The sequence below is a fragment of the Desnuesiella massiliensis genome (genome assembly GCF_001403615.1).
GTDB lineage: Bacteria > Bacillota > Clostridia > Clostridiales > Clostridiaceae > Desnuesiella > Desnuesiella massiliensis.
On record NZ_LN879457.1, the window covers coordinates 1,520,581 to 1,729,511 of the forward strand.

Genomic DNA, 208,931 nt, shown 5'->3' on the forward strand with positions numbered 1-208,931 from the left:
TGCATAAAAACTTGCATTTTCTTTAGCGCTGCCATATTCATATAGCTTGTTATTTCTACCAAGCACAATAATAGTAGTAGAAACTAACAAGATTCCAATAATCAAGTATAATTTAAACTTTTTGCTCATATCTACCTCCACCCCCACCTTACTTATATTGTATAATAACCCAAATAACATTTCAATTGTGTATTTATACCCAAGCACTAATCTAGCAATACTTAAGTGTGTCTAAGCACATCTACTTATATTTACTTAAATATATTGACCAAAAACTTATAATCACTTATAATTGAATTATAAAAGATTTATACATGTGAAGAGGTGAACTTCTTTGTTTCAAGAAGAGAGAATGACTCTTATTCTAGAGCATTTAAATAAACATAAAAGAATTAATGTAGAAGATATATGCAAATTATTTTCCGTTTCTAGAGATACTGCCAGAAGAGATTTAGTAAATCTAGAAAAACAAGGTTCCATATTGCGAACCCATGGGGGCGCTATCCTTCCTCCGGAGCAAAAGGTAATAACAAATTATAATGATAGATTGAAATATGAGTATGAAACCAAAAGACATATCGGCAAATTAGCTGCTACCCTAATAAAGAATGAAGATACGATTATAATGGATACTTCCACTACAGTACAAGCCTCTGCAGAATTTATATCTGTAAATCACTGCACTGTCATAACAAATTCTATAAATGTAGCAGATATACTTACAAATAAGCAAGGTGTAGATATTCATTTGCTAGGGGGACAGTTAAACCATGAACACAGATTTCTTTATGGTGGTGCCGCCCTGTCCATGCTATCTAACTACTTTGCAGATAAGGTATTCCTAGGAGCCTTAGGTCTAACGGCTCAGGGAGTGACAGTATCTCATCCAGAGGACGCTGAGGTAATGAGAAAAATGATAGAGCAATCAAAAGAGGTCATTATATTAGCCGATCACTCAAAATTCGGTAATAATGCTGTATATAAAGTAGCAGAGCTGGAGGATGTAGATATAATCATAACAGATCAATTACCGCCTAAGCCCCTGCTCAACATATTAAATGAAAAGAATATTAACTTAATTATAGTAAATTATGATGGAGGATTTTATGAAACTGATAGCTATTGATTTAGATGGTACACTGCTTAACCATAATCATGAAATAAGCGAAGAAAATATAAAGGCTATAAAACATGCTCAAGATAAAGGCATCCAGGTAAGCATAGCTACTGGAAGAGCACAAAAGGATGTATTATCAATATTAAAAAAGGCTGGATTAAACACTCATATTATTAGCAATAATGGCTCTTCCATTCATTTAAATACAGGAGAAAAGCTAGAATCAATCTCCTTATCAAAAGAAGAAGTAAAGTCAATTTTAGGGTGGCTTGAAGACAATAAATATTTCTACGAAATATCTAATGACCACAGTATCTTTTCTTTCCATAAAGGCTTTGAGTACCTAAGTGAAGAAATTGAAAATTTAAAAGCTAGAAATGCAGCCATAGATATTGAACAAATTGAATATATGTATTCCATATTAAAAGGCCAAAAGGGTGTAATTCCTGTAGATAGCTACAAAGAAATTTTAGAGACCACTGAGGAATTCTATAACATCATGGTTATTTCTTTAGATGATGAAAAGAGACTTAGAGGCAAAGAGCACTTTATGAATAATAATAATCTATATGTTTTTTCTTCCTTCGCAAATAATTTTGAAATGGTTCATAAAAATGCCTCTAAAGGAAGTGCCCTTGAGATTCTTGCAAACACCTTAAACGTAAGTTTAAAGGACGTAATGGCCATTGGAGATAACTACAATGATATAACCATGCTAAAGAAAGCTGGTTATAGCGTGGCTATGGGCAATGCTGAAGAGGAAGTTAAAAAAATCTGCAAATTTACCACTCTAGATAACAATGATCATGGAGTAGCTTATGCAATCATGAACAAATTATCTAAAGCATGTTAATCAAAGAATATTTTTACTGGCGTAACTATAGGAGGATGTGAAAAACATAGGTGTTCTTTTTCACGGGCCGCTCGTGGGGCTCCACGCGTGGTGTAGTGAAACCTATAGAACACCTTTTTTCACAGCCTCCTACTAGGCGTAACAGTAATTATATTATAAATCCCTAAAGTCTTTTAATGACTCTAGGGATTCTTGGATTAAATCTATTATGATACTAGCATTTTATCTTCTTCTATTTGCAAATTATTATAGGGCTTCGTAAACCATTTTTATTATGTATAATTACTAAAATCTAAGTAAGATTATTTATCACTATTAAACCAACCTTTTCTTTTAAACCATAAAAACATAATAGATGATATAAGGGCCATAAAAAATAGCACAATAAAATATCCATATTCCCAATCTAACTCAGGCATATTCTTAAAGTTCATACCATAGATACCTACAATAAAGGTTAGGGGCATGAATATAGTGGATATTACCGTTAAAACCATCATATTTGCATTCATTCTATTAGAGTTTATAGATATATAACTATCTCTCATATCTGAGGTGATTTCCCTGCTAGCCTCTATCATATCTGATAGCTTAATTAAATGATCGTATATATCACTAAAGTATATCCTATTTGATTTAAACCAATGAAGTCTTTCAGATTCAATCATCCTATATAACAGATCTCTCATGGAATTTATTATTCTTCTGAGTTTTAGTAAGTCTGATCTTATAGCAAATATTTTTTCTACTAATTTATTAACGGATTCCTTTTTTTCATTATTATCAATTTGATTTAGCTTATCTTCAATTTCATATATAGCAGGAAAAAACTGATCTACTATCTCATCTAATATAGCATAAAAAACATAGGATACTCCTTTATTCCAATTCTTCTTGTCATCCTTTACTTTTCTCCAGGCTTCTTCAATTTCATTAGAGTAGGTTTTATGAACAGAAACAATATATTTTTCTCCAATAAAAACCCCTATACTGTCAGCACTAAGATCTACTTCATTTAAAGAGTTTAAAATAAAAAAGTCATGATCTTCATAATAATCTAGCTTAGGCCTGTGATAGTTTTGTAGGCTATCCTCTATAGCCAAAGAGTGAAAATTAAAAAATTCTTTAAGACAATTTTCTTCTTCAATAGTCGGATTATAAAAATCTACCCAACACCAGCTATACTCCTTATCCCTTATATTTTCTATATTGTCATAGAGCTGTATGCTATGATTTTTAGTTAAAGTCATCATGGATATCAAGGCTCTCACCCCTCACAAATTCTATTAAAATCTACATACATTTTACCATAATTTAAAAATAATATATATTTCTTAATTTTACTGTCTTATTTTATAAACAAGATTCCTTTGAAGTATCTTTCCATATATTGTAAAATTTTATTAGCACAACTTTTCTGATTATAGGAGGAAGCAATGACCATGAAAAACAAATTCAAAAGGCTCTTTTTGGTTTTGAACCTAATTCTAATTCTAACAGCCCTTAGCTGTTCAGAAGCTAACTCAACGGTTTCAGAACCAGAAAAGAATCTTCCAAAAATAACTTCTATGGATAATATCAATATATCTATATATCAAGGAGAAACTTATTCCCTTCCCGAAAAAGTAAAAGTCACCTTCGAAAATAATTCTTCAAAAGATATAACTGTAAACTGGGAAAGCAATAATATTCCCGTTTATTCCCCTGGTGTATATAAAATAAAGGGAACTCTTAAAGAGTATAGCAAAGACGTAGAAGCTAAACTAGAAATTAAAGCCTTATCAAAAGAAAATTTGAAGGAAATAGCCTTAAAGGCAGACAAAGCTTTAAGAACTCTATTTAACGGTAAAAACTTTGATGATAGATATTCAAAAGACAATTATGGATTAGTGCAAAATTATAAAGATTCCACAGAGCTATTAAATTACCTAAAGAACTATTTTACTGAAGCTGTAGCAAAAGATATAGTAAAAACCTTTTGTAAGGAAATGGACGGAAGGCTTTATGTGAAAATAGGTCAGGGAGGTATGCGAGTACTCTATGAAGAGGAATGTAGTCTAGATGTAACACAGAAAGATAATATATTATATTTACACTTTTCTAAAGATACAGGTGGAGATATTCTCACTCAAAAAAGCCAGCTTATTTATGAAAATGGAAAGTGGCTTTTTAATAACTGGTGGTATATATAACTAAAAACCCAAGGTAAATAAATACAAATTATAAATAAGCAATAACATCAAATTTAATGTAAAAAAAGAAACTGCATAGGAATTTTCTAATGCAGTTTCTTTTTTATAACAGACTCTTTATTGTCCATTAATTTTGCATTCTAGTGCTCTAATATAATCTCTTAGTTCATCAATCTGCTTTTGTAAATCTTCATTTCCCTTGCCATCCCCATTTTCTGAGCTATCCTCTTCTTCAGATATAAGAAATTCTCCTTGGGCAGCTATTAATGAGACTATATCTCCTACTACATTTATAAAAGCTCCCACTACATTCTGCTCATCGATATCTAATTTCTGTGCAATAGCAACGCCAACTACTGCTGCAAGTGCTGCAAGTTCATTGGGTGAAAGACATTTTAGGTTATCCATTTAATTCTCCAATGATAACATTGATTATAGTTTATTATATTACTAACTCTCAATAAAAGTGATTTTTTAATAATTGATGGTATAACTAAAAGTTCATTATAGAACTAAAGAGGAGATTTTTCACCAATAAAATGTGTGATGAAAAATCTCCCCTGTTAAAAAATGTGGGGAAAATAATAGATATCTAATATCCTCTTAAGAACTGTAGATATTCATTTCTCTTAATGAAATATGCCATAGAGCGCATAATTTTATAAATTAATATCTATAATTATGAAATCTTTAAAAGGAGTACTTCATAGTGCTTTTCTATATTCCTCTATTTCCGTTGGAGAACCATATACAAAATGTTTAGGTGCTATTTCGACCAAAGAAGGCTTCTCTACCTCATAATTGTGGATGCTAGCATCATAAAATATACGTTTTCTCTTTCTTTCATATAGAGGATCTGGCAATGGTATAGCAGAAAGCAAAGCCTTGGTATATGGGTGTATAGGGTTTTTATACAGATCCTCAGCTTCAGCCAGCTCTACTAATTTACCATAATACATAACCCCTATTCTATCTGAAAAATATTTAACAACAGATAAGTTATGGGCTATAAATAGTACTGTTAACCCGAATTTTTTTCTTAAATTATTTAGAAGATTTAAAACCTGTGCTTGAATAGATACATCTAAAGCGGATATTGGTTCGTCTGCTATTATGAGCTCTGGTTTTGCTACTAAAGCTCTAGCTATTCCTATACGTTGTCTTTGACCTCCAGAAAATTCATGGGGATAGCGATTAGCATGCTCCCTTGTGAGTCCTACAGTCTCCAGCATCTCATATACTAGCTCCATCATTTCCTGTTCATTTTTACAAAGCTTATTTATTTTTAGACCCTCAGCTATAATTTCCTTTACTGTCATTCTTGGATTTAAGGAAGCTATGGGGTCTTGAAATATCATCTGCATCTTACTAGTTACTTCTTTTTGAGTTTCCTTAGATATCTTTCCGGATATTAACTTGCCATTAAAATAAACTTCTCCTCCGCTGCTTTCATATAATCTTATAATAGTTCGTCCTGTAGTAGTTTTTCCGCAGCCAGATTCTCCAACTAACCCAAAAGTTTCTCCCTTATATATCTTAAAACTTATGTCATCTACAGCCTTTACAGTGATTTTATTTTTTCCACGACCGCTAGTAAAATGCTGCTTTAAATTTTTAACTTCTAGCACTAGCTCTTTATTTTCCAACATCATACTAGAACACCTTCCTTTTGTGTTTGCATATTTATACGCTTTTTAAGAATTTCTGGGATTTCAACTTTAGGTGCCTTAGGGTGAAGTAACCATGTTGCTGCGTAATGCGTATCGCTTACTTTAAACATAGGTGGCTCTTCTTCAAAGTCAATTTCCATGGCAAACCTATTTCTAGCAGCAAAAGCATCGCCTTTAGGTGGATACAACATATTAGGTGGTGTACCCGGTATAACAAATAATTCATCTTCAGAGCTGGTATTTAAATCTGGCATAGAGCTTAATAGACTCCAGGTATAAGGATGTTGAGGATTATAGAATATGTCCTCTGTGGTTCCATACTCCACAATTTTTCCTGCGTACATAACTGCTATTCTATCTGCCACATTAGCCACTACACCTAAGTCATGAGTTATAAACATTACAGATAAGTTCTTTTCCCTTTGGATATCTTTTATAAGCTCTAAAATCTGTGCTTGTATTGTAACATCTAGAGCTGTAGTTGGTTCATCACATATTAATATATCGGGGTTAGAAGCAAGAGCTGCTGCTATTACAATCCTCTGTCTCATACCACCAGAAAATTGAAAGGGATATTGATTATATCGCTTTTCTGCCTGAGGTATACCCACTGCCTTCATAAGGTCAATAGCCTTTGCTTTTGATTCTTCCTTGCTTATTTTATGCTTTATCCTTAAAACCTCAGTAATCTGCTTTCCTATTTTCATTACTGGGTCTAAAGAAGACATGGGATCTTGAAATATCATACCGATCTCTGAACCTCTAATATTCGAAAATTCCTTATCTTGTAATTTAGTTAAATCTTTATTATCATAGAGAATTTCTCCTCTTTCTATATTAGCATTTTTGCTTAGTATACCCATTATACTTTTACTGGTTACAGATTTACCAGAACCTGACTCTCCAACTATAGCCAAGGTTTCACCCTTATATAGATCAAAGCTCACTCCTCTAACTGCATGTACCTTACCTGCAAAGGTATTAAAGGTTACATATAAATTCTTTACTTCTATTATCTTATTTCTATTTTCCATATTAACTCCCACCTTCTTATTAATTTCCTCTTAAAGTCGGATTAAATGCATCTCTAAGTCCATTACCCAATAAATTAAAGGAAATCATTAATAGAGAAATAACTATTCCTGGAAATAAAGTTAGATAAGGATAAGATAATAAAACCTTTTGTCCTTCAGATAACAATACTCCAATAGAAGGTTCCGGAGCTTGAAGTCCTAATCCCAAATAAGCCAGCATAGACTCGTAAAAGATAGCTAAGGGTATGGCTAAAGAGGTTGAAGTTATAACAGGCCCTATACCATTAGGAAGAATATGCCTAAATATTAATCTCCTATCCTTAGCACCCATGGTTCTTGAGGATAGCACGTACTCTTGCCCTTTAAATCTATAAAATTGAGCTCTTATGATTATACTAGTACCTACCCATCCAGTCATAACTAAGGACATAGATAAAGGGAATATACCTGTACCAAAATAAAGAATAAATAAAATTAACACAACATACGTGGGAATACCTGTAATTATCTCAATAAATCTCTGCATAATCATATCCACCATACCACCATAGTATCCAGAGATGGAACCATATATTACCCCGATGACTACATTAATTACTGCTGCTAAAGCTGCTATAAACAAAGATACTCTTGCGCCTCTCCAAAGCCTAGTCCACATACTTCTTCCAAGATAGTCTGTTCCAAACCAAAAGTATTTACCCTCAGCTTCTAGCTGCTTATACATATTAACTTTAACTGTAGCCATTTCTACATTTCTTTCTGTATACTGATTAACAATTTTAACCATTGAATCCTTGTATTTGCTTTCTATGTTAGACTTTCTTACTTTCATTTCCCTAGTGCCATCAAAAATTCCAAGCTTCTCTAGCACAGGTATTCTAGGAGGCAGGTTTTGCCACTTAACATGCTGATCATCATATCCATATTGACTTAATGATGGTCCTATTATGGCAAAGATAACAATCACAGAAATGCAGATAGCTGCAGCTACAGAGGCTTTATTCCTCAAAAATCTAAGCATTGCATCCTTAAAGAAGCCTACCGCTTCTCCTTCAAATTTCTGATCCTTAATGTCATCCTTTAATTGCACGAATCTAAATTTAGTACTTAAATCATTTTCTGTCATTACTTTCTACCTCCTATCCGAACTCTAGGATCAATTATTCCATAGGAAAGGTCAACTATCAGCACACTTATAAGACCTATTAAAGAATACCAGAACATAATGCCTATAGTCATGGTATGATCTTGACCATTAATGGCTTCTATAGATGCATTTCCCATACCAGGTATTCCGAATATCCTTTCGATAACCATGGACCCCCCTAGTACACCCAGAAACATAGGTATGATTATATTAGCTAATGGTATAAAGGAATTTCTCATAGCATGTCTTAATGTAGCCTGAACTTGATTCAGCCCCTTTGACTTAGCTAACAGCATATAATCTGAGTTTAAAGCTTCACTTAACTCTGCCCTCATATATCTTGCTATAGTAGCTATTCCTCCAAAAGATAGGGCTAATATAGGAAGTATCATGGATATAAACTTTGACATAGTAAGGGAGCTTTCAGTACTTACCAATATAGGAACCCAACCTAATTTAAAGCCTATTAAATACTGCAGCACTGTACCAAAAATGAAGGATGGTATGGATATAAACACTATAACCTTTACCGATATTAAATGATCTATCCAAGTATTTTTTTTCAGCGCTGCTATAATCCCTAAAATAATACCTGTGGGAACTGTAAGTATAAGAGAAAATATATTAATCTGTAATGTGGTAGGTATTTTAGACAGAATTACTTCATTTACTGGCACCTTTGGCCTCACCGTTAAAGATACTCCAAAATCTAATTTAGCAAAATCCTTTAAAAAATACCCATATTGAGTTATTAATGGCTTGTCTAAATGATACTTAGCCTCTATAGCTTTTTTTACATCCTCTGTCATAAATGGATCACTTACGAAGCTACCAGGCATTAATCTTAATATAAAAAATGATGCTGAAACTATTATGAACAAAGTTAACATTAAAGCTGCCAATCTTTCAGCTATATATCTAATCATAGATTTACCCCTTTCTAAACCAACTAAATCTTAAAAACTATAGTTAATATATATTAACTGCTGCCGTATTCTATCTTATGTAAAGCTAGATAGATATTCATAGCTTTGATTCTACCTTAAAAAAAGTAACAACTACAAATATCTATCTAAGCATCTTTGCGGCTTGCTATGCTATCTGGTAAACTCAGACTGTATTATAGCAAAGCCAACTCCAGTAACATACTTTCCGTCAGTCTTTGTTTTAATCTTATCTGATATCATAACTGGTACTCTATATTCTAATATAGGTATAAATGGAACTTCATCTAATATTAACTTCTCCATTTTTACAAGAGCATCTAGCTTTTCCTTATCTTTAAACAATAAATCTCCTTTTGTGGTTCTCCTGTATAACTCATCAAATTCTTTATTCTTAAATTGATCACTTTTTGATCCATAGTCTGAAGTATATACTTGCATTTTTGACCAAGGGTTAAATGGGTTTCCGCCCCCCCATAGCATAAAGCCTAAATCATAATCTCCTTTTTTCATATTATCATTACCTACTTGCCATGGTACTGCTTTTAGCTTCAATTCAAATTTATCTTTTCCAAATAGCGATTCTAAGCTATTCTTTAGAAATTCAGATCTAAGCTTATTTTGTTCTCCCGTATCACCATATTGTAGCTCTATGGATATTTTTTTCTTTCCATTAGCTTCATAAGCTTTGCTAAAAAGCTCTAGTGCTAATTTATCATCTTTTCCATTGTCTTTAGGTATAATAGCTTTAGCTTCATCAGTACCGCGGTATGTTACACCTGCCTTTATAGTCATAGGTGAACCCATCACATAAGCTGCTGGCTTATGAGTTTTACCTATATCTTTTGCTATTTTCTGCCTATCTATTGCATAAAATAAAGCCTTTCTGAAATTAACATCTGTTAACACAGGTTGTGCTTTAGAGGTCATATTTATATTAAGCTGTAACACTCCGCCATCTTCCTCATATACTAGCCTTGGATCTTCCGCATATCTATCTAAATTAGGCTGAGGTACGTTAGCATAATCAATTTCACCTTTTTCAAACAATTGGAATACAGTGGCTGGCTCTTCTACCACCCTCATTTCAATTTTATCTGGAGTATAAACATTAACAAGCGCTGAATCTTTATTTTTTTCTACCACATAATATTGGTCAGGCACCCATTCCTTTAAAACATAAGCACCGAAGGAAGGTGTTGATTCTAGGGATGTTCCATACTTTGTTTCAGTTTTGTCTGCATTCATATATTTGTCATATAGTCCTGGATGAACTAAAGCAGAATAAGAAAGTGAGATTAGGGCATCTGTTTCTAATATAGCGTACTCTAATTCAAATTGAAGGGTATTCTTATCTATGGCTTTTATACCTACATCTTCCCATTTAGCCTTTCCTTCAAAATATTGCTTTGCATTTTTTACTGTAATAGTTGAAAAACAAGTATTAGCTCTATAATTTTTAAGCTTTGGATCTAGTAGCATCTTATAAGAATATATAAATGTATCCATGTTTATAGGTGTTCCATCACTAAATTTAAGATTATCCCTCAAGGTAAAGGTATAAGTCTTTTTATCCTCACTTATCTTAGGCATTTCCTTTGCAAGTACAGGAAAGAACTGATATCCATCTCCTTTTTCATTGCAGATTGTTGTTATAAGTCCTTCATAGATATATTGAAACATATCTGATTCTGGCCCTAATTGATAGGTATGTGGATTAAGCGTCTTTACCTTTCCATTAGTTGCTTTATATATTTTAGTTCCTGTAAATTGGTTATTTGGCTTTGTGTCGGTTGGTTTAGTATCTTTTTTGCATCCCCCAAGAGCTACCATTGAAGTCATAACTACTGCTGCTGATAGAAAGATTCCTATTAACTTTTTTTTCATTTTGCCCCCTCCTTAAAATAAAAAATAAATTTTTGATTTAAAATAGCCCCCCTTTTTTCATACGATGGTGTGTATTTTTTATAAATCAACTATCGAAATTATCATTAATTTCTGATAATTGATTGTATACATATTAAAAAAATTCGCCTTAATATAAGCTTAAGTAAACTTTTGAACTCCTCATTAAATTACTTATATATTAATAATTTATATTTTAAAATTCATACTATTTTAGGGATTTTATCTGTAGGTTTTTTAAAGATTTGTTAACTGATTACATTTCGTCCTGTTGCGGATCTTTATTACGAAGATAAGTGATTTGTTAATTTTTTGTTATGATTTTGAAAATATTATGTATATTTTTAACAAAATTGTATGTTATTATATATATAATGTCAATACTTATTATGAAATTTTTTCTATAATATTTATATTATGTAAATATATTGGAATAATACATTTTTCTATAAAAATTAAAATTGTAAAAATAATATTTATACAATTGGGTCTTTATTTGATATACTTAATTAAATCATATATAATTTCGACATAAATTTGTTAAATAAATTCACTTGATACCAAAGCAACCATATTTACCAAATATATGCTGTATAGTGTATATACGTAATTTTTTTAAAAAAGTTCTTTCAACGGGAGGTAATTTATGTGAAATTTTTATCATTTTTTTCATTAGCTTTTCTATTTTTTTATTGTGCTAAAAACCACAATTTGCCACTAACTCTTAATCTATGCAATGCTTTTTTCATAATGGGTTTGGTTTATCTATGTATTGCATTTATAACCCACATAAGAAACTCTGGACTATTTAAATCCTTTTCGTATCTTAAGTACAGAAAAGCAAAAGATTCTTTTTACAAAAATAAAATTTTAAATAATATTAAAGAAAGTCCTCAAGAGCTTAATAGCTTTTATGATTTTCAACAGAAAAAATATAATGAAAAATGGTATTCTTCATTATTCTATAAATTTTCTATACCTCTTCTACTTATTTCTGCACTTCTTACGTTCACATTATAATTAAAGGTATGAACTAACTGGACTAAATTTAATCTGTAAGTTTCTAGATTATAAAAAAGCGAGAGAATTCTCTTAAAATTCTCCCGCTTTTTAAATCTTCTTTTGAATAAGAAGATTTTCATTAATTAAGTTAATGCTGTATGCGCTTCCTCTAAATGTCTTCTAATTTCTAAATGTTGAGGACAGACTTTTTCACATTTTCCGCATTTAACACAAGAGCTGCCTTTACTCTTTTCCTCCATTTTCATATATAAATTAGAACAATTTTTTAAGTCGTTATACATATAGCCTTGGTTATACAAACCGAATATTCTAGGTATTTCAACTCCTACTGGGCAAGGTAAGCAATATCTACAGGCAGTACAGCTAACCTTTGTAAGCTCTTTATATTTATTTTTCACCTTATTCACTATATCAATATCCTCTTTTTTCATTGATCCCACAAAAGCATTAGAAGCTGTTTTTATATTTTCTGATATTTGCTCCATAGAATTCATCCCACTTAACACTACAGTTACCTCTGGCTGATTCCACAACCAACTTAATCCCCACTGCGCAGGGGTTCTTTTTATATCCGCTGTGTCCCATAGTTCTTGAACTTCTTTTGGTGGAGTGTTTGCAAGTTTACCTCCAAGTAAAGGTTCCATTATAACTACTGCCATATTTTTAGACGCTGCATAATGAAGTCCCTCCACTCCTGCTTGATTATATTCATCCATATAATTATATTGGATTTGACAAAAATCCCAATCATAAGCATCTACAATTTCCTTAAATACTTCTAGCTTATCATGGAAGGAAAATCCTGCATATCTTATCCTTCCGTCTTTTTTAGCCTCTTCGATAAAGTCAAACACTCTAAGATTTTTAATATTTTCCCAGGTATTTTTGCTTAATGCATGCATAAGATAGAAATCAATATGATCTGTTTGTAATTTATCTAACTGTTCATTTAAAAATTTATTGAAATCCTCATGTTCCTTTACTAGCCATACTGGACTTTTATCTGCTAAATATACCTTTTCTCTATACCCTTCCTTTAGAGCCTTACCTAGAAAAACTTCACTTTGTCCATTGTGATAAATATAAGCTGTGTCTATATAATTTACCCCATTGTCTATACCATATCTTACTAAATTTATTGCTTCATCCTCATTTATTTGTCCACTGTCTCCGTTTAATATTGGCAGTCTCATACAACCAAAGCCTATAGAAGAAACCTCTATATCATATCTCCCAAACTTTCTATATTGCATTATTATTCCCCCTTATAATTTTACTAATTACTTTTATTATACATTTTGGAAATCTTTATATCTATATATAAATCTTCAAAATTTCTTAAACCATAACAGAAAGAGCACTGTACTTTAAAAAATAAAATAAAAGCCTCTCTCATATTATTAAAATTTTAGAGAGAGGTTTTCCCTTTTTTTATCTTTTCTTTATTAAATAGTAGTAAACTGGGAGACCCAATAAAGTTATTACTGTTCCATATATAGCATAAAAGGGATTAGAAAATAATGTGCTTATTATTATATACAAACTTCCTATTATACCTATTAAAGGTATTATTGGATAAAGTGGCACTTTGTATGATCTTTCTATATGCTTAAACTTACTTCTTAAGATAAATATTCCCGCCACAGTCATGGTATAGAAAATCCATAATACAAACATAATTAAGTCAGTCAAAGTATCAAAGGATCCTGATAAAACGTATAAACAGGCTAATAATACTTCAAATATAAATGCATTTCTTGGTGTTCCAAGGTTACTCACCTTACCAAAGTAACCGCTAAAAGGCAATGCTTTCTCTTGAGCCATAGCAAAGGGAACTCTTACCCCTGTCATCATATAGCCATTTAATGCTCCAAAAATGGATATCAGTATTCCAGCAGAAATAAACTTGGCTCCAGATTCACCAAATAGAGCTATAGCAGCGTCTGATGCAGGCTTGTTTGAATTTATTACAGACTCCATAGGAATTATTTTTATTAATGCAAAGTTTATAAGAACATAAACTACTATGGTTATACTGAGCCCTAATATTATAGACTTTGGTAAATCCTTTCTAGGATCTTTAAGTTCACCCGCCATATTTCCTACTGCTATCCATCCATCATAGGCCCACAAAGTTCCTAAAATAGCGGCTCCAAATCCTGCTATGGTTATAGATTTGCTAGAGGTATAATTAACAGCTTCAACAGTTCCTTTGGTGAAGCCTAAGAGTATTATGACTATAATGGGCATAAGCTTTGCAACGGTTACTATACCTTGAATTTTACTACCAAGCTTTGTAGATATAATATTTAAGGTCATCACAAAAATTAAAAACGCAATAGCTAATAATTTTTGCTGGGCACTAGTAAGTGGTATAAAGGATGTGATTTGAGTTGCTAATACAATGGCCAAGGCTGCTAAGGAGCCTGGCCCATACACTAAAGTCTGAACCCATCCAAATAAAAAGGCCCACCTCTCTCCATATAACTCTTTAAGGTATATGAATACTCCACCGGTTTTAGGAATAGCTGCAGCTATTTCCGAAACTGTTAGCCCAGAAGCTATGGCAATAATTCCTCCTATCACCCAAGCCAATATTCCTAAAGTTGGAGAACCTGCATTTCTAAATACTATAGCTGGCTTAAAAAATACTCCTGAGCCTATGACCATACCTATTACTATAGTCATAGCATCAAAGAGACCTAACTGTTTTTTGAGGTTTTTTTCCATTGGTTTCTCCATAACTTGTCCTCGCTTTTTAAAAATTTTATATTATACTATTTTGTCTTTCCTTTCCCATGAAGAATATAGCTAAATTACCTGGCCCACCATGAGTTCCTACTGCCGGTCCAGTATAATTTATTATGACATCCTTTACACTGATTTCCTTCAACAGGCCTTCCTTAAGCTTTAAGGCTTCCTCCAAGCAATCTCCATGACATATTGCAATAACTTGATTTTCAGGATCTTCAATTCTTTCTTTTACCAGTTCAATTAGTTTATTTATAGAATTTTTTCTTCCTTTAACCTTTAAGAGGGGCAGTACCCTACCTTCATTGTTTATGGTCATAATAGGTTTTATATGAAGAACTATCCCTAACATAGCCGCCGCAGAAGATAATCTACCGCCCCTTTTTAGATGGTGTAGGTCATCTACTGTAATATAAGTATTAAGCCTTTGCTTATTATTCTCAATATAATCCACTATATCCTCTAAGGTCTTCCCAGCTTCTTTCATTTCTATGGACTTCATTACCATAAGTCCTTGACCAAGAGAAGCAGTGAGCACATTAACAATATATATCCTTGCATCAGGACTTTCCTCTAGTATCATTTTTTTTGCAATATTAGCACTATTTTCAGTGCCGCTTAACCCACTAGATACACATATATATACTATATCCTTATCTGCTTCTATTATAGATTTAAATTTTTTGTAGAATTCCTCTACACTCGGCTGTGATGTCATGGGTTTTGCACCATTTCTTAAATCCTCAAAAAACTGCTTATAACTCAATGTTTGTCCAAAATCATCATAATAATCTCTTCCATTATAGCTGCAGGTTAATACAGCAAATTTAATATTTTTTTCTTTAACGTATTCATGAGGCAAGTCACAGCAGGAATCAGTAAATATTTCAAAATCTCTCATTTACAATAATCAGTTCCTTTCAAACTTTTACTTTCTTTTATATTTTTTTATCTATGTTGAGGTTATGCTACCACATATTTTGATATTTTTCAACATATTATCTTATTAATCTTTAATTGAACGCGAAAAAAATACCTATAAGAATAAAATTCTTATAGGTATTTATTTAAAACAATATTATCTTCTGAATCCTCTGTTATTGTTTTGTTGTTTTCTAGCTTTTCTGCACTCTGGGCATCTTTGTGGTTCATTTTCGAAACCTTTTTCTTTGTAGAATGCTTGCTCTCCTTCTGTGAAAACAAACTCTTTTGAACAGTCTTTGCATATTAAATTCTTATCTGCCATTTAAACATTTCTCCTTTTTATTCATATTAAAGATTTAAAACTGATCTACATTATACTCCTAAAAAGGGGAATGTTTGAATCGTATTAAATCCCTATGTTGTAATTATACAACACCTATAATATATCATACTTACAAGGTATATGCAATAGTTTTTTTATGAAAATATGCAGAATTTTTTCAAAAATTACCTAATAGAATTTTACCTTTAAACATTACTGCATTTCTTTTGCTTCTCCTAGCTATAGCCTCCGCTGAACAGGAAGCTTCTAGAAGCACTATATTAGCTTCATCCCCAACTTTAGGCCAAGCTTGCTTTCCTTGTGAATCGAGAGGGACTTTGCCATCGGTTATAAAACCTAGAGCTCTAGTTAAAGAATATTCATCTATCCAGTCAAATCTTTCTGCCATCCTACTTGCTCTTTGTAATAAATCCCCTGTTCCAAAAGGACTCCAATGATCATTAATATTATCATTAATTACATGAACCTTTACACCTTTTTTATAAAGCAGAGGAATAGGAGGCGCTTGTATATTTATAGGTACTGTAGTAGCAATGCTTATGTTTAATTCAGAAAGTCTCTCTGCTATATCTTCTACCTCTTTTAAGGTGCTATCCCCCATACAGTAAGCATGACTTATGGTAACTCTGCCCTGCCACTTTGCTTCCTCCACTAGCTCCGTTAATCTTTTTATAGTATACATGCCTAGCTTTCCCCCATCATGCAGATGAATATCTACATCAGAATTATATTCTATCGCAATATCCATCATTGCATTTAGGGAAGCCTCAATATCATTATCTATGGTAGCCGGATCTAATCCACCGACTAAGTTTACCCCATTTTTCATAGCCTCTTTCATCAATGGTACAGAATTACTCCTAAGTAATCCATGCTGAGGAAAAGCAACTAATTCATAAGTAAGCTTATCTTTGTAGCTCTCTAAAGCTGCTCTAACTCTCTCTACATTTTTTAACCCGATTATAGGATCTACATTGCATTGAACCCTTGCATGGGTGACACCACTCATGGTTATTAGCTCTAAAAGGCTTTCAGCTCTTTCTGTGGTGAAATCAAGAAATTTTGGCAGGAATTCTTCTTCCTCTTTGATTCTTTCAAAAACACTTATGAAAGGAGTACTAGCCGTCCAGGGTCCACCATAAAAACCTTTATCAAGATGTATATGCTTATCAACAAAAGATGGCAATGCCAGTAGTCCTTTTGCATCAATAGCTTCAGTATCAATTTTCTCTAATTTACCTTTTTGAATATCTATTATCTTTCCACCTTCTATTAAAAGATTATAAATATCTGTATTAGTTCCATTAATACCATTATCATTGTATGAGAATCCAGTTTCAAGCAATACATTAGTTAACCAAAACCTTTTGTTCATAAGTTACACTCCTCATCTAAAAATAAATCATATCAGATTAAACTGTTTATCTATATTTATATTTAATATATCTAAAACAAGAGTTTATATGTATGTGCATTATATACAATAATACTTCAAATCCTTATAAAAAGTGCCCAATAAACAGTAAAATAAGCTGCCAGTAAATTAATTTACTAGCAGCCTATGATTATACAGCTTCTATCCCACTGTTTTTCCCAGTAAATTGGCTGTTATAAAGATCAGCATAAAATCCGCCTTTATCCAAAAGCTCATTGTGATTACCTTGCTCTATTATAGTACCATTATTCATAACAAGTATCAAATCTGCATCACGAATAGTAGATAATCTATGAGCAATTACAAAGCTTGTTCTTCCCTTCATAAGGTTAGCCATGGCTTTTTGTATTTGTAATTCTGTTCTTGTATCAACACTGCTTGTAGCTTCATCCAGTATTAATATAGCCGGATCAGCCAATATTGCCCTGGCAATAGTTAAAAGTTGCTTTTGCCCTTGTGAAATATTAGAAGCCTCTTCATTTAGTATAGTATTGTAGCCCTCGGGAAGAGTTCTAATAAAATGATCTGCATGAGCAGCTTTAGCTGCTCTTACTACATCTGCCTCTGTGGCTCCTTCTCGGCCATAGGCTATATTCTCTCTAATGCTTCCATTAAATAGCCATGTATCTTGAAGCACCATACCAAACATTTTACGTAAATCACCACGTTTTACATCTCTAATATCTACACCATCTATGGTTATCTTTCCATCCTGTATTTCATAGAAACGCATTAATAGATTTACAAGAGTAGTTTTACCTGCTCCTGTTGGCCCTACAATAGCTATAGTTTGACCTGGCTTAACATCTATATTCATATTCTCCATTAGAATAGCATCTTCCTTATAGCCAAATTTTACAGCTTCAAACTTAACTCGTCCTTTAGGTTCCTCTATAACCACAGCGCTAGCACTGTCTGCAAGCTCCTCTACTTCATCAAGAAGTTCAAAGACACGTTCTGCAGCGGCTACGGTAGATTGAAGTATATTTGCAATATTAGCTGTTTGCACTATTGGTTGCCCAAACTGTCTGGAGTATTGAATGAAAGCTTGAATATCTCCAAGTTCAATTTTCTTTTTAGTTACAAATATTCCACCTACCACACATATTATAACATAGCCTATATTATTTATAAAGTTCATAAGGGGCATTATGATACCTGATACAAACTGAGCCTTCCATCCCACCTTATAAAGTCTTTCATTAATCTCATTAAATTCATTAATAGATTTTTCTTCATGGCCAAAGACTTTTACAATTTTATGACCAGTATACATCTCTTCCACATGTCCGTTAAGTTCTCCCAACGTTTTTTGTTGTTCAGCAAAGTATTTCTGTGACTTTTTAGCTATGGTCATGGTAGCTATTACAGAAAGAGGTAAGGTCACTATAGTAACAAGAGTCAAAATAGGGCTTATAGTAAGCATCATTACAATAATTCCTACGATAGTTACTACGGATGTAATAAGCTGAGTTAAACTTTGCTGTAAGGTAGCAGCTATAGTATCTACGTCATTAGTGACACGGCTTAGTATTTCCCCATGGGTACGTGAGTCAAAGTACTTAAGGGGCAATCTTGCAAGCTTATCATTCACATTATTACGCATATCATAAACAGTCTTTTGAGCTACTCCCGCCATAATGTATTGTTGGATATATGCAAAAACTGCACTTATGATATATATACATATTAGTACAAGCACTATTTTTCCTATATAAGCAAAATCTATTTTAGGACCATGCTTACTAATAAAAGTCCAAACCTCTGGATCTATCTTAGTAATATCCATGGCTTCAGGCGCTGTTCCTTGAGCCGCCTTTGGGTTCGCCATCATTGCATTTATAGTATTTCTAATGGACGCTGGTAAATCAGGCATCTTTAAAAGATCTGGTATATTCTCAGGTTTAAATAAATTTTGAGCATACTTGCCTTTATCCATGAGACCCTCAAACAGTTTAGTGGTTGCTTTTCCTAAAATCTTAGGGCTAACTATAGTAAAAATAGTACTTAAAATAGCAAAAATAAACACTAAAATAAAGTTAAGTCTATGAGGCTTTAGATAGCCTATAAGTCTTTTCATAGTTCCTTTGAAATTCTTAGCCTTTTCTACAGGTCTTCCCATAGGTGGTCCCCCATGGCCTCCCATAGGTCCTCTACGCGCTCCCATGGTATTTTTTTGCTGTCTATTTTCACTCATGCTAATTCCTCCTCTGACAACTGTGAAGATACAATTTCACGATATACTTCACAGGTATTTAAAAGCTCTTTATGATTACCGATTCCTTCAATCCTACCTTCATCTAGAACTATAATCCTATCTGCATCCATTACTGTACTTACTCTTTGTGCTACAATAATAACTGTAGACTCCTTAGTTTCACCTTTAAGAGCTGCCCGTAGTTTTGCATCTGTTTTAAAGTCAAGAGCTGAAAAACTATCATCAAAGATATATATTTCCGGCCTTCTAACAAGAGCACGAGCTATGGATAAACGCTGCTTTTGTCCTCCAGATACATTGGTACCACCTTGAGCTATTTCTGAGTCAAAGCCATCCTTCATATCAGATATAAACTCAGTAGCTTGAGCTATTTCTGAAGCATGGGCAACCTCTTCTAAAGTGGCATTCTCTTTACCATACCTAATGTTATCTGTTATATTACCTGTAAATAATACTGCCTTTTGTGGAACGAATCCAATTTTTTCTCTAAGAACTTCTTGAGATATATGTCTAATATCTACACCATCCACTAAAATGCTTCCACTATCAATATCATAAAAACGAGGTATAAGACTTATAAGTGTAGATTTTCCTGATCCAGTACCACCTATAATGGCAGTTACTTCTCCTGGTTTAGCACTAAAGGAAATATTGCTTATAGCAGGCTGCTCAGCTCCAGGATAACTAAAGGTAACATCCTTAAATTCCACGGAACCTCTTTGATTACTGCTATTTTTAGGATTCTCAGGATCCTTTATTTCAGGAATAGTATCAAGGACCTCATTTATTCTAACTGCTGAAGCCTCTGCTTTAGGTATCATTACGAATATCATTGAAACCATAATAAAGGAGAACATTATCTGCATAGCATACTGAAGAAATGCCATCATAGAACCAACCTGCATATCTCCATTATCAATTCTGATTCCACCGAACCAAATAATTGAAACACTCGTAAAATTCATTATTATCATCATTATAGGCATTAAGACAGCCATAATTTTATTTACCTTTATGGCAGTTTCCGTTAAATCTTTGTTAGCTTTAGTAAAACGTCTTTTTTCATCATCAATACGATTAAAGGCACGAATTACTCTAATTCCTGTAAGATTCTCTCTAAGAACAAGATTTAGTTTATCAAGTCTTTTTTGATTGGTCTTAAATAGAGGCACTCCTTTTTTTGCAACTACAAGTATAATAGCAGCAAGTATAGGAATCACTACAGCAAATATCAAAGATAGCTTAGCGTCCTTTGATACCGCCATAATAATACCACCAATACACATAATAGGCGCACTAACCATCATACGCAATATCATAAAGGTGGTTTGTTGAACTTGAGTAATATCATTAGTGGTTCTTGTAACTAGCGAAGCTGTTCCTAGCTTATCAAATTCATTTAGCGAAAAGCTCTCTACTCTTGAAAAAACTTTGCTTCTAATATCTCTTCCAAAACTTGTGGAAACTCTCGCTGCTAGAAAGCTAGCTAATATAACACATACTCCACTTCCGGCAGCTACGATCAGCATGAAACCTCCAATATTCAAAATATACTTTGTATCTCCCTGCATTATGCCTTTATCAACAATATCTGACATCAATGTAGGAAGATATAGATCTGCCAAGGCTTGAAAAAATAAAAGCACCAAAATAGCAGCCACATAACTTGCATAGGGCTTTAAAAACCTAAATAGTTTAATCATAAATTATCCTCTCCAGTCAACTAAAATGATTTAATTTTTAATTTCCATATCATTAAAATATCTAAATACCTTTAATAAAAGGTCTACAAGTTCATTACTTTTATCCTCACCTAAGTATTCTACTAGCCCGTTAAAGCTATAAAGAAACTCATCAGAGACCTTATTTATTATAACTTCTCCTTTCTTTGTAAGATTAATTCTAACAGCCCTTCTATCTTCCTTATCCATACCGCGCTCTAATAATCCATCAGCTTCAAGGTTATTTATTATTTGCGTTGCAGTAGGAGTCGCAACCTTTAAAAGACGACTTATATCAGAAACTTTAATTCCTAGCTCTTTATCATTAACCTTGCCCTTAATGCATAACAATACCAGTATCTCATTAGGTCTTAAATTAGCAATGAGACTTTTGTACCAGTTTGATCTATGAAATCTAATAAATACCTCCAAAAGTTTCTGAGCGGTTGCATCCATATTATTTACCATTCTTACACCTCAAATTTAAATAGGTAAACTAATAATTTAGTTCATAAATTATTTACTTACTAAATTATTAGTTTACCTAATTATATTCTTCAATTTATTGCTTGTCAATATTATTTTTTCTTATGGATATCTAAAATTAATAATTCATAAACTGACTTTCATAAAGCTTATGGTAGGCTCCTTTTTTATCTATAAGCTCCTGATGGCTTCCCGCCTCTATTATTTCTCCACCATTAATTACCATTATAATATCAGCATCTTTAATAGTGCTCAGCCTATGAGCTATTATAAAACTTGTACGTCCTTTCATAAGCTTAAGCATAGCCTCTTGAATCTTTAATTCTGTTCTAGTATCCACATTGCTTGTAGCCTCGTCTAATATCAATATGGAGGGATTAGCTAAAATGGCTCTAGCTATAGCTAAAAGTTGCCTTTGTCCCTGGCTTAGATTTACCCCCCCATCTAGCAGCATAGTGTCATAGCCATGAGGAAGTCTATTTATAAAATGATCTGCATTAGCCATCACTGCAGCTGCTTCCACTTCTTCATCTTTAGCATCTAATCTTCCATATTTAATATTTTCCTTTATTGTACCTGAGAAAAGATAGGTATCTTGTAATACTATACCAAAGCATTTTCTTAGACTATCCCTTGTATATTCTTTTATGTTTTTTCCATCTATAAGTATCTCTCCTTGAGACACTTCATAAAATCTTGTAAGCAGATTAACAATAGTAGTTTTCCCAGCTCCTGTGGAACCTACTAAGGCAACATTTATTCCTGCATTCACATTAAAATTTATATTCTTTAAAATAGGTTTATCAGCTCTATATGAAAAATTAACTTGATTAAAGGTAACCTCTCCTCTAACATCTTCTAAGATCTTAGCTTCCTCTACATCTTTAGCTTCTTCATCTTCATCTAGGGTTTCAAATACCCTTTCAGCTCCAGCTACAGCAGATTGTAATGTATTAAATATATTGGCCAAATCATTTAAAGGTCTAGAGAATTGTCTGGAATAACTTAAAAAGCTTGCTATTATACCTACAGTAATAAGTCCTCTTAAGGCTAAAATTCCTCCCACAGAAGCAACTGCTGCGAAGCCTATATTATTAATAACATTCATCAAAGGCATAATATAACCAGACCAAACCTGTGCTTTAATACCTACATGGCATAATTTCGAGTTTACCTCTTCAAACTGTCCAATTACATTTTCCTCTCGATTAAAGGCCTTTATAACTTGAATGCCGGATATGGCTTCTTCAATATCACCATTTAGCTTTCCTAGCATTATCTGCTGCTCTTTAAATAACACTTTAGTTTTTCTTGCTATAATATTTGTCATAAAAAACACCATAGGTATAGTGATTATACTAGCAAGAGTAAGTAATGGGCTAAGAATAATCATCATTATAAAGGCACCCACAATATTTATGGAACTTGACATTAACTGAATAGTAGATTGAGATATAGTAGTACTTATATTCTCTATATCATTAGTCAATCTACTCATGACCTCACCATGAGTATGGCTATCAAAAAAAGATACAGGAAGCCTTTGAAGTTTTTGAAAAAGGGTTCCTCTCAAATTTAAAACAATCCGTTGAGATATTCCAGCCATAATCCAGCCCTGAATAAAATTCATAAAGCTATCAATAAAGTAAGTAATTATAAGTATAAAAGTGATTATCTTAAGCATATTAAAATCCACTGACATTTTGTTAGAAGACATTGAATCCACAGCTCTTCCTATTAGAAAAGGCACTAATAATCCAAGGCCTGAGCTCCCTATTATTAAAACTAAAATTGTCATTAATAACTTTCGTTCCTTACCAAAATAGGTCCATAACCTTTTAAAGGTCTCTTTAAAATTTTTCGGTTTAATCACCGGTGTCATGCCTCTATGCCCTCTAAAATTATTATTGCCGGGCATTCTTATGTTTTCAGAGGGTACATTAGACTTTTTAGTATCCACCTAACATCTCCTCCTCTCCAATTTGAGAACGGAATATATCTCTATAAACACTGCATCCATTCATCAGCTCTTCATGAGTACCTATTCCCATAACAGAGCCATTATCTATCACAACTATTCTGTCCGCCCTCATCACAGAAGTAATCCTTTGAGCAATCAATATACAAGTAGTTTTTGATGAGTATTCCTTTAAAGCTCCTCTTATTTTAGCCTCTGTGGTTACATCCACAGCACTAGTGCAATCATCGAGGATGAGTATTTTGGGCTTTTTAATCAGTGCCCTAGCAATGGAAATTCTCTGTTTCTGTCCCCCAGAAAGATTCACTCCTCCTTGACCTAATATAGTATTATATCCTTCTGGAAAAGATACTATGAATTCATGTGCCTGAGAAATTTTAGTTACTCTCTCTAACTCTTCTAAGCTTGCCTCTTCATTTCCCCATTTTATATTCTCTAAAATAGTACCCGTAAATAGCATAGTCTTCTGAGGTACCATAGCTATAATATTCCTTAAAATTTTCATATTTATATCTTTTACATCTATACCATCTATTTTTATAGAGCCTGAAATAACATCATAAAATCTTGGTATCAAATTCACTAGGCTGCTCTTTCCAGCTCCTGTAGATCCTATAATTCCTATGGTTTCTCCCGGATAACATGTAAAAGAGATATTCTTAAGTACAGGTTCTCCTTTAGCTCCACTATAAGAAAAGGTCACATTTTCAAAATCCAATCTACCTCTAAACTCTTCTAATTCCTCAGTTTTCTCCTTATCTTTTAAACTATTTTCTTGTAAAAACACCTCTCCTATACGTTCAGCAGAGGCTTTAGCTCTAATGAACATGGTAAACACATGAGATAACATCATAAGAGAAAATAGAATCTGCGTCATGTAATTAATAAAAGCGATTATCTGTCCTACCTGCATATTTCCAGTATTAACCCTTATTCCTCCAAACCATATTACGAGAACTATTCCTATATTTATGGTTAAGGTTATAGCTGGATTAAAAAATGACATCACTCTCATACCCTTAATAGATACTTGGGCTAACTCCTCATTTGCCACCTCAAAGCGGCCTACTTCATAGTTAAATCTGTTAAAGGCCTTAACCACTCTTATGCCAGCCAAATATTCCCTCATCACAGTATTTATTCTATCTAGAGCCTTTTGTATTTTAATAAAAAAGGGATAACTTACCCGCATATTAACAAAGATTATAGCAATAATTATAGGTACTACTCCAATAAGCACCAAAGACATAGGTGGATTAATGAATATAGCCATCGCAAGGCTTCCTATGCATAAAATTGGTGCCTTCACAAATATTCTCATCATTCCATGAGCAAAATTCTGTACTTGATTTATATCGCTAGTGAGCCTGGTCATAAGAGAGGCCCCTTGAAAATTATCGATATTCTCAAAAGAAAAACTTTGTATTTTTTTAAATAGATCCACACGCAGCTCACTGCCAAACCTTTGAGAAACATTGCTCGATATAATGTTCCGCGCAACTGCAGCTATAGCTCCTATGGCTGTAACAGAAAGCATTATTCCTCCCATATAGAGAACATAATCCATATTTTTAGAATTTACTCCCCTATCTATAATTCTAGACATTATGGTAGGCTGCATTAAGTCACATATAGCCTCAACAGTTAAAAACACCAAAGCAAATACATATTTTTTCCAATACATATTAATATATTTTTTTAAAAATTCCACTGCCATAACCTCCCTCTGTTACAAATTGCCTTAACTTAAATTATAGCACAAAATAATTTATTGCTTTTTAAGGTATAGCTTAAAAATATAAATAAAAATCCTATCCTACCGCAATTTATGTAGTATGAATAATAAATGCTCATTGATAATATGCTATAAAGTATAAACAATATTAGGAGTGATATTATGAATAAGACTTTAAAAACTATAATTATAATCATAGCCTTGCTGGCAATTATAATAATTCCCATTGCCAGCAGCTATAATGGCTTAGTATCTCTAGATCAAAAGGTTAAAGCCTCAGAATCAAATATAGATACTCAGCTTCAAAGGAGGTCAGATTTAATACCTAATTTAGTAGAAACCGTAAAAGGCTATGCTTCGCAGGAAAAGCAAATCTTTACAGATATAGCTAATGCCAGAAGCAAGCTAGCAGGCGCACAAAATATTCAAGATAGAGCCAATGCAGATAACGACCTTTCTTCAGCATTATCCAGGCTTCTAGTTGTAGTTGAAAGATATCCTGATTTAAAATCTAGTCAAAATTTTAAAGACTTATCCGTAGCATTGGAAGGTACAGAAAATAGAATTGCCATAGCAAGGCAGGATTATAATAAAGCAGTAGACACCTACAACACTAGGGTTAGAAGGTTTCCAACTACTATAATTGCAAGTATATTTAGGTTTGAACAAAAACCCTATTACAGGGCTGCTGAAGGAGCAAAAGAAGTTCCTAAGGTAGACTTTACAAAGTAGCTTATGAAAAAAATTAGTAGAGTCTATAAATTATTCCTTAGTGTCATAGCTCTAGTGTTATTACTTGGCTTTATCTCTGCTAAGGCCGAGGTGAAATTTCCATCACCTACTAATCTTAAATATGTAAATGATTATGTAGGCGTTTTAGATCAATCAGTAAAAGAGTATTTAGTTTCTCTAGGAAAAGAACTAGAAGATAAAACCGGAGCTCAATCCGTAGTGGTTATCATCAAATCCTTAGAAGGCAGAGATGTAGAATCCTATGCAAATGAACTTTTTAGAACTTGGGGTATAGGTCAAAAGGATAAAGATAATGGTCTTTTGATGTTGGTGGCTATAAATGATAGAAAGTGGAGAGTAGAAGTGGGAAGAGGTCTTGAAGGTGCTGTTACAGATATTTACTCTTCAAGAGTCATGAATGAAATTGCAAAACCAGCCTTTAGAAATGAAAATTACGGTGAAGGTATCAAAAATGCCTATTCCATCTTTGCAGACAGCATTGCCAAAGAATATAATGTTAACTTAGAAAAAAATATTAAAGTAAAACTTCCAAGTAACCAGAATAAAGGATATATTCAAACTATAAATCCTACTTTTTTCTTTATAATCATTGGTCTTATAGTATTAGACCTTATTTTTAATAGAGGAAGAGTTCTAAGGCTTATTATAAAAGCATTGTTTTGGAGCTCCTTCTGGGGCGGCAGAGGCGGAAGACCTGGAGGAGGCTTTGGCGGTGGTGACTCTGGTGGCAATTCTGGTGGCGGTTTTGGGGGCTTCGGCGGAGGCTCCTCTGGTGGTGGCGGGTCTTCTGGAGATTGGTAACAAATAAAAGTTGCGAAGCAACTTTTATTTAATTCACAATGCACAGAGCACAATTCACAATGATTGAAAAAAGCGACTCCCGCCGCTTTTTTCTTATTTTATATCCTATGATAGATAAATAGATGCTATAGTTGCTTTTTATAAGCATAAATAGTCTCTTTGTCTCTAAAACCCACTCTTTCATATAATCTCTGAGCGCCTAAGTTTTTTACTCTAACGCTGGTAGATATCTCTTTCACATCATCAGAAATTAAATCCTCAATAGCCCTATTAAGTAATATGCTACCATAACCCTTATCTCTTTTATCTTGTCTAACATGCAGCAGTACTAATTCACCCTTCTTTTTATCCTTAGTTTTCTCATAGTATACATAACCTACAACCTGATTTTCAGAAATGGCCAAAAGCAAGGTATGATATTCACTTATTTGATCTATCAATTCTTCTAAAGAAAAAAAGGTTTCCTTTGGGTGGACTAGACTTAGCCCTTCCTTATGCATAGAATCATAAGGTTTTAAATCAACTAATAAATCCTTGTCCTGCCGTATAAATAAATTCTTATTATAAATCATAGTTTTTTCGGCATTATATAGTTCATATCCACTACTTTCATACCAATTGCTGCATAATTTATTATCTTCAAAGAAAGCTACCCTTAGTTCCTCTATATAGGTTGGTAAATTCCTTAACATCTCTTCATAAATTTTATCTGCGTATTCATTAAAGTAATCCTCTATTATAATAGGCCCTAGAGGTCTCGCAAGCTTTTGATCCTTTGATATATAAGTACCTAAACAACCCACAATTTTTCCTTCTTCTACGCATAAGATAAAATTACTTTTATCCATTTCTTCAATTTCATTATAATTTTGTGGTATCCAAGCTATAAAATATTCCTTTCTATTATTGTAATCAAATAAAAACTTAGTTAACTCTTTTTCATATTGTTCATTCATTTTTGTAAGCATTCTCTCCATCTCCTTTTTATAAATTTTAAGCTTTTAATTATTTTTGATTAAAGTATTTTTTATTTCACCCCTTCCACGCTTGTTTATATAAATTGCATAATATTATAATTTGAATTTTAGGAAATTTCAACTATTTTATCTTATTTAATGAATACACTCTTTTCACCAGTATAATAAATAGTTAAATGATGGAGCGCTCTTGTGCAAGCTACGTATAAAAGCCTTCTGTCTATTTCACTCTTATAATTATTATCAGAAGCATTATACATAATAACTGCATCAAATTCTAATCCTTTAGCTAAATAGGAAGGCATCACTAATACTCCCTTTTTAATTTCACTATCTGTATCCTTCAGCATTTTAACCTCTACTAAGCTTCTTAATCTTTCTTCAGCACCTTTAGCTTCCTTCTTTGTCTTACATATAACTGAAATAGACTCATAGCCTTTTTTATAAAGCAGATTAATCTCTTCAGCTATACTATGATCCAAGGAATGTATGTTTTCCTTAAAGATTACCCTAGGCTCTGATTCATGCCTTTCAAAAGATATTATCTCCTGTTCATCTTTCAATAGCTTATTAGTAAAAGAATTGATTTCATAAGAAGCTCTAAAGCTTTTTTTCATAAAAAGCTTTGTGGTTTTTCTTTTATTTAAGATTCGTGCTATGCTGTCATATGCTTCAATGTTTCCTGATCTTTCAAGGCTCTGGTTAAAATCTCCCAATACAGTATACCTTGCTTCTTTAAATAAAAGTTTAAATACCTGATATTGAAGGGGATAGTAGTCCTGAGCCTCGTCTATGACCACCTGCTTAATTTCAGAAAAGCTATCATTCCCCTCTAATTTTAATTTCATATAAATAAGGGGGGCGCAATCCTCATAATTAATATTATTTTTTAAAAGGTTTATTTCTGTATAATTAATTATTTCCTCTATATTATATGGCAGCTTTAAACCTTCCACTAATTTGAAAAAGAGCCTCTTATTTTTAAATAGTAGTTTATATAATTCCATGTAATCCACCTTTGTGAATCCCCTCAAATGCTCCATAAAAACCTTAGCTTCCTTAACTGCCATAAGTCTAGCAAAAGATTTTATTTCAAGTATATGATTTCCACACCTTTCTACTACTTTTTCAATTTTTTCAAGTCTGCTGCTTCTTAAAGGATGAATTTTATTTAGTATCATGTTCTCCATTCTTTTAAGCCTTTTGGCTATAGGCATATTAATCTTATTATCAAGAAAAAAATTTCTTAAATTTTGTCTTATTTCTATAACCTTTCCATCATAATATATATCTTGAAAATCAATAATATATTTCTCATAATATTCTATTAATCTATCTAAAAGTTTAACAAATTCTAGGGAACCTTTAAATTCTATAGAATTCTTTTTAAGCATAAATCCTTCCTGTTCTTGCGATAAAATTAATTTTTCCAATTGAGTTTCTCTAGTCTCAACTATATACTCTTTTGAAATAATTTTTTCAATAATCTCATTAAAGGTTATTTGCTCTACATTTTCTTCTCCTAGCTCTGGAAGAACACTTGAAATATATTTACTAAAAATGCCATTAGGTGAAATAATTATTATATTATTTGTGCTTAACTTAGAGCTTAATCCCTCATAAAGCAAAAAGGCAATTCTATGCAAAGCTATAGAAGTTTTTCCGCTGCCCGCTACTCCTTGAACAATTAAAAGCTCATTTTCCATATCTCTAATAATTATGTCTTGCTCCTTTTGTATGGTTTCTACTATGCTCCTCATCTTTTGAGAAGAATTTTTACTTAATACTTCCTGCAAAATTTCATCATTAATTTTTATACTGCTGTCAAAGAAATATTTAAGCTTGGATTTTTCTATCTTATACTGCCTTTTAAGCAAAACCCCTCCCTCTATTATTCCTATTGGTGATTTATAGCTTCCTTTTCCTAGTTCACAACGATAAAATATACTAGAAATAGGTGCTCTCCAATCATAAATATAAATTTCATCCGTATTTTGATCTATCAAATTGTAAGTTCCTACATAAATCTTCTCAGTATCATAGCCTTTTTCTGCAAAATCAAATCGTCCAAAATAAGGGGTGTTAAGCATTTTATTATATTTCTCTAAACTCTTTATTACGCTGCTATAATTCCTAGTTTCTCTACTAACTTCAGAAAGATAATGTATTGTTTCTGGTATCCTGTCAACATCATCTGAAAAGTGAACCCCCTCTTCCCACATCTCCCTTCGTGATGCAATAAGATCTCTTGTTTTATTCTCTAAATTATCTTTCTCTTTTTCCAATTCCCTCTCAATAACTTCTAAAGTTCTTTGAAGATACAGATTCTCTTCTTTTTGATTTTGTTCAAAATTACTCATTTTAGCACTCTCCTTAAATTTTATAAAAACACTTGACAGGGCTATTAACTTTATGCTATGATAATTATGTGATTTAAGATAATATGATATACTTGCTTTAAATGTGTCTAAAATTAAATTATACTCCAAAGTAATATTGATGTAAATATTACTTTTATTAAATTTGAATTTATATTTTTGCATAATAAAAGGTCAGCATTTTGCTGACCTCTTTAAATTTATAAGCTTCTATTCATTTTTTCGGGTTTTTATCTTCTCTTCTAAAAATTCGTTATATCTGTTTAGCGCTGCGTTTAGAACTTTACTAGCAGCCACCACTTCTGGATTAATTAAATTTCCATTCTTAGTATTAATTAAATACTCTAATTTTTCTCTTAAAATTTCTACATCTTTTAATAGATCTTCTATCTCACTCATAAAAAAACCTCCATTAAACCATATTCTTAATAACTATAGTTTTCCCAATGGAGATTTTTTATTTCACTATTTAGATTTTTTTATATAATTTTTATTATATATTATTATTACTTCTAAGAGTTATTATTGTGGCTATAAAAAAAACTATTACTGCTACTATTAATATCCACTTAACCATTGAATCCTTCTCTTCATTTTTATCTTCATCCAAGTACCTCACCTCTATAGTTAGTATTCTTCAATGATTTTGGAATATACCTCTATTAAACTCATAATGAAACTTATTTATCAACAAGCATCATATTTCAAATATCTTTATTAAGATAATATTTAAAATCATAAAAATTCTTATCTTAATAGTTTATAATAAAAGATATAAGGCCTAATTAATAGTTAATACGCAAGAAAAAACTAAAATTATATGAGGTGAATCTTTATGAAAAGAAAGGATAGGGTATTTAGCTCATTAAAAGCTCTCTGCAATAATATCACTATAGAAAAAATCAAAAATGGATTCAACGGCTTTGATGCAACATGTATAGGAGACGGTATATCTGTAAGTAGAAGCAACACAAGTAAAGAGTTAAATGAACTTCTAAGAGAGGGCAAAGTAATAAAAATAACTGGAAAACCAGTGTTCTATTTTGATAAGGAAAGATTAAGCCTACTTTTAAATATTCCATGCAACAATATTAGCGCTAGTATTAGCAACCTATCAGATATACTTTCTACACCTCTCTTAAAAAATGAAGCATCTTTAGAAAATAGCAATAATGATGATAGTCCATTTGAACAAATTATAGGATATAACGATAGTTTAAAGATACCTATAAATCAAGCAAAAGCTGCTATATTATATCCTCCTAATGGGTTAAATACTCTTCTTATAGGTACTACCGGGGTTGGTAAAAGTACTTTCGCAGAAATTATGTATGAATACGCTCTTAAGTCTGGAGTAATAGATAAAAATGCTGAATTTATAGTATTTAACTGCGCTGAATATTCAGATAATCCAAATCTGCTTATAAGTCAACTATTTGGATATACAAAAGGAGCATTTACAGGAGCGGATAAAGAAAGAGAAGGACTCATAGATAAAGCTAACGGCGGGGTATTGCTTCTAGATGAGATACATAGATTACCACCTGAAGGTCAAGAAATGCTGTTTCTGGTAATGGATAAGGGTGTATATAGGAGACTAGGTGAAACAGAAAACCATAGAAAAGCATCTGTTTTATTTATATGTGCTACTACAGAAAATACAAACTCATTTTTACTGCAAACTTTTTTAAGAAGAGTACCTATGGTTATCAAATTACCAGATTTGGCAGAAAGGAGCATTGGTGAAAGAGCTGATTTAATAAAAGCCTTTTTTAATAACGAAGCAAAGACTATAGGACTGCCTATTAAAGTGCACAAGGATGTTTTAACAGCTTTTACAATGTATAAGTGTAAGAGTAATATAGGGCAATTAAAAGCGGACATTCAGCTTACCTGCGCTAAAGGATACCTTGAGTACAAAACCTTAAGTAAGCTGAATATAAATATAGGACTTTCTTGCATTCCAGAGCATATATATACCGAATTATTAAATATCAAAAAAAGAAGACTTGAGGAAATTAGCATAATTGACGAATTATATAAGCCAACCTCAATGCATGTAGAATTTTCAGGAAATGAAACCAATGACCTTAAAACCATGGATAACTATAAATTAAGTGTTAATTTATATGAAGAGATAAATAATAAATATAATAACTACTATAATTTAGGATACACCAAAGAAGAAATAAAACTTGACATAATAAAGTATGTGGATAAATATTTAAAAAATGTATTATCTGAAGTAAGTACAATAAATTCAGCTCAGCATAAAAAGGAATTATTTAAAATTATAAATCCTAAAATTTATTATGCTGTAGAGACTGCTCTCTTAGAAACTAGTAGTGAAAGGATATACGACAAGAAAATACTTATAGCTTTATCCATGCACATAAGCTCTATGTTGGAAAATATAAGAAAAAGCACTTATAAAAAGCCTTCTAATAAAAACCTCATTCCATTAGACAACAATATTGATTATGAAACCGCAGTTGAGATACATGAAATATTAGAAAGAGAGCTAGAAATAGAAATTCCAGGGGAAGAAATAGCTTTGATATGCATCTTCTTAAATACAATTAGAGAGAATATAACTGAAAATAAACCTAAAATTCCTATAATAGTGATATGCCATGGAGAATCTACAGCTACAAGTATAGCTAATGTGGTAAATGAACTTCTACAGACTAATCACTGTTATGCGATAAATATGCCATTAAATGAAAGCGTTAAAGTTGTATTAGAAGCTGCTAAAAACTTAGTAAAAAAAGTAGATGAGGGTAAGGGAGTACTACTTTTGGTAGATATGGGATCTTTAGTGACATTTTCAGATATTATAACCAAGGACACAAATATAATTACCAGGTCAATAGACATGGTATCCACACCATTGGTCTTAGAAGCTGCTAGAAAGAGTTTATTTCCAGAATACACATTAGATAATTTAACTAAAGACTTGCAATTGCTAACCCCTTATATCGGGAGAGATATTGGAAGTAGTATAGATGATAATATCGGAGATATAAACAAGAAGGTTATAATAACCACCTGTATAACAGGTGACGGAGCCGCAAAAAAAATAGCAGATATGCTTAGGCAAGCCTTTCCCTTTATAGAAAAAGTAAATATTAAAATATTACCTATGAATGTAGAGAAATTTAAAGAAGTTAAATATGAAATAGGGCATAATAACATAATTGCTGTTATAGGTACTGTGGATATCCATTTAGATAATATCCCCTTTATACCTATAGATGAATTTATAGTAGGAGATGGAAACAGAATCCTAAGAGAACTTTTAATAGGGAACTATAATTTAAGAAACATAGACATGGAAACTAATATAAGCTTAATAGTTAACACCTTAAGCGATCAACTTACATTCTTAAATCCCACAAAGACATATAATATTCTATCACAAGTGTTCGATCAGATTAAGCATTATATAAGCGAAGAAAACTATATAAGATCGAAAATAAGATTTATACTTCACTGTTCATTTATGATAGAAAGATGTTTTAGAAACGAATCCTTTGAATATAAAAATCCTGATGAATTTATATCTAAAAATCAACAAATATATAATGACATTGTGAAATCCATTGAAATTTTAAAAAAGAGTTTCAGAGTTCATATACCAAAAGACGAATTATGTTATCTTGTAGAGTTTGTAAAAAGCAATAAATTATTGATTGAAAGAGATTGCCTTTAAAAGAATGCAATCTCTTCTGTTTTAAAACACATAGAAAAAAGGTTTTTATTGTTGAAACACATAAAAACAGTTTAAAAATATAAAAATATGAGTTTGTAAGTGTTTCAAAAAAGTCCTACAAAGAGGATGATATGCTAATTAAAACTTAAAACAGTTTTTGGCATCATATTTGCTTTAATAATGTATTAAGAAAGTAAACAAAAATAAAAATGCAGAAAGGGTGAACATGGTTTGATAGAAATAATTATTTTGACTCACGGTAGCTTAGCAAATGGATTTGAAAACACTATTAAATTGTTTGTAAATACCCCCCACATAAAAACCTTTACCTTAAATCCATATGATGATTTAAATGCTTTTAGAGATAGCATTGAAACAGCTATATTCAATAGTCATACAAAGGATATATTGGTATTAGTAGACTTATTTGGTGGTACTCCTTTTAATACCGTAGTAAAGCTATGCAATGAAAAAAATCATTTAAACAAAAATATTGAAATCCTGTCAGGAGTAAATCTTCCAATGGTGTTAGAAGCCGCTCTTAACATGGAGGATAAGTCATTAGAGGAAGTAAAAAATATAGCTTTAGACTCAGGCAAAAATGGTATTAGAGATTTTTATGCAGAATTTAACCAAAAGGAAGGGATATAAAAATGAAAATAGCACTGTGTAGAGTTGATGAAAGATTAATACACGGACAAGTCATGACATCCTGGATAGGAAATACTGGCGCCCAAAGAATAGTAATAATAGATGATGATCTTTATAATGATGACTTTATGAAACAAGTGCTTATATTAGCTGCTCCACCAAACATAAAAATTCAAGTGTTAAATGTTAATAAATTTATAGAGCTTATAGGCAAGAATGAAAACGATAAAAAAACTATTATATTATTTAAACATCCGAAATACGTACTAGAAATATTAAAAAAAGGTCTAGAATTAAATGAAATTATCATTGGAAATATGGGACCTAATTCAGAAAGAGAAAAGGTTACAAAAAATGTATATATAAGTTCTAAAGAAAGAGACCTTTTGAGGGATATAGAACAATTAAAGTGTATGGTATTTCTACAAATGTTGCCTAGTGATGAAAAAGTTCTCTTTAATATATAAAAGGTTAAATAAAAAAATTTATTAATTAATAAGGAGGTATACTATGAATTTATTTATTCAAGCACTGATAGTTGCCCTTATAACATGGTATGTAGCTACAGCTCTACCTATGTTTTTAAGATGGTCATTCTACTTTGGAGCTCCTTTAGTAGCTGGTTTAGTAAATGGCATCATTTTTGGCGACATCGCTTATGGTTTAAAGGTAGGCGCTACAATACAAATGGCTTACTTAGGTATGGTAGCTGTAGGAGGCGCATTACCTTCTGAAATGGCTATCTCAGGATATTTAGGAACAGCTTTAGCCATGTCTGTAAAGCTACCACCAGAAGCTGCACTAACAGTAGCAATTCCTTTAGGGGCACTAGGACTTTTATGCCAAAACGCCAAAATGACTTTAAATGCTATTTGGGTCCATAAAGCAGATAAGTATGCAAAAGAGGGTAATATTAGAGGCGTCAAATTAATGAATCTATATGGTTCACAGGTTTTTCCATTCTTAACTTACTTCATTCCAACATTTGTAGCAATTTACATAGGATCAAAGGGTCTAGATAAATTATTAACTGTTGTACCAAATTCAGTAATACAAGCTCTTAAAGTTACTGGAGGGTTAATTCCTGCGCTAGGAATAGGTATGCTGCTTAGCTATTTATGGCAAAAGGAAGTTGTTCCATACTTCATAATAGGCTTTTTTTTAGTAGCATATTTAAAGTTAGATATTATGTTTATCGCAATCATAGGTGGATGCCTAGCAACCATATATATCTTTAATACTAGTAAAAAGGAGGAAGCTATAGATGACTGAAGAATCAGTTAAAAAACTGTCTAAAAAAGATCTGATTAAAACATGGCTTACTTGGATTTGTTGGGCTCAAAGATGTTACAACTACGAAAGACTTCAGGGTTTAGGCTTCTGTCATGCTATGAGCGTAGTAATAAAGAAACTCTATCATGATAAAGCAGAAATAAGCGAAGCCCTAACCAGATCTTAAAGTTACTGGAGGGTTAATTCCTGCGCTAGGAATAGGTATGCTGCTTAGCTATTTATGGCAAAAGGAAGTTGTTCCATACTTCATAATAGGCTTTTTTTTAGTAGCATATTTAAAGTTAGATATTATGTTTATCGCAATCATAGGTGGATGCCTAGCAACCATATATATCTTTAATACTAGTAAAAAGGAGGAAGCTATAGATGACTGAAGAATCAGTTAAAAAACTGTCTAAAAAAGATCTGATTAAAACATGGCTTACTTGGATTTGTTGGGCTCAAAGATGTTACAACTACGAAAGACTTCAGGGTTTAGGCTTCTGTCATGCTATGAGCGTAGTAATAAAGAAACTCTATCATGATAAAGCAGAAATAAGCGAAGCCCTAACCAGACATATGGCATTCTTTAATACAGAAAATACATGGGGTTCTATTATAGTAGGCGTAAGTGCTGCTTTAGAGGAAGAAAGAGCTGCCAATAGAGATGTTAATCCTGAAATAATAAATAATGTTAAAACAGCTTTAATGGGGCCCATGGCAGGTATAGGAGACTCTGTAACTCAAGGTATAGTTAGGGTAATACTACTAGGCATAGGCATAGACTTAGCTACACAGGGAAACGCATTAGGTCCAATATTATTTGTAGTGCTATTTACAGCATATACAGCGGGATTGAGCTATTTTCTATTCTTTTCGGGATATAGAATGGGTAAAAATGCTGTTGTAAAGTTGCTATCTTCTAATATAGCAAAATATTTTACTGGTGCATTAAAGATAATGAGTATGATGGTTGTAGGTGGTCTTGCTGCATCTAATATAAAGGCCACTTCTCCTGTAGTATTTTCGCTAGGTAAAACATCTATTAAATTACAACCTATATTAGATAAAATACTACCACAAATGATGCCTTTATTGATATTGCTACTTGTGTTCTATTTATTAAAAAAGAAACAAAAATCTACAACCTTTGTTTTAATTACTCTCTTTGCATTAGGATTCATTTTATCATTCTTAAATATTTTAGCATAGCAAAATAAATTGATTTAAATTAGGAGGAAATACTATTATGAACATAGATTTAATGGATAATCACATAAATACTTTTAAGACTAATAAGCCTTTCATAGGTTGCGTTCACTTAATGGCATTGCCAGGAACGCCTCATTACGATAAAAGTGTAAGTTTTAAAGAGCAAGTAGAAAGAGCTATAAGGGAAGCAAAAGCTCTACAAAATGCAGGTTTTGACGCGCTAATTTTTGCTAATGAAGGGGATAGACCTTACTTATTTAACGTAGGCCCTGAAATTATAGCCAGTTATGTACGAATTGCTACAGAGGTGTTACAACATGTTGAAATACCGTATGGATGTGGGGTATTAATAGACCCGATAGCTACAATAGCTATAGCAAAAGCTTTAGATGCAAAATTTGTAAGAACTTACGTTACTGGAACCTATGCAGATATATTTGGATTCCATGAATTCAGGCCGGGAGATATATATAGATTTAGAAAAAATATAGATGCCGAGGATGTAAACCTATATTGTTACTTTGATGCTCATGGCGGAACTTCATTAGACACTAGATCTCAATCAGATATGATTGATACAGCTTTTTCTACATTAAATCCTGCCGGAGTTTTGATCCCTGGACAAAGAGCTGGCCTAGCACCAGACTTTAATGAAGTTAGAGAAATAAAAAATAGGTACAAAGATAAACCTATAATGATAGCAAGCGGAGTTAACTCTTCAAATGTAAGGGAAGCTAGAGACATTGCTGATGGATTTGTTATAGGTACTTGTTTGAAAAAAGACGGCATCCTTTGGAATGAAATAGATGAAGAAAGAGCAAAAAAATTCATAGAGATAGCTAAAGGGAATTAAAAAAGAGGGAACATCCATAGATTTATGCAAATCTATGGATTTCCTGTAATTTTTCACAAATATTCATAAATTGTTTCTAGCAAAAAAACAGTAGATAGATTTGCCTTTACACAAATCTATCTGCTGTCCCTAATAAACAAAAACTAATAACTTATAAGTAGCGGCTGCCTAATTAACATCATTAATTACTTTTTTTCTCCTTATGAAATCCATGTCCTTTTGCCCCATGGTGCATAGGCATTACTTTTCTCATGGCATCAGCTTGATCCTTTGTAATAGTTCCTTCATCAACTAACTCCTGTAGAATATCCTTCCTATCCTTTTTATTTTGTTCCATATAGGATTTTCTTTCCTCTGGAGTCATGGCTTTTAGCTTTTCATGTAATGCTTTAGCCTCTTCGTCTTTCTTTTGCAATTTCTCAATAAGCTTGTTAACTTGATCTTGCGTTATTGTTTTATTTTCCACTAAACCACTAAGTTGCTCAGTAATTTTTTGCTTTCTTTCTGTAGCTCTCTTTTCCTGTAGTTTGCTTTTAATAGTATCTGCTTCTGTCTGTGTCAATACTCCATCTTTAACCATAGCATCAAAAGGATTTAATCTTTCTCCCTTTTTCTGACTCATATAATTCTTTCTTTCTTCTGGAGTCATAGCCTTAATCTTATCGAATTCTGCTTTTCTCTCTTCTTCTTTCTTTTGAAGGTAATTAGTTATACTATCTGCTTTTTGTTGGGTAAGTACTCCTTCATTAACAAGGCTAGTTAAATATGTTTTCATTTGTTCAGCGCCTTTTACATAAGAACCTCTTTCTTCCTTGATTTTAAAGCCTTTTTCACCAGGCATCTTGCCTTCTTTATTCTTTTTCCATTCAATAAGAGGCTTCTTATTAGCTGCATCTTCTGTAGCTGCATTGGCGCTAGCAGCATAAATAGTAGTTCCTCCTATTGCTAAAATAGTGGCTCCTATTATTAATGTTTTTAGTCTTTTACTTATAGTCATGTTATTCATTCATTATTCTCCTTTCATTTTTTCTTTTTTATTATTTCCTATAATTATTATTAGATTCTATTGTGACAGTTAGGTGTTGAATTTTTTAAAATTCTGTATATAAATTATTAAATAACTGAAAACATAAACATTATTTTGAAATATGTTATACTTAATTTAAATAACTATCCAATAATTAGTAATGGAGTGAAGGTATTGATTAAATATTTGAATGATGCTCAAAAAAGCATTTATAGCCTGCAGCAAGCTCACCCTCATAACTGTGCTTTTAATCTATGTGCTTTCTATCCCTTAGATAATGACATTGATATTGACAGCATTCAAAAAATACTCAACAAATTACTTTATGAAAATCCATTGTTGAGATTCTATACAGAAGATGGAGTAACCTTTAATGAAATTGAATATAAATATGTTTACTTTGAAACTATAGAATCTATGCAACCAATCAATATTCTTTGTGAAAACTTAGTAACTGTTCCCTTCGATTTATGCAAGGGGCCCTTATATAATTTTAAGATAGTTTTAAATAATAATAAGCCTATATATGTAATTTTGCTATTCCATCACATAATTCTAGATGGTTATAGTATGTCTCTTATTGGTAAGTATATTTATAACTGCTTAGCTCATGAAAATTATAGTTTTCAGCCAAGTTCCATACTACATCATAATAAAAAGGACGAAGAGTTTTGGACACACTTAATTCCTACTATCCCTGATACCCCCTATATAAAAACCCCTATGATTAATTCCTATAAAGCCAAAAGATTATCAAAAGAATTTAATAGTTATATTATTGATAGCGCAACTAGATTATCTACTAAAACAAAAGCTCATATTAGCTCAATCTTCCTAGCCTCCATAGGCCTTTCTATTTATTATCTCACTAGTAATAATAATCTATGCATTGGTTGCTTAACTCATGGTAGGTGGATAGAAAATAGAAATAGCCTTGGAGTATATATTAATAAACTCCCTGTAATTCTTGATTATAATACCGATATCAGTTCCTTGAACTATATAAAAGGGGTAAACAGCAAATGGAAGCTTAGTTTAAGACATAGCAAGTATAGTTATGAGCAACTTCAAAATGAAGTTAATAAGCTGCGTGGCACTTTTATACCTATTACAGATATAGTTTTTTCCTACCATCCAGCATCCTTTGAGTTAACCCCTTTAAAGCTAAGTGCCAAAACAAGCTGGATTTTTAGCGGAGAGCAGCTAAACTCCCTATCCTTCCATGTAATTGAAAGAAGCAATGAAGACCATACCACTAATTATGATCTGTTAATAGATTATAATACTGAAATGTATGATAGTTATGAAATAGAAGAATTATATGCCACTATAGTTCAAGTTATTAAGGAAATAGACTGTAATAATCCTGATACTTTACTTCATGATTTAGATTATCTAGGAAAAGTTAGATATGATAACCTTGTAAATATAAGTAGAGGCCAACCTATTCCTTTAAACAAGCCTTTGAACTTTATAGAATGGTTTAATAGCATTGTGAAGCTATATCCTGATAAAATTGCTTTAATATATAAAGATAGACAATATAGCTACAGGGAATTAGAAAATTTAAGTTCTATTGTAGCAAGTAATCTTAAAAATTTAGAAATAGTTAAAGGGCATATAATCCCTATTCTATTTACCAGAGGAGAAGAAGCCATAATTTCTATACTAGCTATATTAAAGCTAGGAGCTACTTTTCTTCCTCTAGATGAAAAGACACCTATTATAAGTTTATCTGCTATTCTAGAAGAAGTTAAAGCTCAATATCTAATCACAAATACAAATGTTACTCTAGAAAATTGGCAAGGTAGAGCACTGTATTATGAAACTCTAATCCACAATTGCATGGATTATGATTCCACATTATGCACTGATTTAACTGGGGATGATTTAGCTTACATTATATATACCTCTGGATCCACAGGCAAAGCTAAGGGTGTTATGATAAGCCATAAACAATGGTGCTCCATGGCTCATAGCTGGGGCAAAGTTTATAGTTTAAATAATGATGATGTGGTTCTTCAAGTGGCTCCCTTTTCCTTCGATGTATTTGTAAGCGACATAGCTAAAGCCTTTTTATATGGTGGAACCTTGGCTGTTGCCTCTAGTGATCACAAGCTTTCTCCTAAGCTATTATATAACTATGCCCTAAAGTGCAGGGTAACTATTATAGACACTCTGCCAGACATTATATACGCAGTAGCAAAAATTGCATTTAGGAGCAATAGCTTTGGTTCTATAAGATTATTAATCTTAGGAGCAAAGCCCCCTATAAAGTCTGAGTTTGAGGAGTTGTCAACAAAGCTTAAAGATAAAATACTGATATATAACAGCTATGGAGTAACAGAAGCTTGTGTGGATAGCTGTATATATTTAGGAAAAAATATAAAAGAAGGTCCTATTCCTATAGGCAAGCCTCTTCCCAATGTAAATTGTTATGTCTTTGGAAAATATGGTTTAATCCCTAAGGGCTATGCAGGTATGCTATATATAGGCGGCGTAGGGGTATCCTTAGGGTATATTCATGACTCTAATAGTAAATTTATAGCTCACAAGGATTTTGGATACTTATATAACACAGGAGACATGGTTAAATGGAATAATGAAGAAGAGTTGGTGTGGCTAGGTCGCTATGATAATGAAGTTAAAATTTCTGGCGTCAGAGTGAATCTAAACCTCATAGAGGAAGCCATTCTTAGCTTACCTTATATAGAAGAGGCCGTAGTTACAATAAACGACCTAAATACAAAATCGGAGTTAATCGGTTATTATGTATCAACACAAGACATACATCCTATACAGTTAAGAGAAGACTTAAAGAGTATATTGCCCTATTATATGATACCAAGGCATATTATAAAGGTAGCTGATATTCCTAGGGGAGCTAACGAAAAAGCTGACATAGCATTGCTAAGAAAAATTTATACCATACAAGCACAAACTAATAGTATTTCCTTGGAAAATGCTGGTGTAGCAGCAACAATAATAAAGGAGCTTGAAAATTTAGGTCTTGATAATATTAGCTTGAATGAAGATATTTTTAGCCAGGGTTTAGATTCCTTAATGCTCTTTTCTCTTATTTCTAACTTAGAAGACTCTGGTATAGTTATAAACCCTGAAGATCTGTTTACTTATCCTACTATTAATAAGCTTAGCAGCTATATAGCTTCCCTTAAGGATACTAAAGCTATAGTAGCAACTGACTTTGCCCCTAATAGAAATCTTAAACTACATGATAATATAATAGAAGATACCCCTAGAGATATTAGTATCATACTTCTCACAGGTGCTACAGGCTTCCTTGGCATAAATTTGCTTCATAGCCTATTACATTCAACAGATTCCACAATATACTGCATTCTGAGAGATACGTCTATAGATGAGGGCTTTAACCGCTTAGAGAAAATATATAGATGCCATCATAACGAATCTCTTAAGTGCTATAGATATAGGATTCATATTGTCCTAGGGGACTTAAGTGTTCCTGATTTAAATATATCTAAGAACTATCAGGAAAAACTTCTAAACATAATCAGCTGCGTAATTCACTGTGGCGCTTATACCAAGTATTATGGCGATCCTTCCTTGATAAATAGAATAAATGTAGATAGTAACCGTAGTCTAGCCAGGCTTTGTTCTATACATAACATTCCTATATATTATATCTCTACATTAAGTACGGGACTAAATTTAAAAGAGGGCATAAACCAGTATGTCCACAGCAAAAGGGCTGCTGAAGATATTATCTCCGGGGCTAGTCCTCATAATATGATAATAAGATTAGGAAACCTTATTCCAAGAGAAAAGAGTAAATTTATTGGGAATCCCCTTGATAATGCAATGTATCAAAGAATTAAATATATCTGTAGTATAGGTTTTGTTCCAAAAGAACTTCTTAATCTTTGTATAGACTGGACCTTTGTAGACTACGCAGCTGCATCTGTTGTTAACGCTATAAGAACCGAGAGTAAAAATGCATTAATAGAAATTGTTCAATATGGCGGCCTAACCCTTGAGAAGCTTATGAATATACTTAATGATATAAGTTATAATATATCTGAAATGCCAATGAAGCTTTGGTTAAATAACTTTAGCTCAGGTATTGGCGCTCTAATGAATTATGAGCTTCAAAAGTATTTGATTGAAGGAAATATTCAATACAGCCATGAACTAAAGAAAAATTATATGTTCACTGAACCTTTAAATTTACAAGAGATTAAAGAAGCACTTAAAAAGCTTTTATAATTAAAATTGACTAATTAATGATAAAACTCAAAGCCTGTATTTAATTTCTATACAGGCTTAATTACTTTTTGTGAAATTTTAGTTATGATCTCCTACCATATATCTGAATATTTGTATATATTATTATAATTCATATACTATTTGTAATTTTATTAGAAATAGTGTAAAGTAAGCTTTGTAAACGGGCTGTTTAAATCAGCCGCTTTTATTATAACATTTATTTTATGTTAAGGAGAGATACAAATGAAAAATAAGCAATTAGAAGAGGATAGCATTTTAAGCCTGCTTCTAAAATTTTCATTACCTGCTATTGTGGGTATGTTGGTTCAATCTACCTATAATATTGTAGATAGAATTTTTATAGGTAGATATTTAGGTGCTATTGCATTATCTGGAGTAGGTGTAGCCTATCCCGTTATGACTATCACCAATGCCTTTGGTATGTTTGTTAGTATGGGTACTGCTGCTCGTATATCAATAGCTCTGGGAAAAGGAGACAAAGCTAAAGCTGAGAAAATTCTTGGCAACGCTTTTATTTTAGTGCTTTTTTTTGCTTTTATTCTTACTATTTTAGGACTCATATTTATTAATCCAATATTAATAGCCTTTGGCGGAAATGAAGTTACCCTTCCTTATGCAAAGGATTATCTGCACATTATCCTAGTAGGTACCATAGTGCAAAATTTAAGTATAGGCTTGAACCGTTCAATTGCCGCAGAAGGCAATCCAAAGCTTTCTATGTATACCATGCTTATTGGTGCGGTGGTAAATACTATATTAGATCCTATATTTATATTCTATTTTAATATGGGTGTTAAAGGGGCAGCCTATGCTACTGTTATATCTCAGATAATAAGTACTATTTGGGTTCTATATCACTTTACAAGTTCCAGAAGTATTGTGAAGCTTAAGCCATCCAATATAAGAGTAAATATTAAAATAGTTTTAAGTATACTTTCCATTGGAATGTCTCCCTTTGCAATGAATATTGCTGCAAGCGTAGTTCAATTACTATATAATGTAAACTTATCTCAATATGGCGATTATACGTACATAGCTGCTTACAGCATCATTAATAGCATAATACTAATATTTATCACTCCCATATTCGGCATAAATCAAGGTGCGCAGCCAATCATAGGATACAACTATGGTGCTAAAAATTATGATAGAGTAAAGAAAGCTATAACCTTATCTTCTTTAGGCGCTACATTGCTTATGGTATTGGCTTTTTGTATAATTCAACTTTTCCCTCAGCAAATAATTCATATATTTGATAAGGACAACGAAAGTCTGCTCCAAATAACTACCGAGGGAATTAGGTTGGTAACCTTAACGCTTCCTATAATAGGCATCCAAATGACTATTTCAAACACCTTTCAAGCTATGGGGAAAGCATGGGTTTCCATGTTTCTTGCGCTTTTAAGACAAGTTATAATACTAATACCTTTGATTATATTTCTTCCTAAATGGTATGGAGTAAAGGGAATTTGGTTAAGCACTCCAATTTCAGATGCGGCGGCTGCTCTGATAACAGCATATTATATGATTAACTTATATAAAGACTTAAGAAAAAAAGATATAACTAAAAATTTAAAAGCTACTGAACTACAAGTTGGGTAATAAACAAGCTATGATATAAGGCATCCTTTTATTAAAATAGGATGCCTTCAACATTTATATTTTATTAGTTCTCTTTATTATCTGCTGGGAAAACTAAGCCTATCTGTTTTCTTACCTCATCCATGATCTCCATTACCCACTGAGAAATTTGGAGAGAGTTATAACTAGAATCCGTATCATCTTCCTTTATTAAGGCTATAAACTTTTCTATTTCATAGCACATATCCTCTTCAATATGAGCTTGAGACAAATCTTCTTCTCTTCCATCTCTAAATATTATCTTTGCTTTTTCAAATTTATTGATTTTCTCAATTATTATGTTTCCATCTTCTCCTTGTATTTCAGAAGATAAATTTGAATTGGTTATCTTTGAATATATAGCTATTCCATCCATGTCCTCATATTTAAACAATATGCTTCCTTCTCCATCCACCCCAGAGGCAAGCATTATGGCATTTGCTTTTATTTCCTTTGGTTTGCCAAATAAATTTACCATAGGATGAATACAATAAACCCCTATATCCATTAAAGCACCATTAGATAACTCAGGCTTAAAAGCGTTTAAAATTACGCCTTCTTTATATTTATCGTATCTTGAAGAATATTGACAATAACATCCAAAGTATCTTCTCACCTTACCTATTCTATGTAAATTTTCTTTAACTGCTTTGAAGGTAGGAGTCTCTTCCGTCTTCATAGCTTCCATCAAAATAACATTATTCTTTTTAGCGGTTTCTATCATTTTTTGAACCTCTTTTACATTGGAAGCAAAAGCCTTTTCACATAACACGTGTTTTTTATGGTTTAAGAATAAAATTGTCTGCTCCGCATGAAGAGCATTAGGAGATGCAATATAAACTGCATCAATGACATCACTTTTAGCCATCTCCTCTAAATCTGTAAAAATATTCTTTACATTATATTTCTCTGCAAAAGCTTTTCCTTTTTCTTCACTTCTTGAATAAACTGCTGTTAAAACAAACTCCTTCACATTAGCAGCACCTTGCAAAAACCATTGTGTAATATTATTTGTTCCTATAACACCAAATCTTATAACTCTATCATTCATTTCAGTTTTTCTCCTTTAATACATATATTTAGTTTTACTATGATTTTTGTACTATAAAAAAATTGTATAGTAATTTATAGATAATTACCATAGAAATTTAACTATAAATATATATCTATCTTTCATTTTATGTACAAAAAATATATTCAAAATACAAATAAAGGTATATACTACAAATTAAGAAAACTCTATTTTGTGAAGATACCTTAAGTAAAGGAGCTGGATTTGAATGAATAAGATTATAGGTATAGATATAGGCGGAAGCACTACAAAGGTGGTGGGTATTTACAATAATGAAATATTTAGTCCCTTATTAGTAAAAGCAGATGATCCTTTAGCTTCTGTATACGGAGCCTTAGGGAAATTTTTAAATATGAATAATCTCACTCTTCCTAACATAGAGAGAATAATGCTTACTGGTGTAGGTTCCTCCCATCTAAAGGATTTAATCCATGGCATTCCTGCCATTAAGGTAGATGAGTTTAAAGCTATAGGTCTGGGTGGACTTTATCTTAGCGGCTTAAAGGAAGCTATTGTTGTAAGCATGGGAACTGGTACTGCCATAGTGAAAGCTAGCGGAAATGATGTGGTTCATATAGGAGGTACAGGCATTGGAGGTGGAACACTGCTAGGTTTGTCTTATAAAATGCTAAATATCCGTAACTTCAACGACCTAGTTACCATTGCTGAACAAGGCAATCTTAGCAATGTAGATTTAACCATAGGTGATGTACATACAAACAATATAGAAGGCTTTCTACCTGAAACTACTATGGCGAACTTTGGAAAACTCAATGACCTAGCTTCAAAAGAGGATATAGCCTTGGGCATAATAAATCTTGTGCTTCAATCTATAGGAATGCTAGCGGTATTTGCTACTAATATTTGCTCAATAAAAGATATAGTTCTTACAGGAAATTTATCAAAAATACCTCAAGCTAGAAGTATTTTTAATCTATTTGAAACCATGTTCCCTGTAAAATTCCATATACCTAATCATTCAGAATTTGTAACAGCTATTGGTGCTGCTATAACAAAATAATTATTTAAAAATTGTAGAGCAGCTCCATTGGAACTGCTCTATTCTATCTTTTTAGCTCTATATAATTTCAATACCATAGTCTTTGCTTATATTAATCTTAATATTATCAGCCCAAGTACAAGCCTTGATATCCTTTAAAGTCTTTTCTAAATAGCGATTTTGATTTTCTGGTATATTTATAATGATGCTATCTAAGCTCTCTTTTAGTGAAAGATTTTTTTCTGATTTATATTTTCTCACCTCTCCTACCATATCTTTAATGGTTTCTCCAAAACATAAGATATCTTCATCCTCACATTGATGTTTTGCACTCCATTGCAGCATATGGATGGATTCTAGCTTCTCAAAGGTTATAAAATATGATTGATAGATCTCTTCTGTAATATGAGGTACATATATTGCATATAGCTTTAAAAGCTCTAAAAGTACATTATACAAAGTACATTGAGCTGACAGCCTTTCTTTAACTCCATGTATTTCTGGTTTGTACAGTCTATCCTTTACTATTTCAACATAATTATCACAGAAATCATTCCAAAAGAAATCATCTATCTCATGTTTTGCAAGACCTACTTCGTACCGGTTTAAATATTCTATTGCTTTAGCTTCTACCACTCTCAATTTTTCAAGTATCCATTTATCAATGGGCATAATTTCTTTTATTTCTTCTCCTTTATAATCCTGAAGCTGCATTATACAAAAGCTTGAGGCATTCCAAAGCTTTGTTAAAAACCTTTTTGACGTTCTTAGTTCATCTTCAGAAAACATAGTGTCCGTTCCAAGCTTTGCGGAGGCTGCCCAGTATCTTATAGCATCTGCTGAATATTTTTCTACCAATGTCTTAGGAGATAAGGATGAGTTATTCTTTGACTTGCTTATTTTTTCTCCCTTCTTAGCTAAAACAAATCCACATACCATAATATCTTTCCAAGGGATAGTTCCTGTATGAAATAAACTTCTTACAATTGTATAAAAAGCCCAGGTCCTTATAATCTCATGAGCTTGCGTTCTCATACTCATAGGAAGGATTTTCTTACACATATCCTCTTCAGTACCCCATTTCCCATTTATTAAGGGAGTTAAAGAGGAGGTTGCCCAGGTATCAAGCACAGCTGTTTCTGGAGTAAATTTTATACTACCGCAGCTGCAGCTTAATGAAGGCTTCTTCTCCATAGGATTTATGGGTAGCTCCTCCTCTTTAGCCAATATGGTACTTCCACATTCATCGCAGTACCAAACAGGAAAAGGTATTCCAAAATATCTCTGCCTTGATATGCACCAATCCCATTTAAGATTCTCTACCCAGGTTTTATATCGATTTTTCATTGAGGCTGGATACCAGTTTATTTCGTCTGCAGCTTTTAAATATTGCTCCCTATTACTCAATATATCAAAATACCATTGCTTAGAGGGCATTATTTCTACTGCCTTTCCACACCTTTCATGAACAGAAACCGTATGAGTTATTACTTCACTTTTTCTTAATAAATTACTTTCTTTTAAAAGTTCTATTATCTTTTCCCTTGCATTTAAAACCTTTAAATCTCCTATTAATGGAACCTGAGAGGCTATTTTACCATTAGCTTCAATAACTTTCCTATAAGGAAGCTTATGCTTCTCATACCACTCAACATCTGTTGTATCTCCAAAGGTTGCACACATTACAACCCCTGTGCCCTTGTCTAAGCTTACCTTTTCATCTGATAATATTGGTATTTCATAGTTATACAAAGGAACTAAGGCCTTCTTCCCTATATACCTTAAATATCTGCTATCCTCTGGGTTTATAAATAGACATACACATCCATAAAGTAGCTCTGGTCTTGTTGTAGCAACCAGCAATTCTTCCCCCTCTACTAAAAATGGCACATAATTAAAAGTCGTCTCTTTATCTATAGTTTCAAGCTTAGCCTGAGCTATAGAGGTTTGGCAGGTGGTGCACCATAAAACCGGCGATTCTTTTATATAAGCTTTATCAGCCTTTGCCATTTCTATAAAGGATTTTTGAGATACTTTTTCTATCCTTGAATTTATCGTTTCATATTGAAGCTCCCAATCTACGCTAAAACCCATAGATAGCCAAAGTTCTCTAAATTCATCTTCATATCCCTTGGTTATAGATAGACATCTCTCAATAAATTCCTCCCTTGGCATATCTACTGCTCTTATATTCTCTTCCTTTTCTACAAGTCTTTCTGTTGGTAATCCATTATCATCAAAGCCGAAGGGATAGAATACATTTTTCCCCTGCATCCTTTGAAACCTTGCTATCATTTCCGCTTGAGTATAAGAGAATATATGTCCTATATGAAGACTTCCACTTACTGTAGGCGGTGGTGTATCTATAGAAAAGGTTTCTTTTTCACTTTTAAAATCATATTTATATATATTTAAGTCTCTCCAATGCAGCTGCCATTTTTTTTCTGATTCTATTGGGTTATATTTTCTATTTAGCATAATTTATACCTCCTAATAATAAAATTAATATCTATTTCCATACCTTGGCGCCCTGGTTGCAAATAAAATATTCTTTAACAGTGTTATATAAATATTTATTATAAATAAAAAACCCTTCGTCCTAATATAATAGGACGAAGGGTGAATCTCCGTGGTACCACCTAACTTTGTACAAATGTACACTCTCTTAATAGTACGGGCATCCATGCCGATACTACCTCTCTTTTAACGGTGAGAACTCCGATAAAGCCTACTCTCTCAGAAGATTTCGGTTTATTGCTCCAAGGCTACCTTCATCACATCCATCATAGGAAATTTCCACCAACATTCCTTCTCTTTATTTCAGGGTAGTGACTACTCCTCCTCATCAACGCATTATAATTTAATTTTTCTATATAATATCAATATTATTATATGCTGTCAATAGATACTTATACTGTATTTTTAAAAGTTTTTATTTTATAATACTTTCAAATAAATTTTGTGATTCTTTTGAGGTAATCTCTACAATTTTATAAAAAAACTCTTTCTGGGTTAAATCTCCTCTCTCTATAGTCTCATCTATCTTTCCATCCCTTAAAAATAAAAGCTTTTTAGCGTAGCTTGCTATCATTGAATCATGAGTAACCATTATTATGGTTATGCCTTCTTTTTCATTAAGCTCCTTAAGTAGCTTTAATAGTTCATGAGAATTCTTTGTATCTAAATTTCCTGTAGGCTCATCTGCAACTATCATTTTAGGCTCTGTAATTAAGGCTCTTGCTGCTGCAGCTCTCTGACTTTCCCCTCCTGAGCATTCCACTGGAAATTTATCTAATATTTCAGAAATACTAAGCTTTTCCGCCATATTCTCTACTTTTTTATTTATTTCACTCTCTGCTTTATCAGCTAAGGCTAAAGGTACACCAATATTTTCTCTTATAGTTAAAGAATCTATAAGATTAAACTCTTGAAAAATAAATCCTAACCTCTCATATCTAAACCTTCCAAGATCAAATTCATTTATTTTAAGTATATTTACCTTGTCAATTTCTACTACACCTTTCGTTGGCATGTCTATGGTAGATAATACATTTAAAAGTGTTGACTTGCCGGAACCAGATGGTCCCATTATACATATATAGTCACCCTCATACACAGTTAAGCTTACACCATCTAAAGCTTTACCCTTACTTTTATAACCATAAATTTTAATTATGTCCTTTGCTAATACTATCTCTTTCATAGTAATCCCCCTTATAAAGACCCCAATATTAACTTTTTATATGCTCTATAAGTTATTATTGCTGTCACTACAAATGTAATTATAAATATACCTAGCAACACTAAAGCTGATGCTATTGAAATAATACCTATCTTTCCATAAGTAATTAGTAACACCAGTATGTGTACCAATGGAACGCCTATAGTTATACAATAAAACATTTCTATTTCTTCTCTAATTATTTTTTTAATCTGCTCCTCGCTATAGCCTAATATATTAAGTTGTTTAAAGGACTTTTTTCTATTTACTGCTTCAATTATGACTTTATATATGATAATCAATGACATAAATATCATAATAACTACATAAGAGAACATACTCATGGCTTTTAGCTGAGAAACCTTACTATAGCTTCCTATAAGGCTAATGAATAAGACACTGGATATGGCGAGGATTATTACTAAAAAATTAGTTTTTCTTAATGAATAATTTAAATTGCTAAAGGATATTAATTTCAGCTTATGACTAATATATTTTTTCTTCTTTATGTTCCCTATTTTATATGGAATATAGTATTGTATAACTCCTTGTGCTCCATATACTCCTATGGTTATCACAAGAAAAATAAAAAAAATACTATCCTCACCTAAATTTGCCGGCACTAAAAGTATTGGTATTAAATATATAATTAAGTACATAACTGCAAATTTAAAACTTTTTTTGTCAGGTGTATATAGTTGCTTCTCTACAGCAAGTAGGTCTTTAATATCCTTTTTATATGCATATCCCGCATTTACTAAAACTAGAAAGAAAACTTCCATAGCTATGACTGCTATGGTACATACGAATCCTTGCATAGAAAATATCCACACGCTATCGCTTATTCCTAATATTTTGTACATCATCAAAATAAATGTTGGCATTATACTTATACCTATTAATAACCCTAAGGGGAGAGCTATTATCATAATTATAAAGGTCTGATAAAGCAACAGCTCTATTAATCTATATATAGATATGCCACTCAAGCTTACTATAGATAGCCCTTTCGCCTTACCCATAATAAAATAAGAGTTGCAGAAAAATACAAAAAGTATGGCTATGAAAATAATCCCTAACGCCTCCATTTTATATATCATTGAATAATTACTATCAATTACGCTGAAATTACTGTTAAACATTATATTAAAAAAGTTAAATATCACTGCTGTAGAAAAAATTATTGATATTACATATAAAACACAGCGTTTTAAATCAGCTTTAAGCATCCTTAACCCAAAATTATATAATCCCATATACTATTTCTCCCATTATAACCTTATATTGTATTGTTATAATATTATATCATTATGCTGTAAATAATATGTATTTTTTCATTCTATCTCAATAAATTTTCGAGTTATATTTGCAGTCAATTGTAGCTATAAAAAATAAAGGAGATATCCTTCTAAAAGATACTCTCCTTTATTACTATTAAATTATCTCATTGTCCTACAAGAGCTTCTATATCATTACTCTATGCACAAAACCTGCATAGAGTAATGAGGTATATAAACATACTAATTTATTTTAAATCTTTATACCATCTTCTAATTTAATAATAGCCTCCTGTATACGCTTTTCTCTAGTTTCTGCTTTCTTAGCTGAGGTTATCCATTGAAAGTATTTGCGTTGGTTTGAATAAGATAGACTTTCATAAAATTCTAGTGCCGCCTTATTTTTTTCTAGTTCATTCTTAAAATCTTCTGGTAATTCTATAATGCGATCCTCTTCATCTTTTTCTATTTCCACTAGAATTGTATCCCCAGGTCCTTTACCTATTTTATTTCTTAGCTCTTTTGTTATCCCTAATATATAACAAGGCATTCCCATTTTCACTATAGATCCTCTATACTCAGCTCCATCAAAATAAGCTTTTACCTTTACTCTCTTTGCACCAAACTCCTTTTCGACATCAAAGGGAATTTCAACAAAGGTAGCATCTTTATCTCCATGGTTTTTTATTATAGCATTGAACTTATAACTCAGTGTAATCCACTCCTTACAATCTTTATGATTAATACTATCATATTTTAATAAAAAAATACTATGGTAACTATTATATCTTAATAAAGTTTACCATAGCCTGCTTACTTTTTATTTAATTAACTATTTGTTCAGTTTCAGCTTAACGTTAAAACTAATTATCTCTTTATTGCTTTCAGCCCATATCTCTCCACCATGAAGCTCAATTATCTTTTTAGAAATAGCTAATCCTAACCCAGAGCCAGGCACATTATTAGACCTGGAAATATCATTCCTATAAAATCTTTCGAACATTTTGTTTATATTATCCTTAGAAATATGATGACATTTATTAGAAAAACTTATTATAACTGCTCCATCCTTACTCTCTAAATTAACAATTACTTCAGAAGGTTTATAACTATATTTTTCTGCATTATTTAAAATATTTTCAAATACTCTAACAATTTTTTCTACATCTATTTTTATAATCAATTCATTTTCAGGTATATCAGCTACAATCTTCAGATCCTTTTCATCCAAGATTGGTGCGTATTCTCCTAAAATCTGATTTAAAATAGCGCATATATCCGCTTCTATAAGGTCTAATTTTACTTCGCTATCTGATAGTTTTGTAAATTCAAATAGTTGGTCTATAAGACTTTTTAGTTTATTAGATAGATTGTATGCTGAATTTATATATTCTTTTTCCTCTTTTTCACTTTTAAATTTTTCATTTTTTAAGAAATCCATATATCCTATTATTGAAGTAAGCGGTGTTCTTAAGTCATGAGAAACATTAGTGATAAATTCAGTTTTAATTTTTTCAATTTCTCTTTCTTTTTCAAATTTACTTTTTAACTCTCTTGACATAATATTTATATTTTCACATAATTCAGCAAGTTCATCCTTACCTCTAATCTCAATTGTAGCCCCAAAATCCTCATTTGCAATTTTTTTAACCTGCTTTGAAATATATTTGATATACTTTATCTCTCTATTTATAATCAAAACAAAAATTAAAACAAAGGAGGCAATTCCTATAATATATATTAGCAATCCTGATATGATAGATGCATGAATACTCTTGTATAAGTTAGGAAAAAAATAAAGGTTTTTTATATAAGGCTGAATCTCTGACATAATGAATATTGATGTGAAAAAGCTTACTACAACAACTAATAATAGCTTAATACTTATTTTACTGATTGATGGAACTCTTTTCATATTTTGTAACCAACTCCCCATATGGTTTTAATATACATGGGATGTTTAGGATCTTCCTCAAGCTTTTCTCTTATCTTAGTTATATGAACCATCACCGTATTATCCGATTTATAAAATTCTTCTCCCCATACCCTTTCGTAAATCTTTTCTATGCTGAAAACTATCCCCTTATTCCTTGCTAAAAGCTCTAAGATATCGAACTCTTTAGGGGTAAGCCTAACTTCTTTTCCTCCTACATATACGAGCCTAGTATCTATATTTATAGTTAAATTGCCTATTTCCATTATATTCTTAGATATACTTTGAGTATTGCTATATCTTGTGTAGCGTCTAAGTTGAGATTTAACCCTAGCTATAAGCTCCATGGCATTAAAAGGCTTGGTAATATAATCATCAGCACCAGAAGTTAATCCATGAATTTTATCTAGGTCTTCTGCCTTTGCTGATAAAAAAATGATAGGCATCAAGTTATTTTCTCTAATCTTCATGCATACCTCTATACCATCAATTCCAGGCATCATTATATCAAGAAGTACTAGGTCAACTCCACTTTCTTTAATAATCTTCAGTGCTTCATATCCATTTTCTGCCTTCAATATTTCAAAGCCTTCATTTTCTAAATATATACCTGTCACCTTTCTTATCTCTTCATCATCGTCCACTATAAGGATTTTGCTCGTCATATTAAAACTCCTTTCGGATTAAGATATTCGGCATTTTAAAACATAAGCTGGTGGTAAATTGAGCCATACCTTTTTATAATCAATACGTTTAAAGTAATTAGAAATATACTCCTTTTTTAATAGGGTATATTGAAATGTAATAAATAATCCATCTTTTCTTAATATGCTTCCGGCTTTCTTCAATATTTTATTAGAAACGTTCTTAGGTAAACTTGCAAAAGGCAATCCAGAAACTATATAATCAACTTTTTCAATATTATATCCTTCTAAATATTTATCTATATTTTCAGCAGAATCATTTATTATTAATATATTATCATAGTCAGCATATTTCTCAATTAATTGTCTGTAAAACTCTTCATTATATTCAATTAATATCAATATAGTATTCTTTTCTTTATTTTTAAGAAGCTTGTCAGTAAACACTCCTGTACCTGGTCCATATTCTACAATACACTTTGCACTTTGAAAATCTATATCATTAATCATATTTTCTGCTAATTTATCAGAACTAGGAGCTATGGCCCCAACAGTCCTTGGAGACTTAAAATACTCTATCAAAAATTTTATCCATTTCATACTAAACCCTCCTAAAGTTCAATTATAGATTCAGTATAAAGGATAAATATTAATATTCTCCTTAAAAAATTCTTAAAAAATCTTAAGATTAAATTTTATCATTCTTTACTAATGTATAGATACTATTCTCTCTTTTAAGTATATTAAAGGCCACCATCTCCCTTCTGATTGTACAAAAGTCATCGTGGAAATCAGCAATAATTATGTTAACCTCTCTTTCTGCATAGGACTTACCAGTTTCAAATTTCTTTGCAATTTCTTCAAGCACAATTTTTCTTTTCTTTTGTTGAACCGGAATGGATTTTAGCTTCCCATATTGAAAAAAGGCAGCTATAACACTATCTTTATATTGCTCTTCTCTTTCAACTTGTATATCCTTCTCCCTTTCTCCCACATTGATTAAATCCTTTAGGCTTAATGAAAGTATGTCATCATTCAGATGGTATACTACATAATACTGTTCCTTAACAGAATAAACTAATTTTACTTCTTCTAACTTTTTTAAATGAAAGGATATGGTAGAAGGTGCTAAATTCAATCTTTCCGATAATAGTTCAACATACATAGGACTTTCCATTAAGTTGTTTATAATAAGTAATCTTGATTTATCCGCAAGGCATTTAAAAATTTTTATACAATCCTTTTCCATTTATATCTCCTTATAAAATCTATGATAATATTCTATAAATAAATTTTTAAGCTTATCTGCTGTAGCTAGCTTAATTTCCTCCTTGTAATATTCCTCCATCATGTTAAACTGCTTATCTTTAACCATTTTTTCCTTCCAAGGAGCTGGTATTTTATCAAAGAAGGCAAGGTATGCTTTTGAAAGCTTATTGAGTTCCACATGATCAGCTTCAACCTTCTTACAAGAATTATTATAGCTTATATTAAACATCTTATAAAATATATCTCCCACATTTACCTTTATAGTCTCTAAAATGGCTTCGTCTTTCGCTCCTTCTTTCCCTAACCTAGAAGAATTTTCTTTCCATGTATTAATTAGCGTTGTAATCTCTTTTAGATATTCCTCTTTTAATTGTTCACAGGCTGTCATTTTTAAGTCCTCCTAATTTTAATCATTTTTAACTATCTTATATTCATTTACAATACTATTTTAGCGCCATCCATTAAAATTTCATTATCTAATTCAATTTTAATTGGTGTAAATATAAAATCCATATGAAGCTGTGAGGAATTCTTTCCTCCAAACATATTATTCATTCCTATGGCTATATGAGCAGTTCCTTTGCATTTTTCATCAATGACTGTGCAACCTATTAATCCTTTAATATTTTCATTTAATCCAATTCCAAACTCTGCAATCATATCCTTATCACCTGGAAATTGATTTATAAATTCCATAAGCTCCTTAGAGGAACAGCCTATTAACTTACCAGCTTTAAATTCTAGCAGCACATTAGTAAGCCTTCTTCTTTGAAAAATAACTTGAGGAATCGATATTTCTCCTTCTGCACTTTCTTCTACTGGAGCGATAAATACCTCTCCGCAAGGAATATCTCCTGTGCCGTCATCCTTATGCCAGGATCTATTCTCTAAATTAAAAGTAAGCACCTTATCATCCTCACTGTATATTGTAACCTTATTCTTGGACTTCAGCTTATTTATAAGGTCTGTACATTCTTCTTTGAGCTTTTTAAAATCAATGGTCAACGCATTATACATTGCTTCTTTATAAATTTCATAATCTATATCTTCCGCCATAGCATTCTCTTCTGTGGGTACCCTGACTTGAATAAATAAATCCTTTCCTTCTGTGAGCGCTCCAAATAGCTTTCTCATATATGCACCATACAACGGAAATTTATCCTTAGGAAAATCCTTATGGGGAGCTGGTCCATACATAAAGATATCAATGACAACATCTGCTAATTTAAAAACTCCAAAATATTTGTCTGGAAAATCTAAATATTCTTGTGATACCTCTGTGAAGTAGGTTTTAATTAGTTCCCTGGATTGTTGCCATCTAATTGGTACCCCACCAACCTTTGCAATTTCTAATGCAAATTTATCTAGTATAGCTAGATCTTCATTTTCCCCCAAAAAATTTAGCAGTACTATGGATCCTCCTTTGATTTCAAAGCCACTGACCATATTAGGAATAATCTCTGTAAAATTCATCTTTATACCTCCTCAAGAACCTTTTAATAATTAACAATTCAATTTAGGTCAAAAATAGAATTAATTATATAATATCTATTTTTATATTTATCTAAATAAATCTTAACAACCAAATCATATAATGTCAATATAATTCTATAAATATAAAAATATATTTTACTTTTCTATTTCAGTACATTTTTAAAATAAAAAAAGATTATGTCAAAATATAATTTCTATCTTGATATACTTTCTTTAATAAAGTTCTTTATATTAATCTTTGAATAGTTTTTACTTGTAAAAAGCTTTATAATGGTTATTATAATCTAAACTTATTGCACGGAGGGGTGTTGTAAATGAAATTTACTTTTGACCACAACAATATTAATGTCTTAGACCTTGAAAAAAGTCTTAAATTTTATAAAGAAGCCTTAGGCTTCGAGGAAGCTAAAAGATATAATCATCCAGATGGCAGTTTTATTTTAGTATATCTAAAGGATGGTGTTACCAATCACCAGCTTGAACTCACTTGGTTAAGAGACAGAAAGGAAGCTTATAATTTAGGGGATAACGAAATTCACTTAGCCCTAAGAGTAGATGATTTTGATGCGGCTTATGGGCATCATAAAAATATGGGATGCATATGTTATGAAAATAAAGAAATGGGTATATACTTTATAGCTGATCCAGATGGGTATTGGACAGAAATTCTTCCAAGGCACCTGTAATATTATTTTATAAGGATGGAACCTGTTATGAATAAAGCTAAAATTCATTATTTGTATCATGACGGCTTCATAGTGGAAACAAATTCTCATATTTTAATATTTGATTATTTTAATAACAGCAGTGACAGCAAAAGCAGAAGGCTAAGGGATGGTGTAATTCCTGAAGAAATTTTTAGCACAGAAAAATCTATTTGTGTCTTTGTTTCTCATGGTCATGAAGATCACTTTAACCCCTTTATATTTAATTGGAGAAATGTAAATCCTGATATACAATATATTTTAAGCAGTGATATAGAAATTAAGGATACTTATCCTGAACATAGGCTAATTTCAGAAGGAGATAGCATTCAATATGATCAAATCTTTATAAAAGCATATGGTTCAACAGATATAGGTATATCATTTCTTGTAAAGGTAGATGGGATAAATATCTTCCATGCTGGGGATCTAAATTGGTGGCATTGGAAGGATGAAAGCGAAGAATATAATGTTGAAATGTCTAAAGCCTTTAAAGCCCAAATACAAAGGCTTAGGGATGAAAAAATAGACATAGCCTTTTTTCCTGTAGATCATAGACTTGAAGAGTACTATTATTTAGGGGGGCAATACTTTATTGAAAATTTATTTCCCAAATTATTTATCCCCATGCATTTTGGGGATAACCCTAAGATTACACAAAGCTTTGCTGAAAGGTTAAAAAATTTTGATATTGATATAGTAATCATTAATAAACGCGGACAGGAAATATTATTTTAATTTATGAACAGAATCCATTCTTAGCCCAACATTCTAAGAATGGATTCTGTTTATTGTTTAAGGCATCTCCAAAAAAATAACTAGTCAGTCTACTCGTCTATTTTGCGTAATACTGCATCCACTATTAATGGAACCTGTGTCCTTCTCTTACGCAAAATATACGACCCATCTTTGACTAGTTATTTTTTTACCATGCCTAATTATACATTTACACAATATTTCTCTTCAAGTTTTATTGGATGATAGGACTTTTTGGCTTTTCTTAAGCCTTCAATGCCTAGATCTTGCTCTCTATTAATATATTTTACTTCGCTGAAATATCTTTCTACAAAGGTCTTATTTGTGAAGGTATATATTCCATTTATATCTCCTATACCTTTTTCAATATGAACTATAGCCATGTCATCACTGACACATTCACCAATAGTAAAAGAAGAGATTTTATTATCAACATAAACTGCCATACCTTTTAAATTCAGCTTGTCAGCATAATTTAAAATTTCTTTTATGCCTTCTAATTCATAAGTTAGATAACTATAACCAGTATTGTTTTCATCATGCCATTTTTGTGCTATTTTAATACAGTCTTTTTTTACTCCAGGCTCTGAAAAATCTTTTACAACATAATTATAATTCTTTACAAAATAATTATAATGATTTTTCTTACCGTGGAGTTTTTTACCAGATAAACTTATAAGCTTTTCACTTGAATATATATAATCAAAATTATCTATATCTTCTTTTATACAGGCCTTATCACCATATATATCCTTAAGATCCTCTATAAAGGACTTTTCTACATCCTTAAAAAGATATTCCATATCATTTTCTTTTTTATATTCTTTTAATGTTTCAATCACTTTTTTTAAGTTTTCTTTATTATATCCCACAGGCTGCATAAAGTGATATTTGCCTTTAAAATCTCTCTTTTTCATTATAAGCACATTTTCATATATAGCATATTGAATGTCACAGCCTTTTCTCCATATAAGTAAATTAGTAAAAGAATATTCGCTAGTAGCAAAGTTATAATCACATAAATACTTATCTAGCATATGTTTATCTTCAATAGTTATAGGTTTAAATGTCAGCATAAGAAAGCTCCTTATCTAAATTAAATTGTATGTATTATCCTGCCACTCTTTACGTAGAATGCCATATAGATACATATCATGTCTTTTTCCATCTCTATGAATAAATTCTCTGTAAACTCCTTCTCTTTTAAAGCCTAGTCTTTCATAAAGTGCTATGGCGGGTTTATTATAAGATAAGACATTAAGCTGAATTCTATGAAGATTTAGTTCTTGAAATCCAAATTCCATGGTAAGTGCTAAGGCTTCCCTCCCTACACCTTTTCCTCTAAAATCAGCATCGCCTATTCCTATATATACCCATGCTGTACCATTATTCCACAATATATTTTCAAACCCTGTTACCCCTATAAGCTTATCTTCTTCTATAGTCTTTACAGCAAACAAGTATTTGTCATCTGATTTTCTTGTATCTGATAACATTTCTTGAAGCTGTATTTCAGATTTAGGAAATGCGGAAACAACATCATAAAGCCTAAGAAAGCTTGTGTCATTATACCAGGCTTCAAAAGTAGTTAAGTATTCCTCTTTAAAAGAAGTTAACTTTACCCTCTCACCTACAAGCAATCTGTTTATTAACATTCCGTTATCCACTCCTTTATACCCTTTCATATAAAAACATTGCATAATCGGGTTTTTCCGATATATAAATCATATTGCTTTATCCTATAATTGTCAAGCACCTACTTTAGTTAGTAAATTGACATATTTTTAAAAAAAGATAAAATAAAAATATGGATAAGGTTAAAATTTTTAAAGCATTAGCAAACGAAACCCGATTAAATATACTACATTGGTTAAAAGAACCGGATATTAATTTCCCACAACAATCTCACTGCCTTAAAACCAATGATTTTCATAAAGGAGTGTGTGTGGGAAGCATCCGAGAGAAAGCTGGTTTATGTCAATCTACCACCTCCGAGTTTTTGTGTCTGCTTGAACAAGCTGGCCTACTTGAGTCTAAAAAAATCGGTCAGTGGACCTATTTTCGAAGGAACGAGAAAGTGATTGAAGAACTGGCAACATGGATTGGAAAGGAGTTATAAATAAAAAAGAGGCTATCTAAAGGGTAAATGAATTTATCTTTTAGATAGCCTCTTTACTTATATATTTAAAGAAGCTAGACCAGTCATCATTTAATCCTCTTGTATGAATTATTATACTTATATTTCTTTTTTAAATTATTTATTTGGCTCAGAATCCCAGGTGCTTAATTTACTATTTCCATGAAAAACAAGATTTTCATCACTTAAATAGTATACATCTTCATCTGGATAGTATGCTATGTCACCATATTCTTTAGTGCCAACGTCAAGTATCTCTAAAACATCATCTCCAGTATTTATAAATTGATGCGCTATGCCTTTTCCTGCAGGCTTAGCAACGAAGTCCCCTTTCTTTATTAGATGTTCTTCCCCATCAATTCTCAAGGTTCCATACCCACTAAGAATTATGAAAAACTCTTCTTGTTTTGTATGACTGTGATATTTAGCACTTTTAGACCCTGGTAATATTCTGTCAATATTTATATAAACTTTATCACTGCCCGCTGCCTTACCTAAATAGGATGTATTAGCTTTTCCTAAAAAATCTATGGTGTATTCATCTGGAATGTTGTTAATATTTAATATATTAACCATATTTTAAAACCTCTCCTTTGCAAACATTTGTTCTTATCAATTATATCAAATATACATTTGCATGCCAATATAAATATATAAGTACTATGTCAAGAAAAGTTTAAATTGTTGTCACAAACTTATCCTATAATATGGGCTAAAGTCTTAGCTAAGCATTTATATAGAAACTTATTCTGTCGAAGGAAGATATAATGATGCATTAAACAAATTAGTTAATGATGATGTTATTACTCAGGCACAGGCGGATGCTGTCATGCAAAAGATAAGAGGAAATTTCAATCGTCAATGATAAATCTGCTATGAAAATAGCACAGAATCCACGAAATGCATATACTATAAAATAGAAAAATATGTGGAGGAGTAAAAAGTGGAACTTTTTCAATCTTTTCATGGCACAATCATCAAAATTGATGATTTTTGGGTAAGTACTTCAGGACCAACAGGATGTAATAAAATAATGTCTGTACAAATCCAAGATGGCAGTATAGTAAATTTCGTAGTAACCCCCTTTACTTACTTTGTAGACCATGTAATGATGGCAGTAGGAGATAGGGTAACTGGATTTTATGATGCAAATGCACCAACTCCCTTAATCTTTCCGCCACAATTACAAGCAATTGTTATGGCAAGAGATACTCCAAATCAAAATGTGAAAGTAGACTATTTTAATAGGCAACTGATAAGCAGTGATGGTAGTTTAAAATTAAACATTGCTCCACGTACTCAAATAGTACTAGAAAACGGGCAAGCCTTTACTGGAAGTCTTGAAAATCGAAATTTAATTGTTATATATGGCGCTACAACAAAGAGCATACCAGCTCAAACCACACCATATAGAATTGTTGTTATGTGCTAGAAAACATTGAATTAAGGAACATCCATAGATTTACATAAATCAACTCTATGAATGTTCCCTTCTTTTAACAAAGTTTACATTTTTATAGGGAGGCCATTTAGTCATAATATATTGATTATATTTATGGTATAATATATTAGGGTGATATTTATGCAAATATTAAAGAATGACTGGCAAAATTTATTAGAGAATGAATTTAAAAAGGATTATTACTTAAAGCTTAGAAAGTTTTTAATAAATGAATATAGAACAAAAACTATATATCCAGATATGTATGATATATTTAACGCTCTACACTATACACAGTATAAGGATGTAAAAGTAGTTATATTAGGTCAGGATCCATATCATGGTCCTAATCAGGCACATGGTTTGAGTTTTTCTGTAAAGCCTGGTGTACCATCTCCACCTTCTCTTATGAATATATATAAAGAGCTCAACAGTGATTTAGGCTGTTATATTCCCAATAATGGTTACTTAAAAAAATGGGCCGATCAAGGAGTTATGCTGCTCAATACTGTATTAACCGTTAGAGCTGGCGAAGCAAATTCTCATAAAAACATAGGCTGGGAATACTTTACTGACAGCGTAATTAGCTTATTAAACTATAGGGAAGATCCTATCGTTTTTATATTATGGGGTAGCAATGCTCAATCAAAGCTTAGTATAATAAATAATTCAAAACATTACATAATAAAATCTCCTCATCCAAGCCCGCTATCTGCCCATAGAGGCTTCTTAGGAAGCAAGCCATTTTCTAAGGTTAATAAATTTCTTACATCCATAGGCAAGGAGCCTATTGATTGGCAAATTGAAAATCTTTAAACAACATAGAAACTGCTAATATTCATGCCCTTAACCAACCTAAAAATAACCGAGGAATATCTTTGGATGACCTAATAGAGAATTAAAAGAATAAGACAACTATAGATAAGCGGTATCCATAACTATTATAATACAGACTTTTTTAAAAGGAAGCACTATACAAATGCTTCCCTTAGTCATAGATATATTAAAAAATAACCAGTGAACTTCTTATCTTATAGCTGCTCATACTTTAGTGGCAAGCTGCTCTTGTGTTTATTATACTCATTCTTCAACTTAATTTTCTCATCTATTTCTTTATCACCACAGCTCCCATTTTCTATATATTCATTAATTTGTTTATAGGAAAAGCCTAGCTTTTCCTCATCAGATTGCCCACTTAACCCATCACTTGGAGTTTTATGAACCAATTCATAAGGTAATCCTAAAGCCTCTCCTACTGCCATAACCTCTTCAGTAGTTAGGTCTCCTATAGGGTTAAAGTCAAAAGCATTATCCCCCCATTTTGTTGTATATCCTACAAAGCCTTCTGACTTATTTCCCGTACCACATACTCTATAGTGCATATTAGCTCCAAGTGCATACAAGGTAGTCATTCGGAGCCTCGGAGGAATATTGATTTTAGCATCAATGGATAAACTGTTCTCTTGAATACTCTCTAATAATCCATTGTATGCTTTTTCTATATTAACTATTTTATAATCAATTCCAAGAATGTCTACAACCCTTAAGCTGTCGTCTATATCCTTCTGAATACCATTTGGCATTAAGACACCAAATACTCTTTCTTTTCCTAAGGCTTCAACTAATAACTTGGCCGCTACCGAACTATCCTTTCCACCACTAATTCCAATAATAGCGCCCTTAGCGTTAGGTTGGGCTTTAAAATATTCTCTAATCCAATTTATAATATTTTTACATACCATGTCTCCGTTGAAATCTTTTCTCATGCTCTGCACCTCCTTGAAATTTAAAAATAATTTCTTATATTATCCTAAAATGTTATTAGAAGCTACCATGCAATCTATCTCTTACTTCAGATAGCGAATAATCTTTTATAAGTTTACCATCCTTAAATACAATCTCTAACAGATTATCCTTGCATTCTGCCTGCTCCCTTAAGGTTAGTTCATCTTTATATAAAATATCCTGTCCCTCTCTATATACATAACACATTCCCTTTTGCGACTTTTTAAAGTTATCTTTATCCGTTTTAGGAGCCTTGAAGATAAACTTTTCTTCACCATCTATTACTGCATGAGTAGCCTTTAAGGCAAATCCAAAAGTATCTCTAGTATTATATTGGTAGGTGTATGAACCTATACCAAACACACAGTTATTTACTGCAAAACCCTTTTCCTCTAACCCCTTACAAATCTCTTCACATCTTTCCACGGTTATACTATCTCCGTAAATCGTTCCTATTTTACTATTTAAAACCTTATATCCTTTTGAATTGATTTCCCCGCCAAATATATCCCACAGTAATTCAACAGTCCCCTTATATTCCTCACTATCTTTTGCTGCATTCTTATCTCCACAAATTATTTTTACTGGATCTCCACTGTCGCCTCTAATAACAATCTTTCCATCTCTATTTATAATATCTTCTTTCAACCTTGGAAGTATATCTGTTATAACATTCCAATAATCATAGGTGTCAGATACTATGCTCAAAACTCCACTTGGAAATACTTCAGTGATCAATCTCTTGTAGGCTGAAAACTCATCTTCTCCATAACTGCACATTACACTGTGTTCTGTAGAAGGTGTTCCTAGTCCAACTATTTCCTCTTCTATATTGCAATTATAATATTCCTCTAAATAGCTAATTGCAGGTATAGTTGCGGTTCCTAGAAATGAAAGCAGGTGTGCTGCACCACTAAGTTCTGCACTTTCCACAGAGCTAAAACCTCTCATACTAAAATCTCCACAAGCTTTTCTTATATCCCCATTTTCTACAGTAAGATTAAAATACTTTTCTATTATTTCCCTGTACCTATATGCAATAGTAGCACTTGTCATTGGCTGCCATATATTACAGCTCATAAAGGTTTCTAAATAATTCACCAGCCAGGCAAAATCGTCCTGTGTATTAGTAATTTCAATCATTGGGGTTTTAATGTTTACTCTTGACCCCTCTGCTACAGCCTTAATTTGTATTGGCAAATATCCTAAGTGGTGCAAAGCTTCAATATGCTTTGTATCTGCTGCCATATCTCCCATAGTTTTAGAGATAATTCTTTTATACTCAGAAACCACCTTTTCCTTATCCTTTTGGAAGAAGTTTTCATTAAAGTACTGAATTAAATACTTCTTTATAAAAGGCTGTAGTCCAAACATAACAACCTTATCCATATCATCTTTTCTAGACATTCTCGGGGTCCAATAGCTTACTAATTTAGTCATTCCCGGTGCATAACACCTATGATGAATTGTTTTATAAAAATCCGTTAATAAAAATGGGTTTATCATAATAAGTTCCCCCTATTAATTACTTTTCCCTGTAAACCTTCAATTACATCTAATGCCTTTTCATGCAAAGAGTCATCAAAGCTGGCACAAAGGCTTGCATCCACTATGATATTAGCATTTCTGTATTGAGACTGAAACAATACCATGTTGCTAATTACGCATATATTTGTAACAACCCCAACTAACTCAATTTCCTTAATGTCCTCTCCTACTTCATTAGCTATTTGAAGCATATCCTCTGGAGATATACCAAAGCCCTTTTTTTCATAATGCATTGTATTTTCTAGGTTTGAAAAATCGTTTATTTTTCCATATAGCTTATGGCCATCAGTACCTTTGATACAATGTAATACTGGTAAGTTTTTACCCTCTCTAGTTTGTAAATATTCTTCATAATGAGTATCGTAAGTAAACAATACCTTATCACCATTTTTTAGATATTTATTAACCTTATCATATATACCTTGTTCTAAGGTTACTGCTTTTTCAAATCCTAGCGTTCCATCTACAAAGTCCTTTTGATAATCAATAATTACTAATAGTTTTTTCATAATAAATACCCTCCTTAAATTTCATACACCTTAATTTTTTCATGGTCTTTACTTAAAATACTATTGGTTGTATATATTCCCGTTATTAAATCACTAGTTAATAGCTCACCTTGAAAAACTGTATTCTCACAATGGGTAACTACTAGATATATTTCCATTGCCCCCATTTCCTTTAGCTTAGAAGCTGTAAGCATAAAAGTGCCGCCCTTTGAACATAAATCATCCACTATAATGGCCCTAAAGCTTTTACTTTCCACATCTCCATTAATCTCTAACTTCTTAATAAATCCTGTTTTAAAGTCTCGTTCTTTACTTGCGGTTAGAATCTTTTCATAGCCTATTTCTTTCCCATATCTCTTGGCTGCACCTGCATCGGGATAAACTAAATATACCTCTTCTTTTCCATCATCCAATTCTTTCAAGAACTTCTCAGCTAATATTTTAGACATATTCACTACCTTAACTCTATCTAATAATGCAGTTGATACCTCTGAATGTGGCTCATAGATAGTTACACTTTCGAAGTTCAAATTATTAATTAGCTTACACAAATGCTTTAATGTAAAAACAGTCATGCCCTCGGTCCTGTCCATCCTGCTGTATGGCATATAGGGAAATATTAAATTGCATTTTATCCTTAATTCATCTAAATGACTTTTCAAAAATATTAACTGAGTTATATCTTCATCATTCTCAAAATAAAGCCTAATCTCATTATCATCATTTCTTAACTTTAAATTTTCACTATAAATCAGAGATTCACCATTAGGAAATTTCTTAACCTCTACTCTCTCATTATTAAAATAAATCATTTTATCCCCTCCTGGTTTTTAAAAATTATGCTCCCAATTTTCATTAAATTTAAATACCTTAGCTGGTCTAAAGGGTTTACCCTCTATTTTTTCATCAGTTTCTATAATCATTTCTCCCATTTTTCTTCTGAAGTTTAAAATTTCTCTTCCCATTATTGCTTCATAGACATTCTGCAGTTCCTTTACAGTGAATACTCTTGGTAAAAGGTTAAAAGCAATTGGTGTATACTCTACTTTATTTCTTAATCTATCTATTCCATAATCTAATATCTTATAGTGATCAAAAGCTAATTCCTCTGTAGAGTTATTTAATAATTTATAATCCGTTTCCTTTCTTTTAAAGATGTCTCTTCCGATTTTCTCTGTTACTTCATAATTCATTATTATTGTCTCATCAATAGATTTAAGAGATAGAAGATGCTTGTTTTCTATATATTTCTCATACTTTTCAGAGCTAATAAGAGTTTTATCTATCCAAAACCATTGACTTTTCTTTTGTAAATCTACTTCTTTTAACCTTATGCTGCTCTTTTCCACCAAAGCAATATTTCCTACACTAATAACCCTTGTTCTTTTATCTCTACCAACATCTCCAAAAGTATAGAGTTGCTCTGTATAAACATTGTCTATTCCCGTTTTTTCCTTAAGTGTCCTCTTAGCAGCAGCCTCTAAGCTTTCTTCTATGCCAACAAACCCACCTGGAAGAGCCCACTTATCTATATAGGGATAGTCATCTCTTTTAATCAAAATAACCTGCATTCCTCTTTTTGGTACCTTCCGAAGACTATCTTCTTCCTTATCAGCGGTTGTAAATATTATTATGTCATTTGTAACACTTGGTCTTTTATAATCATTCTCATCATAATCTTTTAGAAACTCTTCTTCCTTATCTATAAAATGTTTATCCAAATTATTTTCCACCTCAACTTAATCTCAATTAGATAATATCAATTTGATATTATGTATTTATAATACAACCTATTCCACTATATGTCAATAAGTTTTTTTGATTTTTCTTAATCATTGCAGTGAAAGCAAAAAAAGAAGGTGATACCCATCATCGTGAGATTCTCCATTACTATTTTGAATTATGAAGCTATGATATTGTAACACCAGCACTTACATATCCTACCACAGTAGATAATATTAAAGCAGTTCCTATTAGGGAATTTATATAGAATATGTTCAGTTACTCTCCTTGTTAAACAAGGGTCGCAAAAATCTTCATAATACTTGAAATCACTGCTTAAGAAGATAAAAAACTCTACTACAATTATCTATAAGTAGCATAATTAAAAATTATGAATATATTTATATTAATAATATTGTAGAAAAATATCAATTCGGGGGAATTTTAAATGGATATTAATAATTTATTACTTTTAGGAGACGTGGTAAAACTTAGAAATGGAAGTTATAAAATATTAAATTTACTCGGTAACGGAAAATGTGGTATGACATACCTGGTAATATGTATTGAAGGAGAAAATATAGGCTGCTATTTCGCTTTGAAAATTTTTTATAGGCTAGATTTGGAGCACCGAAAGCAAAGATTTTTAAATGAAATTAACCTTCTAAAAGCACTCAAACATCCTTCTATTATTCAATATTATGATGATGGAGAACACCTTATTGCTGGTAACCTCCATCCTGTATTAATCATGAATTACATTCCAGTTACTTTGGATCATGAACTTCAAAAAGGACCTTTAAAAATGATAAAGGCTCTTATGTACACCACCCAATTACTCTCTGCAGTAAAATATTTGCAAGACAAAAATATTTTGCATAGAGATATAAAACCTACAAATATTTTTGTAAATACCAATCAACTTATATTGGGTGATTTAGGTCTTTTCAAAAATCTAAATGATTACTCTGTCAATGATGATATTAACTATATAGAAGAAAACTTTTTTAAAAATAATATTTCTAATGGAACCATGCCTAGATTTTTTAGAACACCTCAGTTAGTTAAGTATATTAATAAACAGGAATACCTCAATCTAAAGTCAGATATCTTTCAACTTGGCTTAGTACTAGCAATATTATTTACAGGTAGAAACCCGTTAAAACCTGCACAAAACTTAAACGACCCAATTGAACTTGAAAAATTAGAACCAATTCCCGGTAAATATGGTGCTGAAATAGAAGGTTTAATAAATAGAATGGTAAATACAGATGAAACTATGATTTTAGAAATAGATGAATTATGTAAAATATTTTATAATATTTTTTTAAGTTTTGTTACTGATATGCATGGTTTAGAAGGTAACATCTTTGACTGAATCAATGGTCAAATACTTTATTATATTGTGGTATTTGACCTCTTGAAGTGTTTAAGTTAATTATCACGATTAAATTTCTTGATATACATATAGAACTTAATGACAAAAAAGCTAAAGCATCCTTCTTCATAGGCCGAAATACTTCCATTTCGAATTATGTTGTCTTTAAATATTCCAGTTAAAAAGCATATATCTCTTGGATAGCTTGGAAGCAAGCTGTTATACCTTTCTTTCAGTTCCTTTAATTTCAATCATTTTATTTTCCGCCTTCCCTCCTAATGCAAAACTATTAAGTTCTATTGCCTTTTTAATTCTTCTAATCACTTCATCAACTATTCTTCGTGGCGAAAGCACCTTTACATAGGGACCTAGTGCTAGTATTTTTCTAATTATATCTTCTTCCTCAAAAGTATAATAATAGAGCTTTATCTCATATTTGTCCTTCTCTAAACACCTGGAAGATCGTTCAAGCTCGGAAAAACTCATAAAACATCTTTCCATAGCTGATTTTTTATCAGTTACTTCAAGTAAAATAGGTTCTTTAGAATACCTATTTTTATGCAGCTGCTTTAAGGCTTCCTCCCTAGTTATAACGGACCTATTAGCCTCGACAATTTCAATATTACTCATAGTGAATACATTTGCCATTATTGGCCTATGATTTTTTAAACAGTACATGGACACTCTAAATCTACTGTCCTTAAGAGAATATTCAAGTCTTACGGGAAGAGACAACATGCCACAGTATTCATTTCCTAGCCTGTCAATGTTGCAGTAGCTTATGGCCTTCTCCTCTGAAATTGCTTTTAATATTGTTCTAAAATTATTCTCATACTGCTCTAAATCTGAAATCTCAGGAAGTGTAGATTTATTAGTTACTTCAATAATCTCACTATTTATAGGACTGTCCACGTCCTTTAAAGCTTCCTTTAACTTTATAAGAATTTCTTTGCTTAGTATCATAGCTGCAGAAGGCTCCTCTACCAGTGCCTTTATCCATGACTTTTCCATATTGGTAAGCCTAACAGGAATAATACTTTTCTCATAGCCCTTTACAACTGGATAAAAAAGCTTATCTTCACAAAGAGCTTTATCAAAGAGCCTTATTATTTCATTTTCCCCAGCAGTTCTCATGGCACCACCACGGCAGAAAAAGTCCAGTAAATTGCTTCCAGTAGTGTTGTATGCCCTAGCACCATTTTCTGTATAGGCAAGGTTTGTTTGCATTTTCATTCCTTTTAAAAGCCCGCTCATTGAAAAACCCTCCTTAAAAATAAATTTGTAACTAGACGCATTATACTTATCTACAAAAATCACTAAAATTATTTTGCTGCCTGCGTCTAAAAAATTTTACCAGGGATTTATCACCCTTACATTTATAATTATAAAGCGATTGGAAACTAATTTACAGACAAAAACTTTGCAACCTTTGGAGTGATAGGGTTCTCTGTAACAGGTATAACCTAGACTTTTAAATTGTTTTTTTATATAAATATAGGCTTATTCTCATTGGAATAAGCCCTTTTACACACTTTATTTAAATTTATTATTTGCTATTTTGTTAAAACGAAGGCTTTTGCATATCAGTTGAATTATTTTCGCTGCCGCTTTCTCCGCTCATGCTTCATTTTTTATCCCCTCCAAAATTCTATGATATGCTTTTTCTTCAAGGTCTGCTATCTGGTTAATCATATATGGTAATCTATTAAGTTCTTTACCTTCTTTCAATAAGTACTCCACTATTAAATCTGTCATCTCTTGAATAATAACGCCGCTCTTTTTAAAAAGATCACCTGCCACTTTCCACTCCTGAAAGCCATATTTTTCTCCTAATTTCATTAATAATGCAGCATACTCTCTTCGAGCGGCTTGATGTTCTATTTCATATTTTTCTTCTATCATAAGTAATCTATTGGGAAGAATTGGGACAGTACCTGTAAACATAACGATGTTTCTAAGGGCTGTTTCATATTCTTCAACGGCTAATTCATCTTTCCAATTAAGAATTTCTTTGCTTAGTTTTCGCATACCAGGAATCCCGCAAAATCCCACCTTAGGATTAAGCATTTCGTTTGCTTTCTCATAAAATCCCTTTATTGCAATTTCTCTAATACCCTTAATCTCATCATCAAACTCTATGAGACAAATTGAATTTTTATCAGATAAAGATGTCTTTTCAATATTAAGAGCCTTTTCAAGAATTGCATATTTAATTTTTTGCACCTCTTCAATTCCACAATCGTATACATATGCGCACTGCTCCTCATCATCATATCCCACCATTAGTATATAATGAATTGGTATATGTTCTTTGTAATAAAACTTTGGATAATAACTTAAATAATACATATCTAAACATCCGAGAACAACTGGTCTTTCATTATCAATCTGTTCCTTTGCTCTTTTCATTACATACTCAAATTTTCTACCTTCTATATGCTTATATTTAAATCCTACAATATTACAAATTGATGCATACATTTTTTTAGTTCTTCCATCATTCCATGAAGTCATCCTTCTCATATTTCCACTGCTAAACTTCAAATATACAAATTTTCCTATTCCACTTAAACAAAAGAAAAAATAATCTGGTATATCTTCACCTAATTTTGTTTGATATAAATCTTCAATACCATTCCACATACAGGTATAATCACAAACCTTATGCCTTAGTTCAATTACCTTTTGAGACATATTTTTATCACTCCTTCTATAAAATTTTATTTTTATAGAAAAAGCATATACCCTCGCATTATGCTAGAGTCAATATACTATCTCTTTTTAATAGGAAAACATACTTCTGTAACAAATTTTTCTTCATTCGCTTCATACTCTGGAGAAATATAATAAACATTAAATACAGGTCCACAAATTTCAAACCCATTTTGTATTATCCATTTAGCTATGTAAATATTTATATCTTTAAGTCTGCTATACCCACCTTGATATACCAATGAAGCTACCTCACAAGATGGTATACTATAAAACTTCATCTTATCTGTACTTTCATAGGTATTTTCAACTAATCTTTGAACTTCAACATCAATATAATCTTTATCAAAATTTATTTCATGTTGAATAGCAATGGAATAATTTATATCTGAAAATTGAATATTTAACTTTTCACATTCGTCACCAAGCGTTTTCCATAAAACTCCTTCATCCTGAAACTCTTTAATTTTCATTCTAAAGCTAGCAACTGTTCTATCTGGTATATACTTAATTACTATAGACAATGCATGTTCATTATCGCTTGCCAAATCTTCCAGTGCATTTTCCATTTGTGTCAACTGTCTTCTAATTGCTTTTACTTCTTGTTCTTTAGCTTCAATTTTATTTTTTAATACCTCTTTCAGATTCTCCCTTTGTATGTCTTCTAGTTGTAATGCCGCTATTTCTTTTAATCCAAATCCCATCATCTTTAAAGCTACAATTTGATTTGCAATTGGCAATTGATCACTTTCATAATATCGATATCCTGTTGATTCATCAATATACTTAGGTATTAATAATCCAATTTTATCGTAGTTTCTAAGCATATGAATACTTATAGATGTAAGTACCGAAAATTCACCTATTTTAAACATTTTTTATCCTTTCTAAGTTTATTATATTGTTAAAATTATACTATATATTGAGCAAAATTTCATTTAAGCACTTCATATAATATCCCATTTTTTGCTGCTTCAATCATGAATGAAATTAATAATAAGCACGACAAACATTTACTCCTCAAGTATAATAAGCTTAAAAAAGCGTTATAAAGTCAAGTGCACTCCAACTGTTTAACAAAATAACAACACTTGGTAGTGCACTTTTTAATTTTCCACCTACCTCAATAATTTAATATTTTCTTTAATATTCTCTTGTTTTCATTGAATTTCAATTTGTATCATAAAACAAACTTAGTAAGTATTTGGAGTTATATTGAATATATAACGTTATTTTACTGGAGTTAGGTAGACAGCCCTATTAGAATTTTACTTTTTACCAATAATTTGAAGGTATTCACCGAAAAAGCTCTAATGCTGACCCTACCATATCTCCCTGAGTACACAACATTTGTGCCTCTATCATTCCTTCGTTCTGCATTTTAGAGCAGGTGCTAGCGTTAATCCTTGTATACTGGGTCATTTATGCCCTTATGGGGGTGTGAACGTGTTTAACCTTACTCTTTTTAACCGAACAATTTTTTATTGCTATATAACTTTAAATATCTTATTAAGCTGCTTGTTTATAACTATTTACTCCGTGAACTTTATCATGTGAGTACATTATCTTTTTAGTACACAAAGTATACATAACTTTGATAAGTCTAACACTTAAAGCTACTATTGCTTGTTTCCCTGTAAGTTTATTATCTTGTCTTTTTGTGAGATGTTCATAAATCTCCTTAAATGCTTGATTTTTCGCAACCATAACTATAGCTGCTTGATACAAAATATTTCTTAAATTAGATCTACCTCTTTTACTAATCTTAGTTTTTCCTTTTTTCATGCCAGAACTAGTTTCTTTCAGATTTAGTCCCGCAACTTTTTGAATTTGCTTATAGTTATCATACTTAGATATATCTCCTACCTCGGCTAAGAAAGTTGCAGCAGTCACTATTCCAACGCCTTGTATACTTAACAGAAAGTCAATATAACCAGTTTTATCTAAGTATTGCTTCATCATTTCTTCAACTGCATCTATTTCTTTTTGCAGCCAATCTAACTTCCTTAAAATTAACTCTAATCTATATTTTGCACCTTCTAACCCTACGGGTACACCTATTGACTTTTTAGCCGCCTCATATACCAATATAGACTTTTTTAAACCCACACGATTTTTAGTAGCATCTTTTAAAATCTGTGTAAGCCTTTCAATTCCAATATCTAAAATATCTTTCGGAAAAGGACAATTTTTTAAAATTGCTATTAAAGATTTACTTAATATATCTGAAAATAATCTTGTGAGTTCTGGAAAATATTCATCTAATAGCGCTATTAGTCTTACTTTTTCAGCAATTAGTTGCCTTCTTAATTCTTGTGTTTATTATACTCATTCTTCAACTTAATTTTCTCATCTATTTCTTCTTCAAACATGCATGTAAGATATTGCCCTTGATAGATTAGTTTTGATATTATTTTGGCATCCTTTTTGTCATTCTTAGTAGGACTATTATCTTCTAATTCCTTTGTTTTATTAACATGATAAGGATTAACTAAACATATATTTATGCCTTTATTTTTCAAATAGTAGGCGATATTTTTCCAATAATGGCCTGTCGGCTCCATGCCTACAAGAGTATGAATTGTTCCATATTTATTCGTTAATTCTTTTATTGTTTCTAATAGACAATCAAAAGATTCTTTGGTATTCTTTATTATGAATGGTTTTTTTATATATTCACCATTCACTACAAATTGACCATAGTGGTTTTCTTTTGCGATATCTATCCCTAGAATTAACGTATTGGGAACCATTATTATGTTATTCATTTAAGTTTACCTCCTGATATAAATTGTTTGTTGTCTTTTGCAAGTTGACACAATATATTTATATCAGGTTTTTTTATTCATCTCAAAGTCTAAAACACTTTATTACAGGAATACTTGTATTTTATAATTTAACATCTTACATTTTTACGTTTAAAACCTAGTATTCCTTTATCAACTGCATTTTGAATATATTCTGTTGCAACATTTGTTTGACAGAGGGTTTTTCCCATGAAAACATCTACCTTTCCTACTTCTTGAGCAATTTTCTTTGCTTCTTCATGAAGCGGCAAATATGAAATGGCAACTGACATGATAAAATTGTTCATGGCATATTTAGTACGGTTTGGCTGGTCGTGTATCGTGTCACGTACCCTATTAAGCATTGCTAAAAGTTTATCCTTGTCAAATTCACTGTCTTTACGAGTGCCTAATAGCCAATCGTAGCAACTCCAGCCAGCCGACATTGTTAATTCTTTTCCGCTATCTATCCAACGATCGGCAACGGTAAAGGCAATATCTGTTTCTGCAAGGGTTACTGCCACAATGTAGTCCGAAATCATATAAAAATAAGCGCCTTCTATCCATCGGTTAAAATCTTCTTCTGCCATTTTCTTTGGTTCCGCTATCATGCCAGCTAAATACATGGCATCATAATTTCCTGTTGCATAAAGCTGCTCTGCCAAAGGCTGGTTGTATTTTATTTTCTTAAAAATCGGCTTCATAGCGCTTATGGTTACGCCAAAAACAGGCTCTTTCGCACCATTGCGCATGTAATTTTTTTTCGTACGATCTGTACCAAGGGACTTTAGTTCGTCCATGATTTCCTTTAGTTCCATTTGTAACATCTCCTTAAAATTTATAGTAAAATTCGTTACTTGATAATATCAATTGCATCGCTTCTTAATGACTATTATAATGCTTTTGTAAATTTTCAACTACCAAAAAACTAAAAAATCCAGTGGAAAATTGAATCCCTAACGACTTGTTACTTATAGAAAAAATCTTAAAAAATAGTAGCACCCAATTGTAAATAGGGGCTACTATTTTTTATTATACTAAATTATAGTTATACCTGTTATCTAAATTATTATCTCGACTTCTACTTTTGTAGCTGCCTATTGAGAAGAAATACATTTTCTATTTCATTTCCCTGCTCATCATAATATTTTACATCTGCTCCTGTTATATACCCTAATGTGTCTCTATCAAGTACACTCCCTTGAATCTTTAACAATGATTCTTCATTCATGGGTAGCTCTACTTCTTTAGTTTCATAATCTCTATCGCATACTATCTTTACTTTCATGCTTATCATTCTCCTTTATAATCTAGTATGCTTCAATAAAACCTAAAATATTTTACATTGCTAATTTTTCTTGTTTTTTAGCCTACTACTAATGTAACCTTATATATTATATATTTTTCAATTATTTTTGTAATAATACTTCTCATGTCAAATTCTAGTTTTGCATTTATTTATGATATGGTTCTCCGTAACTATTCTAAATGAAGTTTTTCTATTTTTATTCTTATATATATCTTCTACTTTTGAAGCTGCCTATTCAGAGAAAATCTTTAATTAATATGAAAAAAATACTATACTTAATAATGATAATATATTAATTAATATCTACAAATAGAAAAGACTAGATTGAGGGGTTTATATATGAGAAAAAAAGATATACTCGAGTTAAAAAGACGTTTTAAAAAAGATCATTGCACCTTCACTAAAATGTGTGGTTGCTATGTTAACGGAGAAAAACATATTATTTTAAAATTTAGAGAAACCTTTCTAAATTTAGATGAGGATGAATACTTTAAGTACTTAGAAATTGCTAAAAAAGTACTGTCTGGAACTATTGGAAATAATATTTTAGAGCTTAACTTTCCAACCAATGAAGCTCTTACAAATGAAAGACAAATTTCTCTTATGCAGCTTAAAAACAGTCAATTAAAGGATGATGCTCTCCTTGATGATTTTTATGAATTGATTATAGATAGTTATGATTATACTGGTAATTTTTTAATACTTGTTTTTCATGACGCTTATGATATTATTACTAAAACCACTGATAATGGAAAGGTAGATGAATCTGAAGAAGTATATGAATATGTGTTATGTGCAATATGTCCTGTTTCACTTTCAGAGCCTGGTCTTAGGTACTTTGAAGAAGAAAACAAAATAAAAGCACGTATTAGAGATTGGGTGGTTGATGCTCCAACTAATGGATTTGTGTTTCCTGCTTTTATTGATCGTAGTTCAGATGTTAATTCTGTTATGTATTACACAAAAAATGCGAAGGATACACATCCCGAATTAATGGAAAATGCTTTAGGTTGCTATTCAAAGCAGACTGCTACTATACAAAAAGAAACATTCCAATCAATTATTAAAGATTCCTTTAGCGCTGATGAAGAAAAAGCTGATAAAATTTTTATGGAAATACAGGAAAACCTAAATACTATGATAGAGGAATACAATTCTATATATGATGATACAGATTGTGAGCCTATAACCCTAACAAAGAAGGATATACAAACCCTTCTAATAGAAAGTGGAGTTCCTGAAGAGATTACTACTAAGATTGAAAAGTCCTATATAGAAAACTTTGGTGATGATCTTCCTTTAGCAGAAAATTTAATTGACTCAAAGGCACTTAAGGCAAATGAGCAAAGAAAAAAGGAAGAAACCCTTCAGAAACAAGTAGAAATACTTCAAACTAGACTTGAGCAAGTTAAACAAGAGGCTGCTGTAGATAATGAAACTCACCTGTCTACAGAGGTTAATGATGATAATGTGGTTTTGGAAGAAGTTTCAGAAACTAATTTAGAAGAAACTCAAGATACAAATTCAGAAGATAATAAAGTTACTCCTCACTATGATGTTATACTTCAAGTAAAACCTGAAAAAATACCTCAAATAAAATCTCAAATAATTGATGGCCAAAAATGCATAGTTATTCCTATTAATGACAATGAACAAACTACAGTTAATGGCTTAGATGATTTAATTTAAGTTATATAAATTAATAAAGAAAAATAGCAAACTCAAAAATAAAGTTTGCTATTTTCTTTACTCTCTCTCATTTATTAAAATTGTAGTTATATAATGTTCTTAACTTTTGCGTATAAATTAATTCTAAATTTTAATCTCTAACAATGTAACATACTGAAATACTAGCCTATATCTCAAATATGGAATCAATTTAAAATGTACATGAATTGATTTCTTTCTGTTCAAGCGAAAGCCTCCTGGATTTAAAACTCATATGGTGGATTATATTCCAAATACTTTATTAATTCTTTTGCTGCTGCCGTAAGCGGTATGTTTTTCAGCCATGCTGCGCTCATGCTTCTGGGTGGTATTTTCTCAATGAGGTTAATCTTATAAAGTGTATTATTCTCTAAAATATCCTCAACAAAATTTTCAATTACGCAAGCAATTCCAAAATCATATTTGGAAAAATGTATTAGTAAATCAATATTAGGAAACTCGAAATCAGGTGTTACCATTATAGAGTTTTTTTCAAAATATTGATCGATGTACATCCTCGTATTGCTGGCTTTCTCTAAAAGCAGCATGGGATAACTAGCTATATCTTTAATGTGTCTTTTAGTTCCTGACAAATGTTTATACTTCTGCCCTACAATAAAGCAATCTTGAATATCCATAATATGCTTAAATTCTAATTGCTCATCTTTTAGCGGCATATTTACCAAACCAAAATCTATCTCACCAGCCTTTATGAGTCTTACAATTTCATGTGTGTTCGGACAAGTTACAACAACTTTAATTGATGGATAGTAGGTTTTAAAAAGTTTTAAGAAGGGAGCCAGATAGTACTTACATAGTGTTTCACTGGCTCCTATTTTTACTTCGCCCGTTAGAAGACTTTTGATGTCAGATACTTTTTTTTCTCCAGAAGAAATAAAGTTAAAAGCCTGCTCAATATACTGAAATAAAACTTCTCCTTCTTGAGTCAACTTCACACCCTTGGAGGTTCTGAAAAAAAGCTGACACCCCAGTTCATCCTCAAGCTGCTTAATCGCTCTGCTTACTGCAGGCTGAGTAACATAAAGCTGCTCTGAAGCCTTAGAAACATTACTAGCTTTAGCTACATGGTAAAAGAACTTATATAGTTCTAAATTCATAGCTATAACGCCTCCTTATACCAACCATGCTTATTATGCATTTCACTTATATAATCATCTCTATTATAATTAAATTGTAAAGAAAATTCAATTATTTTAGGAGGTAGTAGATATGAAAACAAAGATAGGTATAAATGGCTTTGGAAGGATAGGTATTAGTGCTTTCAGGGCGGCCTTAGATAACAATGAAGTAGAAGTTTTAGGTATTAATGAGCCCTTCGCTGATTTAGATTATATGGTTTATATGCTGACACATGATTCTGTTCACGGTAAATTCACAGGAAAGGTTTCTGTTGACAAGGAGAATAATTGTTTATTTGTTAATGGATATAAAATAAAGGTATTTGCTGAAAAAGATCCATCAAAAATTGATTGGAGTTCATCAGGTGCAGAATATATATTAGAATGCACAGGTCAATTTACAACCACCGAAAAAGCCTCTTCACATTTAATAGGCGGAGCTAAAAAGGTTATAATTTCAGCCCCTTCTCAAGATGCACCAATGTTTGTTATGGGTGTTAATAATGATAAGTACACCAAGGACTTGGAAATAATATCAAACGCTTCCTGTACTACAAATTGTGTCGCACCTTTAGCTAAGGTTATTAATGATACCTTTGGCATAGAGGAAGCATTTATGACAACAGTTCATTCAACTACAGCATCTCAAAAAACCGTTGATGGTCCTTCAAATAAGGATTGGCGCGGGGGGAGAGCTGCATCTGTAAATATAATCCCAGCTTCGACAGGTGCTGCCAAAGCTGTAGGCAAAATTATCCCAGAACTAAAAGGGAAAATAACAGGCATGTCCTTTAGAGTTCCAACCATTGATGTTTCAGTTGTGGATTTAACCGTTAAACTAGTAAATCCGGCTACTTACGAGGAGATAAAGGAAGCCGTAAAAAAAGCGTCAGCAACGAATTTGAAAGGAATTCTTGGTTATACTGAGGATGCTGTAGTTTCTACAGATTTTATAAACGAAGTACAATCCTCTGTCTTTGATGCATCTGCAGGCATACAACTAAGCCCTAAGTTTGTAAAATTAGTAGCATGGTATGACAATGAATATGGATATTCAAATAGACTCATAGATTTGGCAGTATATGTATCTAAGATTGATGCTCAATAACACCTGATTTCACTAATGCTTATTTAATGAAAAAGATATATTAAAACTATACGCATCTTAATACAAATGCGTATAGTTTTAATAAGTTTAAATATTCCTTTACTTAAACTAGCTTACAAATTGACAAGTATATTAAAGTCATGTATATTTTAAAAGTGAACGGAGGTTTTCTAATGCAATATCAAAAAGATGAAGTAAGAAATAGGATAATTGAAGAAGCTTTAAAAGAGTTTAATGAAAAGGGCTATGGAGGCACTTCTATAAGAAGTATAGCTAAAAAATCAAATACATCCGTAGGAAATATATATAAATATTTTAAATCAAAAGAAAATTTGCATGAAAATATTATAGGATCTATTTATGATAGATTCGTAGATTATATTAAGCAGTTTGACAAGGTGGAGCTTAACGACAAGGCGGAAATTATATTTTATCAGCTAGTGGACGAGATAATGGGGATTTTTAATAAAAATAGTGTTGAGATTTCCATACTTCTTAATCAAAGTAAAGGATCTAAATACGAAAACTGTAAAAGTATTTTTGCTGATTTTGTAACAAGAATTGTCACAGAAAAAATGCAGTATGAATTGTCTTTAAAAGGTAAAAGACTTAGAGATAATTTTATTATATCTCTTGTTTCCCAAAGCCTTCTTGAGAGCATTGCTATTATAGTTAAGGAACGTAGTGATGGTGCAGAAGTTAGAAGACTTATACTAAACCTAATTGATATTTTTTATACTGATATTATAAATAAATTAGATATAGAAGATATAAAATAACAATAAGCTTCTCTATATAGATACTAATTTTCAAGCTTTCAACCTATAAAATTTATGCCCAAATAGAGAAATATTTTTTTAAATTAAAAGAGAACCGTTGTTCACAACATTATTGAAGGAGGAGACCCGCAAAATGGGAAGTTATGTTGAATTTAAAAACGTAAAAAAGAGCTATGACATGGGGGAAATAGTTATTAAAGCAGTTGATGATGTTTCATTTTCCATAGATAAGGGAGAATTTGTTGTTATCCTTGGTGCCAGTGGTGCAGGAAAGTCAACAATACTCAATCTTCTAGGTGGTATGGATCATGTATCTGATGGAAATATATATGTAGATGGCAATGAAATAAGCAAATTTGATAAAAAGATGCTTACAAAATATAGGCGTGAAGATGTAGGTTTTGTATTTCAATTTTATAATTTGGTTCAAAATCTAAATGCAGTGGAAAATGTAGAGCTTGCAGTTGAAATATGCCAAGACTCCATGGAGCCAGTGGAAGTTCTAAAAAGCGTGGGGCTTCAGGATAGGCTTTATAATTTCCCTTCACAGCTTTCGGGTGGTGAACAGCAAAGGGTGTCTATAGCAAGAGCAATAGCAAAAAACCCAAAGCTGCTTCTTTGCGATGAGCCTACAGGAGCACTGGATTATAATACCGGAAAGACAATACTTAAGCTTCTGTCTGATACAGCAAAGATGTATAATATGACCGTTATAGTTATTACTCATAATTCTGCTATAGCACCAATAGCCGATAGGATAATTACTGTGAAAAGCGGAAAGATAGCAAGCGTTAAAAAGAATGAGAATCCTGTTTCCATAGAAAGTATAGAGTGGTAATTATGAAAAAGACATTTTTTAAAAATTTATTCAGGGATATAAAAAAGTCGCCCTCAAGATTTTTATCAATAGTTGTAATCATTGCAGTTGGTGTTGCTTTTTATGCAGGTATCAGAGCTACAAGTCCCTCTATGAAGATATCCGCTGATATCTATTTTAACAAAAATAATTTCATGGATTTTAAGCTAATTTCCACCTTAGGGCTTACTAAAGACGATGTTAATGAAATTCAGAAAATAAGTGAAGTAACCAAAGCAGAAGGCTCTTACTCCATAGATGCGGTAATAGAAAAGGATAAACGTCAATTAGTGCTGAACATTAACTCTCTGCCTGGGGAAAAGGATATTAACAATATTAGAATGATAAAAGGCAGAAGGCCAGAATCTGTTAATGAAGCTGTAGTGGAGGAAAAATTCTTAGAGGAGCGTAAATTAAGCATTGGAGACACTATAGTACTTAAGTCTGGGAAGGACAGCAATATAGAAGACAGTTTGAAAAACACTGAATTTAAAATAGTTGGAACAGCGGAGTCTCCCTTATATGTTTCAGAACAAAGACAGCCTAGTTCTGTAGGAAATGGTATTGTAAAAGGTTTTACATATATACTTCCTGAGGTTTTTAAAAGCGAAGTTTATACAGAGGTTTATGTAAGAACTGATAGCCCTCAATCAAAAAACAGCCTTTTATATAATGAAGATTATATTAGCTATACTGCAAATATAGAAAAGTCTCTTAAGGATATTGGAGTGTCAAGAAATGATATAAGATATGCAGAGGTTTTAAAGGCTGGAAATGATAAATTAAATGAAGCACAAGCTAAATTAGACAGCTCAAAAAAGGAAGCGGAAGAAAAGTTTGCAGATGCTCATAGTCAGCTGAATGCCGAAAAAGATAAGATAACTAAAGGCTTTGAAGAACTTAGAAAAAATGAGCTTCTTTTTAAAGAGCAGATGGAAGCTAGCCAAAAACAGATAGATGATGGGAAAAAGCAGATCACATATGGGGAAAATGAAATAAATGCTAAGAAGAAAGAGCTTGAAAACGCTAAGCTCCAGCTTGGTGAGGATAATCCACAGCTTAAAGAGAGTGAAGCCCAGCTTAATAAAGCCATAGCAGAGCTTGAGGCAAGTAAGAAAAAAATTGTTGAATCAGAAGTTCAGCTAAATAAGGGAAGACAGGAAGGACTAGCAAAGCTCAGCAGTTCAAGAAAAAAGCTTGAAGATGGGCAGAAGGAAATTAATGCAAATGTTGAAAAGTTAAAGTCAGAAGAAGAAAAGGCAAATGCAAAGATAAAGGATGGAGAAATTGAAATCCAAAAAAACAGGGATAAGCTTAATGATATTAAAAAACCTGACTGGTATGTGCTGGGGAGATCTCAAAATGCAGGGTATGAAACCTACAGGCAGGATAGCGACAGAATGGACAGTATAGGAAAAGCTTTTCCTTTAATATTTTTCCTAGTGGCATCCCTGGTAAGTCTCACTACAATGACCAGGATGGTTCAGGAAAAAAGAATAGAAGTTGGTACCTTTAAAGCTTTAGGATATTCAAGAACTGCAATAGTATCTCACTATCTTATTTATGCACTTTCAGCAAGTATTATAGGAAGCCTCATTGGAATTTTGGTTGGATTTAGGTTATTTCCATCTCTCATAATAAATGCCTATGCTGCCCGTTATGCCATAGCTGACAAGGTAGTGCCTTTTAATACAAGACTTGCACTTCAGGCAGCTATAATAGCAGTATTGTTCACAGCTGCAGCGGCAGTTGCATCAACCCTGGAGGAATTAAGAGAAGTTCCAGCTTCTTTAATGAGGCCTAAACCACCTAAATCAGGTAAAAAGATACTACTTGAAAGAGTTGGTTTTATATGGAGAAGATTCAACTTTACAAATAAGGTTACTGCAAGAAACATATTTAGATACAAGCAGAGACTCTTTATGACAGTGATAGGTATTGCCGCCTGCACAGGATTAATGATAACTGGCTTTGGATTAAAAGAAGGAATAGTTGGTGCAGTAGAAAAGCAATTTAGTAATATCTATAAATACGATATGCAGGGTAATCTTAGCAAAAATGTAAATGAAACTGATAAAAATGCTATAAAAGCCAATGCTGCGAAGGCTTCAAATGTTAAGTCAGTATTGTTTACCTATTCAAAGAATGCCACCGTTAAGCTAGAAGATAATAAAAGTCAGGATGCCTATGTAGTTGTTCCTGAAAGTAAGGATGAGTTTAACAGCTACATTAATCTGACTATGAAGGGGAAAGAATTAAAGCTTGATGATGATGGTATTATTATAACTAAGAAGTTATCTAAACTCTTAAATAAAAAGGCTGGGGAAAGCATTGAGATTACCTTGGAGGATAAGACTTTTGAAGCTAAAATCTCTGCTGTAACGGAGCATTACGTTCAACATTATATCTATGTAAGCCCAGCTTATTATGAAAAGCTAACAGGTAATAAGATAACTTTTAACAGCTTCTATGGATTGCTTAATAATTTATCCGAGGAAGCTGAAAATGACACATTGAATACCTTGAAAGACTTTGGCGGCTTCAATTCTGTTGAATTTAAAAACAACGTGCATATAAATTTTAATAAGATTACTTCCGCTATTAATTCTGTCATACCGGTGTTAATAGTATCTGCAGGCGTTTTGGCCTTTGTTGTAATATTCAATCTCACAAACATTAATATTGAGGAGAGAAAACGAGAGCTTGCAACAATAAAGCTTTTGGGATTTTATAATCATGAATTGGCAGCTTATATATACAGAGAAAACATGATATTAACTTTTCTAGGAAGCCTGGCGGGAATACCTATGGGAATAGTACTTAATAAATTTATCATGGCTACTGCAGAAACTAACGATATAATGTTTTTGCAAAAGATTAGTCTAATTAGTTATCTGCTATCGATTTTACTTACGTTATTGTTTTCTGTAATCGTAAATTTAGCTATGTATAACAGATTTGATAGAATTGATATGATAGAATCACTTAAGAGCGCCGAGTAAATTTTATATAATATGTATCAAGGACTTACTTCATCACAGTAAGTCCTTGATACTTCTGTCAAAAAACCTGATTTACTTATGATATGGTTCACCGTAATAGTATTATCGGAGGTCTTTACTATATTTTATTTACTGGTTTTGATTAAATAAATTTCTGAATGCAAACTTGTTAAATCAAGACTTATTTGAATACTAGATATATTTAGCTGTTAATGATACTTCACAGTTATACAACTGTTTTGGAGTTCCTTCGAATAATATCTCTCCACCTCTTATTCCACCCTCAGGTCCCATATCAATAATCCAGTCTGCTCTTTTAATTACATCTACATTATGTTCGATTATTATAACTGTATTCCCGCTGTCTACAATACCTTCAACTATATTTATAAACCTTTCGGTATCAGCCATATGAAGGCCTGTGGTAGGTTCATCCAATATATATACGGAGCTCTCTTTGTGCAACTCACTGGCAAGCTTTAATCTTTGACATTCTCCACCAGATAAGGTATCGAGAGTTTGACCTAGGGTTAAATATCCAATGCCCATTTGCTCAATGGACTGCAGCTTTGTTTTAATTTGCTTTAGGTTGAAAAATTCAATGGCCTCTGAAACAGACATTTCAAGAACTTCTATTATGTTTTTGTCTTGATACTTATATTCTAAAACTTCTTTCTTAAACTTTTTACCCTCACAAATCTCACAAGTGCTTTTTATATTTTCCATAAATGCAAGGTTTGTTTCTATTACTCCTGTTCCATTGCAATTCTCACAGGCCCCCTCTGAATTTGAACTAAATAATGAAGCATTAACACCGTTTTCCTTTGCAAAAGCCTTTCTTATATCATCCATAATTCCGCTGTAGGTTGCTAAACTGGACCTAGAATTAGCTGACACAGGACTTTGATCTACTAGTACTGCATTCTTATTCTGTTTTAAAAATTCCTGTTTAATTAATGTGCTTTTGCCTGATCCTGCAACTCCTGTCACTACTGTTAATACACCTTTAGGTATTGTAATAGAGATATTTTTCAAGTTATTCTTATTGCAATTTACAGCCTCTAAATACCCCTTATGCTCTCTTACCTTTTCTTTAATAGAAAGAGTTTTATTTAAGGCAGTTCCAGTTAAGGTTCCGCATTGAAGCAATTTTTCATAATTTCCCTCATATACAATTTCACCACCATACTTACCTGCACGGGGTCCTACATCTATAATATGGTCTGCAATTTTAATAACATCAGGGTCATGTTCAACAACTATTACAGTATTACCTTTATCTCTAAGCTTACTCAAAAGATTATTTAACTTATGAACATCTCTTGGGTGAAGACCTATACTAGGCTCATCAAAGATATACATTAAGTCTACAAGATTGCTGTTTAAGTATTTAACCATCTTTATACGTTGAGATTCTCCGCCGGAAAGGGAAGAAGTTTCTCTATCTAAGGTTAAATATCCAAGGCCTATATCTATAATATTATTTAGTTTTTCTATTATCCCATTGAGTAAAGGCTCTGCTTCCGGCTCATTTATCTCTTTAATTACCTTAACTAATTCATCAATTTGCATACTTGTCAAATCTGCAATGTTATAGTCATTAATTAAACATTCATATACTCTTTCATGAAGCCTTTTGCCCTTACATAGAGGACATTGATCTTCTATTAGCAGCCTGCTTAACTTCTTCTTCGTAGCTTCAGAGGCTTCTCCTTCTTTACTTAAATATAACCTGTTGAATTTAACCATTAGGCCTTCATAAGTTATATTCATTCCACCGGTCTCATCTATCTTTATTTTCTCCGGCCCGGCATATAAAAATTTATATAATTCTTCCTTTGAATAATCACATATTTTCTTATCATTATCGAAGTATCCTGACTCGGTAAATATCTTCCAATGCCAAGAACCAACTCCAAAACCGGAAAGTAAAATTGCTCCCTCATTTAAGGATTTACTCTTATCAAGGATCTCCTCCATATTAGCAACCAGTTTTTTGCCAAGGCCCTGACATTCCGGGCACATACCATTAACATCATTAAAGGAAAACATATTAGCCTTACCGATATAAGTACTTCCAAACCTTGAATATAAAGCTCTAAGGAAGGAATTTATATCTGTAATAGTGCCTAAGGTAGATCTTGAATTACCACCAAGCCTGCTTTGGTCAATAATAATCGGCGTTGATAAATTCTCTATATGATCCGCTTTAACTTCACCATACTTAGGCAAAAAATTTCTTATAAAGGCAGTGAAGGTTTCATTCAATTGACGTTGAGCTTCCTTTGCTACAGTCTCAAAAACAATTGATGACTTCCCTGAACCGGATACCCCTGTAAATATTGTTATCTTTCTTTTAGGTATTTTTAGTGAAATATCTTTTAAATTATTTTCTTTACAGCCTTTTAAAACTATAAATTCCTGCTCCATCTATATCCCTCCTTGCTAATCTTTAAGAAGCAATAACTTATTGTATTCGTTAGCTTTGATTCATATCTTATCTTTCAACTGATACAAATATCACGATTTATTAATCAATGTACTTAGATGAGAAATTAATTTCTTTATATCCTTCTCTTTTTCCTCTATAGGAGATAATAATTCATCATCTTTATTTAAGAATTCAAAGTTATTGTCTTTTATCTTTTTAATCATATTCCCTACACATTGTGTAATATAGTTTTCATCTCTTAAGATCTTTACAATCTTTAATAAAACCAATTCATCTTCAGAATAAATTCTGTAATTATTTTTATTATTTCTTGGTATATCTAACATTCCGTTTCTTTCCCAATTAATAATTATATCTATAGATACACCAAGCACTTCTGCAGCTTCGCTTCTTTTTAAGGAAATACTTCTTTTCTCGGCTATGTACTCTTTTAATATTTTTTTTATTTCTATTATAATTTCATATTCCTTAGCCTTTACTTTCTGTATCTGTGCTAGGAAACTTTGACTTAAGGATAATGCTTTTTTTAAATCTCCCTTGGCAATAGTTTTCAAAATATCTCTTACTTCAAATAGCATGTAGGCTTTAACTGCTTCACTCATTAAGGCTAACCTTGTCATTTTAATTTGTTCAATATGCTTTTCTGAATAAATCCTGTATCCATTCTCGCTTCTCGGTACAGTGCTTATATATCCCCACTTTTCATAAGCCAATACAGTATTGGGGTGTACCCCTATGATTTTAGCTACATCTGATGTTCTATAGTTCTTCATAAAATAATTACCTCCCTTCTGAAACTTACTTATCAAATTATAACACATGTGCCGAACTCTGGTGCGATAGTGTAGGGTTACGATTTTTTCTTGAAATTATTTCATAATAAAAAATACATTAACTAATTAGTCAATGTATTTTTTCGTATAGTTCGATTCTGAGAGCAAGACTTATGTTACCTCCATACCTTCATCCAATTTTAGTAAAAACCTCACTTATTTATGATACGGCTCTCCCTATCACTTACAAGTGAGGTTTTTTAAATTTACTTAGTATTTTCAGACGCTCTGTTATATGCTTTAATATTGCATACTTATATGTTTCAAATAGTTTACCTTAATAATCAGGAGTTATTAAAATTCCAGCCACATTACACTCACATTGCCGTGCGTTTCTATTTCTCTAAAACCCAGCTCACTATACATATTTAGTGTACCCCTATAAAGCCTTTCCGGCCTATCCTTAATATCTACTGGGATTGCTAAAACCGCATCAAAGCCTTGTAGTCTAAAGTCTTCAACAGCTTGTTTAAGCAAAAGTCTTGCAATACCTTGCTTTCTGTATTCTTGGTGGATTACAAAACAAATTACACAACCCACTTTCTTACCTGCTACTATATGCTTTATGTCCTGTTCGAGTCTTATGTACTGACTTACGTTGTTTGCATTGCACCATCCAATGCACTTATCTCCATCAAAAGCTAGGTAACCCTTCATATTTCCAGCCTTTATTTGTTCAATTGCCTCTAAACGGTTCTCTTCACCCGTTCTATTACGCCATTGATCAGCAGAACAATTTGTATGGTAAAACCGGCAAAAGCAAGTAGCCCAATGAGGTTCATGTCCAAAATCTAAGTTATCAAGATATTCAGTAAATATTGAGGATAACTCCGAACTTAACGGTTTAATTGTATATTTCATAATATTCCTCTCCTTTTATCGGAAGACTTTTTCACTAAGTCACTAAGAATAGTCCTTACTTGTTTATTATAGCACAAGATTCATTATGACATATACGTTGTAACTACTTAATTATAAAAACCTCATTCATTTATGATACGGTTCTCCTCAATTATTCTAAATGAGGTTCTTACATTTGATATCGTATATTTATTTTACTAGTAATCCTAAAAGAATAAATTTTTAACTTCATAAAGCCAATTTTTTCCCAAAATTAAATATGTATAATATTGACAAACGTATTATAATTTTATATAATTATATAAAATTATAATTATATTTATAGGAGATTAACTTATGGATCAGATAAAGGAATTAATAAAAAGAATTGAGAAACTTGAAAGTGCTGTTTTTGAAAAAAGCTCTATTGAAAAACAAGAAACAGCACTTCCTCTATCCAATAACTTTAACAACACAGTAAAGGAAGTAAACGAAAGCCTTAAAAAAATAAAAGCACATTATAAAGATGAAGATAGCATCATCTTCCAAGCGGTACTTCATAACAAAAACAAAGCTGGAGATTATCAATTAACTTCCCTATTCACTTTAGATGAAGAAGAACCGGATGAAGATATAGAAGCACTTTGTAATGTTTTGTCTTCAAAACAAAGGATATGCATATTAAGATATTTAACTAAAAATGAGTACAGCAGCGGTGAATTAGTTGAAATAACAAAAATGGCCGGAGGACATCTTCATCATCATTTAAAAGAATTACTATCAAATAAATTTATATGCAAAAATGAAAATGGAAAATATACTGCAACCAATCAAGGATTAAATGTATACCTTACTATAGCAGCATTAAATAGAAGGCTTAAATATGATGATAGGACGAATTTAAAATAAATAATATAAGGTGTGTATAATATGCGCCTAATTTAGGAGGTATTAATATGGAATATATTTTTCCAAATCCAAATGAAAAAATATGCATAGTAAAAGGTAAGGATGACAATGATAATATTCACAGTGGGAAGAAATTATCTATAACCTCTCCACTTTATAAGAAAATAATTAGAGAGTTAGAATTCCCATTTCATCAATCAGTTATTAAATTGAGTCAATGTACAAGAAACTTAATGAAAGATACTATAGGTCCTAATGTATTATTTCTCTCTAACACTGAAGGTGGATTTGCAAACTGTGGACTTAGATTAATAGAAGAAGATAAATCTGTTGATTATCCACATTTAAATTATGTTGATTTAGTTATTGATGAAGAAAGTTTAAATGATGGTAAACTTGATATTTTTAGCCATGAATTAGGCCATGTAATGATGGAAAATATATTAAAAAACTTTCCTCTAAGTAATTCTTCAAAGCAGCATGTCAGTATGGGAATAACTGATTATTTTATGGCTTTTAACGAAGGCTGGGCAATCCATTTTGAAAAGTTGACTCACAATTCTATTTCATATTATAAAGAATTAAATAATGTAAAGTATAGTTATGACAGAGATATATACAAACTATGGCAATGCCATGCGGATACTGAATTAAGATTAAAAGGAGTTCTAGATAATGCATATATTCATAATAAGCTACTTCCAGAAGCTTATAAATTTAATTTGAATATAGCAGATACTATAATACTTGAGCATACCTCAACTATTTTTGATAAAACAAAGCTAAAAAATTCACAACAAATGTTATCCTGCGAAGGAGTTATAGCAACTCTTTTCTATAGGATAAGCACAAATGAAACTATACAAAACAACTATCTGTCAAAAGACTTCTACAACAACTTTTTAATTTCAAATATAAATGATGAAACTGAGGTAAAAGAATTATTTACATCCTTTGAAAATGTTATGCTTAAAACTTTCTGGACATGGTATAAAATTAAAGATAGCTTAAATGAAGACTCCATTCCTTTTATTGAATTTATAAAAATGTGGTGCGAGTGTTTTCCTCAAGACAAACAAGAACTACTAATATTATTCATTTCTACAACAGTAGGAAAAACCATATCCAATGATCTTTCTGAAATTTATGAAAAGGCCGCATATGATGGAATGGTAGGAAAGCTTCACCCCTTTGTTGAAACTCTTAAGGAATACAAAAAAGCTTATAATAATTTATGCCACATGATAGAAAATGGCGACATTGCTATAGATAAAAACATAGGTAAAGAATTATGGATTGAAAACACACATGTAAAAATCCCCAAGTACTTTTGGCTTAAAGAAGAAATGATACCACTAAAGGTGAATCTTAATACAGTTTCACTCTATGATTTAATGAGTTTCCCTAAAATTACTCTAGAAAAAGCAACTGAAATTCTTAATGAAAGAACAAAAAAAGGATATTTCAAAGCTGTGGAAGAAGTTGGGCTAGAATACTTTATATAATATCATAAAACAGCCTTTCTTTATCCTATATTTTATCTTAACAATTATAATGCAGACTTTTAATGAACTATCCATAAAAGTTGTACTTTTACACTAAGCCAAGTAACTGTTACTTGGCTTAGTACAATCTATCATATTATAAAATTACTGCAAGTTGAAGTCTACCACTGTCTTTCAGGGTCACCTGCCATAGAATTAACGGTTCCACTTGGATAAAGAACATTATAATGATCCACCACAGGGTTAGGTTTATCCTTAGTAGGAGCACTAAACACCATTTCCATTTTAAAATCCCTGCCGGCTGTATATCCTATGATTTCTTGATTATTGCTCTTAGCATCATAGGCCGGGATTCCGAAAACCTCTTTTACTTTAGCTAAGGATAGGCTCTTTAGCTGAGTACTGAAAGAACGAATTTCGAAAATTTGCTCTCCCTTGTTAAAACCAAAAACAACACTATGATTTGTATAAGTTGCATAAGTTCCTTTAGCAACTGCTACATAATCAATTTTATTTGCCTGTCCCCACGCTTTTATAACAGTATCAATAGTGGTTATTTTAGTTGCAAAGTCACAATTAATAACTCTTCCCTGTTTTGCAAGCTCCATCATATTCAAAAGCATAGCTGTTTTTGAATCGCTGCTTTGAGCTATCTGGGTTGGTTGAAGAGGATGATTATTCAATATTTCTTCCACTTCTTTATATCCTGTAGGGAATGCGTAGTTGTAACGCGCTGGAAGGGCAAAAACATAAATATTGTTTCTTCCAAGTTCCCTTGGTGGAATGGGAGTAGCTCCTATATGAAATTTTTCTTTCTGAAGCAAGTTCCATTGGTCAAGTGTAAATATGAAGATAGGTATATCTTGTCTTGGATTTTTAGTAGTCCATTGAGGATGTCTAATTGAAAGCATAGGGCCTGTTTCTGTACCTTTACCAGATGCTATATCATTACTCATCCAATTTCCAGCAACAATAGAAAATCCTTGCCAGCTTTTCGGTAACGTAAAGTTAAACCTATATTGAGTATTCTTGTATATAATTGAGCTTAAGTCAGTAGTTGTTGAAGATAAAGAACTATTAGAGTTTGGATTAGTATTAGATTGAATGCCTGTGATAGACGATGTTTGATTTTTACTGCTGTTTGTAGGATTAATGAGACTGCTTATACTGGAACATCCTGCAAGAAGTGTCATTGATAGAGCCATAACAACCCATTTTATTGATGTTTTTTTACAATTTGATAGCATAATAATCTCCTTTTATTAAACTTACTGGCAAAGCCAATGGTTCCTGGAGCCCAATAAAGTTCAGAAAGCATTTGCAGCAGATTGATAATAAGGAAAGCTATAGCAACTCCAATTATCCAAGCACGGGCTAATGTTTGCCAGTTAAACCATGATACTGCAAATGAAAATGCAATATGCTCTCTCTTTAATATCATATAGATATGGTAACATAACAATTACAAATTCTTCACAAATATCATATAATAAAAAAATTTCATTTAGAACTTAATGGCAAATAGAAAAAGCACCCATCCAGCGAAGATTAGTGCTTTAGTCTCCTAAATTCAAATAAAAAATTTTATCCAATAGCCCTAAAACAAAATAAATGTTCTAAGACTTAGCTTAGTGTTACCAGCACTAAGCTTTTCTTATTTATATTATATCAAATTTTTATAAAAAATAAACCTCTATAATTTTTTCTATTTTAAAATTTTAATCTCATTAATAAGCTGAAATTTATATATCTACTTCAACCCCTAATATTCGGCACTTCTCCAAGGCTTCTAGGTGTCCGTTAATTGCAGCCTTTTTATACCATTCTTTGACTTTCTCAATGTCCTCTTCCACAACAACGCGTTCAGCATAAAATAACTCTGCAAGATTATTCTGAGCGTCTCTATCGCCATGTTTTGCAGCACGTTCTGTTCAATAGAAAGATTTTTCTAAGTCCTTATCAACACCAAGTCCATCATAATAGAAATATCCAACTTGACATTCAGCCAGTGGACAGCCCTTTTCAGCAAGTTTCAGATGACCTTCAAAGCATTTTCCATACTGTTTAGTCAAGAAGTATTTCTCAATCAGTTCATTGCACTAATCAAATTCTTTACATGGTTTGTAATAATTTTCTGACATATTATTTATCCTCTTAATTACTATTTATCTATTACTCAAATTTGTTCCTAATTTTATTATAACATATTTTGTAAATATGCTATTACTTATGATACGGTATTTTCACTTATAAAAATAGCCTTAGGCAAGCTATATCAACGCCTAAAGCTATAAACCTCATTTACTTGTGGTACGGCTCACCGTGACGGTTATAACGTAGACTTTTACAGAATAATACAAAAAAAGACTCTTACCTATTTTTATTAAGTAAGAGTTTTGGGTTTATTATATAATTATAATATATCTTTATATTTATCTTTTAGTTCTTTAAAGCGTTTTAAATATCCTTCATCTTCAAAATACTTCCTTACCATTTCTGTTTCTTCTGTCTCTTTAGCTTGGATACTTTCTGACATATAATCAATGTAATCTTCTGGATACCACGTATATCCTAGCTTTAACTTATCAATTTCTGTTTGTGGAAATACTAAACCACCAGAAATCTTATACATAGTATCTAATAACATGTCGTATGAATGAGTAAATATATTTAATCTTTCGCAGATATAAATAATAGCTTTTAATTGATACCTACTCCTCCAATAACCCCAATCCCAATTAGTTGATATAGGCATATATTTATATATAGTAGTGTTATTTATCTTCTTTATTGGATACCTTACTAAAGCTATTACATAATTTTCTCCATATTCATTTGGATTTAGCTCTCCACTTTTAATAAGAAAAACATCAAGTTCATTACCATGCAAGCTTCTTAATTCAAATATTTTTTCCATAAAACTTCTAATGCTTTTGTAGTAATTTATATGCTTATAAATCCTACTTGATTTACCATCAACCCAATCTCTTTCCACTCCAAACACACTGCATGTCCAATCAACGAACTTGTCATCAAGTATCTCTAATATGCTACTTTTATCCTTAAAGTCTGACAACTTAATATTAAAATCACTACCTACAAAAGATGGAATTTGACTTATTGATACCCCATGATTTTGATAAATTGAAATAAACCTATCAACTAATTGAAATATTTCGTTATTGACATTGTCCTCAATCTTTACACTATTAAAGTTATCATTATTTTGAACATTTACGTTATAATTAACTACATTTGTGACATATGAATCAATTGACTTTTTCTTTTTCATATTATTTAATAATGCACTACCGATAGTGTTACCTATTCCAGAAAACAACCAATCTTTATTTTCAATTATCATTTCAAAAATTTCACTTAATTTGCCCATGAATATTACCTCCATATGTTTAGTAAGAATATTATATTACTTATACTATATAAAGGTAAAATCATATTTTATTGATTAACGGTATTCATACTATAATCTTAATTACAAAAAAGTATACGTCATTTATGATACGGTCCTCCGTAACGTTAGCAAATGAGGTTTTTTTGTTTAAATTCAGTTTAAATAACTGTTATATCATATTTAGTAGAATGTGTTATGTTATAATTGTTAAATAATAAGCGTAAGGTTACTTTTCAAGTATTGCAAAGAAAGGAGTCAATACATAAGATGAATAAGCTATTAGTTGTTGATGATGATCCTAATATTCGTGAGTTGATTGTATTTTTTATGAAGAATGAAGGATTTGATGTATATGAAGCTTCTGATGGATTAGAGGCTCTAACTAAACTTGAAAGTATTAAAGTAGATATGGTTATTCTTGATGTAATGATGCCTAATATGGATGGGTGGAAATTATGCTCTGAGCTTAGAAAGTATTATGATATTCCTTTGCTTATGCTTACAGTTAATGGAGAAACAAGCCAAAAAGTCAAAGGGTTCCAATTAGGAGCAGATGATTATCTTGTAAAACCCTTTGATCCTTTAGAGCTGATTGTCAGGGTAAGAGCTCTCCTAAAGCGTTATCAAATCACCGCATCCAATACAATACAGGTTGGAGAATTGTTTATGAACCAGAAAACCTATGAAGTATTAGTAAACGGTGAAGACTTAACCCTTCCTCTCAAGGAGTTTGAGCTTCTATTTAAACTTGCTAGTTACCCTGGAAAGACCTTCTCCAGAGACCAACTCATTGAAGATATATGGGGCTATGATTTTGACGGAAATGAACGAACCTTGGATGTACATATAAATAGACTCAGAGAACACTTTTCAGACAAGGAATATTCTTTTAGAATAAAAACTATACGTGGTCTTGGGTATCGTTTGGAGGTTTACTGATGAAAAGAAAAGATATGATTCTAAATTGGCTTGGAGTAATTTTCTCGCTTATTCTGTTTATAGGATGTTTTGTATCAGCTTTTTACATTACCTCATTTGTTTACAATAAAATTGGATACAGGCCACAAAACCTGTTAGCTCAGATTATAAACTCCTTGTTAGGATTATTTTTTGCCTTAATAATACTCAAAGTCGCTTTAATGTTTGATGAACATAAGTCAGGTATATTCGATTCAGTTATTATTGCCCAAAAAAGAATTGCAAGAGGAGATTATAATGTAAATTTAAATAGCAATATTGAAGGACTAGGGCCTTATAGTGAACTCGTAGATAGTGTAAACTATATGGCTTTAGAATTAAGCAAGATGGAGAAAATGAGACAGGAATTTATTTCAAATGTATCTCATGAAATTCAATCTCCTCTAACTTCCATCCGAGGTTTTGCACAAGCTCTTCGTAATGACAACCTCAGCTCTGAAAACAGAATTCACTACTTGAACATAATCGAAGCTGAAAGCATGCGGTTATCCAAGCTTAGTGATAATATATTAAGACTTGCCTCCTTGGAATCGGATACTATTAAGGTTGAACCAAGAATCTACCGTTTAGATAAGCAGCTAAGGCGTATCATTTTATCTTGTGAACCACAGTGGGTTGATAAGAATATTATTATGGATGTTTCTTTGGAAAAAATCGAAATTAAGGCAGATGAAGATATGATGAATCAAGTCTTTATAAACTTAATTAATAACAGTATCAAATTCACACCTGAAGGCGGAAGCGTAAGGATTAATTTGTGCAACAAGAGTGATACAATAGAGTTTAAAATAGCTGATACTGGAGTAGGAATTGCTGAGGAAGACCAAAGTTATATTTTTGAGCGTTTTTTTAAAGGAGATAAATCGCGGAGACCAGCAATAAAAGGCAATGGTTTAGGTCTTTCAATTGTTAAAAAGATAGTTGATTTACATCACGGTACTATAAAAATTCAAAGTAAATTAGGAGAAGGTGCAACATTTACAGTATCATTGCCTAGTGACCTTAGTATATAAAGAAATTTTTTAGTGAATAAACAACCTTACTATGCGTAATAAGTAAGGTTGTTTTTTTAGTTTAAATTCAGTTTACAAACTGGGTGTAATATTAAAAACATAAGTTAATAAAGGAGGAAATTTAATATGGAAAACGTGATTCAGGTTAATAATTTGGTAAAACAGTATAAAAAATCTAATAAGATTTCAGTTGATAATATCAGTTTTAATGTAGAAGAAGGACAGTTTTTCGCTTTTTTAGGGCCAAATGGGGCTGGTAAGTCAACTACTATATCAATTTTGACAACAATACTCTCAAAGACAAGTGGAAATATTTCTGTTGCAGGTTATGACTTAGAGCAATACGCCAATAAAATTAGATCTAATATCGGTGTTATTTTTCAAAATCCTAGTCTTGATTTGGAATTGACTGCTGAAGAAAACATCAGAATGCATGTCAGTATTTATGGTACCTATAAGTTTCGACCATTTTACAAAATGATGCCTAAAGCATATAAACAGCGTATTGAGGAACTTGCCGAAATAGTAGGTCTTAAAGAAAATCTTTTTAAGAAACTAAAAACATTTTCAGGCGGGATGAAGCGAAAATTAGAAATTATCCGTGGATTAATGCATAATCCTAAAATACTATTTTTAGATGAACCAACACAAGGATTGGACGCTGAAAGCCGACACTCACTATGGGGATATATAAATAAGATTCGCCTAGAGCAAAACATTACCATTTTCTTGACAACTCACTATTTGGAGGAAGCAGAGTGTGCTGATAGAATTTGCATTATGAATAAAGGGAAAATTTTGATGATGGGAACACCGGAAGAAATTAAAAATAAACTACTGTTAGAAAAATATATGTACATTGACGCCTATGACAGAAACTCTCTTAAAAAGGAATTATCAACACTAGGAGCGGTCTTTACTGAGACAGAGCATGGATTAAAGGTTGAATATGAGGAGCAGACCCCTCAACAATTACTGTCCAAGCTTACAGTAACGCTTACAAAACTGCATATTAATAAACCAACCCTTGAAGAAGCATATTTGAAGTTAATAAAAGAGGAGAGTGAATTTTAATGATGTTAGTAGCTAGAGAAATTAATGCAATAACAGCTATCGCGGCAAGAGAGATTATGCGACTTGTCAAAAGTCCAGGATCTATAATTGCAAATATGATTTTTCCAATAATTTTTCTTGGTATTATGGGTGGAAGTCTTTCACAAAATTTAGCAGGCAACGTAGGATATAATTTTCTACAGTTTGTTATGATTGGGATGATTGTTTTTAACTTATATCTTGGCACAGCCAGCGGCATAACCTCCTTAGTTGCAGAAAGGGATATGAATTTGACACAGGAATTTTATGTAGCTCCTATTTCCAGATACACAATTATTTTAGGAAAGATGATTGGCACCAGCTTGGGAAGCTTAGTTTCTTTAATAGGAGTTTTAATAGTAGCTATATTTATGAAAATACCTTTTGGCGGCATGCAAATGTTGAGGTTGCTTTTGATTGCGCCCATATTTTGCTTGGTTGGTGCTTCTCTTGGTATGTTATTCATAGGTTTTGTTCAAGACGCAAAAGTTGCACAAATGGGCGCAATGCTCATAGTTATGCCACAGATGTTTTTTTCAGGTACAATTATACCATTATCTCATTCTACTGGTATTATAGCTTTCTTGGCAAAGCTTATGCCTCTCACATATCTAAATGATTTGGCAAGAGGTGTTTTCTATTGGAAAGGCTCAGTTTATGAACTATCTGTTTTACATCATCCACTCTATAATATAATAGCTATTGTGGCATTCTTTCTGGCATTCTCAATTATTGGGACTATAATGTTTACAAGATCTGAGCAGAACAGATGATAAGGTATATAATAACAAAAATAATGTATTCCAAGCAGTCTACAATAAACCTATTTTAAAAGCTTTTAATATAAAGGACTTACTATTATAAAGCAAGTCCTATTTTATTAATTCAACTCTTTTATACAAAATATCTTTTTATTTTGATGAACTTGAGATGCTGCAATACTTCTATAAAAACCTCCGTTACTTATGATACGGTTCCCCCTTCATTATCCTAAACCCTCTATACACCTGCTCTAACAGCATTACCCTAAAAAGCTGATGTGGAAAGGTCATTTTCGAAAAGCATAGTTTATAATTCGCCCTATTTAATACTTGCTGGGAAAGTCCTAGTGATCCGCCTATAGCAAAAGCTATATTACTTTCTCCCTTAACCCCTAGATCTTTTATATGCTCCGAAAATTCTTCTGAAGAAAGCATCTTACCCTTAAGATCAAGAGCTATAACATACATATTATCCTTTAAGACCTTAAGTATAGCTTCGCCTTCCTTTTCTTTTATAATTAACTCTTCTTTTTGTGAGGCATTATCTGGTGTTTTTTCGTCTGCCAGTTCTATTACTTCAAGCTTGCAGTATCTTTGTAGTCTTTTTGAGTACTCATCTATGGCATCCCTTAGGTACTTTTCTTTTATTTTTCCTACAGAAACTAATAATATATTCATTCTATGTATCTCCTCTTAATAATCATATAATAAACAAATTCATTTATCTGCAATTAAAATTTATACCAAAATAATTATATCATTATAAATAATGTATTCAATTAAATAAATTTTAAAGAAAAAATTATAATTAGCTTTTCTAAACATATAATTATTATTATTTCTTAAAGAATAAATAGGTAATATGATATAATATACTTAATCTTCTGAAAACTATTAACTTTTGGAGGTGTTTTTGTGAATAAGGCTATTTTAACTGGTAATGAAGCTATCAGTAGGGGCTTCTGGGAGGCCGGAGGGCTAATTGCATCTAGCTATCCTGGCTCTCCTACAGTATCAATTCTTGAAAGCATGAAAACCTATGATGAAATCTACGCAGAATGGGCAACTAATGAAAAAGTAGCCATGGAAGTTGCTATGGGTGGAAGTATAGCTGGAGCTAGGTCTTTAGTTTCTATGAAACATGTAGGAATTAATATAGCCTCAGATCCCTTCATGACTTTTACTCAAATTAGGACTAAAGGAGGTTTTTTGTTAGTGGTTGGCGACGACCCAGGACTTACCTCCTCACAAAACGAACAGGATAGCAGATTTTGGGGAAAGTTTGCTAATATACCTATATTAGACCCCTCCTCTCCACAAGAAGTTAAGGATTATATAAAAGATGGAATAAAAATAAGCGAAGAGTTTAATACACCTGTGCTTATAAGACTTACCAGCAGATTATGCCATAGCAGGGCAGTGGTAGAACTAGAGGAAAGAGAAGAAGTAAGCTCCGAAGGTTTTATTCCTGATCAATCTAGATATTGTATGCTTCCTCCTTACGCCAATGCGGCACAATATTTCATGAAGGAGAGAATGGAAAAGCTTAAAGCCTTCAATAATAATAACTCTAAAAACACATTAGAAATTAATAACTCTAAGGCCTTAGTTATAACCAGCAGCTTATGTTATGCAAATTTAAAAGAAATTAATGCTCCTGTAGATATATTAAAGCTTGCTATGGTTTGGCCTCTTCCTATAGAATACATTGAAAGTATTTCAGATAAATATGAGAAGATATTAATCTTAGAAGAAACTTTGGGATTTATTGAGGAAGAACTTAAAATTAATAATATAGCAGTAGAGGGCAAAAAATATTTTCCTTTCACTGGAGAGCTTTCTATAGATGCTATTAAAGTGGGTTTGAAGGAAGCAGGTATTATAGACTTTACTGCTAAAAATATAGATGCTGAAAAAGTACCTCTTAGAACTCCAATGCTTTGTTCTGGATGTCCCCATAGGCCCATATTCCACATCTTAAAAATGGCCAAGGCTACTGTTATGGGGGATATAGGCTGTTATTCTCTTGGAATATTAGAACCCTTTGAAGTTCATAAAACAAATATAAGCATGGGAGCCTCCTTAGGCATGGTGTTAGGTGTAGCAAAAGCTCATAAAAAGCTAGGAATTAAAAAGCCAATGGTTGCTACTATTGGTGATGGAACCTTCTTTCACTCAGGTATGACTGGATTCTTACAATTAGTTGGTTGTAAAGAAAATATTACTGTTATTGTTATGGATAACAGAACCACTGCCATGACTGGTGGTCAGATTACTCCTACTACCAGTGAATATTTTAAGCATATAGATTCTAATGCTGTGAGCATAGCAGGGGTTTTGAAATCCTTTGGTATAGAGGATATAACTGTGGTAGATCAATTTAAATATAAGGAAACCAAAGAAACTATTCTAAATGCTATGAAGAGGGAAGGATTATCTGTAGTTATAACCACTAGGCCTTGTGCCATAAACTTTAAAGTAAAAGAACCTCATTTTTATGTAGATGAGAATATTTGTATCAGCTGCAGAAATTGTATAAGAACTAACTGTCCTCCTATATCAATGCAGCAATATGAAGGCAAAGAAAAGAAGAATTCTTATATAGATCCTGATATGTGCGTTGGGTGCTCAGTGTGTTCTCAGGTCTGTCCTGTAGGAGCAATTAAGAGAAGCACTACTACTGATTAGGAGGGAATTAATATGGGTATTACTAATATTTTTATTAGTGGCGTAGGTGGCCAAGGATTGGTACTAGCTACTGGAATATTATCTGAAGTTATATTTAAAGAAGGTCTTGATATTAAAACCAGTGATGTAATTGGACTATCGCAAAGAGGCGGTATGATCTGGGGAAGTGTCAGATTTGGAGAAAGTGTACCTTCCTCCATGATTCCTGTAGGTGAAGCACACATACTATTAGCCATGGAAAAGCTAGAGGCCCTAAGATGGTGTCATTTGGTTGCTCCCGGTGGTAAGGTTATAATTAATGAAGAAGCGATATTCCCAAATAGGGTGTTGATTGAAAAAGAGGAATATCCTTTAGATATAAATGAACGAATTTTATCAAGAAATTTAGAGCTTATTTCCGTTAATGCTAAAGAAAAGGCTAGAGCTTTAGGAAATATTAAAGTGTCTAATATATATCTTCTAGGAGTGTTATCTAGATATTTGCCTTTTGATGAAAATACTTGGTTAGAGGTAATTAAAAATTATGTACCTAAGAAAACCTTGGATGTAAACTTAACTGCCTTTAAAGAGGGAAGAGCATAATAAACATCATCATTCTATAAAGACTTGTAGTAATATAATTTTTACTACAAGTCTTTAAATATTATGTCATATCAACTAATATCTTATCCACAAAAGAATAAGAAATATTGCTGCTGCTCCCATCATAAACATTCCCGATATGGATGTTAAAACTACTAAATGATCCTTAGGTTCCGCTTCTTCATGAAAATCAAACCTATGAGACCATTTAATAGCTCTCTCAGGATCCTTAAAGTTGAAATACCCTAAAACACCAAGGCCTATAAAAATTAAAGATCCTAATAATTTCAAGATAATTCTCATGTTTACCATCTCCATTATAAATTAATACCTTATAAACAATTATAAGGTAAATTGTACTTTATTACAAGGTTTTCTCAATCGCTTTCAAGATTTAATTATATTGTTTTTATATCTTATTTCACATAATAATTTTATATCAAAAACAAAAAACACCCATGCAAGGTGTTTTTATGTAAAAATACTATTGTCCACAGCACTTTTTATATTTTTTTCCGCTACCGCAAGGACAAGGATCGTTTCTTCCTATCTTATCATTATTTACAACCGTTTTAGAATCTCTCCATTGTTTTTGTATTTCTTTTCTCTTTTCTTTTGAGAATATAGCCTCCCATTGTGGAAGCTCATATAAATAGTCTGCTTTTGCATCTAACATATTGAAATATAATTTTTCAAAATCAACTTTAAACTCAATTTTAGTATCTGCTTCAATGCTTTCCAAATCTAATGCAGTCTCTAGACTGTCATTTATTCCATCCACAAATCCCATAATAAATTCTGGAGTAGTTTCAAATTCCTTAGCTAATTCATTTATACTTTGAACCATAACTTCATTGTGATTTGCTAATATTTTTGTATATATGCTATCTTCCATAGCGCTATATTCTTTCCAAAAAGCCTCTTCTCCTCTGTGCTTTACATATTCTATAACCATATCTGTCCATTGTTTATATAAACTCATCTTTCCTGTCTCCCTCTATATATATTTATTTTATTATAATAAAGCTCTTTAAGATTTTCAAGGCTTAAAACCTGATTACTGTTTATGCTTCATCTCTTTATGCACCACTAATAAGCATTGAGATATCTCATCACAATAATCACATTTTAAGGCTTTACTCTATTTAAAAATTGAAAGAGTGTCTATTGTTTATTTTTTATTGTGGCAATATCATCCTTTCCAAAGGGCTTTGATATATTAAAATTGCCCCCTAGAACTTCTGTGTCTTGATTTTCTATCATTATTTTAACTTTAGATATAGAAGATAGCTGACTTAAAGAAGTAACAATACTTTTTAAACAAGCTTCTTCTTTAGTGGCAGTCATTTTTACCTTAGCTTCCTTACTTAGATTTATAAAAGCTATACCATCCTTTATAGAGAAGCTTAAAAGCCTTGTATCCTTTGGCAATACAGGTTTAGACTTGCTATTTATAGCAGGTCCTTTAATAAGGCCATTAACTATAACTTCACCTATTATTTCTTCCTTTGAAATAAATATCTCCTCTTTTGCAATCTCAACTTTATTTTCTGCTGGAGAGGCATCAAAATAAATATCTAAATCTACGTATCCATCCTTTTCTTTAGGTAGTTCGATATTCTTTACCCTCTCTTTATTATTTATACTTATCTTATCTTCTTTAGCACACCCTGATGTAATCATGGAGGTAGTGCATAAAACTGCACATAAATATAAATTCACTTTTCTAATCATATCTCTTCTTCCCCTATAAAATAAAATTAATTAAGTATTTTACAACTCATGGTAACTGCTAGGTTTACCCCTATCAGCCATGGTTAAAAACACATCTCTATCTAATTTTATATTTTTATCATTTAATACATTAACTACAGTTTGATATGCTAAGTCTGGATAATTATTAGTTTTGCTTAAATGTCCGAGAACTATTTTTTTAGGATTATGATTTGTTATATCTGCTATAGCAATACCACAAGCCTCATTAGATAAATGACCTATATCACTTAATATTCTTCTCTTTAAAGGATAAGGATATGGTCCGAATTTTAACATCTCCACATCATGATTGCTTTCAAGCAGAATTAAATCAGAATCTTTTATATTAGTCTTTACCTCCTCAGTAAAACAGCCTAAATCAGTAGCTATACTAACCTTTTTACCCTTATAGTGTATAGAATACCCTACAGGACAAGCTGCATCATGAGGTATTGAATAATTAACAATATCCATATCTTTTATGGATATAACCTTTTTATCCATAATTTTTATATTGTGTTCTTTTATTTTGCCTATACTACTTCCCATGGCTATCCAAGTTCTCTCATTTGCATATACGGGTATATCATATTTTCTAGATAGTACCCCTACCCCCTTTATATGGTCACTATGCTCATGAGTTATAAAAATTCCGTCTATTTCTGAAGGACACTCAGATATTTCTTTAAGAGCAGCTTCTATACTTTTACCCGGTAAGCCCACATCAACTAGAATCTTCGCCTCTCCTGAGGAAACAAAAATACTATTTCCGCTGCTCCCACTATATAAAGAGCAAAAAATCATCTATACTTTCCCCCATTAAATACTTTCTCTTCTTATGTCTGCACCTAAAGCTTTAAACTTAATTTCTATATTAGGGTATCCTCTATCTATATGGTCAATGCCTTCTATTTCCGTAGTTCCTTCAGCGATAAGTCCAGCTATGACCATAGCTGCTCCAGCTCTTAGATCTGTAGCCTTAACTATAGCCCCCGTCATCCTATTTACTCCATCTATTATAGCAGTCCTTCCTTCTACTTTTATGTTGGCTCCCATTTTCTTTAGTTCATCTACATGTTTAAATCTGCTTTCCCATATGCTTTCGTTTATTATACTTCTACCATCCGCTACAGATAATATAGTGGACATAGGCTGTTGAACATCCGTGGGAAACCCTGGATAAGGCGATGTTTTAATATTTACGCTCTTAAGCTTTCCTGAAGATTTTACTTTTACAGAATCATCCTCTTCTATTATCTCAGCGCCCATTTCTATAAGCTTAGCAGAAATGGATTCCAGATGTTTTGGTATAACATTTGTTATAACAACCTCTCCCCCACAAGCTGCTGCAGCTATCATATATGTACCGGCTTCTATTTGATCTGGTATTACACTGTAATTACAACCTTTAAGCTTTTCTACCCCTGTTATTCTTATGACATCTGTTCCTGCACCTTTTATATTAGCTCCCATGGAGTTTAAAAAGTTAGCTACATCAACTACATGGGGTTCTCTCGCAGGATTTTCCAAAGTAGTAGTTCCTTCTGCTAAAGTTGCTGCTAACATAACATTTATAGTTGCTCCAACACTAACTACATCAAAAAATATACTAGCTCCTACTAATTTATCTGCCTTTACAATTACAGCTCCATGCTCTATTTTAACTTTAGCTCCTAAAGCCTCGAAACCTTTAATATGTTGATCAATGGGTCTTACCCCGATAGGGCACCCCCCTGGAAGCTCCACTCTTGCTTCCTTAAATCTTCCTAATAAAGCTCCTATCAAATAATAAGAAGCTCTCATTCTTCTCACATCTTCAGTGCATGCATCTAAGCTCATGATATTACTACTATCAATACTTAAACTATTATTATCAACTTTTATTTTGCATCCTAATCCTTGTAGTATTCTTTCTAAACAATGAACATCTTCTATATTTGGTATATTATCTATATTGCAAGGTCCTTCGCTAGCCATTATAGCAGCAGGGATTATTGCTACTGCCGCATTTTTTGCTCCACTTATTTCAATTTCTCCAAAAAGAGGTCTTCCGCCTTTTATAATTAATTTTTCCATTATATTTCACCCTTACTAAAATAATTCTATAAATCTATTTTCCATCTCTATATAAAATTCTAACTTAAGCTCACATATACAGTAAAATTTATAAATATACTTTCATAACTTTCATTATATCACAATTTACTAGGATATTAGCAATGTTTTTTTTATTATATACTGTCAATATAATGAAATATTAATAGCTACCTTTTTTATACATAATATTTTAAATATTAATAACTTATTTTATTATATATTAAACGGGTTTACTGTTAAATACCGTAATAATTATTGGAACAAAAATAATAGGGTCATTATTTATACGACATTGACCAATAGTTAATTTATTAATTAACTATTGGTCAAGCATATAACAATGACCCTATAATATAATGTATCCTAGTTATCTCATAGGTTCGAAGCTTCCACAATCTGTGGCTTCTACTTCTTTAGCCATAGCTGTATTCTTAACAACCTGTATTTGATTTAATGTGCAATAATTGTCATCTTTACAATGATATTTACACTCTGTAACTACACATCCTATGCTTTCATTATGTCTCATTATGTATCATCCTTTCAAATTAAACTTACATATATATTATTTGTAATTGCATTATTATTATTCAATATAATTTTAAAGATATCTTTAAGATCTATAGTATGAAAATTATCAAATAATACGTAAAATACAGATTATTATTTCTATTTGCTTTATATATAATGTACTAGTGTGTTATAATTATTTCTATATTCTTTATTTTAAAATACATATAGTGTACAAGCGGAGGTAGAAAATGAGATATTATTTAGTAGCATTATTTGATGAGGAGTCCTACAAGACCATAGAACCTATACAGCGAAATATTTGTAGAAAGTATAAATTATATAAAAATCTACCTATGCTGCATATAACTTTAGAAATAATCGAAGATGCCAATATAGAAAAACTAGATTATGTGTTATCAGATTTGCTTAAGTCATATAAGAGATTTAAGGTTGAATTAAGCGATGTAATATGCTTTGATGAACCCTATAAATCTGTTAATCTAAAAGTAGAAAGCAAAGGCTATATAAAGAGATTGGCTAGAACTATAAATGACACCCTTAAGCTTTATGGATTTAATGTAAGAGACACTATAGATGGTTGGGATTTACATGTTTCTTTAGCAAACACAAACTACGCTATTAGAGAGTGGTCAAAAAATGAATATGCCAGTGCCTGTGGCAACGCTAAAAATAATGGTTTTTATCGTATGGCAAGAATAGATAGAATAGAATTATGGAAACCTATTAATAACAAAAAAGAAATGGTAGTAAAAAGTTATCCTTTAAAAACCTTCTAAAATTTTATTTTTTGAGAATACTAAATCATATTATTATAACTTATAAATTTTAGTTATAATGATATGATTTTTATTTTTAAATGGATTTAATGTAAATTTTACTTAATAATAACTTAAATAACATAAAGAATTTTTACAAAAATATAAAAAATTCTTTTGATATCGTTTTCTGAAACTTTTCAATTTTAATATTATTAGTTACAATATATAGGTAATGAAATTGGTATATATAGAAAGGCGGCCTTATTCTATGGACTTAACAAAACTATTTAAGTTACAAAAAAATCTTAATGAACGCATAGTTAATGAACATAATTTAGACGAAAGCTCCTTATTTCCAAAAAAAATTCTTTCATTACATGTAGAGTTAGCAGAACTAGCTAATGAAACTAGATGTTTTAAATATTGGAGCAAAAAGTCCCCAGCCCCAAGAGAAAAAGTTCTAGAAGAATATGTGGATTGTTTACACTTTATATTAACTATAGGACTAGATAAAAGCTATACTGATATTACTTTAGAAATCAAACCCAATGATTATAGCTTAACAGATCAATTCCTTAACCTGTACATAGATATAAATGATTTAGTAATATCCCCTTCAAAAGATCACTACATAACTTTATTTGAAGATTTTTTAAGCTTAGGACTCAGCTTAGGATTTCCTATAGAGGATATAGAAAATGCTTACCTAGACAAAAATAACATTAATCATCAAAGACAAAATATAGGATATTGATCTCTAACATTTATGTTAGAGTCTTTTTTTTAAGATACTAGACATTGTAAATAAAATAGTTTATTTTAGGGAAAGATAGCCACTGAGGTGGTTAAAATGTTAGGAATTATTTTTTCAATTGTGGCTGGAGTAGCCATGAGCATTCAAGGAGTTTTCAATACCCGTTTAGGACAAAAAATAGGCCTATGGGAAACTAATATACTAGTTCAAGGTATTGGTTTTGTTATAGCGCTGCTACTGTTTTTTTTCTTAGGTGATGGCAATATAAAAGACATTAAATCCGTAAACAAATTTTATCTTTTAGGTGGAGTCATTGGAGTACTAATCACTTATTCTGTAATGAAAGGTATAGATCTTATGGGACCTACCTATTCTATAGCTACTATTCTTGTAGCACAACTTACTGCTGCAGCATTAATTGATGCTTTTGCACTTTTTGATACTAATAAGATACAATTTGGATTGACCAAAATACTAGGTATTGTCATAATGGTTTTAGGTATTATAATTTTTAAATGGAAAGGCTAAAAATAAGGGGGCTGCTAAAATGGAAATAGATAGGGAAGTTAAAAAATCACCCAAGTTATTTCTTGTCCTTTCAAAATTTTGGTTCAACCTAAAATTTCTTATAATACTACATAATAGGAATTTTTTATCATATTTTAAAATAACTGCAGATCCCTTAAGAGAGCCAATCTATGAAAATTCTGTTCATTGGTTGGGTCACGCTACCGCCATAATAAACTTATATGGTAAAATAATAGTTACAGATCCAGTAGTTGGCTCCCTAGGGTATTTTAAAAGGTTAGTTAAACCATCCTTAGATCTATCCAAAATTAAAATTGATTATATATTACTTTCTCATGGTCATATGGATCATATGGATTTTGCCTCCCTTTATAAATTAAATAAGGATTGTTATATTATAGCTCCTAAAGGATATAGGAGAATCTTGAAAGCCTTAGGTTTTAAGAATATCATAATATTAAATGATCATGAGGAATATAAAGACGAGCATGTACATATAAGTGCCCTGACTGCAAATCATGATGGCAGAAGATATTATTTGGGTAAAAACTATCACAGTAACTCTTATATAATAGAATCTAAGGATAAAAAGATATTTTTTGCAGGAGACACTGCCTATACTGAAGAATTTAAGGATATAGCTTGCAATCTATGCTTAATGCCTGTAGGTTGCTATAAACCTCAGAGCTTTGAAAAGATGCATTGTACTCCTGAACAAAGCTTTAAAATGTTTAAAATGATGAAAAGTTATAGAATGGTTCCTATACATTATAAAACTTTCATTCTTTCTCACGAAAATTCTGATGAAACCTTAAGCATTTTAAAAAAAATAAATGATGGTTCCATAGAAATAATTGATATAGGCCAAACTATAGGTCTGTAATATTCTAATATGACATTAATAGTTTCATAAATTGTGACTCTATTTATGAAGGGGGATCTTTATGGATTTTAAACAAATCGAAGCCTTTATTAGCGTAGCTAAATTAAAGAGCTTCTCCAAAGCTGCTAATTCAATATATCTGTCTCAACCAACTATAAGTTCTCATATATCAAGTTTAGAAAAAGAATTGAGTGTGCAATTATTTGATAGAAACTCAAAAGAAGTTAATCTTACCCCTGCAGGTAAGTGCTTTTTAGATTATGCCGTAGATATAATAAATATAAGAAACACTGCCATCAGTAATTTAAGCGATTTTAACAGTACAATATGCGGCACCCTTAACTTATCTGCCAGCACCACTCCCTGCAATACTATAGTACCTGCTTTAATAAATAAGTTTAGTTCTATGTATCCTGATATCAGTTTTAATATAATAGAACAAAGCTCTGGGAAAATAGTTGAGGATATAATAAACCTAGAATGTGAAATAGGTATAGTAGGAAGTATAACACTTAGCGATAAGATAAAAAGCTTCTGCTTAGTTGAGGACGAGATTGTATTTGTGTCAAGTCCTACCTTAAATATTCCTGAATACATTGACTTATCTTCTTTAACTAAATACAGATTTATTATGAGAGAAAAAAATTCTGCTACAAGAAGAACCTTTGAAAACGAATTAATGAATATGGACTTTAATCCTAATAAGTTAAACATCTGTTGTGAAGTTAATAACTTAGATACCCTTTTGCAGTTTGTTAAAGCTGGTACAGGCGTTTCTATAGTGTCCAAGGAGGTATGCTCTGATTACATAGCTTCTAATAAATTAAAAGTAAGTAAAATAGAAGGAATGTGCATAAAAAGGTGTATTTATCTCGTGATAAATTCAAAGAGAACTTTAACTCCTACCGCCAGAGCCTTTTTTAATCTCTGTAAAGATCAATTTCACTTAAAAGAAGACCTAGGTATATGAAGATGTCCTTCATCCAGATTGATTTAGTATCTGAGCTACTCCTTGGATGAAGGGCATTTTTCTAATAATTAATGACATCCACTGCAAGTAGAACATCCTCCACTGCAGCTTCCTCCCTTACCATAAAACTTTCCTTTGTAAACTCTATTAATTTTTTCGCTTCCACAATGTGGACACGTCACTTTATCTTCAGAGTTTTTTACTAGTTCAAAAAATTCTTTACTGCACTTTTCACATTTATAATCAATCAATGGCATAATATTACTCCTTCCATAATATTTTTAATTATATATAAAATTATAGTATCATAAGCCTTAATTTTAAATATCATTTTTTAAGTATTTACATATACTATATACTGTAATATTTTAGGGGAGTTTTATGATGTTTTCATTAAAGAATAAATTAAGTCCTGATTTAAAGATTGCTGTTGAAAATAAAATATATAAAAGCTTTAGAGTTATAATACATTGTAAAAACCTTCAAAAGAATATAGAAAGTAAAATTTCCTCCTATAAGGGAAGTTTAATTCGTTCTATTACAAAATGCTCCTTAATCTCTGCTCAATTAACTCCTCACGCTATAGAAAGACTCATAGAATTTCCTGAGGTAAACTATATTTCTTTTGATAAGTATTCCTATATCTGCGGAAATAGTATTCAAAGCTCAAATGGTATAAGATTAGCTGAAAAATACAAGCTTACTGGCAAAGGTATTGGTATAGGTATAATAGACACAGGAGTCTATCCCCACAGTGACTTAATAAATCCAGTTAATCGTATTAAGCACTTTGTAGACCTTATTAATGGGTGTAAATACCCTTATGATGATAACGGTCATGGAACCTTTGTTAGTGGATTAATAGGTGGAAATGGACTAAGCTCCAAAGGCATATATAAAGGTATAGCAGAAAACTCTTCTATTTGCTGCTATAAAGCCTTTAATTCTAAAGGAAGAGCGTATATTTCTGATGTTCTATATTCTATTCAAGGTATCATAGAGCAGAGTAAAGAACTTAACATAAGAGTACTATGCCTACCTTTTGAAATAGCCGAATATGATTTTTTGGTAAACTCATATTTTTCAATATTATTTGAGGAGGCAGCTAAAGCAAACATAATCACCATTGTTCCTAGTGGCAGCAATGATAACATAGAAGGATCAATAAGAGGTTTAGCCATACTTCCAAACTGTATAACTGTTGGAGGTATCGATACATCTAAAGACAAAACCTCCTATAAATATTCGTCTTCAGGGCCAGTAGCTAAGCTAGAAAAGCCTGATTTAGTAGCTGCCTGCGTTGATATAATAGGCTTAAATTGTAATAGTAACTATATTTCTGAACGGAAAGGCTCTAAAGTCTATCCCTATGCCTTAGAAGATCCTTATACTTCTTATAGTGGAACATCCTGTGCCGCAGCCTATATAGCTGGAATTTGCGCCTTACTTCTAGAAAATAACCCTAATCTAGGCTTTAAAGATATACTCTCCTTATTAAAGGTATCCTGTAATCTCATAGAAATACCTAAGGCTCTTCAAGGAAGTGGAGTTATTAATATAAACAAACTGCTCCCTTAAACGAAAAGACGTAGCCATTAGGAATCCTTCCTAATTGTGCATTTTAAATTCAAAAAAAGCGACGTTAGTCGCTTTTTCTTATCTTATATAGGCTGAAGGGTTTTGAGCTACTCCATTAACTCTCAGTTCAAAATGAAGATGCGGTCCTGTGCTTCTTCCTGTATTCCCTACTCTTCCAATAATATCTCCTTTTTTTATGTTCTGTCCTACCTTTACATTTATATCGCTACAATGACCATATAGGGTTTCTATACCCTTTCCATGATCTATTTTAATAACCTTCCCATATATGCTATCAAATGTGGCCATATTTACCACTCCGTCTAAAGCAGCATACACTGGGTCTCCAATTTTTCCTGCTATATCTATGCCGTGATGGGTTTCATTTCCCCAACGAGTTCCAAAATTAGAGGTTATCATACCTCTAGAGGGTGAAGATAAAAAGGCTATAGATGCACCTATAGGATTTTTAGTACCTTTTAAAATTACTCTGTCCTTAGGTTTAACTAGAATATTTGAACTAGTGACTTTTTCAGCTACTACTTTTAAATTATTAATAGTTACTAATTTATTAACCTCTTTTAAACCATCCTCACCTTTAAATTTTACTTTGCTCTCTCCCATAAACAGTTCATCACTAGCATATTGATATGTAGCTGGAACTATCTTTTCATTCTTCTTACTATTAGCATATATTTCAATGGTAATTACGGGTTTTTGTGATTTTTCGTTATAATTTAAAATGGCCTTGTATATGCTGTCACTATTATTTATATCTGACATAAGTAACTTCTTAGGTAAATATGTAATAGGTTCCTTTATACTTGTCTTAACCAAATTACTTTTGTCTATTTTATTTAGACTTATGTAATATTCTTTTATACTTTCAATTATCTTGTCACCTTGTTCTTTGTTTAACACGGTACCTACCCTTTTATCTCCAATTTTCATATCAAAGCAGTCTACTTCTACATTCATACTAGCTGTTATATTATTCTTCACTAATTCATCATTGCTTATTAAGTCCTTATGAATAAATACCTTGCTAAAAGTTATCTTAGAATCTAAACTTACTGTTCCATACTTAAGGGTTAAATCTTTGTAAAAATCTCCATACAGCTTCTCTACTCTCTCTTTGCTTTCTGAATAGGCAATACAATGGTTATTTAAAAAAGCCTCATAAGCAATGATTTTATCATCTAAATAATGTACAACTATCCAAGGAACTATAAAGGCCAGAGTAAGAAAACATAATTTTCTAATCAGCTTATACTTAGAGTCCAATTTTTTTACTTCCTTTCTTTAAAGTATCTTTTACTGTAAATGGCATATTTATCAATACTTTCTCTAATGTTCCCCATTTATTAAGAAAATATTCCTAAAATATTTAGCTTTTTTTGTTTATTGAGAGAAAGCTGCTCCTTTGATATAATTTAATATGAAAAGAACATTTATATATTTACTTTATAAACTATTTACTATACAATAGTTTAAGCAATTTAAAATCTTTATTTTAAGAAAGGTTGGGATATTATGAGCACCTTTATGCTTAAAAACTCAACTTCTAAATTTACTCCAGTTAGCAATGTATTTATTGATAATTACATGACCAAAGCCAGAGGAGAATTTGTTAAAGTTTATCTATTAATGCTTAAATATAATGTCTCTGGAGAAATGGGAGTAAGTTCTTCTATAATAGCCTCAAGCCTAAATCTTTTAGAGTCAGACATAATGAATGCCCTAAATTACTGGAATGATGAAGGAGTTATTAAACTCGTACCTATAGACAAGATGGGAAATTTTAATGTTGAATTTCTTGACTTAACGGAGGAATCCGAAGTGCAAAGCTCCAAAGTAAGCCTATTAGAAGAGTTAAATAAAAATTCTATTAAAGATATGCTCCATGAAATAGAAAGGCTTATTGGTAGGCCCCTATCCCCTAAAGAAATGGCCACTTATATTGGATGGCAGAAGGATTTAAGCTTCTCCCTTGAGATGATACTACTGCTCATACAATACTGCATTTCTAAGGGAAAAACAGATTATAGATATTTTGAAAAAGTAGCTATATCTTGGTACGATTCAAACATAAAAACCATAGAAGAAGCTCAAATGTTCATAAAACGACATGAAGATAAATGGATAAAATACAGGAAAATTCTAGCTTACCTAGGTATTAAAGATGCTGAAATAATGAAACCACAAGAAGATCTGCTAGACAAATGGGTAACCCAATATAAATTTCCTGTAGAGGTTATTCAAAAAGCTTGTGATATTTGTTTTGAACGCCTAAATAGGGCAGATTTTAAGTACATAGATGGAATTTTAAATAGTTGGGCAAAAGATAACATTAAAACTATAGAGGATATAGCCGCAAAGGACTCTAAAAAACCCGTATATAAAAAAGCAAGTAATTATGGTAATTCAAGAGATAATTTTAATAATTTTGAACAAAGAGTTTATGATTATGACTCTTTAGAAAAGAAACTTCTAGGATGGGATAGAAATGATTAAAGGATATCAATCCGATATAATGAAAATATATGAGAAAATACGTGAAGAAGAGGCAGAAACTCTGTCTAATAGAAAAAAAGAAGTTGAAGATAATGCTCCTCATATTATAGCCTTAGAAAGAAAAATAGGTAAATTATGTGTAGATTTATCCATCAGTGCTTTCAAGGAATTGGAAAATAGAGAAGAGCATTTAGCTAAGCTAAAAAAAGAAATCACAGAATTAAGAATTAAAAAAACTGAGGCCTTAGTTGAGGCTGGTTATACCATAGACTATTTAAATCTTCACTACAGATGTGCTAAGTGTAAGGATACAGGCTTTATTGGTATAGAAAAATGCATCTGCTATAAACAAAAATTGGTTCAGCTATATTATAAAAACTCAGATCTATCAGATATATTAAGAGCTAATAACTTTGATAATTTTAATATTGAATATTATTCTACACGAAAATTAGGAGATGAAAAGGAAACCCCAAGGAAAAATATTGAAAAAATATTATCCTTAACCTTAAATTTTATAAAAAATTTCTCTAATTTAGAAGATAATTTGCTGTTTTATGGTAATTCAGGTACGGGGAAGACTTTTTTATCAAATTGCATAGCAAAAGAACTATTGGATAAAGGTCATTTAGTAGTCTATAGAACTTCTGAGGAATTAATTCAAAATCTTAAAACTTTAAGATTCAACACTGATGATAATTTAGAAGATTTATTAACTAATTGCGATTTATTAATTATAGATGACCTAGGTACAGAGCAAATAAACGATTTTTCTAAGACTGAGTTGTTCAACATACTAAACAAAAGACTTCTTAGAAAAAGAAAAATGCTTATTTCCACCAATCTTACCCTAGAGCAGCTTTCAAAAACCTATTCAGAAAGAATAACCTCTAGATTATTTGGTAATTTTCAAATATGCAAATTTTATTGTGAAGATATAAGAGTAACTAAAAATTTAAAAAGAATTAGATAAAAATGTAGCTTAAGAAAATTCTTAAGCTACATTTTTGTATTAAATTTATTTTTATGACTTTAAAGCTTTATATAACTTCTCTGTAATTAATATTATAATTCAAAAAAATAAAAAAAGACTTTATAATAAGTCTTTTTGATCTGGAGCTGGCAATAGGAATCGAACCTACAACCTGCTGATTACAAGTCAGCTGCTCTACCGTTGAGCCATGCCAGCAAAATGGCGACCCAGAAGGGACTCGAACCCTCGACCTCCGGCGTGACAGGCCGGCACTCTAACCAACTGAGCCACTGGGCCATTTATGGTGGGCACAACAGGGATCGAACCTGTGACCCTCTGCTTGTAAGGCAGATGCTCTCCCAGCTGAGCTATGCGCCCATAAATATGGTGACCCCTAGGGGAATCGAACCCCTGTTACCACCGTGAAAGGGTGGTGTCTTGACCGCTTGACCAAGGGGCCATATGTGCACAAGCATACAGAATATGCTTGTTAAATGAGTATATGGCGACCCAGAAGGGACTCGAACCCTCGACCTCCGGCGTGACAGGCCGGCACTCTAACCAACTGAGCCACTGGGCCATATGTGGTGGGCACAACAGGGATCGAACCTGTGACCCTCTGCTTGTAAGGCAGATGCTCTCCCAGCTGAGCTATGCGCCCACATATTGGTGACCCCTAGGGGAATCGAACCCCTGTTACCACCGTGAAAGGGTGGTGTCTTGACCGCTTGACCAAGGGGCCATATATTTCATACTCATTCCATATGTTGTTTGTCACTCGCTGTCGCGACCTGACATAGAATATAATACATAAAATTTCTTCAAGTGTCAACATGTTTTTTTAAAATATTTTATTTTTTTATTTTTATTTTTTATTGCACGTCTAAAATAGCATCTTTTCAACGTGCAATGCATGATTAAGGTGGATTTTTTAGCGTATAATACCACCTTCCTTTTTTGATTTTTTATATTTTATATAGCTAAAAATTTCACATCAGCTTAAAAGATATGAAAATAAATTCTAGAGATTTTAGAAATACGATTTATACTACAAAAAACCGTAACTAATAATTAGCCACGGTCTAAAAATTTTCCTTCATTGTGCATTATGAATTATACATTAAATAAAATTTTTCTCTACTCCAATCTAGATAATTCCACTAAAGCGCAACCCTCTATAGCAGTTATTTCATTTTCTCTACAAAAAGATAATATATCTTCACTTTCTGCTCCTGGTTGGATTAAAACGTTCTTTATTCCTAATCCCTTAGCTTGTTTCACTATATCAATACCTTTTGAAGGATGTATGCATAAATCTAAGACTTCCACCTCAAAGGGTACTTCTTTTAGACTTTTGCAAACTGCTCCCTGATCATCTTTAGGATTCACCCCTCTAACATTATAACCAGCCTCTGTTAATCTATTAAGTATCTTATATGCATATTTGCTGCTGTTTAAAACATCACCAGCTACCGCCCAGTTTTTATATTTCATTAACTCCTTAGCTTCCATAATAACACTCTCCTAAAATATATTTAAAAACAATAGGTATATAAATCCTTATATTTATTGTTTTAAGTATATTATACCTTAAATGATAATTGCTATCCATGACTAAAGTTACATATTTAGTCATCACAAAAACAACTAGTTATTTTTTGCTAGATGTGTTAACTATCTATATATGCTAAAATTGTTATATCACTTAAAATATATTAGGGGTGTTATATATGATAATTGGTCTATGTCAAATGGATATGGAGTGGCAAGATAAAGAACTTAATAAGTTAAAATGTCATAAGTTTATTAAAGAGGCAAAGGAAAAACAGGTGGATTTGTTAATATTTCCCGAGATGACTCTCACAGGCTTTTCTATGAATGCTGAGCTTATATCCGAAGATATATCTATAGAAAGCGAAACCATCACTTGGTTTAGAAATAAAGCTTTAGAGTTTCAAATAAATATAGGCTTTGGCTTAGTTCAGAAGAAAAACTCTTTATATTATAATAATTTATGTATTGTTTCTAGTAAAGGTTCTTTGCTCAGCAGTTATTCTAAAATTCATCCTTTCTCCTATGGTGAAGAAGCTAAATATTATACTGGCGGAGAAAGTTTTGTAACAACCTCAATAGAAAATATTAATATTGGCAGCACTATATGCTATGACTTAAGATTTCCTGAGCTATTTCAAATATTATCTTATAATAGTGATGCCATCATGGTTATGGCTAACTGGCCAGAGGCCAGAAGAGAACATTGGATAACCTTATTAAAAGCAAGAGCCATAGAAAATCAATGCTATATTCTAGGTGTTAATAGAGTGGGCTTAGGCAATAATATTAAATATGCCGGGGATTCTATGATTGTTTCTCCTTTAGGTGAAGTATTGTGTCACATAAGCTCTTGTGAAGGCCTTATTTACTCAAATATTTCAAAAGAACAAGTGGAAAGTATAAGAAGCAAATTCCCATTAAAGAAGGATAGAAAAGAACACTTATATATGCAAGGTTATGAACTTAATAAAAAAGGAGATTCTGTATGATTTATCACGATATTATAATAATAGGTGGCGGGGCTTCAGGGCTCATGGCTTCTATTTTATGCAAGGATTATGGCTTAGATGTAGCCATAATTGAAGGCACCGATAGGGTTGGAAAAAAGATTTTAACTACTGGTAATGGTAGATGCAATATATCTAATAGATTTATTCAAAAACCCTTTTCAGATAGGTATCATAGTGACAATAAAGATTTTTATGATGATGTGCTAGAGGCTTTTGATATAGATTCTACAATAAACTTTTTTTCTTCCTTAGGTCTTCCTATCACCACTTTAGATGAAGGTAAGATGTATCCCTTAAGCCTTCAAGCCTCTTCCGTTTTAGATATATTTAGATTGGCTTTAGAGGATAGGGGCATCCCTATTTACTTAAACAATAAAATTGAAAATATAAACTCTAACAGCAAAGGTTTTAGACTTACTTCAAAATCTGGAGAAGTGTTTAGCTGTAAAAGGCTTATATTGGCTTGTGGAGGAAAAACTGCATCAAATACCGGCTCCGACGGCTCTGGTTATACCTTGGCTAAAAGCTTAGGCCATAGCATAGTGCCTCCCTTGCCAGCCTTAGTGCAAATAAAGCTTGACTACAAATATTTAAAGGCTTTATCCGGGGTAAAATTCGATGGATTTGCAGAAATAATCGTTGATGGAAGCAGTGAAAGAAAAGAATTTGGAGAAGTTCTCTTTACAGACTACGGAATATCTGGCCCTCCTATTCTTCAATTAAGCAGAAGAGCCTCTAAGGCATTATACCAAAATAAAGAGATTCAAATTAAGGTAGATATGCTTCCTCACTTAAAATCTGAAAGCCTCCAGGAATTTCTAGAAAATCATTGGGCTATATTCTCCTATAGAAGCATTGTAGATTCTTTTATAGGCATAATAAATAAAAAGCTAATACCCATAATTCTCAAGGAATGCAGTATTGATAATATTCACAAGCCTTGCTCAGAATTAACCTGGAAAGAAAAAAGATCTTTATTTACTTTGCTAAAGGCTTGGAGCTTTAAAGTTATTGGAACAAATTCTTTCTCTAATGCACAAGTAACTGCAGGTGGTATTGACACTAAGGAAGTATATGGTAAAACCTTAGAATCAAAAATTGCTAAAAATCTATTTTTCTGTGGAGAAATCCTTGATGTAGATGGTGACTGTGGAGGCTTTAACCTCCAATGGGCGTGGAGCTCAGCTTATGCGGTAGCTAAGGCTTGCTTAAAATAAACTCTAGGGAAACAACTTCAACTAACAACTTATACATGCACCATAATGGCCTAAAGATGCCGTTTTGGAACATGTATAAGTTAAGTTTTCGTAATGTTTCCCTATAATTATTTCCAATAGGTTTGTAGTAGAGTCAGCTCCTTACCTTCACTATTAGTAATTTTATGAAGACATATCTTTTCATCTCCATTATCCACAACCTCTGTACAAGATTTAATTATATCTCCATAGATTGTCTCTTTTTCATAAACCACTTTAATCCTTCTAATGCTATGATTAAGAACTATTTCCAAAGGAACAGTTTCTAAAGCCCAAGCTACATATTTAGAGTTATTTACATGACGATTTGTATCTATATCGCTATATCTTACATCAAAGTCCTTAGAAAAATGAATTTCCTTTATTTTATCTATAGGATCTATATCTAATTCTTCATCTTTATCCATATTTATTTTATAAGCCTTGTAAAACTCTTCATTTACCCTTACAGGTCTTCTTCTATCCCTATCTATTAAAAACCATAAGGATTTAGCCCTACCTAAAACCACACCTTTTTCATTTAATATTTCAAAGGTTCTATAAGCATAGAACTTTTTAAAGGAATAAGGTCTAGTTTTAACTGTAATCCTTTCTCCATAGCATGGATAATCCTCAATCTCTATATCCCACTTATATAATACCCAAGCAACATTTTTAGATTTTAAAAAATCCATTCCTATCCCTAACTCTTCGCTTTGATAGGTGGCTAAATCACCAAAATAATTTATTAATGTGGTTATTAACGCCTTTTTCTTATAATCTACATCATGATAATATAATTCGTAAATCTTAGATGTTTCAATTCCTGCCATTTATATCCCTCCCTTAACTCATAAAAATATTATATTACTTATATTTCTAAACTTCAAATTAGTTATATATTAACATTGACCTACTTATATGGATATTGTATTCTTATTAAAAACAAGTTTATATTAAGGTGATAATATGGATTTTAAAAAGAATTTTTGTTTGACAATGCTGATACTAACACTTTTTACTTATGGTTGCAGTAAACCTTTAGAAAAAAATCCTGCCTATAACGAGTCTCAATCCATAAATAATAATGTTAAGGAACACCCCAAGGAAATAGATACCTCTAATAGTGAGTTGAAAAAAGAGAAACCTAAGGAAATTTACGATATATTAGGAAGCTCTAACAAGCTCACTCCCTCTGAAAAGACTAGCTTGGAAAAATGGAGAATGACGATTCCAACTCTTGTAAAGGAAAATCCAAGCTCTCTTTTTATTAATGGATATGTTGAAAACAAATGGGTAGCTTTAACCTTTGATGATGGACCAGATGGTTTGTTTACTCCGAAGATTATAGATATTTTAAAGCAACATAATATAATGGCTTCCTTCTTCTTTATTGGCAAAAGCATAGATGCCTTTCCCAGTGTGGTAAAAAAAGCCTTTAACGAAAATAATTTGATTCTAAATCACAGCCTAGATCACACAGATTTATCAAAAAAAGATTTTAATGGAATAAAAAAGGAAGTAGAAGAAACTGAAAATAAAATATATAGCTTAATTAAAAAGAAGCCTGCTATTATTAGGCCTCCTTATGGAGTTGTTGATAAAAATACTCTTTATAATCTAGAACAATTAGGTTATAAGTCTGTATTATGGTCTATAGATACCTTAGATTGGTCTCAAAAGGAAAAAGACAATATTGTAAATAATGTAGTGAATAATATAAGATCGGGCGATATAATTTTAATGCATAGCAATAGCGATAGGCAAGCTACCGTAGATGCCTTACCTATCATAATATACAGCTTAAAAGCAAAAGGTTTTGATTTCGTAACCTTAGACAAATTATTAGGAGTTCAAGCTTATAAATAATACTGTAATATAGCTATGAAAATTTCTGCTATTATTCTTTAAACAAAAGCAAAGCTTTCGCTAAATATCTTTAGCCTAAAGCTTTGCTTTATAATTTTTTCGTAACTTATATAGAAAAAATCTAATTTATTGTAAATTATCAATTAAATTAAGCATTTAATGCCTCTAATAAATCATTTAATTCAAAACCATGAACCATAGCAGCTTCTTCTAAGGTTTCCATTTGTGATGCTGGACAACCTACGCAGCCCATACCAAAGCTCATAAGTATTTCAATAGATTCAGGATAGTCTCTTACGATTTCGCCTATAGTCATGTCCTTTGTAATCTTCATTTTAATCATACCTTTCTTTATATAAGATTGAGATTTCTATATTTTAATTATATTATATATAAGTATAATTTCCTTTACAAGTAAGTTATAAAACAATATTATAAGAGCTTAAAATCTTACATAAAGACTTCAAGCTCTCTTAAAATATATTATAGTTCAGCTATCTCCATAGTTTGATCTCTTCTTGGTCCTACGGAAACTATGGATACTTTTGTTCCTGTGAATTCTTCAATTCTCTTTAAATATTTCTTTGCATTCTCAGGAAGCTCTTCGTAGCTTCTAGCATTAGACACGCTTTCATCCCACCCATCAAACTCTTCGTAAATAGGCTCACACTTTGCTAAATCTTCTAAGCTAGCTGGGAAATAATCTATAACTTTTCCGTTAAAGTTATAGCCTACACAGATCTTTATTTTATCTAATCCTGCTAAAGTGTCTATTTTAGTTACTGCAAAGCTAGTAAGTCCAGACACTCTTGTAGTAGTTTTTAGGATAACTAAATCTAACCATCCGCATCTTCTTGCTCTTCCTGTATTTACTCCATATTCATGACCCTTTTCTCTTATCCATTCTCCAGTCTCATCAAAAAGCTCTGTAGGGAAGGGACCTTTTCCAACTCTTGTAGTGTATGCTTTAGCAATACCTACAGCATTAGTTATCATGTTAGGGCCTATGCCTACACCATTAGAAACTCCGCCTGCAGTAGTGTTAGAGGAAGTTACATAAGGATATGTACCATAATCTATATCAAGAAGCATACCTTGAGCACCCTCGAATAATACCTTCTTATTTGCTTTTATTTCATCATATACTCTAACAGAAACATCTTGAACAAAAGGTCTCATTCTTTCTGCATACTTTAAATATTCTTCATATATTTCTTCAAAATTTAAAGCTTCTCCGCCTAAAACCTTTGTTATATACTCATTTTTCATTTGAATATTTTGCTCTAGTTTATCCTTAAATACCTCTTTATGCATTAAGTCACATACTCTTATACCGCATCTTTCAACCTTATCGGTATAACAAGGACCTATACCTCTTCCTGTAGTTCCTATATCATTTTTTCCTCTTGCCTTTTCTTTTAAGGCATCTAAAGTTCTATGATAAGGCATTATCAAATGAGCCCTATCACTTATTATAAGTTTATTTGAATTTATCTTTACTCCTAAGTCCTCTAAATAATCTATTTCTTCAAATAAAGCTTTAGGATCTATAACTACACCATTTCCAATAGCATTTAGTTTATCCTCATGTAATATACCTGAAGGTATTAATCGGAGCTTATATTGCTTATCATCAACTTCTACTGTATGCCCTGCATTATTTCCGCCTTGATATCTTACAATTACCTCTGCACTTTCCGCAAGATAATCTGTCATCTTCCCTTTTCCTTCGTCGCCCCATTGAGCTCCTAACACTATAAATGCTGACATTTTAACTCCTCCATTTCCAATACTAAAGTTTATATTCATTCTCTAGTATTATGCTATGTATTTTTTATTTAACAATAATTAGAATTAGCTCATTAAATTAGTTTTTCTTATTTCTAATTATAGTATTACTCTGCATAAACAATTATAATCTTTCAAATTACGTACATTATTATAATAGCAAATGCATATATAAAGGTCAAGAAAATTTACGAATAATTGATTTTTAAAAACAAAAAATGTTCGTAATAAGTCAAGGATTTTTCATAGTTTATCGGAGAAAAATCCTACATAATTGTGCATTATGAATCCTGAATTGTGCATTAAAAAAGCGACCAAAGTCGCTTTTTATTTATACTTTTCTCCAAGAATTCTAGCTAAGTACACTCCACTAGCTGAAGCTTGTGATAAGGAATGAGTCACTCCTGAACCATCACCCAAAGCATATAGTCCTTCTACTTTTGTTTCTAAATTATTATTAACTTCAACCTTAGAATTGTAGAATTTTACTTCTACACCATATAGTAATGTATCTTCATTAGCTGTACCTGGTGCTATATTATTTAAAGCATATATCATCTCAATAATATCATCTAGCTGTCTTTTAGGTATCACAAGGCTTAGATCTCCAGGAGTAGCCTTCAAGGTCGGTATTGTAAAGCTCTTTTCCATTCTTCTATCATTAGTTCTTCTACCGTTAACTAAGTCACCAAATCTTTGAACTAGTACACCGCCGCCAAGCATATTGCTTAATTTAGCAATAGACTCTCCATATTCATTACTTTCTTTAAAAGGCTCGGTAAAATGGCTAGATACAAGCAATGCAAAATTTGTATTATTTGTATGAAGCTTCGGATCTGAATAACTATGTCCATTCACTGTTATTATTCCATTAGTGTTTTCACTTACCACTTCTCCATGAGGATTCATGCAGAAGGTTCTCACCATGTCATTGTATTTTTTTGTTTTGTAAACTATTTTGCTTTCATAAACCTCTTTAGTTATGTGCTCAAATACCTCTGCTGGAAGCTCCACTCTCACACCTATGTCTACTCTATTGCTTTCTGTTCTTATGCCTAATTTGTCACAGATTTTTGATATCCATTTTGAACCTGAACGGCCCGTAGCCAGAACTAAATCTTTACAGGTATAGGTTTCATTGTTGCTAACCACTTCAAAGCCATTTTCTATTTTATTTACATCAAAAACTTCTTTATCGAATAATATCTCAACTTTATCTTTTAAATATTCATATATATTCGCTAATATAACTAGATTTCTATCGGTACCTAAATGCCTCACCTTAGCATCTAATAAGTGCAAATCATATTGAAGAGCTTTGCTTTTCAAGTTAGAATTAGCTGTTGAATAAAGCTTTGCTTCTGAGCCGCCCATGGTGCATAAAACTTCATCTACATAATTCATTAAATTTATTGCTTCTTCATTACCTACATATTTAAAAAGCTCTCCTCCAAAATTATTAGTTATATTATACTTTCCATCTGACAGACTCCCTGCCCCGCCATATCCGTTCATGATATTACAAACTTTACAGTGTATACAGGCTTTTATTTTCTTTCCGTCTATTGGACATTTTCTTTTTTCAAGACTATGCCCTTTCTCTATAACTAAAACTTTTACATCAGGATTCACTTTAGTCAATTCGTAAGCAGTAAATATCCCACTGGCTCCAGCTCCAACAATAATCACATCATACATAATTCACACTTTATTATCTAAACTATTTAATCTCAATATAATGCATTTATAAATAGTTCTGATAATTTTTCCTCCTTATTTTTATTAATTATTTCCTATATCATAGTAACAAAGCAAAAGTGCATAGTCAACAAATTTTACGAATATTATTTTAAAATTCATAATTATAGTTCGTATATTTTAAGACCTAGAGTTTTTCTTTAATATATTGTAAAGATATGCTATTATATATTCATGCTTAATTTTTTTCTAAAAGGAGGTGCAGCTATATGAATTTGCCTAATATATTGACCATATTCAGGTTATTTCTTATACCAGTATTTTTAATGGTTTTCTTTTCGGGAACTCCAAATTATTTACTGTATTCTATAATAGTTTTTCTAATCGCAGGCATGACAGATATATTAGATGGTTATATAGCAAGAAAATATAATTTAGTTACTAAATGGGGTATAGTTTTAGACCCTTTAGCTGATAAATTAATGCTTTTAACAGTTTTAAGCAGCCTTTCCATAAAAAACATAATCCCTTCATGGATTTTCGTTGTAGTTGCCATGAAAGAAGTTTTAATGATAATCTCTGGATTATTCTTATATAAAAAAGATACCGTAATACCATCAAACATATTTGGTAAAGCATCAACTTTACTTTTTTATATCTCCATCTTTACCTTAGGTTTTAACCCTATGGCTGGAGATAATTTACTCTACATAGCTGTAGCTAGTGCAGTAGTTGCACTTATAAATTATGTTATCATTTATTTCAGGAATCATAAAAATAATAAAGATTAGAGCTCTAGGGCTCTTTTTTATTTTTAAAAAACTCTCAGGAAAACAGATAGGGCTAAGATTAAATTTCAGGCAATATTCAGAAATTAGCAATAATATTTTTATAATAAAATAAAAATGAGTAAATTTTTTCTACTTTGAAATTAGCTCATTTTTATTTTTTTATTTTATACAAAATGTTGATAATATAGATGCACTCTATGCCTATATCCTTTTTTTCAAATATATATTCCATATGTTAAATTTTAAGAAATTTTTCGAACTTTCACATTAAAGGCTACGTATATAAAATAAATTTCATTAACAATTAATTTATATTTATTTTACATTTTTATGGGGGGGCTTATTATGTTAAATCAAAAATCAAAAAAAACAAACCTACTAAAACACTCGAAACTAATAATCTACAGCAGTTCACTAACTTTATTGCTATCAGGCTGTAGTATGTTTCCTAAAGAGGAGCCTGTAAGCGCTCCTCCCTTAATAAAATCTTCAGAAATAAATTTAAAAACTGAAAAAGCAACTATAGGGACTATTGTCAAAACTTTAAACCTTAATGGGTATTTTGCACCTTCTAGTTCTACTCAATGCCACTTTAAAGACAGAGGAGGATTTTTAAAAAAGCTTAATTTTGAGCAGGGCCAAGAAGTTAAAGAAGGAGATATACTAGCTGAATTAGACACAGATAGTATAAAATCACAAATCCAACAAGAAGAAATTAAATTAAAAAAATTAAAATTAAGGTATGACTCTGTAGCAGGCAACGCTCAAAGCACTCAGGTAGATAAAGAAAATGCAGCCTTAGATGTAGAAATGCAAGAACTTCAAATGCAAAATTTAAAAAATGAATTATCAAAAATGACTCTTAGAGCACCTTTAAGCGGAATAATAACCTTCAAAAATAATATTAGTTTAGGAGAAATGATAAACGCCTATTATCCTCTATATATTATTTCATCAAAAGACAATATGTTAATTGAATGTTCTGGAGATGAAGTTATTGATGTAAAACTAGGTATGGAGGTAGATGCTGAGTTTTCTGAGTTCAAAGACAAAGGAAAGGTTGTATCCGTAAACATTAAAGAAGGTAGAGATGAAGATAATAGAAAGGTTATAAAAATTCCTACAGCTCAAATTAAATTAAACAATCCTCCAAAGAATATGCTGTTTGGAAATAAAGCAAAAATTAAAGTAGATTTATTTAAAAAAGAAAATACTCTTCTAATTCCAAAGTCAGCAGTTAAATATTACGATAAGACCCCCTATGTAAAAGTCATGGATAATGGTACAAAGATAGAAAAATTTGTAACTCTTGGTATTGAAAATGCTAATGTAGTTGAAATAACTGAAGGCCTAAAGGAAGGCGAAGAGGTTATCATCAACTAAAAATTTACTTATGGGGGTGATTAAATGTTTTCTTTTTTATTTAGAAAGATAGTTAAAAATAAATGGTTGATTTTAAGCATATTATTAGGATTTACTTTAGCAGTAGCTATTGTAACCTCTGTTCCTGCTTATTCTTCAGCAGTTCTTAAAAGGATGTTAATCAAGGATGTAGAGCAGTACGAAAAAGAAAATCACATATTTCCAGGAAGCTTCGCAGCTTCACGACAAATAGTACAGAAGGATTATGAGAATTTTGATAAAACATTTACAGAATTAGATGCCGAAATAAATAAAACTATTGATCATTTGGGCATGAAGCCGTACTCAAAAAAGTATAATATAGTTGGCGGCGATATGTATGTTGGCAGAATAAATGCAGATGGTAAACTTTCCAATGAAAAAGGCTCAGGTTTTAAAATCGAAGCTTTATTTGATATAGAATCAAATATAAAAATATTAGAGGGGAGAATTTTTTCGCCTGATCCACTGCCTGATGGCACCTATGAGGTAATCGTGTCTGAAAAGACTATGAATACTCTTGGCTTAAAAATCGATGAAATATACTCTATGCGCTATAGAGATTATAGCGAATCTCAATATTTTAAGGTGAAGGTAGTTGGCTTATATACATTAGATAAAGCAGATAATATTTATTGGGTGGATAAAGATTGGGAACACGTTGATGGCTTTTTAATGCATCCAAAGGCATTTATAAATCATTATTCAAAGTCTCCCAATACTTACATTAACAATATTTCATGGTTTTATGCCTTAGATTATAAATCTATAGACGTAAGAAACATAAAAAGTATTTTAAATAAGTTTGATTCCAGAAACAAGGAGCTATCTGCTTACCAGAATATAAATACAAACTTTGCTATTTCAGATGTGTTAAGTAAATATATTCAAAAACAAAATGAATTAAAAATAACATTATGGACAATTCAAATACCTGTAATATTAATAATAGTACTATACATCTTTATGATTTCAGGGCTAATTGTAGAAAGGGATGCTAATGAGATATCCTTATTAAAAAGCCGAGGTGCAAGCAGATTTCAATTGCTTAATATATATCTCTTAGAATACGGCTTAATAGGATTAGTTGGAATTTTATTAGGACCACCTATATCTTTATTTATTTGCAAATTATTAGGAGCTTCAGACGGTTTTTTAAAATTTGTTAATAGAGCTCCTTTGGATGTGTCTATAAGCTATAGAGAGTGGATATATGCAATATTTACAGGGGTATTCTTCATAATTATACTACTTATTCCTACGTTCTCAATAGCTAGCGATAGTATAGTTATTGAAAAAAGAAAAAAAGCCAGAAGTAAAAAACCCTTATGGGAAAAATTTTATATAGACTTTTTATTATTAGGAATATCATTATACTCTATATATAGCTATAAATCCTTTGAGAAGATTGTTAATGTTTCTCAAATAGATGCTGCGTCAATGCCTATATCTCCCACTTTATATATAGCTTTTACCCTATTCATAATTAGCATTGGTTTGCTTTATTTGAGATTATTTCCTTATATAGTGAAATTGATATTCACCCTAGGAAAGAATAAATGGACAGCACCAATGTATTCTTCCTTAATTAATGTTAGTAGAAATAGAGGAAGAGATGGATTTTTAATAATCTTCTTAATATTAACTCTATCTGTTGGTATTTTTAACTTAAAGTCAGCATCTACCATTAATACCTTATCTGAAAATAAAATAAAGTATCTCAACGGTGCTGATATTGTAATGAGTCCTTGGCGTCAAATAGTTGAAAATGGTGACAACTTAAAAAGCGGTTCAGATAATGGCCCAGGAACACTTTACAAAAACGTAGACTTCAAACCTTACTCAAATATAGAAGGAATTGAATCTGTTACAAAAGTAATTCCTTCTGCCTCAGGAACGGTTCTATTTAATAATAAATTCTCAACGACTAATTCTTTTATTATGGGCATAATCCCTGAAGAATTCGGTAAGACAGCTTGGTTTGATACAAAACTATTACCTCACCATTGGTATCACTATCTTAATCTGATAGCAAAAGAGCCAAAGGGAGTATTAATATCTAAATCTTTAGCAGATGAGATGAGTATTAGACTTGGGGATATTATTGATGTAAGATGGGATAAAAATCTTTATGTGGAATCTTATGTTTATGGTATTGTTGATTACTGGCCAGGCTATGACGCTAATAATGAATACACAAAGCATTTGATAGTAATGAACTATAATTATGTAGACAGTGTAGTTCCTAATCAACCCTATGATGTCTGGATGAAAAAATCACCTAATGCATCTAATGATGATATTTACAAAGATATTTCAACTAAGCATTTATCCTATGAAGCTATAAAAACTGTTCATGAAGGTTTATATAAATTAAAAAATGACCCTATAGTTCAAGGCACAAACGGCACTCTAACTTTATGTTTCTTATCATCTTTATTTATAACTTGCTTGGGCTTTATAATATACTGGTCTCTATCCATAAAAAACAGGACACTTCAATTTGGTATACTAAGAGCCATAGGATTATCTATGAAAAAAATTATTGCCATATTAATTTCTGAACAAGTTTTAATATCTGGGTTAGGTGCTATTACAGGCATAATAGTAGGATTGCTATCTAGTAACGTATTTGTGCCTTTGGTAAATCTATCCTCAGCTTCAAAAGAAAAAGTACTTCCTTTTAGGCCTATATCCTTTATAGGCAACTATATAAGCTTGGGCTTATTTATAATTGTGGTACTTACCTGCTGCCTATTTATATTAATAAGGATAGTTAAGAAAATAAAAATAGATCAAGCTTTAAAACTTGGGGAGGACTAATTATGGATACTATAATTGAAACAAAAACCTTATGTAGACAATTTAAGTCTGGTGAAGAGGCTATTTACGCCTTAAAAAATGTGAATCTAGATATTAAGAGCGGCGCATTAACTATATTAAAAGGGAGATCTGGCTCAGGAAAAACTACATTGATTAATCTTTTAGGCGCTATAGATTATCCCACCTCTGGAGAGATAGTTTTTAATGGTAAGGATATATCTAAATTGAAAGATAGTGAAAGAGATGAAATAAGAAGGGTAGATATAGGCTTTGTGTTTCAAACTGGTGCCTTAATGCAAAATATGAACGCCTTAGAAAATGTAGAATTTGCACTAAGAGTATCAAAACCTGATCTAAAAGATAAAAGGAAACGTGCTGAAGAATGTTTAAAGCTTGTAGGATTATTTAAGAGAAAAGATCACTTTCCTCAAGAACTATCTGGAGGAGAAATGCAAAGAATAGCTATTGCAAGAGCTATATGCCATGGTCCTAAAGTAATATTTGCGGATGAACCTACTTCTGCTTTAGACACAGCTACCGGCTTACAAGTAGTTAAGCTTTTTAAAGATATGGTAGAAAAACAAGGTCTAACCATTGTTATGACCACTCATGATCCTAACATGCTTGAGATTGCGGATTATGTTTATACCTTAGAGGATGGTGAGATTGTAAATGGATAATGAAAAAGATTATATAATTCAATGTGAAAATTTAATAAAAATCTATAAATCTTCCGATATTGAGGTAGTAGCTCTACAAGGCCTAGACCTATCTATAGAGCAAGGAGAGCTTACTGCTATCATAGGTAACAGCGGAAGCGGAAAATCTACCTTACTTAATATGATTGGATGCTTAGATAAACCTACAGCTGGCAAATTAGTTGTAGACGGCAAGGATTTATTTAAACTTTCTAAAAATGATATTACAAAATATAAAAGAGATACCATTGGCTTTGTATGGCAAAATAACGCTAGAAATTTAATTCCATATTTAAGTGCTCTAGAAAACATTGAACTTTCCCTTTCCATAGGGAAAAATAAAAATAAAAGAGAAAGAGCTATAGAACTCTTAGAAATGGTTGGAATGTCTCATAGAAAAAATAATATTCTAAGTGAGCTTTCTGGAGGTGAGCAGCAAAGAATTGCCATTGCAATAGCCTTAAGTAATAATCCAAAAATTCTATTAGCTGATGAACCTACTGGCTCCGTAGATACAGCAACCTCTAATCAAATATTAGGCTTATTTAGAGAATTAAATGAAAAATTCAATCTTACTGTAATCATAGTTACACATGACAGACAAATCGCTTCAAAGGTCAACCGTGTGGTAGCTATTAGAGACGGAAAAACTAGCAGCGAATTTATAAGAAAAAGAAGCTATGCTGAAGAGTTACAAAATCTAAAGGAAGGCTCAGTAAATAGCGAGGAAGAAACTCACGTGGAGTTAGCTGTATTAGATAAAGCAGGAAGGCTTCAAATACCAAGGGATTATCTATCAGCCTTAGGCTTAGAGGACAAAAATAAAATAAAAATTGAATTAGATAAGGATAGAATAGTATTATATTCCCCTGAAGCTAATACCAACGAAGAGAAGGTAGGATAAAAATCTAAAATATAAGGTAGCAGTTTAATAAAATAGTATTACTGTTGCCTTATATTCTATTGATAATTATTTATCAATAAATAAAATATTCAAATTTTCTGAAATTCATATTGACTTTTTTATACAATAGAATTAGAATAAAATTGTAAAAGTTAATAAGTGGCATAAGTAGAGGCGCAAATAAGTGGGTAATCTTTAAGTGATAAGGAAATGAACTTCCGATATTATAGATGAAGGATTTATTTGCCGAAAGATATTATAGGTTCTTATATATTATCTTGGGGATACGGAGTACTTATCTTTATCCTTGCCAAGCACATTTCTTGGAGCGCTATTTATGTAATGAATTGTAAATTTTTCATTGCATGGATAGCTGGTAACTTAATAAGTAGCATATCCAGCACTGAAAATTCAGTGCTTTTTTATTTTCTAATCTTATTTCAATTTCATCTAATTTTTCAAAGTGACCTATTATCTATAATAAAAAGGCCTGATATTGTTAAATTTTTATCAATGTTATTGTGAGGAGGTTTTTATGAAAGCTTTAATCAGAATGAGAATGAGTATGCACGATGCTCACTATGGAGGAAATTTAGTAGACGGTGCAAAAATGCTTCAACTCTTTGGCGATGTAGCTACAGAACTTTTAATTAGGAATGACGGGGATGAAGGACTATTCAGGGCTTATGATAGTATAGAATTCTTAGCCCCAGTATATGCTGGCGATTATATAGAAGCTGAGGGAGAAATTATTGAATGTGGTAATTCTTCAAGAAAGATGGTCTTTGAAGCAAGAAAAGTAATAATACCTAGGCCAGATATAAATGATTCAGCTTGTGATGTATTAGAAGAGCCTATAATAGTCTGCAGAGCCAGGGGGACTTGTGTAGTACCAAAGAATAAACAAAGAAAGTAGATTCTTTCTATGAAATAGAATTATGCTACATAAAATTTAGAGAAAGGTAGGAAAGAATTTATGGATAAACTTATAATAACTGCTGCTATATGTGGTGCTGAGGTTACTAAGGAACATAATCCTAGTGTTCCTTATACTGTAGAGGAAATTGCAAAAGAAGCCGAGGCTGCTTACAAAGCAGGAGCTAGTATTATACATCTACATGTAAGGCTAGATGACGGTACTCCCACCCAAGATAAAGAAAGATTCAGGCTTTGCATGGAAGCAATAAAAGAAAGATGTCCGGATGTGATTATCCAGCCTTCCACTGGCGGTGCTGTGGGCATGAGCAATGAAGAAAGATTACAACCTATAACCTTAAATCCTGAAATGGCTACCTTAGATTGCGGTACCTGCAACTTTGGTGGAGATGATATTTTTGTAAATACAGAAAATACTATAAAAGAATTCGGAGAAAAGATGATTGCTTTAAACATAAAACCTGAAATAGAGGTTTTTGACAAGGGCATGATTGATATGGCCATAAGATTAAATAAAAAAGGCTATATAAAATCTCCAATGCATTTTAATTTTGTGTTAGGAGTGAATGGAGGCATTTCAGCTACCCCTAGGGATTTAGTATTTATGGCAGAAAGTATTCCTCAAGGAAGCACCTTTACGGTTTCTGGAATAGGCAAAGGTCAATTCCCTATGGCATCCATGGCTATAATTATGGGTGGACATGTTAGAGTGGGCTATGAAGATAACGTTTACTTATCTAAAGGAGTATTAGCAAAGTCAAATTCAGAATTAGTAGAAAAAGTTGTAAGATTAGCAAAAGAATTAGGAAGAGACATAGCTACTCCTAAAGAAGCAAGACAAATTCTAGGTTTAAGGGAGATTCTATAGTATGAACAAATTATTTAGATTAGATGAAATTAAGCATCTTTTCAAAGACGGAATGTCCATACTATTTGGAGGATTTTTAGGTTGTGGAACTCCTCACAAGATTGTGGATCTTTTAATAGAACAAAATATAAAAGATCTTACTATCATAGGAAACGACACAAGCTATGTGAACTACGGGATAGGAAGATTAGTAGCCAATGGTCAAGTAAAAAAAGTTATAGCCTCTCATATTGGCACTAATCCTGAAACAGGAAGACTTATGAATGAAGGTAAGGTAGAGGTAGAACTTGTACCTCAAGGAACCTTAATTGAAAGAATACGTGCAGGTGGAGCTGGCCTAGGAGCTGTTATAACACCTACAGGAGTAGGCACTATAGTAGCCTCAGGAAAGCAAACATTAGTAATAAATAATAAGGAGTACTTAGTAGAACTACCCATAAAAGCTGACCTAGCCATAATAAAGGGAAGTATTGTTGATGAATTTGGCAATACCTTCTATAAGGGTACCACTAAGAACTTTAATCCAATTATTGCTACCGCTGCTGAAACCGTAATAGTTGAGGCAGAAAATATAGTTAAGGTGGGAGAATTAGATCCAGATCATGTTCACACTCCTGGAGTATTTGTAGATTATATCGTAAAGGAGGTAGAGGAAGCATGATTAAGGATAACAATCTAGCAAAAGAAATAATAGCAAAAAGAGTTGCCAAAGAACTAAAGGATGGCCAATTAGTAAACTTAGGAATTGGACTTCCCACCATGGTGGCTAATTATATTCCTTCCCACATTAATGTAATACTTCAATCAGAAAATGGTATGGTAGGAATGGGGCCCACAGCTATAGTTGGAAGCGAAGATAAATATATAACTAATGCCGGTGGACAATTTGTAACGATTTTGCCTAAAGGCTGCTTCTTTGATAGTTCCATGTCTTTTACCATAATAAGAGGAGGCCATGTGGATATTACCGTACTTGGTGCCCTAGAAGTGGATCAAGAAGGCAATCTAGCAAATTGGATTGTCCCTGGTAAAATGGTTCCTGGTATGGGTGGTGCTATGGATTTAGTTACAGGTGCTAAAAAAGTAATAATAGCTATGCAGCATACAGGAAAGGGAGAACCTAAAATATTAAAGAAATGCGCACTTCCTTTAACTGCTAAAGGCGCTGTAAATATGATTGTCACTGAACTCTGTGTACTAGAAGTTACTTCTGAAGGACTGATATTGAGAGAAATTCACAAGGACACCACTATAGAGGAAATTTTAAGTTTAACAGATGCAAATTTAATTATACCTGCTGATGTTAAGCTCATGGAAACTGATTAAAAATTTTTATATATAATAAGGGGGATAAATTATGAAAAAAGGATGTAAATACGGTACTCATAGAGTAATAGAGCCACAAGGAGTTTTAACTCAAGCGGCTTATAAAATAGATAATGATATGGAAATATACTCTAATGAAATATTAGTTAATGTTCAATCTTTAAATGTAGACTCCGCAAGCTTTACTCAAATTGAAGAAGAAGCTAAGGGAGATGTAGAAAAAATCAAGGCAAAAATATTAGAAATCGTTGGAGAGAGAGGAAAAATGCAAAACCCAGTAACAGGCTCTGGCGGAATGTTCATCGGAACTGTGGCTGAGGTAGGTGAAGATTTAAAAGGTAGAGACTTAAAACCAGGAGACAAGATAGCTTCCCTAGTTTCCTTATCTTTAACACCGCTAAGAATTGATGAAATTATAGCAGTTCATAAAGATATTGATAGAGTGGATATTAAAGGTCAAGCTATATTATTTGAAAGCGGAATTTATGCAAAGCTTCCAGAGGATATGTCTGAAACTTTAGCTCTAGCTGCCCTTGACGTAGCTGGTGCTCCAGCACAAACTGCAAAGCTTGTTAAGCCTGGTCAAAGCATTTTAATATTAGGTGCTGCTGGAAAATCAGGAATGCTTTGCTGTTATGAAGCTATGAAGAGAGTTGGTCCAACAGGAAGAGTTATTGCTATGGTTAGAAAGCAAGAGCAAGCAGATAATTTAATCCAATGGGGACTATGCCATAAAGCTATTATTAGTGACGCAACTAAGCCAATGGATGTATTAAATAAAACCCTAGAAGCAAATAACGGAAAAGAAGTTGACATGTCCATTAGCTGTGTAAATATACCAAGCACTGAAATGTCCTGTATACTACCCGTTAGAGATGAGGGTATAGTTTACTTCTTCTCCATGGCTACTAGCTTTACTAAAGCAGCTTTAGGAGCTGAAGGTATAGGAAAAGATGTAACCATGATAGTGGGTAATGGCTACACCAAAGACCATGCGGAAATAACCCTAGCAGAACTAAGAGAAAGCGCAATACTCAGAGAAATTTTCGAAAAAATGTATATATAATCTCAGGAGGGCTATAAAATTGAAGGTTAACAGACGTTTTGAACTTTTTAAAGATGTCCCTGATGAACAATGGAATGACTGGAAATGGCAGCTTAAAAATAGAGTTGAAACCTTGGAAGATTTAAAAAAATATATACCTCTTACTCCAGAAGAAGAAGAAGGAGTAAAGCAGTGCCTAACTACTTTAAGAATGGCAATAACTCCTTATTATCTTTCACTTATAGACCCAGAAGATCAAAATGATCCTATAAGAAAACAAGCTATTCCTACAGGCTCTGAACTTCATAAATCCCTAGCAGATTTAGAGGATCCATTGCATGAAGATACAGACTCACCTGTAAGAGGTCTTACTCATAGGTATCCTGATAGAGTTTTACTGCTTATAACAGATCAATGCTCAATGTATTGCAGGCACTGCACCAGAAGAAGATTTGCAGGTCACCATGACAAGGCTCTTCCTATGGATCAAATAGAAAAAGCCATAGACTATATAGCAAAGACTCCTCAAATAAGAGATGTTCTATTATCTGGTGGAGATGCCTTACTTATGTCTGATGATAAGTTAGAATATATTATAAGCAAATTAAGAGCTATTCCTCATGTTGAAATAATAAGAATTGGTTCAAGAATACCTGTAGTTCTACCTCAAAGAATTACAGAAGATTTAGTAAACATGCTAAAGAAATATCATCCTATATGGTTAAATACTCATTTTAATCATCCAAAGGAAATTACAGAGGATTCTAAGAAAGCTTGTGAAAGACTAGCTAATGGCGGAATTCCTTTAGGTAACCAATCTGTGCTTTTGAGAGGAGTAAATGATTGTGTTCATGTAATGAGAGAGCTTGTTCATAATTTAGTTAAAATAAGGGTTAGACCTTATTATATATATCAATGTGACTTATCCATGGGACTAGAACATTTTAGAACTCCCGTATCAAAGGGTATTGAAATAATTGAAGGCCTCAGAGGACATACTTCAGGCTACTGTGTTCCTACCTTTGTAGTAGATGCTCCTGGAGGAGGCGGAAAAATTCCAGTAATGCCTGATTACGTGATATCTCAAAACCATGATAAGGTGATATTAAGAAACTTTGAGGGTGTTATAACTACCTATACTCAACCTACAGATTATACTCCTGGCTGCAACTGTGAAATCTGCAAAGGTGAGAAAGAGTATAAGTTAACTGGGGTAGCAGGGCTTATACAGGGAAATCAAATTGCTTTAGAGCCTGAATCTTTGCCAAGAAAACAAAGAGCTCTTAATAAATAAAGGAGACACTAAAATGTATAACACCGCTATCACAGAGCTTATCCAAGGCTATAAAAGCATTTCTATTATTGGTATGGATAAAAACGCAGGTAAAACTACTGTATTGAATCATTTAATTCAAAATGCCAAGAGGGATAATCTCCCTCTTGGTATAACTTCTATTGGAAGAGATGGGGAGGAATTAGATTTAGTTACATCTACTAAAAAACCTAGAATATATGTTAGAAAAGATACTATCATAGCCACTGCTAAGGATTGTATAAAAAACTGTGATATAACAAAGGAAGTTCTTCAAACTACCGGAATACATACAGCTCTAGGAGAAGTAATAATACTAAGAGCCTTAAGCGATGGCTATGTGGATCTTGGTGGCCCTTCTGTAAACAGGCATATGTCTAGAATAGTTAAGGAACTTAGCCACTTAGGCTGCAACCTTGTACTAGTAGATGGAGCCCTCAGCAGAAAAACCTTTGCATCTCCTTCTATAACAGAAGCCACCATATTGTCTACAGGAGCCTCTCTATCAAAAAATATAGATATGGTAGTAGAAAAAACTAAACACTCTGTAAATCTACTGTCTGCTGATGAAGTTAAGGATAATAGACTTATTGAACTTTGTAAAAGCACCTTAGAGGAGCAAAGAATAAATATAATATATAAAGATTACACTATAAAGTCACTAAATAATGTTACTTCCCTTAACTCTTCTAAGGATATTATTGAAAATATCAATGATAGAGTATCCTATATATATCTAAAGGGAATATTATCTGATAAGCTTCTTAAAGATTTTATCAATACTACCAATAAATATAAGAATATAACTTTTATTGCAGAGGATGGAACTAAATTATTTTTAGAGAAGGAAACTCTAGATATTTTTAAAGCTAAGGGCGGAAATATTCAGGTAATAAGTCCAATAAACCTATTATGCTTAACCTGTAATCCAAAGTCACCTTTTGGCTATGAGTTTAACAAGCACGAGCTTTTAAACAAACTCCAAAGCTCTATAGAATTGCCTGTATATGATATTTTACAATAGTGTACACAAAGAAATCGGGGTGATTAAATGTATTTTTTAGATAAACAACAAAGAGAACAGGTAGGCTTTAACTTTATCTTAGACAAATTAGAAGTCATCACCCCCTTTGGTGTTGACCTTAAGAAAAATTTAAGACCTTACAAAGCTCAAGAAAAACAAAATCTTTTAGAGGAACTAAATAATATAGATTTAATTCTTCAAAATTATAATACACATAAAAGTCTATATAAAAATATAGAAAGACTCTTCAATAAAGTAAAGGATATAAAAAATTCTATAAAAAGAATTATTAATATTAATACCTTAGATGATGTAGAACTTTTTGAAGTAAAAACCTTCTCTCTTATATGTGAAGAAATTTGTGTTTTATTTTCAGAGCTTCAAAGAGTTACTCTTATCAAAGGTATCAAGTTCACATCGCTAAAAGAAGTCATAGATATTTTAGATCCAGATAAAAAAAGGATATCTACTTTTTACATATACGAAAGCTATTCGAAAAAACTTGAAGAAATTAGAGCCCATAAAAGAAAGCTAGAGGAACAAATATTATTGTGTCCTAGTGCAGAAAAGGCCATGAACTTAAAAGGCGAAAGACTGCGATGGGTAGTGATGGAGGAAGAGGAAGAACTTTTAATAAGAAGAGAGCTTACTAAAAAACTAAATAGCCATGCCTTAACTTTAGAAAAAAATATACTCTCCATAGCTAAACTTGATTTATTAATGGCTAAAGCAAAATTAGCTATTAATTTTAATGCTGTAAAGCCTATAATAACTGATGAGGCGAAGATTCATATTAAAGAGGCTTTTAATCCTGAAGTATCCTTTATATTAGAGGCTAGAGGCAAGGCTTTCACTCCCATAACCTTAAAGATAAATTCAGGAGTTTCTGTTATAACAGGAGCTAATATGGGCGGCAAAAGTGTCACCATGAAAACTGTTGTGTTAAATTTACTACTAGCTCATATGGGATTCTTTTTGTTCTGCGAAGAAGCTACCCTACCAATTTTAGATTTTATATATTTCATATCTGATGACTTACAATCAGTTTCTCAAGGCTTAAGCACCTTTGGAGCTGAAATAATAGATCTAAAAAACTTTATAGAGTACTCTAAAAATAAAACTGGATTTATAGCACTAGATGAGTTTGCAAGAGGCACTAACCCTAAGGAAGGAACTTTTTTAGTCAAAGCCCTATGCAATTACCTTAATACACAAAAAAATATAAGCTTAATCTCCACTCATTATGATAATGTAGTGGATGAAACCATGGTACATTACCAAGTTAAAGGATTAAAAAATGTTAACTTTGAAGAGCTAAAAAATAAGATTAATCTTAACAGGGCTCATTCCATAGAAATTATTCAAGAGCATATGGATTATAGATTAGAACAGGTATCATCTAACGATAAGGTGCCTAAGGATGCTCTTAACATATGTATATTACTTGGTCTACACCAAGATATTATAGATATAGCTCAAGGGTTTTATAGTAAGGAGGAATAGTATGGAAAGTAAGTTAAATTTAAATTTTGAAATAGTTCACAAGGCTAGGCAGCATGCTAAGAACATAGCCTTAGATACTCAAGAATTCATTGATCTGCATACCACGGTAGCTGTAGAAAGAACAGTCTGTAGATTACTAGGTATTGATGGTGTAGATGATATGGGGATTCCTCTACCTAATATATTAGTAGATAGCTTAGTTAAAAATGATACCCTATCTCTAGGCGCTGCCTACTTTATAGGTAATGCTATGATAAGTACAAGGTTATCTCCTCAACAAATAGCCGAAAAGATCTCTAAAGGGGAGTTAGACCTAACAAAGCTTGAAAATAATGACTTGTTTGAAATAAAATCAACTATTATGCCTTTAGCTAAAGCTACCGTTGATAAAATTAAAGCTAATAAAGATAAAAGAGAAGAATTTCTAAAAAAATACGGTGATAAATCTGGCCCTCTGCTCTATGTAATAGTAGCTACTGGAAATATATATGAGGATATAACTCAAGCAAGAGCTGCCGCAAGGCAAGGTGCAGATGTAATAGCTGTAATAAGGACTACAGGCCAAAGTCTACTTGATTATGTACCTTACGGTGCTACTACTGAAGGTTTCGGAGGTACCTTTGCTACTCAAGAAAACTTTAAGCTTATGAGAAAAGCCTTAGATGAAGTTGGAGAAGAATTAGGTAGATATATAAGACTATGTAACTATTGTTCTGGATTATGCATGCCTGAAATAGCAGCCTTAGGTGCTATGGAAAGACTAGATGTAATGCTTAATGATGCATTGTATGGCATACTTTTTAGAGATATAAATATGAAAAGAACCATTGTAGACCAATTTTTTTCTAGAGCAATCAATGGCTTTGCTGGTGTAATAATAAATACTGGAGAAGATAATTATCTAACCACTGCTGATGCCGTAGAAGAAGCTCACACAGTACTGGCTTCTCAGCTTATAAACGAGCAATTTGCATTATTAGCAGGTCTCCCAGAAGAACAAATGGGACTTGGCCATGCTTTTGAAATACATCCAGATTTAAAGAATGGATTCTTGTACGAGCTAGCTCAAGCCCAAATGGCTAGAGAGATTTTCCCAAAAGCTCCTTTGAAATACATGCCTCCTACAAAATTTATGACTGGTAATATTTTTAAAGGACATATACAAGACGCACTATTCAATGTAGTAACTGCCATTACCAATCAAAGAATACACCTTCTCGGCATGCTAACAGAAGCTATTCATACCCCTTTTATGTCTGATAGAGCTCTATCCATAGAAAATGCTAAATATATATTTAATACTATGGAAGATTTAGGTAGTGAAATAACCTTCAAAAAAGGCGGTATCATGGAAGAAAGAGCCAATGAAGTACTAAATAAAGCTTGTGAGCTTTTACACGAAATTGAAGGAGAAGGACTATTTAGAACCTTAGAAAAAGGAATTTTTGCCGGAATAAAAAGACCTACGGATGGCGGAAAAGGCTTAAGTGGGGTTGTAGAAAAATCAAGAGATTATTTTAATCCCTTCATAGACTTGATGTTAGGAGGTAATAAATAATGAGCGGAGGATTATATTCAACAGAAAAGAAGGAATTTGATAAAACTTTAGATTTAACAAGGGTTAAGCCCTATGGAGACACCATGAATGACGGCAAGGTTCAACTAAGTTTTACCTTACCTGTACCGGATGGTGATAAAGGTATAGAAGCAGCAAAGCTATTAGCCAAGAAAATGGGTCTAGAGGATCCTTCTGTTTCATATCATGGAGCCCTTGATGAAAACTTTACCTTTTTTGTGGTTTACGGAAATATCGCTCATTCCGTAGATTATGAATCTATTCATGTGCAAGCTGTTGAAATAGATACCATGTCTATGGAAGAAGTTAATCAATATATAAAAGAGTATATAAAAAGAGAGATTGTAGTAATAGGTGCTAGTACCGGTACTGATGCTCATACCGTTGGTATTGACGCTATCATGAATATGAAGGGTTATGCAGGTCATTATGGCTTAGAGAGATATGAAATGATTGAAGCTTATAATTTAGGCAGCCAAGTATCTAATGAAGAGTTCATAAGAAAAGCCATCGAGCTAAAGGCTGACGTATTATTAGTTTCTCAAACAGTAACTCAAAAAAATATACACATTCAGAACTTAACAGAATTAGTAGAGCTATTAGAGGCTGAAGGCATAAGAGATAAAGTAGTACTTATATGCGGAGGCCCAAGAATAACCCATGAATTGGCAAAAGAATTAGGCTATGATGCAGGCTTCGGCCCTGGAAAATATGCAGATGACGTAGCTACCTTTGCAGTAACGGAAATAGTCGAAAGAAACCTTTAGTTACAGCTCACAATGCTTAATGAATGAAATTTATATAATTATACAATTAAAGCTTACGCTAAGTGTTTAGCCGTAAGCTTTAATTTTAATAATAATTATAACTATAGATTTTTCGTAGAGTAACGGAGAAAAATCTACCTTTATTATGAATTGTGCATTGTGAATTGTGCATTAAATACCTCTACTCTATTTCTTCCATTTTCTTTAGCTTCATATAGAGCATTATCCGCTTCTCTTAGTATTTGTCTAAAATCTAAATGATTGTCTCTCAACTCATTAATACCTAGGCTAACAGTAATTTTTACTACTACATCATTAACCTCTATTTCAAGGTTTTCAATGGAAGTTCTTATTCTACTAGCTACCTGCTCTGCTTCCTTTAAATTTGTATTTTTTAATGTAATGCAGAACTCTTCCCCGCCATATCTTCCTAATATATCCTCTTTTCTAAGACTACCCTTACATACATCTGCTACAGCTTTTAAAACATTGTCCCCTACATCATGACCATATCTATCATTTACCTTCTTAAAATGGTCTACATCCAACATAATCACTGATAATGGTCTATTATCATTTTTTGCTTCTTCATAAGTTTTTTCACTTAACTCAAAGAAGTATCTTCTATTATTTAATCCGCTTAAAGGATCTGTTACTGCTAATAACTTTATTTCACCAAATAGCTTAGCATTTTCTATGGCTATACTTGCTTGAGAAGCAAAGGCTATTGCCATGTTTACCTCTGTATCTTGATAAATATTAGCTTCGCTATGCTCAAGGACTAATACTCCTAAAATATTGTCATGAGATATTAGTGGTATACCTATCCAGCTCCTACCTTTTATAAAGCAGCCACAGCCTTCTATTCTATCATATTCATCCATATGTTCTTGAAGATTATCAAAAACTATATGATGTTTTTTCTCAATTATTTCATTAAGTAATTTATTATCACCGACTACCCTTTCCCCGCTATCTACCTGACAGCTTATGGAATTACATGCAGCCATTATGTATAAACCATCTTCCCTTTTAAGCATAACGCAGGCATTATTATAAGGCACTATATTGTTTAAGCTCTCAAGAAGCCTAGTCATAACCTCCTTTAAATCTAAGGTAGAATTTATAACCCCTGTAATCTCTCTTAGCTTTTCTGCTAAGGTTCTACTATACTTCTCAGATTCAAAATTATGAGCGTTTATTATAGCGTGCTGTATTGCATCCTTCAAAGTTAATAAAGTTTTAGTCCTTGCTAATAATTCCTCTCTAGAGAAGGGTTTAATCATATAGTCATTGGCTCCAAATTCAAAGCCAAGGCTAATCTCTTGAACATTATTCTTAGTCATAAGCATGAGCACAGGTAAATCAAATAGTGAATACTTTTTTCTTATCCGCTTACATACTTCAAAACCAGAAAGCTTAGGCATCATTGAGTCTAATATCAATAAATCAAATTTTGCTTCTTCCTTTTCAATAAGATTTATAACTTCTCTGCCATTATTTACAATAGTTAAAGAGTAGTTTTCATAAGAAAGTTGGTTTATTAATACTTGTACATTAATTTCATCATCATCTGCAATTAATATCTTAAACTCTCCAGATTTATTAATTTCCCTCCTAGAGCTAAAATTAAAATGATCTATGGCTTCTACGTTTAAATATTCCTCCGAAAGATCCATTAAAATATTACTAGTACCCTCTTCTTTCTCCTTAACTACAGGCATATATATGACCACTTCATCTTTACTATATCTTATATCTCCTCCATGAAGGAAAATTAAGGATTTTGCAATTTCTAATGTCATTTCTTCATAATCCTTGTTGTTATTCGTAACAAAATTATCTTTTAAAGGTTTTAGTAAATTAATTATATTTCTTTTGTCTCTTATAGAATCCCTATTTAATATATGAATACTCATAGTATCTCCTATATTAGTGCAGAAAATCTCTAATTCTTCCTTTGATATATCCTTTATCATGTATTCAATTACATCCATAAGGATTTTAGTAAATCTATTTTCATCTACATATATATATTCAATATCTTTTGATATATTGTTTATTATCTTTATATTCTTTTCTTTTATCTTGCTATTTAAAAGATCCATAACTAACTCAAGGATTTGATTTATATCTACTATCTTTTTGTTTAGTACTATATCATTACCTTTTATCTTTGAAAAATCATGAAGATTATTAACAATATTTATAAGATTATTAGTGCTAAAGGAAATAAGCTTTAAGTTTTTTTGTAGTCCGTCTATATTATCTTTATCAAAGTTTAATATAGAAGATTCCACAACTTCTCTTACTGCTCTTAAAGGAATTATTAGCTGATTAGATGTATTTTCAATAAACTCATCCTTCAATTTATCTATCAGCAATAGCCTCTCACTCATAAATTCAACATCAGAAAAGGTTTTAGTATATTTTACAGAAAGCGTGAAAGTCTGTATAGATATAAATACAAACAAACCTAAATGAGATAATTGCTCTGATTTTATATACCCCATATAATACAGCAAATCATTTAAAACCGTAAAACTAAATATAATAGCTCCTAATAATATAAAAAGTGATAATTCTCTTTTTTTAATAGCGGCTACGATTATACAATATAAACTATAAACAGCTATTAATATGATATAATATTGATACAATATTAGTATGTTGGAATAAAATCTTGCCTTAGTAAAAATAATTATAGAAATATATAGAGATAAAATAATAGTATTTGTTTTATCAAACCACAGGCTAAACTCATCAGAATATAAATTTCTGAAAAATTTTATAAAGAAAATTACGCTTAGACACAAGGTTAAATATTCCAATTTTACAAATAATTCATAATTTAATGCTTCTTGAATATTTACTAGAATCTTTTCCCCTGCTAGCAAAGTTCTAAGAGCAATCAATATATTCACAATAGCAAAATATAAATTTGACTTATTCTTCTTTTTAAAGCTATATAAAGCAAAATTATAAAGGGCTACTATAAAGAAAGCTCCCACCAAAAATACTTCCAATGATATCTTAATTTTAGCTCTATTACTTATGGCTATATCACTGCCAAATTCAATATTTTCTAAAAGTCCACCCATCTTATGATTAAAGTTTGAAGTCTGAAGTATTATATTAAACTCTTGTTTTTTCTGATAAAAATATGTATTTATTGCATAACTCCTAGGTATCTCTTCATAATAATTTGTGCCTACTATCCCACTACTTGCTACAAGCTTATCATCTATCCAAAGCTTAAAAGCACTTGTTATAGCTGGTATTCTAAGACCTCTAACTTTATGATAATCCTTAGTTTTTACTGTTAATACAAAAGTTCCATATCCTTCACCACTAGAAAATCCTTCTTTCTTCTGCCAGCGGCTGGGGAAATTTACATAAGAATAAAAGTAATTTTCTTTATTACTATATAAAATTCCAGGCTCTAGCAGCTTGTCTGAGTAAAGTCTCCACTGACCTTCTAGGGGCTGAATAAATCTGCTATTCAATTCTACAGAGCTTATATCTAAAAAACCATTATTCGCTTCTATATAAGAGCTATGATTAAAAACATATTTTTTTAAGCCTATAAAAAACATTAGAAATGTAACTAATAAAAGAATTCCATAATATAAGTTTTTAGGTTTAATATCTTTCATATAGTCACACCTCCCTTTTATAGTAATCTTTTAATTATTAATAGGCATAAAAACATATAATATTATATCATAACAAATTATCATAATATATCATAACTGCAATATTTTAAGCTTACTTTTTTATATTTCCAAAAATTATAACATATTCAAATTTTATATCACTCTCTATATTTAATAACATTTCAAAATATATTATATATATAAAAAAAAATTGTTTTATGAGAAAAAAATGAAGGAATTATTTGTATTATATTGCATTTTTAATTCTTTATAAAATTATATTAAACACATTTTTTAAATCTTCCTGATTTTATTTACTCGTTAAAATACAGTAGGGAATTACCCTACTGCACTATTTTCCCTTTGTATTCACAATTCCAGGCTGAGTTCCAGAATTTCCTCTACCTAGGTAGCCATTTTCAGCATTTCTACTATCATTACTATTATCAATCATACTTTGATTCTTAGCCTCTTGAATCTTATTTTTATGATTTTGAGCCATTCTTCATTCCTCCTAATCAGTAGAGCTTCTTTTAAAGTTTAACCTTTTTTATTTTATTTATTCTTACCTCAAAACCTTTGCTTTAACAATAAAAATAGCTATGATATAATTATCTACAATGATTTTAAAAAGAATTTGTTGTATATTGAGAGGTGAAATTAATGAAGGATTTAAACCCTGAAGAGCACTTTCAAGCCGCAAGCAAGCTTGCATCAAAGGAATATTCTCAAAATATTTCTAAAGGAGAGATAGGTTATTTGCCTTCATTAGAAGGCCTATTAGATAACTCTGATATATTAACCCAAGTAAATTTAGGATTGATTGAAATACCTATAAAAAAAATCAAAGGTACTTATTCTCATCTTAGAAGCCTTAGCTTTGCTAAGAACTTTATGCCATTATTAAATTTAGATACAGAATTTAAATATAAATGGATGAGTGTTTGTGAATATCATTTAAATGAAGGAATAAAAGATCCCATAAAGGTATATGAATATCTGAATTGGTTTTATGTCATAGAAGGAAATAAAAGAGTAAGTGTTTTAAAATATTTTGATGGGTATTCTATTGATGCTAATGTTATAAGGCTAGTACCAAAGCAGAATCCAAATGATCCAGTTTTATGTCTTTACTATGAATTTTTAGATTTTAATCGAGAAACAGATTTGAATTGCATATGGTTTTCTAAAACTGGCTGCTATACAAAACTTATGAAAATGTTAAAAAAATACAATCCATCGTTGCTAGATTTTGAAAATAAATATAAGTACTTTGAAGTTTATACTTACAATATCTTCAGAAATATATATCATGCTTTAGGAGGGGACTCTCTTCCTATAACTACAGGAGATGCATTTTTAGAATATAGTGAGATTTATGGTATTCCAGAAAAATATGATGAGAAAACTTTAAGAGATAGCTTAAAACAATTTATTAAAGAATTAAGGTTGATTTCTTCAAATCAAGATATTGAAATTCAAACTTCTCCTATGGAAAATCAAGCTACAGGAGTGAGCGTACTTTCAAGTTTAACTAATTTATTTTTGTCTCAAAAACCACTAAAGGTAGCTTTTGCTCATGCTCGTAATATTCATAGCTCGGGTTGGACCTATGCTCATGAATTAGGTAGAATGCACGCTCAAAATGCTCTTAAGGACCTTGTGGTTACTACATCTATAGAAGATGTACCCCCAAAGGATGATGCATACTTTTCTATAAAAAGTTTAGTAGAAGAAGGAAATGAAGTAATCTTTACTACAAGTCCTATTTACTTTAATGCTACTTTAAAATGCGCTTTAGAATATCCTAAAGTAAAATTTTTTAACTGCTCAGAATATAAGCCTTATTCTCATGTAAGCAATTATTTTGGAAGAACTTATGAGCCGAGATTTTTAACTGGTTTAATAGCAGGATCTATGACAAAGACTAATGTTATAGGCTATGTAGCTACTGCTCCAAACCCAGAGGTTATAAGTTCTATTAATGCTTTTGCTTTAGGTGTGAAGTTAGTAAATCCCTATAGCAAAGTTAAAATTAGCTGGACAAATGAATGGCATAGCAATATAAAATCCACAGACTGTAGTCAAAGGCTTATCGCTGAAGGTGCAGATATTATTTCAAATCAAACAAGGATTGTTCCTATGGAAATCTCAGAAAAGTTTGGTATATATTCAATGCTTAGCACAGTAGATGAAGTAACAAAGGAACCAGATAAATACCTAGCGGCGCCTATTTGGCATTGGGGAGTATTTTATGAAAAAATACTTAAAACCATACTGCATGATCCGTCGAAAAATATAGCAGATTTATTTGGCGATTCGCCTAAAGCTATAAGTTTATGGTGGGGTATGAGTTCTGGCGTTTTAGATATATATTGTTCAAAGCATAATGTTCCTTATGAAACTCACAAGCTTGTTAATCTAATAAAAAATATGATTATTGAAAATTGTTTTAATCCTTTTACCGGCCCTATTTATGATAACAAAGGATACTTAAGAATAGAAAAAGATTGTATTATAGAAATGGAAGAAATACTATCTATGGATTGGTTTGTAGATAATGTAGACGCTGAAGACTTTATTAAAAGGTAAGGGATGATATAAATGTCCCTTACTTTTTAATAATTTAAAATATAATACCCGTAACCATTGATAATAGTAGTTTCTTTATAGTTTATAATTCTTGGTTTAAAACCATAGTTGAGATGTACATGACCATGCAAAAAATACTTAGGCAAATACTTATCTAATAAATTATTAAAGCATTTAAATCCAATATGACATAAATCCTTATCATCACCTTTTCCAAAGGCTGGAGAATGAGTAACTAGTATATCAAAGCCTCTATTCCACCATATTTTAGGTAGAAGCTTAATAATCCTTCTATTCATTTCTTTTTCTGTATATTGAAAAGGTCCTTTATTATACTTCATACTGCCACCAAGTCCTAATATCCTAATCCCTTTAAAATATACTAATTTATCATCAATACACTCACAACCTTCTGGAGGGTTTTTAATATACTTTTCATTATGATTGCCGTGTACATAGTATACTGGAGCCTTTAACATAGTAGCTAAAAAAGATAGGTACTCTGCTTTTAAATCTCCACAAGATATTACTAAATCTATATCTCTAAATCTTTCTGGATGAAAATAATCCCATAAATAAGGTGCTTCCACATCTGATATTAAAAGTATCTTCATATAATTCCTATCCTTTTATATAAATATAGGCTTATAATTGCCCTAGAATGGCCAAAAATGCCCTTTGGGAACATATATAAGTGTTTTCTCTTAAACCTATTGTAAACCTTTATGTTAAAATAGACAACCAATAAATTTAGTACTACATTCTTCTAGCCTTGCCTGCACAAACTTCCATAGCTTTCATCACTGCGTTTCTCAATCCTCGATTCTCCAACTCTAGCACTGCTTCAATGGTGGCTCCTCCTGGTGAGCATACCATATCCTTTAATTCACCTGGATGTTTTTCTGTTTCCAAAACCATTTTTGCAGAACCTAAAACTGCTTGAGCCGCCATCTTATATGCTGATTTTCTAGGTAATCCTTCCTTTACTGCAGCATCTGCCATTGCCTCAATAAACATAAAAACATAGGCTGGAGAAGAACCTGCTACTGCTATAAAAGCATCCATCAACTTTTCATCTATTTGTTCTACCTCACCAAAGCTGTTTAGTATAGCCATTGTCTGTTCTATATCCTCCTTGGAAGCCTTTCGATTAGGACAAATTGCAGTTATCCCTTCTCCTACCAATACAGGAGTATTAGGCATAATTCTTATTAGCCTAATTTCCTCTCCAAAAAGCTCCTCTATATTTTTTATACTTCTTCCTGCTGCGATAGATATTATTAAGGTTTCCTTTCTTATAGTATCCTTAATTTCTTCTATGATAGTAAGATATATATTGGGTTTAACAGCTAATATAAGTATGTCACTTTTTTTCGCCACTTCCTTATTATCAGTGGTAATATTCACATTATATTTTTCTCTTAATGCCTTTAAATTATCTTCATTTGAACGAGAAACTATAATATTTTCTGGAGAGAAAATCTCCGATTTTATTATACCTCCAAGCATAGCCTGCCCCATGTTACCGCAGCCTATAAAGCCTAAAATTTTACTCACTATCAATCACCTATCCCTTTTATCTAATTTTAAACAAATTAATATCATATTTAAAATGTCTATCATTATTATACCTCTTTTTTTAAATTATAATGATGTAATAACAATGTTTAAAAAATATGTCTATGATATTTAACTCAAAAGAAAGCACATTTTTTTCCATATTGAATAAATTAATATTGTAATCAATATTATATAAGGGTTTTTTAAATGTCTTATTCAAATAGGGAGTTATTAGCAAGAGTTATTAGATGTGAAGCTGGTGGTGAAGGCGACACTGGAATGAAAGCTGTCGCAACTTCTATAATGAATAGAGTAAGAGTACCTTATGGTGAATACCATAGGATAGGTCAAGGAGACCTTAGAAAGGTACTTTATCAAAAGGGGCAATATGATTGTATGAGGGGAGAAATAAATGGTGTTCCCAACCCCCAAACCATTTGGTCAAATCCACCAGAACAAATACATTATGATATTGCAGATTGGGCATTAGCAGGTAATAGATTGTTCCCTATAGGTTATTCTTTATGGTACTTTAATCCCTTTGCTCCATGTCCCTATACTTTCCCATATAATGGTTCAGGTAGTTTTCAAATAAAAATAGTACAACACTGTTTCTATAATCCTACAGAATTATATGCTCAAACTTAATTTAATATTTATAAAACAATTAATTTTAGGAGGCTTTTATGTTCCCTGAATGGTACGTAGATGATTATTGCCCTTGTTACTATAGAACTATGGATATGAACATGCCTACCCCTATGCCTATGCCTATGCAAACACAACAACCTCAACAGCCTCAACAACTTCAGCAACCTCAACAGCCACCATCAGATTTTGAAGTTGCCCCAGGTTCTCCCACAGTCTTAGGGGTAGGATATACTCAAGGATTTTTAAGGACTCAGATTGGGAAGAGGGTTAAAGTAACTTTCCTTATAGGCACTAACACAACTCAAGATAGAGACGGCGTTTTAACTGAGGTAGGCATTAGTTATATAGTTCTAAGAGATCTTCTAGCAAATTACTTAACCATGGCAGATATTTATTCTATTAAATTTGTTAACATTTATAGCGACTAAACCTTATTCAAATACTCTTATTAAAAATGCCTTTCAGCTGAGTTTCCTTTGACTGAAAGGCATTAAGTTTTTTAGGAGAAGAAATTAAAAAAAGTAGCTTTTTTATAAGGAAAATAATATTCTGGCGTATCTTCTTTAATAACCTTAAATTCATAGCCTTTATCTTTATAATATTTTATTATTCTAGGGAGAACCTTACAGGTATTTTTATGCATATAATCGCAATGCATTAATAGTATAATTGGTTCAGACTTATCTAATTCTCTTGTAGCTTCCTTAAATAGCTTATCAGAGGGTGTTTGTGGTCTTAATCCATCAGATAGATTCATATTCCAATCATAGGTTTTAAAGTTATAGCTATGAAGTAGCTTTAACATTTCATCATTTAATCTTTTCCTGCTACCTCCAGGAAATCTTATTATATTAGGCGAAATACCAGCGACTTTATTTATTTCCTCTCTGGTATCAAGCATTTCTTTAATAAAATTCTTTTTACTGGCATATATAGTTTTAAAATTATGGGTATAGGTGTGAAGTCCTATACTATGACCCTCCTCATTGATTCTGTTTACTATGTTTTCATAGCCTTTAATCTGATTACCTATAAGAAAAAAAGTAGCTTTTACATTGTTTTCTTTTAATATATCTAAAACTTTATAGGTAATAGAGCTAGGGCCATCATCAAGAGTTAGGTATATCACTCTTTCCCCTTTTTCCTTGGATTCAACTTCTGCTTGCACCACAGCAGTATCTACAAAATAAGCAAAATTAAATATAATAAGGAGTGCTAAAGTAAACAATTTATTTTTTTTCAACTCATCCACCTCAATATATTTATTTGTAAAACATATAAATACGTTCCTTTTTCTTTAGTCTGCTCAAATAAATTAATTAAATAAGTGGAAATTAGTACATAAAAAACAGTACTCATTTAAATATAATACAGTACCGTTTTAACAGATATTATTTTTCATTTATAGATTCCTTTAAAGCATGCCAAGCTAATACTGCACATTTCACTCTAGCTGGCATGTTGGAAATATTTTTAAAGGCTATAGCATCTTCTAAGATTTCTAAGTCTTCTTCTTTGATTATCTCCCTCTTTATCATACCGATAAAGGTATTCACTAATTTTAAAGCTTCTTCCTTTCTTTTTCCCTTTATAAGGTCAATCATCATAGAAGAAGAGGCTTGGGATATAGCACATCCTACTCCTGTGAAGGCTGCATCTTCTATTATATCTCCATTAAATTTTAATTCTAAAGATATCTCATCGCCACAGCTAGGATTATGACCTAGCTCTACATGATCTGCATGATCTAAGTGTCTTTTATTATGACCGCTCTGATTATGCTCCATTATTAATTCTGTATAAATATCATTTAGGTTCATAACCTAACCACTTCCTTACATTTTTAATACTTTCAATAAATACGTCGATTTCTTCTTTAGTATTATAGAAATAAAAGCTTATTCTTGAGGTGGAGTTTATCTTCATGTATTTCATGAAGGGCTGTGCACAATGATGCCCTGCTCTTAGGGCAACCCCATAGGTATCTACTATACTAGCTACATCATGAGGATGCACTCCCTCTATATTAAAAGAAATTACTCCTCCCCTATTAAGGGTATCTTTTGGTCCATATAGTGTTACGTAAGGTATTTCTTTTAGTTTATCTAAGGCATAAGTTGTAAGCTCTTCTTCTATAGCTTCTATATTTTCTATACCCGTTTCATTAATATAATCAATGGCCGCACCTAAGCCTACTACTGCTTCCACATTTTGAGTCCCTGCCTCTAGTTTAAAAGGTAATTCTGCAAAGGTTGATTTTTGCTCCCAAACGTATTCAATCATATCTCCACCATAGAGGAATGGAGGCATTTTTTCTAATATCTCTTCTTTTCCGTACAAAACACCTACACCCATAGGTGCCATCATTTTATGTCCTGAAAAGACTAAAAAATCCGCATCTAATTTTTGTACATCTACTTTTCTATGAGGAACACTTTGTGCTCCATCTAATATGACTAACGCCCCCATATCATGGGCATAATTTATTATTTCTTTCACTGGATTTATTATTCCAAAGGTATTAGTCATATGAGCTATAGATACTAACTTTGTTTTAGGACCAATCTTATCTCTTAACTCGCTACAGGGAATTCTTCCTTCCGAATCCGTATAAAGATATTTTAAAATTGCCTTCTTAGCAGAAGCTACCTGCTGCCAAGGAATAAGATTGCTATGATGTTCTGCTATGGATATAGCTATCTCGTCTCCCTCTTCTATAAAATTCATACCATAGGAATAGGCAATTAAGTTTAGAGCTTCCGTAGTATTTTTTGTAAACACTATTTCTTTAGTGCTATTTGCATTTATAAAGGCTCTAACCTTTTCTCTAGTACCTTCGTAAGCTTCTGTAGATAGAATGCTTAACTTATGAGCACCCCTATGAGGATTTGCATTTATTTCTTTATAATATCTTTCTATGGCTTCTATAACTTGCTTAGGTCTATGAGTAGTGGCTGCATTATCTAAATAAACTAGAGGCCTATCATTTATATTTTGTGAGAGGATTGGAAAATCCTCTCTTATTTGCTCTATAGTCCTATTCATTTAGTAATCTCCTTTGAATTTGAGCCTCTATATTTTGCTTGATCTCTTCATCGGGAATGCAATCTATAATAGGCCTAAAAGAAGCCTCTACAATAAGCTTCTTAGCTTCTTTTTCATTAAAACCTCTACTCATTAAATAAAATAACTTATTCTCGTCTATCTTTCCTGCACTAGCTGCATGAGCTCCTTCTACGTCATCCTCATCACATAATAGCAAAGGAATAGCATCAGATTTTGCTGTAGGGGAAAGGAGGATTACATACTCTTCTTCTGAAGCCTTTGATCTAGTAGAACCCTTCTTAAAATCCAAGGTTCCTCTAAAGGTCTTTTTACATTTATCCATGAGAACCCCTCTAGTTTCAATGTTACTTAGGGTTCTAATAGCTTTGTGATTCATTCTATAACTCATATCAATAGTTCTATTTTTATCTCCAAGGTATATAGATTTTAAATCACACTCTCCTGTAGGCTCTTCTAGGTTATTTACATAATTAGTTATACTTAAATTTCCACCTAATTCTACAGATATAAAATTAACTTTAGCTCCATAGCCTATGGATGCTATATTTGAATCGAAGTAATCAGACTTATCATTCATGGTTTGAACCTTAATCAAATTGACCTTGGCTCCATCCTTAGCAATTATTTTTGTAATGCCATTATAAAATCCCTGTATCTCTCCTTCTGTACTACATTCTATAATAACAGTTATTTCACTGTGCTCCTCTGCAGTAATAACTGTATTGCTTACTATATTAGAATTTTCTTCATTTATTTCATATTTAATTCTTATAGGTTCTAGGGCTTTTTCTTTTTTAGGTGCATGTATTATTAATGCTGTGTTGTAGAATTTCTCTGCATAATCTACAAATTCCTTTGAAACACCATACTCTAAATCTTTAAAGAGAGAGTTATTAAAAAGCTCTACTTTATCCTTTTCTTGTTTTACAATTACATTTCCTATGTCTTTTGCTTCAACTACATTTCTACTAAAATCCTTTATTTCTGGCAAAACATAATTGTTTAAAGTCAGTTCATTTACCTTTAACCATCTCCAAGTTATAACAGGCAATCTATTAAAATTTCTTGCTTCCTTCATACAACTCACCTCTTCCTACCCTATAGTTCCTTCAAGTTCCAGCTTAATTAAGTTATTCATCTCTACCGCATATTCTAAAGGAAGCTCTTTAGCTATTGGTTCTACAAAGCCTCTTACTATCATAGCTTTTGCCTCTTCTTCACTTAATCCTCTGCTCATTAAATAAAATATAGCTTCATCACTAATTCTTCCTATTTTTGCTTCATGCCCTAAATCCACTTCATCATTCATCAAATCTATAACTGGTATAGTATCAGATTTTGATTTGTTATCTAACATTAGTGATTCACAAGAAACTGTAGACTTACAATGATGAGCATTAGCAGTTACTCTTACTGCTCCTCTATATATAGCTACTCCTCCATCCTTTGATATGGACTTTGAATTTATATTTGAGGAGGTGTAGGGAGCTGCATGAATTACCTTGGCTCCTGTGTCAAGATATTGTCCCTTACCTGCAAAGGTTATTCCAGTAAATTCACATCTTGCTCTTTCACCCTTTAGAACACTCATGGGATACAACATGGATATCTTTGATCCAAAGGAACCTGAAACCCATTCTATAGTGCCATCTTTTTCAACGGTTGCTCTTTTAGTATTTAAGTTATACATATTTCTTGACCAGTTTTCTATAGTACTATATCTTAAGGTAGCTCCTTCCTTTACAAAAAGCTCTACGCAGCCTGCATGAAGATTGTTAACAGAGTATTTTGGCGCAGAACAGCCTTCTATAAAGTGAAGCTTTGCTCCTTTTTCTACAATTATCAAAGTATGTTCAAACTGACCTGCTCCTGGTGCGTTTAATCTAAAATAAGATTGTAGAGGTATATCCACCTGAACACCTTCCGGCACATAAACAAAAGAACCACCGGACCAAACTGCTCCATGCAAGGCAGCGAATTTATGATCACTAGGTGGTACACATTTCATAAAGTACTCTTTAACAATTGCTTCGTATTCCTTAACCGCTGTTTCCATATCAGTGTATATTACACCCTGTTTTACTAAATCTTCTCTTATACTATGATATACCACCTCAGAATCATATTGTGCTCCTACTCCAGCTAGAGATTCCTTTTCAGCCTTTGGAATTCCTAGTAAGTCGAAGGTTTTTTTAATATCCTCGGGAACCTCTTCCCAACTGCTCTTCATATCAGTGTCGGGCTTAACATAAGTCACTATATTCTCAATATCTAATCCGCTTATGTCTGGTCCCCAGGTTGGAACATCTATGTTGTTATATATTTCTAGAGATTTTAATCTAAAGTCAGTCATCCACTGGGGTTCATTTTTTTCTTTTGATATGTCTCTTATTATTTCAGGAGTTAATCCGCTTTGTGCTTTATAGCTATATCTTACCTCGTTTTTTACGTCATATATACCTCTATCGATATCTTCTATATATGTTTTTTTTCTTTCTTCCAACACGCTCACCACCTATCTATTAAAGGCTTTCTTTAAACATTTCGTAACCATTTACTTCTATATCTCTAGCTAAAGCCATATCTCCAGTTTTAACTATTCTTCCATTTACCAATACATGAACATAATCAGGTTCTAAATATTGAAGTATCTTATTATGATGAGTGATTATTAAAATAGCTCTTTCCCCATCCGCTAATAATTTAACTCCTTCTGCCACTACTTTGATAGCATCTACGTCTAAACCCGAATCTGTTTCATCTAATATGGCTAATTTGGGTTTTAATATAGCCATCTGAAGTATTTCATTTTTCTTTTTTTCCCCGCCAGAGAACCCTACATTTAAGTATCTTCTAGCATATTCTTCATCCATCTTTAATAAGTCCATTTTTTCCTTTAGCTCTCTTCTAAAGCTCATCATTTTCACTGGTTCACCAGTAACAGTAGCCTTAGAAGTCCTTAAAAAGTTATCTACTGTAACTCCTGGGATTTCCTCTGGATACTGAAAAGATAGAAATATACCTTTTTTTGCTCTCTCATCAGCTCTTAAGGCATTAATATTCTCTCCTTCGTATATAATCTCACCTTCTGATATCTCATATTTAGGATGACTCATTAATGTATAGGCTAAAGTAGATTTCCCAGCTCCATTAGGTCCCATAATCACATGAATTTCTCCCTTATTAATCTCTAAATCAAGTCCTTTTAATATCTCTTTTTCTTCTATTCTTGTATGAAGATTTTTTATATTCAAGAGTTTTTCTGACACTTCCATTCATCTCCTTAAATATCACATAAAAATAAATAACTATTATATCCGAGTATTCTACTCTGATATTTATATCATACTACTTTACTATGAATTAGTCAAAGACTATTTTAGACTTTAAGTTAATAAATTAACTTAAAAACATCAATTTTTTATTACCATTAAATATGTTTTTTTCCAACCAATCTTTTTTTAATCATTTTGCAGGATGCATTTTGCCAACCTTCATTTTGTTTTTCATTCTTAAGTTGATCTTAAAATAACCTATTAATCGTTTACAATATTTCAATGTATAATTATGCATTTGTGTGCATAAATTTACCTATAAAAATTTTAAAAAATATTATTGACAAGGCTATGAAATTTAATTTATAATAACATTAAAATTTAATACGCAAACAATTCTTATCATGAGAGGCGGAGGGACTGGCCCTTTGATGCCCAGCAACCGGTACTTTGTTTTATGAAGTACAATGGTGCTAATTCCTGCAGCGAAAGCTGAGAGATAAGAGAATGAACCAGGTAATCCAGTACCAGAGTTTGTTCTCTGGTGCTTTTTTATTTTATATATATGAAATTCTATGTAGGCAGCAATAATTGAGGAGGATAACAATGATCCAAATATCTGGAGTATGTAAAAGCTTTAATGAAATTAGTGTATTAAAAAATATCAATTTAACTATTGAGAAAAGTGATATATTTGGAATAATAGGTCATAGTGGTGCAGGTAAATCAACGCTTTTAAGATGTATCAATGGCTTAGAGTCATATGATAAAGGTAAAATTGAGGTCATGGGAAAACATATAGAAAATCTTAATGACAAGGAAGTAAGAACCTTAAGAAAAGATCTAGGAATGATATTTCAGAGCTTTAACTTACTAAGCCGCAAAACGGTTTATGAGAATGTAGCTCTTCCTTTAGAGGTCTGGGGATATTCAAAAGAAGACATAGGTACTAAGGTTAATAAATTATTAGACCTGGTAGGTTTAGCTGAAAAATCTAAGGTTAAGCCTGGTCAGCTAAGTGGAGGACAAAAGCAGAGAGTAGCTATAGCTAGAGCTTTAGCTTTAGAACCAAAAGTTTTACTATGCGATGAAGCTACTTCGGCTCTTGACCCTAAAACCACTAAGGATATACTTCAATTACTCAGCAGAATTAATAAACTTCTAGGTATAACTATAGTTATCGTTACTCACCAAATGGAAGTTATAAAGGAAGTTTGTAATAAAGTGGCCTTAATTGAAGGTGGAGAACTAGTTTATAATGGCACCGTAGAAGACCTGTTCTTAAAGCCAAATCATAACCTAAAGGGCTTTTTAGGTGAGGAGGATGAGGTTACCTTAGAGGGATGTAATATTAAACTTTTCTTTCCAAGCAGCATAAGCAGTCAATCTATAATAACTTCTATGGCAAGAGAACTAGATATAGACTTCTCTATAGTTGGAGGCAAACTAGAGAAATTCAGAGAAAATCTTTTGGGAAGCTTAACTATAAGCCTTAAGGAAGAAAGTAAGGATTCTATATTAAAATACTTAGAAGAAAAACAAATTGATTGGGAGGTGTTGTAGCATGGTATTTCAAGAACTATTATTACCAGCATTACAAGAAACAGTATATATGGTCTTTGTGTCTACCTTCTTTTCAGTATTATTGGGCTTTATACCTGCTATAGTGCTTATAATCACTGCCCCTAATGGATTAAAACCAAATTCCGCAGTATATAAGATTTTAGACTTTATAATAAATATTTTTAGATCTTTCCCATTTTTAATACTGATGATTGCCATTATACCTTTAACAAGACTTATTGCGGGAAAAAGTATAGGAACTAATGCAGCCATAGTACCTTTAACCTTAGGTGCATTGCCTTTCGCTGCCAGAGTTATTGAGAGTGCCATGAAGGAAGTAGACCCTGGAGTTATAGAAGCTGCTAAATCCTTTGGAGCCAGCACTTTTCAAATAATTTTTAAAGTTATTTTAAAGGAAGCCATGCCTTCCATAGTATTAGGCATAACCCTAACTGTAATAAATGTAGTAGGATACTCAGCCATGGCAGGCGCCATAGGTGGAGGAGGCTTAGGAGACGTAGCTGTAAGATATGGATATCATAGATTCCAACAAGATGTGATGATATATACAGTTATAATCCTCATAATACTTGTTCAGCTGCTTCAAAGCTTAGGAAACCTACTTTATAAAAAACTAACAAAATAATTAAGTTTATAATTTTCTGCAGAAAGTATATAAAGATAGCTATCAAATGTAATAACTAAATAAAAGATATAATAAAAACTAAAAAATTAGGGGGTTTTATATATGAAAAAAGTTTTATCATTAGTGTTATCAACAGTTCTAGTACTTGGATTATCTGGCTGTGCAGCTCAAGGTAAATCTAGCACAGGAAGCAAAGACAGTAAAGTTATAAAGGTTGGAGCTTCTCCAGAGCCACATGCAAAAATATTAGAACAAGTTAAACCTTTATTAGAAAAGGAAGGCTATAAACTTGAGATAAAAGAGTTTACTGACTATGTAATTCCAAATACCGCTTTAGCTGAAGGAGAAATAGACGCCAACTTCTTCCAACACGTACCATACCTTGAAAAGACAAAAAAGGAGAAGGGCTTAGATTTAGATTATACTGTTAAGGTTCATATAGAGCCAATGGGCTTGTATTCAAGCAAAATAAAAAATATTAATGATTTAAAGGAAGGTGCTGAAATCGCTATTCCAAACGATCCAACTAATAGTGCAAGGGCATTAAGACTATTAGAAAAAAATAATATAATAAAGCTAAAAGCTGGAGATTTAGTAACAGCTAAAGATATAGTTGATAATCCAAAGAAGTTAAAAATAAGTGAAATTGATGCAGCTCAGCTTCCAAGAGTACTACCTGATGTTACTGCTGCAATTATCAATACCAACTATGCTTTAGAAGGTAAACTTAATCCTCTAAAAGATGCTCTTATAATAGAATCTGGAGATTCTCCTTATGCTAATATACTTGCAGTTAGAAAAAATAATAAAGACAGTGAGGCTATAAAAGCTTTATCAAAAGCATTAACTTCTCCAGAAATAAAAAAATATATTGAAGACACATATAAAGGTAGTATAGTGCCAGCATTTTAATGAGTATATATAAATGGTTATATAATATTTTTATCTTACAAATTTACAACATCCATATATAGGTTTAAATCAAATCTATATATGGATGTTTCATTTTAGATGTTTTTCGTTTTATCTTATATACTTCATTTGAATAAACAGTCCCCTGAGCCAACAACAAAATCATAAATAGATTTTTCTATTAATTCCAATTTATTATAATCTATTATTTCTGGAATATCATTAGTGGTATGAATTATTTTCTTAACATTTTTTTCAATTATACCAATAGATGTGTAACCCTTTTCTTGAAAACTATAGTCATCACTACTTAAGTAGGCCTGACTTACCTTAGAAGTGGTTAAATTATTTATTTCAAAATACTTTTTTAAATTATTATATAACTTATCATAGTCACTACTACTGTTTGATTTTCCATGCAATTTATTAAAACTATGATTTAATACAATATCTTCACCATCTTTGTAACCTACTGAATCAATATTTATATTATATAATTTATCATAAACCCCACTAATTTCAGTTACAAAACTCTTACTACCTGTTAATCCAACCTCTTCTCCATTAAACGCTGCAAAAATAATATCATAAGGAAACGAATTTCTACTAGATTCTTTTTTTAATTTATCAGCTAAACTAATTAACACAGATACTCCGGATGCATTATCTAATGCCCCTCTAATAAGTTTTCCAGATTGTATACCAATATGATCAAAATGTGCTGATATAATAATTGCATTTTTACTTTCTTTGCCGCTTATTTTACCAATTATATTAGAAGCTTCCCTTTTTATTTTAATAGTAGTATCATTATCAGCTGTATCTTCATAACTATAAATGTGGTAATAATTTGTTTTTAAAAATGATTGTAACTTAAGATTGGAAAAAATATTATAAATATATTCTCCAGCAAGCTTATTACCATTGTTTTTAATAAACCTACCTTCAAATTCGTCAGAGGATAATTTTTCTATTATTTCTTTTTTATTAGGAATATTTACTTCTGTATCCTTAATAATATTCTTTTCACTTTCAGGAATTGATTTTTTATTATATGTAGAACATGCAATAAAGAATGAAGTCAGTACTAACAATAATAGCAGTATTGTTTTTTTCTTTTTATTCATATGTTTACCTCATCGTAATAAATACTTCAAATTTAGCATAACATAGTTTTATTTGAAATAATGTAAAATTATGTAACGTACTTTTTTTAATCGTAGACCAATTTGTGATAAAATGCGTTCAAATTATACATCATTGCTCATCATTATAAATACACGATCTAAAATCTAAATATTTATCACTTTAGACTATTTTTCTACTATTAAAATTGAAAATATATTATAATTATGTAAAAGGGTTCATTGGGAGGTTTATAATGAAGTATTATATTAGGCAAAAAGTTTTCTCCTTTGGAGATAAGTTCACTATTAAAAATGAGCAAGGCCAAGATATGTATTGGGTACAAGGAAAGGTTTTTAGCATAGGAAATAAGCTTAAAATCTATGATAATTCCGATAGAGAGATAGTCTATATTGAGCAAGCTTTATTTAAATTTCTTCCTGAATACAATATCTATTATGGAGATAATATGATAGGTAAAGTAAAAAAACAATTCACCTTTTTCTCTAAAAAATTTGATATTTGGAGCAGCTTAGGGGATTATTCTTTAGAAGGAGATTTCTTTGCTCATGATTTTGATATCATAAAACATGGTGTAGGTAGCATAGCCACTATTACTAAGGGCTGGTTTACCTTTGGTGATTGCTATGAAATAGATGTAGCGGAAGGAGAGAATCATCCATTCATTCTCTCTCTTGTAATTGTCATTGACCAGGTGCTTCATGAGGATAGAGGTAACCATAATAACAGTTAATTTTTATTTTTCAAATAATAAAAAATCTAAGGTGAAATTTATACTCCCTTAGATTTTTTAGTTTAATAATTCTTATAATTACTCTTCTTTATTATCACACTTTTTTTCATTATCATATTTCTTTAGTGCTTCTAAAGTAGTATCTCTAACTATCTCCTTTAAATCATATTTAAATGTTTTTAACGCTTTATTTAGCAAGTTATCAACTATGAGGTAAATGGCTCCAATTATTATTAATGAGTATAAAAGATTTCCCATAAACAACACCCCTTTTATAAATTATAACCTTAATCCCATAAATATTCCATATTAGTCTATATATTCAATTGCATTATATAAATAAACACCACCAAAATTTTTTTCCTTAAACAATTTTGATGATGTTTATTATTTAGAAATTATTCTATTTTTTACTCATATCTATATCTAAATCTACTTCAAACATTCTTTTCCAAGGGAATTTAACCTTGCTTACTGAAAAATCATTGTCTTTAAAGCCTTTAATGAGTTTATTATTTATAAAGTCATTTAGTAATTCTTTTGTTCTATTTTCTACCCACTGGGTCTTGTCCTTAAAATTATAGTACTCAAGACCTTGCTCTGGCAGCTCTTTAATGACCTGCTGCCTTACTAAAGCTTGATAGGCACAGTCTTCTACCAGTCTATATATTAGGAATTCCTTATCAGCCTTTCCATAGAAGCTAACTACTCCTGCAGATAATACTGTACCTAAGGTATTACCATTAGTATTCCAGCCGCCATAGGAGGACAGGTCCGCTAATATATTTTCTGATATCATCAAGTCAATTAGTTCTAAGTCTGAACCATTACTATAGGCTACATCAGCAATCATAACTTTTTTACCTTTGGATATATAGCTTTTTGCAGCAATTACAAATTCATTTAGGTTCCTATGGCTATAATTAGTTCTAACTACATTAGTCTGTTCCCAAGACTCTTGCATTTCTGCACCAGGAGTATTTACCATAAGTACTAAATCCGCTTCTATACTATTATCTACAATACTCATACCACAAGATATGATATGTGCCTTTATAGTTTCCATATAAGGTCTATCCTCATACTTTGGAATAATAGTAGGCCCTAATAGGGATGAAAACCGAATAAATACTAAAGGAGTTTTATTAAAGTAGTCATTTAATACTCGTGCTACTAAGGTACATCCTACCTCATCAGCACCTGGATATAGTAATACCTTATCCGCTATTCCCAGATTCTTAATAGTTCTTCTATGCCTGCCCTGCTCTTGAGATTGGACTCCATAAAGAGCAGCATCATCTTGAGGAATAACGAAATAATTAAATACTCCCTCTTGAACTAAGCTTAATAGCCTTTCAGTAACCTTATAATTCTTTTCTCTTCTACTGAAATAATCTTCCACATGCTCTTTGGGTGTATTTTTTAGTAAGCTCTCATATCTGTCCTTATCCTCTTGACACCCATGACCTCTGCCTATTTTATCCCTTATCCAAGATATATTAAATATATTTTCTCCAAACTCACTATAGTAATCTGGCTCTTCCTCTGAGCTATTATAAGCTGGAACTCTCATAATTAAATCAAAAGCAAATATTTTTATATCAGGATTTTTACTCTTTAAATTTCTTAATCTTTCGCAGCTTAAAAGCAGTTCATCTTCTTTAAAATTGTGCAGCCTTGAGGGTAATAAACCTCCATAAAGCATCATATCCATTGAAATTATAGCATATTGAGCATTTTCAATATTACTCTCTAAGAACTGCCATAGTTTTTCAAGACATGCAGGAGACTTTTTATGGTTTAAAATACTTTTATCTGGAACTATGATATTAATATCTGAAAACTCAGCTACTATTTGTTGAGGATATTTATAATTACATGGTCTTTCATCTAAGGGAATATATAATATATTCATTTTTTAACCCCCTAATTTCTATACTTATGCTAATTATATAAATCAGTGAGGTTAATGTCTTTTACTTTTTTCCATTTATATTAGGTATGTTTCCAAATTATTTTGCGGAGATTTCTAATGAATTTGATTCAGCTACTTTCTTAAACCATAGCCCTGATTTTTTTATGCTTCTTTTGAAATTATTTTCTATGTCAACTCTAAAGAAGCCATATCGATTTTTATAACCATTAAGCCAAGACCAATTATCCATAAAGGTCCATATATGATATCCAAAACAGTTGGAGCCTTCACTTATCCCTTTATGCAGCCATATTAAGTGCTCCTTGATAAATTCAATCCTATAGTCGTCTTCAATAATATCTTCATTATTTATGAACCTCTCTTCTTCTTGAACCCCCATACCATTCTCTGATACATACCAAGGTATATTTCCATAGTTATTTTTTATATTCATTGCTATATCATAAATACCCTTTTCGTAAATTTCCCAGCCTCTATATTTATTCATTTTTCTCTCTGGCCACTGATAATAATCAAAAAAAGCTTCAGGCATCAAGGGTTTATTACTGTCCCAAACTTTACTTGGAGCTTTTACTCTCCTAGGCTGATAGTAATTTACTCCTAAGAAATCCACCTTATTATTTAATAATATATTTTCATCCCCATCAGATATAACGGGAATCAAATCATTTTCTTTAATTAGAGAAATCAATTCCTCCGGGTATTTCCCATTAACTGCTGGATCTAAGAAGCTTCTGTTAAATAGTAAGTCTGCTATATTAGCAGCCTTTAAATCCTCAGGATTTTCATTGTCTCTAGGGTAGGAAGGAGTTAAATTTAGTATTATTCCTGCTTTCCCGTCCTGCTTCAAGCTCTTGTATTTTTCAATGGCTTTTGCGCTAGCTATAGCAGTATTATAAGCCACTTGTACCGCTCTTTTCATATCTATCACACAAGGATAATGAAACTCATAAAGATAACCGCATTCCACTGGAACTATAGGTTCATTGAAAGTTGTCCAATATTTAATCTTGTGTCCAAATAAGCTGAAGCACTGCTCTGCATATTCTGCAAAAGCCTCTACTATTTCTCTATTTTCCCAGCCCCCTATGTTCTGCATGGCCAAAGGCATATCAAAGTGAAAAAGACATATTATAGGAGTTATATCCTGATTTATAAACTCATCGAATACATCATTATAAAAATTTACAGCCTCTTGGTTAATTTCACCTCTGCCATCTGGTATCAACCTTGACCATGAAATTGAAGTACGAAAAGAATTAAAGCCTATTTCTTTCATCCTTTTTATATCTTCTTTATACATGCTATAAAAATTTGATGTATCCTTAGGCCCTATATTATTAAAAAACTTTTCTGGATTAATTTCATACCAGTAATCCCATATATTTTTGCCTTTACCATGCTCTAAAGAAGCACCTTCAGTTTGAGTAGCCGAGCAAGCTGCTCCCCACAAAAAATTTGGTGGAAAACTAAGATTATATTTATCGTTACTCATTATTACATTTCTCCTTGCCTTTGAAGATAATTATATAATGCGCCTATAAGATTAGCATCATTATTAAATTCACATTTTTGTATTATTGGTCTTACTTTTGCTATTTCTATAGAGTTCATAATAGAGTCTAATTTTTCATTTATTCTTTCTAAGAAGTCTTCTCTTATACTTATAGCTCCTCCAATAATGATCTTTTCTGGATCATACATGTATTGAATATTAAATATGCCTTTAGCAAAATTAAAATAAAATCTTGATATAGCCTCTAAGCAGTCTTTGTCTCCTTGTTCTGCCATTTCAAATACCTTTTTACCATCTATACCGCTAACTTCAATATTCTTAAGCTTTGCCGCAGTTCTTACTAAGGCTATGGTAGATCCTACATCACTCCAGTTTTTAAACACTGTTTCTCCATTTTCCTCACAGATATCCATAATCATATATCCAAATTCCCCACCATGAAGATTTGCCCCTTTATGGATTCTCTTGTCTTTCACTACAGCGCCGCCAATACCGGTGCCGCAAACTACAAATAGAACATCCTTATTATCCTTTGCTGCCCCTATCCATACTTCTCCTAAAGCGGCACAATTAGCATCATTTTCTAATTCTGCTTTAAGGCCTGTTTCTTTTAGTAAAATTTCTTTAAAATTAGGTCCATGGATGCAGGGGAGGGCACTAGCGCCGCCTATTATTCCAGTTTCACTATCCACTCCACCTGGACAGCTAAGAGCTATACCTGCTATAGCATATTTCTGCTTATAATCCTCTATTACTTTAATCATTTGATTTATAAATATCTTAAAATCCTCTGTACAAGATGGATAGCTGTCTCTTTCTAAAAACTCGCTGTTAGAATTCATTATGGCATACTTTACGCTTGTTCCTCCAACATCAAAAACAATATAGTTTTTCATAAACTCTCTCCCCCTATATTTAGACATTGTATACGGTTTTATTATATTATACAGATTTTTAGAAGTATATATTACTAATAGTCCCTTTATAAAATACCTATAATTTATATATAAAATCTATAAAATGTTCATTTTTTATTAATTGAAACCTTATAAATATGTGCAAATAGCTTTATATTTTTTTATAATAAAAAAATACTTATTATTATCTTTTAATATTTTATATTATCTTCCTATATCTTTTATTTTTGACTTTGACTTTCTTTGACTTTAATATTATTATATAAGTGTAATAAGAAATAAAACATAAGTAAATAATATTATTAAAAATTTAAGGAGGTAGTCTTATGTTTGATTTAATTCCTTTCAGAAAATCTAATAATTTGAGGAGAAGAGATAATTTTGATGATTTATTCAATGATTTCTTTAATGAAAACTTTTTATCTCCTTTTAACATGATGGAGAACTCTTTTGGAGTAGACTTAAAAGAAACAGACGAAAACTATTTAATTGAAGCTGATTTACCAGGCGTTAAAAAAGAGGATATTAATGTTAATTTTGAAAATAATCACCTTACCATAAGTGCAAAACGTGATGACTCCACAGAAGAGAAGAAGGAAAACTATGTAAGACGTGAAAGACATTATGGTGAATTTAAAAGAAGCTTCTATGTAGATAATGTAGACGAAAATTCCATAAATGCTTCCTTCAATGATGGTGTACTAAAGTTAGTATTACCTAAATTGAATAAGAATAAAGATTCAAAACGCAAAATAGATATAAACTAAAAAGAAAGGGCCTTTAAAAGGTCCTTTCTTTTAGTAGTCTTGATGAACTACATCCAAATTTCCAAACTTACTAAATTGTCCAAGCCATGCTAATCTAACAGTACCTACTGGACCATTTCTTTGCTTTGCTATGATACATTCTGCTACGTTCTTTTCTTCTGTTTCTTTGTTATAATACTCATCTCTATAAAGAAACATTACTAGGTCGGCATCCTGCTCTATAGAACCTGATTCTCTAAGGTCTGAAAGCATTGGTCTATGATCTGCTCTCTGTTCTGGGGCACGGGATAGCTGAGATAAGGCTATAACTGGGCATTCCATCTCTTTGGCTAAGGCTTTTATAGATCTAGATATTTCAGATACCTCTTGTTGTCTGCTTTCTCCTCCGCTGCCAGACATCAATTGCAGGTAGTCTATAATTATCATATCTATACCATACTCTAGTTTTATTCTTCTGCATTTGGAACGCATTTCCATGACAGATACCCCTGCAGTATCATCAATGTATATCTTAGCAGCAGCTAAAGGCCCTGATGCTCTAGCTATATTTTCCCAATCTTGATCATCTAGATTACCTGTTCTAAGCTTTAGCATATCTACATTAGCTTCTGCACATAAAAACTTATAGGCCAATTGCTCTTTTGACATTTCTAGAGAAAATATTACTATGCTTTTATTCTCTCTTAGGGCAGCGTGTTGAGCAAGATTTAATACAAAGGTAGTCTTCCCCATAGAAGGCCTTGCTGCAATAAGTACCATATCCCCCTTTTGAAAGCCAGAGGTCTTGCTGTCTAAATCTAAAAAACCCGAAGGGACACCAGTAGCCACTCCTTTATTATTAAAGATCCTTTCTATTTCTAAGAATCCTCTCTCAAGTACAGTACTTATAGGTTCAAAATCATTAGTACTTCTTTTTTCCGCTATATCAAATATTCTCTTTTCTGCAAAATCTAAAACGTCCTCTACATCCCCCTGTTTATTGTAGCTCTGCTCTATTATCTCATTGGATGCCTTGATTAACTTCCTAAGCATTGCTTTCTGCTCTACAATCTTAATATAGGATTGTAGATTAGCAGTAGAAATTACCGCATTTGCTATTTCAGTGATATAGGTTATTCCTCCAATAGACTCAAGTTTTTCCTTTGCCCTCAGATGTTCAATAAGAGTAACCATATCTATAGGTATATCTTTCTGGAATAACTCCATAATAGCAGCATAAATTACTTTATGAGCGTCCCTATAAAAATCATCACTTTTAAGAACCTCTGCCGCTTGAGCTATAGAGGTTTTATCTATAATCATTGCACCTAAAACAGATTGCTCTGCTTCTATATTTTGGGGCATGCTCTTCATAAGAGGTGCTTCCATACAACATCTCTCCTAATTAATAAAATTGTTTATATTAATAGAGAAACAACTCCTTTAAATTTAGAAGTTGTTTCTTTTTAAATACGCATTATTAAAATGCTATATCCATAAGCTCCTCAATGGTATCTACGGCTTTCACATCTATATCCGTTAATCCTAGTGGAACTTCTTTATAATTGTCTTTAGGCACAAGTACAAGTTTTATACCCTTTCTTCTTGCACCATAGACCTTTTCAAAGATTCCGCCTACAGGTTTAATATTTCCTCTAAGAGATATTTCTCCTGTTACAGCTATATCCTGTCTTATGGGTTTTTCCATTAGGGCACTTATGATACATATAGTTATAGCTGCACCAGCAGAAGGTCCATCAATTTTACCGCCTCCGATGACATTAACATGTATATCATAATCCTTTATATCTTTATCTGTAATCTTTCTTATTACTGACGCAGCATTAAATACAGAATCCTTTGCCATGGAACCTGCTGTATCGTTAAACCTAACTATACCTGCGCCTTTTTCCTTTGCAGGAAACACTGCAGCTTCAATCTCTATAGTAGAACCTATAAAGCCGCTTACTCCTAATCCATATATATGTCCTATCTCTTGCTTATTTTCATTGTTCATCATTTCATAAGGAGTAAATCTACTTATAGCTAGTACTTCTTCCACATCTCCTTTGGTTATAAGAAGCTTATCTTCTTCACCTGCTTTTGTGTTATAAAGTACATATCCATAGGCATCAGCTAATATATTTACTGCTTTTCTACCTTCAATAGTATATCTGCTTATAATTTCCGATACACCCTGTTCTAAAGCAATTCCTAGTTTCTTTGCAGCATTTTCTACTATATTTTCTATATCTTTAGCTGATAAAGGTTCAAAATAAACTTCTGTACACCTTGAACGCAATGCTGGATTTATCTCTTCTGGCTCTCTAGTAGTTGCACCAATTAACACAAAATCTGCTGGTGCTCCATTATCAAAAAGATACTTTATATACTTTGGAGTGTTTTCATCCTCTGGATCATAATATGAAGATGAAAATTCTACTCTCTTATCCTCTAGAACCTTCAATAGCTTATTTTGAAGAATTGGATCTAGTTCCCCAATTTCATCAATAAAAAGCACTCCTCCATGGGCCTCTGTGACCAAACCTGGTTTTGGCTCTGGCACGCCAATTTCTGCTAAATCTCTCTTGCTTCCCTGATATATAGGATCATGTACTGAACCTAAAAGAGGGTTAGTTATTTCTCTAGGATCCCATCTTACTGTAGTTCCATCCACCTCTACAAATTTAGCATCCTCTTTAAAAGGAGTAAATTTTAGCTTTTTAGCTTCTTCTAAAGCTAAACGAGCAGCAGTGGTTTTGCCCACTCCTGGAGGTCCATAAAGTATTATATGTTGTGGATAAGGTGAAGAAATCTTAGAAAGTAAAGATTTAATTGCTCTTTCTTGTCCTACTATTTCTTCAAAGCTTTCAGGCCTTAATAGACTCTGAAGACTCTTGGTAAGTTTTTTAGAGTCAAGAACTTCTAAATGAGCATACTTTTTTAAAGTCTTTGCATTTTCAGGTCCCTTTTGCTTTCTTATAATGCTCATCCTAACTTCATCCACATATTTCTCTTGCTTCTCTACTATCGCTTGTTCAACCTGAGCTTCTATCTTATTTTGTATATATCTTCTTGCTAATTGCTCTGATATCCATTTATTTGTATCTTCCATAACTTCATAAATATTTTGAGCATTAGGTATAGTAGCTATGCCTTTACCATCACTAGCAATTTTATTTAAAGCATAAGCTCTCTTATATATATCATCACTATTTACATGTTTCTGTAGCTTAAACTTTACTGTTCTTGCTTTTACAGCACCTTGGTCTAAAATATTGTTTAACACCTCAAAAAGTACATTTATTTGTGATTCTACATTTACACTTTCTTTTAACACATTTTGTACTTCATTCGTTTCAAATTCTGACTTCAAAATTTATCCCCCTTATTGTTCAGGAACAATAACAACCTTTATCTTTGAAGATACCTCTGGATATATCTTTAACTCTATATCATAAGTTCCAGTCTGTTTTAAAGTATCCATTACTATTTTCTTTTTGTCTATATTAACATTAAATTGCTTTTTAATAAGCTCAGCAATGTCTTTACTTGTTATTGCTCCAAATAATCTACCACTTTCACCTGTTTTTACTACAAGCTTTAATTCTTTACCTTTTAACTGCTCAGCTAAGGCTTGAGCTTCTTCCATTTCTGCAACTTTCTTACGTCTTTCATTTTCTTTTTTTGCATTTATTATGTGTAAATTTTCTTCTGTTGCCTCTTGAGCAAGCTTTCTTGGGAAAAGATAATTTCTTGCATAACCATCAGAGGTGTTTATTACATCCCCTTTCTTTCCAACGCTTTTTATATCTGCTAATAAAATTACTTTCATTTAGATTCACCTTCCCTTAAGTTTTTGATTATAGCATCATTTAATAACTCAACTGCCTCATCTAAGGACAGATTGTTTAACTTAGCTCCAGCCATAGTCATATGCCCTCCACCACCTAAGGACTCTAATATTACCTGCACATTTATATCTCCTAAAGAACGTCCGCTTATGTGTATGTCTTTATCTATTGTAACAAGAACAAAGGACGCTTGGATACCTGTAATATTTAGCAGCTCATCCGCCGCTTGTGCAGCTAAAACAGTTTCTTGTATGTCAGGTGGGCAAATAGCAATAGCTATATTATTTTCCACTTTTGCAGATCTTATAATATCTGCCTTTTTAACGTATGTAGTCAAATCATTACCAAACATCTTTTTTACATCTATGGTATCTGCTCCTAATTTTCTTAAGAAAGATGCCGCTTCAAAGGTTCTAACTCCTGTTTTAAAATAGAAATTTTTAGTGTCTACACATATGCCAGCTAAGAGAGCTTCTGCTTCTATTTGATTTAATTTAGGCTTTTCTAACATATATTGAAGCATTTCTGTTATTAACTCAGAAGTAGATGATGCATAGGCCTCTATATAAGTGAGTATAGCTCCTTCTATATAATCAGGAGTTCTTCTATGGTGATCTATTATGACTACTTTACTTGACATATTCACTATTTCTATATCTTGAACATAGCCTTTACTATGAACATCAACCAATATCAATATAGAATTTATATCCATTTCCTCTTTACATTTTTCTGGAGTTATAAAAAGATTATCGTATTTTGAATCTGTTTTTAATTTATCCAGTATATATCTTATACTGCTATTAGCATCTTGAAGAACTATGTGGCATTCTTTGTTTAGCTTTTGTACCACACTGCTTAATCCCACTGCAGCACCTAAACAATCCATATCCGGATTTCTATGCCCCATAATATATACCTTACTGCTCTCATTTATTAAATCATTTAAAGCATGAGCTATAACTCTAGCCCTAACTTTTGTTCTCTTCTCTACCTCTTTAGTCTTTCCTCCATAAAAAGAAAGTTTATCTCCATTTTTAATTACAGCTTGATCTCCTCCCCTTCCAAGAGCTAATTCCTTAGCCTTGTCTGCAAAATTACTGTTTTCAAAGGGGGTGCTTCCGCCTCTACCTACGCCTATACTTAAAGTAACTGCTAACATATTACCAATATTTATCTCTCTTATAGAGTCTAATATCTCAAATTTTCTTTTCATTTCCTCTTCAATATACTTATTTTGAACAGATAGTATATACTTATTAGAAGCATATTTCTTTAGCATCGCATTTATATTCTGAGCGTAGCTATTAATATTTCTTTCAATTTCTGCAATTAATAATGGCTTTTTATCCTCTTCAGTACTCTTTATAACTTCATCTAGGTTATCTACTTCAATTAACATTACGTTTTCTTTGCTATCTAAGCTATCTTTATTTAAAGTTACGTCATAAAAATATAACAGTATTAAATTATTTTTATAATTTTTATTGGTGCTATTTACAATACTTACATGTATATCGTAATAACTATCATTTATTTTTATACTATTATATAAGGTTTTACTTCCCGATTTTACTTCATCTACATCAAAATCCTTGATTATATTATTTATATTCTTGCCTAAAAACTCTTCTCTGCTTATTATATTTGAAAATTTATTATTATACCAGGATATATCACCCTTATCTCCTACTATTACTAAGGGGAAGGGTAAACTTATCAATGTATTTCTAGTGGCAATATCTAAATTTGAAGAGAAGTCCTCGATAAATTCTTTCCACTTGCTTTTTTTTTCTTTAAAATTATTTATATTATAAACCACTAGAAGTGCAAATACCATCAAAGCTATTAATCCTTGCAGAAAATTTCCTTCAAAGAATAATATAGCTATAAGAATAGATATAAAAATCATATATACTTTTGTGTTCGGTATAAAATTCTTAAACTTATCCACAATAAGCCGCCTTCCTAAATATTATATAATTGATATACTTCACATCTACTTTTTAAATCTTTTGATTAAAGCTCCATATAAACTATTAGGATCCAGCTTCCTTAAATCTAATAACATATCCAGTAAACCTAGGAATACCAATAAATTACTGATAGATGGATTTAATGCTATGAAAATAAGTATAAAAATTACAAAGACCTTATTAAGATTGAATCTTGACCTTAAAAAGTAAGCTACTAAGCTTAAGGCTTGAATTAACAACATCACTTGGAAAAGTATCATGAAGGTACTAGTTATGTATTCACCTAATTCAAAACCACGTGAAGTAAGAAGTATTCCTACGCATATAAATATAACTATTAAAGCTCCAAGCCTATTATCAAAATACCAGGTTATAAAAGTTCTAAAAGCTTCAATTTCATATCCTAGCTTTTTTAAAACCTTTCTTGTTATTTGATAGTTTATATAGGCCATCAAAAGCATAGAAGCTACAAATCCAGCAGGTATCATAAGTAAAAAGGTTTTAGGTGTCATGGCATCAAAAACAGCATACATAGGGTTAGCTGATATATCTACGCCGAGTCCACTATATAAACCTTTACTTAACTCCATGGATTGCTTCAATTGATTTATAAAATCCTCAAGTAAGCCATACATAGTAGTATTCATTATTAAGGTAACATATAAATATAGGTTTACAAAGACACCTACTAAATTTGCAAAGCCTGTATAAATTACTGTATTAATTGGCTTTACTTTATTTTTCAAACAGTATCCCATAACCAAGCCGGAAGCACCATATAAGGCGGCAGAACCTATAGCCATTATAGGATTACCTGTTATAGCTACTATTAACGCACTAACCATAACTGTTATAATAGATACATTAAAATTGTGTCTTAAATATAAAATAGTTATAGGTAAAGGCAATATAAACATTCCAAAGGTAGAAAATAAAGGCACATAACTATTCATGAGTGTTATAACCACAATCAAAGCAGACATAAGTCCCACTTCTATTATTGCCTTAGTATCATATTTTCTATTATTCATAGATTTCCTCCAAAATTAATTTCTTTCTTTTATATGAGTATATAATTTGCTTAAATTCTTTCCTTCTCTTTCAACGATATCTTCTTCAATTATTCCTACTTTTAGTTTCTTCTTCATAGTATCATCTACGGCGGAAAAAGAATATCCTAATCTTTCTGCTAGAACATATAATATTATTATTGCCCCGGAAATACAATCTAAAATAGCCTCTTGTGCTACATTACTTCCCTTAGTTAAAAGTCTATAGAATTCGCCTATAACACATAAAAGCTGTGCCTTTAACTCTTCTATTATCTTTATATCTGACATTATGTTTAAATTATCTCTTTTCACATCTTTCCCCCCATACTTATATTACCCTTTATTGCCATAAAATAACCAAATTAGTTGAATTTAATAACCTATTATATATCTATTGTAGTTTTTTTTCAATATTTATGCAACTAAATACATTAAAAACAAAAGCGCTAAGAAATTATCTTAACGCTCTCCTATACTATTAAACCGTTTTTTTATATTTAAAAATATAAAGCTTAAAAATATAGTGCTAAAAACCAAAGCCAAAGCAATTTTACTTCTATTTTCCTTTATCTGAGGTATAGTAAGCTTTCCTTTCTCCATAATAGATATTGAGCTAGCGTGTATATCCACATCTCCACCATGTTCACTACAATCTCTTGAGAAATTACCCTTAACTTCAATTATATCTCCCTTGTGCTTATAATCCCCTAACACTGATATTTTTGAAGCTATATCATTACTAAGCCATACTCCAATTACATTACTGCCATCATTTATATTTACCCAGCTGTATTTTCCCCTTTTCATTATTTCTCCTACAGCTTCACCCTTTATTTTTACCTCTTCATTGTCATATTGTTTTGCACCTTCTATTAAGTCGTTTATAGAAATATACTCCTCAGCATAGCTTATACTGCTATAACAGAATATAAATACTAAAACCAATACTAAGGTCTTGCAAAGCTTACGCATAGTTTTTTAATACCTCCAAAAATAAATCCTATGAGAGCAAACACTGAAAGAAACTCTAATCTTCCCAAATACATAGCTATTATATAATATATTTTTAACGGTGCTGGAGTACTTATACTAGTAACCCCTATACTTAACCCTACATTTCCTGTAACAGAAGCTGCTTCAAAGGCTGCGCTTGAAACTGGATAACCATAATAACTACCTAAAGCTGTACCAACGGCAAATAAAATAATATAGCAAATTATTATGATGGCTGAGCTCTTTATTATTCCATCTTCCAGTATTTGATCTTTTATATGATGAAATTTAAATTTAGTTACCTTTCTTTCAGAGCTTAGTAGTTTCTTTATTTCACACACTATGCCCTTAAATACTACTCCAACTCTAAGACCTTTAAAACCCCCAGCAGTAGAGCAAGCAGAACCTCCAATAAGCATAGCTATAACCATTATTAATATTCCGAAATCTCCCCATTCTAAAGCAAACTGCCTTGCATATACATTTCCAAAACCTGTGGTAGTATGGGCAGATAGCAAATTATATACACCTCTTCTAAACATGGAAATGGCATCTTTATAAACACCTAATTTATTTAATCCTAATACTATAAAAAATGAGGATAAGGTTGCAGTAATAAAAAAGCTTTGAGTTTCTATATTTTTCACTATCTCTTTTCTATTGCCTTGCCAAATAGCGTAGTGCAATCCAAAGTTAAAAGAACCTATTATAAAAAATACTATAGTAACTATTTCATAGCTAAAACTATGATAATACATCATATTCTGAGACATAGGTGCAAATCCCCCGGTACTCCAAGCAGACATGAATATGAACATTCCATGGAAAAAAGCACTGACGGGCTTTAATCCTATGAACATTCCATTGATCCATAAGGCTATGGTACCTATCAATAGATAAACCATGCTTATAAGCCATATTATCTTTGCTGTTCCCTTTACATTAGGAACCAGCTCTATATCCTTTCCCTCTCCCACATACATTTTATATGCTCCTACAGTATCCTTAACAAGAAAGGATAAAGCTAGAACCACCATTCCTTGTCCTCCTACAAAAGTCAATACATGCCTCCACATATTTAAAGACAAGGACAAATGATCTAAATCTTGAATAAGCACAAGCCCTGTGGTAGTGAAGCCGCTCATTACATCAAAACAAGCATCTAACATAGAATTATAATTACCGCTTAACTTATAAGGTATGGCACATAGTATCATTAATACAATCCAAGATAATGCCGAAATAACTAATCCATGCTTCCATTGAACTCTTCTTACTTTAATACTCTTAAAACCATAAATAAGCATTAAAAATCCTACATCTAAAGCAATAGCCGCACTTATAATAAAATCAATAAAACTAGGCCATTCTGCAAAAGTCAATGAAATTATTATGGGGAAAACCATTAAGGCTGCGGTACCCACGGTTATGCATCCAGTGTAATAGGAGATAACTTTCAAATCCCAAGTATCAATTCTTTTTTTCATAAGCAATTACCCCATTATGATAAATCCTAGTGCTAATGAAATAGTCATGAGCACTAGAGTATATACACATTCTACGAATACTCCCTTGATTAATTTATTTTTATTTAACATACTATTCCCCCTACAAACAAGCTTCTAACTCATTTCTTTTATTTGAAGGTATGGTCATTAAAAGTCTATCTCCTTCAAGAATCTTTATACTTCCATTTGGATATATGATACTATTTCCTCTAAAAATTGAAACTATAAGGCACCCTTCTGGTATGTTAATATTTGAAAGTAGCTTGTTTTTCAATACACTTTTCCTATCTACATTTGCTTCTACTAATATTATTTCTCCCCTATCGAGAGTTTGTACTAACTTTACTCTATCATTATTTAGCTCACTATCAATAATATTAGCTATAACCTCAGTGCTACATACTGTATCGCTTATACCAAGAGCCTTAAATACTTCTCTATTTTTAGGGTTATTTATTCTGGCAATAGTTTTTCTAATATCAAAATTAGTCTTTATCATTTTGCATATTACGAAATTCTCTGCATCCTTGCCTGTAACCGCCGCAATTACCTCTGAGCTTTCAATACCCGCTTCTGTTAATACCTCTATATTTGTACCATCTCCACATATGATATCAGCGTCAAAATCCTCCGCTATCTTATTGCACACCTCTATATCCTTTTCAATGAGAGAAACCTCATAGCCTGTTTCTTTTAATGTTTTTAATAGATAATATCCTACTTTTCCTCCTCCAACTATTACAGCTCTCATAGCAGTCTCTCCTTTACTAGATCCATTACTAAGCTATTCTTATTTTTTCTTAAAATAGTACATATAAGCTTATCACCCTTATTAACCAAATCCTTAGCCTTAGTTAAACCAAATTGTCCATTTTTATATAAAGCTGAAACCCTACATTCATACTTGTTCTCTATATCTTCAACCTTTAAAAAATTATTGCAAAGTACAGGTATTTCAACAATACACATTTCATCATCAAGAGTAACTAAGTCCATACTATCATAGCTGCAAATTTTATTTTTTATTACCTCTACACTCAGCTTAATGGAGGATATATATTCGATACCTAATTGCTTATAAATATATTCTTTTTCAGGCTCGCATACTCTAGCTATCACCCTTTTAACATCGAATATATCCTTAGCTATCTTAGCACTCATAATATTTACATTATCATCAGGGGTCATAGCTAAAAATACATCTGCTTTATTTATGCCAGCTCCAATTAATACATCTTTATCTATTTCAATACCTTTAATTCTTTGTCCATTAAATACGGTACCTAGGTTTTCCAAATTCTTTTCTTCTTTATCTACCACCACTACATCATGTTCATCATTAGCAAGAGCTTTTGCTATATTCACACCCATTCTTCCGCTACCTATTACTACTACATACACTTTTTTTACCTCCAAGCTAAATAGTATTATCCAAGACAGGCTATCTTACTTTTGAAATATATACTTCTCTTCATTATTTTTATCTTCGCTGCAATTCACATTTTGCATTTTATTAAAAAGCTTTAAATCTTCTATATAATATCCTTCAATATTAAATTCATCGTATCTGCATTTATTTTTAATTCTTGCCGCCTGTATATATGATTTATCAAAGCTAGCATCCATGGTAATGTCTCTATTAAAGAATATTACTTTTACAAAACTCCATTTTATTACTTCATCTTTCCTACTTATTAATTTTCTAGTGTTGTCCTTCACTATTTCCTCTTCTAAACGGCAGTTAAAATTTAAAGCTTTAAGTAATGTATATAGAAGTACATTTTTACTAAAGTTATCTCCTCTACCCATAACTAAAGTTTCTGAAGCCTTTTGATCCTTACTAAAAGGATCATAATATATTGAATTTTTTACATAGGTATATACTTTCCTTATCAAATCCAACCCAAAATATTCTTCAGATAGCATACCGATATAATTGATTATTTTTTCATTCTTTACATCACAATAATAGTCTATCATTCAAACACCTCCTTTTGGTCAGTTCGATGCATGTAGATATCCAAAAACCTCTGAAGTTTCATAAAACTTCTGTGCTTGTTCTTTATTTCCGCTTAACTCATAGACCTTTCCTAAGTTATAATATATTTCACCTTTAGTTGGCTCCATAGAAAGAGCTTTTTTTAATATATTAAGAGCATCCTCAAGCTTTCCAGTATCTATTAGATCCTGACTTAATTTTAAGTAGTACTTTATATTTTCTTTATCTTCTGTAATATTACTTATTTCCTTCAATACATTTTTTACTTTTTCTGATGTGAATGGCTTTTGTAAATAAGCCACTGCTCCAAGCTTAGTGCATTCTATGGCATTTTTAACTGTAGCAAAAGCCGTCATTATAATAACGGGAATAACAATGCCATTTGTTCTTATGCGCCTTAATAGCTCCGTACCACTAATCTCTGGCATTTTTATATCAAAAAACGCTAATTCTATGGTCTCTCTATTAAAAATATCTAGTGCTTCATTGGCATCTCTTGCTTGTATAACCTCATAACCTTCTAATTCTAAACATGTAGTCAGCATCATTCTAATATTTTTAGTATCATCTACTACCAGTACTTTACTCATATTCTTTCTCTCCTTCATTTTTATCTGGAATAGGTAAAGATATAATAAACTCACTACCTTCTCCAAGGGCACTTTCACACCATATTTCACCTTTATGAATTTCAATGATTTGCTTTGCTATGGCTAACCCTAGCCCTGTGCCTTTAGACTCCCCATCACTAGACTTTATCTGTATAAACTTTTCAAATACTTTATCTAAGTACTCTTCGGGAATTCCTATACCGCTGTCTTTTACAGATATATATATCCTTCTATCTGATTTATAGGAGCGTATAAATATCTCATCACCCTGATTAGTATATCTTAGTGCATTAGATATCAAGTTATTTATAACCCAAGTAAGCTTTTCAGCATCACCGTATACCTGTGGTAAATCCTTATCAATATCATAATATAAGTCAATTTTTTTACTTTCTGCTTGATTTAAAAATTCTTTAACAGAGCCTTGAATTATAGTTTTAACATTGCAATAGTTCATACTAAATATAGATTTATCGTGCTCTATTTTAGAAAGTCTTAATAAATCATTAACTAAAGATAGCAACTTATTTAAATCATCATTTATAGTATCGATTATCTCTTTTTGTTTATCATTCAGTTCACCTAATCCTTCATCTTTAAGCATACTGGTTCCTATCATAAGAGATGTCAAAGGTGTTTTAAATTCATGAGATACCGTTGATACAAATTCAGTTTTCATGTTCTCTAATTCTTTTAATCCTGTTACATCTTGGAACAGTACCACTACTCCGCTTATCTTTAATGCATTTACACTATCTGAAACAGGAGTTACCACCACATTAAAATAATAATTCTCATCTTTATTTTTAATCTTAATTATTTTTTCTTTATGCTGATTTAATTCATTTATATCCTTGCAGGCTGTAGTTATATAATCAAAAATCTCTCCATCTCTCACAGCTTCTAAGAAATGTCTATTTATAACCTCTTTTTCTTCAATTGCAAAGAAATTCTCAAAAGCATTATTTAACAAAAGTATTTTATAATTGGTATCTAGAACTATTAAAGGCGTAGAGGAACTTTTTACTATAGCTAAGGTTTTGTTTCTTTCTTGTATTATCTTTCCTAAGGTACTTCTTTCAAACTCATACAGTCGCTTAGTCATCTTATTAAATTCCTGTGCCATTATGCCTATTTCATCCTGAGATATTACTGGGGCCTCTTGATTTAAATCTCCCTCTTTAACTCTTTTTATGGTATCTGTTAATAGAGAGATAGGTTTTAAGGTTTTGTTAATGTAGTATCTTGAGAAAACAAAGCCGCTAATTACTGCAAATACGGATAGGGCAAGTACTATATACATGGAATCTTCAGCATAATTAGTAACTCTATCTTTACTTATTAACATAGAGCTTTCATTTAACTTGATTAAATCATTTAATGTTTTTCTTATATCCAGTGTAGCTTGTATAACCTCTTTGTTATAGTAATCTATAGCTTGATTTAAATCATAGTTACTTCTTGTAATCTGCAGCTGAGAAAATCTTTTTACATATTCTAAATATTGTTTACCTAGTTGATTTACTAAATCTCGTTCTCCGCTTTCAGTTATATTATTAGCTTCAATGTTATACCATTTAAAGAATTCATCACTTTCTTTATAAAATTCATCTATGGCCTTTTGATTGTTTGCATATATACTTGATATAATAACTAAGTCCTGCTTTTCTAAAGCCTCCGCCATATTATTAGAAGCATTTATACTTTTATAATTATCTGTCATAAGTCCATCTATGGAATTTTTTAAATTGTAAAGGTTCATAACAGAGCATATTCCTACTATTCCTATAGTAATTACTAATGTGAGATATACTAATGTGATCTTTCCTTTAAGGGTCTTAATCATATTAATTCTCCTTATAATATCAAATTTATTTTTTAATAAACTTAAGCCGTGATAGGGAAACAACTTCAACTAAAACTTATACATGCACCAAGATGGCTTAAATATACCATTTTGCAACATGTATAAGTTAAGTTTTCGTAATGTTTCCCTATACCTCTATAATTAGAAATATCACGACTGACTATACACTCTACTTCTCACCTTTAAGTATAGGTATTTCTATTTATTTGTTCAATGATACATATTCATGATAAAGTAAAAAAAAGCCACATATCCCTAAGCAAATAAGCAATAACTTGTCTTTATAACTCCCAATATGTCTGATATTTTTCTTTAGACAGCTATATGCTAATGTAGAAAAAATACTAGAATTTTTTATAAAAAAAAGAATCAAAATTCTACTAGAATTTTGATTCTTTATGTAAACAGATTTATTATTCTGTTGTGAATGGCAATAAAGCAATATTCCTTGCTCTTTTTACTGCATCTGTTAATTCTCTTTGATGCTTAGCACAAGCTCCAGAAATTCTTCTTGGAAGAATCTTTCCTCTTTCAGTTACGTACTTTCTTAGCTTATTTATATCTTTGTAATCTATAAATTCAGCTTTATCCATACAGAAAGAGCAAACTTTTCTCTTAGCTCTCTTCATTCTTCCGCCGCCTTTTTTAACTTCTCTGTCTTTGCTCATGATTTTCCCTCCTTACCTTTAAAGTTAGAATTAAAATGGGATATCTCCATCATCTACAGGAGTCATATCCTCATCATAGGGCATACCTCCAAAACTTGGTTCGTTTGGCACACCATATCCAGAACCGCCACTAAAGCCAGCACTCTTATTAGCTCCAGAACCAGCTCCATTTCCCCACTCAAGGAATTGGACTTCTTCTGCTACTACTTCGGTAACATATCTCTTAGTGCCGTCCTTTGCGTCATAAGACCTTGTTTGGATTCTACCACTAACACCCATAAGTTTTCCTTTGCTCATGTAATTAGCAGTAGTTTCAGCTTGTTTACCCCATATTACTACGGAGATAAAGTCCGCCTCCCTTTGACCATCTTTAGAAAATCTTCTATCAACCGCCAAGGTTACGGTGGCAACTGCAGTTCCAGCTCCAGGTGTAAACTTCAACTCTGGATCTTTTGTTAATCTTCCTATAAGAACTACTTTGTTCATTTAAAGCACCACCTTATTTTTCTTCCTTAACAATGATGTGTCTTATAACTCCATCAGTAATTCTGAAAATTCTATCTAACTCTTTTGGTAATTCAGGGTTAGCACTGAAGTTTACAAGAGTATAGAAGCCTTCGTTAACTTTTTTGATTTCGTAAGCAAGTTTTCTCTTACCCCAAAAGTCAACGTTATCTACTACTCCACCACCATTTTCTATTACACCTTTAAATTTTTCGATAGCAGCTTTAACAGCCTCTTCTTCTAATGATGGGTGTAATATGAATATAGTTTCATACTTTCTCATCACAATTCACCTCCTCCCCTCGGACTAACGGCTGTGAATTTCACAGCAGGGATTACATCAATATATTTTATCAGTTTATAAGATTAAAAGCAAGCTAAATTTTAAATTATTACACTTTTTAATTTTCAGCATTATTCTTAGGTCCATTTTGCTTTATAATTTTCTTAACATCTTTTTCAAACTTTTGCCTTGGAAGCATTACCAACCTTCCACATCCAGTACATTTTATCTTTATATCTGCACCTAGTCTAATTATCTCCCATTCATAGCTTCCACAAGGATGCTGCTTTTTCATTTGTACTATGTCACCTAAATAAAACACCTTTTGCATAATAAATATCCTTTCTAATCATTTTTATTGACATTAATTATCTTCCTCCTAGGATAAGGAATTTCTATCCTTGCCTTGTCTAAAGCTTTTTTAATTTCTACTCTCAAGCTATTTTCGCATTCCCATTGAGTCATAGCTTTTGCTCTTCCAAAAACTCTTACGGTTACCCCCGACTCCTTTAATGAAGTAACTCCTAATACCTTAGGTCCCTCTACTATATTTTCATTATCCTTAAATTTCTCGCAAACTTCACTTATTACCTCTATAACTCTATCTATATCTTCCTCATAAGCTACATCTACATCCACTAATATTCTCATATCACTTCTTGAATGATTAGTAACTTGATTTATTAATCCATTAGGAATTATATTAATATCTCCATTAAAATCCTTAAGCTTAGTAAGTCTTAATCCTATGCTCTCTACGATGCCACCCTTATCACCTATGTGTATATAGTCTCCTACAGCAAATTGGTCTTCAAATAGAATAAAAAAACCATTTATAACGTCTTTAACTAGATTCTGAGCACCAAAGCCTATGGCGACTCCACCAATACTAGCAAAAGTTAAGCTTATAGTTCCAAATATTTGTGTTAATATAGCAGCGATACCAAAAAAGTAAACAGTATATCTTAATATGCTCTTTAGTAAGGCCGCTAAAGTATTAGCTTTTTTTTCATCTAAAGATATTTTTAGCTTACTTTGCTTTTTCATGGACTTATCTATAATTCTCGTACCTATTCTTATAAATAGATACATGGCAACTATTATTAATAGTAGATTAAGTATCTTTAAAAAAAAGCCATTAATCTGATCCATGGTTATTCTAAATTTACCAATCTCTAAATATCCTTTTTCAAAATCAAGCTTAAGAGTAAACAAAGAATTCAAAATGCTCATAAATACCCCCTAAAATTAATCAAAAATAATCTCTTTTACTGAATTCTCATCTCTATAGTAAATATTCTTATAAATAACCTTATTTTCACTTATTAAATCCTTTATTTTGTTTAATTCTTCTTCTCCAAATTTAATACATATACCACAGCTTTGAGTTATATAAGTAGGTGTAGGCATAATAGTTATATTAACATTGTTACCTTTTAATACCCTTTCACCTTCAATGGCATCATGGGTGTTTTTAAAAATCATCAAATAGTATTTATTCATATGTAATTTCTACAATAGATATGTAGAATCTTCTCCCCTTTCTTTATTAGAATTATCCTAACTAAGCTATAGTATAAACTATTTTTATAGGGATTTAAAGCAATAATACTTTAATATATTGTTTATGTTTAATAGTTTTGTTATTCTAAATATATGATTAAATTATATGTAAATTTTATTTAATATCTATATTTAAGGGAGTTAATTTTATGCTAAACATACCAGACTTGTTTAAGGCTATATTTTCTGGTTTTACTACCGGCATAACTATTTGTATACCACTTGGACCTTCCGGTATTGAATCTATTAAAAGAACAATAGCTTTTAACTTTTACGAAGGATTTAAGGTTTCATTAGGTGCTATTACAGCGGATATAAGTTGTATGATTTTAATAAACTTTGGACTATCTGCTATTTTTTTAAAAAGCAGAAAAACTGAAGGAGTTTTTTGGATAATTTCTGGAATACTTTTAATGATTTTTTCTATATTTTCTAATGAAAGAAACGGTAAGCAAAAAGAATTTTCTTTTAATGCTTTTTCTACAGGATTTTTAATAACCTTTTTAAACCCCATGACTCCGGCTCTATGGATCGCTCTAACAGGAACCATACTAAATGTTTGGAGAAATATAGGAGTAACTTATTACTGCATTTTTATTTTATCCTTAATAATAGGTATGATAAGCTGGTTTGCTCTACTTAATTACCTTGCCCTAAAGGGTATAAAAATGCTTAATAATAAAACTTCAAATAAAACCTCATTAATTCTAAAATATATATTATTAGTTTTAAGCTTTGGTTTTGTAATATATGGAATTTATCAATTTTTATCTTAATTTTTATGTTGTTATTAAACTAAATTGAAAGGCAGGTGAAACCGTTGATAATAAGGCAACGGTGATAATGAAGATATACTTAGATAATGCAGCTACTTCTTTTCCTAAACCATCTAGTGTTGTAGATGCAGTAGTAAATTACATGACTAACATTGGCTCTAATCCAGGAAGGGGCAGCTATAATAATGCTTTGGAGGGAAGTAGGATAGTTTATAATTGTCGTGAGAGAATATGTGATTTATTCAATTTCCATAAACCAGAAAATGTAATTTTTATGCCTAATATAACCTATTCCCTAAATGTACTTATTAAAAGTATTGTAAAAAATAATTGGCATATAATAATATCTTCTATGGAACATAATTCTGTATTGCGACCCATTTTTCAGCTAAAAGAAACCATGAATATAGATATTGATGTAATTCAATGCTCAGAGGAAGGTTTTATTGATTTAGATGATTTTAAGTCTAAAATAAGGCAGAATACAAAGCTTGTAGTTTTATCTCACGCCTCTAATGTAAATGGCTCCATTCAACCGTTATATGAAATTGGAGAAATTTGTAGAAATAAGGGAGTATACTTTATAATTGACTCCGCTCAAACTGCTGGCTCCTTAGAAGTAGATTTTAATGATTTAAATTGTAACGCTCTAGCTTTTACTGGACATAAATCTTTATTAGGACCTCAAGGCATAGGTGGCTTTTTAATAGATGATGAATTAAATAACTTGTCAATTCCTTATATAGTTGGGGGAACAGGCAGTCTTTCTTCTCAAATAACTCAGCCTGATTTTCTGCCTGATAAATTCGAAAGTGGAACATTAAATACTCCTGGTATAGCCGGATTACTTGAAGGCATTAAATTTATAGAAAAAGAAGGATTAAAAGCTATAAGAGATCATGAAGATAGTCTAACTAAATATTTTATAGACAGTCTCTTAAATATGAAGGATATCATTTTTTATGGTTCTACAAATGTTGAACTGCGCACTTCTACTATTTCTATAAATTTTAACCACAGAGACTCTGCGGAAGTATCCTATCTTTTAGACAGCCAATATGGTGTTATGACTAGAACTGGTTTACATTGTGCTCCTTTAGCACATAAAACTATAGGTTCCTATCCCATAGGCACTTTAAGGTTTAGCATTGGATACTTTAATACTAAAGAAGAAATTAAATATACTATAGATAGTTTACATAATATATTAAGGGGGATTTGATATGGAGAATTTTCAAGATAAAATAAGCAAGTTACTAATTTTCTTTTTAGTTTATACCATTACTTTTCTTTTATTTTTTAAAACTTTGACTTATACACTACCCTTTGTACTAGCAATTATTTTTGCCTACATACTAAGAGAGCCTACTAAGTTCTTGGCTAAGAAAATAAAATGTAAAGAGTCCTTAGCCTCTTTATTAACTACTATAGTTTTTTTTAGTGTAATAGTTACATTAGTATATTTTATAATTTCTTCTCTTACTAGTGAGCTCATAAGATTTACAAAAGGTATACAATTATATATCAATAATAACTATGGTTTAATATTAGACTTTCTTACTAAACTTCAGGACAATTTTAATAATTTAGATCCTACAATTTTAGCGTCTATTAAAAACTCAATTTTAAACTCTATTTCTACTATAGTAAATTCTACTGTTAACATTGGTACATCTATAGTAACTTATTTAATAAGTGTTTTAAGTTCTATTCCATATATAGGTATGGTAATAATTTTCACTCTAATTTCAACTTACTTTTTTACCAAAAGACTTTCTTCTTCAGATTTTAAAATAAATATATTTACTAATAACAATGGACAAAAGGCAAGACATATTTTTATTCATTCAAAAAAGATGTTAGGAAATTATATTGTTTCTTATACTTTTGTAATATTTATAACTTTTTTAATTACATTGTTTGGTTTTTTAATATTAAGAGTTGATTATGCAGTAATTTTAAGCTTATTATGTGCTCTTTTAGATTTATTACCTGTTCTAGGTATGCCTATGGTTTACATTCCTCTTATAATTATTAACTTTTTAGCACACAATTACTTTACTGCTATTGGTCTAATAATATTATATTGTCTAGTATTTATCTCAAGGCAAATAATAGAACCTAAAATTATGTCTACCTCTTTAGGTCTTGACCCCGTAGCTGTTTTAGCTGCAATATTTATAGGCTTAAAGGCAAATGGTGTATCAGGAATGATATTTTGTATGTTTCTAGTGGTTTTTTATAATATATTAAAAAAAGCCGAAGTTTTATAATTCTACAGTATAAAAACCTCCTTTTTGGACATAATTCCAGAAAAGGAGGTTTTTCTTTAATGAATGAAAAATTTATTTTTGACTGTCTAAGTAAAGATTCACCTTTTAAAATTCGAGATGTATTAAGTTATGAAATAAGTCAAGCTTTAAAAGCTAATCGTCCTATTGTATTTCTCTGCATTGGAACAGATCGCTCTACAGGAGATAGTCTTGGTCCACTAGTAGGTGACAAATTAAAGTTTTTAATAAGAAATAAGGTGGCCCTTTATGGAAACCTTGAAAATCCCGTACATGCTAAAAATTTAAGAGATACTTTAGAAATAATTAATTCAAATTATAATGATCCATTTATTATAGCTATAGATGCTTGTCTTGGAAATATTCAAAATGTAGGAAAGATAATGATTGAAAGAAAGCCTCTGCATCCTGGATCCGCTATGAATAAAGACCTTCCTCCTGTTGGAGATCTTAGTATTACAGGCATAGTTAACATTTCCGGTGCCTTAGAATTTATGGTACTACAAAACACTAGACTCTTTACTGTTATGCAGCTGGCAGAAACTATATCAAAGGGAATTTATCATTCTGTCTTAAAATCTATAGGTGGTAGAAAATCCTCAATACCTTCAAGTTCTGAGATAGAATTACAAAACTAAAATATAGAATTGTAAACCCTACTATTTATAATATATTCTATATCATCTATGCTTTTACTTCCACAATCTATGATCAATGTCCCCTCTTTTTTAAAACTATTTTGAAGGTTTGATATTGAACTATTATTTTCTTTTAACATACATAAAATAGCATCACAAGGTTCTGATTTGTCATTTGTTATCTCGTGACCTCTTTCTATAAGCTGCTCCTTAATATGTTCTAAATCTTTATCTACAAATACTTTCATAACAAAACCTCCTTTTAGCAAATATTTTTGCCTTAAAGGAGGTTTTTTATACAATAGAGCTATTTATTCATAGCTTCAGCTAACACATGCAATTCTTCTTCTGATAAATCATATCTTGAAATTCCTTTATCTATAGGCTTGGCATAGGTTGTACTCTCATTTCTTCCATAGATACCTGTTATTACTACTCCATCATTTTTATCATTTAATAAAGCAATAGAAAAGCTTAAATCACTACCTACATCATCAAAAGCCTTATATCTCATCATTGATACCTTTTGAACGCAATCTTTTACTCTCAAATCTAGCTTTTCAAAGAGTTGTTTCATTTCTAAGGTATTTTTATTTGCTTCATCCACCTTGTCCATATATCCAATTATTAATTCCTCTACATTCTTATTATTAACACCTCTCATAAACTTTCTATATCTTTTTTCAAGATTGCTAGTACTTCTAAATAATACTGCTATTAAAATTAATAAGATTATAATAATAACTATTAGGCCAAGGATTAGATAAGGTTGAAATTTTACTATTATATCATATATATTCTGCAATTTACTTTTATTCCCCTCTCTATTATACTGAATACAAATGTTTCACGTGAAACATTTACAAATTTATTATATCTAAAATACGTTGTAGGTCATCATTAGAATAATATTCTATTTCAATTTTACCTCTATTCTTCTTTGCATTAATCACTACCTTAGTACCAAAATGGTTTTCTAGCTTTGACTTTACATCATTTAAATAAGGTTGTGTTTCTACTTTCTTCTTATCTTCTTTACTTTGGGGATTTAATAAATTTTTTATAACTCTTTCAGTGTCCCTAACGCTTAAATTCTCATCTATTATTTTTTTGCATATTTCATGCTGCATATTTAAATTTGGTAATGCTAGCAAAGCTCTGCCATGGCCCTCTGTAATTATTCCTTCTATTAAAAATTGTTGAACCATTTCATCTAAATTTAATAACCTTAAGGTATTAGTAATGGCAACTCTTGATTTTCCAATCTTAGTGCTTAGTTCCTCTTGAGTTAAATCAAAATCCTCAAGTAATTTCTTATAAGCTTTAGCTTCCTCTATAGGATTTAAATCTTCCCTTTGTATATTTTCTATAAGTGATATCTCCAAAACTTGCTTATCTGTTAATTCCATTACTATAGCGGGTATCTCTTTTATTCCAATTTCTTTGGCTGCTCTCCATCTTCTTTCTCCAGCTACAATAACATAACTTTCATTCTGCTTTTTTAATATTAAGGGCTGAATAATTCCATGTTCTTTTATAGAATTTGCTAAGTTCATTATTTTTTCCTTATCAAACTCTTTTCTTGGTTGATCCACATTAGGCTTAATCAAATTTATAGAAATTAAGTTTCCTTTTGTTTCTTCACTTTTCTCTTCTTCTGGAATTAATGCCCCTAACCCCTTTCCAAGTCCAAATTTTTTACTCAATGCAATCTCACTCCTGTCTCTTTAAAAATTCTTTATATAATTCTTCATAAGCTTCCGCACCTTTGCATCTATCATCATATAGCATAATAGGTAGTCCAAAACTTGGTGCCTCCGCTAATCGTATATTTCTTGGGATGGTAGTTTCATATACTTTATCCTTAAAATACTTTTTCACTTCAGAAACAACTTCGTTTGACAAATTAGTTCTGCCGTCATACATACTCATTATTACTCCCTCAATATCCAAATCCTTATTGAGAGACTTTTTTACCAGCTGAACTGTGTTAACTAGTTGTCCTACTCCTTCTAATGCATAAAATTCGCACTGTATAGGTATAAGTACCGAATTGGAGGCAGTTAAAGCATTAATTGTTAAAAATCCTAAGGATGGAGGACAATCAATAAAAACAAAGTCAAACTTATCTCTTATGTCAGCAAGTTTTTTCTTTAAAATATTCTCTCTATTCTTTCTTTCAATAAGTTCAACTTCTGCTCCAGCTAACTCCATAGTAGATGGCGCTATGTATAATCCCTTTACAAGCTCAGATTCTATTATAACTTCTTCCAAAGGAACATCTGAGGTTAATACATCATATATAGAATTCTGCAAGCTTTTTTTGTCAATTCCTAGTCCACTAGTTGTATTACCTTGTGGATCAATATCTAAAGCAAGCACCTTGTATCCTTCTAAAGCTAAATAAGCGCATAGATTAATATTAGTAGTAGTCTTTCCAACTCCACCCTTTTGATTAAAAATGCATATAATTTTCATAGTGTACTCTAATTCATAATTGACTTAGTAAAAATTAGAGTGTTCCACCTCCTTCCACATAAAGCATCTTCCTTAAATAACTGATAACTATATTCATATATAATATATTTTAGTAGTTGCTTTTTTAAGATGCCTAATAATATTATATCTTTATATAGAGCATAATTAAAGTGAAAAATATTGAAATTTAAAAAGTTATATGAATATTATCGTTTTTTTACTTTTATTTTTAAAAAGTGCAAAATAAAAAGCACATAGAAAGTTTCCATGCACTTTAAAATAAATAATATTGCTATATTATTAAATGTTTCACGTGAAACATATTTACTTTTTAGGTATAGTTATAGTAACCTGAATTGAATCTTCCAAATCCTTAGAATTATACTGAGCACTAATTCCATACTTATCAAAAACCTGCTTTATGGTATTTATATATACCTTAGGTGAAAAAATACCCTTAATTCTTTTTTTGCCATCTGCAGCAACTTCATCCTTGCTTAACCTTAATAATTCTTTTTCTACAAGTTCCTCAGTTTTTTTAACATTTAAAGATTTTTTAATTACTACTTCTAATATTTTAATTTGTAAAGCTTCATCAGGAAGTTTCAATAAAGCTCTAGCATGCCTTTCAGTTAATTTGTTCTCTAATAATTTTGTTCTTACCTCATGAGATAGCTTTAGCAATCTCAACTTATTAGCGATAGTGGATTGTTTCTTTCCAATTACTTCTGCTAACTGCTCTTGCGTATAGCCATGTTCTTTTATTAAGTTAAAATAGGCTTCAGCCTCTTCCATATAATTCAAATCTTCTCTTTGCAGGTTTTCCAGTAAAGCTATAGCTGCGGACTCTTTATCTGTTATATCCACTATTATAGCTGGCACCTCTTTTAATCCTAACTTTTTTGCAGCTCTGAGTCTTCTTTCCCCTGCTACTAGTTCATATCTCTCATTACTCATTCTTCTTACAGATAAAGGTTGAATTATTCCATAAGCTTTTATAGATTGCGCTAACTCATCTATAGCTTCCTCATCAAAAAACTTTCTTGGTTGATATAAATTTGGAAGTATCATATCTGGAGCTATGTAAGTTATACTTTCTTGCATATATACTACCATCCCTTACTCAATTTCCTTTTATTAACAATTCTCTATAAGTAGTAAAATTCCTCTTTTTTTATACAAAAATCATACTACAAATTATATCATAAAATTACAGATATTAAAATTTATTTAATAGGCTTTTTAGTAATGGTACCTGCTTTCCTTGGATATACATCTGGTGACTTTTTTATTTTTTCCACTATGACTAAATTATGCTTTAAATCGCTATCTTCAATATCTACCTTAATCACATCAAGCAACTTACCACCTAGAATTGCTATGGCATTTTTAGCATCAGATAATTCGTCTTCCACCGCAGGACCTTTTAAAGCAACAAAATGTCCACCTACCTTAACATAAGGTAAACAAAACTCAGATAGCACACTCATATTTGCAACAGCTCTTGAGGTAGCAATATCAAAATTTTCTCTATAGCCATTTTTTCTTGCTAAGTCCTCAGCCCTACCATGAATAGTGCTAAAATTTTTCAAATAAAGCTTATTTATAATATCATTTAAAAAATTTATTCTCTTATTTAAGGAATCTAGTAGAGTTATATGCAAGTCTTCCTTCATTATGCCCAAAGGTATTCCCGGAAAACCTGCTCCTGTTCCTACATCGATTATAGATTTTTCTTTTAAAAATTCATTAAACTTGAATGCTTTAATGCAATCTATAAAATGCTTTTTAATTATTTCTTCATCTTCAGTAATAGCTGTAAGATTAATTTTTTCATTCCACTCTTTTAGTAAATCCTTATATAAAATAAACTTATTATATTTATCTTCGTTGAATTGGACTCCTACATCCTTAGAGGCTTTTTCAAGTAAATCATAGTAAATCATTTTTTCCTCCAACTTAATCTTCTTTTTTATATTTATGTTCAAGATATATTAATAAAACAGATATATCTGCTGGTGATACTCCAGATATTCTAGAGGCCTGACCGAGACTTATAGGTCTTATATTATTTAATTTTTGTATAGCTTCTATCCTTAATCCCTTTACTTCATTATAATCTAAATTCTCAGGGATTAGTTTCTTTTCAAACTTTTTAAATTGATTTACTTGCTCCATTTGTTTTTCTATATATCCCTCATATTTCGATATAATGTTAACTTGTTCTTGTACATCCAATGGTAAATCTGTTCTTTCAGAATCTAATTCCTTAGTATTAAAATAATCTAATTCTGGTCTCTTTATTAATTCGTAGAAACTAATAGGTTTCTTTAGCTCTGCAGAATTTAAATTAAGAAGAAATTCATTAATTTCTTTTTTATTAGTTATTTGAAGACTCTTGATCCTTTCAACTTCATTCTCAATTAATTCTTTTCTTTTTTTGTATCTATTATATCTTTCTTGTGAAACTAATCCTATGTCATATCCAATATCTGTCAACCTCAAATCTGCATTATCTTGTCTTAATATAAGTCTATACTCTGCTCTGGAAGTCATCATCCTGTAGGGCTCATTAGTCCCTTTAGTTACCAAATCATCTATAAGCACACCAATATATCCATCAGATCTTGTTAATATTACTGGCTCTTTTTCTTGTACCATTAAAGCTGCATTAATTCCTGCAATAATTCCTTGTGCTGCAGCTTCTTCGTAACCTGAAGTACCATTTAGTTGACCCGCTCCAAATAATCCATTAACTTTTTTAAGCTCTAATGAAGGTTTTAATTCTAAAGGATCTATGCTGTCATATTCTATAGCATAGCCCGTTCTCATAACTTCTACCTCCTCTAGTCCTGTAACAGTTTTTATCATGGCTATTTGGACATCCTCTGGCAAGGAACTAGACAGCCCTTGAACATACATTTCCTCTGTATCCTCTCCTTCAGGCTCTACAAAGATTTGATGCTGAATTTTATCTGGAAATCTCATTATTTTATCTTCTATGGAAGGACAATACCTTGGTCCTACTCCTTCTATAGATCCATTATACATAGGAGATCTATGAATATTTTCCCTTATTATATTATGGGTGTTTTCATTAGTATAAGTTAAATAGCATGAAACCTGTTCTCTATCTATATTATCGCTCATAAAGGAGAATGGAATTATTTTTTCATCTCCCTTTTGCTCTGTCATCTTGCCAAAATCTACGGAACCTCTATTAACCCTAGCTGGAGTACCTGTCTTAAATCTTCTTAAGTTAAAACCTAACTTTAATAAACAATCAGTTAATTCCATTGAAGGAGCTAAACCATTAGGTCCACCACTGTAATTAACATCTCCCATTATTATTCTGCCTCTTAAATATACTCCTGTAGCTATAACAATAGTTTTCGCTGTAAAATATGCTCCTGTCCTTGCAACAATTCCTTTAACTCTTCCAGCTTCTACCTCTATATCTACAACCTCTACCTGTTTAACATCTAAATTTTCTTGTAGCTCTAATACATGTTTCATTCTTTCTTGATATTTCTTCTTATCAGCTTGAGCTCTTAATGAATGTACAGCTGGTCCCTTAGATGTATTTAACATTCTTGATTGTATAAAGGTATGGTCTATATTTATAGCCATCTCTCCACCTAAGGCATCTATCTCTTTGACTAAATGTCCTTTTGCAGTTCCTCCAATATTAGGATTACAAGGCATTAATGCTATACTATCTAAGTTCATAGTAGCCATTAGTGTTTTGCATCCCATTCTTGCAGCAGCTAAGGCTGCTTCGCAACCAGCATGCCCTCCACCTATAACAACTACATCATATTCCCCTCTTAGGTATTTCATAGTATACACCTACTTTCCAATACAAAATTCTGAAAATATTTTATCTATTATATCTTCATCTAAAGTTTCCCCAGTGATTTCTCCTAAATGAATCCAAGCACTTCTTACGTCTATAGAAGCAAGATCAATGGATATACCACTAGTCAAGGTATATAAGGCAGCTGCACATCTTTCTTTAGCTCTATACAAAGCTTCCTTATGTCTTGAATTCGTTATTATAACTTCAGTAGTCTTTATTTCCCCTGAGAAAAATAAATCCTTTACTTTTAATTTTAACTGTTCTATTCCAATACCAGTTTTAGCAGAAATCTCAATAATATTCTTTAAATCCTTTATGCTCTCATTCTGTAGTTTTCTGATTAAATCCGTCTTATTAAGTAAAACTATATATTTTTTATCTTTAATATATTCTATAATTTCTTTATCTTCCGAATCTAACTCCCTACTTAAATCTAACATAAGAATAATTAAATCTGCTTCATTAATTTTTTCTTTAGATTTTTCAACCCCTATCTTTTCTACTACATCTTCCGTCTCTCTTATTCCCGCTGTATCTACTATCTTTACAGGAATTCCATCAAGATTTATATATTCTTCAATTACATCTCTAGTAGTACCAGGTACATCTGTTACAATTGCTCTTTTTTCCATTAGCAATGCATTTAAAAGAGAAGATTTACCAACATTTGGTTTTCCTATAATAACTATATTTAACCCTTCTCTTAGTATTTTCCCCTCATTAGCTGTATTTAAAAGATGTTCTATATCTTTTAATATTTCTTCTAAATTATTTATTACTCTGTTGGATGTAATTTCTTCTAGATCCTCTTCAGGAAAGTCTACAGTAGCTTCTATATGAGCAATTGTCCCCAATAATTTATTTCTTAAAGAATTTATTTCCTTGGAAATTCTGCCTTCACTTTGCATTAACGCTGATTTCATGGACAACTCGGTCTTTGCTCTTATAAGATCAATTACAGCCTCTGCTTGACTTAAATCAATCCTTCCATTTAAAAAGGCTCTCTTAGTGAATTCTCCAGGCTCAGCTATCCTTGCTCCAGCCTTTATAGTTTGTTCTAGCACCCTATTGGTAGATATAATTCCACCATGACAATTTATTTCAACAGAATCCTCTGCAGTAAAACTTTTTGGCCCTTTCATATAGCTTACTAATACTTCATCTATTTTTTCTGAGGTTTCTTTATCAATTATATGCCCGTACCTCATAGTATAAGGTTTTATGTCCTTTAAATCTCGATGATCTTTTCCAGTAAATATTGAGCTAACTATATTTAATGCATTACTACCTGATACTCTGATTATGGATATTCCACTTTCCCCTACAGCTGTAGCGATAGCAGCTATAGTATCAAATTCCTTCATGAACTTTCCTCCTTGGATAATATTTAATAATTATTATCAATTGCATTAGTTTTTATTTTACAATATTAATATAAAAAATAAAAGTATAAATTTAAAAAGAAAGCCTTCTAGGCTTTCTTTAAATCTACTACAACTCTTCTAAAAGGTTCTTCTCCTTCACTATAGGTGTTTATATAAGGATGATTTTGAAGAGCTGAATGAATTATTCTTCTTTCATAAGGATTCATAGGCTCAAGCTTAAAACTTCTTCCTGATTTTTTAACCTTATAAGCAGTCTTGTCAGCTAACCTCTTTAATGTCTCTTCTCTCTTTAATCTATAGTTCTCAGTATCAAGAATTACTCTCTTATATTCCGTTTCATGACCTTTATTAATTACAAGGCTTATTAAGTATTGTAAAGAATCCAGGGTCTCCCCCCTATATCCTATTACTAAACCCATGTTAGGACCTGCTAGAGATATATTTATAACACTATTCTCTTCTTTTATCTTTATTTCAGCTCTAATTCCCATAGCTGTTAATACATCACGCAAAAAAGTCTTAGCTTCATTTATGTAGTCCCTTTTTAATATTACTTTTACTCTTGCAGGTTTTGCTCCAATTAATTTAAATAAGCCTTTGCTACCCTCTTCTAAAACCTGAACTTCTAACCTATCTTCAGAAACATTTAACTCTCTAGCAGCATTTCTTACTGCATCCTCTACGGTCTTACCAGTCATTTCAATTATTTTCATACCCTATTCACCCACCTTTTTAGCAATAGATAAACTGTTCATTATTATATTATAAAGAAAAAATCCATTCTAGATTAATTTACAAAAAAGTAGGCGCTACTTTTTTTGATTAATGGACCTTTTCAATATAAAATTTGTATAGTAAAAAAATAATCGTTACTTATTATTTTTTCTATTCTTTTTTTCATCTACATCAGAGCTAACTTCCTTTGCAATAGCCCCATTTAACTCTGACTTTTTATTTTCTTCTAATCTTTTCATTATATATGTTTGAGCTATTTGAATTAAATTGTTAACTACCCAATATAATACTAAAGCTGACTTAAAGTTTATACTCATAAATCCCATCATTCCAGCCATCATTATGTTCATACTAGACATACTCTTAGCTTGAGGATTATCCTTATTCTTTGCAGCCACCATACTAGATGAAATATAAGTAGTAGCAAAAGATAGTACTGGCAGTATAAAATAAGGATCTTTAGCCGCTAAATTTGGTAACCATAAAAACTTAACACCATCTATATTAGGTAAGTTATAGAATACATAATACAATGCAAATAATATAGGCATTTGTATTAATAAAGGCAGACATCCACTTAGTGGACTTACCCCATTTTCTTTATAAATCTTACTCATCTCTTGCTGAGCTTTTTGAGGATCATTTTTATACTTGGTCTGTAATTTTTGTATTTCTGGCTGAATTTCTTGCATCTTAACTTGAGATCTAGTTTGCTTTATATTTAAAGGTAACAAAATTACTCTAATTATAATTGTAAACAAGATAATAGCTAATCCATAAGATACATTAGGATTATCCGCTACTACAAATTTAATCAAGTTATGAACAAATTCGAAAAATTGGCTTAAGCCCTGTCTTAGTAGCTCCAAACTTCAAACCTCCCGACACTTTTATTTAAGTGGATCATATCCGCCTTCATGAAAAGGATGACATTTTAATATTCTCTTTATCGCTAATATGCTTCCCTTGAAAGCACCATATTTTTCTAAAGCTTCTAATGCATATTGTGAACATGTGGGATAGAATCTGCATGTTGGTGGTTTAAGAGGCGAAATGCATTTTCTATAAAATTTAACTAAGGTTATTAGGATTATTTTCATTATTATATAGACCTGCCTTTTTAAATATATTCATCATTGAGGTTTCTACCTCTCTATAACTCTTATCTTTTAAAGCAACTCTAGCAACAAAAACAAAATCATACCCTTTTTTTAAACCTTTACTGTTTAACCTATAGCTTTCACTAATCAATCTTTTTACTTTACTTCTAATTACACTCTTACCGACTTTTTTGCTTACTGATATCCCTACTTTATTTATGTATTCCCCATCCGAATTAATATTCCTATTGTTTCTATAAACATATAATACTAACAAGTCATTTGAAAAAGATCTGCCTCTCCTATAAACGGTTCTAAATTCAATATTTTTTCTTAATCTATCGCCTTTCATGCAAAACTAAGCTCCTTTTTTCCTGCAATTGCAGAAAAAGGCCACTAAAGCGGCCCTTATGCTGTCAATCTTTTTCTACCTTTTTGTCTTCTTCTCTTGAGAACATTTCTTCCAGATAGAGTGCTCATTCTTTTTCTGAATCCATGCTCTTTTTTTCTTTGTCTTTTTTTAGGTTGGTATGTCATAAACATGTGCAATACACCCCCTTTAGCGTGCTTATTATGTATAGCAATTTTCTTACTATCTTATTATACCTTGTAATTAAGGTTTTACTTTATAATTATATATGTACCTAATATTAATGTCAAGAACATATAATTGATGAACTTGTTGATAATTTTTTTATTTATTAAACTTTTTGTGGATAAGTTATTGAATAGCTGTATTTCTTTATGATATTATAAAAAAGAATTGTGAATAATTTTTTCAACACTTAAAGTTATCCACAGCTGTGGATTATTTTGTGTATAACTTGTTTAATTCTATATTAATTTTATTCACTCTTTTTATTTTTATCCTTTTTCAGGCTTTTATACAACTACTAATTATGTTTATAATTAGTTTTCCACAATGTTAGTAAAATTTATTTAACTATAGTTATAAACAAAGTTATAAACATGTGAATAATTTTACTTACATATGTCAATACAATTTAATGATGTTTATAAATCTGTTAAAATGATGTTAATAAAAATTTTTTTATACATATTTACCTAAGTTTAATAATGCTTAAACTCTTCTTTATTATACCTAGTATTAAAAATAAGAAGATGTTTATCAATATATATTGACTGGAGGATAAAAAATGAATGCCCAACTTAAAGAAATATGGGAAAAAACCTTAAACATACTAAAAGGTGAACTTACAGAAGTGAGTTTTAATACTTGGATAAAAAGTGCAGAGCCAATATCCATTAGTGAAGATACCATAAAATTAGGTGTTCCTAATATTTTCACTAAAGAAATCCTTGAAACCAAGTATAAAGATCTATTAATAAACGCAATAAAATTAATATGTTCAAAAAAGTATAATATTGAATTCTTAATTTTATCTGAGGATCAAATAGAGGAAGAAATAAAAAAAGATACCGTAAAACAAATTCAAAAAAATAACTTATCTGTAAGTGATGAAATGTCTGCCACTCTTAATCCTAAATATACTTTTAACTCTTTTGTTATAGGTAATAGTAATAGGTTTGCCCATGCTGCTTCATTAGCTGTAGCTGAATCTCCAGCTAGGGCGTACAATCCTTTATTTATATATGGTGGTGTTGGACTTGGTAAAACTCACTTAATGCATGCAATAGGTCATTACATATTACAAAATAATCCAAAGGCCAAAGTAGTGTATGTTTCATCGGAAAAATTTACTAACGAACTAATAAACTCTATAAAAGATGATAAAAATGTAGAATTTAGAAACAAATATAGAAATGTAGATGTGCTATTAATAGATGACATACAATTTATTGCTGGCAAGGAAAGAACTCAAGAAGAATTTTTCCATACATTTAATGCATTGCATGAGGCAAATAAGCAAATAATCCTTTCTAGTGATAGACCACCTAAAGAAATACCTACTTTAGAGGATAGGCTTAGATCTAGATTTGAATGGGGTTTAATAGCAGACATTCAGCCTCCTGATTTTGAAACAAGAATAGCTATATTAAAGAAAAAGGCAGATGTTGAAAAATTAAATATAGCTAATGATGTTATGGTTTATATAGCCACAAAAATTAAATCTAATATTAGAGAGCTTGAAGGAGCATTAATTAGAATTGTAGCTTATTCTTCACTAACCAATAGTGAAATAACAGTGGATCTTGCCTCTGAAGCACTAAAGGATATCATTTCTAACAAGCAGGCGAAACATGTAACCATAGAAACAATTCAAGATGTAGTAGGAAGTTACTATAACTTAAGAATTGAAGACTTTAAGTCTCAAAGGAGAACTAGAAACGTTGCATATCCAAGGCAAATAGCTATGTATCTATGCAGAAAATTAACTGATATGTCTTTACCGAAAATAGGTGAAGAATTTGGGGGAAGGGATCACACCACAGTAATACACGCATATGAAAAAATTTCACAAAGCTTAAAGTCTGATGAGGCTTTACAGAATGCCATTAATGATATAACAAAGAAATTGACTCAAAAATAATAACACCTGTACATAATTATATAAGGATTAACTGTGGATAAAATATAAGAAAGCTAATTTATTTAATAATGTGGATAAGCTAATTTAAAAATTACATACTTATCCACAATTATTTTTGTTCAAATATTGGCTTTTAATCAGGGGTTAAGTCACTTATCAACAAATTAACAGCCCCTATTACTACTATTACTAAATTTTTTAATTATATTATCTATATATACCACAAAAAAACTAGCCCAATCTGTTAATAACTAAAGGAGGTCTTAATCTTGAAATTCCTATGTGAAAAAAATAAAATACAAGAAGCTATATCAATAGTTCAAAAGGCTGTAACAGGTAAATCACCTATGCAAATTTTAGAAGGGATATACATAGAAGCATCTAATGGAATAGTAACCTTTATTGGATCAGATATTGACTTAAGCATAGAAACAAAAGTTGAAGCAGATATATTAGAATCAGGAAAGATAGTTGTAGATTCTAAAATTTTTGGAGAAATAATTAGAAAATTGCCTAATGCAGAGGTTCAAATAGAAACTATAGAAAATAATTCAATTAAAATTACTTGTCAAAAATCTATTTTTAACTTAATCCATATGAATGCTGATGACTTTCCAAGTTTACCTAGTATAAACGAAAATATGATTTTCTCTGTACCTCAAGGAATATTAAAAAATATGATAAAAGGAACTAGTTTTGCTATAGCTCAAGATGAAACTAGACCAATACTTACTGGAATATTATTTGAAGTTAAGGATAAAATGTTAAATTTAGTGGCTTTAGATGGATATAGGCTTGCTTTAAGAAGTGAGTTTTTAGATACAGATAATACTATAAACGCTGTAATACCCGGTAAAACCTTAAATGAAGTAGCAAAAATTTTAGAAGAAACTGAAGAAATAGTAAACATTACTTTTACGACAAATCATATTTTATTCAATCTTGGAAATACAAAAATAATATCTAGATTATTAGAGGGGGAATTTATAAAATACAACTCTATAATTCCTCAAGAGTATAGCCTTAAGGTTAAGGTTAAGAAGCAAGAACTGCAAAACTGTATAGAAAGAGCATCCCTAATGGCTAAAGAAGGAAACAGTAACTTAATAAAACTAGATATTCAAGAAGAAATTATGGTGATAACTTCAAATTCTCAATTGGGAAAGGTTAGAGAAGAAATTTCAATTGAATTGCAAGGAGAGGTTTTGCAGATTGCATTTAATTCTAAGTATTTATTAGATGTATTAAAAATCATGGAAAATGAAGAAATTGTTATGGAATTAACAAGTGGTGTAAGTCCTTGTATTATAAAGAATGTAGAGGAGTTAGGAGGTAAATATCTTGTGCTTCCTGTACGATTAATAAAGTAATTTAAATTCTATATTAAGCAATAAATAATATTGCAGCAGATCATGCAAATATGAAAATAACTAGTCGAACTATTGATATATTTTGTGTAAATGTTCCTATATAGAATTTATGCTTTTTTCTCACGCAAAATATACATCTCATTTTGACTAGTTATTTTTCTAAGGTGCCTAAATTTTAAACTAGCAATTATTTACGGATAGTTTAATATGGCATTTAAATGGGAAGAATTATTACTAGGTAAGGAAGTGAATAATATGATAGAAGTTAAAATAGAAACTGATATTATAAAACTAGATTCTTTTTTAAAATGGAGTGGCGCAGCATCCTTAGGATCAGAAGCTAAATTTTTAATAAAAGAGGGCTTAGTGAAGGTAAATGGAAACATAGAATATCAAAGAGGAAAAAAATTAAAAAAAGGCGATATCGTAGAATTTGAAGATAATAAATATAAAATAGTTTAAATTTACTCTATTGTTCATTATTATTTAACAATATTATGATATAATAATAGGTGTTTTTATGTATATAAAACATTTGCAACTTATGAATTATAGAAATTATGATGAGCTTAGCCTTGAATTAGGAAGTAGTGTCAATGTTTTTATAGGTGATAATGCTCAAGGTAAAACTAATATTCTTGAATCTATATATTATTGCGGTTTTGGAAAGTCCCATAGAACTAGTAAGGATAGAGAGTTAATTAAATGGGGTGCTGAAAAAACATTTATTAAAAGTTATATTAGCAAAGAAAGATTAGATAAAAGGATAGAAATAAATATACTTAAAGATGGTAAAAAATTAATAAATATTAATTCTATTAAAATTACTAAAATTGCTGAGCTAATAGGAACTTTTAATGTAGTAATGTTTTCCCCAGAAGATTTAAGAATCGTTAAAGAGTCTCCAGCCATCAGAAGAAAATTTATCGATATGGAGTTATGTCAATTAGATTCAAAGTATTATTATTCTTTAGTTCAATATAATAAGGTTTTAAACGAAAGAAATATAATGCTTAAAACTAATAATAAGCCAGAAGAATTTATGTTAGATATATATGACGAACAATTAAGTGCTTTTGCGCAATATATAATTAATAAAAGATTAGAATATATAAAAAAGCTAAATCTTTACGGAAAAGAGATACATAAAGACATAACTCTAAATAAAGAGGATATCAATTTTAAGTACTTTTCCCAAATAAAAGATTTTAAAAATACAAAAAGCCAAATTAATGATCTTTTAAAGGAAAATAGAAAAAGAGATATAGAAAAAAGAAATACTAGTATAGGACCTCATAGGGATGACTTATATATCTATATTAATGGAGTTGAAGTTAAAAATTATGGTTCGCAAGGACAACAAAGAACTACAGTGTTAACTATGAAATTCTCATCTTTAAGAATTATAAAAGAACAGACTGGAGAGTATCCTGTATTACTTCTTGATGATGTATTGTCAGAACTAGATTTTAATAGAAAAAAATATATATTAAATTCAATAAAGGATATTCAAACTATAATAACTTGTACAGGTATAGATGATGTAAATCAATACCTTGATAGCAACTCAAAAATATTTAATGTAAAAGAAGGCTCTATACAAATATAAAGGAGGAATAATTGTGTTTCTTCATTTGGGAGAAAATGTCGTAGTTCCTATAAAAGATGTAATAGGAATTTTTGACATAGAAACAAGTATGTATAGCACTGATACTATACAATTTTTAAGAATGGCTGAAGAGGATGGCTTTGTGGAGAGAATAACTAAGGATAAACCTAAATCATTTGTTATAGCGGAAGTAGATAAAAAAAGTAAGATATATTTATCCCCTATATCATCATCGACTTTAACAAAAAGGACCGACATTGAATACGAAGGTAATTTTTAATTTAGAACAATCTTCCAATTTAATAATTGGGAGATTTTGATTGTTTATATTAACTTTTTGTAAGTAAGATGGATTTATATATAAATTCTTAGAAAGTAGGAGGATTTAAATGGTAGAACAAAACAAGCAAACTTATGATGAGAATCAAATTCAGGTTTTGGAAGGTTTAGAGGCTGTTAGAAAAAGACCTGGCATGTATATAGGAAGTACCAGCGCAAGAGGTCTTCATCATTTAGTTTATGAAATTGTTGATAATAGCATAGATGAAGCTTTAGCAGGTTTTTGTAAAAATATCAATATAATTATACATAATGATAATTCTATTACCGTAACTGATGACGGTAGAGGTATGCCAGTAGGTATCCATCCCAAAATGGGTATACCTACAGTAGAAGTTATAATGACTGTGCTTCATGCAGGAGGTAAATTTGGAGGTGGAGGATATAAGGTATCCGGAGGGCTCCATGGTGTTGGCGCTTCTGTAGTAAATGCACTTTCAGAGATTTGTGAGGTAACAGTAAAAAGAGATGGTGCTGTGTGGAAACAGATATATGAAAGAGGGGCAGTTAAGACACCTTTTGAAAAGATAGGTGACAGTGATGAACATGGAACTATTACACACTTTAAACCAGATGCTGAGATATTTGAAGAACTAGAATATGATTATGACACCTTAGCTCATAGATTAAGAGAATTAGCTTTTTTAAATAAGGGTATAAATATAATCTTAGAAGATCAAAGAAATGATAAGAAAGAAGAGTTCTGCTATGAAGGTGGTATAAAATCCTTCGTAAGCTATTTAAATAGAAACAAGGAGATATTACATCCAGAGCCTATTTATGTAGAAGGTATTAAAGATGACTACATGGTAGAAATAGCACTTCAGTATAACGATAGCTATGTTGAAAATATTTTTTCCTTTGCAAATAATATAGACACCATAGAAGGTGGAACTCATTTGGTGGGTTTTAAAACTGCATTAACCAGAGTCTTTAATGATTATGCAAAGAAATTTGGTCATTTAAAGGAATCAGATAAAAATCTTTCAGGCGAAGATATAAGAGAAGGATTAACTGCTGTAGTATCTATTAAATTAACAGACCCACAATTTGAAGGGCAAACTAAAACAAAGTTAGGAAACAGCGAAGCTAGAAGCATTGTGGATAATATAGTGGGAGAAGGGGTAAGCACTTTCCTAGAAGAGAATCCTGCTGTAGGTAAAATTGTTATAGATAAAGCTTTATTAGCAGCAAGGGCAAGAGAAGCTGCTAGAAAGGCTAGGGAGCTTACAAGAAAATCCGTATTAGAAAGAACCTCATTACCAGGTAAGCTTGCAGATTGCTCATCTAAGGATCCTTTAGAATGTGAAATATACATAGTTGAGGGAGAGTCCGCGGGTGGATCAGCAAAGCAAGGAAGAAATAGAAGATTTCAAGCCATACTGCCATTAAGAGGTAAGATAATAAATGTTGAAAAACAAAGATTAGATAAGATATTAAATTCAGATAGTATACGTTCCATGGTTACAGCCTTTGGAGCAGGTATAGGAAATGAATTTGATTTAGAGAAGATAAGGTATAATAGAATCATAATAATGACAGATGCTGACGTGGATGGTGCTCATATAAGAACCCTTCTTTTAACTTTCTTCTACAGATACATGAAGGAATTAATAGAAAAAGGCCATGTTTATATAGCTCAACCACCACTTTATAAGATAACTAAAGGCAAGAAAGATTATTATGCTTACTCAGATCAGGAACAGGATAGAATTCTTGCTGAAATCGGAGGAAAAGATAATAGCGTAGCAATCCAAAGATACAAAGGATTAGGTGAAATGAATGCTGAACAACTATGGGAAACGACTATGGACCCTGAAAGTAGAACTCTTCTTCGAGCTACTATAGAAGATGCTATGGCTGCTGATGAGATATTTACCATATTGATGGGAGATAAAGTAGAACCACGTAGAGATTTTATACAAACAAACGCTAAGAAAGTTAGCAACTTAGATATATAGTGCAGGAATGAGGTGAATTTGCATGAATAATGAGGGAAAAGTTTTACCCGTAGACATAAAAAATGAGATGAAAAAATGTTATATAGACTATGCTATGAGTGTTATTGTAGGTCGTGCTCTTCCAGATGTTAGGGATGGGTTAAAACCTGTGCATAGAAGAATATTATTTTCTATGCATGAACTTGGATTAGCTCCAGAAAAGGGATATAGAAAATGTGCAAGAATAGTCGGAGACGTACTAGGTAAGTATCATCCTCACGGAGATGCTTCTGTATATGATGCATTGGTTAGAATGGCTCAAGATTTTTCAATAAGATACACTTTGGTGGATGGACATGGAAATTTTGGTTCTGTAGACGGTGATTCAGCGGCAGCTATGAGGTACACAGAAGCAAAGATGAGCAAGATAGCTGTAGAATTATTAAGGGATATTAATAAAAATACAGTAGATTTTATGCCTAACTTTGACGGTGAAGAAGAAGAACCTTCAGTAATACCATCGAGATTTCCTAATTTATTAGTAAATGGATCGTCAGGTATAGCTGTAGGTATGGCCACAAATATACCACCTCATAATTTAGGCGAGGTAATTGATGGAGTATCAATGCTTATAGATAATCCAGAGCTTACTGTACTAGATTTAATGAGTAAAGTAAAAGGTCCAGACTTTCCTACTGCTGGAATAATAATGGGCACTTCTGGTATAAGAGAAGCCTATGAAACAGGAAAAGGAAAAGTAGTAGTAAGAGCTAAGGCAGAAATAGAAGAAGAGAACGGTAAGCACAGAATAGTAGTAACAGAGATACCTTATCAAGTAAATAAAGCTAAACTTGTAGAAGCTATCGCTGACCTTGTAAAAGATAAAAAAATAGTGGGTATATCAGATCTTCGTGATGAATCAGACAGAGAAGGTATGAGAATTGTTATAGAGCTTAAGAGGGATGCTAATCCTAATGTAGTTTTAAATATGCTTTATAAGCATACTAAAATGCAAGATACCTTTGGTATTATAATGCTGGCATTAGTAGATAATGAGCCTCAGATATTAAATTTAAAACAAGTATTAACCCATTATATTGATTTCCAAAAGCAAGTTATAAGAAGAAGAACTCAGTTTGAGTTAGAGAAAGCTCAAGACAGAGCTCATATTTTAGAAGGATTTAGAATTGCCTTAGATAATATAGATGAGGTTATAAATATTTTAAGAGGTTCTAGGACCACAGATATAGCTAGAGAGACATTGATGTCCAGGTTTGGCTTAAGTGAAAAACAAGCTCAAGCTATACTAGATATGAGACTTAGAAGGCTTACTGGCTTAGAAAGAGAAAAAATAGAAGAAGAATACAATGAATTAGTAGCCCTAATAGCTAAATTGACTGAGATATTAGCAAAAGAAGAATTAGTGCTAAACATCATAAAGGAAGAGCTATTACAAATAAAGGCTCAATATGGCGATGAAAGAAGAACAGCTATTGAAAAGAGTAAAAATGACATAGATATAGAGGATTTAATACAAGAAGAAGAGGTGGTTATTACCTTAACTCATAGTGGATACATTAAGAGGATATCTGCAGATACATATTCTTCTCAAAGAAGAGGTGGAAAGGGAATACAAGCAATGGCCACTAAGGAAGATGATTTTGTAGAGCATGTATTTGTTACTTCTACCCATAGAGATTTGTTATTCTTTACTACATTAGGAAGAGTATATAAGTTAAGAGCTTATGAGATTCCAGATGCAGGAAGAACCGCTAAAGGTACTAATCTAATAAATCTTCTACCTTTAAGCCAAGATGAGAGAATCGAAGTAGTTCTATCCATCAAAGATATGTCACAAAAGGGATATTTAATCATGGCCACAAGAAAAGGAATAATAAAGAAGACTCCATTGAAAGAGTATGAGAATATAAGAAAGAATGGATTAAATGCAATAACCTTAAGAGATGGCGATGAATTATTAAAAGTAAAATTAACTTATGGCGATGCAGATATAGTACTAGTAACACAAAATGGTTATGCAATCAGGTTTAACGAAAAAGATATAAGGCCAATGGGAAGAACTGCTGCAGGGGTTAGAGCTATAAGATTAAGAAATGATGATATGACAGTTTCTATGGATATAGCTGTAGCTGATCAAGATCTACTTGTAGTAAGTGAAAATGGATTTGGTAAAAGAACTCCTTTAACAGAATATGCTCTTCAAAATAGAGGAGGAAAGGGATTAAAAACTTATAAAGTTGCGGAGAAAACAGGTAAGATAGTAGCAGCTAGGGTATGTAAAGAGGATGATGAATTAATGCTGATAAACAGCAGTGGTGTAGCAATTAGAATTAATGTATCAGATATTTCTGTTACAAGCAGAAGTACTATGGGGGTAACTCTAATGAGAACCTCTGAAGAAGAGCAAATAGTTGCTATTGCAAAAATAAATAGTTCAGATATTCAAAATGAGAATGAAGATATAGACAAAAGTGTAGCTGTTTCTGAAGATATGTTAGAGAGTTAGTAATTAAGATCGTCTAAATTAATATATTGAAACAAGTTTAAGTATTCACTTGTACATTCACAATAATGAATTAAAGATATCATTATGAAATCTAGTTTGTTTCACTAGAAATCCCCTGTTTTAAAAGAATAGGGGATTTTCTTATGTTTAAAAATAAAATTAACTTAAATATATCTCTTAGCTAGTCGTTTTTAGTAAAGAGTATAAAATCTAAGTATACATTTCCTAGTGTATCATCATATGAATTATTAAGAAATTCAAAGAAAAAATGAAATACAGTTAAATAGTTTTGATAAACGACATATTAAAGTGATTTTATGCTTTAGAAGCCGTGATAATATATAGAAGTCGCCTGAAGCAAGCGACACAGAAACAAAGCATTTAAGGACACTGAGAAAACAGCAAGTTAATAAAGATTAAAAAAAACTAAAAAAACTTGTTGACAGATAAAAACTTAAATGATACAATAAATTACGCTGTTGAAACGCAGCATGGTCTTTGAAAATTAAACAGAGGAAAATAAACATGAAACCAGCAATTCTTTATGAGAAATCATAAGACAAAGTAAGTTGCGAAGTTAGTGCAAAACAGTACTAGGAAGCTAGGAGCGAGGAGCAGAGTGTATTTGATATACATGAGCACCACAGCGACGACGCTGACGACGTAATGTGAAGCAATAACGTAGCAAAATGAGCAATCAAACTTAAATTTTAAATTGAGAGTTTGATCCTGGCTCAGGACGAACGCTGGCGGCGTGCCTAACACATGCAAGTCGAGCGAGAGACTTCGGTCTCTAGCGGCGGACGGGTGAGTAACACGTGGGCAACCTACCTCATAGTGGGGGATAGCCCTCCGAAAGGAGGATTAATACCGCATAACATTGCTTTATCGCATGGTAGAGCAATCAAAGGAGTAATCCGCTATGAGATGGGCCCGCGGCGCATTAGCTAGTTGGTGAGGTAAAGGCTCACCAAGGCGACGATGCGTAGCCGACCTGAGAGGGTGATCGGCCACATTGGAACTGAGACACGGTCCAGACTCCTACGGGAGGCAGCAGTGGGGAATATTGCACAATGGGCGAAAGCCTGATGCAGCAACGCCGCGTGAGTGATGAAGGCCTTCGGGTTGTAAAGCTCTGTCTTCAGGGACGATAATGACGGTACCTGAGGAGGAAGCCACGGCTAACTACGTGCCAGCAGCCGCGGTAATACGTAGGTGGCAAGCGTTGTCCGGATTTACTGGGCGTAAAGGATGCGTAGGCGGATTTTTAAGTGGGATGTGAAATACCCGGGCTCAACTTGGGTGCTGCATTCCAAACTGGAAGTCTAGAGTGCGGGAGAGGAGAGTGGAATTCCTAGTGTAGCGGTGAAATGCGTAGAGATTAGGAAGAACACCAGTGGCGAAGGCGACTCTCTGGACCGTAACTGACGCTGAGGCATGAAAGCGTGGGGAGCAAACAGGATTAGATACCCTGGTAGTCCACGCCGTAAACGATGGGTACTAGGTGTGGGAGGTATCGACCCCTTCCGTGCCGCCGTTAACACAATAAGTACCCCGCCTGGGGAGTACGGTCGCAAGATTAAAACTCAAAGGAATTGACGGGGGCCCGCACAAGCAGCGGAGCATGTGGTTTAATTCGAAGCAACGCGAAGAACCTTACCTAGACTTGACATCTCCTGAATTACCCGTAATGGGGGAAGTCCTTCGGGACAGGAAGACAGGTGGTGCATGGTTGTCGTCAGCTCGTGTCGTGAGATGTTGGGTTAAGTCCCGCAACGAGCGCAACCCTTATTGTTAGTTGCTACCATTAAGTTGAGCACTCTAGCGAGACTGCCCGGGTTAACCGGGAGGAAGGTGGGGATGACGTCAAATCATCATGCCCCTTATGTCTAGGGCTACACACGTGCTACAATGGCCAGTACAGAGAGAAGCGAGACCGCAAGGTGGAGCAAAACTCAAAAACTGGTCCCAGTTCGGATTGTAGGCTGAAACTCGCATACATGAAGCCGGAGTTGCTAGTAATCGCGAATCAGCATGTCGCGGTGAATACGTTCCCGGGCCTTGTACACACCGCCCGTCACACCATGAGAGTTGGCAATACCCAAAGTCCGTGAGCTAACCGCAAGGAGGCAGCGGCCTAAGGTAGGGTCAGCGATTGGGGTGAAGTCGTAACAAGGTAGCCGTAGGAGAACCTGCGGCTGGATCACCTCCTTTCTAAGGAGTCGAACATATAGGGATAACCTATATGATAAGAA

General features: G+C 31.7%; 196 protein-coding genes, 7 tRNA genes, 1 rRNA gene, 1 pseudogene, 2 riboswitches and 1 other annotated feature (1 of these 208 running past the window's edge). Of the genes and pseudogenes, 82 read left to right on the forward strand and 123 right to left on the reverse strand.

Features of this window, described 5'->3' with window-relative positions; all coding sequences use genetic code 11:
* Nucleotides 1–129, reverse strand: partial view of a hypothetical protein gene (locus tag BN2665_RS25070; RefSeq protein WP_055669809.1) — the 5' end (the start) only. The gene continues 495 nt to the left of window position 1, outside the view; the window shows 129 of its 624 coding nt (coding positions 1–129); the start codon lies at nt 127–129; its stop codon lies beyond the left edge, outside the window.
* Between the two features lie 205 nt (nt 130–334).
* Between BN2665_RS25070 and BN2665_RS25075 the strand changes: the two genes are divergently transcribed.
* Both BN2665_RS25075 and BN2665_RS25080 read left to right on the forward strand, forming a co-directional pair.
* Nucleotides 335–1,126, forward strand: a complete 792-nt coding sequence (locus BN2665_RS25075; protein ID WP_055669810.1) for a DeoR/GlpR family DNA-binding transcription regulator — start codon at nt 335–337, stop codon at nt 1,124–1,126.
* Nucleotides 1,107–1,970 carry a Cof-type HAD-IIB family hydrolase gene (locus BN2665_RS25080; RefSeq protein WP_055669811.1) on the forward strand — a complete coding sequence of 288 codons (864 nt, stop codon included), beginning with the start codon at nt 1,107–1,109 and terminating at the stop codon, nt 1,968–1,970. The genes BN2665_RS25075 and BN2665_RS25080 overlap by 20 nt, the downstream gene beginning before the upstream one ends.
* 302 nt (nt 1,971–2,272) lie before the next feature.
* Here the strand turns inward: BN2665_RS25080 and corA are convergent, their stop codons facing one another.
* Complete coding sequence (gene corA, locus BN2665_RS25085) at nt 2,273–3,223, reverse strand: magnesium/cobalt transporter CorA (RefSeq protein ID WP_055670061.1); 951 nt, start codon at nt 3,221–3,223, stop codon at nt 2,273–2,275.
* Between the two features lie 189 nt (nt 3,224–3,412).
* Here corA and BN2665_RS25090 point away from each other — a divergent pair, with 189 nt between their 5' ends.
* Nucleotides 3,413–4,162, forward strand: coding sequence for an Ig-like domain-containing protein (locus BN2665_RS25090; RefSeq protein ID WP_195892741.1), 750 nt, complete (start codon nt 3,413–3,415; stop codon nt 4,160–4,162).
* A gap of 117 nt (nt 4,163–4,279) precedes the next feature.
* Here BN2665_RS25090 and BN2665_RS25095 read toward each other — a convergent pair whose 3' ends face one another.
* From BN2665_RS25095 to BN2665_RS25120, 6 genes are all read right to left on the reverse strand, one after another.
* The gene (locus tag BN2665_RS25095) at nt 4,280–4,570 is read right to left on the reverse strand and encodes a hypothetical protein (RefSeq protein WP_055669813.1); all 291 of its coding nucleotides are present in this window, start codon (nt 4,568–4,570) and stop codon (nt 4,280–4,282) included.
* Nucleotides 4,571–4,866: 296 nt separating this feature from the next.
* Nucleotides 4,867–5,814: an ABC transporter ATP-binding protein gene (locus BN2665_RS25100; protein ID WP_278335926.1), complete on the reverse strand. Its 948-nt coding sequence runs from the start codon at nt 5,812–5,814 to the stop codon at nt 4,867–4,869.
* Nucleotides 5,811–6,866 carry an ABC transporter ATP-binding protein gene (locus tag BN2665_RS25105; protein WP_055669814.1) on the reverse strand — a complete coding sequence of 352 codons (1,056 nt, stop codon included), beginning with the start codon at nt 6,864–6,866 and terminating at the stop codon, nt 5,811–5,813. Before BN2665_RS25105 ends, BN2665_RS25100 begins: the two co-directional genes overlap by 4 nt.
* Before the next feature lie 19 nt (nt 6,867–6,885).
* Nucleotides 6,886–7,992 (reverse strand): ABC transporter permease, encoded by a 1,107-nt coding sequence (locus BN2665_RS25110; protein WP_055669815.1) that lies wholly within the window; start codon nt 7,990–7,992, stop codon nt 6,886–6,888.
* Nucleotides 7,992–8,939: an ABC transporter permease gene (locus tag BN2665_RS25115; RefSeq protein ID WP_055669816.1), complete on the reverse strand. Its 948-nt coding sequence runs from the start codon at nt 8,937–8,939 to the stop codon at nt 7,992–7,994. The genes BN2665_RS25110 and BN2665_RS25115 overlap by 1 nt, the downstream gene beginning before the upstream one ends.
* A gap of 171 nt (nt 8,940–9,110) precedes the next feature.
* Nucleotides 9,111–10,844, reverse strand: a complete 1,734-nt coding sequence (locus BN2665_RS25120) for a peptide ABC transporter substrate-binding protein (protein ID WP_055669817.1) — start codon at nt 10,842–10,844, stop codon at nt 9,111–9,113.
* A 666-nt stretch (nt 10,845–11,510) separates the two neighbouring features.
* Here BN2665_RS25120 and BN2665_RS27940 point away from each other — a divergent pair.
* Nucleotides 11,511–11,882: a DUF3899 domain-containing protein gene (locus BN2665_RS27940; RefSeq protein WP_055669818.1), complete on the forward strand. Its 372-nt coding sequence runs from the start codon at nt 11,511–11,513 to the stop codon at nt 11,880–11,882.
* A gap of 125 nt (nt 11,883–12,007) precedes the next feature.
* Here BN2665_RS27940 and BN2665_RS25130 read toward each other — a convergent pair whose 3' ends face one another.
* The 10 genes from BN2665_RS25130 to BN2665_RS25175 form a co-directional block, all read right to left on the reverse strand.
* The gene (locus tag BN2665_RS25130) at nt 12,008–13,138 is read right to left on the reverse strand and encodes an aldo/keto reductase (protein ID WP_055669819.1); all 1,131 of its coding nucleotides are present in this window, start codon (nt 13,136–13,138) and stop codon (nt 12,008–12,010) included.
* Between the two features lie 178 nt (nt 13,139–13,316).
* Complete coding sequence (locus BN2665_RS25135) at nt 13,317–14,627, reverse strand: APC family permease (RefSeq protein ID WP_055669820.1); 1,311 nt, start codon at nt 14,625–14,627, stop codon at nt 13,317–13,319.
* Between the two features lie 25 nt (nt 14,628–14,652).
* Complete coding sequence (locus BN2665_RS25140) at nt 14,653–15,537, reverse strand: DegV family protein (RefSeq protein WP_055669821.1); 885 nt, start codon at nt 15,535–15,537, stop codon at nt 14,653–14,655.
* A 177-nt stretch (nt 15,538–15,714) separates the two neighbouring features.
* Nucleotides 15,715–15,882, reverse strand: coding sequence for a zinc-ribbon domain-containing protein (locus BN2665_RS25145; protein WP_055669822.1), 168 nt, complete (start codon nt 15,880–15,882; stop codon nt 15,715–15,717).
* 178 nt (nt 15,883–16,060) lie between these two features.
* Nucleotides 16,061–17,278 carry an amidohydrolase family protein gene (locus tag BN2665_RS25150; protein WP_055669823.1) on the reverse strand — a complete coding sequence of 406 codons (1,218 nt, stop codon included), beginning with the start codon at nt 17,276–17,278 and terminating at the stop codon, nt 16,061–16,063.
* 190 nt (nt 17,279–17,468) lie between these two features.
* Nucleotides 17,469–19,535, reverse strand: a complete 2,067-nt coding sequence (locus BN2665_RS25155; protein ID WP_055669824.1) for an ABC transporter ATP-binding protein — start codon at nt 19,533–19,535, stop codon at nt 17,469–17,471.
* Nucleotides 19,532–21,259, reverse strand: coding sequence for an ABC transporter ATP-binding protein (locus BN2665_RS25160; RefSeq protein WP_055669825.1), 1,728 nt, complete (start codon nt 21,257–21,259; stop codon nt 19,532–19,534). The genes BN2665_RS25155 and BN2665_RS25160 overlap by 4 nt, the downstream gene beginning before the upstream one ends.
* Nucleotides 21,260–21,289: 30 nt before the next feature.
* Nucleotides 21,290–21,745, reverse strand: coding sequence for a MarR family winged helix-turn-helix transcriptional regulator (locus tag BN2665_RS25165; protein WP_055669826.1), 456 nt, complete (start codon nt 21,743–21,745; stop codon nt 21,290–21,292).
* 136 nt (nt 21,746–21,881) lie between these two features.
* The gene (locus tag BN2665_RS25170; RefSeq protein WP_055670063.1) at nt 21,882–23,681 is read right to left on the reverse strand and encodes an ABC transporter ATP-binding protein; all 1,800 of its coding nucleotides are present in this window, start codon (nt 23,679–23,681) and stop codon (nt 21,882–21,884) included.
* Nucleotides 23,682–23,712: 31 nt separating this feature from the next.
* A complete protein-coding gene (locus BN2665_RS25175) occupies nt 23,713–25,458 on the reverse strand; it encodes an ABC transporter ATP-binding protein (protein ID WP_154675032.1) in 1,746 nt (581 codons plus the stop codon).
* A 180-nt stretch (nt 25,459–25,638) separates the two neighbouring features.
* Between BN2665_RS25175 and BN2665_RS25180 the strand changes: the two genes are divergently transcribed.
* Nucleotides 25,639–26,208 (forward strand): LemA family protein, encoded by a 570-nt coding sequence (locus BN2665_RS25180; protein ID WP_055669828.1) that lies wholly within the window; start codon nt 25,639–25,641, stop codon nt 26,206–26,208.
* 3 nt (nt 26,209–26,211) lie between these two features.
* On the forward strand, nt 26,212–27,030 hold the full coding sequence (locus BN2665_RS25185; protein WP_055669829.1) for a TPM domain-containing protein: 819 nt from the start codon (nt 26,212–26,214) through the stop codon (nt 27,028–27,030).
* A 125-nt stretch (nt 27,031–27,155) separates the two neighbouring features.
* Here BN2665_RS25185 and BN2665_RS25190 read toward each other — a convergent pair whose 3' ends face one another.
* The 3 genes from BN2665_RS25190 to BN2665_RS25200 all read right to left on the reverse strand — a co-directional run bounded on the left by BN2665_RS25190 (nt 27,156) and on the right by BN2665_RS25200 (nt 30,784).
* Complete coding sequence (locus BN2665_RS25190) at nt 27,156–27,998, reverse strand: GNAT family N-acetyltransferase (RefSeq protein WP_055669830.1); 843 nt, start codon at nt 27,996–27,998, stop codon at nt 27,156–27,158.
* A gap of 140 nt (nt 27,999–28,138) precedes the next feature.
* On the reverse strand, nt 28,139–30,367 hold the full coding sequence (locus BN2665_RS25195; protein WP_055669831.1) for a HelD family protein: 2,229 nt from the start codon (nt 30,365–30,367) through the stop codon (nt 28,139–28,141).
* 228 nt (nt 30,368–30,595) lie between these two features.
* Nucleotides 30,596–30,784, reverse strand: a complete 189-nt coding sequence (locus tag BN2665_RS25200; RefSeq protein WP_055669832.1) for an aspartyl-phosphate phosphatase Spo0E family protein — start codon at nt 30,782–30,784, stop codon at nt 30,596–30,598.
* Between the two features lie 436 nt (nt 30,785–31,220).
* On the opposite strand from BN2665_RS25200, the gene BN2665_RS25205 reads away from it, so the two are divergent.
* The 8 genes from BN2665_RS25205 (at nt 31,221) to BN2665_RS25235 (ending at nt 38,085) form a co-directional block, all read left to right on the forward strand.
* Nucleotides 31,221–34,097 (forward strand): sigma-54-dependent transcriptional regulator, encoded by a 2,877-nt coding sequence (locus BN2665_RS25205; RefSeq protein WP_055669833.1) that lies wholly within the window; start codon nt 31,221–31,223, stop codon nt 34,095–34,097.
* Nucleotides 34,098–34,328: 231 nt separating this feature from the next.
* Nucleotides 34,329–34,748, forward strand: a complete 420-nt coding sequence (locus BN2665_RS25210; protein WP_055669834.1) for a PTS sugar transporter subunit IIA — start codon at nt 34,329–34,331, stop codon at nt 34,746–34,748.
* A gap of 2 nt (nt 34,749–34,750) precedes the next feature.
* Nucleotides 34,751–35,215 carry a PTS sugar transporter subunit IIB gene (locus BN2665_RS25215; protein WP_055669835.1) on the forward strand — a complete coding sequence of 155 codons (465 nt, stop codon included), beginning with the start codon at nt 34,751–34,753 and terminating at the stop codon, nt 35,213–35,215.
* 43 nt (nt 35,216–35,258) lie between these two features.
* A complete protein-coding gene (locus BN2665_RS25220) occupies nt 35,259–36,020 on the forward strand; it encodes a PTS mannose/fructose/sorbose/N-acetylgalactosamine transporter subunit IIC (protein WP_055669836.1) in 762 nt (253 codons plus the stop codon).
* On the forward strand, nt 36,013–36,207 hold the full coding sequence (locus tag BN2665_RS25225) for a PTS system mannose/fructose/sorbose family transporter subunit IID (RefSeq protein ID WP_055669837.1): 195 nt from the start codon (nt 36,013–36,015) through the stop codon (nt 36,205–36,207). The genes BN2665_RS25220 and BN2665_RS25225 overlap by 8 nt, the downstream gene beginning before the upstream one ends.
* Before the next feature lie 37 nt (nt 36,208–36,244).
* Nucleotides 36,245–36,415: a PTS sugar transporter subunit IIC gene (locus tag BN2665_RS26600; protein ID WP_082436013.1), complete on the forward strand. Its 171-nt coding sequence runs from the start codon at nt 36,245–36,247 to the stop codon at nt 36,413–36,415.
* Nucleotides 36,408–37,232, forward strand: coding sequence for a PTS system mannose/fructose/sorbose family transporter subunit IID (locus BN2665_RS25230; RefSeq protein WP_055669838.1), 825 nt, complete (start codon nt 36,408–36,410; stop codon nt 37,230–37,232). The genes BN2665_RS26600 and BN2665_RS25230 overlap by 8 nt, the downstream gene beginning before the upstream one ends.
* A 37-nt stretch (nt 37,233–37,269) precedes the next feature.
* Nucleotides 37,270–38,085 carry a BtpA/SgcQ family protein gene (locus BN2665_RS25235; RefSeq protein WP_055669839.1) on the forward strand — a complete coding sequence of 272 codons (816 nt, stop codon included), beginning with the start codon at nt 37,270–37,272 and terminating at the stop codon, nt 38,083–38,085.
* 181 nt (nt 38,086–38,266) lie between these two features.
* Here BN2665_RS25235 and BN2665_RS25240 read toward each other — a convergent pair whose 3' ends face one another.
* A complete protein-coding gene (locus BN2665_RS25240) occupies nt 38,267–39,091 on the reverse strand; it encodes a hypothetical protein (RefSeq protein WP_055669840.1) in 825 nt (274 codons plus the stop codon).
* 195 nt (nt 39,092–39,286) lie between these two features.
* Between BN2665_RS25240 and BN2665_RS25245 the strand changes: the two genes are divergently transcribed.
* Nucleotides 39,287–43,357 carry an AMP-binding protein gene (locus BN2665_RS25245; protein ID WP_055669841.1) on the forward strand — a complete coding sequence of 1,357 codons (4,071 nt, stop codon included), beginning with the start codon at nt 39,287–39,289 and terminating at the stop codon, nt 43,355–43,357.
* A gap of 243 nt (nt 43,358–43,600) precedes the next feature.
* A complete protein-coding gene (locus BN2665_RS25250; protein WP_055669842.1) occupies nt 43,601–44,980 on the forward strand; it encodes an MATE family efflux transporter in 1,380 nt (459 codons plus the stop codon).
* Nucleotides 44,981–45,044: 64 nt separating this feature from the next.
* Here BN2665_RS25250 and BN2665_RS25255 read toward each other — a convergent pair whose 3' ends face one another.
* The gene (locus tag BN2665_RS25255) at nt 45,045–46,049 is read right to left on the reverse strand and encodes a Gfo/Idh/MocA family protein (RefSeq protein ID WP_055669843.1); all 1,005 of its coding nucleotides are present in this window, start codon (nt 46,047–46,049) and stop codon (nt 45,045–45,047) included.
* Nucleotides 46,050–46,278: 229 nt separating this feature from the next.
* Between BN2665_RS25255 and coaW the strand changes: the two genes are divergently transcribed.
* Nucleotides 46,279–47,091 carry a type II pantothenate kinase gene (gene coaW, locus BN2665_RS25260; RefSeq protein WP_055669844.1) on the forward strand — a complete coding sequence of 271 codons (813 nt, stop codon included), beginning with the start codon at nt 46,279–46,281 and terminating at the stop codon, nt 47,089–47,091.
* A gap of 57 nt (nt 47,092–47,148) precedes the next feature.
* On the opposite strand, the gene BN2665_RS25265 is transcribed toward coaW, so the two are convergent.
* The 10 genes from BN2665_RS25265 to BN2665_RS25310 all read right to left on the reverse strand — a co-directional run bounded on the left by BN2665_RS25265 (nt 47,149) and on the right by BN2665_RS25310 (nt 57,387).
* Entirely contained in the window at nt 47,149–49,548 is a 2,400-nt protein-coding gene (locus BN2665_RS25265; RefSeq protein WP_055669845.1) for a valine--tRNA ligase, read from the reverse strand.
* Nucleotides 49,549–49,675: 127 nt separating this feature from the next.
* Nucleotides 49,676–49,928 (reverse strand) — a binding site (T-box leader).
* 74 nt (nt 49,929–50,002) lie between these two features.
* On the reverse strand, nt 50,003–50,773 hold the full coding sequence (locus BN2665_RS25270) for an ABC transporter ATP-binding protein (protein ID WP_055669846.1): 771 nt from the start codon (nt 50,771–50,773) through the stop codon (nt 50,003–50,005).
* A gap of 11 nt (nt 50,774–50,784) precedes the next feature.
* Nucleotides 50,785–52,047 (reverse strand): hypothetical protein, encoded by a 1,263-nt coding sequence (locus BN2665_RS25275; protein WP_055669847.1) that lies wholly within the window; start codon nt 52,045–52,047, stop codon nt 50,785–50,787.
* Between the two features lie 274 nt (nt 52,048–52,321).
* Nucleotides 52,322–52,837, reverse strand: coding sequence for a YdeI/OmpD-associated family protein (locus BN2665_RS25280; protein WP_341452808.1), 516 nt, complete (start codon nt 52,835–52,837; stop codon nt 52,322–52,324).
* A 63-nt stretch (nt 52,838–52,900) separates the two neighbouring features.
* Nucleotides 52,901–53,983, reverse strand: coding sequence for a sensor histidine kinase (locus BN2665_RS25285; RefSeq protein ID WP_074042405.1), 1,083 nt, complete (start codon nt 53,981–53,983; stop codon nt 52,901–52,903).
* A complete protein-coding gene (locus BN2665_RS25290; RefSeq protein ID WP_055669849.1) occupies nt 53,980–54,666 on the reverse strand; it encodes a response regulator transcription factor in 687 nt (228 codons plus the stop codon). The genes BN2665_RS25285 and BN2665_RS25290 overlap by 4 nt, the downstream gene beginning before the upstream one ends.
* Before the next feature lie 18 nt (nt 54,667–54,684).
* Nucleotides 54,685–55,245, reverse strand: coding sequence for a class I SAM-dependent methyltransferase (locus BN2665_RS25295; protein ID WP_055669850.1), 561 nt, complete (start codon nt 55,243–55,245; stop codon nt 54,685–54,687).
* Nucleotides 55,246–55,333: 88 nt separating this feature from the next.
* Nucleotides 55,334–55,894: a DUF2087 domain-containing protein gene (locus tag BN2665_RS25300; protein ID WP_055669851.1), complete on the reverse strand. Its 561-nt coding sequence runs from the start codon at nt 55,892–55,894 to the stop codon at nt 55,334–55,336.
* Nucleotides 55,895–56,302, reverse strand: a complete 408-nt coding sequence (locus tag BN2665_RS25305) for a hypothetical protein (RefSeq protein ID WP_055669852.1) — start codon at nt 56,300–56,302, stop codon at nt 55,895–55,897.
* Nucleotides 56,303–56,349: 47 nt separating this feature from the next.
* Nucleotides 56,350–57,387, reverse strand: coding sequence for an aminopeptidase (locus BN2665_RS25310; protein ID WP_055669853.1), 1,038 nt, complete (start codon nt 57,385–57,387; stop codon nt 56,350–56,352).
* 335 nt (nt 57,388–57,722) lie between these two features.
* Here BN2665_RS25310 and BN2665_RS25315 point away from each other — a divergent pair, with 335 nt between their 5' ends.
* Nucleotides 57,723–58,094 (forward strand): VOC family protein, encoded by a 372-nt coding sequence (locus tag BN2665_RS25315; RefSeq protein ID WP_055669854.1) that lies wholly within the window; start codon nt 57,723–57,725, stop codon nt 58,092–58,094.
* 27 nt (nt 58,095–58,121) lie between these two features.
* Entirely contained in the window at nt 58,122–58,850 is a 729-nt protein-coding gene (locus BN2665_RS25320) for an MBL fold metallo-hydrolase (RefSeq protein ID WP_055669855.1), read from the forward strand.
* A gap of 200 nt (nt 58,851–59,050) precedes the next feature.
* Here the strand turns inward: BN2665_RS25320 and BN2665_RS25325 are convergent, their stop codons facing one another.
* A complete protein-coding gene (locus tag BN2665_RS25325; RefSeq protein ID WP_055669856.1) occupies nt 59,051–59,944 on the reverse strand; it encodes a DUF2156 domain-containing protein in 894 nt (297 codons plus the stop codon).
* Between the two features lie 15 nt (nt 59,945–59,959).
* Complete coding sequence (locus BN2665_RS25330) at nt 59,960–60,523, reverse strand: GNAT family N-acetyltransferase (protein WP_055669857.1); 564 nt, start codon at nt 60,521–60,523, stop codon at nt 59,960–59,962.
* 152 nt (nt 60,524–60,675) lie between these two features.
* Between BN2665_RS25330 and BN2665_RS25335 the strand changes: the two genes are divergently transcribed.
* Nucleotides 60,676–60,987, forward strand: coding sequence for an ArsR/SmtB family transcription factor (locus BN2665_RS25335; RefSeq protein WP_055669858.1), 312 nt, complete (start codon nt 60,676–60,678; stop codon nt 60,985–60,987).
* A 135-nt stretch (nt 60,988–61,122) separates the two neighbouring features.
* Here BN2665_RS25335 and BN2665_RS25340 read toward each other — a convergent pair whose 3' ends face one another.
* Nucleotides 61,123–61,581, reverse strand: coding sequence for a cupin domain-containing protein (locus BN2665_RS25340; RefSeq protein WP_055669859.1), 459 nt, complete (start codon nt 61,579–61,581; stop codon nt 61,123–61,125).
* A gap of 367 nt (nt 61,582–61,948) precedes the next feature.
* On the opposite strand from BN2665_RS25340, the gene BN2665_RS25345 reads away from it, so the two are divergent.
* Together BN2665_RS25345 and BN2665_RS25350 are read left to right on the forward strand one after the other, a co-directional pair.
* Nucleotides 61,949–62,437 (forward strand): hypothetical protein, encoded by a 489-nt coding sequence (locus tag BN2665_RS25345; RefSeq protein ID WP_055669860.1) that lies wholly within the window; start codon nt 61,949–61,951, stop codon nt 62,435–62,437.
* A 150-nt stretch (nt 62,438–62,587) separates the two neighbouring features.
* Nucleotides 62,588–63,262, forward strand: a complete 675-nt coding sequence (locus BN2665_RS25350; protein WP_055669861.1) for a uracil-DNA glycosylase — start codon at nt 62,588–62,590, stop codon at nt 63,260–63,262.
* Nucleotides 63,263–63,477: 215 nt separating this feature from the next.
* On the opposite strand, the gene nadE is transcribed toward BN2665_RS25350, so the two are convergent.
* Genes nadE through BN2665_RS25375 form a run of 5 tightly spaced genes read right to left on the reverse strand, consistent with a single transcriptional unit; the run spans nt 63,478 to nt 68,009 of the window.
* Nucleotides 63,478–64,212, reverse strand: coding sequence for an NAD(+) synthase (gene nadE, locus BN2665_RS25355; RefSeq protein ID WP_082436015.1), 735 nt, complete (start codon nt 64,210–64,212; stop codon nt 63,478–63,480).
* Nucleotides 64,213–64,267: 55 nt separating this feature from the next.
* On the reverse strand, nt 64,268–65,737 hold the full coding sequence (locus BN2665_RS25360; protein ID WP_055669862.1) for a nicotinate phosphoribosyltransferase: 1,470 nt from the start codon (nt 65,735–65,737) through the stop codon (nt 64,268–64,270).
* Nucleotides 65,734–66,288 carry a cysteine hydrolase family protein gene (locus tag BN2665_RS25365; RefSeq protein ID WP_055669863.1) on the reverse strand — a complete coding sequence of 185 codons (555 nt, stop codon included), beginning with the start codon at nt 66,286–66,288 and terminating at the stop codon, nt 65,734–65,736. The genes BN2665_RS25360 and BN2665_RS25365 overlap by 4 nt, the downstream gene beginning before the upstream one ends.
* 14 nt (nt 66,289–66,302) lie before the next feature.
* Nucleotides 66,303–67,100, reverse strand: a complete 798-nt coding sequence (locus BN2665_RS25370; protein WP_055669864.1) for a ribose-phosphate diphosphokinase — start codon at nt 67,098–67,100, stop codon at nt 66,303–66,305.
* Between the two features lie 18 nt (nt 67,101–67,118).
* Complete coding sequence (locus BN2665_RS25375; RefSeq protein WP_055669865.1) at nt 67,119–68,009, reverse strand: NUDIX hydrolase; 891 nt, start codon at nt 68,007–68,009, stop codon at nt 67,119–67,121.
* 449 nt (nt 68,010–68,458) lie between these two features.
* Here BN2665_RS25375 and BN2665_RS25380 point away from each other — a divergent pair, with 449 nt between their 5' ends.
* Nucleotides 68,459–69,388, forward strand: coding sequence for a protein kinase domain-containing protein (locus tag BN2665_RS25380; protein ID WP_055669866.1), 930 nt, complete (start codon nt 68,459–68,461; stop codon nt 69,386–69,388).
* 219 nt (nt 69,389–69,607) lie between these two features.
* Here the strand turns inward: BN2665_RS25380 and BN2665_RS25390 are convergent, their stop codons facing one another.
* The 7 genes from BN2665_RS25390 to BN2665_RS25420 all read right to left on the reverse strand — a co-directional run bounded on the left by BN2665_RS25390 (nt 69,608) and on the right by BN2665_RS25420 (nt 76,174).
* Nucleotides 69,608–70,642 carry a WYL domain-containing protein gene (locus tag BN2665_RS25390; RefSeq protein ID WP_055669868.1) on the reverse strand — a complete coding sequence of 345 codons (1,035 nt, stop codon included), beginning with the start codon at nt 70,640–70,642 and terminating at the stop codon, nt 69,608–69,610.
* A gap of 363 nt (nt 70,643–71,005) precedes the next feature.
* Entirely contained in the window at nt 71,006–72,082 is a 1,077-nt protein-coding gene (locus BN2665_RS25395; RefSeq protein ID WP_055669869.1) for a BtrH N-terminal domain-containing protein, read from the reverse strand.
* A gap of 77 nt (nt 72,083–72,159) precedes the next feature.
* Nucleotides 72,160–72,975 (reverse strand): MerR family transcriptional regulator, encoded by an 816-nt coding sequence (locus BN2665_RS25400; protein ID WP_055669870.1) that lies wholly within the window; start codon nt 72,973–72,975, stop codon nt 72,160–72,162.
* A gap of 634 nt (nt 72,976–73,609) precedes the next feature.
* Nucleotides 73,610–74,209, reverse strand: a complete 600-nt coding sequence (locus BN2665_RS26795) for an IS110 family transposase (RefSeq protein ID WP_055669871.1) — start codon at nt 74,207–74,209, stop codon at nt 73,610–73,612.
* A gap of 197 nt (nt 74,210–74,406) precedes the next feature.
* Complete coding sequence (locus tag BN2665_RS26800) at nt 74,407–74,868, reverse strand: IS110 family transposase (protein WP_055669872.1); 462 nt, start codon at nt 74,866–74,868, stop codon at nt 74,407–74,409.
* A 128-nt stretch (nt 74,869–74,996) separates the two neighbouring features.
* A complete protein-coding gene (locus tag BN2665_RS25415; RefSeq protein WP_055669873.1) occupies nt 74,997–75,704 on the reverse strand; it encodes a DNA alkylation repair protein in 708 nt (235 codons plus the stop codon).
* A gap of 263 nt (nt 75,705–75,967) precedes the next feature.
* Nucleotides 75,968–76,174, reverse strand: a complete 207-nt coding sequence (locus BN2665_RS25420; RefSeq protein ID WP_055669874.1) for a hypothetical protein — start codon at nt 76,172–76,174, stop codon at nt 75,968–75,970.
* A 360-nt stretch (nt 76,175–76,534) separates the two neighbouring features.
* On the opposite strand from BN2665_RS25420, the gene BN2665_RS25425 reads away from it, so the two are divergent.
* Nucleotides 76,535–77,884, forward strand: a complete 1,350-nt coding sequence (locus BN2665_RS25425) for a DUF4317 domain-containing protein (protein ID WP_055669875.1) — start codon at nt 76,535–76,537, stop codon at nt 77,882–77,884.
* A gap of 242 nt (nt 77,885–78,126) precedes the next feature.
* On the opposite strand, the gene BN2665_RS25430 is transcribed toward BN2665_RS25425, so the two are convergent.
* A complete protein-coding gene (locus BN2665_RS25430; protein ID WP_055669876.1) occupies nt 78,127–79,020 on the reverse strand; it encodes a LysR family transcriptional regulator in 894 nt (297 codons plus the stop codon).
* A 112-nt stretch (nt 79,021–79,132) separates the two neighbouring features.
* Here BN2665_RS25430 and gap point away from each other — a divergent pair, with 112 nt between their 5' ends.
* From gap to BN2665_RS25450, 4 genes are all read left to right on the forward strand, one after another.
* Entirely contained in the window at nt 79,133–80,149 is a 1,017-nt protein-coding gene (gap, locus tag BN2665_RS25435; RefSeq protein ID WP_055669877.1) for a type I glyceraldehyde-3-phosphate dehydrogenase, read from the forward strand.
* A 173-nt stretch (nt 80,150–80,322) separates the two neighbouring features.
* The gene (locus tag BN2665_RS25440; RefSeq protein ID WP_055669878.1) at nt 80,323–80,928 is read left to right on the forward strand and encodes a TetR/AcrR family transcriptional regulator; all 606 of its coding nucleotides are present in this window, start codon (nt 80,323–80,325) and stop codon (nt 80,926–80,928) included.
* A gap of 133 nt (nt 80,929–81,061) precedes the next feature.
* Complete coding sequence (locus BN2665_RS25445) at nt 81,062–81,766, forward strand: ABC transporter ATP-binding protein (protein WP_055669879.1); 705 nt, start codon at nt 81,062–81,064, stop codon at nt 81,764–81,766.
* 2 nt (nt 81,767–81,768) lie between these two features.
* On the forward strand, nt 81,769–84,786 hold the full coding sequence (locus tag BN2665_RS25450) for an ABC transporter permease (RefSeq protein WP_055669880.1): 3,018 nt from the start codon (nt 81,769–81,771) through the stop codon (nt 84,784–84,786).
* Between the two features lie 192 nt (nt 84,787–84,978).
* Here BN2665_RS25450 and BN2665_RS25455 read toward each other — a convergent pair whose 3' ends face one another.
* The 3 genes from BN2665_RS25455 to BN2665_RS25465 form a co-directional block, all read right to left on the reverse strand.
* On the reverse strand, nt 84,979–87,216 hold the full coding sequence (locus BN2665_RS25455) for an ATP-binding cassette domain-containing protein (protein ID WP_055669881.1): 2,238 nt from the start codon (nt 87,214–87,216) through the stop codon (nt 84,979–84,981).
* A 90-nt stretch (nt 87,217–87,306) separates the two neighbouring features.
* Entirely contained in the window at nt 87,307–88,011 is a 705-nt protein-coding gene (locus BN2665_RS25460) for a MerR family transcriptional regulator (RefSeq protein WP_055669882.1), read from the reverse strand.
* A gap of 354 nt (nt 88,012–88,365) precedes the next feature.
* Nucleotides 88,366–88,932 (reverse strand): GNAT family N-acetyltransferase, encoded by a 567-nt coding sequence (locus tag BN2665_RS25465; RefSeq protein ID WP_055669883.1) that lies wholly within the window; start codon nt 88,930–88,932, stop codon nt 88,366–88,368.
* A gap of 336 nt (nt 88,933–89,268) precedes the next feature.
* On the opposite strand from BN2665_RS25465, the gene BN2665_RS25470 reads away from it, so the two are divergent.
* The gene (locus BN2665_RS25470; protein WP_055669884.1) at nt 89,269–89,820 is read left to right on the forward strand and encodes an ArsR family transcriptional regulator; all 552 of its coding nucleotides are present in this window, start codon (nt 89,269–89,271) and stop codon (nt 89,818–89,820) included.
* Nucleotides 89,821–89,867: 47 nt separating this feature from the next.
* The gene (locus BN2665_RS25475) at nt 89,868–91,325 is read left to right on the forward strand and encodes a ComEA family DNA-binding protein (protein ID WP_055669885.1); all 1,458 of its coding nucleotides are present in this window, start codon (nt 89,868–89,870) and stop codon (nt 91,323–91,325) included.
* Nucleotides 91,326–91,486: 161 nt separating this feature from the next.
* Here BN2665_RS25475 and BN2665_RS25480 read toward each other — a convergent pair whose 3' ends face one another.
* From BN2665_RS25480 to BN2665_RS25490, 3 genes are all read right to left on the reverse strand, one after another.
* On the reverse strand, nt 91,487–92,572 hold the full coding sequence (locus BN2665_RS25480; protein ID WP_055669886.1) for a YjgB family protein: 1,086 nt from the start codon (nt 92,570–92,572) through the stop codon (nt 91,487–91,489).
* A 684-nt stretch (nt 92,573–93,256) separates the two neighbouring features.
* Nucleotides 93,257–93,397, reverse strand: a complete 141-nt coding sequence (locus BN2665_RS27230; protein ID WP_154675033.1) for a hypothetical protein — start codon at nt 93,395–93,397, stop codon at nt 93,257–93,259.
* Between the two features lie 341 nt (nt 93,398–93,738).
* Nucleotides 93,739–94,716 (reverse strand): hypothetical protein, encoded by a 978-nt coding sequence (locus BN2665_RS25490; RefSeq protein ID WP_055669888.1) that lies wholly within the window; start codon nt 94,714–94,716, stop codon nt 93,739–93,741.
* A gap of 288 nt (nt 94,717–95,004) precedes the next feature.
* Between BN2665_RS25490 and BN2665_RS25495 the strand changes: the two genes are divergently transcribed.
* The 4 genes from BN2665_RS25495 (at nt 95,005) to BN2665_RS25510 (ending at nt 98,593) form a co-directional block, all read left to right on the forward strand.
* On the forward strand, nt 95,005–95,676 hold the full coding sequence (locus BN2665_RS25495; RefSeq protein WP_055669889.1) for a response regulator transcription factor: 672 nt from the start codon (nt 95,005–95,007) through the stop codon (nt 95,674–95,676).
* Nucleotides 95,676–96,728: a sensor histidine kinase gene (locus BN2665_RS25500; protein WP_055669890.1), complete on the forward strand. Its 1,053-nt coding sequence runs from the start codon at nt 95,676–95,678 to the stop codon at nt 96,726–96,728. Before BN2665_RS25495 ends, BN2665_RS25500 begins: the two co-directional genes overlap by 1 nt.
* A 126-nt stretch (nt 96,729–96,854) precedes the next feature.
* A complete protein-coding gene (locus BN2665_RS25505; RefSeq protein WP_055669891.1) occupies nt 96,855–97,802 on the forward strand; it encodes an ABC transporter ATP-binding protein in 948 nt (315 codons plus the stop codon).
* On the forward strand, nt 97,802–98,593 hold the full coding sequence (locus tag BN2665_RS25510; RefSeq protein ID WP_055669892.1) for an ABC transporter permease: 792 nt from the start codon (nt 97,802–97,804) through the stop codon (nt 98,591–98,593). Before BN2665_RS25505 ends, BN2665_RS25510 begins: the two co-directional genes overlap by 1 nt.
* Before the next feature lie 186 nt (nt 98,594–98,779).
* Here the strand turns inward: BN2665_RS25510 and rlmH are convergent, their stop codons facing one another.
* On the reverse strand, nt 98,780–99,259 hold the full coding sequence (gene rlmH, locus BN2665_RS25515) for a 23S rRNA (pseudouridine(1915)-N(3))-methyltransferase RlmH (RefSeq protein WP_055669893.1): 480 nt from the start codon (nt 99,257–99,259) through the stop codon (nt 98,780–98,782).
* 237 nt (nt 99,260–99,496) lie between these two features.
* On the opposite strand from rlmH, the gene BN2665_RS25520 reads away from it, so the two are divergent.
* Nucleotides 99,497–101,269, forward strand: a complete 1,773-nt coding sequence (locus tag BN2665_RS25520; protein WP_055669894.1) for a thiamine pyrophosphate-dependent enzyme — start codon at nt 99,497–99,499, stop codon at nt 101,267–101,269.
* 12 nt (nt 101,270–101,281) lie between these two features.
* On the forward strand, nt 101,282–101,851 hold the full coding sequence (locus BN2665_RS25525; protein WP_055669895.1) for an indolepyruvate oxidoreductase subunit beta: 570 nt from the start codon (nt 101,282–101,284) through the stop codon (nt 101,849–101,851).
* A gap of 75 nt (nt 101,852–101,926) precedes the next feature.
* On the opposite strand, the gene BN2665_RS25530 is transcribed toward BN2665_RS25525, so the two are convergent.
* The 6 genes from BN2665_RS25530 to BN2665_RS26610 form a co-directional block, all read right to left on the reverse strand.
* Entirely contained in the window at nt 101,927–102,154 is a 228-nt protein-coding gene (locus BN2665_RS25530; protein ID WP_055669896.1) for a DUF6199 family natural product biosynthesis protein, read from the reverse strand.
* A gap of 181 nt (nt 102,155–102,335) precedes the next feature.
* Nucleotides 102,336–102,833, reverse strand: coding sequence for an SEC-C metal-binding domain-containing protein (locus BN2665_RS25535; RefSeq protein WP_055669897.1), 498 nt, complete (start codon nt 102,831–102,833; stop codon nt 102,336–102,338).
* Nucleotides 102,834–103,015: 182 nt separating this feature from the next.
* The gene (locus BN2665_RS25540) at nt 103,016–103,585 is read right to left on the reverse strand and encodes a GerMN domain-containing protein (RefSeq protein WP_055669898.1); all 570 of its coding nucleotides are present in this window, start codon (nt 103,583–103,585) and stop codon (nt 103,016–103,018) included.
* 39 nt (nt 103,586–103,624) lie between these two features.
* Nucleotides 103,625–104,410 carry an MBL fold metallo-hydrolase gene (locus BN2665_RS25545; protein WP_055669899.1) on the reverse strand — a complete coding sequence of 262 codons (786 nt, stop codon included), beginning with the start codon at nt 104,408–104,410 and terminating at the stop codon, nt 103,625–103,627.
* A 15-nt stretch (nt 104,411–104,425) separates the two neighbouring features.
* Nucleotides 104,426–105,682: a UDP-N-acetylglucosamine 1-carboxyvinyltransferase gene (locus BN2665_RS25550; RefSeq protein WP_055669900.1), complete on the reverse strand. Its 1,257-nt coding sequence runs from the start codon at nt 105,680–105,682 to the stop codon at nt 104,426–104,428.
* A gap of 388 nt (nt 105,683–106,070) precedes the next feature.
* Nucleotides 106,071–106,232, reverse strand: coding sequence for a DUF1540 domain-containing protein (locus BN2665_RS26610; RefSeq protein ID WP_074042406.1), 162 nt, complete (start codon nt 106,230–106,232; stop codon nt 106,071–106,073).
* A gap of 232 nt (nt 106,233–106,464) precedes the next feature.
* On the opposite strand from BN2665_RS26610, the gene BN2665_RS25555 reads away from it, so the two are divergent.
* From BN2665_RS25555 to BN2665_RS25575, 5 genes are all read left to right on the forward strand, one after another.
* Nucleotides 106,465–107,013, forward strand: a complete 549-nt coding sequence (locus BN2665_RS25555; protein ID WP_055669901.1) for a 2'-5' RNA ligase family protein — start codon at nt 106,465–106,467, stop codon at nt 107,011–107,013.
* 250 nt (nt 107,014–107,263) lie between these two features.
* Nucleotides 107,264–107,749, forward strand: coding sequence for a dUTP diphosphatase (locus tag BN2665_RS25560; RefSeq protein ID WP_055669902.1), 486 nt, complete (start codon nt 107,264–107,266; stop codon nt 107,747–107,749).
* Between the two features lie 96 nt (nt 107,750–107,845).
* Nucleotides 107,846–108,277 (forward strand): DMT family transporter, encoded by a 432-nt coding sequence (locus tag BN2665_RS25565; protein WP_055669903.1) that lies wholly within the window; start codon nt 107,846–107,848, stop codon nt 108,275–108,277.
* Between the two features lie 19 nt (nt 108,278–108,296).
* Complete coding sequence (locus tag BN2665_RS25570) at nt 108,297–109,160, forward strand: MBL fold metallo-hydrolase (protein ID WP_055669904.1); 864 nt, start codon at nt 108,297–108,299, stop codon at nt 109,158–109,160.
* 61 nt (nt 109,161–109,221) lie between these two features.
* A complete protein-coding gene (locus BN2665_RS25575) occupies nt 109,222–110,130 on the forward strand; it encodes a selenium metabolism-associated LysR family transcriptional regulator (RefSeq protein ID WP_055669905.1) in 909 nt (302 codons plus the stop codon).
* 68 nt (nt 110,131–110,198) lie between these two features.
* Here the strand turns inward: BN2665_RS25575 and BN2665_RS25580 are convergent, their stop codons facing one another.
* On the reverse strand, nt 110,199–110,387 hold the full coding sequence (locus BN2665_RS25580) for an FmdB family zinc ribbon protein (RefSeq protein WP_055669906.1): 189 nt from the start codon (nt 110,385–110,387) through the stop codon (nt 110,199–110,201).
* 127 nt (nt 110,388–110,514) lie between these two features.
* On the opposite strand from BN2665_RS25580, the gene BN2665_RS25585 reads away from it, so the two are divergent.
* Complete coding sequence (locus tag BN2665_RS25585; protein ID WP_055669907.1) at nt 110,515–111,708, forward strand: S8 family serine peptidase; 1,194 nt, start codon at nt 110,515–110,517, stop codon at nt 111,706–111,708.
* Nucleotides 111,709–111,786: 78 nt separating this feature from the next.
* Here the strand turns inward: BN2665_RS25585 and BN2665_RS27805 are convergent, their stop codons facing one another.
* Complete coding sequence (locus tag BN2665_RS27805; protein ID WP_055669908.1) at nt 111,787–112,992, reverse strand: M23 family metallopeptidase; 1,206 nt, start codon at nt 112,990–112,992, stop codon at nt 111,787–111,789.
* 249 nt (nt 112,993–113,241) lie between these two features.
* On the opposite strand from BN2665_RS27805, the gene BN2665_RS25595 reads away from it, so the two are divergent.
* Both BN2665_RS25595 and BN2665_RS25600 read left to right on the forward strand, forming a co-directional pair.
* Entirely contained in the window at nt 113,242–114,222 is a 981-nt protein-coding gene (locus BN2665_RS25595; RefSeq protein ID WP_055669909.1) for a DnaD domain protein, read from the forward strand.
* Nucleotides 114,215–115,195: an ATP-binding protein gene (locus tag BN2665_RS25600; RefSeq protein WP_055669910.1), complete on the forward strand. Its 981-nt coding sequence runs from the start codon at nt 114,215–114,217 to the stop codon at nt 115,193–115,195. The genes BN2665_RS25595 and BN2665_RS25600 overlap by 8 nt, the downstream gene beginning before the upstream one ends.
* A 141-nt stretch (nt 115,196–115,336) precedes the next feature.
* Here BN2665_RS25600 and BN2665_RS25605 read toward each other — a convergent pair.
* The 8 genes from BN2665_RS25605 to BN2665_RS25640 all read right to left on the reverse strand — a co-directional run bounded on the left by BN2665_RS25605 (nt 115,337) and on the right by BN2665_RS25640 (nt 116,707).
* A tRNA-Thr gene (locus BN2665_RS25605) sits at nt 115,337–115,411 on the reverse strand.
* Nucleotides 115,412–115,415: 4 nt separating this feature from the next.
* Nucleotides 115,416–115,492, reverse strand: a tRNA-Asp gene (locus BN2665_RS25610).
* A gap of 5 nt (nt 115,493–115,497) precedes the next feature.
* A tRNA-Val gene (locus BN2665_RS25615) sits at nt 115,498–115,573 on the reverse strand.
* Between the two features lie 7 nt (nt 115,574–115,580).
* Nucleotides 115,581–115,655: transfer RNA gene (locus BN2665_RS25620), tRNA-Glu, on the reverse strand.
* 43 nt (nt 115,656–115,698) lie between these two features.
* Nucleotides 115,699–115,775, reverse strand: a tRNA-Asp gene (locus BN2665_RS25625).
* Nucleotides 115,776–115,780: 5 nt separating this feature from the next.
* A tRNA-Val gene (locus BN2665_RS25630) sits at nt 115,781–115,856 on the reverse strand.
* Nucleotides 115,857–115,862: 6 nt separating this feature from the next.
* Nucleotides 115,863–115,937: transfer RNA gene (locus tag BN2665_RS25635), tRNA-Glu, on the reverse strand.
* A 395-nt stretch (nt 115,938–116,332) separates the two neighbouring features.
* Complete coding sequence (locus BN2665_RS25640; RefSeq protein ID WP_055669911.1) at nt 116,333–116,707, reverse strand: CoA-binding protein; 375 nt, start codon at nt 116,705–116,707, stop codon at nt 116,333–116,335.
* Between the two features lie 218 nt (nt 116,708–116,925).
* Here BN2665_RS25640 and BN2665_RS25645 point away from each other — a divergent pair, with 218 nt between their 5' ends.
* The gene (locus tag BN2665_RS25645) at nt 116,926–117,738 is read left to right on the forward strand and encodes a carbon-nitrogen family hydrolase (protein WP_055669912.1); all 813 of its coding nucleotides are present in this window, start codon (nt 116,926–116,928) and stop codon (nt 117,736–117,738) included.
* Nucleotides 117,738–118,976 carry a BaiN/RdsA family NAD(P)/FAD-dependent oxidoreductase gene (locus tag BN2665_RS25650; RefSeq protein WP_055670066.1) on the forward strand — a complete coding sequence of 413 codons (1,239 nt, stop codon included), beginning with the start codon at nt 117,738–117,740 and terminating at the stop codon, nt 118,974–118,976. Before BN2665_RS25645 ends, BN2665_RS25650 begins: the two co-directional genes overlap by 1 nt.
* A gap of 107 nt (nt 118,977–119,083) precedes the next feature.
* On the opposite strand, the gene BN2665_RS25655 is transcribed toward BN2665_RS25650, so the two are convergent.
* The gene (locus BN2665_RS25655; RefSeq protein ID WP_055669913.1) at nt 119,084–119,827 is read right to left on the reverse strand and encodes an acyl-[acyl-carrier-protein] thioesterase; all 744 of its coding nucleotides are present in this window, start codon (nt 119,825–119,827) and stop codon (nt 119,084–119,086) included.
* Between the two features lie 136 nt (nt 119,828–119,963).
* Between BN2665_RS25655 and BN2665_RS25660 the strand changes: the two genes are divergently transcribed.
* A complete protein-coding gene (locus BN2665_RS25660; RefSeq protein WP_055669914.1) occupies nt 119,964–120,863 on the forward strand; it encodes a polysaccharide deacetylase family protein in 900 nt (299 codons plus the stop codon).
* A gap of 148 nt (nt 120,864–121,011) precedes the next feature.
* Here the strand turns inward: BN2665_RS25660 and BN2665_RS25665 are convergent, their stop codons facing one another.
* The 3 genes from BN2665_RS25665 to BN2665_RS25675 all read right to left on the reverse strand — a co-directional run bounded on the left by BN2665_RS25665 (nt 121,012) and on the right by BN2665_RS25675 (nt 124,349).
* On the reverse strand, nt 121,012–121,197 hold the full coding sequence (locus BN2665_RS25665) for a DUF1858 domain-containing protein (RefSeq protein ID WP_055669915.1): 186 nt from the start codon (nt 121,195–121,197) through the stop codon (nt 121,012–121,014).
* 149 nt (nt 121,198–121,346) lie between these two features.
* Entirely contained in the window at nt 121,347–122,633 is a 1,287-nt protein-coding gene (locus BN2665_RS25670; RefSeq protein WP_055669916.1) for an adenylosuccinate synthase, read from the reverse strand.
* Nucleotides 122,634–122,978: 345 nt separating this feature from the next.
* Nucleotides 122,979–124,349 (reverse strand): NAD(P)/FAD-dependent oxidoreductase, encoded by a 1,371-nt coding sequence (locus tag BN2665_RS25675; protein WP_055669917.1) that lies wholly within the window; start codon nt 124,347–124,349, stop codon nt 122,979–122,981.
* A 269-nt stretch (nt 124,350–124,618) separates the two neighbouring features.
* Here BN2665_RS25675 and pgsA point away from each other — a divergent pair, with 269 nt between their 5' ends.
* The 15 genes from pgsA to kamE all read left to right on the forward strand — a co-directional run bounded on the left by pgsA (nt 124,619) and on the right by kamE (nt 141,323).
* Nucleotides 124,619–125,140 (forward strand): CDP-diacylglycerol--glycerol-3-phosphate 3-phosphatidyltransferase, encoded by a 522-nt coding sequence (gene pgsA, locus BN2665_RS25680; RefSeq protein ID WP_055669918.1) that lies wholly within the window; start codon nt 124,619–124,621, stop codon nt 125,138–125,140.
* 345 nt (nt 125,141–125,485) lie between these two features.
* On the forward strand, nt 125,486–126,523 hold the full coding sequence (locus BN2665_RS25685; RefSeq protein ID WP_055669919.1) for an efflux RND transporter periplasmic adaptor subunit: 1,038 nt from the start codon (nt 125,486–125,488) through the stop codon (nt 126,521–126,523).
* 24 nt (nt 126,524–126,547) lie between these two features.
* Nucleotides 126,548–129,364: an ABC transporter permease gene (locus BN2665_RS25690; protein WP_055669920.1), complete on the forward strand. Its 2,817-nt coding sequence runs from the start codon at nt 126,548–126,550 to the stop codon at nt 129,362–129,364.
* A gap of 2 nt (nt 129,365–129,366) precedes the next feature.
* Nucleotides 129,367–130,044, forward strand: a complete 678-nt coding sequence (locus BN2665_RS25695) for an ABC transporter ATP-binding protein (protein WP_055669921.1) — start codon at nt 129,367–129,369, stop codon at nt 130,042–130,044.
* A complete protein-coding gene (locus BN2665_RS25700; RefSeq protein WP_207643710.1) occupies nt 130,037–130,966 on the forward strand; it encodes an ABC transporter ATP-binding protein in 930 nt (309 codons plus the stop codon). The genes BN2665_RS25695 and BN2665_RS25700 overlap by 8 nt, the downstream gene beginning before the upstream one ends.
* A gap of 161 nt (nt 130,967–131,127) precedes the next feature.
* Nucleotides 131,128–131,308, forward strand: a riboswitch (Lysine riboswitch).
* A gap of 193 nt (nt 131,309–131,501) precedes the next feature.
* Nucleotides 131,502–131,882 carry a 3-aminobutyryl-CoA ammonia lyase gene (gene kal / locus BN2665_RS25710; protein WP_055669923.1) on the forward strand — a complete coding sequence of 127 codons (381 nt, stop codon included), beginning with the start codon at nt 131,502–131,504 and terminating at the stop codon, nt 131,880–131,882.
* Between the two features lie 60 nt (nt 131,883–131,942).
* A complete protein-coding gene (gene kce / locus BN2665_RS25715; protein WP_055669924.1) occupies nt 131,943–132,770 on the forward strand; it encodes a 3-keto-5-aminohexanoate cleavage enzyme in 828 nt (275 codons plus the stop codon).
* Nucleotide 132,771: 1 nt separating this feature from the next.
* Nucleotides 132,772–133,431 carry a CoA transferase subunit A gene (locus BN2665_RS25720; RefSeq protein WP_055669925.1) on the forward strand — a complete coding sequence of 220 codons (660 nt, stop codon included), beginning with the start codon at nt 132,772–132,774 and terminating at the stop codon, nt 133,429–133,431.
* Entirely contained in the window at nt 133,428–134,096 is a 669-nt protein-coding gene (locus BN2665_RS25725) for a 3-oxoacid CoA-transferase subunit B (protein ID WP_055669926.1), read from the forward strand. The genes BN2665_RS25720 and BN2665_RS25725 overlap by 4 nt, the downstream gene beginning before the upstream one ends.
* 31 nt (nt 134,097–134,127) lie before the next feature.
* The gene (kdd, locus tag BN2665_RS25730; RefSeq protein ID WP_055669927.1) at nt 134,128–135,162 is read left to right on the forward strand and encodes an L-erythro-3,5-diaminohexanoate dehydrogenase; all 1,035 of its coding nucleotides are present in this window, start codon (nt 134,128–134,130) and stop codon (nt 135,160–135,162) included.
* 19 nt (nt 135,163–135,181) lie between these two features.
* The gene (gene kamA, locus BN2665_RS25735; protein WP_055669928.1) at nt 135,182–136,435 is read left to right on the forward strand and encodes a lysine 2,3-aminomutase; all 1,254 of its coding nucleotides are present in this window, start codon (nt 135,182–135,184) and stop codon (nt 136,433–136,435) included.
* A 13-nt stretch (nt 136,436–136,448) separates the two neighbouring features.
* The gene (kamB, locus tag BN2665_RS25740) at nt 136,449–137,477 is read left to right on the forward strand and encodes a lysine 5,6-aminomutase reactivase subunit KamB (RefSeq protein ID WP_055669929.1); all 1,029 of its coding nucleotides are present in this window, start codon (nt 136,449–136,451) and stop codon (nt 137,475–137,477) included.
* A gap of 27 nt (nt 137,478–137,504) precedes the next feature.
* The gene (kamC, locus tag BN2665_RS25745) at nt 137,505–138,980 is read left to right on the forward strand and encodes a lysine 5,6-aminomutase reactivase ATPase KamC (RefSeq protein WP_055669930.1); all 1,476 of its coding nucleotides are present in this window, start codon (nt 137,505–137,507) and stop codon (nt 138,978–138,980) included.
* Between the two features lies 1 nt (nt 138,981).
* Nucleotides 138,982–140,538, forward strand: a complete 1,557-nt coding sequence (gene kamD, locus BN2665_RS25750) for a lysine 5,6-aminomutase subunit alpha (protein ID WP_055669931.1) — start codon at nt 138,982–138,984, stop codon at nt 140,536–140,538.
* Nucleotides 140,538–141,323 carry a lysine 5,6-aminomutase subunit beta gene (gene kamE, locus BN2665_RS25755; RefSeq protein ID WP_055669932.1) on the forward strand — a complete coding sequence of 262 codons (786 nt, stop codon included), beginning with the start codon at nt 140,538–140,540 and terminating at the stop codon, nt 141,321–141,323. Before kamD ends, kamE begins: the two co-directional genes overlap by 1 nt.
* Nucleotides 141,324–141,466: 143 nt before the next feature.
* On the opposite strand, the gene BN2665_RS25760 is transcribed toward kamE, so the two are convergent.
* Both BN2665_RS25760 and BN2665_RS27235 read right to left on the reverse strand, forming a co-directional pair.
* Nucleotides 141,467–144,979, reverse strand: coding sequence for a diguanylate cyclase (locus tag BN2665_RS25760; RefSeq protein WP_055669933.1), 3,513 nt, complete (start codon nt 144,977–144,979; stop codon nt 141,467–141,469).
* 352 nt (nt 144,980–145,331) lie between these two features.
* Nucleotides 145,332–145,481, reverse strand: coding sequence for a hypothetical protein (locus BN2665_RS27235; RefSeq protein WP_154675034.1), 150 nt, complete (start codon nt 145,479–145,481; stop codon nt 145,332–145,334).
* A gap of 161 nt (nt 145,482–145,642) precedes the next feature.
* Between BN2665_RS27235 and BN2665_RS25765 the strand changes: the two genes are divergently transcribed.
* Nucleotides 145,643–147,571, forward strand: a complete 1,929-nt coding sequence (locus BN2665_RS25765) for a BMP family ABC transporter substrate-binding protein (protein ID WP_055669934.1) — start codon at nt 145,643–145,645, stop codon at nt 147,569–147,571.
* Between the two features lie 26 nt (nt 147,572–147,597).
* On the opposite strand, the gene BN2665_RS25770 is transcribed toward BN2665_RS25765, so the two are convergent.
* Both BN2665_RS25770 and proC read right to left on the reverse strand, forming a co-directional pair.
* Entirely contained in the window at nt 147,598–148,185 is a 588-nt protein-coding gene (locus BN2665_RS25770; protein WP_055669935.1) for a metallophosphoesterase family protein, read from the reverse strand.
* A 142-nt stretch (nt 148,186–148,327) separates the two neighbouring features.
* Nucleotides 148,328–149,128, reverse strand: coding sequence for a pyrroline-5-carboxylate reductase (gene proC, locus BN2665_RS25775; protein ID WP_055669936.1), 801 nt, complete (start codon nt 149,126–149,128; stop codon nt 148,328–148,330).
* Nucleotides 149,129–149,338: 210 nt separating this feature from the next.
* Between proC and BN2665_RS25780 the strand changes: the two genes are divergently transcribed.
* Nucleotides 149,339–149,779 (forward strand): cell wall hydrolase, encoded by a 441-nt coding sequence (locus BN2665_RS25780; protein ID WP_055669937.1) that lies wholly within the window; start codon nt 149,339–149,341, stop codon nt 149,777–149,779.
* A gap of 38 nt (nt 149,780–149,817) precedes the next feature.
* Nucleotides 149,818–150,210: a hypothetical protein gene (locus BN2665_RS25785; protein ID WP_055669938.1), complete on the forward strand. Its 393-nt coding sequence runs from the start codon at nt 149,818–149,820 to the stop codon at nt 150,208–150,210.
* Between the two features lie 71 nt (nt 150,211–150,281).
* Here the strand turns inward: BN2665_RS25785 and BN2665_RS25790 are convergent, their stop codons facing one another.
* The 6 genes from BN2665_RS25790 to sufC form a co-directional block, all read right to left on the reverse strand.
* Nucleotides 150,282–151,025 (reverse strand): polysaccharide deacetylase family protein, encoded by a 744-nt coding sequence (locus BN2665_RS25790; protein WP_055669939.1) that lies wholly within the window; start codon nt 151,023–151,025, stop codon nt 150,282–150,284.
* A 148-nt stretch (nt 151,026–151,173) separates the two neighbouring features.
* Entirely contained in the window at nt 151,174–151,602 is a 429-nt protein-coding gene (gene sufU, locus BN2665_RS25795) for a Fe-S cluster assembly sulfur transfer protein SufU (RefSeq protein WP_055669940.1), read from the reverse strand.
* Complete coding sequence (locus BN2665_RS25800) at nt 151,589–152,827, reverse strand: cysteine desulfurase (RefSeq protein WP_055669941.1); 1,239 nt, start codon at nt 152,825–152,827, stop codon at nt 151,589–151,591. The genes sufU and BN2665_RS25800 overlap by 14 nt, the downstream gene beginning before the upstream one ends.
* Nucleotides 152,820–153,926: a Fe-S cluster assembly protein SufD gene (gene sufD / locus BN2665_RS25805; protein ID WP_055669942.1), complete on the reverse strand. Its 1,107-nt coding sequence runs from the start codon at nt 153,924–153,926 to the stop codon at nt 152,820–152,822. The genes BN2665_RS25800 and sufD overlap by 8 nt, the downstream gene beginning before the upstream one ends.
* A 15-nt stretch (nt 153,927–153,941) precedes the next feature.
* Complete coding sequence (gene sufB, locus BN2665_RS25810) at nt 153,942–155,351, reverse strand: Fe-S cluster assembly protein SufB (protein WP_055669943.1); 1,410 nt, start codon at nt 155,349–155,351, stop codon at nt 153,942–153,944.
* A gap of 19 nt (nt 155,352–155,370) precedes the next feature.
* Nucleotides 155,371–156,117, reverse strand: a complete 747-nt coding sequence (sufC, locus tag BN2665_RS25815) for a Fe-S cluster assembly ATPase SufC (protein WP_055670068.1) — start codon at nt 156,115–156,117, stop codon at nt 155,371–155,373.
* Nucleotides 156,118–156,519: 402 nt separating this feature from the next.
* A riboswitch (SAM riboswitch) is annotated at nt 156,520–156,629 on the forward strand.
* 100 nt (nt 156,630–156,729) lie between these two features.
* On the opposite strand from sufC, the gene BN2665_RS25820 reads away from it, so the two are divergent.
* The 3 genes from BN2665_RS25820 (at nt 156,730) to BN2665_RS25830 (ending at nt 159,244) form a co-directional block, all read left to right on the forward strand.
* Nucleotides 156,730–157,686, forward strand: coding sequence for a methionine ABC transporter ATP-binding protein (locus BN2665_RS25820; protein WP_055669944.1), 957 nt, complete (start codon nt 156,730–156,732; stop codon nt 157,684–157,686).
* Nucleotide 157,687: 1 nt separating this feature from the next.
* Nucleotides 157,688–158,332: a methionine ABC transporter permease gene (locus tag BN2665_RS25825; protein WP_055669945.1), complete on the forward strand. Its 645-nt coding sequence runs from the start codon at nt 157,688–157,690 to the stop codon at nt 158,330–158,332.
* A gap of 102 nt (nt 158,333–158,434) precedes the next feature.
* Nucleotides 158,435–159,244, forward strand: a complete 810-nt coding sequence (locus tag BN2665_RS25830; RefSeq protein WP_055669946.1) for a MetQ/NlpA family ABC transporter substrate-binding protein — start codon at nt 158,435–158,437, stop codon at nt 159,242–159,244.
* Between the two features lie 125 nt (nt 159,245–159,369).
* On the opposite strand, the gene BN2665_RS25835 is transcribed toward BN2665_RS25830, so the two are convergent.
* Nucleotides 159,370–160,371 (reverse strand): M28 family metallopeptidase, encoded by a 1,002-nt coding sequence (locus BN2665_RS25835; protein WP_055669947.1) that lies wholly within the window; start codon nt 160,369–160,371, stop codon nt 159,370–159,372.
* A 254-nt stretch (nt 160,372–160,625) separates the two neighbouring features.
* Here BN2665_RS25835 and BN2665_RS25840 point away from each other — a divergent pair, with 254 nt between their 5' ends.
* Nucleotides 160,626–161,123 carry an LURP-one-related/scramblase family protein gene (locus BN2665_RS25840; RefSeq protein WP_055669948.1) on the forward strand — a complete coding sequence of 166 codons (498 nt, stop codon included), beginning with the start codon at nt 160,626–160,628 and terminating at the stop codon, nt 161,121–161,123.
* A 78-nt stretch (nt 161,124–161,201) separates the two neighbouring features.
* Here the strand turns inward: BN2665_RS25840 and BN2665_RS25845 are convergent, their stop codons facing one another.
* The 4 genes from BN2665_RS25845 to BN2665_RS25860 all read right to left on the reverse strand — a co-directional run bounded on the left by BN2665_RS25845 (nt 161,202) and on the right by BN2665_RS25860 (nt 165,471).
* Nucleotides 161,202–161,381, reverse strand: a complete 180-nt coding sequence (locus tag BN2665_RS25845; RefSeq protein ID WP_055669949.1) for a hypothetical protein — start codon at nt 161,379–161,381, stop codon at nt 161,202–161,204.
* A gap of 145 nt (nt 161,382–161,526) precedes the next feature.
* Complete coding sequence (locus tag BN2665_RS25850) at nt 161,527–163,038, reverse strand: DUF4127 family protein (protein ID WP_055669950.1); 1,512 nt, start codon at nt 163,036–163,038, stop codon at nt 161,527–161,529.
* A gap of 97 nt (nt 163,039–163,135) precedes the next feature.
* Nucleotides 163,136–164,554: a glycoside hydrolase family 1 protein gene (locus tag BN2665_RS25855; protein ID WP_055669951.1), complete on the reverse strand. Its 1,419-nt coding sequence runs from the start codon at nt 164,552–164,554 to the stop codon at nt 163,136–163,138.
* Nucleotides 164,555–164,556: 2 nt separating this feature from the next.
* Entirely contained in the window at nt 164,557–165,471 is a 915-nt protein-coding gene (locus tag BN2665_RS25860) for an ROK family protein (protein ID WP_055669952.1), read from the reverse strand.
* A gap of 347 nt (nt 165,472–165,818) precedes the next feature.
* Here BN2665_RS25860 and hsp18 point away from each other — a divergent pair, with 347 nt between their 5' ends.
* Entirely contained in the window at nt 165,819–166,259 is a 441-nt protein-coding gene (gene hsp18 / locus BN2665_RS25865) for a heat shock protein Hsp18 (RefSeq protein ID WP_055669953.1), read from the forward strand.
* A 30-nt stretch (nt 166,260–166,289) separates the two neighbouring features.
* Here the strand turns inward: hsp18 and BN2665_RS25870 are convergent, their stop codons facing one another.
* The 19 genes and pseudogenes from BN2665_RS25870 to BN2665_RS25960 all read right to left on the reverse strand — a co-directional run bounded on the left by BN2665_RS25870 (nt 166,290) and on the right by BN2665_RS25960 (nt 183,056).
* Nucleotides 166,290–167,627 (reverse strand): replicative DNA helicase, encoded by a 1,338-nt coding sequence (locus tag BN2665_RS25870; protein WP_055669954.1) that lies wholly within the window; start codon nt 167,625–167,627, stop codon nt 166,290–166,292.
* A 91-nt stretch (nt 167,628–167,718) separates the two neighbouring features.
* Nucleotides 167,719–169,614 carry a Lon family ATP-dependent protease gene (gene lonC, locus BN2665_RS25875; protein WP_055669955.1) on the reverse strand — a complete coding sequence of 632 codons (1,896 nt, stop codon included), beginning with the start codon at nt 169,612–169,614 and terminating at the stop codon, nt 167,719–167,721.
* A 12-nt stretch (nt 169,615–169,626) separates the two neighbouring features.
* Nucleotides 169,627–170,073, reverse strand: coding sequence for a 50S ribosomal protein L9 (rplI, locus tag BN2665_RS25880; protein WP_055669956.1), 447 nt, complete (start codon nt 170,071–170,073; stop codon nt 169,627–169,629).
* On the reverse strand, nt 170,070–172,004 hold the full coding sequence (locus BN2665_RS25885) for a DHH family phosphoesterase (protein WP_154675053.1): 1,935 nt from the start codon (nt 172,002–172,004) through the stop codon (nt 170,070–170,072). The genes rplI and BN2665_RS25885 overlap by 4 nt, the downstream gene beginning before the upstream one ends.
* Before the next feature lie 87 nt (nt 172,005–172,091).
* A complete protein-coding gene (locus tag BN2665_RS25890) occupies nt 172,092–173,099 on the reverse strand; it encodes a YybS family protein (RefSeq protein ID WP_055669958.1) in 1,008 nt (335 codons plus the stop codon).
* Between the two features lie 15 nt (nt 173,100–173,114).
* Nucleotides 173,115–173,432 carry a MazG-like family protein gene (locus BN2665_RS25895; protein WP_055669959.1) on the reverse strand — a complete coding sequence of 106 codons (318 nt, stop codon included), beginning with the start codon at nt 173,430–173,432 and terminating at the stop codon, nt 173,115–173,117.
* A 147-nt stretch (nt 173,433–173,579) separates the two neighbouring features.
* On the reverse strand, nt 173,580–174,092 hold the full coding sequence (locus tag BN2665_RS25900; RefSeq protein WP_055669960.1) for a hypothetical protein: 513 nt from the start codon (nt 174,090–174,092) through the stop codon (nt 173,580–173,582).
* Complete coding sequence (locus BN2665_RS25905) at nt 174,068–175,600, reverse strand: TrkH family potassium uptake protein (protein ID WP_055669961.1); 1,533 nt, start codon at nt 175,598–175,600, stop codon at nt 174,068–174,070. Before BN2665_RS25905 ends, BN2665_RS25900 begins: the two co-directional genes overlap by 25 nt.
* Before the next feature lie 121 nt (nt 175,601–175,721).
* The gene (locus BN2665_RS25910; protein WP_055669962.1) at nt 175,722–176,372 is read right to left on the reverse strand and encodes a potassium channel family protein; all 651 of its coding nucleotides are present in this window, start codon (nt 176,370–176,372) and stop codon (nt 175,722–175,724) included.
* Nucleotides 176,369–177,037, reverse strand: coding sequence for a potassium channel family protein (locus tag BN2665_RS25915; RefSeq protein ID WP_341452799.1), 669 nt, complete (start codon nt 177,035–177,037; stop codon nt 176,369–176,371). The genes BN2665_RS25910 and BN2665_RS25915 overlap by 4 nt, the downstream gene beginning before the upstream one ends.
* A gap of 30 nt (nt 177,038–177,067) precedes the next feature.
* Complete coding sequence (locus tag BN2665_RS25920; protein WP_055669964.1) at nt 177,068–177,601, reverse strand: transglutaminase domain-containing protein; 534 nt, start codon at nt 177,599–177,601, stop codon at nt 177,068–177,070.
* 18 nt (nt 177,602–177,619) lie between these two features.
* Nucleotides 177,620–178,210 carry a response regulator gene (locus tag BN2665_RS25925; protein WP_055669965.1) on the reverse strand — a complete coding sequence of 197 codons (591 nt, stop codon included), beginning with the start codon at nt 178,208–178,210 and terminating at the stop codon, nt 177,620–177,622.
* Entirely contained in the window at nt 178,203–180,077 is a 1,875-nt protein-coding gene (locus BN2665_RS25930; protein WP_055669966.1) for a HAMP domain-containing sensor histidine kinase, read from the reverse strand. Before BN2665_RS25930 ends, BN2665_RS25925 begins: the two co-directional genes overlap by 8 nt.
* Before the next feature lie 434 nt (nt 180,078–180,511).
* On the reverse strand, nt 180,512–180,766 hold the full coding sequence (gene rpsR / locus BN2665_RS25935) for a 30S ribosomal protein S18 (RefSeq protein ID WP_055669967.1): 255 nt from the start codon (nt 180,764–180,766) through the stop codon (nt 180,512–180,514).
* A 168-nt stretch (nt 180,767–180,934) separates the two neighbouring features.
* Nucleotides 180,935–181,252 (reverse strand): annotated as a pseudogene (locus BN2665_RS25940) (single-stranded DNA-binding protein); the annotation flags it as partial.
* A 13-nt stretch (nt 181,253–181,265) separates the two neighbouring features.
* Nucleotides 181,266–181,553, reverse strand: a complete 288-nt coding sequence (rpsF, locus tag BN2665_RS25945) for a 30S ribosomal protein S6 (RefSeq protein WP_055669969.1) — start codon at nt 181,551–181,553, stop codon at nt 181,266–181,268.
* A 118-nt stretch (nt 181,554–181,671) separates the two neighbouring features.
* Nucleotides 181,672–181,884 carry a DUF951 domain-containing protein gene (locus tag BN2665_RS25950; protein WP_055669970.1) on the reverse strand — a complete coding sequence of 71 codons (213 nt, stop codon included), beginning with the start codon at nt 181,882–181,884 and terminating at the stop codon, nt 181,672–181,674.
* Between the two features lie 14 nt (nt 181,885–181,898).
* Complete coding sequence (locus tag BN2665_RS25955; RefSeq protein ID WP_423229888.1) at nt 181,899–182,777, reverse strand: mechanosensitive ion channel family protein; 879 nt, start codon at nt 182,775–182,777, stop codon at nt 181,899–181,901.
* Between the two features lie 24 nt (nt 182,778–182,801).
* Nucleotides 182,802–183,056, reverse strand: coding sequence for a putative Se/S carrier protein (locus tag BN2665_RS25960; RefSeq protein ID WP_055669972.1), 255 nt, complete (start codon nt 183,054–183,056; stop codon nt 182,802–182,804).
* Nucleotides 183,057–183,265: 209 nt separating this feature from the next.
* On the opposite strand from BN2665_RS25960, the gene BN2665_RS25965 reads away from it, so the two are divergent.
* The 4 genes from BN2665_RS25965 to yyaC all read left to right on the forward strand — a co-directional run bounded on the left by BN2665_RS25965 (nt 183,266) and on the right by yyaC (nt 186,821).
* Nucleotides 183,266–183,892, forward strand: a complete 627-nt coding sequence (locus BN2665_RS25965) for a LysE family translocator (protein ID WP_055669973.1) — start codon at nt 183,266–183,268, stop codon at nt 183,890–183,892.
* A 67-nt stretch (nt 183,893–183,959) separates the two neighbouring features.
* Nucleotides 183,960–185,114, forward strand: coding sequence for an aminotransferase class V-fold PLP-dependent enzyme (locus BN2665_RS25970; protein WP_055669974.1), 1,155 nt, complete (start codon nt 183,960–183,962; stop codon nt 185,112–185,114).
* Nucleotide 185,115: 1 nt separating this feature from the next.
* Entirely contained in the window at nt 185,116–186,165 is a 1,050-nt protein-coding gene (gene ytvI, locus BN2665_RS25975) for a sporulation integral membrane protein YtvI (protein WP_055669975.1), read from the forward strand.
* A 59-nt stretch (nt 186,166–186,224) separates the two neighbouring features.
* Nucleotides 186,225–186,821, forward strand: a complete 597-nt coding sequence (gene yyaC / locus BN2665_RS25980; protein ID WP_055669976.1) for a spore protease YyaC — start codon at nt 186,225–186,227, stop codon at nt 186,819–186,821.
* Here yyaC and BN2665_RS25985 read toward each other — a convergent pair.
* From BN2665_RS25985 to rpmH, 13 genes are all read right to left on the reverse strand, one after another.
* On the reverse strand, nt 186,818–187,069 hold the full coding sequence (locus BN2665_RS25985) for a YkuS family protein (protein WP_055669977.1): 252 nt from the start codon (nt 187,067–187,069) through the stop codon (nt 186,818–186,820). The two genes, yyaC and BN2665_RS25985, sit on opposite strands and share 4 nt — an antisense overlap.
* Before the next feature lie 59 nt (nt 187,070–187,128).
* Nucleotides 187,129–187,626 (reverse strand): DUF4446 family protein, encoded by a 498-nt coding sequence (locus BN2665_RS25990; RefSeq protein WP_055669978.1) that lies wholly within the window; start codon nt 187,624–187,626, stop codon nt 187,129–187,131.
* Nucleotides 187,627–187,681: 55 nt separating this feature from the next.
* Nucleotides 187,682–188,527 carry a ParB/RepB/Spo0J family partition protein gene (locus tag BN2665_RS25995; protein WP_055669979.1) on the reverse strand — a complete coding sequence of 282 codons (846 nt, stop codon included), beginning with the start codon at nt 188,525–188,527 and terminating at the stop codon, nt 187,682–187,684.
* Between the two features lie 7 nt (nt 188,528–188,534).
* Nucleotides 188,535–189,299: a ParA family protein gene (locus BN2665_RS26000; protein WP_055669980.1), complete on the reverse strand. Its 765-nt coding sequence runs from the start codon at nt 189,297–189,299 to the stop codon at nt 188,535–188,537.
* A 324-nt stretch (nt 189,300–189,623) separates the two neighbouring features.
* Nucleotides 189,624–190,403: a nucleoid occlusion protein gene (gene noc, locus BN2665_RS26005; protein ID WP_055669981.1), complete on the reverse strand. Its 780-nt coding sequence runs from the start codon at nt 190,401–190,403 to the stop codon at nt 189,624–189,626.
* Nucleotides 190,404–190,525: 122 nt separating this feature from the next.
* The gene (gene rsmG / locus BN2665_RS26010) at nt 190,526–191,245 is read right to left on the reverse strand and encodes a 16S rRNA (guanine(527)-N(7))-methyltransferase RsmG (protein WP_055669982.1); all 720 of its coding nucleotides are present in this window, start codon (nt 191,243–191,245) and stop codon (nt 190,526–190,528) included.
* Between the two features lie 13 nt (nt 191,246–191,258).
* The gene (mnmG, locus tag BN2665_RS26015) at nt 191,259–193,139 is read right to left on the reverse strand and encodes a tRNA uridine-5-carboxymethylaminomethyl(34) synthesis enzyme MnmG (RefSeq protein ID WP_055669983.1); all 1,881 of its coding nucleotides are present in this window, start codon (nt 193,137–193,139) and stop codon (nt 191,259–191,261) included.
* Between the two features lie 9 nt (nt 193,140–193,148).
* A complete protein-coding gene (gene mnmE, locus BN2665_RS26020) occupies nt 193,149–194,522 on the reverse strand; it encodes a tRNA uridine-5-carboxymethylaminomethyl(34) synthesis GTPase MnmE (RefSeq protein ID WP_055669984.1) in 1,374 nt (457 codons plus the stop codon).
* Nucleotides 194,523–194,629: 107 nt separating this feature from the next.
* Entirely contained in the window at nt 194,630–195,256 is a 627-nt protein-coding gene (gene jag / locus BN2665_RS26025) for an RNA-binding cell elongation regulator Jag/EloR (RefSeq protein WP_055669985.1), read from the reverse strand.
* A gap of 156 nt (nt 195,257–195,412) precedes the next feature.
* Nucleotides 195,413–196,147: a membrane protein insertase YidC gene (locus BN2665_RS26030; RefSeq protein ID WP_074042407.1), complete on the reverse strand. Its 735-nt coding sequence runs from the start codon at nt 196,145–196,147 to the stop codon at nt 195,413–195,415.
* A gap of 21 nt (nt 196,148–196,168) precedes the next feature.
* Nucleotides 196,169–196,378, reverse strand: coding sequence for a membrane protein insertion efficiency factor YidD (yidD, locus tag BN2665_RS26035; protein ID WP_055669986.1), 210 nt, complete (start codon nt 196,376–196,378; stop codon nt 196,169–196,171).
* Nucleotides 196,350–196,730 carry a ribonuclease P protein component gene (gene rnpA, locus BN2665_RS26040; RefSeq protein WP_055669987.1) on the reverse strand — a complete coding sequence of 127 codons (381 nt, stop codon included), beginning with the start codon at nt 196,728–196,730 and terminating at the stop codon, nt 196,350–196,352. The genes yidD and rnpA overlap by 29 nt, the downstream gene beginning before the upstream one ends.
* A 56-nt stretch (nt 196,731–196,786) precedes the next feature.
* The gene (gene rpmH, locus BN2665_RS26045) at nt 196,787–196,921 is read right to left on the reverse strand and encodes a 50S ribosomal protein L34 (protein ID WP_055669988.1); all 135 of its coding nucleotides are present in this window, start codon (nt 196,919–196,921) and stop codon (nt 196,787–196,789) included.
* A 614-nt stretch (nt 196,922–197,535) separates the two neighbouring features.
* Here rpmH and dnaA point away from each other — a divergent pair.
* The 8 genes from dnaA (at nt 197,536) to BN2665_RS26085 (ending at nt 208,890) form a co-directional block, all read left to right on the forward strand.
* A complete protein-coding gene (gene dnaA, locus BN2665_RS26050; protein WP_055669989.1) occupies nt 197,536–198,891 on the forward strand; it encodes a chromosomal replication initiator protein DnaA in 1,356 nt (451 codons plus the stop codon).
* 269 nt (nt 198,892–199,160) lie between these two features.
* On the forward strand, nt 199,161–200,261 hold the full coding sequence (gene dnaN, locus BN2665_RS26055; protein ID WP_055669990.1) for a DNA polymerase III subunit beta: 1,101 nt from the start codon (nt 199,161–199,163) through the stop codon (nt 200,259–200,261).
* 255 nt (nt 200,262–200,516) lie between these two features.
* A complete protein-coding gene (locus BN2665_RS26060) occupies nt 200,517–200,723 on the forward strand; it encodes an RNA-binding S4 domain-containing protein (protein ID WP_055670069.1) in 207 nt (68 codons plus the stop codon).
* A 58-nt stretch (nt 200,724–200,781) separates the two neighbouring features.
* Entirely contained in the window at nt 200,782–201,870 is a 1,089-nt protein-coding gene (gene recF / locus BN2665_RS26065) for a DNA replication/repair protein RecF (RefSeq protein WP_055669991.1), read from the forward strand.
* Between the two features lie 13 nt (nt 201,871–201,883).
* On the forward strand, nt 201,884–202,150 hold the full coding sequence (remB, locus tag BN2665_RS26070; RefSeq protein ID WP_055669992.1) for an extracellular matrix regulator RemB: 267 nt from the start codon (nt 201,884–201,886) through the stop codon (nt 202,148–202,150).
* 109 nt (nt 202,151–202,259) lie between these two features.
* Nucleotides 202,260–204,170, forward strand: coding sequence for a DNA topoisomerase (ATP-hydrolyzing) subunit B (gene gyrB, locus BN2665_RS26075; RefSeq protein ID WP_055669993.1), 1,911 nt, complete (start codon nt 202,260–202,262; stop codon nt 204,168–204,170).
* Nucleotides 204,171–204,192: 22 nt separating this feature from the next.
* On the forward strand, nt 204,193–206,676 hold the full coding sequence (gyrA, locus tag BN2665_RS26080) for a DNA gyrase subunit A (RefSeq protein WP_055669994.1): 2,484 nt from the start codon (nt 204,193–204,195) through the stop codon (nt 206,674–206,676).
* 711 nt (nt 206,677–207,387) lie between these two features.
* Nucleotides 207,388–208,890, forward strand: a 16S ribosomal RNA gene (locus BN2665_RS26085).
* Nucleotides 208,891–208,931: the final 41 nt, after the last annotated feature.

Excerpts from the sequence above, each read along its gene's own strand:
- BN2665_RS25080 (WP_055669811.1), top strand. The coding sequence starts at position 1,107 with ATGAAACTGATAGCTATTGATTTAGATGGTACACTGCTTAACCATAAT.
- corA (WP_055670061.1), bottom strand. The coding sequence starts at position 3,223 with ATGATGACTTTAACTAAAAATCATAGCATACAGCTCTATGACAATATA.
- BN2665_RS25090 (WP_195892741.1), top strand. The coding sequence starts at position 3,413 with ATGAAAAACAAATTCAAAAGGCTCTTTTTGGTTTTGAACCTAATTCTA.
- BN2665_RS25095 (WP_055669813.1), bottom strand. The coding sequence starts at position 4,570 with ATGGATAACCTAAAATGTCTTTCACCCAATGAACTTGCAGCACTTGCA.
- BN2665_RS25100 (WP_278335926.1), bottom strand. The coding sequence starts at position 5,814 with ATGATGTTGGAAAATAAAGAGCTAGTGCTAGAAGTTAAAAATTTAAAG.
- BN2665_RS25105 (WP_055669814.1), bottom strand. The coding sequence starts at position 6,866 with ATGGAAAATAGAAATAAGATAATAGAAGTAAAGAATTTATATGTAACC.
- BN2665_RS25110 (WP_055669815.1), bottom strand. The coding sequence starts at position 7,992 with ATGACAGAAAATGATTTAAGTACTAAATTTAGATTCGTGCAATTAAAG.
- BN2665_RS25115 (WP_055669816.1), bottom strand. The coding sequence starts at position 8,939 with ATGATTAGATATATAGCTGAAAGATTGGCAGCTTTAATGTTAACTTTG.
- BN2665_RS25120 (WP_055669817.1), bottom strand. The coding sequence starts at position 10,844 with ATGAAAAAAAAGTTAATAGGAATCTTTCTATCAGCAGCAGTAGTTATG.
- BN2665_RS25130 (WP_055669819.1), bottom strand. The coding sequence starts at position 13,138 with ATGCAATATAGAAAGTTTGGGAGATATGATATAGAGGTTTCTTCTATA.
- BN2665_RS25135 (WP_055669820.1), bottom strand. The coding sequence starts at position 14,627 with ATGGAGAAACCAATGGAAAAAAACCTCAAAAAACAGTTAGGTCTCTTT.
- BN2665_RS25140 (WP_055669821.1), bottom strand. The coding sequence starts at position 15,537 with ATGAGAGATTTTGAAATATTTACTGATTCCTGCTGTGACTTGCCTCAT.
- BN2665_RS25145 (WP_055669822.1), bottom strand. The coding sequence starts at position 15,882 with ATGGCAGATAAGAATTTAATATGCAAAGACTGTTCAAAAGAGTTTGTT.
- BN2665_RS25150 (WP_055669823.1), bottom strand. The coding sequence starts at position 17,278 with ATGAACAAAAGGTTTTGGTTAACTAATGTATTGCTTGAAACTGGATTC.
- BN2665_RS25155 (WP_055669824.1), bottom strand. The coding sequence starts at position 19,535 with ATGAGTGAAAATAGACAGCAAAAAAATACCATGGGAGCGCGTAGAGGA.
- BN2665_RS25160 (WP_055669825.1), bottom strand. The coding sequence starts at position 21,259 with ATGATTAAACTATTTAGGTTTTTAAAGCCCTATGCAAGTTATGTGGCT.
- BN2665_RS25165 (WP_055669826.1), bottom strand. The coding sequence starts at position 21,745 with ATGGTAAATAATATGGATGCAACCGCTCAGAAACTTTTGGAGGTATTT.
- BN2665_RS25170 (WP_055670063.1), bottom strand. The coding sequence starts at position 23,681 with ATGCCCGGCAATAATAATTTTAGAGGGCATAGAGGCATGACACCGGTG.
- BN2665_RS25175 (WP_154675032.1), bottom strand. The coding sequence starts at position 25,458 with ATGGCAGTGGAATTTTTAAAAAAATATATTAATATGTATTGGAAAAAA.
- BN2665_RS25180 (WP_055669828.1), top strand. The coding sequence starts at position 25,639 with ATGAATAAGACTTTAAAAACTATAATTATAATCATAGCCTTGCTGGCA.
- BN2665_RS25185 (WP_055669829.1), top strand. The coding sequence starts at position 26,212 with ATGAAAAAAATTAGTAGAGTCTATAAATTATTCCTTAGTGTCATAGCT.
- BN2665_RS25190 (WP_055669830.1), bottom strand. The coding sequence starts at position 27,998 with ATGCTTACAAAAATGAATGAACAATATGAAAAAGAGTTAACTAAGTTT.
- BN2665_RS25195 (WP_055669831.1), bottom strand. The coding sequence starts at position 30,367 with ATGAGTAATTTTGAACAAAATCAAAAAGAAGAGAATCTGTATCTTCAA.
- BN2665_RS25200 (WP_055669832.1), bottom strand. The coding sequence starts at position 30,784 with ATGAGTGAGATAGAAGATCTATTAAAAGATGTAGAAATTTTAAGAGAA.
- BN2665_RS25205 (WP_055669833.1), top strand. The coding sequence starts at position 31,221 with ATGAAAAGAAAGGATAGGGTATTTAGCTCATTAAAAGCTCTCTGCAAT.
- BN2665_RS25215 (WP_055669835.1), top strand. The coding sequence starts at position 34,751 with ATGAAAATAGCACTGTGTAGAGTTGATGAAAGATTAATACACGGACAA.
- BN2665_RS25220 (WP_055669836.1), top strand. The coding sequence starts at position 35,259 with ATGAATTTATTTATTCAAGCACTGATAGTTGCCCTTATAACATGGTAT.
- BN2665_RS25225 (WP_055669837.1), top strand. The coding sequence starts at position 36,013 with ATGACTGAAGAATCAGTTAAAAAACTGTCTAAAAAAGATCTGATTAAA.
- BN2665_RS26600 (WP_082436013.1), top strand. The coding sequence starts at position 36,245 with ATGCTGCTTAGCTATTTATGGCAAAAGGAAGTTGTTCCATACTTCATA.
- BN2665_RS25230 (WP_055669838.1), top strand. The coding sequence starts at position 36,408 with ATGACTGAAGAATCAGTTAAAAAACTGTCTAAAAAAGATCTGATTAAA.
- BN2665_RS25235 (WP_055669839.1), top strand. The coding sequence starts at position 37,270 with ATGAACATAGATTTAATGGATAATCACATAAATACTTTTAAGACTAAT.
- BN2665_RS25240 (WP_055669840.1), bottom strand. The coding sequence starts at position 39,091 with ATGAATAACATGACTATAAGTAAAAGACTAAAAACATTAATAATAGGA.
- BN2665_RS25250 (WP_055669842.1), top strand. The coding sequence starts at position 43,601 with ATGAAAAATAAGCAATTAGAAGAGGATAGCATTTTAAGCCTGCTTCTA.
- BN2665_RS25255 (WP_055669843.1), bottom strand. The coding sequence starts at position 46,049 with ATGAATGATAGAGTTATAAGATTTGGTGTTATAGGAACAAATAATATT.
- coaW (WP_055669844.1), top strand. The coding sequence starts at position 46,279 with ATGAATAAGATTATAGGTATAGATATAGGCGGAAGCACTACAAAGGTG.
- BN2665_RS25265 (WP_055669845.1), bottom strand. The coding sequence starts at position 49,548 with ATGCTAAATAGAAAATATAACCCAATAGAATCAGAAAAAAAATGGCAG.
- BN2665_RS25270 (WP_055669846.1), bottom strand. The coding sequence starts at position 50,773 with ATGAAAGAGATAGTATTAGCAAAGGACATAATTAAAATTTATGGTTAT.
- BN2665_RS25275 (WP_055669847.1), bottom strand. The coding sequence starts at position 52,047 with ATGGGATTATATAATTTTGGGTTAAGGATGCTTAAAGCTGATTTAAAA.
- BN2665_RS25285 (WP_074042405.1), bottom strand. The coding sequence starts at position 53,983 with ATGAAAAGAGTTCCATCAATCAGTAAAATAAGTATTAAGCTATTATTA.
- BN2665_RS25290 (WP_055669849.1), bottom strand. The coding sequence starts at position 54,666 with ATGACGAGCAAAATCCTTATAGTGGACGATGATGAAGAGATAAGAAAG.
- BN2665_RS25295 (WP_055669850.1), bottom strand. The coding sequence starts at position 55,245 with ATGAAATGGATAAAATTTTTGATAGAGTATTTTAAGTCTCCAAGGACT.
- BN2665_RS25300 (WP_055669851.1), bottom strand. The coding sequence starts at position 55,894 with ATGGAAAAGGATTGTATAAAAATTTTTAAATGCCTTGCGGATAAATCA.
- BN2665_RS25305 (WP_055669852.1), bottom strand. The coding sequence starts at position 56,302 with ATGACAGCCTGTGAACAATTAAAAGAGGAATATCTAAAAGAGATTACA.
- BN2665_RS25310 (WP_055669853.1), bottom strand. The coding sequence starts at position 57,387 with ATGAATTTTACAGAGATTATTCCTAATATGGTCAGTGGCTTTGAAATC.
- BN2665_RS25315 (WP_055669854.1), top strand. The coding sequence starts at position 57,723 with ATGAAATTTACTTTTGACCACAACAATATTAATGTCTTAGACCTTGAA.
- BN2665_RS25320 (WP_055669855.1), top strand. The coding sequence starts at position 58,122 with ATGAATAAAGCTAAAATTCATTATTTGTATCATGACGGCTTCATAGTG.
- BN2665_RS25325 (WP_055669856.1), bottom strand. The coding sequence starts at position 59,944 with ATGCTGACATTTAAACCTATAACTATTGAAGATAAACATATGCTAGAT.
- BN2665_RS25330 (WP_055669857.1), bottom strand. The coding sequence starts at position 60,523 with ATGTTAATAAACAGATTGCTTGTAGGTGAGAGGGTAAAGTTAACTTCT.
- BN2665_RS25335 (WP_055669858.1), top strand. The coding sequence starts at position 60,676 with ATGGATAAGGTTAAAATTTTTAAAGCATTAGCAAACGAAACCCGATTA.
- BN2665_RS25340 (WP_055669859.1), bottom strand. The coding sequence starts at position 61,581 with ATGGTTAATATATTAAATATTAACAACATTCCAGATGAATACACCATA.
- BN2665_RS25350 (WP_055669861.1), top strand. The coding sequence starts at position 62,588 with ATGCAAATATTAAAGAATGACTGGCAAAATTTATTAGAGAATGAATTT.
- nadE (WP_082436015.1), bottom strand. The coding sequence starts at position 64,212 with ATGAGAAAAGATTTCAACGGAGACATGGTATGTAAAAATATTATAAAT.
- BN2665_RS25360 (WP_055669862.1), bottom strand. The coding sequence starts at position 65,737 with ATGATAAACCCATTTTTATTAACGGATTTTTATAAAACAATTCATCAT.
- BN2665_RS25365 (WP_055669863.1), bottom strand. The coding sequence starts at position 66,288 with ATGAAAAAACTATTAGTAATTATTGATTATCAAAAGGACTTTGTAGAT.
- BN2665_RS25370 (WP_055669864.1), bottom strand. The coding sequence starts at position 67,100 with ATGATTTATTTTAATAATGAGAGAGTAGAGGTTAAGAAATTTCCTAAT.
- BN2665_RS25380 (WP_055669866.1), top strand. The coding sequence starts at position 68,459 with ATGGATATTAATAATTTATTACTTTTAGGAGACGTGGTAAAACTTAGA.
- BN2665_RS25390 (WP_055669868.1), bottom strand. The coding sequence starts at position 70,642 with ATGAGCGGGCTTTTAAAAGGAATGAAAATGCAAACAAACCTTGCCTAT.
- BN2665_RS25395 (WP_055669869.1), bottom strand. The coding sequence starts at position 72,082 with ATGTCTCAAAAGGTAATTGAACTAAGGCATAAGGTTTGTGATTATACC.
- BN2665_RS25400 (WP_055669870.1), bottom strand. The coding sequence starts at position 72,975 with ATGTTTAAAATAGGTGAATTTTCGGTACTTACATCTATAAGTATTCAT.
- BN2665_RS26800 (WP_055669872.1), bottom strand. The coding sequence starts at position 74,868 with ATGAATAACATAATAATGGTTCCCAATACGTTAATTCTAGGGATAGAT.
- BN2665_RS25415 (WP_055669873.1), bottom strand. The coding sequence starts at position 75,704 with ATGGAACTAAAGGAAATCATGGACGAACTAAAGTCCCTTGGTACAGAT.
- BN2665_RS25420 (WP_055669874.1), bottom strand. The coding sequence starts at position 76,174 with ATGAAAGTAAAGATAGTATGCGATAGAGATTATGAAACTAAAGAAGTA.
- BN2665_RS25425 (WP_055669875.1), top strand. The coding sequence starts at position 76,535 with ATGAGAAAAAAAGATATACTCGAGTTAAAAAGACGTTTTAAAAAAGAT.
- BN2665_RS25430 (WP_055669876.1), bottom strand. The coding sequence starts at position 79,020 with ATGAATTTAGAACTATATAAGTTCTTTTACCATGTAGCTAAAGCTAGT.
- gap (WP_055669877.1), top strand. The coding sequence starts at position 79,133 with ATGAAAACAAAGATAGGTATAAATGGCTTTGGAAGGATAGGTATTAGT.
- BN2665_RS25440 (WP_055669878.1), top strand. The coding sequence starts at position 80,323 with ATGCAATATCAAAAAGATGAAGTAAGAAATAGGATAATTGAAGAAGCT.
- BN2665_RS25445 (WP_055669879.1), top strand. The coding sequence starts at position 81,062 with ATGGGAAGTTATGTTGAATTTAAAAACGTAAAAAAGAGCTATGACATG.
- BN2665_RS25450 (WP_055669880.1), top strand. The coding sequence starts at position 81,769 with ATGAAAAAGACATTTTTTAAAAATTTATTCAGGGATATAAAAAAGTCG.
- BN2665_RS25455 (WP_055669881.1), bottom strand. The coding sequence starts at position 87,216 with ATGGAGCAGGAATTTATAGTTTTAAAAGGCTGTAAAGAAAATAATTTA.
- BN2665_RS25460 (WP_055669882.1), bottom strand. The coding sequence starts at position 88,011 with ATGAAGAACTATAGAACATCAGATGTAGCTAAAATCATAGGGGTACAC.
- BN2665_RS25465 (WP_055669883.1), bottom strand. The coding sequence starts at position 88,932 with ATGAAATATACAATTAAACCGTTAAGTTCGGAGTTATCCTCAATATTT.
- BN2665_RS25470 (WP_055669884.1), top strand. The coding sequence starts at position 89,269 with ATGGATCAGATAAAGGAATTAATAAAAAGAATTGAGAAACTTGAAAGT.
- BN2665_RS25475 (WP_055669885.1), top strand. The coding sequence starts at position 89,868 with ATGGAATATATTTTTCCAAATCCAAATGAAAAAATATGCATAGTAAAA.
- BN2665_RS25480 (WP_055669886.1), bottom strand. The coding sequence starts at position 92,572 with ATGCTATCAAATTGTAAAAAAACATCAATAAAATGGGTTGTTATGGCT.
- BN2665_RS25490 (WP_055669888.1), bottom strand. The coding sequence starts at position 94,716 with ATGGGCAAATTAAGTGAAATTTTTGAAATGATAATTGAAAATAAAGAT.
- BN2665_RS25495 (WP_055669889.1), top strand. The coding sequence starts at position 95,005 with ATGAATAAGCTATTAGTTGTTGATGATGATCCTAATATTCGTGAGTTG.
- BN2665_RS25500 (WP_055669890.1), top strand. The coding sequence starts at position 95,676 with ATGAAAAGAAAAGATATGATTCTAAATTGGCTTGGAGTAATTTTCTCG.
- BN2665_RS25505 (WP_055669891.1), top strand. The coding sequence starts at position 96,855 with ATGGAAAACGTGATTCAGGTTAATAATTTGGTAAAACAGTATAAAAAA.
- BN2665_RS25510 (WP_055669892.1), top strand. The coding sequence starts at position 97,802 with ATGATGTTAGTAGCTAGAGAAATTAATGCAATAACAGCTATCGCGGCA.
- rlmH (WP_055669893.1), bottom strand. The coding sequence starts at position 99,259 with ATGAATATATTATTAGTTTCTGTAGGAAAAATAAAAGAAAAGTACCTA.
- BN2665_RS25525 (WP_055669895.1), top strand. The coding sequence starts at position 101,282 with ATGGGTATTACTAATATTTTTATTAGTGGCGTAGGTGGCCAAGGATTG.
- BN2665_RS25530 (WP_055669896.1), bottom strand. The coding sequence starts at position 102,154 with ATGAGAATTATCTTGAAATTATTAGGATCTTTAATTTTTATAGGCCTT.
- BN2665_RS25535 (WP_055669897.1), bottom strand. The coding sequence starts at position 102,833 with ATGAGTTTATATAAACAATGGACAGATATGGTTATAGAATATGTAAAG.
- BN2665_RS25540 (WP_055669898.1), bottom strand. The coding sequence starts at position 103,585 with ATGATTAGAAAAGTGAATTTATATTTATGTGCAGTTTTATGCACTACC.
- BN2665_RS25545 (WP_055669899.1), bottom strand. The coding sequence starts at position 104,410 with ATGATTTTTTGCTCTTTATATAGTGGGAGCAGCGGAAATAGTATTTTT.
- BN2665_RS25550 (WP_055669900.1), bottom strand. The coding sequence starts at position 105,682 with ATGGAAAAATTAATTATAAAAGGCGGAAGACCTCTTTTTGGAGAAATT.
- BN2665_RS26610 (WP_074042406.1), bottom strand. The coding sequence starts at position 106,232 with ATGAGACATAATGAAAGCATAGGATGTGTAGTTACAGAGTGTAAATAT.
- BN2665_RS25555 (WP_055669901.1), top strand. The coding sequence starts at position 106,465 with ATGAGATATTATTTAGTAGCATTATTTGATGAGGAGTCCTACAAGACC.
- BN2665_RS25560 (WP_055669902.1), top strand. The coding sequence starts at position 107,264 with ATGGACTTAACAAAACTATTTAAGTTACAAAAAAATCTTAATGAACGC.
- BN2665_RS25565 (WP_055669903.1), top strand. The coding sequence starts at position 107,846 with ATGTTAGGAATTATTTTTTCAATTGTGGCTGGAGTAGCCATGAGCATT.
- BN2665_RS25570 (WP_055669904.1), top strand. The coding sequence starts at position 108,297 with ATGGAAATAGATAGGGAAGTTAAAAAATCACCCAAGTTATTTCTTGTC.
- BN2665_RS25575 (WP_055669905.1), top strand. The coding sequence starts at position 109,222 with ATGGATTTTAAACAAATCGAAGCCTTTATTAGCGTAGCTAAATTAAAG.
- BN2665_RS25580 (WP_055669906.1), bottom strand. The coding sequence starts at position 110,387 with ATGCCATTGATTGATTATAAATGTGAAAAGTGCAGTAAAGAATTTTTT.
- BN2665_RS25585 (WP_055669907.1), top strand. The coding sequence starts at position 110,515 with ATGTTTTCATTAAAGAATAAATTAAGTCCTGATTTAAAGATTGCTGTT.
- BN2665_RS25595 (WP_055669909.1), top strand. The coding sequence starts at position 113,242 with ATGAGCACCTTTATGCTTAAAAACTCAACTTCTAAATTTACTCCAGTT.
- BN2665_RS25600 (WP_055669910.1), top strand. The coding sequence starts at position 114,215 with ATGATTAAAGGATATCAATCCGATATAATGAAAATATATGAGAAAATA.
- BN2665_RS25640 (WP_055669911.1), bottom strand. The coding sequence starts at position 116,707 with ATGGAAGCTAAGGAGTTAATGAAATATAAAAACTGGGCGGTAGCTGGT.
- BN2665_RS25645 (WP_055669912.1), top strand. The coding sequence starts at position 116,926 with ATGATAATTGGTCTATGTCAAATGGATATGGAGTGGCAAGATAAAGAA.
- BN2665_RS25655 (WP_055669913.1), bottom strand. The coding sequence starts at position 119,827 with ATGGCAGGAATTGAAACATCTAAGATTTACGAATTATATTATCATGAT.
- BN2665_RS25660 (WP_055669914.1), top strand. The coding sequence starts at position 119,964 with ATGGATTTTAAAAAGAATTTTTGTTTGACAATGCTGATACTAACACTT.
- BN2665_RS25665 (WP_055669915.1), bottom strand. The coding sequence starts at position 121,197 with ATGAAGATTACAAAGGACATGACTATAGGCGAAATCGTAAGAGACTAT.
- BN2665_RS25670 (WP_055669916.1), bottom strand. The coding sequence starts at position 122,633 with ATGTCAGCATTTATAGTGTTAGGAGCTCAATGGGGCGACGAAGGAAAA.
- BN2665_RS25675 (WP_055669917.1), bottom strand. The coding sequence starts at position 124,349 with ATGTATGATGTGATTATTGTTGGAGCTGGAGCCAGTGGGATATTTACT.
- pgsA (WP_055669918.1), top strand. The coding sequence starts at position 124,619 with ATGAATTTGCCTAATATATTGACCATATTCAGGTTATTTCTTATACCA.
- BN2665_RS25685 (WP_055669919.1), top strand. The coding sequence starts at position 125,486 with ATGTTAAATCAAAAATCAAAAAAAACAAACCTACTAAAACACTCGAAA.
- BN2665_RS25690 (WP_055669920.1), top strand. The coding sequence starts at position 126,548 with ATGTTTTCTTTTTTATTTAGAAAGATAGTTAAAAATAAATGGTTGATT.
- BN2665_RS25695 (WP_055669921.1), top strand. The coding sequence starts at position 129,367 with ATGGATACTATAATTGAAACAAAAACCTTATGTAGACAATTTAAGTCT.
- BN2665_RS25700 (WP_207643710.1), top strand. The coding sequence starts at position 130,037 with ATGGATAATGAAAAAGATTATATAATTCAATGTGAAAATTTAATAAAA.
- kal (WP_055669923.1), top strand. The coding sequence starts at position 131,502 with ATGAAAGCTTTAATCAGAATGAGAATGAGTATGCACGATGCTCACTAT.
- kce (WP_055669924.1), top strand. The coding sequence starts at position 131,943 with ATGGATAAACTTATAATAACTGCTGCTATATGTGGTGCTGAGGTTACT.
- BN2665_RS25720 (WP_055669925.1), top strand. The coding sequence starts at position 132,772 with ATGAACAAATTATTTAGATTAGATGAAATTAAGCATCTTTTCAAAGAC.
- BN2665_RS25725 (WP_055669926.1), top strand. The coding sequence starts at position 133,428 with ATGATTAAGGATAACAATCTAGCAAAAGAAATAATAGCAAAAAGAGTT.
- kdd (WP_055669927.1), top strand. The coding sequence starts at position 134,128 with ATGAAAAAAGGATGTAAATACGGTACTCATAGAGTAATAGAGCCACAA.
- kamB (WP_055669929.1), top strand. The coding sequence starts at position 136,449 with ATGTATAACACCGCTATCACAGAGCTTATCCAAGGCTATAAAAGCATT.
- kamC (WP_055669930.1), top strand. The coding sequence starts at position 137,505 with ATGTATTTTTTAGATAAACAACAAAGAGAACAGGTAGGCTTTAACTTT.
- kamD (WP_055669931.1), top strand. The coding sequence starts at position 138,982 with ATGGAAAGTAAGTTAAATTTAAATTTTGAAATAGTTCACAAGGCTAGG.
- kamE (WP_055669932.1), top strand. The coding sequence starts at position 140,538 with ATGAGCGGAGGATTATATTCAACAGAAAAGAAGGAATTTGATAAAACT.
- BN2665_RS25760 (WP_055669933.1), bottom strand. The coding sequence starts at position 144,979 with ATGAAAGATATTAAACCTAAAAACTTATATTATGGAATTCTTTTATTA.
- BN2665_RS27235 (WP_154675034.1), bottom strand. The coding sequence starts at position 145,481 with ATGGCTCAAAATCATAAAAATAAGATTCAAGAGGCTAAGAATCAAAGT.
- BN2665_RS25765 (WP_055669934.1), top strand. The coding sequence starts at position 145,643 with ATGAAGGATTTAAACCCTGAAGAGCACTTTCAAGCCGCAAGCAAGCTT.
- BN2665_RS25770 (WP_055669935.1), bottom strand. The coding sequence starts at position 148,185 with ATGAAGATACTTTTAATATCAGATGTGGAAGCACCTTATTTATGGGAT.
- BN2665_RS25780 (WP_055669937.1), top strand. The coding sequence starts at position 149,339 with ATGTCTTATTCAAATAGGGAGTTATTAGCAAGAGTTATTAGATGTGAA.
- BN2665_RS25785 (WP_055669938.1), top strand. The coding sequence starts at position 149,818 with ATGTTCCCTGAATGGTACGTAGATGATTATTGCCCTTGTTACTATAGA.
- sufU (WP_055669940.1), bottom strand. The coding sequence starts at position 151,602 with ATGAACCTAAATGATATTTATACAGAATTAATAATGGAGCATAATCAG.
- BN2665_RS25800 (WP_055669941.1), bottom strand. The coding sequence starts at position 152,827 with ATGAATAGGACTATAGAGCAAATAAGAGAGGATTTTCCAATCCTCTCA.
- sufD (WP_055669942.1), bottom strand. The coding sequence starts at position 153,926 with ATGAAGGAAGCAAGAAATTTTAATAGATTGCCTGTTATAACTTGGAGA.
- BN2665_RS25820 (WP_055669944.1), top strand. The coding sequence starts at position 156,730 with ATGATCCAAATATCTGGAGTATGTAAAAGCTTTAATGAAATTAGTGTA.
- BN2665_RS25825 (WP_055669945.1), top strand. The coding sequence starts at position 157,688 with ATGGTATTTCAAGAACTATTATTACCAGCATTACAAGAAACAGTATAT.
- BN2665_RS25830 (WP_055669946.1), top strand. The coding sequence starts at position 158,435 with ATGAAAAAAGTTTTATCATTAGTGTTATCAACAGTTCTAGTACTTGGA.
- BN2665_RS25835 (WP_055669947.1), bottom strand. The coding sequence starts at position 160,371 with ATGAATAAAAAGAAAAAAACAATACTGCTATTATTGTTAGTACTGACT.
- BN2665_RS25840 (WP_055669948.1), top strand. The coding sequence starts at position 160,626 with ATGAAGTATTATATTAGGCAAAAAGTTTTCTCCTTTGGAGATAAGTTC.
- BN2665_RS25845 (WP_055669949.1), bottom strand. The coding sequence starts at position 161,381 with ATGGGAAATCTTTTATACTCATTAATAATAATTGGAGCCATTTACCTC.
- BN2665_RS25850 (WP_055669950.1), bottom strand. The coding sequence starts at position 163,038 with ATGAATATATTATATATTCCCTTAGATGAAAGACCATGTAATTATAAA.
- BN2665_RS25855 (WP_055669951.1), bottom strand. The coding sequence starts at position 164,554 with ATGAGTAACGATAAATATAATCTTAGTTTTCCACCAAATTTTTTGTGG.
- BN2665_RS25860 (WP_055669952.1), bottom strand. The coding sequence starts at position 165,471 with ATGAAAAACTATATTGTTTTTGATGTTGGAGGAACAAGCGTAAAGTAT.
- hsp18 (WP_055669953.1), top strand. The coding sequence starts at position 165,819 with ATGTTTGATTTAATTCCTTTCAGAAAATCTAATAATTTGAGGAGAAGA.
- BN2665_RS25870 (WP_055669954.1), bottom strand. The coding sequence starts at position 167,627 with ATGGAAGCACCTCTTATGAAGAGCATGCCCCAAAATATAGAAGCAGAG.
- rplI (WP_055669956.1), bottom strand. The coding sequence starts at position 170,073 with ATGAAAGTAATTTTATTAGCAGATATAAAAAGCGTTGGAAAGAAAGGG.
- BN2665_RS25885 (WP_154675053.1), bottom strand. The coding sequence starts at position 172,004 with ATGATTTTTATATCTATTCTTATAGCTATATTATTCTTTGAAGGAAAT.
- BN2665_RS25890 (WP_055669958.1), bottom strand. The coding sequence starts at position 173,099 with ATGAATAATAGAAAATATGATACTAAGGCAATAATAGAAGTGGGACTT.
- BN2665_RS25900 (WP_055669960.1), bottom strand. The coding sequence starts at position 174,092 with ATGCGTAAGCTTTGCAAGACCTTAGTATTGGTTTTAGTATTTATATTC.
- BN2665_RS25905 (WP_055669961.1), bottom strand. The coding sequence starts at position 175,600 with ATGAAAAAAAGAATTGATACTTGGGATTTGAAAGTTATCTCCTATTAC.
- BN2665_RS25910 (WP_055669962.1), bottom strand. The coding sequence starts at position 176,372 with ATGAGAGCTGTAATAGTTGGAGGAGGAAAAGTAGGATATTATCTATTA.
- BN2665_RS25920 (WP_055669964.1), bottom strand. The coding sequence starts at position 177,601 with ATGATAGACTATTATTGTGATGTAAAGAATGAAAAAATAATCAATTAT.
- BN2665_RS25925 (WP_055669965.1), bottom strand. The coding sequence starts at position 178,210 with ATGAGTAAAGTACTGGTAGTAGATGATACTAAAAATATTAGAATGATG.
- BN2665_RS25930 (WP_055669966.1), bottom strand. The coding sequence starts at position 180,077 with ATGATTAAGACCCTTAAAGGAAAGATCACATTAGTATATCTCACATTA.
- rpsR (WP_055669967.1), bottom strand. The coding sequence starts at position 180,766 with ATGAGCAAAGACAGAGAAGTTAAAAAAGGCGGCGGAAGAATGAAGAGA.
- rpsF (WP_055669969.1), bottom strand. The coding sequence starts at position 181,553 with ATGAGAAAGTATGAAACTATATTCATATTACACCCATCATTAGAAGAA.
- BN2665_RS25950 (WP_055669970.1), bottom strand. The coding sequence starts at position 181,884 with ATGCAAAAGGTGTTTTATTTAGGTGACATAGTACAAATGAAAAAGCAG.
- BN2665_RS25960 (WP_055669972.1), bottom strand. The coding sequence starts at position 183,056 with ATGAATAAATACTATTTGATGATTTTTAAAAACACCCATGATGCCATT.
- BN2665_RS25965 (WP_055669973.1), top strand. The coding sequence starts at position 183,266 with ATGCTAAACATACCAGACTTGTTTAAGGCTATATTTTCTGGTTTTACT.
- BN2665_RS25970 (WP_055669974.1), top strand. The coding sequence starts at position 183,960 with ATGAAGATATACTTAGATAATGCAGCTACTTCTTTTCCTAAACCATCT.
- ytvI (WP_055669975.1), top strand. The coding sequence starts at position 185,116 with ATGGAGAATTTTCAAGATAAAATAAGCAAGTTACTAATTTTCTTTTTA.
- yyaC (WP_055669976.1), top strand. The coding sequence starts at position 186,225 with ATGAATGAAAAATTTATTTTTGACTGTCTAAGTAAAGATTCACCTTTT.
- BN2665_RS25985 (WP_055669977.1), bottom strand. The coding sequence starts at position 187,069 with ATGAAAGTATTTGTAGATAAAGATTTAGAACATATTAAGGAGCAGCTT.
- BN2665_RS26000 (WP_055669980.1), bottom strand. The coding sequence starts at position 189,299 with ATGAAAATTATATGCATTTTTAATCAAAAGGGTGGAGTTGGAAAGACT.
- noc (WP_055669981.1), bottom strand. The coding sequence starts at position 190,403 with ATGCAAGAAAGTATAACTTACATAGCTCCAGATATGATACTTCCAAAT.
- rsmG (WP_055669982.1), bottom strand. The coding sequence starts at position 191,245 with ATGATTTACTATGATTTACTTGAAAAAGCCTCTAAGGATGTAGGAGTC.
- mnmG (WP_055669983.1), bottom strand. The coding sequence starts at position 193,139 with ATGAAATACCTAAGAGGGGAATATGATGTAGTTGTTATAGGTGGAGGG.
- mnmE (WP_055669984.1), bottom strand. The coding sequence starts at position 194,522 with ATGAAGGAATTTGATACTATAGCTGCTATCGCTACAGCTGTAGGGGAA.
- jag (WP_055669985.1), bottom strand. The coding sequence starts at position 195,256 with ATGAAAATAATTGAAATGACTGGTAAGACCGTAGAGGATGCAGTAAGA.
- yidD (WP_055669986.1), bottom strand. The coding sequence starts at position 196,378 with ATGAAAATAATCCTAATAACCTTAGTTAAATTTTATAGAAAATGCATT.
- rnpA (WP_055669987.1), bottom strand. The coding sequence starts at position 196,730 with ATGAAAGGCGATAGATTAAGAAAAAATATTGAATTTAGAACCGTTTAT.
- rpmH (WP_055669988.1), bottom strand. The coding sequence starts at position 196,921 with ATGTTTATGACATACCAACCTAAAAAAAGACAAAGAAAAAAAGAGCAT.
- dnaA (WP_055669989.1), top strand. The coding sequence starts at position 197,536 with ATGAATGCCCAACTTAAAGAAATATGGGAAAAAACCTTAAACATACTA.
- BN2665_RS26060 (WP_055670069.1), top strand. The coding sequence starts at position 200,517 with ATGATAGAAGTTAAAATAGAAACTGATATTATAAAACTAGATTCTTTT.
- recF (WP_055669991.1), top strand. The coding sequence starts at position 200,782 with ATGTATATAAAACATTTGCAACTTATGAATTATAGAAATTATGATGAG.
- gyrB (WP_055669993.1), top strand. The coding sequence starts at position 202,260 with ATGGTAGAACAAAACAAGCAAACTTATGATGAGAATCAAATTCAGGTT.
- gyrA (WP_055669994.1), top strand. The coding sequence starts at position 204,193 with ATGAATAATGAGGGAAAAGTTTTACCCGTAGACATAAAAAATGAGATG.